Annotated in this window: 204 protein-coding genes, 3 pseudogenes and 2 riboswitches (1 of these 209 cut by a window edge); of the genes and pseudogenes, 105 read left to right on the top strand and 102 right to left on the bottom strand. The window is 72.1% G+C overall.

The features are described 5' to 3' along the window. Positions 1–54: 54 nt before the first annotated feature. The 3 genes from ABZU91_RS11605 to ABZU91_RS11615 form a co-directional block, all read right to left on the bottom strand. Positions 55–1,245: a mechanosensitive ion channel domain-containing protein gene (locus ABZU91_RS11605; protein WP_355237665.1), complete on the bottom strand. Its 1,191-nt coding sequence runs from the start codon at positions 1,243–1,245 to the stop codon at positions 55–57. A gap of 83 nt (positions 1,246–1,328) precedes the next feature. Continuing rightward, the gene (locus ABZU91_RS11610) at positions 1,329–2,150 is read right to left on the bottom strand and encodes a DUF1206 domain-containing protein (protein WP_355237669.1); all 822 of its coding nucleotides are present in this window, start codon (positions 2,148–2,150) and stop codon (positions 1,329–1,331) included. 58 nt (positions 2,151–2,208) lie between these two features. Next, positions 2,209–2,574, bottom strand: coding sequence for a hypothetical protein (locus ABZU91_RS11615; RefSeq protein WP_355237672.1), 366 nt, complete (start codon positions 2,572–2,574; stop codon positions 2,209–2,211). Between the two features lie 75 nt (positions 2,575–2,649). Here ABZU91_RS11615 and ABZU91_RS11620 point away from each other — a divergent pair, with 75 nt between their 5' ends. Next, positions 2,650–3,876, top strand: coding sequence for a cysteine desulfurase-like protein (locus ABZU91_RS11620; protein ID WP_355237676.1), 1,227 nt, complete (start codon positions 2,650–2,652; stop codon positions 3,874–3,876). Further along, positions 3,873–4,163, top strand: a complete 291-nt coding sequence (locus tag ABZU91_RS11625; protein ID WP_355237679.1) for a GNAT family N-acetyltransferase — start codon at positions 3,873–3,875, stop codon at positions 4,161–4,163. Before ABZU91_RS11620 ends, ABZU91_RS11625 begins: the two co-directional genes overlap by 4 nt. A 15-nt stretch (positions 4,164–4,178) precedes the next feature. Here ABZU91_RS11625 and ABZU91_RS11630 read toward each other — a convergent pair whose 3' ends face one another. Then, positions 4,179–5,672: a glycoside hydrolase family 3 N-terminal domain-containing protein gene (locus ABZU91_RS11630; protein WP_355237682.1), complete on the bottom strand. Its 1,494-nt coding sequence runs from the start codon at positions 5,670–5,672 to the stop codon at positions 4,179–4,181. 211 nt (positions 5,673–5,883) lie between these two features. On the opposite strand from ABZU91_RS11630, the gene ABZU91_RS11635 reads away from it, so the two are divergent. The 4 genes from ABZU91_RS11635 (at position 5,884) to ABZU91_RS11650 (ending at position 9,345) form a co-directional block, all read left to right on the top strand. Then, positions 5,884–6,009, top strand: coding sequence for a hypothetical protein (locus tag ABZU91_RS11635; protein ID WP_355237685.1), 126 nt, complete (start codon positions 5,884–5,886; stop codon positions 6,007–6,009). 88 nt (positions 6,010–6,097) lie between these two features. After that, positions 6,098–7,048, top strand: coding sequence for a TIGR03557 family F420-dependent LLM class oxidoreductase (locus tag ABZU91_RS11640; RefSeq protein WP_355237688.1), 951 nt, complete (start codon positions 6,098–6,100; stop codon positions 7,046–7,048). 73 nt (positions 7,049–7,121) lie between these two features. Further along, entirely contained in the window at positions 7,122–8,753 is a 1,632-nt protein-coding gene (locus ABZU91_RS11645) for a RecQ family ATP-dependent DNA helicase (RefSeq protein ID WP_355237690.1), read from the top strand. An 88-nt stretch (positions 8,754–8,841) separates the two neighbouring features. Further along, positions 8,842–9,345, top strand: coding sequence for a hypothetical protein (locus tag ABZU91_RS11650; protein WP_355237693.1), 504 nt, complete (start codon positions 8,842–8,844; stop codon positions 9,343–9,345). Here ABZU91_RS11650 and ABZU91_RS11655 read toward each other — a convergent pair. Next, positions 9,335–10,924, bottom strand: coding sequence for an MFS transporter (locus ABZU91_RS11655; protein ID WP_355237696.1), 1,590 nt, complete (start codon positions 10,922–10,924; stop codon positions 9,335–9,337). The two genes, ABZU91_RS11650 and ABZU91_RS11655, sit on opposite strands and share 11 nt — an antisense overlap. A gap of 79 nt (positions 10,925–11,003) precedes the next feature. Between ABZU91_RS11655 and ABZU91_RS11660 the strand changes: the two genes are divergently transcribed. Both ABZU91_RS11660 and ABZU91_RS11665 read left to right on the top strand, forming a co-directional pair. Then, positions 11,004–11,765 (top strand): TetR/AcrR family transcriptional regulator, encoded by a 762-nt coding sequence (locus tag ABZU91_RS11660; protein ID WP_355237699.1) that lies wholly within the window; start codon positions 11,004–11,006, stop codon positions 11,763–11,765. A 10-nt stretch (positions 11,766–11,775) separates the two neighbouring features. Beyond that, positions 11,776–12,804, top strand: coding sequence for a helix-turn-helix domain-containing protein (locus ABZU91_RS11665; RefSeq protein ID WP_355237703.1), 1,029 nt, complete (start codon positions 11,776–11,778; stop codon positions 12,802–12,804). Positions 12,805–12,971: 167 nt separating this feature from the next. Here the strand turns inward: ABZU91_RS11665 and ABZU91_RS11670 are convergent, their stop codons facing one another. Genes ABZU91_RS11670 through ABZU91_RS11705 form a run of 8 tightly spaced genes read right to left on the bottom strand, consistent with a single transcriptional unit; the run spans position 12,972 to position 21,599 of the window. Next, positions 12,972–13,955 (bottom strand): DNA topoisomerase IB, encoded by a 984-nt coding sequence (locus tag ABZU91_RS11670; RefSeq protein ID WP_355237706.1) that lies wholly within the window; start codon positions 13,953–13,955, stop codon positions 12,972–12,974. Next, complete coding sequence (locus ABZU91_RS11675; RefSeq protein WP_355238268.1) at positions 13,939–14,892, bottom strand: glycosyltransferase family 9 protein; 954 nt, start codon at positions 14,890–14,892, stop codon at positions 13,939–13,941. Before ABZU91_RS11675 ends, ABZU91_RS11670 begins: the two co-directional genes overlap by 17 nt. Next, the gene (locus ABZU91_RS11680; RefSeq protein ID WP_355237709.1) at positions 14,889–15,590 is read right to left on the bottom strand and encodes an SDR family oxidoreductase; all 702 of its coding nucleotides are present in this window, start codon (positions 15,588–15,590) and stop codon (positions 14,889–14,891) included. The genes ABZU91_RS11675 and ABZU91_RS11680 overlap by 4 nt, the downstream gene beginning before the upstream one ends. Further along, positions 15,587–17,095: a PfkB family carbohydrate kinase gene (locus ABZU91_RS11685; RefSeq protein ID WP_355238271.1), complete on the bottom strand. Its 1,509-nt coding sequence runs from the start codon at positions 17,093–17,095 to the stop codon at positions 15,587–15,589. The genes ABZU91_RS11680 and ABZU91_RS11685 overlap by 4 nt, the downstream gene beginning before the upstream one ends. A gap of 31 nt (positions 17,096–17,126) precedes the next feature. Further along, positions 17,127–17,810, bottom strand: coding sequence for an SIS domain-containing protein (locus ABZU91_RS11690; protein ID WP_355238274.1), 684 nt, complete (start codon positions 17,808–17,810; stop codon positions 17,127–17,129). Further along, positions 17,807–19,024, bottom strand: a complete 1,218-nt coding sequence (locus ABZU91_RS11695; RefSeq protein WP_355237712.1) for a glycosyltransferase — start codon at positions 19,022–19,024, stop codon at positions 17,807–17,809. The genes ABZU91_RS11690 and ABZU91_RS11695 overlap by 4 nt, the downstream gene beginning before the upstream one ends. Next, on the bottom strand, positions 19,009–19,983 hold the full coding sequence (locus ABZU91_RS11700) for a glycosyltransferase (RefSeq protein ID WP_355237715.1): 975 nt from the start codon (positions 19,981–19,983) through the stop codon (positions 19,009–19,011). Before ABZU91_RS11700 ends, ABZU91_RS11695 begins: the two co-directional genes overlap by 16 nt. After that, positions 19,980–21,599: an HAD-IIIA family hydrolase gene (locus ABZU91_RS11705; protein ID WP_355237718.1), complete on the bottom strand. Its 1,620-nt coding sequence runs from the start codon at positions 21,597–21,599 to the stop codon at positions 19,980–19,982. Before ABZU91_RS11705 ends, ABZU91_RS11700 begins: the two co-directional genes overlap by 4 nt. Positions 21,600–21,799: 200 nt before the next feature. Here ABZU91_RS11705 and ABZU91_RS11710 point away from each other — a divergent pair, with 200 nt between their 5' ends. Both ABZU91_RS11710 and ABZU91_RS11715 read left to right on the top strand, forming a co-directional pair. Further along, a complete protein-coding gene (locus tag ABZU91_RS11710) occupies positions 21,800–22,246 on the top strand; it encodes an SRPBCC family protein (RefSeq protein ID WP_355237721.1) in 447 nt (148 codons plus the stop codon). A gap of 141 nt (positions 22,247–22,387) precedes the next feature. Further along, positions 22,388–23,155: a polyprenol monophosphomannose synthase gene (locus ABZU91_RS11715; protein ID WP_355237724.1), complete on the top strand. Its 768-nt coding sequence runs from the start codon at positions 22,388–22,390 to the stop codon at positions 23,153–23,155. A gap of 77 nt (positions 23,156–23,232) precedes the next feature. Here the strand turns inward: ABZU91_RS11715 and ABZU91_RS11720 are convergent, their stop codons facing one another. After that, a complete protein-coding gene (locus tag ABZU91_RS11720) occupies positions 23,233–24,843 on the bottom strand; it encodes an NAD(P)/FAD-dependent oxidoreductase (protein WP_355237727.1) in 1,611 nt (536 codons plus the stop codon). Between the two features lie 72 nt (positions 24,844–24,915). On the opposite strand from ABZU91_RS11720, the gene ABZU91_RS11725 reads away from it, so the two are divergent. Next, positions 24,916–26,349, top strand: coding sequence for an aldehyde dehydrogenase family protein (locus ABZU91_RS11725; RefSeq protein WP_355237730.1), 1,434 nt, complete (start codon positions 24,916–24,918; stop codon positions 26,347–26,349). An 87-nt stretch (positions 26,350–26,436) separates the two neighbouring features. Here ABZU91_RS11725 and ABZU91_RS11730 read toward each other — a convergent pair whose 3' ends face one another. Further along, on the bottom strand, positions 26,437–26,838 hold the full coding sequence (locus ABZU91_RS11730) for a ChaB family protein (RefSeq protein ID WP_355237733.1): 402 nt from the start codon (positions 26,836–26,838) through the stop codon (positions 26,437–26,439). Positions 26,839–27,016: 178 nt separating this feature from the next. On the opposite strand from ABZU91_RS11730, the gene ABZU91_RS11735 reads away from it, so the two are divergent. The 4 genes from ABZU91_RS11735 to ABZU91_RS11750 all read left to right on the top strand — a co-directional run bounded on the left by ABZU91_RS11735 (position 27,017) and on the right by ABZU91_RS11750 (position 29,373). Next, positions 27,017–28,003 carry a YihY/virulence factor BrkB family protein gene (locus ABZU91_RS11735; RefSeq protein ID WP_355237736.1) on the top strand — a complete coding sequence of 329 codons (987 nt, stop codon included), beginning with the start codon at positions 27,017–27,019 and terminating at the stop codon, positions 28,001–28,003. 91 nt (positions 28,004–28,094) lie between these two features. Continuing rightward, entirely contained in the window at positions 28,095–28,511 is a 417-nt protein-coding gene (locus ABZU91_RS11740; protein WP_354860120.1) for a DUF2795 domain-containing protein, read from the top strand. Positions 28,512–28,557: 46 nt separating this feature from the next. Beyond that, a complete protein-coding gene (locus ABZU91_RS11745) occupies positions 28,558–29,019 on the top strand; it encodes an SRPBCC family protein (RefSeq protein WP_355237739.1) in 462 nt (153 codons plus the stop codon). 105 nt (positions 29,020–29,124) lie between these two features. Then, positions 29,125–29,373, top strand: coding sequence for a hypothetical protein (locus ABZU91_RS11750; protein ID WP_355237742.1), 249 nt, complete (start codon positions 29,125–29,127; stop codon positions 29,371–29,373). Here ABZU91_RS11750 and ABZU91_RS11755 read toward each other — a convergent pair. Further along, entirely contained in the window at positions 29,328–30,599 is a 1,272-nt protein-coding gene (locus ABZU91_RS11755; RefSeq protein ID WP_355237745.1) for an MFS transporter, read from the bottom strand. The two genes, ABZU91_RS11750 and ABZU91_RS11755, sit on opposite strands and share 46 nt — an antisense overlap. 157 nt (positions 30,600–30,756) lie before the next feature. On the opposite strand from ABZU91_RS11755, the gene ABZU91_RS11760 reads away from it, so the two are divergent. Next, the gene (locus ABZU91_RS11760; protein WP_355237748.1) at positions 30,757–30,966 is read left to right on the top strand and encodes a hypothetical protein; all 210 of its coding nucleotides are present in this window, start codon (positions 30,757–30,759) and stop codon (positions 30,964–30,966) included. Here ABZU91_RS11760 and ABZU91_RS11765 read toward each other — a convergent pair. Next, complete coding sequence (locus ABZU91_RS11765; protein ID WP_355237752.1) at positions 30,963–31,415, bottom strand: hypothetical protein; 453 nt, start codon at positions 31,413–31,415, stop codon at positions 30,963–30,965. The genes ABZU91_RS11760 and ABZU91_RS11765 overlap by 4 nt on opposite strands. A 161-nt stretch (positions 31,416–31,576) precedes the next feature. Between ABZU91_RS11765 and ABZU91_RS11770 the strand changes: the two genes are divergently transcribed. Beyond that, positions 31,577–31,930, top strand: coding sequence for a DUF6401 family natural product biosynthesis protein (locus ABZU91_RS11770; RefSeq protein WP_355237755.1), 354 nt, complete (start codon positions 31,577–31,579; stop codon positions 31,928–31,930). Positions 31,931–31,991: 61 nt separating this feature from the next. On the opposite strand, the gene ABZU91_RS11775 is transcribed toward ABZU91_RS11770, so the two are convergent. Further along, on the bottom strand, positions 31,992–32,855 hold the full coding sequence (locus ABZU91_RS11775; RefSeq protein ID WP_355237757.1) for a hypothetical protein: 864 nt from the start codon (positions 32,853–32,855) through the stop codon (positions 31,992–31,994). A 198-nt stretch (positions 32,856–33,053) separates the two neighbouring features. Between ABZU91_RS11775 and ABZU91_RS11780 the strand changes: the two genes are divergently transcribed. The 3 genes from ABZU91_RS11780 (at position 33,054) to ABZU91_RS11790 (ending at position 37,329) form a co-directional block, all read left to right on the top strand. After that, positions 33,054–35,189 carry a SpoIIE family protein phosphatase gene (locus ABZU91_RS11780; protein WP_355237760.1) on the top strand — a complete coding sequence of 712 codons (2,136 nt, stop codon included), beginning with the start codon at positions 33,054–33,056 and terminating at the stop codon, positions 35,187–35,189. Between the two features lie 62 nt (positions 35,190–35,251). After that, positions 35,252–35,929 carry an HAD family hydrolase gene (locus ABZU91_RS11785; RefSeq protein WP_355237763.1) on the top strand — a complete coding sequence of 226 codons (678 nt, stop codon included), beginning with the start codon at positions 35,252–35,254 and terminating at the stop codon, positions 35,927–35,929. A gap of 107 nt (positions 35,930–36,036) precedes the next feature. After that, entirely contained in the window at positions 36,037–37,329 is a 1,293-nt protein-coding gene (locus ABZU91_RS11790; protein WP_355237766.1) for a cation:proton antiporter, read from the top strand. Positions 37,330–37,343: 14 nt separating this feature from the next. On the opposite strand, the gene ABZU91_RS11795 is transcribed toward ABZU91_RS11790, so the two are convergent. Continuing rightward, entirely contained in the window at positions 37,344–38,282 is a 939-nt protein-coding gene (locus ABZU91_RS11795; protein WP_355238277.1) for an FAD-dependent oxidoreductase, read from the bottom strand. Between the two features lie 106 nt (positions 38,283–38,388). Here ABZU91_RS11795 and ABZU91_RS11800 point away from each other — a divergent pair, with 106 nt between their 5' ends. After that, entirely contained in the window at positions 38,389–38,604 is a 216-nt protein-coding gene (locus ABZU91_RS11800; protein WP_355237769.1) for a DUF3072 domain-containing protein, read from the top strand. 9 nt (positions 38,605–38,613) lie between these two features. Here the strand turns inward: ABZU91_RS11800 and ABZU91_RS11805 are convergent, their stop codons facing one another. Together ABZU91_RS11805 and ABZU91_RS11810 are read right to left on the bottom strand one after the other, a co-directional pair. Next, complete coding sequence (locus ABZU91_RS11805) at positions 38,614–39,114, bottom strand: YfcE family phosphodiesterase (RefSeq protein ID WP_355237772.1); 501 nt, start codon at positions 39,112–39,114, stop codon at positions 38,614–38,616. A gap of 54 nt (positions 39,115–39,168) precedes the next feature. Then, positions 39,169–41,001: a glycoside hydrolase family 15 protein gene (locus ABZU91_RS11810; RefSeq protein ID WP_355237775.1), complete on the bottom strand. Its 1,833-nt coding sequence runs from the start codon at positions 40,999–41,001 to the stop codon at positions 39,169–39,171. 121 nt (positions 41,002–41,122) lie between these two features. On the opposite strand from ABZU91_RS11810, the gene ABZU91_RS11815 reads away from it, so the two are divergent. Next, entirely contained in the window at positions 41,123–41,719 is a 597-nt protein-coding gene (locus ABZU91_RS11815) for a general stress protein (RefSeq protein ID WP_355237778.1), read from the top strand. Positions 41,720–41,886: 167 nt separating this feature from the next. Here the strand turns inward: ABZU91_RS11815 and ABZU91_RS11820 are convergent, their stop codons facing one another. Further along, the gene (locus tag ABZU91_RS11820) at positions 41,887–42,471 is read right to left on the bottom strand and encodes a DUF1684 domain-containing protein (protein ID WP_355238279.1); all 585 of its coding nucleotides are present in this window, start codon (positions 42,469–42,471) and stop codon (positions 41,887–41,889) included. Continuing rightward, positions 42,468–42,938 carry a helix-turn-helix domain-containing protein gene (locus tag ABZU91_RS11825; RefSeq protein WP_355237781.1) on the bottom strand — a complete coding sequence of 157 codons (471 nt, stop codon included), beginning with the start codon at positions 42,936–42,938 and terminating at the stop codon, positions 42,468–42,470. The genes ABZU91_RS11820 and ABZU91_RS11825 overlap by 4 nt, the downstream gene beginning before the upstream one ends. Positions 42,939–42,966: 28 nt before the next feature. Between ABZU91_RS11825 and ABZU91_RS11830 the strand changes: the two genes are divergently transcribed. After that, positions 42,967–43,974 carry a hypothetical protein gene (locus ABZU91_RS11830; RefSeq protein WP_355237784.1) on the top strand — a complete coding sequence of 336 codons (1,008 nt, stop codon included), beginning with the start codon at positions 42,967–42,969 and terminating at the stop codon, positions 43,972–43,974. Positions 43,975–44,044: 70 nt separating this feature from the next. Here ABZU91_RS11830 and ABZU91_RS11835 read toward each other — a convergent pair whose 3' ends face one another. After that, positions 44,045–44,614 carry a WHG domain-containing protein gene (locus ABZU91_RS11835; RefSeq protein ID WP_355237787.1) on the bottom strand — a complete coding sequence of 190 codons (570 nt, stop codon included), beginning with the start codon at positions 44,612–44,614 and terminating at the stop codon, positions 44,045–44,047. Between the two features lie 61 nt (positions 44,615–44,675). Between ABZU91_RS11835 and ABZU91_RS11840 the strand changes: the two genes are divergently transcribed. Further along, positions 44,676–45,164: an FBP domain-containing protein gene (locus ABZU91_RS11840; protein ID WP_355237790.1), complete on the top strand. Its 489-nt coding sequence runs from the start codon at positions 44,676–44,678 to the stop codon at positions 45,162–45,164. Positions 45,165–45,179: 15 nt separating this feature from the next. On the opposite strand, the gene ABZU91_RS11845 is transcribed toward ABZU91_RS11840, so the two are convergent. Further along, positions 45,180–45,713 carry a GNAT family protein gene (locus ABZU91_RS11845; RefSeq protein WP_355237792.1) on the bottom strand — a complete coding sequence of 178 codons (534 nt, stop codon included), beginning with the start codon at positions 45,711–45,713 and terminating at the stop codon, positions 45,180–45,182. 158 nt (positions 45,714–45,871) lie between these two features. Here ABZU91_RS11845 and ABZU91_RS11850 point away from each other — a divergent pair, with 158 nt between their 5' ends. Both ABZU91_RS11850 and ABZU91_RS11855 read left to right on the top strand, forming a co-directional pair. After that, positions 45,872–46,354, top strand: coding sequence for a MarR family transcriptional regulator (locus ABZU91_RS11850; RefSeq protein ID WP_355237795.1), 483 nt, complete (start codon positions 45,872–45,874; stop codon positions 46,352–46,354). An 11-nt stretch (positions 46,355–46,365) separates the two neighbouring features. After that, positions 46,366–47,352: a pirin family protein gene (locus tag ABZU91_RS11855; RefSeq protein ID WP_355237798.1), complete on the top strand. Its 987-nt coding sequence runs from the start codon at positions 46,366–46,368 to the stop codon at positions 47,350–47,352. Positions 47,353–47,407: 55 nt separating this feature from the next. Here the strand turns inward: ABZU91_RS11855 and ABZU91_RS11860 are convergent, their stop codons facing one another. Then, positions 47,408–47,605, bottom strand: coding sequence for a DUF397 domain-containing protein (locus ABZU91_RS11860; RefSeq protein WP_355237801.1), 198 nt, complete (start codon positions 47,603–47,605; stop codon positions 47,408–47,410). 519 nt (positions 47,606–48,124) lie between these two features. Beyond that, positions 48,125–48,712, bottom strand: coding sequence for a TetR/AcrR family transcriptional regulator (locus ABZU91_RS11865; RefSeq protein ID WP_355237804.1), 588 nt, complete (start codon positions 48,710–48,712; stop codon positions 48,125–48,127). A gap of 74 nt (positions 48,713–48,786) precedes the next feature. Here ABZU91_RS11865 and ABZU91_RS11870 point away from each other — a divergent pair, with 74 nt between their 5' ends. Continuing rightward, positions 48,787–49,284 (top strand): GNAT family N-acetyltransferase, encoded by a 498-nt coding sequence (locus tag ABZU91_RS11870; RefSeq protein ID WP_355237807.1) that lies wholly within the window; start codon positions 48,787–48,789, stop codon positions 49,282–49,284. Positions 49,285–49,423: 139 nt separating this feature from the next. Here ABZU91_RS11870 and ABZU91_RS11875 read toward each other — a convergent pair whose 3' ends face one another. After that, complete coding sequence (locus ABZU91_RS11875) at positions 49,424–49,552, bottom strand: hypothetical protein (protein ID WP_355237810.1); 129 nt, start codon at positions 49,550–49,552, stop codon at positions 49,424–49,426. 132 nt (positions 49,553–49,684) lie between these two features. On the opposite strand from ABZU91_RS11875, the gene ABZU91_RS11880 reads away from it, so the two are divergent. Further along, on the top strand, positions 49,685–51,274 hold the full coding sequence (locus ABZU91_RS11880; protein WP_355238282.1) for a phospholipase D-like domain-containing protein: 1,590 nt from the start codon (positions 49,685–49,687) through the stop codon (positions 51,272–51,274). Here the strand turns inward: ABZU91_RS11880 and ABZU91_RS11885 are convergent. Beyond that, entirely contained in the window at positions 51,223–51,978 is a 756-nt protein-coding gene (locus ABZU91_RS11885) for a hypothetical protein (RefSeq protein WP_355237813.1), read from the bottom strand. The genes ABZU91_RS11880 and ABZU91_RS11885 overlap by 52 nt on opposite strands. Positions 51,979–52,356: 378 nt before the next feature. Between ABZU91_RS11885 and ABZU91_RS11890 the strand changes: the two genes are divergently transcribed. Both ABZU91_RS11890 and hrpB read left to right on the top strand, forming a co-directional pair. Continuing rightward, entirely contained in the window at positions 52,357–53,190 is an 834-nt protein-coding gene (locus tag ABZU91_RS11890) for a SigB/SigF/SigG family RNA polymerase sigma factor (RefSeq protein WP_355237816.1), read from the top strand. 200 nt (positions 53,191–53,390) lie between these two features. After that, on the top strand, positions 53,391–55,997 hold the full coding sequence (gene hrpB / locus ABZU91_RS11895; protein WP_355238285.1) for an ATP-dependent helicase HrpB: 2,607 nt from the start codon (positions 53,391–53,393) through the stop codon (positions 55,995–55,997). Between the two features lie 7 nt (positions 55,998–56,004). Here the strand turns inward: hrpB and ABZU91_RS11900 are convergent, their stop codons facing one another. After that, positions 56,005–56,730, bottom strand: a complete 726-nt coding sequence (locus tag ABZU91_RS11900) for a protein phosphatase 2C domain-containing protein (protein WP_355237819.1) — start codon at positions 56,728–56,730, stop codon at positions 56,005–56,007. Between the two features lie 249 nt (positions 56,731–56,979). Between ABZU91_RS11900 and ABZU91_RS11905 the strand changes: the two genes are divergently transcribed. Next, positions 56,980–59,589, top strand: a complete 2,610-nt coding sequence (locus ABZU91_RS11905) for a glycoside hydrolase family 9 protein (protein ID WP_355237822.1) — start codon at positions 56,980–56,982, stop codon at positions 59,587–59,589. Positions 59,590–59,656: 67 nt separating this feature from the next. Here the strand turns inward: ABZU91_RS11905 and ABZU91_RS11910 are convergent, their stop codons facing one another. Continuing rightward, positions 59,657–60,307 carry an HAD family hydrolase gene (locus ABZU91_RS11910; protein WP_355237825.1) on the bottom strand — a complete coding sequence of 217 codons (651 nt, stop codon included), beginning with the start codon at positions 60,305–60,307 and terminating at the stop codon, positions 59,657–59,659. A 462-nt stretch (positions 60,308–60,769) separates the two neighbouring features. On the opposite strand from ABZU91_RS11910, the gene ABZU91_RS11915 reads away from it, so the two are divergent. Then, entirely contained in the window at positions 60,770–62,020 is a 1,251-nt protein-coding gene (locus ABZU91_RS11915) for a DUF222 domain-containing protein (protein ID WP_355237827.1), read from the top strand. A gap of 163 nt (positions 62,021–62,183) precedes the next feature. Further along, the gene (locus tag ABZU91_RS11920; RefSeq protein ID WP_355237830.1) at positions 62,184–62,717 is read left to right on the top strand and encodes a GNAT family N-acetyltransferase; all 534 of its coding nucleotides are present in this window, start codon (positions 62,184–62,186) and stop codon (positions 62,715–62,717) included. 3 nt (positions 62,718–62,720) lie between these two features. Here the strand turns inward: ABZU91_RS11920 and ABZU91_RS11925 are convergent, their stop codons facing one another. From ABZU91_RS11925 to ABZU91_RS11945, 5 genes are read right to left on the bottom strand one after another with little or no spacing between them, the layout of a single operon-like run. Beyond that, the gene (locus ABZU91_RS11925; RefSeq protein ID WP_355050245.1) at positions 62,721–62,978 is read right to left on the bottom strand and encodes a UBP-type zinc finger domain-containing protein; all 258 of its coding nucleotides are present in this window, start codon (positions 62,976–62,978) and stop codon (positions 62,721–62,723) included. Continuing rightward, the gene (locus ABZU91_RS11930) at positions 62,975–64,549 is read right to left on the bottom strand and encodes a Na+/H+ antiporter (RefSeq protein ID WP_355237834.1); all 1,575 of its coding nucleotides are present in this window, start codon (positions 64,547–64,549) and stop codon (positions 62,975–62,977) included. The genes ABZU91_RS11925 and ABZU91_RS11930 overlap by 4 nt, the downstream gene beginning before the upstream one ends. A gap of 37 nt (positions 64,550–64,586) precedes the next feature. Further along, entirely contained in the window at positions 64,587–65,552 is a 966-nt protein-coding gene (locus ABZU91_RS11935) for a TIGR03885 family FMN-dependent LLM class oxidoreductase (protein WP_355237837.1), read from the bottom strand. Positions 65,553–65,592: 40 nt separating this feature from the next. Further along, on the bottom strand, positions 65,593–67,008 hold the full coding sequence (locus ABZU91_RS11940) for an NADP-dependent succinic semialdehyde dehydrogenase (RefSeq protein WP_355237840.1): 1,416 nt from the start codon (positions 67,006–67,008) through the stop codon (positions 65,593–65,595). 12 nt (positions 67,009–67,020) lie between these two features. Further along, positions 67,021–67,284: a DUF6343 family protein gene (locus ABZU91_RS11945; RefSeq protein ID WP_355237843.1), complete on the bottom strand. Its 264-nt coding sequence runs from the start codon at positions 67,282–67,284 to the stop codon at positions 67,021–67,023. 187 nt (positions 67,285–67,471) lie between these two features. On the opposite strand from ABZU91_RS11945, the gene ABZU91_RS11950 reads away from it, so the two are divergent. Beyond that, the gene (locus ABZU91_RS11950; RefSeq protein ID WP_355237846.1) at positions 67,472–68,323 is read left to right on the top strand and encodes a GDSL-type esterase/lipase family protein; all 852 of its coding nucleotides are present in this window, start codon (positions 67,472–67,474) and stop codon (positions 68,321–68,323) included. Between the two features lie 21 nt (positions 68,324–68,344). Here ABZU91_RS11950 and ABZU91_RS11955 read toward each other — a convergent pair whose 3' ends face one another. The 3 genes from ABZU91_RS11955 to ABZU91_RS11965 all read right to left on the bottom strand — a co-directional run bounded on the left by ABZU91_RS11955 (position 68,345) and on the right by ABZU91_RS11965 (position 70,248). Beyond that, positions 68,345–69,100 carry an EcsC family protein gene (locus tag ABZU91_RS11955; protein ID WP_355237849.1) on the bottom strand — a complete coding sequence of 252 codons (756 nt, stop codon included), beginning with the start codon at positions 69,098–69,100 and terminating at the stop codon, positions 68,345–68,347. A gap of 46 nt (positions 69,101–69,146) precedes the next feature. Beyond that, complete coding sequence (locus ABZU91_RS11960) at positions 69,147–69,293, bottom strand: hypothetical protein (RefSeq protein WP_355237852.1); 147 nt, start codon at positions 69,291–69,293, stop codon at positions 69,147–69,149. Positions 69,294–69,399: 106 nt separating this feature from the next. Continuing rightward, a complete protein-coding gene (locus ABZU91_RS11965) occupies positions 69,400–70,248 on the bottom strand; it encodes a peptidase M23 (RefSeq protein ID WP_355237855.1) in 849 nt (282 codons plus the stop codon). Between the two features lie 401 nt (positions 70,249–70,649). Here ABZU91_RS11965 and ABZU91_RS11970 point away from each other — a divergent pair, with 401 nt between their 5' ends. From ABZU91_RS11970 to ABZU91_RS11980, 3 genes are all read left to right on the top strand, one after another. Continuing rightward, the gene (locus tag ABZU91_RS11970) at positions 70,650–71,570 is read left to right on the top strand and encodes a PAC2 family protein (RefSeq protein ID WP_355237858.1); all 921 of its coding nucleotides are present in this window, start codon (positions 70,650–70,652) and stop codon (positions 71,568–71,570) included. Between the two features lie 84 nt (positions 71,571–71,654). Next, positions 71,655–72,452 carry an exodeoxyribonuclease III gene (locus ABZU91_RS11975; RefSeq protein ID WP_355237861.1) on the top strand — a complete coding sequence of 266 codons (798 nt, stop codon included), beginning with the start codon at positions 71,655–71,657 and terminating at the stop codon, positions 72,450–72,452. A 46-nt stretch (positions 72,453–72,498) separates the two neighbouring features. After that, positions 72,499–72,816, top strand: a complete 318-nt coding sequence (locus ABZU91_RS11980) for an antibiotic biosynthesis monooxygenase (protein ID WP_355237864.1) — start codon at positions 72,499–72,501, stop codon at positions 72,814–72,816. A gap of 792 nt (positions 72,817–73,608) precedes the next feature. Here the strand turns inward: ABZU91_RS11980 and ABZU91_RS11985 are convergent. After that, positions 73,609–74,274 (bottom strand): class F sortase, encoded by a 666-nt coding sequence (locus ABZU91_RS11985; protein WP_355238288.1) that lies wholly within the window; start codon positions 74,272–74,274, stop codon positions 73,609–73,611. A gap of 197 nt (positions 74,275–74,471) precedes the next feature. Beyond that, a complete protein-coding gene (locus ABZU91_RS11990) occupies positions 74,472–75,077 on the bottom strand; it encodes a hypothetical protein (RefSeq protein WP_355238291.1) in 606 nt (201 codons plus the stop codon). Positions 75,078–75,255: 178 nt separating this feature from the next. Here ABZU91_RS11990 and trmB point away from each other — a divergent pair, with 178 nt between their 5' ends. Both trmB and ABZU91_RS12000 read left to right on the top strand, forming a co-directional pair. Then, positions 75,256–75,909, top strand: a complete 654-nt coding sequence (trmB, locus tag ABZU91_RS11995) for a tRNA (guanosine(46)-N7)-methyltransferase TrmB (RefSeq protein ID WP_355238293.1) — start codon at positions 75,256–75,258, stop codon at positions 75,907–75,909. Positions 75,910–75,984: 75 nt separating this feature from the next. Next, positions 75,985–78,498: a DUF3516 domain-containing protein gene (locus ABZU91_RS12000; RefSeq protein ID WP_355237867.1), complete on the top strand. Its 2,514-nt coding sequence runs from the start codon at positions 75,985–75,987 to the stop codon at positions 78,496–78,498. Here ABZU91_RS12000 and ABZU91_RS12005 read toward each other — a convergent pair. Next, positions 78,476–79,558 (bottom strand): acyltransferase, encoded by a 1,083-nt coding sequence (locus ABZU91_RS12005; RefSeq protein ID WP_355237870.1) that lies wholly within the window; start codon positions 79,556–79,558, stop codon positions 78,476–78,478. The two genes, ABZU91_RS12000 and ABZU91_RS12005, sit on opposite strands and share 23 nt — an antisense overlap. A gap of 223 nt (positions 79,559–79,781) precedes the next feature. Between ABZU91_RS12005 and ABZU91_RS12010 the strand changes: the two genes are divergently transcribed. Together ABZU91_RS12010 and ABZU91_RS12015 are read left to right on the top strand one after the other, a co-directional pair. Further along, a complete protein-coding gene (locus tag ABZU91_RS12010; protein WP_355237873.1) occupies positions 79,782–80,426 on the top strand; it encodes a hypothetical protein in 645 nt (214 codons plus the stop codon). A gap of 194 nt (positions 80,427–80,620) precedes the next feature. Further along, positions 80,621–81,514, top strand: coding sequence for a hypothetical protein (locus tag ABZU91_RS12015; RefSeq protein WP_355237877.1), 894 nt, complete (start codon positions 80,621–80,623; stop codon positions 81,512–81,514). Between the two features lie 219 nt (positions 81,515–81,733). On the opposite strand, the gene ABZU91_RS12020 is transcribed toward ABZU91_RS12015, so the two are convergent. From ABZU91_RS12020 to ABZU91_RS12040, 5 genes are read right to left on the bottom strand one after another with little or no spacing between them, the layout of a single operon-like run. Further along, positions 81,734–82,681 (bottom strand): iron-siderophore ABC transporter substrate-binding protein, encoded by a 948-nt coding sequence (locus ABZU91_RS12020; protein ID WP_355237880.1) that lies wholly within the window; start codon positions 82,679–82,681, stop codon positions 81,734–81,736. Further along, complete coding sequence (locus ABZU91_RS12025; protein ID WP_355237883.1) at positions 82,681–83,655, bottom strand: ABC transporter ATP-binding protein; 975 nt, start codon at positions 83,653–83,655, stop codon at positions 82,681–82,683. Before ABZU91_RS12025 ends, ABZU91_RS12020 begins: the two co-directional genes overlap by 1 nt. A 20-nt stretch (positions 83,656–83,675) precedes the next feature. After that, on the bottom strand, positions 83,676–84,767 hold the full coding sequence (locus tag ABZU91_RS12030; RefSeq protein WP_355237886.1) for an iron ABC transporter permease: 1,092 nt from the start codon (positions 84,765–84,767) through the stop codon (positions 83,676–83,678). Beyond that, positions 84,764–85,810: an iron ABC transporter permease gene (locus ABZU91_RS12035; RefSeq protein WP_355237889.1), complete on the bottom strand. Its 1,047-nt coding sequence runs from the start codon at positions 85,808–85,810 to the stop codon at positions 84,764–84,766. Before ABZU91_RS12035 ends, ABZU91_RS12030 begins: the two co-directional genes overlap by 4 nt. A 60-nt stretch (positions 85,811–85,870) precedes the next feature. Then, a complete protein-coding gene (locus ABZU91_RS12040; RefSeq protein ID WP_355237892.1) occupies positions 85,871–87,814 on the bottom strand; it encodes a multicopper oxidase domain-containing protein in 1,944 nt (647 codons plus the stop codon). Positions 87,815–87,936: 122 nt separating this feature from the next. Between ABZU91_RS12040 and ABZU91_RS12045 the strand changes: the two genes are divergently transcribed. Continuing rightward, positions 87,937–88,296 (top strand): YciI family protein, encoded by a 360-nt coding sequence (locus ABZU91_RS12045; protein WP_355237894.1) that lies wholly within the window; start codon positions 87,937–87,939, stop codon positions 88,294–88,296. 4 nt (positions 88,297–88,300) lie between these two features. On the opposite strand, the gene ABZU91_RS12050 is transcribed toward ABZU91_RS12045, so the two are convergent. Then, the gene (locus ABZU91_RS12050; RefSeq protein ID WP_355237897.1) at positions 88,301–88,669 is read right to left on the bottom strand and encodes a cytidine deaminase; all 369 of its coding nucleotides are present in this window, start codon (positions 88,667–88,669) and stop codon (positions 88,301–88,303) included. Positions 88,670–88,787: 118 nt separating this feature from the next. Here ABZU91_RS12050 and hrpA point away from each other — a divergent pair, with 118 nt between their 5' ends. Further along, positions 88,788–92,834, top strand: a complete 4,047-nt coding sequence (hrpA, locus tag ABZU91_RS12055) for an ATP-dependent RNA helicase HrpA (RefSeq protein WP_355237900.1) — start codon at positions 88,788–88,790, stop codon at positions 92,832–92,834. Positions 92,835–92,886: 52 nt separating this feature from the next. Here the strand turns inward: hrpA and ABZU91_RS12060 are convergent, their stop codons facing one another. Further along, on the bottom strand, positions 92,887–93,819 hold the full coding sequence (locus tag ABZU91_RS12060; RefSeq protein WP_355237903.1) for a LysR family transcriptional regulator: 933 nt from the start codon (positions 93,817–93,819) through the stop codon (positions 92,887–92,889). A gap of 83 nt (positions 93,820–93,902) precedes the next feature. Here ABZU91_RS12060 and ABZU91_RS12065 point away from each other — a divergent pair, with 83 nt between their 5' ends. From ABZU91_RS12065 to ABZU91_RS12095, 7 genes are all read left to right on the top strand, one after another. Continuing rightward, entirely contained in the window at positions 93,903–94,586 is a 684-nt protein-coding gene (locus ABZU91_RS12065) for a succinate dehydrogenase cytochrome b subunit (RefSeq protein WP_255787444.1), read from the top strand. Position 94,587: 1 nt separating this feature from the next. Continuing rightward, on the top strand, positions 94,588–96,525 hold the full coding sequence (locus ABZU91_RS12070; protein ID WP_355237906.1) for a fumarate reductase/succinate dehydrogenase flavoprotein subunit: 1,938 nt from the start codon (positions 94,588–94,590) through the stop codon (positions 96,523–96,525). After that, complete coding sequence (locus ABZU91_RS12075) at positions 96,522–97,283, top strand: succinate dehydrogenase/fumarate reductase iron-sulfur subunit (protein ID WP_355237909.1); 762 nt, start codon at positions 96,522–96,524, stop codon at positions 97,281–97,283. The genes ABZU91_RS12070 and ABZU91_RS12075 overlap by 4 nt, the downstream gene beginning before the upstream one ends. 230 nt (positions 97,284–97,513) lie before the next feature. Continuing rightward, entirely contained in the window at positions 97,514–98,698 is a 1,185-nt protein-coding gene (locus ABZU91_RS12080; RefSeq protein ID WP_355237912.1) for a zinc-dependent alcohol dehydrogenase, read from the top strand. 114 nt (positions 98,699–98,812) lie between these two features. Further along, positions 98,813–99,781, top strand: coding sequence for an SDR family NAD(P)-dependent oxidoreductase (locus ABZU91_RS12085; RefSeq protein ID WP_355237915.1), 969 nt, complete (start codon positions 98,813–98,815; stop codon positions 99,779–99,781). A gap of 108 nt (positions 99,782–99,889) precedes the next feature. Continuing rightward, positions 99,890–100,900: a serine hydrolase gene (locus ABZU91_RS12090; protein WP_355237918.1), complete on the top strand. Its 1,011-nt coding sequence runs from the start codon at positions 99,890–99,892 to the stop codon at positions 100,898–100,900. A 115-nt stretch (positions 100,901–101,015) separates the two neighbouring features. After that, a complete protein-coding gene (locus ABZU91_RS12095; protein ID WP_355237921.1) occupies positions 101,016–102,161 on the top strand; it encodes an MBL fold metallo-hydrolase in 1,146 nt (381 codons plus the stop codon). Between the two features lie 24 nt (positions 102,162–102,185). On the opposite strand, the gene dgt is transcribed toward ABZU91_RS12095, so the two are convergent. After that, on the bottom strand, positions 102,186–103,697 hold the full coding sequence (dgt, locus tag ABZU91_RS12100; protein ID WP_355237924.1) for a dGTP triphosphohydrolase: 1,512 nt from the start codon (positions 103,695–103,697) through the stop codon (positions 102,186–102,188). Positions 103,698–103,878: 181 nt separating this feature from the next. On the opposite strand from dgt, the gene ABZU91_RS12105 reads away from it, so the two are divergent. From ABZU91_RS12105 to ABZU91_RS12115, 3 genes are all read left to right on the top strand, one after another. Then, complete coding sequence (locus ABZU91_RS12105) at positions 103,879–106,299, top strand: Tex family protein (protein ID WP_355237927.1); 2,421 nt, start codon at positions 103,879–103,881, stop codon at positions 106,297–106,299. Positions 106,300–106,377: 78 nt separating this feature from the next. Beyond that, positions 106,378–107,268, top strand: a complete 891-nt coding sequence (locus ABZU91_RS12110; protein ID WP_355237930.1) for an aminoglycoside phosphotransferase family protein — start codon at positions 106,378–106,380, stop codon at positions 107,266–107,268. Positions 107,269–107,289: 21 nt separating this feature from the next. Next, complete coding sequence (locus ABZU91_RS12115) at positions 107,290–107,757, top strand: hypothetical protein (RefSeq protein WP_355237933.1); 468 nt, start codon at positions 107,290–107,292, stop codon at positions 107,755–107,757. Here ABZU91_RS12115 and ABZU91_RS12120 read toward each other — a convergent pair. Next, the gene (locus ABZU91_RS12120) at positions 107,687–108,634 is read right to left on the bottom strand and encodes a DUF389 domain-containing protein (protein ID WP_355237936.1); all 948 of its coding nucleotides are present in this window, start codon (positions 108,632–108,634) and stop codon (positions 107,687–107,689) included. The two genes, ABZU91_RS12115 and ABZU91_RS12120, sit on opposite strands and share 71 nt — an antisense overlap. Before the next feature lie 226 nt (positions 108,635–108,860). Here ABZU91_RS12120 and ABZU91_RS12125 point away from each other — a divergent pair, with 226 nt between their 5' ends. The 5 genes from ABZU91_RS12125 to ABZU91_RS12145 all read left to right on the top strand — a co-directional run bounded on the left by ABZU91_RS12125 (position 108,861) and on the right by ABZU91_RS12145 (position 114,435). Beyond that, a complete protein-coding gene (locus ABZU91_RS12125) occupies positions 108,861–109,988 on the top strand; it encodes an aminotransferase class I/II-fold pyridoxal phosphate-dependent enzyme (RefSeq protein WP_355237939.1) in 1,128 nt (375 codons plus the stop codon). Next, positions 109,985–111,040, top strand: coding sequence for a GNAT family N-acetyltransferase (locus ABZU91_RS12130; RefSeq protein ID WP_355237942.1), 1,056 nt, complete (start codon positions 109,985–109,987; stop codon positions 111,038–111,040). Before ABZU91_RS12125 ends, ABZU91_RS12130 begins: the two co-directional genes overlap by 4 nt. Continuing rightward, on the top strand, positions 111,037–111,669 hold the full coding sequence (locus ABZU91_RS12135) for a sugar transferase (RefSeq protein WP_355237945.1): 633 nt from the start codon (positions 111,037–111,039) through the stop codon (positions 111,667–111,669). Before ABZU91_RS12130 ends, ABZU91_RS12135 begins: the two co-directional genes overlap by 4 nt. Beyond that, complete coding sequence (locus tag ABZU91_RS12140; protein ID WP_355237948.1) at positions 111,666–112,439, top strand: GNAT family N-acetyltransferase; 774 nt, start codon at positions 111,666–111,668, stop codon at positions 112,437–112,439. The genes ABZU91_RS12135 and ABZU91_RS12140 overlap by 4 nt, the downstream gene beginning before the upstream one ends. A gap of 181 nt (positions 112,440–112,620) precedes the next feature. Further along, positions 112,621–114,435: a nucleoside-diphosphate sugar epimerase/dehydratase gene (locus ABZU91_RS12145; RefSeq protein ID WP_355237952.1), complete on the top strand. Its 1,815-nt coding sequence runs from the start codon at positions 112,621–112,623 to the stop codon at positions 114,433–114,435. Between the two features lie 86 nt (positions 114,436–114,521). Here ABZU91_RS12145 and wecB read toward each other — a convergent pair whose 3' ends face one another. The 5 genes from wecB to ABZU91_RS12170 all read right to left on the bottom strand — a co-directional run bounded on the left by wecB (position 114,522) and on the right by ABZU91_RS12170 (position 120,704). Further along, a complete protein-coding gene (wecB, locus tag ABZU91_RS12150) occupies positions 114,522–115,646 on the bottom strand; it encodes a UDP-N-acetylglucosamine 2-epimerase (non-hydrolyzing) (RefSeq protein WP_355237955.1) in 1,125 nt (374 codons plus the stop codon). Beyond that, positions 115,643–116,881, bottom strand: a complete 1,239-nt coding sequence (locus tag ABZU91_RS12155) for a glycosyltransferase family 4 protein (RefSeq protein WP_355237958.1) — start codon at positions 116,879–116,881, stop codon at positions 115,643–115,645. Before ABZU91_RS12155 ends, wecB begins: the two co-directional genes overlap by 4 nt. After that, entirely contained in the window at positions 116,878–118,005 is a 1,128-nt protein-coding gene (locus tag ABZU91_RS12160) for an NAD-dependent epimerase/dehydratase family protein (RefSeq protein WP_355237961.1), read from the bottom strand. The genes ABZU91_RS12155 and ABZU91_RS12160 overlap by 4 nt, the downstream gene beginning before the upstream one ends. Continuing rightward, on the bottom strand, positions 117,999–119,039 hold the full coding sequence (locus tag ABZU91_RS12165) for an SDR family NAD(P)-dependent oxidoreductase (RefSeq protein ID WP_355237964.1): 1,041 nt from the start codon (positions 119,037–119,039) through the stop codon (positions 117,999–118,001). The genes ABZU91_RS12160 and ABZU91_RS12165 overlap by 7 nt, the downstream gene beginning before the upstream one ends. 309 nt (positions 119,040–119,348) lie before the next feature. After that, positions 119,349–120,704 carry an O-antigen ligase family protein gene (locus ABZU91_RS12170; RefSeq protein ID WP_355237967.1) on the bottom strand — a complete coding sequence of 452 codons (1,356 nt, stop codon included), beginning with the start codon at positions 120,702–120,704 and terminating at the stop codon, positions 119,349–119,351. A 481-nt stretch (positions 120,705–121,185) separates the two neighbouring features. Between ABZU91_RS12170 and ABZU91_RS12175 the strand changes: the two genes are divergently transcribed. Further along, positions 121,186–122,493 (top strand): hypothetical protein, encoded by a 1,308-nt coding sequence (locus tag ABZU91_RS12175; protein WP_355237970.1) that lies wholly within the window; start codon positions 121,186–121,188, stop codon positions 122,491–122,493. On the opposite strand, the gene ABZU91_RS12180 is transcribed toward ABZU91_RS12175, so the two are convergent. Next, entirely contained in the window at positions 122,431–123,729 is a 1,299-nt protein-coding gene (locus ABZU91_RS12180) for a glycosyltransferase family 4 protein (RefSeq protein ID WP_355237973.1), read from the bottom strand. The two genes, ABZU91_RS12175 and ABZU91_RS12180, sit on opposite strands and share 63 nt — an antisense overlap. Continuing rightward, positions 123,726–124,856, bottom strand: a complete 1,131-nt coding sequence (locus tag ABZU91_RS12185) for a glycosyltransferase family 4 protein (RefSeq protein WP_355237976.1) — start codon at positions 124,854–124,856, stop codon at positions 123,726–123,728. Before ABZU91_RS12185 ends, ABZU91_RS12180 begins: the two co-directional genes overlap by 4 nt. A 127-nt stretch (positions 124,857–124,983) precedes the next feature. Between ABZU91_RS12185 and ABZU91_RS12190 the strand changes: the two genes are divergently transcribed. Further along, complete coding sequence (locus ABZU91_RS12190; protein WP_355237978.1) at positions 124,984–126,222, top strand: glycosyltransferase; 1,239 nt, start codon at positions 124,984–124,986, stop codon at positions 126,220–126,222. 3 nt (positions 126,223–126,225) lie between these two features. Here ABZU91_RS12190 and ABZU91_RS12195 read toward each other — a convergent pair whose 3' ends face one another. From ABZU91_RS12195 to ABZU91_RS12210, 4 genes are all read right to left on the bottom strand, one after another. Beyond that, complete coding sequence (locus ABZU91_RS12195; RefSeq protein WP_355238296.1) at positions 126,226–126,756, bottom strand: DapH/DapD/GlmU-related protein; 531 nt, start codon at positions 126,754–126,756, stop codon at positions 126,226–126,228. Beyond that, positions 126,725–128,227: a lipopolysaccharide biosynthesis protein gene (locus ABZU91_RS12200; protein ID WP_355237981.1), complete on the bottom strand. Its 1,503-nt coding sequence runs from the start codon at positions 128,225–128,227 to the stop codon at positions 126,725–126,727. Before ABZU91_RS12200 ends, ABZU91_RS12195 begins: the two co-directional genes overlap by 32 nt. Beyond that, positions 128,227–129,174: an NAD-dependent epimerase/dehydratase family protein gene (locus ABZU91_RS12205; RefSeq protein WP_355237984.1), complete on the bottom strand. Its 948-nt coding sequence runs from the start codon at positions 129,172–129,174 to the stop codon at positions 128,227–128,229. The genes ABZU91_RS12200 and ABZU91_RS12205 overlap by 1 nt, the downstream gene beginning before the upstream one ends. Before the next feature lie 107 nt (positions 129,175–129,281). Continuing rightward, positions 129,282–129,962, bottom strand: a complete 681-nt coding sequence (locus ABZU91_RS12210) for an acyltransferase (RefSeq protein WP_355237987.1) — start codon at positions 129,960–129,962, stop codon at positions 129,282–129,284. A gap of 256 nt (positions 129,963–130,218) precedes the next feature. On the opposite strand from ABZU91_RS12210, the gene ABZU91_RS12215 reads away from it, so the two are divergent. Both ABZU91_RS12215 and ABZU91_RS12220 read left to right on the top strand, forming a co-directional pair. Next, positions 130,219–133,320 (top strand): M14 family zinc carboxypeptidase, encoded by a 3,102-nt coding sequence (locus tag ABZU91_RS12215; protein WP_355237990.1) that lies wholly within the window; start codon positions 130,219–130,221, stop codon positions 133,318–133,320. Positions 133,321–133,412: 92 nt separating this feature from the next. Continuing rightward, positions 133,413–134,333 (top strand): NAD(+)/NADH kinase, encoded by a 921-nt coding sequence (locus ABZU91_RS12220; protein WP_355237993.1) that lies wholly within the window; start codon positions 133,413–133,415, stop codon positions 134,331–134,333. A 193-nt stretch (positions 134,334–134,526) separates the two neighbouring features. On the opposite strand, the gene pgm is transcribed toward ABZU91_RS12220, so the two are convergent. Next, entirely contained in the window at positions 134,527–136,164 is a 1,638-nt protein-coding gene (gene pgm / locus ABZU91_RS12225; protein ID WP_355237996.1) for a phosphoglucomutase (alpha-D-glucose-1,6-bisphosphate-dependent), read from the bottom strand. Positions 136,165–136,195: 31 nt separating this feature from the next. Continuing rightward, positions 136,196–137,428: a glucose-1-phosphate adenylyltransferase gene (gene glgC / locus ABZU91_RS12230; protein WP_355237999.1), complete on the bottom strand. Its 1,233-nt coding sequence runs from the start codon at positions 137,426–137,428 to the stop codon at positions 136,196–136,198. Positions 137,429–137,500: 72 nt separating this feature from the next. Here glgC and glgA point away from each other — a divergent pair, with 72 nt between their 5' ends. Together glgA and ABZU91_RS12240 are read left to right on the top strand one after the other, a co-directional pair. Continuing rightward, on the top strand, positions 137,501–138,706 hold the full coding sequence (glgA, locus tag ABZU91_RS12235; protein WP_355238002.1) for a glycogen synthase: 1,206 nt from the start codon (positions 137,501–137,503) through the stop codon (positions 138,704–138,706). A 4-nt stretch (positions 138,707–138,710) separates the two neighbouring features. Continuing rightward, the gene (locus tag ABZU91_RS12240; RefSeq protein WP_355238005.1) at positions 138,711–139,205 is read left to right on the top strand and encodes a hypothetical protein; all 495 of its coding nucleotides are present in this window, start codon (positions 138,711–138,713) and stop codon (positions 139,203–139,205) included. Here ABZU91_RS12240 and ABZU91_RS12245 read toward each other — a convergent pair. Beyond that, a complete protein-coding gene (locus ABZU91_RS12245; protein WP_355238008.1) occupies positions 139,177–140,121 on the bottom strand; it encodes an inositol-3-phosphate synthase in 945 nt (314 codons plus the stop codon). The two genes, ABZU91_RS12240 and ABZU91_RS12245, sit on opposite strands and share 29 nt — an antisense overlap. A 187-nt stretch (positions 140,122–140,308) precedes the next feature. Here ABZU91_RS12245 and ABZU91_RS12250 point away from each other — a divergent pair. From ABZU91_RS12250 to ABZU91_RS12265, 4 genes and pseudogenes are all read left to right on the top strand, one after another. After that, a pseudogene (locus tag ABZU91_RS12250) lies at positions 140,309–142,357 on the top strand (maltotransferase domain-containing protein); the annotation flags it as partial. 365 nt (positions 142,358–142,722) lie between these two features. After that, positions 142,723–144,825 carry a 1,4-alpha-glucan branching protein GlgB gene (gene glgB, locus ABZU91_RS12255; protein WP_355238011.1) on the top strand — a complete coding sequence of 701 codons (2,103 nt, stop codon included), beginning with the start codon at positions 142,723–142,725 and terminating at the stop codon, positions 144,823–144,825. Positions 144,826–144,914: 89 nt separating this feature from the next. Continuing rightward, positions 144,915–145,277, top strand: coding sequence for a hypothetical protein (locus ABZU91_RS12260; RefSeq protein ID WP_355238014.1), 363 nt, complete (start codon positions 144,915–144,917; stop codon positions 145,275–145,277). Next, positions 145,274–145,804, top strand: coding sequence for a DUF6036 family nucleotidyltransferase (locus ABZU91_RS12265; RefSeq protein ID WP_355238017.1), 531 nt, complete (start codon positions 145,274–145,276; stop codon positions 145,802–145,804). Before ABZU91_RS12260 ends, ABZU91_RS12265 begins: the two co-directional genes overlap by 4 nt. Positions 145,805–145,822: 18 nt before the next feature. On the opposite strand, the pseudogene ABZU91_RS12270 reads toward ABZU91_RS12265, so the two are convergent. Then, positions 145,823–145,976 (bottom strand): annotated as a pseudogene (locus tag ABZU91_RS12270) (ACP synthase); the annotation flags it as partial. A 3-nt stretch (positions 145,977–145,979) separates the two neighbouring features. Between ABZU91_RS12270 and ABZU91_RS12275 the strand changes: the two are divergent. After that, positions 145,980–146,451 (top strand): annotated as a pseudogene (locus ABZU91_RS12275) (alpha amylase C-terminal domain-containing protein); the annotation flags it as partial. 173 nt (positions 146,452–146,624) lie between these two features. Here ABZU91_RS12275 and ABZU91_RS12280 read toward each other — a convergent pair. After that, complete coding sequence (locus ABZU91_RS12280; protein WP_355238020.1) at positions 146,625–146,972, bottom strand: hypothetical protein; 348 nt, start codon at positions 146,970–146,972, stop codon at positions 146,625–146,627. An 11-nt stretch (positions 146,973–146,983) separates the two neighbouring features. Then, positions 146,984–148,531: an RHS repeat-associated core domain-containing protein gene (locus tag ABZU91_RS12285; RefSeq protein ID WP_355238023.1), complete on the bottom strand. Its 1,548-nt coding sequence runs from the start codon at positions 148,529–148,531 to the stop codon at positions 146,984–146,986. Between ABZU91_RS12285 and ABZU91_RS12290 the strand changes: the two genes are divergently transcribed. Beyond that, entirely contained in the window at positions 148,530–148,712 is a 183-nt protein-coding gene (locus ABZU91_RS12290; protein ID WP_355238026.1) for a hypothetical protein, read from the top strand. The genes ABZU91_RS12285 and ABZU91_RS12290 overlap by 2 nt on opposite strands. Positions 148,713–148,783: 71 nt before the next feature. On the opposite strand, the gene ABZU91_RS12295 is transcribed toward ABZU91_RS12290, so the two are convergent. Continuing rightward, the gene (locus ABZU91_RS12295; protein WP_355238299.1) at positions 148,784–149,824 is read right to left on the bottom strand and encodes a phosphatase domain-containing protein; all 1,041 of its coding nucleotides are present in this window, start codon (positions 149,822–149,824) and stop codon (positions 148,784–148,786) included. A gap of 147 nt (positions 149,825–149,971) precedes the next feature. Between ABZU91_RS12295 and ABZU91_RS12300 the strand changes: the two genes are divergently transcribed. From ABZU91_RS12300 to ABZU91_RS12315, 4 genes are all read left to right on the top strand, one after another. After that, positions 149,972–151,609 carry a hypothetical protein gene (locus ABZU91_RS12300; RefSeq protein WP_355238029.1) on the top strand — a complete coding sequence of 546 codons (1,638 nt, stop codon included), beginning with the start codon at positions 149,972–149,974 and terminating at the stop codon, positions 151,607–151,609. Between the two features lie 52 nt (positions 151,610–151,661). Next, entirely contained in the window at positions 151,662–152,459 is a 798-nt protein-coding gene (gene yaaA / locus ABZU91_RS12305; RefSeq protein WP_355238032.1) for a peroxide stress protein YaaA, read from the top strand. Between the two features lie 106 nt (positions 152,460–152,565). After that, positions 152,566–153,258, top strand: a complete 693-nt coding sequence (locus ABZU91_RS12310) for a hypothetical protein (RefSeq protein WP_355238035.1) — start codon at positions 152,566–152,568, stop codon at positions 153,256–153,258. Positions 153,259–153,339: 81 nt separating this feature from the next. Then, complete coding sequence (locus ABZU91_RS12315; RefSeq protein ID WP_355238037.1) at positions 153,340–154,293, top strand: TAXI family TRAP transporter solute-binding subunit; 954 nt, start codon at positions 153,340–153,342, stop codon at positions 154,291–154,293. 43 nt (positions 154,294–154,336) lie between these two features. On the opposite strand, the gene ABZU91_RS12320 is transcribed toward ABZU91_RS12315, so the two are convergent. From ABZU91_RS12320 to ABZU91_RS12330, 3 genes are all read right to left on the bottom strand, one after another. Beyond that, positions 154,337–155,779, bottom strand: a complete 1,443-nt coding sequence (locus tag ABZU91_RS12320; RefSeq protein WP_355238039.1) for a HAMP domain-containing sensor histidine kinase — start codon at positions 155,777–155,779, stop codon at positions 154,337–154,339. 9 nt (positions 155,780–155,788) lie between these two features. Then, positions 155,789–156,445, bottom strand: a complete 657-nt coding sequence (locus ABZU91_RS12325; RefSeq protein ID WP_355238042.1) for a response regulator transcription factor — start codon at positions 156,443–156,445, stop codon at positions 155,789–155,791. A gap of 71 nt (positions 156,446–156,516) precedes the next feature. Next, complete coding sequence (locus ABZU91_RS12330; protein ID WP_355238045.1) at positions 156,517–156,828, bottom strand: hypothetical protein; 312 nt, start codon at positions 156,826–156,828, stop codon at positions 156,517–156,519. Positions 156,829–156,924: 96 nt separating this feature from the next. On the opposite strand from ABZU91_RS12330, the gene ABZU91_RS12335 reads away from it, so the two are divergent. Further along, entirely contained in the window at positions 156,925–157,263 is a 339-nt protein-coding gene (locus ABZU91_RS12335) for a DUF952 domain-containing protein (protein WP_355238048.1), read from the top strand. Positions 157,264–157,338: 75 nt separating this feature from the next. On the opposite strand, the gene ABZU91_RS12340 is transcribed toward ABZU91_RS12335, so the two are convergent. The 3 genes from ABZU91_RS12340 to ABZU91_RS12350 all read right to left on the bottom strand — a co-directional run bounded on the left by ABZU91_RS12340 (position 157,339) and on the right by ABZU91_RS12350 (position 162,251). Continuing rightward, complete coding sequence (locus tag ABZU91_RS12340; RefSeq protein ID WP_355238051.1) at positions 157,339–159,096, bottom strand: CDP-glycerol glycerophosphotransferase family protein; 1,758 nt, start codon at positions 159,094–159,096, stop codon at positions 157,339–157,341. 309 nt (positions 159,097–159,405) lie between these two features. Then, the gene (locus ABZU91_RS12345; protein WP_355238054.1) at positions 159,406–161,511 is read right to left on the bottom strand and encodes a DUF6077 domain-containing protein; all 2,106 of its coding nucleotides are present in this window, start codon (positions 161,509–161,511) and stop codon (positions 159,406–159,408) included. 140 nt (positions 161,512–161,651) lie between these two features. Continuing rightward, a complete protein-coding gene (locus tag ABZU91_RS12350; protein ID WP_355238302.1) occupies positions 161,652–162,251 on the bottom strand; it encodes a TetR/AcrR family transcriptional regulator in 600 nt (199 codons plus the stop codon). A 217-nt stretch (positions 162,252–162,468) separates the two neighbouring features. Here ABZU91_RS12350 and ABZU91_RS12355 point away from each other — a divergent pair, with 217 nt between their 5' ends. The 4 genes from ABZU91_RS12355 (at position 162,469) to ABZU91_RS12370 (ending at position 167,543) form a co-directional block, all read left to right on the top strand. Continuing rightward, the gene (locus tag ABZU91_RS12355; RefSeq protein WP_355238057.1) at positions 162,469–163,362 is read left to right on the top strand and encodes an ABC transporter permease; all 894 of its coding nucleotides are present in this window, start codon (positions 162,469–162,471) and stop codon (positions 163,360–163,362) included. Then, positions 163,355–164,176, top strand: coding sequence for an ABC transporter ATP-binding protein (locus ABZU91_RS12360; RefSeq protein WP_355238060.1), 822 nt, complete (start codon positions 163,355–163,357; stop codon positions 164,174–164,176). The genes ABZU91_RS12355 and ABZU91_RS12360 overlap by 8 nt, the downstream gene beginning before the upstream one ends. 145 nt (positions 164,177–164,321) lie before the next feature. Then, positions 164,322–165,830: a bifunctional cytidylyltransferase/SDR family oxidoreductase gene (locus tag ABZU91_RS12365; RefSeq protein ID WP_355238063.1), complete on the top strand. Its 1,509-nt coding sequence runs from the start codon at positions 164,322–164,324 to the stop codon at positions 165,828–165,830. A gap of 42 nt (positions 165,831–165,872) precedes the next feature. Continuing rightward, positions 165,873–167,543 (top strand): CDP-glycerol glycerophosphotransferase family protein, encoded by a 1,671-nt coding sequence (locus ABZU91_RS12370; RefSeq protein WP_355238066.1) that lies wholly within the window; start codon positions 165,873–165,875, stop codon positions 167,541–167,543. On the opposite strand, the gene ABZU91_RS12375 is transcribed toward ABZU91_RS12370, so the two are convergent. The 5 genes from ABZU91_RS12375 to ABZU91_RS12395 form a co-directional block, all read right to left on the bottom strand. Then, positions 167,540–168,286, bottom strand: a complete 747-nt coding sequence (locus tag ABZU91_RS12375) for an alpha/beta fold hydrolase (protein WP_355238069.1) — start codon at positions 168,284–168,286, stop codon at positions 167,540–167,542. The two genes, ABZU91_RS12370 and ABZU91_RS12375, sit on opposite strands and share 4 nt — an antisense overlap. 136 nt (positions 168,287–168,422) lie before the next feature. Then, entirely contained in the window at positions 168,423–169,271 is an 849-nt protein-coding gene (locus ABZU91_RS12380; RefSeq protein ID WP_355238072.1) for a C39 family peptidase, read from the bottom strand. A gap of 233 nt (positions 169,272–169,504) precedes the next feature. Continuing rightward, a riboswitch (cyclic di-AMP (ydaO/yuaA leader) is annotated at positions 169,505–169,645 on the bottom strand. Between the two features lie 284 nt (positions 169,646–169,929). Beyond that, positions 169,930–170,700, bottom strand: coding sequence for a hypothetical protein (locus ABZU91_RS12385; RefSeq protein ID WP_355238075.1), 771 nt, complete (start codon positions 170,698–170,700; stop codon positions 169,930–169,932). Positions 170,701–170,912: 212 nt separating this feature from the next. Further along, positions 170,913–171,365 (bottom strand): hypothetical protein, encoded by a 453-nt coding sequence (locus tag ABZU91_RS12390; protein WP_355238078.1) that lies wholly within the window; start codon positions 171,363–171,365, stop codon positions 170,913–170,915. 185 nt (positions 171,366–171,550) lie between these two features. After that, positions 171,551–172,750 (bottom strand): acyltransferase, encoded by a 1,200-nt coding sequence (locus tag ABZU91_RS12395; RefSeq protein WP_355238081.1) that lies wholly within the window; start codon positions 172,748–172,750, stop codon positions 171,551–171,553. A gap of 247 nt (positions 172,751–172,997) precedes the next feature. Between ABZU91_RS12395 and ABZU91_RS12400 the strand changes: the two genes are divergently transcribed. Next, positions 172,998–174,161: a glycosyltransferase gene (locus ABZU91_RS12400; RefSeq protein ID WP_355238084.1), complete on the top strand. Its 1,164-nt coding sequence runs from the start codon at positions 172,998–173,000 to the stop codon at positions 174,159–174,161. A gap of 118 nt (positions 174,162–174,279) precedes the next feature. Further along, complete coding sequence (pseI, locus tag ABZU91_RS12405) at positions 174,280–175,332, top strand: pseudaminic acid synthase (RefSeq protein ID WP_355238087.1); 1,053 nt, start codon at positions 174,280–174,282, stop codon at positions 175,330–175,332. A 30-nt stretch (positions 175,333–175,362) separates the two neighbouring features. Here pseI and ABZU91_RS12410 read toward each other — a convergent pair whose 3' ends face one another. From ABZU91_RS12410 to ABZU91_RS12425, 4 genes are read right to left on the bottom strand one after another with little or no spacing between them, the layout of a single operon-like run. Beyond that, the gene (locus ABZU91_RS12410; RefSeq protein ID WP_355238090.1) at positions 175,363–175,878 is read right to left on the bottom strand and encodes a hypothetical protein; all 516 of its coding nucleotides are present in this window, start codon (positions 175,876–175,878) and stop codon (positions 175,363–175,365) included. Continuing rightward, the gene (locus ABZU91_RS12415) at positions 175,862–176,617 is read right to left on the bottom strand and encodes an SDR family NAD(P)-dependent oxidoreductase (protein ID WP_355238093.1); all 756 of its coding nucleotides are present in this window, start codon (positions 176,615–176,617) and stop codon (positions 175,862–175,864) included. The genes ABZU91_RS12410 and ABZU91_RS12415 overlap by 17 nt, the downstream gene beginning before the upstream one ends. Then, positions 176,610–177,926 carry an AMP-binding protein gene (locus ABZU91_RS12420; protein WP_355238096.1) on the bottom strand — a complete coding sequence of 439 codons (1,317 nt, stop codon included), beginning with the start codon at positions 177,924–177,926 and terminating at the stop codon, positions 176,610–176,612. The genes ABZU91_RS12415 and ABZU91_RS12420 overlap by 8 nt, the downstream gene beginning before the upstream one ends. After that, positions 177,923–178,174 (bottom strand): acyl carrier protein, encoded by a 252-nt coding sequence (locus ABZU91_RS12425; RefSeq protein WP_355238099.1) that lies wholly within the window; start codon positions 178,172–178,174, stop codon positions 177,923–177,925. The genes ABZU91_RS12420 and ABZU91_RS12425 overlap by 4 nt, the downstream gene beginning before the upstream one ends. Before the next feature lie 99 nt (positions 178,175–178,273). Here ABZU91_RS12425 and ABZU91_RS12430 point away from each other — a divergent pair, with 99 nt between their 5' ends. Next, on the top strand, positions 178,274–178,783 hold the full coding sequence (locus ABZU91_RS12430) for a GNAT family N-acetyltransferase (protein ID WP_355238102.1): 510 nt from the start codon (positions 178,274–178,276) through the stop codon (positions 178,781–178,783). A gap of 108 nt (positions 178,784–178,891) precedes the next feature. Here ABZU91_RS12430 and ABZU91_RS12435 read toward each other — a convergent pair whose 3' ends face one another. Beyond that, on the bottom strand, positions 178,892–180,625 hold the full coding sequence (locus ABZU91_RS12435; protein WP_355238105.1) for a hypothetical protein: 1,734 nt from the start codon (positions 180,623–180,625) through the stop codon (positions 178,892–178,894). 352 nt (positions 180,626–180,977) lie between these two features. Between ABZU91_RS12435 and pseB the strand changes: the two genes are divergently transcribed. The 7 genes from pseB to ABZU91_RS12470 all read left to right on the top strand — a co-directional run bounded on the left by pseB (position 180,978) and on the right by ABZU91_RS12470 (position 188,452). Continuing rightward, on the top strand, positions 180,978–181,961 hold the full coding sequence (gene pseB / locus ABZU91_RS12440) for a UDP-N-acetylglucosamine 4,6-dehydratase (inverting) (protein ID WP_355238108.1): 984 nt from the start codon (positions 180,978–180,980) through the stop codon (positions 181,959–181,961). Further along, complete coding sequence (locus ABZU91_RS12445; protein ID WP_355238111.1) at positions 181,958–183,115, top strand: aminotransferase class I/II-fold pyridoxal phosphate-dependent enzyme; 1,158 nt, start codon at positions 181,958–181,960, stop codon at positions 183,113–183,115. The genes pseB and ABZU91_RS12445 overlap by 4 nt, the downstream gene beginning before the upstream one ends. A gap of 10 nt (positions 183,116–183,125) precedes the next feature. Next, entirely contained in the window at positions 183,126–183,977 is an 852-nt protein-coding gene (locus tag ABZU91_RS12450; protein WP_355238114.1) for a hypothetical protein, read from the top strand. Then, positions 183,967–185,805 (top strand): class I SAM-dependent methyltransferase, encoded by a 1,839-nt coding sequence (locus ABZU91_RS12455; protein ID WP_355238117.1) that lies wholly within the window; start codon positions 183,967–183,969, stop codon positions 185,803–185,805. Before ABZU91_RS12450 ends, ABZU91_RS12455 begins: the two co-directional genes overlap by 11 nt. 65 nt (positions 185,806–185,870) lie before the next feature. Beyond that, entirely contained in the window at positions 185,871–186,593 is a 723-nt protein-coding gene (locus tag ABZU91_RS12460; RefSeq protein WP_355238305.1) for a glycosyltransferase family protein, read from the top strand. Between the two features lie 113 nt (positions 186,594–186,706). Further along, positions 186,707–187,639, top strand: coding sequence for a spore coat protein (locus tag ABZU91_RS12465; protein ID WP_355238120.1), 933 nt, complete (start codon positions 186,707–186,709; stop codon positions 187,637–187,639). A 177-nt stretch (positions 187,640–187,816) separates the two neighbouring features. Continuing rightward, on the top strand, positions 187,817–188,452 hold the full coding sequence (locus ABZU91_RS12470) for an alpha-ketoglutarate-dependent dioxygenase AlkB (RefSeq protein ID WP_355238123.1): 636 nt from the start codon (positions 187,817–187,819) through the stop codon (positions 188,450–188,452). A 149-nt stretch (positions 188,453–188,601) separates the two neighbouring features. Here the strand turns inward: ABZU91_RS12470 and ABZU91_RS12475 are convergent, their stop codons facing one another. The 3 genes from ABZU91_RS12475 to ABZU91_RS12485 all read right to left on the bottom strand — a co-directional run bounded on the left by ABZU91_RS12475 (position 188,602) and on the right by ABZU91_RS12485 (position 195,471). Next, positions 188,602–191,085 (bottom strand): DNA topoisomerase IV subunit A, encoded by a 2,484-nt coding sequence (locus ABZU91_RS12475; RefSeq protein ID WP_355238126.1) that lies wholly within the window; start codon positions 191,083–191,085, stop codon positions 188,602–188,604. A 32-nt stretch (positions 191,086–191,117) separates the two neighbouring features. Then, the gene (locus tag ABZU91_RS12480) at positions 191,118–193,247 is read right to left on the bottom strand and encodes a DNA topoisomerase IV subunit B (protein ID WP_355238308.1); all 2,130 of its coding nucleotides are present in this window, start codon (positions 193,245–193,247) and stop codon (positions 191,118–191,120) included. A 145-nt stretch (positions 193,248–193,392) separates the two neighbouring features. Beyond that, positions 193,393–195,471, bottom strand: a complete 2,079-nt coding sequence (locus tag ABZU91_RS12485) for a hypothetical protein (protein ID WP_355238129.1) — start codon at positions 195,469–195,471, stop codon at positions 193,393–193,395. A gap of 265 nt (positions 195,472–195,736) precedes the next feature. Between ABZU91_RS12485 and ABZU91_RS12490 the strand changes: the two genes are divergently transcribed. Then, a complete protein-coding gene (locus ABZU91_RS12490) occupies positions 195,737–196,435 on the top strand; it encodes a hypothetical protein (RefSeq protein ID WP_355238132.1) in 699 nt (232 codons plus the stop codon). 214 nt (positions 196,436–196,649) lie between these two features. Next, positions 196,650–197,906 carry a hypothetical protein gene (locus tag ABZU91_RS12495; protein WP_355238135.1) on the top strand — a complete coding sequence of 419 codons (1,257 nt, stop codon included), beginning with the start codon at positions 196,650–196,652 and terminating at the stop codon, positions 197,904–197,906. 53 nt (positions 197,907–197,959) lie between these two features. Here the strand turns inward: ABZU91_RS12495 and ABZU91_RS12500 are convergent, their stop codons facing one another. Then, the gene (locus tag ABZU91_RS12500) at positions 197,960–198,127 is read right to left on the bottom strand and encodes a hypothetical protein (protein WP_355238138.1); all 168 of its coding nucleotides are present in this window, start codon (positions 198,125–198,127) and stop codon (positions 197,960–197,962) included. Between the two features lie 195 nt (positions 198,128–198,322). On the opposite strand from ABZU91_RS12500, the gene ABZU91_RS12505 reads away from it, so the two are divergent. Further along, the gene (locus ABZU91_RS12505; protein WP_355238141.1) at positions 198,323–198,955 is read left to right on the top strand and encodes a hypothetical protein; all 633 of its coding nucleotides are present in this window, start codon (positions 198,323–198,325) and stop codon (positions 198,953–198,955) included. Between the two features lie 208 nt (positions 198,956–199,163). After that, a complete protein-coding gene (locus ABZU91_RS12510; RefSeq protein WP_355238144.1) occupies positions 199,164–199,529 on the top strand; it encodes a hypothetical protein in 366 nt (121 codons plus the stop codon). A gap of 55 nt (positions 199,530–199,584) precedes the next feature. On the opposite strand, the gene ABZU91_RS12515 is transcribed toward ABZU91_RS12510, so the two are convergent. After that, positions 199,585–200,532, bottom strand: coding sequence for a DUF72 domain-containing protein (locus ABZU91_RS12515; RefSeq protein WP_355238147.1), 948 nt, complete (start codon positions 200,530–200,532; stop codon positions 199,585–199,587). 132 nt (positions 200,533–200,664) lie between these two features. Between ABZU91_RS12515 and ABZU91_RS12520 the strand changes: the two genes are divergently transcribed. Continuing rightward, positions 200,665–201,168, top strand: a complete 504-nt coding sequence (locus ABZU91_RS12520; protein WP_355238150.1) for a DinB family protein — start codon at positions 200,665–200,667, stop codon at positions 201,166–201,168. 103 nt (positions 201,169–201,271) lie between these two features. Beyond that, on the top strand, positions 201,272–201,568 hold the full coding sequence (locus tag ABZU91_RS12525; RefSeq protein ID WP_355238153.1) for a hypothetical protein: 297 nt from the start codon (positions 201,272–201,274) through the stop codon (positions 201,566–201,568). Here the strand turns inward: ABZU91_RS12525 and ABZU91_RS12530 are convergent. The 3 genes from ABZU91_RS12530 to ABZU91_RS12540 form a co-directional block, all read right to left on the bottom strand. Next, entirely contained in the window at positions 201,537–203,615 is a 2,079-nt protein-coding gene (locus tag ABZU91_RS12530) for a glycogen debranching N-terminal domain-containing protein (protein WP_355238156.1), read from the bottom strand. The two genes, ABZU91_RS12525 and ABZU91_RS12530, sit on opposite strands and share 32 nt — an antisense overlap. Then, on the bottom strand, positions 203,612–204,055 hold the full coding sequence (locus ABZU91_RS12535; RefSeq protein WP_355238159.1) for an SCP2 sterol-binding domain-containing protein: 444 nt from the start codon (positions 204,053–204,055) through the stop codon (positions 203,612–203,614). Before ABZU91_RS12535 ends, ABZU91_RS12530 begins: the two co-directional genes overlap by 4 nt. A gap of 196 nt (positions 204,056–204,251) precedes the next feature. Then, positions 204,252–204,761 carry a DUF664 domain-containing protein gene (locus ABZU91_RS12540; protein ID WP_355238162.1) on the bottom strand — a complete coding sequence of 170 codons (510 nt, stop codon included), beginning with the start codon at positions 204,759–204,761 and terminating at the stop codon, positions 204,252–204,254. 79 nt (positions 204,762–204,840) lie between these two features. On the opposite strand from ABZU91_RS12540, the gene ABZU91_RS12545 reads away from it, so the two are divergent. Together ABZU91_RS12545 and ABZU91_RS12550 are read left to right on the top strand one after the other, a co-directional pair. Then, positions 204,841–205,356 carry a 2'-5' RNA ligase family protein gene (locus ABZU91_RS12545; protein WP_355238165.1) on the top strand — a complete coding sequence of 172 codons (516 nt, stop codon included), beginning with the start codon at positions 204,841–204,843 and terminating at the stop codon, positions 205,354–205,356. Positions 205,357–205,565: 209 nt separating this feature from the next. Further along, positions 205,566–205,751, top strand: coding sequence for a hypothetical protein (locus ABZU91_RS12550; RefSeq protein WP_355238168.1), 186 nt, complete (start codon positions 205,566–205,568; stop codon positions 205,749–205,751). Positions 205,752–205,775: 24 nt separating this feature from the next. Here ABZU91_RS12550 and corA read toward each other — a convergent pair whose 3' ends face one another. After that, positions 205,776–206,906, bottom strand: a complete 1,131-nt coding sequence (gene corA, locus ABZU91_RS12555) for a magnesium/cobalt transporter CorA (RefSeq protein ID WP_355238171.1) — start codon at positions 206,904–206,906, stop codon at positions 205,776–205,778. 172 nt (positions 206,907–207,078) lie between these two features. On the opposite strand from corA, the gene ABZU91_RS12560 reads away from it, so the two are divergent. The 4 genes from ABZU91_RS12560 to ABZU91_RS12575 all read left to right on the top strand — a co-directional run bounded on the left by ABZU91_RS12560 (position 207,079) and on the right by ABZU91_RS12575 (position 211,998). Further along, a complete protein-coding gene (locus tag ABZU91_RS12560; protein WP_355238311.1) occupies positions 207,079–209,052 on the top strand; it encodes an amino acid transporter in 1,974 nt (657 codons plus the stop codon). Between the two features lie 86 nt (positions 209,053–209,138). Beyond that, a riboswitch (SAM riboswitch) is annotated at positions 209,139–209,250 on the top strand. Positions 209,251–209,668: 418 nt separating this feature from the next. Continuing rightward, a complete protein-coding gene (locus ABZU91_RS12565; RefSeq protein WP_355238174.1) occupies positions 209,669–210,430 on the top strand; it encodes an ABC transporter substrate-binding protein in 762 nt (253 codons plus the stop codon). A 45-nt stretch (positions 210,431–210,475) separates the two neighbouring features. Beyond that, positions 210,476–211,255 carry an amino acid ABC transporter permease gene (locus tag ABZU91_RS12570; protein ID WP_355238177.1) on the top strand — a complete coding sequence of 260 codons (780 nt, stop codon included), beginning with the start codon at positions 210,476–210,478 and terminating at the stop codon, positions 211,253–211,255. Further along, positions 211,252–211,998: an amino acid ABC transporter ATP-binding protein gene (locus ABZU91_RS12575; RefSeq protein WP_355238180.1), complete on the top strand. Its 747-nt coding sequence runs from the start codon at positions 211,252–211,254 to the stop codon at positions 211,996–211,998. The genes ABZU91_RS12570 and ABZU91_RS12575 overlap by 4 nt, the downstream gene beginning before the upstream one ends. A 27-nt stretch (positions 211,999–212,025) precedes the next feature. On the opposite strand, the gene ABZU91_RS12580 is transcribed toward ABZU91_RS12575, so the two are convergent. From ABZU91_RS12580 to ABZU91_RS12600, 5 genes are all read right to left on the bottom strand, one after another. Beyond that, on the bottom strand, positions 212,026–213,324 hold the full coding sequence (locus ABZU91_RS12580; RefSeq protein WP_355238183.1) for a hypothetical protein: 1,299 nt from the start codon (positions 213,322–213,324) through the stop codon (positions 212,026–212,028). Between the two features lie 135 nt (positions 213,325–213,459). Then, entirely contained in the window at positions 213,460–215,034 is a 1,575-nt protein-coding gene (locus tag ABZU91_RS12585; RefSeq protein WP_355238186.1) for a Na+/H+ antiporter, read from the bottom strand. Positions 215,035–215,149: 115 nt separating this feature from the next. Further along, entirely contained in the window at positions 215,150–218,545 is a 3,396-nt protein-coding gene (locus ABZU91_RS12590; RefSeq protein WP_355238189.1) for a BTAD domain-containing putative transcriptional regulator, read from the bottom strand. 81 nt (positions 218,546–218,626) lie between these two features. Further along, a complete protein-coding gene (locus ABZU91_RS12595; RefSeq protein ID WP_355238192.1) occupies positions 218,627–219,307 on the bottom strand; it encodes a CHAP domain-containing protein in 681 nt (226 codons plus the stop codon). 115 nt (positions 219,308–219,422) lie between these two features. After that, positions 219,423–222,197 (bottom strand): BTAD domain-containing putative transcriptional regulator, encoded by a 2,775-nt coding sequence (locus tag ABZU91_RS12600; RefSeq protein WP_355238195.1) that lies wholly within the window; start codon positions 222,195–222,197, stop codon positions 219,423–219,425. 255 nt (positions 222,198–222,452) lie between these two features. On the opposite strand from ABZU91_RS12600, the gene ABZU91_RS12605 reads away from it, so the two are divergent. The 3 genes from ABZU91_RS12605 to ABZU91_RS12615 all read left to right on the top strand — a co-directional run bounded on the left by ABZU91_RS12605 (position 222,453) and on the right by ABZU91_RS12615 (position 224,470). Then, a complete protein-coding gene (locus ABZU91_RS12605) occupies positions 222,453–223,343 on the top strand; it encodes an alpha/beta hydrolase (protein ID WP_355238198.1) in 891 nt (296 codons plus the stop codon). A gap of 285 nt (positions 223,344–223,628) precedes the next feature. Further along, positions 223,629–224,078, top strand: a complete 450-nt coding sequence (locus ABZU91_RS12610; protein WP_355238201.1) for a hypothetical protein — start codon at positions 223,629–223,631, stop codon at positions 224,076–224,078. After that, complete coding sequence (locus ABZU91_RS12615; protein ID WP_355238204.1) at positions 224,075–224,470, top strand: hypothetical protein; 396 nt, start codon at positions 224,075–224,077, stop codon at positions 224,468–224,470. The genes ABZU91_RS12610 and ABZU91_RS12615 overlap by 4 nt, the downstream gene beginning before the upstream one ends. A 12-nt stretch (positions 224,471–224,482) precedes the next feature. Here ABZU91_RS12615 and ABZU91_RS12620 read toward each other — a convergent pair whose 3' ends face one another. From ABZU91_RS12620 to ABZU91_RS12630, 3 genes are all read right to left on the bottom strand, one after another. Then, the gene (locus ABZU91_RS12620) at positions 224,483–226,615 is read right to left on the bottom strand and encodes a hypothetical protein (protein ID WP_355238207.1); all 2,133 of its coding nucleotides are present in this window, start codon (positions 226,613–226,615) and stop codon (positions 224,483–224,485) included. Further along, on the bottom strand, positions 226,612–227,799 hold the full coding sequence (locus ABZU91_RS12625) for a low temperature requirement protein A (protein WP_355238210.1): 1,188 nt from the start codon (positions 227,797–227,799) through the stop codon (positions 226,612–226,614). Before ABZU91_RS12625 ends, ABZU91_RS12620 begins: the two co-directional genes overlap by 4 nt. Before the next feature lie 74 nt (positions 227,800–227,873). Next, positions 227,874–228,794, bottom strand: coding sequence for an SDR family NAD(P)-dependent oxidoreductase (locus ABZU91_RS12630; protein ID WP_355238213.1), 921 nt, complete (start codon positions 228,792–228,794; stop codon positions 227,874–227,876). A gap of 131 nt (positions 228,795–228,925) precedes the next feature. On the opposite strand from ABZU91_RS12630, the gene ABZU91_RS12635 reads away from it, so the two are divergent. Then, positions 228,926–228,994, top strand: the 5' portion of a protein-coding gene (locus ABZU91_RS12635; protein ID WP_355238216.1) for a helix-turn-helix transcriptional regulator. Its footprint extends 765 nt past the window's final position; the window shows 69 of its 834 coding nt (coding positions 1–69); the start codon lies at positions 228,926–228,928; its stop codon lies off the right edge, out of view.

The following is a 228,994-nucleotide window of genomic DNA, read 5'->3' on the forward strand; positions in this document are numbered from 1 at the left end:
GGTGGGGGTGGGGGTGGGGGTGGGGGTGGGGGGTGGGGGGTGGGTGGGGGGTGGTTAGGGGCGGGATTCTTCGGGGCCTACGAAGGCTTCGCTGCGGGCGTCGCCGTCGTCGCTGCCGCCGAAGACACGGGCGTCGTCCGGCGCCTCCGTGTCCGACAGGCGTCGGGTCTGGGGCCGCCTCGGCTGCACCCACTGCCAGGCCAGGTTGCTGTTGGCGTCGCCCAGTTCGGTGCGTACGCGGGGCATCGCGGTGGGCCGGTTGTCCCGGATCCAGGCCACCAGGTGCTCGCGGACGAGGCACCGCAGGTCCCAGAGGCTGCCCGCGTCTGCGGCGCTGACCAGCGCCCGCAGTTTCACCACCCCGCCGGTGGCATCGGTGACCTGCAGGACACAGACCCGGCCGTCCCACAGCTCGGTGCCCTCGACCAGCCGGCGCAGCTCCTCCCGCATGGTCTGCACCGGCACCGCCCAGTCGACGTCGAACTCGGCGGTGCCGAGCACGGCCGCCTCGGTCCGGGTCCAGTTCTGGAACGGCTTGCTGGTGAAGTACGAGGTGGGCAGGATCAGCCGCCGGTCGTCCCAGATCTGGACCACCACGTAGCTGAGGGTCAGCTCCTCGACCCGACCCCACTCCCCCTCGACGACCACCACGTCGTCCAGGCGGACCGCGTCGCTGAAGGCGAGTTGCAGGCCGGCGAAGACGTTGCCGAGCAGGCTCTGGGCGGCCAGCGCGGCCACCACGCCGACGACTCCGGCGGAGGTCAGCACGCCGGCGCCGATGCCCCGCACGCTCGGGAACGTCATCAGCATCACGCCGACGGTCAGGATGACGATCACCGCGATGGTCAGCCGACGCAGCATCACCACCTGGGTACGCACCCGCCGGGCGTGCCGGTTGTTGGGCACGTCGACCCGGAACCGGGCGAGCGCGGTGTCCTCGACGACGATCAGCAGCGCCGCCACCAGCCAGGCCGTGCTGGCGATGACGCAGAGCACCAGCAGGTGCAGCAGTAGCCGCCGCCAGCTCTGGCCGACGGCGTACCCGGTGGTGAAGCGGGCGGCGAACTGCACCGCGAGGACCGTGGCGGCGACCTGGAACGGGCGGTGGGCGTGGTCGGTCAACTCGGTCATCAACAGGGACCGGCGGCCGAACCGTCGGGTGAGCCGGTGGATGACCTCTACCAGGAAGAGGGCGACCGCCGCCGCGGCGAGCGCGGCGACGGTCGTTTCGAGATAGCTCTGCACGAGTGTGGCGCTTCCCTTCGGCCGAGACGCGGGTACTTCGGGCAAAAGCCCAAGAATGCCCGACGTTCTCGGTATCGACCAGCTCAGACCTTGCGGTACCGGGACTGGAGGAAGCAGTAGACGCCGAAGGCGGCGATGCCTAGGGCGACCAGGGTCAGCAGGATCGAGCCGTACGACTGCTCGCGCAGCGTGTGCAGGGCGGCGTCCAGACCGCGGGCCTTCTCCGGGTCGTACTTCACCGCGGCCACGATGACCAGCAGGCCGGCGATGGCGTACGCGACGCCCTTGGCGACGTAGCCGGCGACGCCGAGGCGGCGGGCCAGCGTGCGGGTCTTCGGGCTCATCTCGCCGGTCTTGAGGTGCTTCTCGAACGTCTTGCGGATGCCGTAGATGACCAGGCCGATGCCGATCGCCGCGACCACCAGGCCGGCCAGGCCGACCAGCCAGCGGCCACCGGTGGAGGTCATCAGCTTGCCGCTCAGCGCCTCCTGCTTGTCGGCGCTGTTCGACCCGGCGTCCTTGAACACCTTGAAGGCGGTCCAGGCGAAGTAGAGGTAGACGATGGTCCGGCCGGCCGAGGCCAGCCGCTCCATGACGCGCTCCTTGCCGCGCTCGGCACGGTGCCCGACCGCCGCTTCGAGGCCCTGCCAGATCGCCATGGCGAGCAGGCCGACCGCGACGGCGATGACGAGGAACTTACCGAGGGGCTGTGCGGAGAGGGTACGCAGCGCGCCGGACTGGTCGCCGTCGTCGGACGACGTGCCGAACGCGATCTGCAACGCCAACCAGGCGAAGAGGAGGTGGACGATGCCGTAGCCGATGAAGCCGGCCCGGGCGAGAAGTTCCAGCCACCGGCTGTCCGCCGTTCGGGAGGCGGTGGCTTCGGCGCTACGGGTGAGTGACATGGCGTCACAATCTCCGATTACGAAGATTCCCAAACGTCGGCCACCGCCGCCCGCCTGGTCAGTTGCCCGGGTTGCGGGAGACGCGGATCTTGACCTGCTGGTCGGTGACGCTGTCGACGGTGACCGCGAAGCCACCGGCCTCGGTGGCCTGCTGGCCGGTGGTGAGGGTGAGCTGCTCGCCGGCGACCTCGACGGTCACCTGGTCGCCCTCGGCGCCGACCAGCTTGGCCTCGACGCCCAGGATGGTGGCGCTCGCCTCGACACCCCGCTCGAAGGTGACCGTGCAGGCGTCCAGCCCGCAGTCGGTGGAGGCGCCCTGGGAGCTGCAACCGGCGAGCACGGCGAGGCCGAGCGCCACGGCGGCGACGAGGCCGGCGGCGCGACGGACGGGGGGCAGGGGGATGGTGGCGGGTCGGTTCGTCACCCCGCCAAGAGTACGAGACGTTTGCGACGCCGAGGCGGGGGCGAGCGCGGCGGGCACCCGGGCTAGGGTCCGGGCATGGCCTTCGACATCGCCCGTACCCGGGCCGCCTATCCCGCCCTGACCGAGGGCTTCGTCCACTTCGACGGGGCCGGGGGCACCCAGACCGCGGCCGGCGTGATCGACGCGGTCGCCGACGCCATGCGCGCGGCTGTCGGCAACCGCAGCGCCGCCTTCACGCCGGGCCGTCGCTCGCTGGAGATGGTCGCCGCGGCCCGTCAGGCGGTCGCCGACCTGCTCGGGGCCGAGCCGGACGGTGTGGTGCTCGGTCCGAGCGCGACCGCGTTGACGTACACCCTGGCCCGTACCCTCGGCGCGACCTGGCGGCCCGACGACGAGGTGGTGGTGTCCCGGCTCGACCACGACGCCAACGTGCGCCCGTGGGTGCAGGCCGCCGAGGCGGCGGGCGCGACGGTGCGCTGGGCCGAGTTCGACAGGCACACCGGCGACCTGCCCAGCGGCCAGTACGCCGATCTGGTCGGCGAGCGGACCCGGCTGGTCGCGGTGACCGCCGGCAGCAACGCCGTCGGCACCGTGCCGGACGTGCCGGCGATCGCCAAGATCGCGCACTCGGTCGGGGCGCTGGTCTGCGTCGACGGGGTGCACTCGGTGCCGCACGGGCCGACCGACCTGGCGTCCCTCGGCGCCGACGTGCTGGTCACCAGCGCCTACAAGTGGTCCGGGCCGCACCTGGCCGCGATGGTCGCCGACCCGTCCCGGTGGGAGGCGCTGCGCCCGGCGAAGCTGGTGCCGTCCTCCGACGCGGTGCCGGACCGTTTCGAGTACGGCACCCCGAGCTTCCCGCTGCTGGCCGGAGTGACCGCCGCGGTGGATCACCTCGCCGCTCTGGACCCGGATGCGACAGGTGATCGCCGGGCGCGACTGCGGGCCGGACTCGCCGCAGCGCAGGCGCACGAGGAGGCGCTGCTGGACCGGCTGCTCGCCGGTCTCGCCGAGCGTCCCGCCGTCACGGTCTACGGCTCACCGGCCCGGCGCTGCCCGACGGTCTCGTTCCGGGTCGCCGGGCTGACGCCGATTGCGACCCAGCAGGCGCTGGGTGACGCCGGCTTCTGTCTCTCGGCCGGCGACTACTACGCCTACGAGTACTTCCAGACGATGGGTCTGCGCGACAGCGGCGGGGCGGTGCGGGCCAGCATCTACCACTACAACACGGCAGACGAGGTGGACCGGTTGCTCGCCGAACTCGACGTGGTGGCCGCCGGAGCAGGGACAATGGCCCGGTGAGCACCCTCGTCGAGGACAATCCCGCCAAGAACCGCTTCGAGATCCTGGTCGACGACGCGTTCGCCGGCTTCACCGCGTACGTGCCGCGGGGGAAGGACGTGCTGGTCTTCACGCACACCCAGGTGGACCCGGGCTTCCAGGGCAAGGGCGTCGGGGGCGCGCTGATCCGCGCCACCCTCGACCAGGTGCGGGCCCGGGGCGGCCGGGTGGTGCCGCAGTGCCCGTTCGTGGCGGCCTTCATCGACAAGCACCCCGAGTACGCCGACCTGGTCGCCGAGCAGCCGTAACCCGGGCGGTCGGTGTCAGCGGGTCCGGCCGGTCAGCACCTCGGCGGCGGCCTGCCCGCTGGCCCGGGTGGCACCGTGGGTGGCCAGGTGCACCGCCCCGACGACCAACTCGGGCACGCCCATCTCGACCACGACCGCGTCCGGCCGGGTGACGAGCGCCCGCCGCACGGCCGCGCGCATCCAGTCGTGCCGGTGCAGGTCACGGACCACCAGCACCAGTGGGCGGTCCCCGGCGGCGGTGCCCGGGTCGGCGGGCACCTCGGGCTCGGCGTGACGGACGGTCGTCGTGCCGGGCAGCAGTCCGCCCAGCGGTTCCGCGAGGCCCCACGGGGTTTCCGCGCCGATGGCGATGTTGCGGGGCGGCTCGAACTCGACGACGTACGCGGCGCGGGTCAGCGGCAACGCGACAGGCGCGTCCGGTCCGGTGGTGACCCGTACGGCCCGGCGGGCGGCGACCAGCCCGACGTCGGTGGCCCGGTGGGTGCGGCTCGCGCGGGCGGCGCGGGCGGCAACCGTCCAGGCGGCGAGCTGGCCGACCCGCTTGGCGGCCTCGGCGAGGCGTTCCTCGGGCAGCTCGCCGGAGACGACGGCGGCCACGATGGCGTCGCGCAGTTCCCGGGCGGCCTCCTCGTCGGCCCGCTCGCCACCGACGCAGATCGCGTCGGCGCCGGCGGCGAGCGCTCGCACGGCAGCCCCGGCGAAGCCGTACCGGTCGGCGACCGCGCGCATCTCCACCGCGTCGGTCACCACCACGCCGGAGAAGCCCAACTCGTCCCGGAGCAGCCCGCCCAGGATGCGCTGACTCAGGGTGGCCGGCAGCTCCGCGTCGAGCGCGGGCACCAGCAGGTGACCGGTCATGACCGCCTGTGCGCCGGCCGCCACGGCGGCGCGGAAGGGAGCCAGCTCACAGGCGTCCAGGCGGGCCCGGTCGGCGGTGATGCGCGGCAGGTCGTGGTGGGAGTCGACGCGGGTGTCGCCGTGCCCGGGGAAGTGCTTGGCGCAGGCGGCCACGCCGGCGCCCTGCAGGCCACGGATCCAGGCGGCGGTGTGCCGCGCGACCAGGGCCGGGTCGGCCCCGAACGAGCGGACGCCGATCACCGGGTTGGCCGGGTTGGAGTTGACGTCGGCGTCCGGCGCGTAGTCGAGGGTCACGCCGGCCGCCGCCAGCTCGACGCCGAGGTCGAGGGCGACCGCCTCGGTCAGCTCCGGGTCGTCGACCGCCCCGAGGGCGAAGTTGCCCGGCCGGGAGCTGCCCCGGGCCGACTCGATCCGGGTGACGTCGCCGGCCTCCTCGTCGATCGCCACGATGACGTCCGGCCGCTCGGCGCGCAGCGTCGCGGTCAGCGCCGCCACCTGGGCGGTGTCCACGACGTTGCGGGCGAACAGCACCACCGAGCCGAGCCCCTCGCCGAGCCAGCGGCACACCCAGGGCGGCGGCGTGGTGCCGACGAACCCGGGTTGCAGGACGGCGGCGGCAAGCGTCGGAAGGTGCTCGGCGGGCGCGGTCACGCCGCCGCCTCGCAACGCTCGACGTCGATCGCCGGCGTGTTGACGCCGTCCCGCTGGTTGCGCTCGCTCATGCGGCCCCCGTACCCCATCTCTCGCGCGCCCTCGGCGCACCGCCATCGGCAGGCGGTGCTGCCATGGTCACACCGAGCGATTCAATAGTCAATAAACCTTACAGTTGCCCGGTGGCACCGTTCCCGGGGAGAGTGCGGGGATGGACACCGCCCTGCTGGCCGACGCCACGAGCCCGGCCGACATCCCCGGCGTACGCCTGCTCGGCCTGGTGGTGGGCGCCCTGCTGCTGCTCGCCGCGATCCGGGCCATGTTCGGCCGACGCTGACCGATCAGGCCCCGGCCGATCGGTGTGGCCGACCGCGACCGGGGTACGGCTTCCTCCATCAGCAGGTCCGCGCGCCGAAGGGGAAGCGATGAAGATCGGATACTTTCTGTCCAGTGAGGAGTACACGCCGGCCGAGTTGCTGGCGCAGGCCCGCGGCGCCGAGGCGGCCGGCTTCGAGGCCCTCTGGATCTCCGACCACTACCACCCGTGGGTCGACGCGCAGGGGCAGAGCCCCTTCGTCTGGTCGATGATCGGTGCGCTCAGCCAGGTCTGCTCCCTCCCGGTGACCACGGCGGTGACCTGCCCGACCGTGCGGATCCACCCGGCGGTGATCGCCCAGGCGGCGGCGACCAGCGCGGTGCTGCACGGCGGCCGGTTCGTGCTCGGCGTCGGCACCGGCGAGGCGCTCAACGAGCACATCTTCGGCGACGCCTGGCCGTCCGCCGACGTCCGCCTGGAGATGCTCGACGAGGCCGTCGAGGTCATGCGCGAGCTGTGGCGGGGTGACTTCGTCAACCACCACGGCAAGCACTACACCGTGGAGCACGCCCGGATCTACACGCTGCCCGAGACGCCGCCGTCGATCTACGTCTCCGGGTTCGGGCCCAAGGCCATCGACCTGGCGGCCCGCATCGGCGACGGCTACGTGAGCACCATGCCCGACGGCGAGATGGTCCGCCGCTTCCGGGAGAACGGCGGCGGCGACAAGCCGTGCCAGGGCGGCTTCAAGGCGGCGTACGCGGCCAGCGAGGACGAGGGCGCGCGGCTCGCGTACGAGCGCTGGCCCAACGCCGGGGTGCCGGGCGAGCTGTCCCAGGTGCTGCCCTCGCCGCGCCACTTCGAGCAGGCCTCCGAGCTGGTCACGCAGGACATGGTGCGGGAGGCGTTCGTCTGCGGCAACAGCGCCGACGCGCACCTCGACATGATCGACCAGTACGCCAAGGCCGGCTTCGACGAGGTGTACGTGGCCAACACCGGCCCGCACTTCCAGGGCCTCTTCGACCTCTACCAGCGCGAGGTCCTGCCCCGCCTGAAATGAACCGGAGCACGCCGGGCCCATGATCGTGCGAATGTGTTTCGGTGGTCATGGGCCCGGGTACCTCCGGCCCTCGATGAAACTGTCCACGCACTCGATGACGTTGCGCCGTGCAGCGAAGAGCCTCTTCGGCTGGAAAGCTCTGCGGCCCAACCAGCTCGCCGCCATGCGCGCGGTGATGAAGCGACACGACGCGCTGGTGGTCCTGCCCACCGGTGCCGGCAAGTCGGCGATCTACCAGATCCCGGCCAGCCTCATCCCCGGCCCGACCGTGGTGATCTCCCCGCTGCTGGCTCTCCAGCAGGACCAGATCGCGGCCCTCAACGAGCGCCAACGCCCGGAGCTGCGGGCCGTACGGATCAGCTCGAACGAGTCGGCAGCCCAGCAGGCCGAGGCGATCGCCGAGATCCAGGCCGGCCGGGCCGAGTTCCTCTTCATCACCCCGGAGCAGTTGAGCAACCCGGACCGGATGGCCGAGGTCGCCGCGTTGAAGCCGGCGCTGGTGGCGATCGACGAGGCGCACTGCATCTCCGCCTGGGGGCACGACTTCCGGCCCGACTACCTGGCGCTGGGCCACCTCATCGAGGGCATCGGTCGACCTCCGGTGGTCGCGCTGACCGCCACCGCCTCCCCGCCGGTCCGCGACGACATCATCGCCCGGTTGCGACTGCGCGACCCCGAGGTGGTGGTCTCCGGGCTGGACCGGCCCAACCTCTTCCTGGAGGTGGCGCACTGCCCCACCGAGGACTACCGGTGGCGGCGGCTGATCGCGCTGCTGCGCGACGAGGAACGACCGGGAATCATCTACGTGCCGACCCGGCGCTCGGCCGAGGAGTTGGCCGAGCGGTTGACCACTGCGGGATTCCCGGCGCAGTACTACCACGGTGGGATGCCGAACGGCGCGCGCAACGAACTGCACGAGGCGTTCCTCGCCGACGAGGTGCCCATCATGGTGGCCACCTCGGCGTTCGGGATGGGCATCGACAAGCCGAACATCGCGTGGGTGGTGCACACGGCGCTGCCCGACTCGCCGGACAGCTACTTCCAGGAGATCGGCCGGGCCGGACGGGACGGGCAACCGGCCCGGGTGCTGCTGCTCTGGCGGGCCGAGGACGTGGGCCTGCAACGGTTCTTCAGCGGTGGCCTGCCGGACGAGAACGAGCTGCGGGAGCTGGCCGCGCTGCTGCGCCGCAAGCCGGCCACGAAGACCGAGCTGCGGGAGGTCACCGGCCTGGGGCCGCGCAAGCTGGGCCAGTACCTGTCGCTGTTGGAGCAGGTGGGCGCCGCCGAACCCCGCGCCCGCCAGCGTATCGGCGCTTCCCGCTACTCCCCCGCACCGGTCGACGCGGCAGCGGCGGCCCTGGCGGAGGCGGAGCGCCAGCAGACGGTGACCCGTTCGCGTACCGACATGATGCGCGCCTTCGCCGAGACCACCGCCTGTCGGGGGCAGACCCTGCTGGCCTACTTCGGCGAGCAGATGACCGAGGTCTGCGCCCACTGCGACAACTGCCACCGGGGCACCAGCGTCGCCGACCAGGGCGCCGTCGGGCCGTTCCCGGTGCACAGCCAGGTGCGGCACGGCGAGTGGGGGCGGGGCCTCGTGCTCAGCTACGAGGACGACAAGATGACGGTCCTCTTCGACGAGGTCGGCTACAAGACGCTGTCGGTACGCGTGGTGTCCGAGCAGGGCCTGCTGACCCTGGACTAGCCTGACCCGGGCACCGGCACGGGGCCCGGTGGATCGACCAGACAGAGTATCGATTGACCACACAGAGCAGGGCGGAAGGGGCGTTGCCGTGATCGAGCAGCCGGCGTACACCGGTTTCGGTTTCTCCGACGGGGAGTGGGGGCTGCTGGTCGGCCTGCCGCAGTCGGTGCTGACCGCGGCGAGCGCCGCCGAGTCCGACGGCACCCGCCGGACCATGGCGGAGAACGCGGCCGGGTTGGAAACCATCGGCGCGGGCCGGGAGTCGGCCAGCCCGCTGGTCGCCGCCGTGGCCGGCGAGATCGTGACCCAGGTCGGCGACCCCGAGGCCGGCGAGGAGCTGCCGGTCATCGCGCCCGCCGACCCGCAGGCGTACATCGACGACGTGCTGGTGCGGGCCGGTGAGGCGTCCGCGTTGCTGGCTGCCCGCGTCGACGAGGGCGAGGCCGGGGCGTACAAGCACTGGCTCGTGAAGATCGCGGACCAGGTGGTCGGCGCGGCGTCCAGCGGCGGTCTGCTGGGCATCGGCGGCGAGTCGATCAGCGACTCGGAGCGGCGGTTCCGCGACCGGCTCGCCCACGTGCTCAACGACTGACGGAAGCGACGTCCGGCGACGGCGTGCCGGTCGGCTCGGCGGCGAGTGCCGCGGGGTCGGCCGGTCGGACGCCGCGCAGCGTCAGCAGCGCGGTCGCCGCGCCCAGGACCATCGCCACCATGGCGGCGACCGCGGCGAGGTGCAGCCCGTCGGTGAAGGCGAACCGGGCGGCGTGCAGTACGGCGTCGCCCACCTGTTCCGGCAGTCCCCGCGTCACGGCGAGCGCGCCGCCCAGCGTCTCGCCGGCCGCGTCGCGGGCATCGCTCGGCAACCCGGCCGGCAGTTCGTCGAGGACACCGCGGCGGTAGATCGCCGCGCCCACGCTGCCCAGGATGGCCATTCCCAGCGCGCCGCCCAGCTCGCTGCTGGACTCGGTCAACGCGGAGGCGACACCGGCCTGCTCCGGCGGCGCCGCGCCGAGCACCAGCTCGGTGACGAGCGACATCACCATCACGAGGCCGCCCGCGTACACGCTGGCGCCGAGCAGCAGCAGCCAGAGCGGCGTCTCGGGCGTGACGCGGGTCAGCACCGCGAAGCCGAGCACGGCGATCACGAAGCCCGCGGCGATCAGGTACGCCCGCTCGACGCGCTGGGCGAGCGCGGCGGCCGCCGGGGCGACGCCGCCCACCGCCAGCGACGGTACGAGGCTCCACAGTGCCGCCCGCAGCGGGCTCAGCCCGAGAACCAACTGCAGGTGTTGGGTGGTGAAGATGGCGAACCCGACGAGGGCGAACATCGCGAGCAGGTTGACCGCGAGCGACCCAGCGAAGCCGTGGCGGCGGAACAGCGCCAGGTCGATCATCGGGTACGCCCGGGTCCGCTGCCGGTGCAGGAAGAGCGCCCCGACGAGCAGCCCGGCGACGACGGCCAGCACCCGCGTCGCGCTGACGCCGTCGCGGGCCATCTCCTTGATGCCGTAGATCACCGGCAACAGGGTGCCGAGCGACAGCGCCGCGCTGACCAGGTCGAACCGCCCGCGCGCCGGATTGCGGAACTCGGGCACCAGGACCGGGGCGAGCAGGAGCAGCAGCAGCATCGCCGGGATGTTGATCAGGAAGATGGAGCCCCACCAGAAGTGCTCCAGCAGCACGCCACTGAGCACCGGGCCGATGGCGATGCCGCCGGTGAGCGTGGCGGTCCAGATGCCGATCGCGGTGCCCCGCTGCTTGGCGTCGTGGAACATGTTGCGCACCAGGGCGAGCGTGGACGGCATCAGGGTGGCCCCGCCGACGCCGAGGACGGCGCGCGCGGCGATCAGGGTCTCGGCGCTGTGGGCGTACGCGGCCAGCAGGGACGCCGCCCCGAACGCGGTCGCGCCCAGCAGCAGGAGCCGACGGCGACCGATCCGATCACCCAGGGCGCCCATGGTGATCAGCAGCCCGGCGAGCACAAAGCCGTAGATGTCGAAGATCCAGAGTTGCTGGGTGGCGCTGGGCCGCAGCTCCTCGCTGATGAACGGGACGGCGAAGTAGAGCACCGACACGTCCATCGACACCAGGAGCAGCGGCAGCATCAGCACCGCGAATCCGATCCATTCCCGCCGGCCCGCGCGGGGTGCCGGTGCGGTCGTCACTGTCATGGAGACTCCTTCTGCGTATGTCGTACGCTTTAATGCGTAGACCATACGCAGAACTAGGATGGCGGGGCAAGGAGGAAATGTGGCGAAGACGAAAGACGACAGCGGCCCGGCGCTTCCGCCGGCCATCGAGAGCGCCTGGGGGCTGCGGGAGCGGCCACCCAAGGGCCCCCGGCCGGGCCTCACCGTGCCCGCCATCGTCGACGCGGCCGTCCGGGTCGCCGACGCCGACGGCCTGGCGGCCGTGTCGATGAGCCGGGTGGCCAAGGAACTCGGCGCGGCCACCATGGCTCTCTACCGACACGTCGGCTCCAAGGACGACCTGCTGACGCTGATGGTGGACGCCGGCTACGGCCCCTCACCCGGCCCGGCGGCGCCGGAGGACGACTGGCGCGCCAACCTGACCCGCTGGGCCTGGGCCGAACACGATGTCCTGCGACAGCGCCCCTGGCTGCTACACGTACCGATCGCCGGGCCGCCGATCACACCCCAGCAACTCGGCTGGATGGAGGACGGGTTGGGCTGCCTCGATGGCACTCCCCTGCCCGAGAGCGAGAAGATGTCGATCCTCCTGCTGGTCACCGGGTACGTCCGCAACGAGGCGATGCTCGTCAACCAGCTCGCCGAGGGCAGCCGGGCCGCTGGCGTCGAGCCGGGCGAGCTGATGCCGGCGTACGGCGCGATGCTGGCGCGTCTGATCGACCCGGTCCGCTTCCCGGCGCTGACCCGGGTGCTCGGCGCCGGCGTCCTCGACCAGGACGACCCTCCGGACGACGAGTTCACGTTCGGTCTGGACCGGATCCTCGACGGCGTCGAGGCCCTGATCGCCCGCCGGACGGCGTGAGGGGGCGCGGATGCTAGCCAGGAACACCATCGACACCACCGTCCTGCCGCCCGCTGAGCGGTTCGGGATGTGGCTGGACCTGGTGGCGCGCACGTCCGTGCCGTTGCGGATGGAGTCCCCGTACGCCGACGACTTCGCCGCCCAGGCCGAGTTCATCGACCTCGGCGCGATCCAACTGGCCAGGTACCAGTACCCCTCACTCGATGCCACCCGCAAGCTGATCCGACAGTCGGACCCGGAGCTGTACATACTCGCCTTCACCACCAGCGGGGTCGGCACGTCCAGCCAGGACGGTCGGCGCAGCGACATCCTGGCCGGCGAGTTCACCTTCTACGACGCCTCGCGCCCGCACGACGTCTGCCACCACGCGAGCGAGCCGGGACGGACCCAGGCCACCTCGATCACGACGGTGATCCCGCACTCCGCGCTTCCGTTGCCGCCGAAGCGGATGGCCGCGCTCTACGGCGGCCGGATGTCCGGTAGCGAAGGGCTCGGGGCGCTGCTGGCGCAGTTCCTGATCCAGGTGACCGGGCACCCCGAGCAGTACCAGGCCGCCGATGCCAGCCGGCTCGGCGCGGTGGGGCTCGACCTGGCCACCACCCTGCTCGGCCGCAACCTGGTCGCCGAGGACGCCGTGCCGACCGAGGTCCGCCGCCGGGCGGTGGTCACCCAGGTGCAGGCGTACGTCCACCGCCACCTGGGCGACCCCACGCTCGGCCCGCAGATCGTCGCGGACGCCCACCACATCTCGCTGCGGACGCTGCACCGCCTGTTCGAGGCCGAGAACACCACGGTCGCGACGTACATCCGCGACCTTCGACTCGCCCGGTGCCGGCGGGACCTCACCGACCCGACACTGCGCACCCAGCCCGTGCAGGTCATCGCCGCACGGTGGGGGTTCGGCGACAAGGCCCACTTCAGTCGGGTGTTCAAGGCCGCGTACGGGGTGAGCCCGCAGGCGTTTCGCGACGGCGAGCCAGGTGCGGCGCAGGACGTCAACCGCTTGGCATCCGAAGTCAACTCCTCTTCGGCAGACTGACGGTCGACGCGGCAGAGGCGGCGCCCGCGCACCCGGGCCCGCATCGGTCGCGAACGGGGGCCGTGGCGAGGCGCCCGCCGCAGTACGCGGCGGGCGGCCGCCCGGTGCCGCCCCCGGCCGAGGCTCCGGCCCCGTCGCTTCCCCCCCAGGATCGTCGGCGGGGCCGGTCAGGCCTTCTCGAGCAGCTCCAACACGACCCGCTCGACCTCCTCGCGGGGGGCGTCCGCGTCGATCGGCACCACGACCCCGTCCTGGTAGAGATCGACGACCCGCGGGTCCACGTAGGACGTCCGCGCCACCGTCGGTGTGTTGCCCAGCAGCTCCGCCACCGCGCGCATCACCCCCGCCACCGCCCTGCGCCGAGCGGTGACCGAGCGGGCCGGGTCGGCGGCGGCCAGCTCGGCCGCCGCGAGCACGGTGGCGTGCCAGGTGCGGAAGTCCTTGGCGGTCATCTCGCCGCCACTGGCGTCGCGCAGGTAGCCGTTGACCTCGTCGCTGCGCACGTCCCGCCACTGGAGGCCGTCCCAGTAGCCGAACAGCCGGTCCGCCGTGCGGCGACGACGGCGCAGGTTGACCAGCACCTCACACAGCTGCGGGTCCTCGATCCGGCGTACCTGCTCGATGCCGCCCTTCGCGGGGAACTCGAAGACCACGCAGCCGCCCCGGGTCCGCGCGTGCTCCGGGCGCAGGGTGGACACCCCGAACGTCGGGTCGTCGCCGGCCGCGTACTGGTCGCTGCCGACCCGGAACATCCCCATGTCGAGCAGGCGGGCCACGGTGGCCAGCACCCGGTCACGAGACAGCCCCCGGCTGCCCAGGTCCTGCCCCACCCGCTCACGCAGCACCGGCAGCCGTCGGGCCACCTCCAGCATGTGGTCGAACTTCGCCGCGTCCTGCTTCTCCCGCCACACCGGGTGGTACAGGTACTGCCTGCGCCCGGCCGCGTCGATACCGATCGCCTGGATGTGGCCGTTCGAGTGCGGCGCGATCCACACGTCCTGCCAGGCAGGAGGGATCACGAGGTCGTTCAACCGCGCCCGGGTGGCCGGATCACGCACGACGGCACCATTCGGGTCGACGAAGGTCCAGCCCTTACCGCGCCGGCGTCGCCCGTAACCGGGCCGACCCGGATCGCTACGCCGCAACCGCACCGGAGACCCGCACCACCCTCTCCACCTCGTCCACGGCGGCCAGTACCTCGTCGAGAGGCAGAGCCGTCAGTGTCGGGTGGCTTCCTACCCCGTCCCACCTGGGCCAATCCCCCTCGCCAACCCAGAGGGCCCGGTGTTGGGGCCGGTCCGGTGGAGGCCCCCACGCCGCCGGGGGCACCGGCCCGAAGAGCACCACCGACGCGGTCCCGTACGCGGTGGCCAGGTGCGCCACACCGGTGTCACCGCTGACCACCAGCCGGGCGTCGGCGACCAGCGCGGCCAACGCGCCGAGGTCGGTCCGGCCCGCCAGTACGGCTGCCGGCGGCAGACCGGCCGCCTCGGCCACCCGTCCGGCCAGCGCGCGTTCGTCGGCCGAGCCGGTGACCAGCACCCGGTGCCCCCGCTCGCGCAGCGCCCGGGCCAGCGCCGCGAACCGGTCGGCGGGCCACCGCTTGGCGGGAACGTTGCTGCCCGGATGCAGCAGGGTCGCGCCGACCGGCAGGCCAACCGGCTCGGGTCGGCGCAGCCCCAGGTCGCGGCGGTCGGTGGGGATGTCGTACCAGGACAGCAGCCGACACCAGCGGTCCACCTCGTGCTCGTCGTCGGCCCAGCGCGGGCCGTCGTCGAACCCGGCGGCGGCGTTGGCGAAGGCGAGGAGCCGCCCGGGACGGGCGGCGGCCAGCAGCCGGTGTGACTCCGGCCCGCGCCCGTGCAGGTTCACCGCGACCTCCGGGGCGCGGCCCGGCCGGACCGGCGCGTCCAGCCCGGCGGTGTCCACCAGCCGGTCGACCCCACCGACCAGGTCGACGAGCGGGGCCAGGCCGGCCGGCGCGGCGAGCGCCAGCTCCCGATCGGGGTACGCCGCCCGCAGCGCCCGCAGCGCGGGCACCGCGGTGACCAGGTCGCCGACGCCGAGGGCGCGCAGCACGAGGATCACGGGTACGACGTCTCCTGCTCGGCGCACACGACCATCTCGCGGACGGCGCAGCCGGGCGGCTGCTGGAGCGCGAACATGACCGCCGCGGCCGTGTCGACGGGGTCGTTGAGGATGGCGTCCGGTCCCGGCTTGTACTGCGGGTCACGTTCGTCGAAGAAGGCGGTGCGCATCCCGCCCGGGATGAGCAGGGTGACGCCGACCTGACCGGCGAGTTCGGCGGCCAGCGCACGGGTGAACCCGACGACGCCGAACTTCGCCGCGCAGTACGCGGTGGCGTCGCCGACCGCCTTGACGCCCAGAGTGGAGGCGACCGTGACGATGCGCCCCGCGGAGGCTTGCAGGAACGGCAGCGCGGCCCGGATCACCGCGGCCGTGGCCAACAGGTCCACGGTGACGATCCGGTCCCAGGTCTCCCCCGGCACGTCGGCGAGGCGACCCGGCACGTCCATGCCGGCGGCCGTGACCACCGCGTCCAGGCCACCGGCCTGCTCGGCGAGGTGCCGGGTGGCCGCCTCGGCGGCGCGGGTGTCGGCGAGATCGCACTCGGTCCAGTCCACGCCGTCGGCCGGCGGCTGCCGGTCGAGCACGAGCGGGCGGCCACCGGAGGCGGCCACCGCCGCGACCACCGCCGCGCCGAGTCCGCTGGCGCCGCCGGTGACCAGGACGGCGGGTCCGGCGTCGGGTCGCGTGGCGGTCATCGGGTCCGCTCCGGCATCGACGTGACCTCGGTGGTGACGCCTACCGGTGGCGGCTCACCGCCCGCGCCGACGGCCTGCCCGGCGGCGGAACGCGCGATGAGGTCGCTGGTGGAGCGACCGTCCAGGTACGGCACCACCACCGTGTTCCCGCCCCACCGGCGCAGCACCTCCGCCTCGGGCAGCGTGGCCGCGTCGCCGACACCGCTCGCGTAGTCGCCGCCCTTGACCCAGACGTCGGGGCGTACCCAGGACAGCACCGCCTCGGGCGTCGGCTCGTCGAAGACGAGGACGGCGTCGACGCAGCTCAGGGCCGCCAGCAGCCGGGCGCGGTCGCCCTCGGGCAGCACCGGCCGCTGTGGCCCCTTCAACCCGGCGACGCTGTCGTCGGAGTTCACGCAGACGATCAGGCAGTCGCCGAGCTGCCGGGCGGCCTGCAACGTCGCCACGTGCCCGGCGTGCAGCAGGTCGAAGCAACCTCCGGTGGCCACCACCGTGCCGCCGGCGCCCCGTACCTCGGCGAGGAGCGCGGCGACCGCCGCCACACCCACCCGCTCGCCGCCGAGCTGGCTCGTGCCCCAGCGCGAGCCGCGCGGGCCTGCCTCGGCACGCGCGCCGACCGCCCGTTCGGGGGCCGGCAAGGCCGTGGCCACTCCCCCACCCGCCACGTACGCGGACGCCTCGGCGACCGCCGCCTGCACCGCCTCGGAGACGAGCGCGCCCTGTGCCAGTGCGAGACCGGCGGCCGCGGCGAACCGGTCACCCGCCCCACAGGTGTCGCCCTCGGCGCTGCCCGCGGTGGGCACCACCAGCGGCGTCGATCCGGCGTGGCAGAGCAACGCGCCGTCCCCGCCCAGCGTCACCGCAACCGCACCCGCCCGCCACCGTCGACGCAGCCCCTGCGCGCCCTGGGATGCGGTGGCGAGCCGGGACGCGCCGGGCACCGTCGGGACCAGCTCGCGTACCTCCGACTCGTTCGGGGTGACGAGGTGCACGCCGGGCACCGCCGCCGGCCCGCGCGGGTGCGGGTCCCAGACGACCGGCGCACGGGTGGCGGCCAGCGCGGCGCGCAGCGCTGGCTGCCGGGCCACCCCCCGGCCGTAGTCGCTGACCAGCACCGCCGACGCGGCGGCGAGCACCCGCAGCACCTCGTCCGAGGGCTGGCCCGGTTCACCGGAGGCACCGCCCCGGTCGTGGCGCAGCAGCACCCGGCCCCGGGCCCGCAGTCGGATCTTCTCCGGCGTCGCGCCGGAGAGCGCCAGCGGATACACCCGCACGCCGGCGGCGGCGAGCAGCGCGCTGAGCCGCGCGCCCCCGGCGTCGTCGGCGAGCGCGGTGACCAGCACCACGTCGGCCCCCTGCGACGCCGCGAAGACCGCCGCCAGGCCGGCCCCACCGGGCCGGTCGACTGCCGAGGTCTCGTCGAGCACCGGCACCGGGGAGTCCGGGCAGAGGCGGTTCACCAACCCCTCCACGTCCCGGTCGAGCAGAGTGTCCCCGACGACCACCACGGGTCCCCTCACGCTTTCCTCCTCATCCTCACGCGTCGATCTGCTGTGCGGCCGGGCCGTCGAGCACCACCTCGACCCCGGTGCGTACCGGCTCGGACGCGAGCCGACCGGCCGTCGCGGGCTCGGCGGCGGCCAGCGCCACGGGCAGTTCCTTCTCGAGGTACTCGCAGATCAGATGACTGGTGACGAGATGCAGCTCCTGGACGACCTGCGTGTCGGCCGACGACACGGTGAGCGCCTCGTCGCAGGCGTCCGCGAGGGGGTTGGGCGCGGGTCCGGTGAGCGCCCAGGTGGTCAGGCCGGCGGCGTGCGCGGCGTGCGCGGCGGTGATCAGGTTGTCGCTGGCGCCGCTGGTGCTGAGCAGCAGCAGCACGTCGCCGGGTCGGCCGTGAGCCCGCACCTGACGGGCGTAGACGTCGGCGTAGCCGTAGTCGTTGGCGATGGCCGTCACGGCGCTGGTCTCGGCGTGCAGGGCGATCGCCGACAGCGGTTGGCGGTCGTCGTGCAGCTTGCCCACCAGCTCGGCCGTGAGGTGCTGGGCCTCGGCGGCGCTGCCGCCGTTGCCGGCGACCAGCAGCCGTCCGCCGCCGGCCAGCCGGTGCGCCAGGAGAGCGCCCCAACGCGCCAACTGCGGCTCACACCGGCGGTACGGGCCCAGTGCCGCGGCGAGGTTGGTCAGGTGCTCCTCGAGCGGGCTGACCGCCGGCATCAGGCCACCACCCGGGTCGGCCGGCGTACGGCGGCGACCTCGTTGTAGACCTCGGTGAGGCGTTCGGCGGTGACCTGCCACGAGTAGCGCGACCGGGCCCGCTCGCGGGCCGCCGTGGCGTACCGGAAGCGGCGGATGCGGTCGTCGAGCAGCCCTCGGATCGCGGCGGCGAGGGCGTTGGGGTCGCGGGCCGGCACGAGGTCACCTGTCGTGCCGTCGACGACGGTGTCGCGGATACCGCCCACGGCGGTGCCGACGACCGGCACGCCGCACGCCATCGCCTCCAGCGGGGTCAACCCGAACGGCTCGTACCAGGGGGCGGCGACCAGCAGGTCGGCCGAGCGGTACCAGCGGCCCATCTCCTCGCGGGGTACCGCGCCGACCAGGTGCACCCGGTCGGCGACCCCGCACGACTCGGCGAGAGCCCGCAGCCGCCGGGCGTACGGGTCGGTCTCCAGCAGCCCTTCGGGTGGCCCGCCCACCACGACACAATCGGCGTCGGGAACCAGCGCCATCGCGCGGACGACCGTCTGGAAGCCCTTGCGCTCGACCAGCCGGCCCACGGTGAGGATGCGGGCGCGACCCGGCTCCCGGTCGGCGACCGGCCCGAGCGGGGCGAACGACGAGAGGTTGACGCCGGAGGGCACGACAGTCATCCGGGACCGGGGCACCCCCATCCGGACCAGCTCGCCGACCTCGTCGCGGCACTGGGCGACCACCCGGTCCACCGAGCGGCCCAGCTCCCGCTCGTAGGCGATGCGCCGGGCCGGGCTGGTGTCCTGCACGCCCTGGTAGCGGCGTTTCACCGTGCCCAGCGCGTGGTACGTCTGGACCACCGGCACGCCGGTCTGTCGACCGGCGGTCAACGCGGCCAGGCCACTCATCCAGAAGTGCGCGTGGATCACCTCGGGCGTCCAGTCCCCACCCCGCCACCGCTCGACGAGCCACCGGCTGAACTCGCGCATGTGCGGCAGCAGCGCGTCCTTCGCCACCGGCTCGGCCGGACCGGCCGGCACGTGCACCACGTCGTACCCGTCCGGGGCCCGAACGGTCACCGGCAGGTCGAGGGCGTCCCGGCGGGTGTACACCCGTACCTCGTGCCCGGCGGCGACGAGCGCGGCGGACAGCTCGGCCACGTGGGTGTTCTGGCCGCCGGCGTCCTCGCCTCCGAGGATGGCGAGCGGGCTGGCGTGCTCCGAGATCATCGCGATCCGCATACTTCCTCCTCCAGCAGCCGGTCCCAGTCAGCGAGGAAACGGTCGAGGCCGTATCTGTCGCGCGCGGCGGCCTGAGCTGCCACGCCGGCCTGACGCGCGGCCGCCGGCTCGGCGATGAACCGGCGGGCGGCGTCGAGCAGGACGTCCATCCGGGTGGCGAGGGCGCCCGCCTCCGGAGGCACGGCGGTGACCGCCTCGGTGGTGGCGAGCGCGACGACCGGCATGCCGATCGCCATCGCCTCGATGAGGCTGAGCCCGAGGCTGGTCCAGCGGCACAGGTGCAGGTACGCCCGCCGACGGGCCAGTTCGGCGTGCATCCGGTCCTGGGGCACGTCGTCGTGGCTGGTGAGCCGGTCGGCGGGCAGTCCGAGGTGGTCGGCGAGGCCCGCGACGCCCATGCCGAACACGTCCAGGGGCGCGATCGCGGCGAACTCGGGCAGCAGGTCCGTGCCGGTGACCCGTCCCCGCCGCACCGGCTCGTTGATCACGACGGCGAGCCGGTCCAGTTCACCCGTGTACGACACGGCCGGCGCGACGATGCCGTGGTCGATGACCCTGGTACGGGTCGCGCCGGTGTCCCAGAAGATCTGGTTGAACCCGGTGACGTGGGCGACGAGCAGGTCACCGCGGTCGGCCATCGGGTGTCGGGTGTTCGGGACGTCGCCCTTGGGAGTGTTGTGCTCGACGTAGATGGCGGGCACGTCGCGCCCGGGACGCCGTCCCAGCCACTGCTCGGCCAGGTCGACCTCCTCCGGGCGTTGCAGCACGACCAGATCGACGTCGGTGCCGGGCAGGTCGTCGGGGGCCACCTCGACAGCGCTGTCCGGCCACGGATAGGTGCGGGCGCGGCCGAGGCCGTACGGACCCCGGTCGGGTGTGGTGGGAATCAGGTAGCGGTGACTGCCGTGCACGAAGGACGTGGTCCAGGAGCCGTGCACGTGCCAGAGCAGGATGTTCATCGGATGCCACCGCCGCTGGCTGTCAGCGTCCGTACCGCCTCGACCACCTCGGCCGGGTCGACGCCGCTCAGGCACGGGTGCCCCGGGATCGGGCAGGCCGCCGCCCGGGTGTCGCGGCAGGGCGCGTTCGCGTCGCCGAGCCGGACCGTGGGCACCCGGTAGGGCCCCCACTGCCCGAAGGGGACGGTCGGCGCGAACAGGCTCACGACCGGCACACCGGCCGCGGCGGCCAGGTGCGCGGGTCCGGTGTTCCCGACCACCACGGCGGCGGCGTCGGCGACGAGCGCGGCCAGTCCGGCCAGGTCGGTCGTACCGCCCAGGTCGGTGCCGCCCGCCGCCGCGACCCGGGCGGTGACCGTGCGCTCGTCGGGTCCGCCGGTGACCAGCACCCGGTGCCCGGCCGCCGTCAGCGCGGTGGCGATCCGCGCCGCCAGCTCGGTCGGACAGGCCCGGCTCGACGCGGCCGAGCCGGGATGCAGCACCACGTAGCCGGGGTCACCGACGGCGGCGGGGCGGGGCGCCACGGCGTCGTCGCGGAGCCGCAGCACGGGTTCGTCGCCGGCGGGCAACCGGTAGCCGGCCGCGGCGGCGAGGGAGAGCGCGCGCTCGGGTTCGGGAACGCCCACCGGCACCCGGTGGCGGATGTCCACAAGCGCGCCCGGGTAGTCGTCGCTGATCGCGGCGATCCGGGTGATCCCGGCCATGCGCAGCAGCAGCGCCAGCGGCAGCGCGGACTGGTGGAACGAGGTGAACACCACCGCCTCGTCCGCGCCGACGGCCCAGAGGCGGGCGGTCAGGCGGCGCATGGCGTCGGGGTCGACCGGTGCGGGAGCGGGATCGATCCACGGCAGCGGGTGTTCGATGATCTCGTCGACGCCGGGCAACAGCTCGGCGGCGGCACGTCCACGGGGGCCGCAGAGCAGCACCACCCGCTGCGCGCCGGCCGCGACCGCGCGGATCGCGGGCCCGGTGACGAGCACGTCCCCGGCCGAGTCGGAGCGCACCACCAGCGCCGTACCCACCTTGTCGGCGGTCCGCGCGGGCCGCACGGCCCGCTGACGGCGCAGGATCTCGTCCACCGCGGACGGGAGGTCGGTCGCCACCCAGCCGGCGGCGGCGATCTCCTCCGGCCGCGTCACAGGGGTGGGCACCAGCACCCCGGCCGCGCCGGCGGCCAGCGCCGCGCCCACGTCACGGCCGATGTCACCCACCAGCACGCAGCGCGACGCCCTCGTGCCCAGCTCCCGGGCGGCAGCGTGCACCAGACCGGGCGCCGGCTTACGGCAGTCGCAGCCGTCGGCGTCGTCGTGCGGGCAGACCAGCCAGGCGTCGAAGCCGCCCAGCAGCTCCTCGACGCGGGCGTGCACCGCCCGCATCTGCTCCTCGTCGAAGTAGCCCCGGGCCAGGCCCGACTGGTTGGTCACCACCGCCAGGCGCAGGCCGGCAGCCCGCAACCGGTCCAGCGCCGCCCGCGCCCCCGGCAGCGGGCGTACCTTCTCCGGGTCGCCGTTGTACGGCACGTCCTCGATCAGGGTGCCGTCACGGTCGAGCAGGACCGCGTCGTACAGGACGCCTGCGTCGGATCCGCGACCAACCCGGCCAGCACCGGCGTACACCCGGGCTGACCTGCGCTGATACGGATCCTCCTGGTCCTGTCGCACAGCCGGCGGGTTCCCGGCGCCCGAAGGAGTAAACGTCGTCGTCAGCGCCGTGGGCCAACGCCGCCGGCGGTGCCCCGGGTCGCCTTACCCACCGCCTCGGAGAAGCTAACCCGCCGGCCCGTTAGCCGCCGTCGCGGCGCGGGTATGGGAGTCCAGTGGCGATAGTGGAGAAAGTGATCGACGCTCCCCCGCAGCAGGTGTTCGACGTCCTGGCCGACGGGTGGACGTACAGCGACTGGGTGGTCGGGACGGCGCACGTGCGCGACGTGGACGACGCCTGGCCGCGCGTGGGCAGCCAGTTGCACCACCGGGCCGGGCCGTGGCCGTTCTCGTTGCAGGACGCCTCGACCGTGCTGGTCTGCGAGCCGCCGCACCGGCTGGTGCTGCGCGCCGGTCTGTGGCCGGCCGGCGAGGCGATCGTGGCGTTCACCCTGGAGCCCGTCGACGAGGGCGCCACCCGCGTCCGTATCGGTGAGGACTTCGCGGCCGGCCCGCTGCGCTGGGTCCGGAACAAGGCCAACGACCTCGTGCTGCACCTGCGGAACCGGGAGACGCTGGCTCGCCTCTCCGACATCGCCACACGACAGAGGGGTCCGAGGTGACGCGGACGGTGGTGGCCCGCCGCCTGCGCTGAGCGCGTCGCCACCTGCGGGCGGTCCGACCGACGGGGAGCCTTTTCAATCCAGGTCGGGCAACTGGCTACCCTCTGGGGTAGCCGTGTCCGCAAACCGAGGATGTCCGACATGATCGAGCCCGTCCAGCTGCCGTCGCCGTGGCGAGACGCACACCTGACAGTCGTCGTACCCACCTACAACGAGGCGGGCAACCTGCCGGCGCTGGTCGAGCGGCTGCTCGCGCTGCCGCTGCCGGGACTGCGCATCCTCGTCGCCGACGACAACTCCCCCGACGGCACCGGGGAGGTGGCCGACAAGCTGGCCATCGAGTACCCGGAGCGGATCGAGGTGATGCACCGGGCCGGCAAGGAGGGCCTGGGCCGGGCGTACGTCGACGGCATGACCCGGGCGATCGAGGGCGGGGCCGAGTTCGTGGCCCAGATGGACGCCGACCTGTCGCACCCGCCGGAGGCGCTGCCGGGGATGCTGGGCGCGCTGCTCTCCACCCAGGCCGGCGTGGTGATCGGTTCCCGGTACGTGCCCGGTGGCGAGCTGGACGAGAACTGGCCGCTGTACCGCCGGGCGCTCAGCGGCTGGGCGAACCTCTACGTGCACACGCTGCTGCGGGTGCGCATCCGTGACCTGACCGCCGGCTTCAAGATCTGGCGGGCCGACGCGCTGAAGGACATCGGCCTGCACCGGGTGCAGTCCAACGGCTACAGCTTCCAGGTGGAGATGCACTACCTGGCCACCAAGCTCGGGCACACGATCCTCGAGGTCCCGATCCGCTTCGAGGAGCGGCGTGACGGCGTCTCCAAGATGACCACCGCGACCAAGGTCGAGAGCGCGCTGATGCCGTTCCGCCTGCGCAGCAAGCACCGCAACATCACGTCCTGACGGCTCTTCCCAGCATTGATCAAGAGGTTCGCGTCAGATTCCGGCTCGCCGGTGACGCGAACCTCTTGGTCACCGCGTCAGGTCGGGGGGTAGACCGCTCGATGGGCGGTGGAGATCGCCGCCGCGTAGGCGCGCCCGGTCAGGGCGCGGTCGCGGGCCAGGGCCGCGCGGGCCGCGTTGGCGCCCGGCGCGCCGTGCACCCCACCGCCCGGGTGCGCCGAGGAACTGGCCAGGAAGAGCCGGTCCACCGGGGTGTCCGCCCGGCCCAGGCCGGGAATCGGGCGCAGGAACAACTGTTGGTACGCGGCGGCGGTGCCTCCACCCAACGCGCCACCGACCAGGCTCGGGTCGCCCTTCTCCAGGTCGGCGGGCCCGGCCACGTGCCGACCCACGATGAGCTGCCGAAAGCCCGGGGCCGCCGCTTCGAGCACGTCCTCCATGCGCTGCACGTGCCCGGCGATGTCCTCGGTTCGCCAGTTCTGCCGGAACGGCAGGTGGGTGTACGACCAGAGCGACTCGGTGCCCGGCGGTGAGTGGCTGGGGTCTGCCACGGACATCTGCCCGACCAGCAGGAACGGGTCGCGGGGCAGTTCGCCGCGGGCCAGCTCGCCGGCGTAGCGGGTCAGCCCGTCGAGGTCCGCGCCGAGGTGCACCGTCCCCGCACCGGCGACCGCCCGGTTGGTCCACGGGACCGGGGCGGAGAGCGCCCAGTCGACCTTCAGCGTCGAGCCGTCCCACCGGAAGTGCGCCAGGTCCTCGACCAGCCGCGACGGCAGGGCCGCCGCACCGACGAGGTCGAGGTAGAGCGCCGGCGCCGGCACGTCGGCGAGGACGGCCCGCCGGGCCCGCCACAGCGTGCCGCCCTCGGTGCGTACGCCCACCGCCCGGCCGCGCGCGGTGAGCACCCGGTCGACCCGCGCGCCGTACAGGATGCGACCACCGCGTTCGGCGAGACGGTCCACCAGCGCGTCGGTGATCCGCCGTGCGCCGCCGTCGGGCACCGGCCAGCCGACCTGTTGGCCGAGCATGGCCAGCAGCCAGCCGTACACGCCGGAGCCGGCCTCCTCGGGGGACAGGTCGGTGTGCAGGGCGCACCCGGCGAGCAGCGCCGGCCCACCCGCCCCGTCGAACAGCTCGTCGCCCAGCTTGCGTACGGGCACCACGAGTCGGCGGGCGAGCCGCAGCGCTCCGGCGACCCGCAGCCGGCGTAGCAGGCCCAGCCCGCCGCGTACCGGCGGGAACGGAGTGGTGATCGTGGTCAGCATCGGCTCGGCCACGTCGAGCCAGTCGGTGTACGCGTTCAGCCAGCGCTTTCCGTCGCCGGGGGCGAACTGCTCCAACGAGGCGGCCGTGGCGTCCGGGTCCCGGTTGATCACCGCGGCCCGGCCGTCGGGCAACAGGTGTGCCAGCACGTCCGGCGCGTGCCGCCAGGACAGTCCGTAGCGGCCCAGGTCGAGACCGTCGAGCACCGGCGAGGCGTACCCGAGGGGGTAGAACGAGCTGTAGAGGTCGCTCAGATAGCCCGGCGCGGTCACCTCGGCCGACTGGACCGCGCCGCCGGGCACGGCGGTCGCCTCCAGCACGACCACGTCCCACCCGGCGTCGGCCAGGAGGTTCGCCGCGACCAGGCCGTTGTGTCCGGCGCCGACGACGACGGCGTCCGCGCTCTGCGCGCCGGTGGTAGTCACCCGATCCGCCTACCCGGCGCGGAACCGGGCGAAACGCGTTTGTCTCGCCGGGGCTCGGGCATCCAGCGCCGCATGTACACGGTTGCGCAGCTGGTGGGCGGGGTGTGGGGCGCGGGCGGGGCCGGCGGCGAGCTGGTCGTGCACGATCCGGCGGACGGGGAACCGGTCACCTCGGCGCCCATCGCCACGGCCGACGAGGTCGGTAAGGCGGCCCAGGCCGCGCGGGAGGCGGCCGACGAGTGGGCGGCGACCGCGCCGGCCGAGCGGGCGGCCGCGCTGCACCGGGCCGCGGACGCGGTCGCGGTGGCCACGGACGAGCTGACCGCGGCGGTGACCGCGGAGATGGGCAAGCCCCTCGCGGACGCCCGCGGCGGCGTCGAGGCGGGCATCGGCACCCTGCGACAGTACGCGGAACTCGCGCCGCTGCGCGGCGGGCGGACGCTGCACGGGGCTACCGACGCGGTGGACTTCATGACTCCGCAGCCGCGCGGCGTGGTCGCCGCGATCACCCCCTGGAACGACCCGGTGGCGGTGTCGTGCGGGCTGCTCGGCGCGGCCCTGGTCACCGGCAACGTGGTGCTCTACAAGCCGAGCGAGCGGACGCCGGCGACGGGTTGGCTGTTGGCCCGGGCCCTGGACGAGGCCCTACCGGCCGGCGTGCTGTCCCTGCTCACCGGAGGCCCGGAGGTCGGGGCGGCGCTGGCCGCACAGGACGTGGACGTGGTCGCGCACGTCGGGTCCACCGGAACCGGGCGCAAGATCGCCGCGGCCGCTGCCCGTACCGGCGCGAAGGTGCTGCTGGAGAACGGCGGCAGCGACCCGCTGGTCGTCGACGCGGGTGTCGACCCCGGATGGGCGGCGGAACAGGCCGCGCTCGGCGCGTTCGCCAACGCCGGGCAGATCTGCGTCGCGGTGGAGCGGATCTACGTACACCGCGACGTCGCCGACGACTTCGTGGCGGCGCTGGTGCGGCGGGCCGACGCGCTGCGGGTCGGGCCGGGTCGCGACCCGGGCACCGACCTGGGCCCGCTTGTCGACCGGCGGCACCGCGACCACGTGCACGGGCAGGTGACCGCAGCGGTGGCGGCCGGCGCACGGGTACGCACCGGCGGCGAGCTGCCGGACTCACCGGGGGCCTACTACCCGGCCACCGTGGTCACCGACTGCCGGCACGACATGGCACTGGTACGCGAGGAGACGTTCGGCCCGGTCGCCCCGGTGGTGGTGGTCGACTCCTTCGACGAGGCGCTGACCTGCGCGGCGGACTCCCCGTACGGGCTCGCGGCGACGGTGCTGACCGCGTCGATGAGCCACGCGCAGCGGGCCTGGCGGGAGCTGCCGGTGGGCACTGTGAAGATCAACGCGGTGTTCGGTGGGGCGCCGGGCGGGGCCGCGCACCCGCGTCGGGCCAGCGGTCAGGGCTTCGGCTACGGCCCGGAGCTGCTGGACGAGTTCACGGCCACGAAGGCGGTGCACATCGAGGCGCCCGGCGGCGGGCAGTGGTGAGTAGAACGGCGGCGAGCGGGACGGCGGCGGACAGCACGGGGCGGGCGCAGGGGTGGCGCGTCCGCTCCGTGCCGCGCCGCGCGGGGGTCAGTCGCCCCGAGCCTTGCGGGTCGCCCGGTCATTGGCCTTCTCGATGGCCGTGACCAGCTCCGACTTGGTCATGCTCGACCGGCCCGGCACGTCCAGCTTGCGGGCCACCGACATCAGGTGGTCCTTGCTGGCGTTGGCGTCCACCCCACCGGCGGTGGGTGCGCGTCGCTCCGGGCCACCGCCGGCGGCCTGGCTGTCGCTCGGGCCCTTGCGGCCCTTGGGCTCCCAGTGGTCGCCCACCTTCTCGAACTGGTGCTTCACCGCCGCGAAGGCGGTGCGGTGCGACCGCTCGCCCTCGCCGTAGGTCTCCACCGCCGAGTCGTGCGTCTTCTCCCAGGTGCGCTGCGCCTTGTCCGAGGAGCGTCGCAGCGTGCTGGGCATGTCCTCGCGCGCGGGCATGTCGTCCTCCTGGAGTGTCGACAGGGTGACGATGACCGTTCCCGGAGAGCGCGGCGGCAAACCCTAGCGGCGCCGGCGGGGCACCGGACGGGTTTGTCGATTTCCCGCTCCGGGTACCGGCCGCACCAGGCCCGACCGGACGACCGGTCATCCGGTGGCCGGGGCACAGGGAGCGGGCATGACGACCACGGAGCCCGGTACGACGCTCGGCGGTGGACAGGGCACGCGGGTGCCCCGCCGGGTCCGGCAACTGAGCTGGCGGACGTGGCGCGGGGTGCTGGTCCGCAGTGTGCAGAACTTCGTGAACGACAACTGCTCGGACTGGGCCGCCGCCCTCACCTACTACGGGGTGCTGGCTCTCTTTCCGTCCGCCATCGTGGTGGTGGCCCTGGTCGGCCTGGTCTCGTCGGGTGAGCGGACCCTCGACACGGTGGTCGACCTGGCCAACCAGGTGGGCGCCGGATCGGTGGTGGCCGACGAGGACGGCGGCGTGGTCGGGGTGATCCGCTCGGTGGTGCTCCAGCAGAGCAACACCAAGGTGCTGCTGAGCTTCGGTCTGCTCGGTGCGCTGTGGTCCGCGTCGGGTTTCATCGGCGCGTTCACCCGCGCGTCGAACGCCATCTACGGGGTGGACGAGGGCCGGCCCGTCTGGAGGCTGCGGCCGTTGCAGATCGGCCTGGCAGCGGTGACGCTGGTGCTGCTCGCGGTGGTCGCCCTCGCGCTGATCGTCAGCGGCCCGGTCACCGACGCGGTCGGCGACCTGATCAACGCCGGTGGCCTGGCTCGTACGGTGTGGAGCGTCGCGAAGTGGCCGGTGCTCGCCCTGGTGATGATGGTGCTGCTGTCCCTGCTGTTCTGGATCGCCCCGAACGTGCGCCAACCCCGCTTCCGCTGGCTCACCCCCGGTGGCGCGGTGGCCCTGCTCTCCTGGGCGGTGGTGTCCTTCGGTTTCGGCTTCTACGTCGCGAACTTCGCCACCTACAAGACGACCTACGGCAGCCTGGGCGCGGCCATCGCGTTCCTGGTCTGGCTCTACCTCTCGAACAGCGCCCTGATGCTCGGCGTGCAGATCAACGCCGAGGTGCAGCGCGGCCGGCAGTTGCAGGCGGGCGCGGAGGACCCGGACGGTCCGGTGCTGCCACCGCGCAAGGCCGCCGACGACTGACGGCCGGTTGTCCGCCCGGATGTCCGACCCGGGGGCCGGTTCGTGACCGGGTGCCGGTTTACCGGGCGGGGTGCCGGGTAGCGCAGAAGGCATGGAGCGTGGCAACAGCAAGCACGGACCGAGGATCGACGAGCAGATGAGCCAGGAGGTCAGCGGCCTCGTGCAGGGGCCGGGGACCGGTGGCTCTCGGGTCGACGAGTCCCGGGTGCCGGAGCCGGCCGGCGAGGACCAGCCGGAGACCACCACGGCACCGGCCGGCGATCTGCGCACCGGCACCCCGCAGGGGATGAGTTCCACCGACGTCGAGCAGCGCAGCCGGCTCGGCCGGTTCATCTCCATGAGCGCGCTGCCCGGCGACCGACTGGTGCTCATCGCCAGCGCCCGGGAGAACGAGGCGCCCGACGACATCGTGGCGGCGCTGGAACGGCTCCCCGAGGGCACCGAGTACCAGACGGTCTCCGAGGTGTGGGCCGCGCTCGGCAACAAGAACGAGACAACCCGCTGGTAGGGATCACCCCCGATCCGACAGGCAGCGGCCGAAGGAGGACTGACCGATGAGTGGCGTTACCGAACACGTCGACGTTTCCGTTCCCGTACGCACCGCATACGACCAGTGGACGCAGTTCGAGGAGTTCCCGCAGTTCATGGAGGGTGTGCAGGAGGTCCGGCAGCTCTCCGAGACGATGACCCACTGGACGGTGGACATCGCCGGCGTGAAGCGCGAGTTCGACGCCGAGATCACCGAGCAGTTGCCCGACGAGCGGGTCGCGTGGCGCTCCACCGGCGGCACCCAGCAGGCCGGTGTGGTGACCTTCCACCGCCTGGACGAGAGCAAGACCCGGGTCACCCTCCAGCTCGAGTTCGAGCCGCACGGCGTGGTCGAGCAGGCCGGCGACAAGCTCGGCATCGTCGACCGGCGGGCCAAGGGCGACCTGGAGCGGTTCAAGACGTTCATCGAGCGGCGCGGTCAGGAGACCGGCGCCTGGCGTGGCTCGGTGGACCGGCCGCAGCCGTGATCCTGAGCACCGACCGAGGATGGCCGCCGGGGTTCCCGGCGGCCATCGTCGTCTCCGGGGTCGGGTACCCGTTTGCGATCATCGCGCCCGGGTACCGCTGATGTCATGACGGACGACAGGGTGTGGCGGGACGAGGAACGGCTACCGCTGGAGGAACTCGAACGCGCCGTGGCGGGCTCCAGCATCGACGGGCAGGCCGACGACGTGACCGGCAACGACGCCGGCGAGGAGGCCGCCTTCGGGCACGGGCCGGCGGCGACCGACCGCGGTGGCGAGGGAGGGCGGGAGCCGACCGACCCCGAGCGCGCCTACCGTCCGTCGACGACCGGTCGGACCGGCCCGGACAACGGGTAGTCCTCGCCGGGCGTACCGGGCCGGCCGGCGGACCCGGTCGACCGGCGCGCACCCAGCTCGTAGAGCACGATCAGCGCCAGCGAGAGCACCACCAGGGCCGGACCGAGCACCTGCACCGACACCGCGCTGATCAGCACGCCGAGCCCTGCCGGGACGAGCGCCGCGCCCAGGCCGGCCGCGCCGATCTGCAACCCGATGGCCCGGTCCGCGTGCGCCGCCCCGACCCGTTCGGGAGTGGTGAGGGTGAGCAGCGGGAAGACCGGCGCGGCGGCGAACCCGACGACGACCAGGCCGAGTACCGCCAGCACCGCCGAGCCGGGGACCGCGACCAGTGCGGCGCCGACGGCCATGCCGGCCAGGCTCACCCGCAGCACCAAACGGGGGCCGAGCCGTTCGGCGACCACGCCCTGCACCACCCGGCCGACGAAGAGACTCCCCCAGTACGCGGAGACGCAGCCGCCGGCCACCGCGGCGCTCAGGCCGCGCCCCTGGGTGAGCAGCAGGAACGCCCACAGGCCGGCGGACACCTCGATGGCGACGTACAGCGCGAAGGCCAGGGTCCCCGACCAGACGACCGGCAGCCGCAACGTCGTCAGGATCGGCACCCGCACCGGCGGCACGGCCTCGGGTGTCTCCGTTACCGACCCGGAGGCGGGATCACTGCGCCGCCACGCGCGTACCGTCAACGCGAACGCGGAGGCGAGGGCGAGCTGGGCGGCGGCCACGATGCCGTACCCCCACCGCCAGGCCAGCCCCGCGCTCAGCGCCGCCGTCATGATCAGCGGACCGATCGCCACGCCCAGGCCGAAGAAGGCGTGCAGCCAGTTCATGTGTCGCGGGCCGAACGCGCCGGCGGCGTACGCGTTGAGCCCCGAGTCGATAGCGCCGGAACCCAGCCCGAGCAGCAGCGCGCAGCCCACGATCACGGCCAGCCCGGGGCTCAGGGCGTACCCGGTCAGCGCGAGGCTGGCCAGCAGGGTGCTGCCGGCCAGCAGAGCGCCCACGCCGAGGCGGGCCAGGGTGAACCCGGCCAGCACGCTGGAGGTGAGGTAGCCGACGGTGCCCGCGGCGAGCAGCAGCCCGACGGCCTCGGTCGGTACGCCGAAGTCTCCCCGGATCGACGGCCACCCGACACCGAGCAGTCCGTCCGGCAGGCCGAGGCTGACGAACGCGAGGTAGGCCAGCAGGAGCAGCGCGGCGCGGGGTGGGGCGGGCGACGTGGACATGGGTCAGCATCCTGCCGCAGCGCACCCTACCGTTGGCGAGGGCTGCCCGCCCGCCGCGACAAGAAGTGGTGTCCGGATGGTCGAGAAAGCGGACAGCTCAGTCAGAATCGGCCGATCGGGGGACGGCAGACGGGCTCGTTCGCGTAAGAATTTCGGGATGCATCAAGGCTCCGGAATCCTCTCCACGAGTCAGCGCCGTCTCGCCTGGCTCGGCTTCCTGCTCGCCGCGCTGCAGGCGCCCGTGTCGGCCCGGCTCGTCTCCGACGACTCGTGGCTGTTCAGCGTCTGCGTCGCGCTGATGGTGGCGACCGTGATCATCGCCGACGACGCCGCCCGCCGCCGGCCCGCCAACGCCACCGGCGACTAGCCGGTCCCCTCGGCCGGTCGGGCCTCGTGTCCCGGCCGGCCCCGAGTGCGGCGGCGCTCTTTCATCTCCGCCTCGTACAGGTGCCGCCGCCCACCGACCAACTCGTCGCGGGCCTGCTGGTCCAGCTCCCGGAACAGCGCGTGGTAGCCGTCGTCGAAGTCCTCGACGATCTGGAACGTCCACCGGCCGGCGATCACGTTGCGGCCCAGCAGTTCGGTGTCGATCCGCTCGGCGATCCGATGCTGTCCGGCGGCACGGAACTTCTCCACCGCGTCGTCGAGCATCAGGTCGGCGTGCCCGATGAGCTGGTGCAGCGAGTACAGGTGCCCGCGGGCCCGTTCCACGCACTCCAACGCCTCGCTGAGCTTGCCCAGCGCGGCGACCGTCTCGTCGCTGACCCCCGCTGGCCGCCGGTGCTGGTCGTCCGGCCCGTCCGCCCGCTGCGCCATCGGTGCTCCCGTGCTCTGTGCCACCCTGGGTCGTCGGGTGTCTCCTGCCCTGTCTGTGCCGGATCAACCCTCGCGGCCAGCCCCGACTCGTCCGGTGGCACACCCCACAAGCGCCGAGCGGCCGAGGCCGGTCGATGACCTGTCGGTTAGCCTCGGTCACCATGCGTGTGCCGTTCACCCGGGTCGCCTCCCCGACCGCCGTCGAGTCGGCGCGGTCCACCCTGGCCGCCCTCACCGTCTCCGTGGGCACCGCCGGCCTCACCGCCGCCGCGGCGCGCCCCGGGTTGCTGGCGCTGGTCGACCAGCACGCCGCCGCCGTCCGCGACAGCCTGGACGGGGACCGACGGCCGTTGACCGTCGCCACGCTCGCCGGCTACGCCGAGGGGGTACGCGCCGCCGCCCTGGAACACGGGTGGACGCCGCCACGGGGTCCGGTGGACTGGAGCGCGCCGGAGTGGCCGCTCGCCCGACTGGTCGCCGTCTGCGCGCTGGCCCGCTCGCTCGACCATCACTGACACGCGGGAGGGGCGCCCACGCGTAGCGCGGACACCCCTCCCCTCGCACGATCACGCCCCGCTACGGGCGGTACTGCTGGGTTTCGTCGGCCGCACCGGACTGGTACGTGCCACGCCCACCGGCCACCGTCGACTGTTCGTCGACCCGGGGCATGGCCTGGGTCCGGTCACCGCCGCGGTCGGCCATCTGCCGCTGCATGTCGCCCCGCCCGGCAGCGTTGGCCCGCCGGTGCTCCTGCACCGCCTGGGCCTCTCGGGCGGCCCGGTCCAGCCAGCCGTCCCAGCGGTTCTGCATCGGCTTCACCAGACCACCGCCGACGCCGACGATCAGGATGCCGGCGACCGTGGCGAGGACCGCGATCAGCACCGGAGTGGTGACCGTGGTGGCGATGCCCACCTGGTTCAGCGCGGCGATCACGCCGAGCGCGATGATGAAGATCGCCGTCAGGTCGGCCAGGACCTTGCCGTACGAGAGTCCGCCCAGCGCCCCGGTGACCAGATCGCGGACGGCGTTGGCGATGGCGGCCGCGATCACCACGATGACGATCGCGATGAACGCGCGCGGCAGCCAGGACACCACGCCGCTGATCAGGTCACTGATCGCGTTGGGCCCCCAGACTCCGAAGGCGAACTGCAGGGTGAACAGCAGGACGGCGTAGTACGCCAACCTGGCCAGGATGTCGCTGGCGTCGTACTTCGTTCTCTCGAGTGCCCGTTTGATGCCTCCGCGTTCGACCGCTTCGTCGAAGCGCACCCGTTCCAACACCGCATCCACGATCTTGAGGACCGCTCTGGCGATGAGCCAGCCGACCACGAGGATGACGATGAAGGCCACTGCCTTCGGGATGAAGAGCAGCACCGACCTCCAGGTGTCGGCGATGGCATCGCCGATGTCGGCCTGTCGGACCGCGAGGGTTTTGAGCATGATGTCCCTCCTGTCGCGTGGACTGCGCCGGGCGCATACCCGGCCACCGGTACGGCAGTCCGTGCGGCTCACTGCCATTTTTCCGACAATTCGATTAACAGGGGCCCTGACCTGCCCTAACAGCCACCGCGCGGGGGCGGCCCGCGACCCGCGCACATGATCGGATGCGGCTGAGCGACGGCCGGCTAGGCTGCGAACATGCCAGGAACGGTCGGGCGAGTCCCCACGCCAGCAATTCCGGTCCCCGGCCTATCCGCCGGGCCCGGTGCGGCAGCCGTGCTCGCCCACGACTGGTCCGCCACCGCGCTCGGCCCGCGCGAGGGGTGGGATTCGGCGATCCGGGCCGTGGTCGAGCTGATCCTCGCCTCGCCGATGCCGATGGCGCTCGCGTACGGCGACGATCTGGTCCTGCTCTACAACGACGGCTACGCCGAGCTGCTGGGGAGCAAGCACCCGAGCGCCCTCGGTCGACCGGCCGCCGAGGTCCACGCCGAGGTCTGGGCGCTGCCCGGCTTCGGTGACGTGATCGAGCGCGCCTACCGGCAGGGTGTGCCGTTCCTGGAGAAGGAGTCGACGCTCCCCCTGAGCGGGGGCAGTTCCGGCGTGGTCGAGCAGGTGGTCTTCACGCGGGGTCACTCGGCCGTACGCGACAGCACCGGGCGGATCGTCGGAATCCTGACGGTGGCCGCCGAAACCACCCACGTCACCGAGCAGTTGCAGAGTCTCAGCGAGGTGGCCGCCGCGCTGGCCGGCACCCTCACCCTCGACGACGTGGCCCGGGTCGCGCTGCGCCACACCATCACCATGTTCGACGCCGACCGGGTCGCGTTCGTGGTCGACGAGGGTGGCGGCGGCTGGCGGATGGTGCGCCGGGTCCGCGGCGAGCTGATGGACGAGGCCGACGAGCGGCTGCCTCCGCTGTGGCGGCGGGCGCCCGCCGACTGGACGGGTCCGGTCGCGCTGACGGCCCGCTCGGGCGAGGCCCTGTTCACCCGCGACGGCCAACCGCTGCGCGAGACCGCCGTGGACCGCCACGACCAGAAGATCCGCTCGATGGCGTCGCTTCCGCTGGGTACGTCGGTCGTGCGGGGCGGGTTGACGGTCGGCTACCAGGTCGCGCACACCTGGTCGGCGGCCGAACGGGCGCTGCTGGCCGCCTCGGCGGAGCTGATCGGCCAGGCCGCCGAGCGGGCTCGGCGGTTCGAGACCCAGCACGGCACCGCCCAGTTGCTGCAACGCAGCATGCTGCCCGAGCACCTGCCCGACCTGCCCCGACTGCGGATCGCGGCCCGCTACGACCCGGGGGTGGACGGCAACGCGGCGGGCGGCGACTTCTACGACGCGTTCCTGCTGCCCAGCGGCGCGCTCGGCGTGGTGCTCGGCGACGTCGCCGGGCACGACGTGCAGGCCGCGGCGCGGATGGGTCAGGTGCGGGCGGCGCTGCGCGCGTTGGCTCTTGCCGATCCGGCGCCGGACGCGGTGCTGGCCGGCCTGGACCGGTTGGTGACCAGCCTCGGTGTGGAGGCCGGCACCCACGAGCTGTTCGTGACGGTGGCGTTCGGGGTCATCGACGCCGAGCGGCAGGAGCTGACCCTGGCCAGCGCCGGTCACCCCGCTCCGCTGATCCGCCGCTGCACGCCGGACGGCCGCTGCAACGCCGAGTACGTGGACCTACCGGCCGGTCCCCCGCTGGGGCTGGGCGGGCGGCCGACCACCGTCACCGTCGCGTTCTCGCCCGGCGACACCCTGCTGCTGTTCAGCGACGGGGTGGTGGAGCGGCGGAGGCAGAGCTTGAGCGCCGGAATGGACGCCCTCGGCGACGCCGTGGCCAAGGCCGGCACCAGTGACCCTCGTGCCCTCTGCGCGGTGGCGACCGCGGCGGTGGCCGGCGGCACCGAGGACGACGTGGCGGTGCTGGCGGTCGAGCACGCGCTCAAGCCGAGCCGGTCGGCGGCGATGGAGATGCCGGCGGAGCCGACCGCGCCGAGCCGGGTCCGGCACTGGATGACCGGTCAGCTCACCGAGTGGCAGGTGCCCGAGTCGGTGATCGGGGCGGCGGTGCTGTGCACCAGCGAGCTGACGACCAACGCGTTGCTGCACGCCGGCACGGCCGCCCGGGTGGAGATCGACCTGAGCCCCGAGCGGCTGCTGGTCTCGGTCGCCGATTCCGGCACCCGGGGCACCGTGACCCGGGCGCGTACCGACACGTTGAGCAGTCGCGGGCGCGGGCTGGGCCTGATCGAGGAGCTGAGCGACGCCTGGGGCACCGACCCGTCGGTGCGCGGCTCGACGGTCTGGTTCGAGATCCTCGTCCCGCCGGCCGAGGCGCACTGAATCGCTCCCACGCTCGCGGCCGGAACGAATCAGCCGACCGTCGAACGGGTAGGAGTGCGCCCATGGCCAACGAACAACCCCAAGGGGTGCTCTTCGACGTCGACGGAACCCTGGTCGACACCACCTACCTGCACACGGTGAGCTGGTGGGAGGCGCTGCGCCAGGTCGACCGGCCGGTGCCGATGGCAACGGTGCACCGCTCGATCGGTATGGGCTCGGACAAGCTGCTGGATCACCTGCTCGGTCCCGAGCGGGACCGCGACGACGATCCGAAGCTGCGCGACGCGCACGACACCCTGTACACGGAGTACTGGGAACGGCTGACGCCGCTGCCTCGGGCGGCGGACCTGCTGCGTGCCTGCGCCGAGCAGGGGTTGCGGGTGGTGCTCGCCACCTCCGCCGCCGAGCACGAGGTCGGCGCGCTGCTACGGGCCCTGAAGGCGGACGACGTGGTGGACACCGTCACCTCCTCGGCGGACGCGCAGGAGAGCAAGCCGGCGCCGGACATCCTCGAGGCGGCGTTGGAGCAGTCGGGGCTCTCCGCCGAGCGGGTCGTCTTCGTCGGCGACTCGGTCTGGGACGTCGCCGCGGCCGGCAAGCTGGACATCCCGTGCGTCGGCTTGACCTGCGGCGGCACCAGCCGCGGCGAACTCGCCGGCGCTGGCGCGGTGGCCGTGTACGACGACCCGGCCGCGCTGCTGGCCGAGCTGGCGGATTCCCCCCTCACCCGGCCGAGGTGACGGTCACTCCGGTTCGCCGGGGCGTACACGCATAGCCGCGAGTCTTCCGGGGCATGGTCTGTGGCCACCTGCCCGCACCGCGCGGGTGCGGCGAGAGGGTGGTGTTCGTGGAGCCGGTAGATGTGGCGTTCGCGCTGGTGGGTCTGGGCGCGCTGCTCGCGGGCATCCTGCCCCGGGTGTTGGAGCGCCGCCCGCTGTCCATGCCGATCGCGTTCCTCGCCCTCGGCATGCTGGTCTTCCTCCTGCCGGTCGGGCTGCCGACACCGGACCCGCTGGCGCACCCGGAGCTGACCACCCACCTCACCGAGATCGGCGTGATCGTCGCCCTGATGGGCGCGGGGTTGAAGATCGACCGGCCGTTGAGCTGGACCCGGTGGTCCTCCACCTGGCGACTGCTGGCCATCGCGATGCCGCTGTGCATCGCGGCGGTGGCGCTGCTCGGCTGGTGGTGGGCCGGCCTGGTGCCGGCCGCGGCGCTGCTGCTGGCCGGCGCGCTGGCGCCGACCGACCCGGTGCTGGCCGCCGATGTGCAGGTCGGCGAACCGACCGATGTGGAGGACTCGGAGGACGAGGTCCGCTTCGCCCTGACCTCGGAGGCGGGCCTCAACGACGGGCTGGCGTTCCCGTTCGTTTACGCGGCCATCGCCATCGCCGCGACCAGCCTCGCCCCGCGCGAGTGGGTGGTCGAGTGGTTCACCGTCGACGTGCTCTGGAAGGTCGGCGTCGGTGTGGGTGGCGGCCTGCTCATCGGCTGGCTGCTCGGCAAGCTGTTCTTCCGGGCGCCCAGCGAGTTGCGGCTGGCCCGGCACGCCGAGGGTTTCCTGGCCCTGGCGGCCACGTTCCTCGCGTACGGGCTGGTGGAGGTGGCCGGCGGGTACGGCTTCCTGGCGGTGTTCGTGGCCGCGCGGGCCATCCGGGCCGCCGAGCGGACCCACGAGTTCCACTCGGTGCTGCACGATTTCGCCGAGCAGGTCGAGCGGCTGCTCACCCTGGTGCTGCTGCTGCTGCTCGGCGGCGCGATCGTGGGCGGCCTGCTCACCCCGCTGACCTGGCCGGCGGCGACTGTCGGGCTGGCGCTGGTCTTCCTGATCCGGCCGGCCGTCGGCTGGTTGTCGCTGCGCGGCGCGCCGGGTCGGCCGGCGGAGCACTGGGTGATCTCGCTGTTCGGCATCCGGGGCGTGGGCTCGTTCTACTACCTGGCGTACGCCACCACGAAGGCGGACTTCCCGCAGGCGGAGCTGCTGTGGGCCACCGTCGGGCTGGTGGTGCTCGTGTCCGTGGTGGTGCACGGCGTGGCGGCGACCCCGGTGATGCAGTTGCTGGACCGCGAGGGCGAGCGGACCGAGGACCCGTCCGAGCGGGAGTCGGCGCAGCCGGTCGCCGCCGCCGGGCACAACTGAGCGCCGGCGGCCGGTCAGCCGAGGCGGGCGGCGAGCGCGCGACCGAGGTCCCGGCCGGAGCGCCAGGCGCTCTGCACGCGGGGCTTGCCGAACGCGTCGCCGGCCAGGCCGATCCCGTCGGCGTCGAGGTGGTGGGTGTGGTCGGTGCGCCCGCCGGTCGGCGTGGCGTACGTCCAGCGGTGCACGTGCAGGTGGGCGGCCTCCTCGGGCAGACCGAGCAGGTCCCGCACGGCCTGCTCGATCGCGGGCCCGGCACCGCTGGGCTGGGCCAGGTGGCCGGCGGCGAACTCCGGCACGGTGTGCGCGACCAGCACCGGCGCGTCGTCGCCCCGCCGGTCGCCGTCGTCGCAGACGAGACTGAGCACCGGGTGGTCGTTGACGAACGCGCCGTGGAAGGTCGGCCAGTGCCGGGACCCGAAGCGCAGCACGGCGGAGAGCGTCGGCGACCAGGTCTGCGCCTGTACGACCCGGGTGGCGTCGGCGAGGGCCGGGTCGAGCAGCAGGGCCGCCTGCGGTCCCGGCATGGCCAGCGCGACCGCCTCGCATGGCTGGCCGTCGACAGTCGGGCCGGGTTCCACGGTGAGCACCAACCGGTCGACGGTCACCGGCACGGTGCCGGCCAGGTGTTCGACGAGAGACCGCAGGCCACGTGGAGCGGCGTAGCGCAGCGGACCGGGCACGTCGTGACGTCCGCTGGTGTCGTACGCCCAGAAGGTGTCGGTCCACTCCCGGACCAGCCCGGCGGCACGCCAGTCGTCGACCACGGCGGCGAAGTCCGGGTCGCTGACGGTGAAGTACGCGGCGCCGGTGTCGGCGGGGCGGCCGTCGAAGCGTTTGCTGGCCATCCGGCCGCCGCTGACGTGCCCGCGTTCGCGTACCTGCACCGGCACCCCGGCGCGCGTCAGCTCCACCGCGCACGCCACCCCGGCGATGCCCGCCCCGACCACCACCACGCCCAACCGGTCCACGTCCATCCGATGATCGTAGGTGTCGTCCGAGGGGCATGAACCGGCGGTGATCGGGGTACTGGCACACCTGTTCGAAGAAAGGGTGATGAGGATGACGGACAGCAGCAACGACCAGGCCGACCCACGCGGCGCGATCAAGGACCCGGACGAGTGGGTCACCGGCGACGAGCCGCCGACGGCGGCCCAGGAGTCCTACCTGGCCACGCTGGCCCGGGAGGCGGACGCGACGCTGCCGGACGACCTGACCAAGGCCGAGGCCTCCAAGCGGATCGACGAGCTCCAGGCCGAGACGGGTCGCGGCCAGTAGGCCCGGCGGTCAGCGACGCGGCAGGGTGTGCAGCCGTACGCGCGTGAGGCCGCCCCGGGTCGTCTCGGCCTCCAGGTAGGTGGCGTGCGGCTGGGATCGGCGGTCGGTGGGCGACCCGGGGTTGAGCAGGCGCAGTCCGCCGGGGGCGACGGAGTCCCAGGGGATGTGCGAGTGCCCGAAGACCAGCACGTCGACGTCGGGGAAATGGGCCGCGCACCGCTGTTCCCGGCCGGTGCGCGGGCCCGTCTCGTGCACCACGGCGACCCGTAGCCCGTCGAGGTCGACGCGGGCCACCTCGGGCAGCCGGGCGCGCAGCGCCGGACCGTCGTTGTTGCCGTACACGCCGACGAGCCGCCGCGACCGTGCGCTCATCGCGTCGAGCAGCGCCTCGTCGACCCAGTCGCCGGCGTGCAGCACGACGTCCGCCGCCTCGATCGCCGTCCACAACTGCTCCGGGAGGTCCCGGGCCCGCTTGGGCAGATGCGTGTCCGCCGTGAGCACCAGCCTCATGCCGGCATCATCCTCCGAGCGGGCGTCGTCCGCCCGCGCAGGTGGGCGGCGTGCTCAGCGCGACGCCGGCATGAAGTAGCCGGGTGGAGTGCCGAGGCCGCGCAGCTCCGGGTTCTGCTCGAGGTCACTGAGCACACCGACAGCGTTGATCAGACCGATGTGCGAGAAGGCCTGGGGGAAGTTGCCCAACTGCTCCCCGGTCCGCGGGTCGATCTGTTCGGCGAACAGTCCCAGGTCGTTGAGCCGTGCGAGCAGCGTGTCGAACAACTCGCGGGCCCGGTCCCGCTCACCGGCCAGCGCCAGGCAGCACACCAGCCAGAACGAGCAGATCAGGAACCCCGCCGGGTCGCCGTCCCAGCGTCGCAGCAGGCCGTCGTGCGACAGCTCGGCCTCCACCGCCCGGATCGTCGACAGCATCCGCTCATCGTCGGCCGGCACGAACCCCACCAGCGGCAGCACCAGCACCGACGCGTCCAGGTCGTCGGACTCGAAACTCCCGGTGTACGCACCGACCCGCTCGCTCCACCCTCGTTCCAGCACCTCCGCGCGGACCTCGTCGCGGGCGGCCGCCCAGCGGGCCACGTCCTGCGGCTCACCCAGCCGTGTGCCGAAGCGGACCGCCCGGTCCAGCGCCGCCCAACAGTGCACCTTCGAGGACACGTGGTGGCGTTCGATCCCGCGCTCCTCCCACATCCCCGCGTCCGGCAGCGCCCAGTCGTGAACCGCCTTGTCGGCGAGAGAGCGCAGCAGGTGGTAGACGTCGGGCGCCATCGGATCCAGCCGGTCGCGCATCAGCCAGGCCGCGTCCATCGCCTCGCCGAAGATGTCGGTCTGCCGCTGCCGCCACGCGTCGTTGCCGATCATCACCGGCGGGCTGTCACGATAGCCGGCGAGCTGGTCGAGGCGGTGCTCGGTGAGGTCCCGCTCCCCCAGCACCCCGTACATGATCGGTACCGGCTCCTCGTCGATGCGGCCCATGGCCCGCCCCAGCCAGGTGAACTGGCGCTGCACCTCGTCGGCGCACGCCGTCCGCCACAGCGCCCGCAGGGTCAGGCTGAAGTCGCGCACCCAGACGTACCGGTAGTCGTAGTTCCGCTCCCCGCCGAGCTCCTCCGGCAGCGAGGTGGTCACCGCGGCCACCACCGCGCCGCTGGGCCGGTACGTCATGCCCTGCACCACCAGCGCGCTGCGCCGCACGTGCTCGGCGTAGATCCCGTTGTACGCGTGCTTGCGGACCCAGGAGCGCCACCCCTCGGCCGTGTCGGCGATGGTCTGGTCGGCCTCGGGCACCTGGGGTCGGGCCGAGTCGTAGGTCGGGGCGTACCCGAGGGTGAAGTTGTGGATCGTGCCGGCGCGGGCGGTGAACGTCGCGGCGGCCTCGCCGTCGCCGCAGGTCAGCTTCACGCTCGCGACCAGGGTGAGTCGGCTGGCCCCGCCGACGGCTTCCAGGGCGCCGTCCCGCTCGACCAGGAACGGCGTGGTGCGGCCGTACTCGAATCGGGGTCGGTAGTGCACGCGCATCGGCACCTCGCCGGAGAGGCCCCGCACGCTGCGGACCAGCACCTGCGGCGAGCGATGACCGATGTCGTGCTCGCGCGCGCCCGGTTCGAGGGCGAGCGCGTCGGTCAACTCCACCTCGCCCTGGGGGGTGCGGAATACGGTTCGCAGCACCAGGGTGTCGTCGAGGTAGCGGCGTTCGACGGTGAAGTCGTCGGTTTCCGGCCGGATCGACCAGTGCCCGGCGTCGTCGCCGAGCAGGCGCGCGAACACCGACGGCGCGTCGAACCGATCCGGGCACCACCAGTTCACCGACCCCGAACGGTCCACCAGCGCCGCGGAACGGCCGTCGGCGAGGAAACCGTGGTCGCTGATCGTTGCGGTCTGCACCCGCCTGGCTACCCAGGCCGTCGGCGCGCATGCCTCGCCCTGGACGTGGCACCCATCGGCGAGCCGGGCGTTACCCCTCGGCACTGGTGGGAACCCCGTCGGCTGACGAGGGAGGATGCTCATGACCTCAGCTTCGGGGCCGGCCGCCGCGTGGCAGCCCGGCGCAACCAGTGGCGATGTGCTTCCGTCCGGGCCGGCAGGCCGCCCATCCACGCCGGGCGCGGACGGGCACGGGCACGGGCCGGAGGGTGGCCCACCCACTGTGACGATCGGCTCGTATCCGGACTATCCGTCCGCGCAGAAGGTGGTCGACTATCTGGCGGACAACCGCTTCCCGGTGGAGCACTCCGCCATCGTCGGCACGAACCTGACGCTGGTGGAGACCGTGCTCGGACGGATGACGACCGGCCGTGCGGCCCTGCTCGGCGCCGGCACCGGCGCCTGGTTCGGACTCTTCATCGGTCTGCTGTTCGGCATCTTCACCGTCGGGAACTGGCTGGCCGTGATCCTGGTCGGCCTGGTCATCGGCGCGATCTGGGGCGCGGTGTTCGGCGCGGTCGCGCACGCCATGACCGGCGGGCAGCGCGACTTCACCTCAGCCAGTTCGCTCCGCGCGGGCCAGTACGCGGTAACTGTCGACGCACAGCTCGCCGACCAGGCGAGGCAGCTCCTGGGCCGCATGCAGATGCCCGGCTCCCGCCCACCAAACACCCACTAACCCCCACCCCGCCCACGCCATCCCACCCCACGCCCACGCCCGCGCCCCGCCCCGCCCCGCCCCGCCGATCTTGCAGTTTCTGCTGCGACAAAGGTGAGCGGGGCGGGCATTTCGACGACCGAAAGTGCAAGATCGGCGGACGTGGGGCAGGGCCTGCTGCTCGCTGGTCAGTGGTACGACAGCTCGCCCGCCCGCAGCGGGACGTCGACCCGGTTCTCCGGTGGGGCGAGGGGGCAGGCCCAGCGGTCGTCGTACGCGCAGCTCGGGTTGTAGAGGTAGTTCGCGTCCAGTCGGACCCGGTCATCGGGCAGCAGTTCGACACCCCGGCCGAAGGTCCCCTTGACCGTGTCGGTGAGGTACCGACCCCCGCCGTACGTCTCCGGCCCGCAGGTGCTGTCGCGCAGCGGCACGAACAGTCCGCCGCCGTACGCCTCGATCCACCAGAGGGTGAGCGGCCCCCACGGCGTCTCGGCCACCGCCACCCGCCGGTAGTTCACGACCCCGTCGGGGCCGCCGGTGTCGATGCTCAACTCGCCGCTGGCCGGCCGAAGGGGCGCCTCGACGACGGCCTCCGGGTTGGGCGGGAAGTACCGCACGCCACGGAAGTCGGCCCGCTCGTCCGCCGGGATCGGGCTCTGCGGGTGGGTGGCGAACAGGTCGTCGCGGCCGGCGCGGAAGCCCGCCAGGTCGACGTCGGACAGGTACAGCCGGGCCACCCGCTCGCGCCAGTCGGCCAACTCCAGGTCGGTCAGCATGCCGGGGACTCCTTGTCGAGGGACAGCTCGCCGGACTTCAGGGGCCCGCCGCACGCCTGGCAGCGGACCTCGGCGACGAACACCTCGCCGCACACGTCGTGGATGAAGTCGACCGTGGGCACCTCCGCATCGCTGTAGGTGTCGCCCCAGCGCTTGAGCACGAGGATCACCTGACCGAGGTCACGGCCTTTCTGGGTGAGTTCGTACCCCGCGACCTTGCCGTCCTGGGATGTGCGGGCCTGGAGGATGCCGCTCTCGGCCAGCTTCCGCAGCCGGGCGGCGAGGACGTCCCGGGGTGCGCCGACCGCTCGCAGGATCTCGGTGTACCGCGACGCGCCGAAGGCGAGCGCCCGCACGATGTGCAGCGACCACCTGTCGTTGACGGCATCGAGCGCCACCGCGAGCGTGTCCCGCGCCGGTTTGGAATTCAAACCGGGGGTGCTACGGTTCATCTGGTTGGACATTCAAACCACACTACCCGAGGAAGCACCCATGACGTCGCCATCCGATCCACCCACCGAGCGGGAAACGCCCGTCGTCACCCAGCGTCGAGCCTGGCTGTCGCTGGTGATCACCGGGCTGATCATCGGTACGGCGTTCATCGCCGTCTACGTCGGGCTGCAACGTGATCCCGCACCGAGCCGCCTTCCGATCGCGGTGGTCGGCGAGCAACTCGCCGCGACCGCCACCGGCGGGTTCGGCGATGCCGTCGCCGTCACACCGGTCACCAGCGTCGACAGCGGTGCCGCCCTGGTCCACGACGGCGACGCCGTCGCGGTCCTCAGTGCGGCCTCCCCCGACAGCCTGCGGCTCGACTACGCCGGCGCGAGCGGCTTCAGCGAGAGCGGCGCCGCGCGGCAACTCGTCGCCGGTCTCGGCAGGCACGCGGGCATGACCGTCCAGGAGAACGACATCGTGCCGCTGGCCAGCTACGACAGCCGCGGACTCTCCGCCTTCTACGTGGTCTTCGGGGTTACCCTCGCGTCGTTCGTCCTCGCGCAGGGGCTCACCGCGGCCACCGCGAAGGTTCGCCTGCGCCACCGGCTCTACGCGATGGGCGGGTTCGCGGTCGTGATCGGCGTGGTCGCGGCCACGGTCGCCGGACCGGTGTACGGCTCACTGACGGCGCCGTTCCCCCTGCTCGCCCTGTCGCTCATCCTGCTGTCGGCCGCCAGCGCCTTCACGACGAAGGCCCTCGGCGCCTGGCTCGGCCCGATCGGTATCGCGCTCGCCGTGCTCACCCTCACCACCATCGGCAACGCGACGAGCGGTGCGACCATCGGCGTCGACCTGCTGCCGAGCTGGGCGCAGGCGATCTCGGCGAAGCTCCCGCCGGGCGCGGCAGTTCGCGCGGTCAACAACTTCGGCTACTTCGGCGGATCGCACACGCTGGTACCGCTCACGGTGCTCGCCACCTGGTTCCTGGCGGGGCTCGGGTTCGTCCTGCTCCGACAGCGGACCGCACAGCGACGCCCGCTCATCGCCGAGGCCGGCCGATGATCTGACCTGCGGCGGGGAGCCGTGGCGGGTGACGGCCGGGCGAGCATGGCACCACATGCCCGCCCGGCCGTCACCGCTGCGGCCAGTTGCTGAGGAGGGCGTCGAGGGCGTCGAGGGTACGGGCCCAGGAGTCGTCCGTGGGGCGTGGCGTGTGCCGGAACCCGCCGGTTCGCTCCAGGCTCACGAAGCCGTGGAACGTGCTGTGCATCATCCGGATGGCGTCGGTCTGGTCCGGTTCGGCGAGCTGGTAACCGCGCAGGATGGCCCGGGTCATCTCCGAGTGCCGGATACCCGCACTCGCGGCGGCGGTCTCGGGGTCGAGGTCGATCTGCATGGCGGCGTACCGGCCCGGATGCCGCGTCGCGTAGTCCCGGTACGCGTTGGCGAAGGCGACCAGCGCGTCCTTGCCGGCCCGGCCCGCGAGCGCGTCGGAGACCTCGTCGGCCAGCTCGGCGAGCGCCAGCAGGGCAATCCGGACCCGCAGGTCGTGGGCGTTCTTGATGTGGAAGTACAGGCTCGCGTCCTTGACACCGAAGTGCCGCGCGAGGGCGGCGACCGTCACGTTCTCGACGCCCACCTCGTCGGCGAGGTCGGCCGCCGCCAGGGTCAGTCGCTCAGCCGTCACTCCGGCACGTGCCACGCGGCACACCTCACAATCTAGCCTTGTTAATCGTTTGCCTAGGAGAGCTAGGCTACTACCTATGCTAGCCATCACCGAACGCGCCATCCGGGCTTCCTTCGTCAACTGCACCCAGGGCGAGGCGAAGCGGTTGGCCGTACCGAACGATCTGGCGACGTACCCCTGGGACGATCTTGACTTCCTCGGCTGGCGCGACCCCGCCGCGCCGCAGCGGGCGTACCTGATCGCCGAGACCGACGACGGCCCGGTCGGGGTCGCCCTGCGGGTGGCGCCACCGCAGACCGGACGCACCAAACGCAGCATGTGCTCCCTCTGCCTGACCACCCACACCGGCGACGGCGTCTCGCTGATGACCGCGCGCAAGGCCGGCCGCGAGGGCCGGCAGGGCAACTCCGTCGGCGCGTACGTCTGCTCCGACCTGGCCTGCTCGCTCTACCTGCGGGGCCGGAAGCACGCCGGGCCACGGATGCACGAGACGCTGTCCGTGCAGGAGAAGATCGAGCGCACCAGGACCACCCTGGCGGCCTTCCTCCGCAGGGTCACCGACTGACGGTCGGGATGGCCGCTAGCGGTCGGTGGCGAGGCGGGCGTGCAGGTGCTCGTCGTAGCGGCGGCCGTCGCCGTACCGGTACGACTCGCGCAGCGTCCCCTCGGCGGGATAACCGGCCCGGTCGGCGACCCGGCAGGACGCCGGGTTTGCGACGGCGTGGCACAGCTCGATCCGGTGCAGCCGGAGGGTGTCGAACGCCCACGCGGTGAGCCGGACGACGGCCCTCGTCGCCACCTGGCGTCCGCGCGCCGCCGGCATCGTCCAGTAGCCGATCGAGGCGTCGCCGTGGCGGATGTGGTGCAGCGACACCGAGCCGAGCAGCTTGCCGTCATCGGCGGCGGCCACCGCCAGCGAGGCGTGGTCGCCGGCCGACCAGTCGGCGCGACGACGCACCCAGAGCAGGGCGACCTCGTCGTCGATCGGCCCGTCACCCTGCGGGTTCCACTGGGCGATGGCCGGATCGCGCAGGGCGTCGAGCACGGCTGGGGCGTCCGTTTCCCGCCAGGGGCGCAGCAGCAGTTCGTCGGCGGCGAGCTCCACGTGTTCCACGAGGCCGGAGTCTGGCACACGCCACGTCGGTCCCGCCGCCGCATTACTCGGAGGCGTCCTTCAAAGCTGTACGACATGGGCCGACACGCGGGCACAGGTGACGTAGACAACGCTGAACCACACTAGTTAAATTTTTAACTAGTGCTATTGTCGTGGTCGTGACAGAGAGCCTGGACAGCACCCGAGCGGCCGCCTGGCGCGCCTACATCGAGGCCAGCCAGCGACTGTTCACGCAGATGGAAGACGACCTGCGCGCCGACAGCGACCTGAGCTTCGCCGACTACCACGTGCTGGTCCTGCTCTCCGAAGCGCCGGGGCAACGACTGCGGATGGGCGAGCTGGCCGGCCGGCTGGTCTTCTCCCCCAGCCGACTCACGTACCAGATCTCCTCGATGCAGCGGCGCGGCCTGGTCAGCAAGGAGGCCTGCCCGGACGACCGGCGCGGCAGCGAAGCAGTGCTCACCGCCGCCGGGCTGCTCACGCTGACGGAGGCCGCACCACACCATCTGGCGTCGGTGCGTACCCACCTGATGGACGACCTCGACGACGCCGAGGTCGCCTGCCTCACCCGGGTCTTCGACCGGCTCGGCCGCCGCCTGCGGGCGGCCCGGACCACGTCGAGCACCCACGCCACACGTTAAGGAGCCCTCTGATGCCCGCGATCACCGTTGACAACGTCCTCGTCCTGCCCCGCGTACCCAAGCTCAACAAGGCCACCACGTTCCGCAAGGTCCGCAAGGTGACCACCGCGCCCAGCGGCTTCGAGGGCGAGGGCTTCCCGGTCCGCCGGGCCTTCGCCGGGGTGTCGTCGACCGACCTGGACCCGTTCATCCACCTGGACCAGATGGGCGAGGTCGACTACGCCCCGGGTGAGCCGAAGGGCACCCCGTGGCACCCGCACCGCGGCTTCGAGACCGTCACGTACATCATCGACGGCGTCTTCGACCACCAGGACTCGCAGGGCGGCGGCGGCACCATCACCGACGGCGACACCCAGTGGATGACGGCCGGCAGTGGGCTGCTGCACATCGAGGCGCCGCCGGAGCACCTGGTGACGAGCGGCGGCCTCTTCCACGGCACGCAGCTCTGGGTCAACCTGCCGCGCAAGGCCAAGATGAACCCGCCCCAGTACCAGGACATCCGGGGCCGGGAGTCCGCGCTGCTGACCACCGAGGACGGTGGCGCGCTCGTCCGGGTCATCGCCGGTGAGATCGCCGGGCACAAGGGCCCGGGCTCCACGTTCACGCCGATCACCATCAGCCACGTCACCGTCCAGCCCGGCGCGCAGGTCGACCTGCCCTGGAACCCCAACTTCAACGCACTGGTGTACGTCCTCGGCGGGCGCGGCACCGTCGGCGTCGAGCGTCGACCGGTCCACACCGGCCAGCTCGCCGTGCACGGCCCGGGTGGCGCGCTGCGCTTCGGCGCGAGCCCCACGCAGGACAGCAACACCCCAGCGCTGGACCTCTACATCATGGGCGGTCAGCCCATCCGGGAGCCGGTGGCGCAGTACGGCCCGTTCGTGATGAACACCCGCGACGAGCTGTTGCAGGCGTTCGAGGATTTCAAGTCCGGCCGACTCGGCGTCATCCCCACCAAGCGGGTCCCGCACACCAACGGCAAGCGTCGGCGTCCCTGACCTGATCACGCAGAAGGCCCCCGGATCGCTCCGGGGGCCTTTCGCGTAGAGCCGGTCAGGCCGTCTCGTGGGCCTTCGTCATGTCGACGAACGCCCGCCAGGCCGCCGGTGCAAAGGCCAGCGCGGGGCCGGCCTGGTCCTTCGAGTCGCGAACGCCAACGACGCCGGGCAGGTTGTCGGCAACCTCGACACAGTCGCCACCATTGGCACTGCTGCGACTGCTCTTGCGCCAGATAGCGCCGGTCAGCTCCATGTGCCGGCCACTTCCCTTATCAGTTTGATCGACTGCTCATGAGACAGTGCCATGCCGCGCACGTTCTCCCATGCTGCCATCAGAGCCACCAGTTCCTCAGGCTCGGACGCCACCTGACCATGAAGCTCCCACTCTCGCCCATGCCGGGGCGCGTCCCTCCGCGCGCTCCCGCGCCGCCGATCTTGCACTTTCTGCTCGATCATAAGAGCCCAAATCAGCTCATCCCGGCAACCGGAAGTGCAAGATCGACGCGGAACGGTGCAGTGCTGTACCGCCGCCGCCTTACGAGACCGCAAGAACCCCCGTGACGCCCACCGCCGGCTCGCGGTACTCGTTCACGGGGTTCGTCGTTTCGCGGGGCATGGTGTGGCCTCCTCGGCTGTGTCGCGTGCTCGTGTGGCGTCATCCAGGTCACCGGTCGGGATCGCCCCGGTCGAGGGGTGGACGCGAGACGCCGGCATCAAGCCCGAACCCGACGATGCCTCGACCTTTCAGCTCCGATTCCGCAGGGCGGCCACCTCAGCCGAGGCCGTAGGCCGCCAGGGCGGCGTCGAGCATGCGTTCCTGCTCATCCGCCGGGTAGGCAGCGGGATCCGCGGCGGCGAGAGCTGCGACTCCCTCGGTCATGGCGATCAACCCCAGGGCGACCGTGCCGACCCGGTCGGCCGGCCAGTCCGGGGCAGCCGCGGCGACCAGCCGCTCGGCCCGTTGCCGCCAGTCTCGGTTGTTGCGGCGGTGCATGCCGATCAGTTCGTCGTCCGCCACCGCCGCAGCCAGGAAGCCCAACCAGACGATGCTCCAATTGGTCGACTCCGGATCGGTCGCCATGCCCTGGCGGAGGACCGCGCGCAGCGCCGCCCGCGGCGAGGGAGCCGCGGCTTCGAGTGCCTCGACCCGCTCCCGGGTGGTCTCGTGCAGCAGTTGCCGGGCGTGCAGCAGCAACGCTCGACGGTTCGGAAAGCGGTGCATAACCAGGCCGGTCGTGCAGCCGGCCGCAGCGGCGACCGCGCGCACTGTCAGCTTTTCGAGGCCCTGCTGGGCGAGCACGTCCCAAACCGCGCGCGACAGTGCCTCACCCTGGGCCGCCCGGTCTGCGGACAGTGACACGACCTTCACCTCTTCATCGGCGCCGTAACGAATGTTACCGTAACGCTTGTTACGGAGTTTTGGTGAGGAGCGGCATGACCTGGATCATCACGCAGCGGCCGTGGACCGACCCGGCGGGCGAGGCGTTACGTGTGGCGCAGAGAGCCGAACTCAACCTCCGCTACGGTACCGACGACCATGAGCCCGGCCCGCCGCCGACGGCCGAGAACATCGACCTGTTCCTTGTCGCGGTCGACGAAGCCACCGGCCAACCACTCGGCTGCGGCGCGCTGCGCCGCCTCGACCCGGTCAGCGCGGAGGTGAAGCGGATGTACGTGGCACCGGAAAGCCGCGGCTCCGGGGTGGCGACCGGCCTGCTCCGAGCTCTGGAGCAGGCCGCGCACGAGCGCGGTTGGACGACCATCCGGCTGGAGACCGGCTCGGCCCAGCCGGACGCGATGCGCTTCTACGAGCGCGAGGGCTACCGCGAGATTCCGCTGTTCGGCGCGTACGTGGGCTCCGACAACTCGGTCTGTTACGAACGCGTCCTACCTGACAAAGCACCCCGACCGCAGCCCACGGCATCCCGCTGACCTAAGGGGCGAACGGCAGCAGCTCGCCGACAGCGGCAACCGCGTCGCCGATCTTGCACTTTTTGTGGTGTCGTAAGCACCCAAACCCGCCCAAATAGGCGACCGAAAGTGCAAGATCGATGCTATGCGGTCCTTACGGTTACGAGACCGCGAAGATCCCGGCGACGCCCAGAATCACCATCAGCAACACCGCTACCAGCGCCCCCCGTTCGCTCTCCACCGCCGGCTCGCGGTACTCGTTCACGGAGTTCGTTGTTTCGCGGGGCATGGTGTGGCCTCCTCGGCTGTGTCGCGTGCTTGCGTGGGCGTCGTCCAGGTCACCGGTCGACGGGCCTGGCATGCGGACCCGCGTCGGGGGTCCTACCGTGAGGACGTTGTCGACCTCCCGGGAGGGCTGGACGTGCCGTTACAGGACTGGTTCCTCACCGCGCAGGAACGGGCCAACCCGGTCTCTGGGTTACCCGTCTGGACCAGGGGAAACCTCGCCGAGCCGTTGATTCACGGCGCGGCGTACTTCGACCGGCTGGTCGAGGAGGTGGAGGCGTTGAGCGCCGGCGACCACCTCTTCTTCACCGACTGGCGGGGCGACCCGGACCAGCGACTCCGCCCGGACGGCCCCACGGTGGCGCAGCTCTTCGCCCAGGCCGCCCAGCGCGGCGTGGTCGTCAAGGGCCTGATCTGGCGCTCACACCTCGACGTGCTGGCCTACAGCGAGGCGGAGAACCGCAACCTGAGCGAGACGGTCTCCGCGGCCGGCGGCGAGGTGCTGCTCGACCAGCGGGTACGCCGCGGCGGCTCGCACCACCAGAAGCTGGTGGTGCTGCGGCACGTCGACGCCCCGGAGCGTGACATCGCCTTCGCCGGCGGGATCGACCTGTGCCACAGCCGCCGCGACGACGCCGCGCACGAGGGCGACCCGCAGCCGGTGCAGATGTCGTCCCGGTACGGCCCGAACCCGCCCTGGCACGACGTGCAGCTCGCGGTGCGCGGGCCGGTGGTCGGCGCGTTGGACACCGTGTTCCGGGAGCGCTGGACCGACCCGATGCCGCTGGACTCGGAGAACCCGATGGCGTACGCGCGGGACCGGCTGCGCGGCGCGGACCTGCGGCCGGACCCGCTGCCCGAGCAGCCCGCCGACCCGCCCGAGTGCGGGCCGCACCAGATCCAGGTGCTGCGTACCTATCCCGCCGTGCGCCCGCGCTACTCGTTCGCCCCGGACGGCGAGCGGACCGTGGCCAGGGGCTACACCAAGGCGGTACGTCGGGCGCGCCGCCTCATCTACCTGGAGGACCAGTACCTCTGGTCGACCGAGGTGGCGAACCTGTTCGCCCAGGCGCTGCGGGAGAACCCGGAACTGCACCTGGTCGCCGTGGTGCCCCGGCACCCGGACGTGGACGGCCGGCTGGCCCTGCCACCCAACATGGTCGGCCGCGAGCAGGCGTTGTCGCTGTGCGAGCGCGCAGCGCCGGACCGGGTGCACGTGTTCGACGTGGAGAACCACACCGGCACCCCGGTCTACGTACACGCGAAGGTCTGCGTGGTCGACGACGTCTGGGCCAGCGTCGGCAGCGACAACTTCAACCGCCGTTCCTGGACCCACGACAGTGAGCTGTCCTGCGCCGTACTCGACGACACGCGCGACGAGCGGACGCCCACCGACCCGGCGGGCCTCGGCGACGGGGCCCGCGCCTACGCCCGGGACCTGCGGCTGCGGCTCTGGCGCGAGCACCTGGACCGTGATCCGGACGGCGCGGACGACGCCGACCTGCTCGACCCGGCCGACGCGGTCGCGGCCATCACGGCCGCGGCCGACGAACTGCAACGGTGGTACGACGGCGGCCAGGTCGGCGACCGTCCGCCCGGCCGGCTGCGCCCGCACCGCCCCGAGCGGCTGCCCTGGTTCACGCGTGCCTGGGCGCTGCCGGTGTACCGGCTGGTCTACGACCCCGACGGCAGGCCGCTGCGCGCGAGGCTGGCCGGCACCTGGTGAACCGGCCGGGCCGGCTCGGGCAGCCCGGCCGCGCCCGGGTGCACGGTCAGCCCACCCGGGTACGCGAACGAGGAGCGCGGTGAGAAGTAGCCGAACCCGATGATCAGCGGGTTGGCGGGACGCAGCGCGTACATCGGGTGTCCCGGTTGCAGGAACTCCACCGACTCGATCTCGAACGGGGTGACCGGCTCCGCCACGTACGGGTAGACGGAGCTGAGCAGTTGACCGTCGCGGCGGGTGAAGTAGCGGTGGTGCCCGCTGCTGATCACGTGACCGGTCTGGCCCACCCGGCACCGGGCCCGGATCAGCGGCGCTCCGTCCGCCTCGGTCTCGGAGTGCAGCGCCTCCCCGTCCAGCTGGATCGTGGTGCGCCCGGCGAGCACGGGAGCGCCGCGCGCGGTGGCGTAGTCACGGACGACACGGCTGGACGCCACGTAGTGGGTCCACCAGCCGCCCGGGCTGAGCCCGCCGGGGGCGTCCACCCCGGCCAGTGAGACACCGAGGTACGTCAACGAGTACGCGCCGAAGCCCGAGGTCTGCGTCTCGTCCTCGACGACGTACTGGTTGAGGAACACCTGTCGGTCGGCACGGGGACGCAGCCCGGTGGGGACCAGGGCGGCGACCGCGTCGGGGTCCGCTGGCAACCAGCTGAAGTAGAGGGTGTGACTGTTCACGACGAGCTGGGGAGCGGTTGGATCGAGCATGGTGCCTCCGAACCGGGTGTCTACTAGGCGACGCTACGGCCGGTCCCGCCGACGGGACAACGACGGATAGTCGACACAGCTGCCCGGTTGTCGGATTTCATGTTGACCGCTCGGTCGAGGGTGGCGCCCCGACCGGTCGGGTCGATCTGGCGGACCGGGTGCCGCAGGATCACCCAAAAAATGGGTATGAGACTTCGTTGTCTGCGCGCTCGCGGCCGGTTATGGGCGTTTTGTAGCTCGACACACCTTAAGTACATCAACCTTTCGGCTAGCTTTCCGCGAGCCGATCAGGCTAAGGTGACTCCCGAACGGCCCAACTGAAGCTAAACCAAAGCGCCACTTATTTTTGTCCGCGGACGAGGTGCAGGGAGGACCACCATGACCGCGTCAACGATCACCGAGCAGGCGAGCACCACGACAGCCGAGCAGACCAGCACCACCAAGCTGGACCCACGGGCGCTCAGCGACAGCGCCGCCGACCTGCTCAACGCGATGGCCGCACTGCCCACCAACCACCCGTCGCGCGCCGCCCTGCGCGACCGCGCGATCGAGGCCTGGCTGCCGCTGGCCAACCACCTCGCCCACCGTTACAGCGGGCGGGGCGAGCCGACCGACGACCTGGCGCAGACCGCCGCCGTCGGCCTGATCAAGGCCATCGACAAGTTCGACCCGACCCGCGGTGTCGACTTCGCCGGCTACGCGATCCCCACCATCATCGGTGAGCTCAAGCGGCACTTCCGCGACCGCACCTGGGACATCCGGGTACCGCGTCGCCTCCAGGAGCTGCGGCTGGCCATCTCCGATGCCAACAGCTCGCTGCTGCAGACCCTCGGCCGCTCGCCGACGGTCGCCGACATCGCCGCCCACCTCAAGCTCACCGAGGAAGAGGTCCTGGAGGGCCTGGAAGGCGCCCGCGCGTACAACGCGGTGTCGCTGTCCACCCCGACCGGCGACGGCGACCGGGCCACCGAGCTGGGCGACATGCTCGGCGGCGAGGACAACGAGTTCGAGCTGGCCGAGCTGCGGGTCGCCCTCGGCCCGGCGCTCGCGACGCTCGACGAGCGCGAGCAGAAGATCCTCACCCTGCGGTTCTACGGCAACCTGACCCAGTCGCAGATCGCCGACCAGATCGGTGTCTCGCAGATGCACGTCTCCCGCCTGCTGGCTCGGGCGCTGACCAAGCTGCGTGGCCAGCTCGACGGCACCTACTAGGGACTTCACGATCGAGAGTCGGGTCAGCGTTGCCCCGGTCCTCGATCGTGTGAACACCGGCCGGGTCGCTTCCCTTCGGGGCGGCGGCCCGGCCGTTCGCGTCGGAGCCGCCCGCCGCAGCCGCCCCGAGCCAGGCCGCCGCAGCGGCCCGGGGCGGGCCGGCACGCTGAGCCTGCCGGGGGCCGGTGCGAGACTGGGCCGTGCTCTCCGACGTGACAGTGGACCTGCCGGTCCGCCCGACGCTGCCGGCGCTGCTCACCGCGCTCGACGCGGCCGGCGCCGCGGTCCTGGTCGCCCCTCCGGGCACCGGCAAGACCACCCTCGCGCCGCTGGCGGTCGCCGACCGGATCGACGGCCGGGTGGTGATCGCCGAACCCCGCCGGGTGGCGGCACGCGCCGCAGCCCGGCGGATGGCCGACCTGCTCGGCGAGCGGGTCGGCGACCGGGTCGGCTACGCCGTACGCGGTGAGCGGCGGGTCGGCCCGTCCACCCGGATCGAGGTGGTCACCACCGGCCTGCTGGTCCGTCGGCTGCACCACGACCCCGAGCTGCCCGGCACCGGTGCGGTGCTCCTCGACGAGTGCCACGAGCGGCAGCTCGACGCCGACCTGGCGTTGGCCTTCGCGGTGGAGGCCCGGGCCACGCTCCGGCCCGACCTGTGGCTGCTGGCGATGTCCGCCACGCCGGACACCGACCGGTTCGCCGCGCTGCTCGGCGGGACCACTCCGGCCCCCGTGGTCCGGGCCGAGTCGGCGCTGCACCCGGTGGAGCGGATCTGGACGCCGCCGGCCCGACCCGTCGCGCCGGCCGGGGCCGGTCCGGTGGACCGCGCCCTGCTCGACCACGTGGCGACGACCGTTCGACGGGCGCTGCGCGAGCGCGACGGCGACGTGCTGGTCTTCCTGCCCGGGGCCGGCGAGATCGCCGCCGTCGCCGGGCGACTCGCCGACCTGCGCGACACCGTCTCGCTGCTGCCTCTGCACGGCCGCCAGCGTGGGGCCGAACAGGACGCGGCCCTGCGCCCCCGCAGCGCTGACGACCGGCGTCGCGTGGTGCTGTCCACCGCGCTCGCCGAGACCAGCCTCACCGTGCCGGGCGTGCGGACAGTGGTGGACGCCGGGCTGTCCCGGGTGCCCCGCATCGACCTGGCCCGAGGGCTGGGCGCGCTGGTCACCGTGCCGGTCTCCCGGGCCGCCGCCACCCAGCGGGCCGGCCGGGCCGGCCGCGAGGCACCGGGGTACGTCTACCGCTGCTGGTCCGAGGCGACCCACGAGCGGTTGCCCGCCCGGCCGGAGCCGGAGATCGCCACCGCCGACCTGACCGGGTTCGCGTTGGAGCTGGCCGCCTGGGGCAGCCCGGACGGCGTCGGTCTGGCGCTGCCCGACGCGCCGCCGGCCGCCGCGATGGCGGTGGCCCGGGGCACCCTCGAAACGCTGGGTGCTGTCGACGAGACGGGCCGGATCACCGGACGGGGTCGCGCGATCGCCTCCGCCGGGGCTCACCCGCGACTGGCCCGGGCGCTGCTCGACGCCGCCGATCGGGTCGGCGTCGACCGCGCGGCCGAGGTGGTCGCCCTGCTCGCCGAGGAGAGCGCCGCCGGCCCGGGAGACGACCTGATGGCCGGCTGGCGTCGGTTGCGCGCCGGAGTCGACGCGGGCGCCACCGCCCGCTGGCGCGTCGAGGTACGCCGCCTGCGCGCCGCGCTGCCCGAGGGAAACCGTGCCGGTTCCGGCCGTGCCCGGGCAGCGGCCGCGCCCGGCACCGCATCGCCGGCCGGTACCGCCGCGACTCCCCGATCCGGCGCGCCCGCTGCCCCCGACCGGCTGACCGATGACCTCGCCGCCGGGCTGATCGTCGGTCTGGCGTACCCCGAGAGGTTGGCCCGGGTGCGGCGGCCGGGCGGGTCGTCGTACCTGATGACGGGTGGCACCGCCGCGGAGCTGGCGGCCGGGTCGGGGCTGGCCGGAGCCGACTGGCTCGCGGTGGCGGTCGCGGACCGGCGGCCCGGGGCGCCGTCGGCGCGGATTCGCCGCGCGACGCCGCTCGACGAGGCGACGGCCCGGGAGGCGGCGGGCCCACTGCTGTCCACACGGCGCGAGGTCGGCTGGTCCGACGGGGACGTGGTCGCCCGGCAGGTGACCCGGCTCGGCGCGATCGAGCTGGTGGCACGGCGACTGGACCGCCCGGACCGCTCGGAGGTGGCGGCGGCGCTGCTGACCGGCCTGCGTCAGGAGGGGTTGGGGCTGCTGGCCTGGACCCCGGCGGCACGGGGGCTGCGCGAGCGGATGGCGTTCTGCCGGCACCACCTCGGCGACGAGTGGCCCGATGTCGGCGACGAGGCCCTGCTCGCGGCCGCGCCGACCTGGCTGGGGCCGGAGCTGGCGGCCGCCCGGCGACGCGCCGACCTGAGCCGGGTGGACGTGACCTCGGCCCTGCGCCGGCTGCTGCCGTGGGCCCAGGCCGGGCGCCTCGACGAGCTGGCCCCGGAACGCATCGAGGTGCCCAGCGGCTCCCGCATCCGCGTCGACTACGCCGACTCGGCCGCGCCGGTGCTGGCGGTCAAGCTCCAGGAGACGTTCGGTTGGCCGGCGGCCCCACGCATCGCCGGTGGTCGGGTGCCGGTGCTGCTGCACCTGCTCTCCCCCGCCGGTCGCCCGGTGGCGGTCACCGCGGACCTGGAATCGTTCTGGCGTACCGGCTATCCGCAGGTCCGCTCGGAGCTGCGCGGTCGCTATCCCCGCCATCCGTGGCCGGAGGACCCCGGCACGGCGACCCCCACCCGGCGTGCCGCGCCGCGTCGGCGCTGACGGGGAGCTACTCCTCGACGACGTCGGCCACCACGACCGTGACATTGTCCGGTCCACCGGCGTGCAGCGCCAGGTCGATCAGCTTGCCGGCGCAGGCGGACCGGTCGGGGTAGGCGGCGAGCACCTCGGCCAGGGTGTCCGGGCGGACGACGTTGGAGAGGCCGTCACTGCACAGCAGCCACCGGTCACCGGCGCGGGGCACCATCGTGGCGTACGACGGTGACACGTCCTCGCCCTGCAACGCCTGGGTGACGACCGCCCGGCGCGGATGGCTGCTGGCCTGGTCCGCGGTGATCACGCCCTGGTCGACGAGCATCTGGACGAAGGTGTCGTCGCGGGTGACCTGCTTGAGCACACCCTCGCGGAAGAGGTAGGCCCGCGAGTCACCGACGTGGGCGAGGGCCAGGCAGCTGCCGGTACGGGCGAACAGCAGGGCGGTCAACGTGGTGCCCATGCCCTGACGCTCGGGGTCGTCGACGACCGCCTGCTTGATCCGAGCGGTGGCCAGCGCGATGCCGTCCTGGAGGGCGGCCACCAAAGCGTCCTCGGGTGTCTCGACGTCCAGCGGAGCGACCGCGTCGATGGTGAGCGAGCTGGCGAGGTCTCCGGCGGCCATTCCGCCCATGCCGTCGGCGACCGCGACGAGCCAGGCGCCGGCGTGCAGGGCGTCCTGGTTTCCGCTGCGGATCAGCCCACGGTCGCTCGTTCCCACGGAACGCAGCTTCAGGGTCATGGGAGGCAGCCTGCCAGGCGAAGGGCTCAGTTGTCTCTAGGAGATCAGGACGACGGCGCGTGGCGCGGCCAATCTCACGTCTCGCATTTCACCGCGTGCCGCTCCCCGCGCCCTCGTCGGACGGCAGATCCCATCCAGTCAGATCAATTGACAGGAGGTATCGCCACTGGAAACATCGAGCTTCGAGCTGGGAGCGCTCCCAGGTCACCACCGCCACCTGCCTCACCTCCCGTCCCGGAAGGACTCCCCGTGACGTCATCCAAACGCCGCCTCCTCCTGGCCGCGGCGACCACGCTGGCCCTCGCCGGCGCGGGCGCTGGCGCGGCCTACGCCGACCCTCCGCCGGACGCCCCCGAGCAGATCGACAACGGGGACTTCAGCGCGGGCGTGAGCCCGTGGTTCTCCTACGGCACCGACCCGCTCACGGTCACCGACGGCCGGCTGTGCGCCACCGTCCCCGGCGGACTCGCCAACCCGTGGGACGCCGGCATCGGTCAGGACGGCGTGCCACTGATCGCCGGCGCCGAATACAAGCTCGGCTTCGACATCACCGCCACGCCCGGCACGGCGGTCAAGGCCGTGCTCCAGCTCGGCAGTGCCCCGTACACGACGTACGCCGCCGTGGACGCCGCCGCCACCGGCACCACCCAGCGCGTCGAGTCGACCTTCACCGTCCCGGACGACAACCAGAACGCTCAACTGATCTTCCAGGTCGGCGGTAGCGCGCAGGCGCAGACCATCTGCCTCGACGACGTGTCGTTGCGCGGCGGCGAGCCACCCGCGCCGTACGAGCCGGACACCGGCCCCCGGGTACGCGTCAACCAGGTCGGCTACCTGCCGGGGGGCCCGAAGAACGCCACAGTGGTCACCGAGGCGACCACGCCGCTGCCCTGGCAGCTCCACTCGGCGTCCGGGGCCGTCCTCGCGAGCGGCACGACCACCACGCGCGGCGTCGACGCCGCCTCCGGGCAGAACGTGCAGACCGTCGACTTCTCCAGCTACCGCACGCCGGGCACCGGCCTGACGCTCACCGTCGACGGCGAAACCAGCCACCCGTTCGACATCTCCGGCACCCTCTACAAGCAACTGCGCTCGGACTCGATGCAGTTCTTCTACGCCCAGCGCAGTGGCATCGCCATCGACGGTGACCTGATCGGCGACGAGTACGCCCGCCCCGCCGGCCACCTCGACGTCGCGCCCAACCAGGGCGACACCAACGTGCCCTGCCAGCCGGGCGTCTGCGACTACTCGCTGGACGTGCGCGGCGGCTGGTACGACGCCGGCGACCACGGCAAGTACGTGGTCAACGGTGGCATCGCCACCTACCAGCTGCTGAACACCTTCGAGCGGACCAAGACGGCGGCCACCGCCAACGGCGGCGCCGGGCTGGCCGACAGCACCCTGCGGGTGCCCGAGCGCGGCAACGGCGTGCCGGACGTCCTCGACGAGGCCCGCTGGGAGCTGGAGTTCCTCCTGCGGATGCAGGTGCCGGCCGGCAAACCGCTCGCCGGCATGGTCCACCACAAGATCCACGACAAGAACTGGACCGGCCTGCCGCTCGCCCCGCAGGACGACCCGCAGCCGCGCGAGCTGCACCCGCCGTCGACCGCGGCCACTCTCAACATGGCCGCGACCGCCGCCCAGTGCGCGCGACTCTTCGCGCCGTACGACGCGGCGTTCGCGTCCCGCTGCGGCACGGCCGCGAAGACGGCCTACGCCGCCGCCAAGGCCCACCCCGCGGTGTACGCCAGCCCGACCGACGGCACCGGCGGCGGCGCGTACGACGACTCGAACGTCACCGACGAGTTCTACTGGGCGGCTGTCGAGCTGTACCTCACCACCGGGGCGCAGACCTACCTGACCGACCTGACCGCGTCGCCGCACCACACCGGCGACGTGTTCGACCCGCGCGGCTTCGGCTGGCAGAGCGTCGCCGCGCTCGGCCGCCTCGACCTGGCCACCGTCCCCAACGGACTGCCCGCCGCCGAGCTGACCCGGGTGCGTGCCTCGGTCACCGCCGCCGCCGACGCGTACCTCGCCGAACTGCGCCGGCAGGCGTACGGGCTGCCGATGCCCGGTGACGCGAACAGCTACTTCTGGGGCGCCAACAGCAGCATCATCAACAACGCGATCGTCCTGGCCACCGCCTTCGACCTGACCCGCGACGCCCGTTACCGCGACGGCGCCGTGCAGGCGATGGACTACATCCTCGGCCGCAACGCGCTGAACATCTCCTACGTCACCGGTTGGGGCGAGCACGCCGCGCAGAACCAGCACAGCCGGATCTTCGGCCACCAGCTCGACGCCAACCTGCCCCACCCGCCCGCCGGCTCCCTCGCCGGTGGCGCGAACGCCGCCCTACAGGATCCGTTCGTGGCGCAGTTGCTCGCCGGCTGCAAGCCGATGTTCTGCTACGTCGACGACATCAACTCGTACTCCACGAACGAGGTGGCGATCAACTGGAACTCGGCGTTGGCCTGGATCTCCTCGTTCCTGGCCGACCAGGGCGACGCCGGCGCGGTACCGGCCGTCACCTGCTCGGTGAACTACGCCAACTACGGCACCTGGGAGGGCGGCACCGGGTTCACCGCGCAGTTGACCATCCGCAACACCGGGACCACGGCCGTCAACGGCTGGAGCGTCCGGTTCGCGTTCACCGGTGACCAGCGCGTCCGGGAGGCGTGGCTCGCAAAGGTCACCCAGTCCGGCGCGACGGTCACGGCGAAGAACGAGTCGCACAACGCCAAGATCGTCCCCGGCGGCACGGTGACGTTCGGCTTCAACGCGACGACCAACGGCGGCGCCAACCCCAACCCGGGACTGGTCACCGTCAACGGGAACCCCTGCTCGCTGTCCTGACCCCGATCCCTGGTGGCCGCCCCCTCCCCCCTCGGGGGCGGCCACCAGGCCCACCCGGACAGCACAGCTAGTGCCTGTTGTGCCCGGCGACCAGGCCCGGCAGCTCGTGCAGCGAGTCGATGCGGAACAGGCACCGGTCGGCCACGGCCGGCATGTCGAGGATGTGGCCCCAGGGAGAGCGCCGGATCAGGCACGTCTTCATGCCGGCCTGCTGAGCCGGACGGGCGTCGTTGTCGGGCCGGTCCCCGACGTACAGGATCGACGAGGCGTCGCCGCCGCCCTCGGCCACGACCCGCTCGAAGAAGGCCGGCGCCGGCTTCGCCACCCCCCAGCCGTGCGACGTGCCGATCACGTCCACGTCAAGGCCGAGAGCCCGCAGGGTCGACTCAGCGTGCGCCGGCTGGTTACCCGCCAAGCCCACCAGCAGGCCCTGGTCGCGCAGGGCGGTCAGGCAGCCGCGCGCGTCCGGGTAGAGATCCTCCGCGCCGAACGTCTCCGGCTGACCGGCGGCCGCCCGACGGGAGAGTTCGGCGTCGAGGTCGAAGTCGGGCCGGAAGGTCCGGAACGTCTCCCGGTAGTCCTGACCCCGCGCGACGACCGCGCCGAAGACCGCCGACAACGTGTGCCGAGGGACGCCGAGCCAGTCCGCCCAGGCCGCGAACTCGCGGGACTCGTCGAGAACAACGCCACCGACATCGAAGAAAACCGCCTTGATCACGTACGTCCCCCGTCCTGTTCCAGCCGAAGCCGGAGATCATAGGCGGCGGAAGCCACAGTCGATGTCCCCGTGACGGGCGAAAGTCAGCCGATCCGACCCGCCTCTTCAGTCACGGCGAGAGCCGTGGAGGCGGTGGACTGACCGACGCCGAGCGTCGGGTGTGGCCGACCGAGGTGGTGCCCCGCTGGCGCGAGGACTGCCTCGTCCGTCCGGCCGCCACGGACGCACACGTGATCGCACTGGTGGCGGGCCGCATCTGGGATCTGCTGCTCGCCGACGGGTCCGGATTGGAGCTGTCGCGTACGTCGCCGTCAGCAGGGCGAGGTGCATCTGGTCGCCGCGGACCGCGGATCCGGCCAGCACCTGGCAGAGCGCCACGCCGCTCGTCCGGCACCATAAGGTGCTTCGCCGCCGTCCCGGTCAACCCCGAAAATTGTCGTACGTGTGTTCTAACATCGGTGCATGCTGGAGGGGTTGGCGCAGGCGGGGGCGGCGGTGGCCGACTGCCTCGATGCTCCGGCCTGGGCCCTTTCCGAGCACGACCTCGTCGCGGCCCTCGACGCCGCGCACCGACTCGCGCAACGCCTGGCGGCCGTCCAACTGGCGCTCGTGCGTGAGGTGGACGGCCGGGGCACGGCGCGGGCGCAGGGCGCGTCGTCGACGGCGGTCTGGCTGCGGGACCGGCTGCGGCTCGACGGTTCCGCCGCTCGCCGGCTGGTCGATCTCGCCGGGGCGCTCGATGGCGGAGCGCCCGGGGTGCGCGCCGCGCTGGCCGACGGAGACATCACTGTCGAGCAGGCGCGGGTTATCGGCGAGACCGTCCAGACGGTGCACACGGCCGCTGGCGCCGAGGCGGCCGAGAAGGCGGTCGGCGTCCTGGTCGAGTGGGCCGGGACGTTCGAGCCGACCCTACTGCGCAAGCTTGGCACCCGGGTCCTCGACCATGTCGCCCCGGAGCTCGCCGAAGCCGCCGCCAGCGCGGCGTTGGAAGCCGAGGCGCGGCGCGCCGACCGCGACCGGCATGTCACGGTCTCCGAGCTACGCGACGGTCGGCTGCGACTGTCCGGCAACCTGGACGCCGAGGCGGCCGGTCTGCTGCGCGCCGCGCTCGACCCGTTGACCTCGCCGTCCGGTCCGGACGACCCGCGCTGCCCCGGGCAACGACGTCACGACGCGCTCGCGGACCTGTGCCGGCTCGCCCTGCGCACCGGTGAGCTGCCCGAACACGGCGGCGAGCCGGCGCAGATCGTTGTCACCACCAGCTACGACGTGCTGGCCCGGCATCTCGGCGCGGGTGCCCTCGACACCGGCTTCGGACTGACCGCCGACACCGTGCGGCGACTCGCCTGCGACGCGGCGATCCTGCCCGCCGTGCTCGGCAGCGCCGGCCAGGCGCTCGACGTGGGCCGGCAGCGCCGACTCGTCACCGGCCCCCTGCGTCGCGCGCTGGTCCTGCGTGACCGAGGCTGCGCCTTTCCCGGCTGCGACCGACCACCCCGCTGGTGCGACGCCCACCACATCCGCCACTGGGCCGACGGCGGCGACACCAACCTGGCCAACGCGGTGCTCCTCTGCGGCCACCACCATCGCCACGTCCACCGTGGCGAGTGGACGGTCCGTGTGGGCGGCGACGGCCACCCCGAATTCGTTCCGCCGGCCTGGCTCGATCCCGGCCAGTTCCCCCGCCGCAACCACTACCACCGGCGAACGTGACGGAGTTCCAGCCGCCAGCTGCGATGACAAGGCCTCTCGGGCCGCTGCTGTGATCAGCCTCGCGTCGTCCGATACCGCCACCCAGGCCACCGACAGTGAGCGGGCCACCCCGTGCCGACCCGGCGGGCGGTGGACACCCGCCGGGTCTAGCAGAATGCCGGGCATGACGGATCAGCCGACCTTCACCATTCACCGCGGCGGTCCCGACGACGCCGAAGCCGTGCTGCGGCTACTCGACGTCGCCACCGCCTGGTTGGTGGCGCGCGGCCGGACCGGGCAGTGGGGCACCCAGCCGCCCTCCACCGATCCCGGTCAGATCGCCCGCGCCGACGACTGGGCCGCGAGCGGCGGCCTGTACCTGGCGAAGCGGGACGACCAGCCGGTCGGGGCGCTGGTGGTGGGTGCCGCCACCGAGCACGTGCCCCCGGCCACCGAACCGGAACTCTACGTCCGGCTGCTGGTCACCGACCGGATGCACACCGGGCTGGGGATCGGGGCCCGGCTGCTGGAACACGCCGCCGACCTGGCCCGGGCACGGGGGTTGGGCCTGCTGCGGGTGGACTGCTACGGCGGCGACGACCGGGCGCTCGTCCGGTTCTACGAGAGCTGCGGCTTTACCGCCACCGAGCCGTTCACCGTCGTGCGACCGGGCCGTGAACCGTGGCCCGGTCAGATCCTCGTCCGTCGGCTCGACTGAGCGTCAGCCGATCTCCTCGTCGACGAAGCACCAGCGCCACGCCTCGCCCGGCTGCGCCGAGCGGATCACCGGGTGACCTGTCGACGCGAAGTGCTTGCTCGCGTGCTGGTTCGGCGACGAGTCGCAGCAGCCGACCTGGCCGCAGCTCAGGCACGTACGCAGGTGCACCCAGTAGGTGTTGCCGATGGCGACGCAGTCCGCGCACTCGTCGGGGGTAAGCGGCTCGGCCGTGCCGGCCTCGGCCAGGTGCTGACAGCTCACTGCTCCACCTCCTGCCGCAACAGCGACTCTTCCAGGTCCAGGTCACGATAGGCCTGCACCAGCACCTCCTCAGGAATCCGACCGGAGTCCCGGGCAGCCCGGAACACGTCCCGCTCGGCGTCGATCATCTCTTGTCGCAGCCGACCGTACGCCTGCGAGGGGGTTTCGCGCTCGTCGCCGCCGAGCCTTTCCCAGGCCATGTTGGTGCGGTCCTCCAGCACCCGGCGCAGCCGGTCCACCACGGGCGCCGGAGCGCTGTCGGCCAGTTCCTCCAACCGTTCCCGCGCTGCCCTGCTGGCCTGCTGCTGCACTCCGGCCGCCGACAACGCGTCCTGCACCGGGTCGTCCTGGGGCAGTTTCAGGCGGCGGGCGACCAGCGGGAGGGTGGCCCCCTGGCCGACCAGGGTGACCACGATCACCGCGAAGGCCAGCCAGATGAACAGGGCCCGCGGGTACGGCTCGTCGTCGGCCAGGGTCAGCGGCAGGGCCAGGGCGGCGGCGAGTGTCACCACGCCCCGCATCCCGGCCCAGCCGATGATGATCGGGATCTTCGGCGACGGCGCCGCGTCCCGGCGGCGGATTCGGGGAACCAACCGGGCCAGGTAGGTGGCCGGGAAGAGCCAGACGAAGCGGGTCAGGAAGACGGTGGCCAGCACCACGAACGTGATCAGGATGAGCGAGCCGGCCGGCTCGTCGAGGTCCCCCAGCACCTCGCGGAGTTGCAGCCCGACCAGGAGGAAGACCAGTCCTTCCAGCAGGAAGCGGACCAGCCGCCAGAACGCGCCCACCTGCAACCGGGACGCCGCCGACAGCAGTTGCGGCAGCTTGTGCCCGAGGGCGAGCCCGGTGACGACCACGGCGACCACACCGGAGGCGTGGATGTGCTCGGCGGTGAAGACCACCGCGAACGGGATGATCAACGACAGCGCGTTGTCCAGCAGCGGGTCACTGATCCGCCGGTGCAGGAAGCCGAAGACCACCGCGCCGAGGGCGCCGATCAGGATGCCGCCGCCGGTGGCGCGCAGCACCTCGATGGCCACGTCCGTCGTGCCGACCGCCGAACCGATGGTGGCCATTGTCGCGACGCGCAGCAGCACCAGCGCGGTGGCGTCGTTGACGAGGCTCTCCCCCTCCAGGATCGTGACCACCCGGCGCGGCAGCCCGACGCGACGGGCGACGGCCGTGGCGGCCACGGCGTCCGGCGGCGCGACCACCGCGCCGAGGGCCAGGCAGATCGCGAACGGGACCTGCGGCAGCAGCAGGTGCAGCACGACGCCCACCGCGAACGCGGTGAACAGCACCAGACCCACGGCGAGCAGCAGGATCGGCCGGATGTTGTTCTTGAACGCCGGCACCGACGTCTCCAGTGCCGCGACGTACAGCAACGGCGGCAGGATGCCGATCAGCACCAGCTCCGGCTCGAGGTGGATCTGCGGGAAGCCCGGAACGAAGGACAGGGCCAGTCCGAGTACGACCAGCAGGATCGGCGCGAGCAGACCGAGTCGGCGGGCCAGCGCCGCGCCGAGGGTGGCGATCGCCAGGAAGACGACGACCGGAAACAGGCTTTCCATGGGGTACGAGCCTAGGGGTCGCGTCGCCGAGGTCGGATCAGCCCGTCGGGCGCAGCTTCGGCAGCACCTCGGCGCCGAACGCGTCGATGAACCCGCGCTGCTCCTGCCCGACGTGGTGCAGGGCGATCTGGTCGAAGCCGAGCGCCACGTACTCCTGGAGCCAGCCGACGTGCCGGCCCAGGTCGGCTGAGACGTTCACCACCTGGGCGACCCGCTCGGCGGGTACGTCGGCCGAGGCCACGTCGAAGTGCTCGACGGTCTCCAGGTCCCAGCAGACCGGAGGGGCGAAGACGTTGCTGCGCCACTGGTCGTACGCGATCGCCTCGGCCTGCGCCTGCTCCGTGGCCCAGGAGACGTGCACCTGGAGGTGCAGCGGTCCACGGCCACCGGCGTCCCGGTACGCGTCAATCATCGCCCGCAGGTGCTCCACCGGCGCGTTCACCGTGATCAGGCCGTCGGCCCACTCGGCGCACCAGCGGGCGGTGGCGACGCTGACGGCAGCGCCGACCAGCGCGGGCGGCTCCTCGGGACGCGTCCACAGCCGGGCCCGGTCCACCCGGACGAGGCCGTCGTGGCTGACCTCCTCGCCGGCCAGCAGCGCGCGGATCACGTCCACGCACTCGCGCAGCCGGGCGGAGCGGACGTCCTTGCGCGGCCACGCGTCGCCGGTGATGTGCTCGTTGCTGGCCTCGCCGGTGCCGAGGGCGGCCCAGAACCGGCCCGGGTACATCGCGCCGAGGGTGCCGATCGCCTGCGCGATGATCGCCGGGTGGTACCGCTGGCCGGGGGCGTTGACGACGCCGAACGGCATGCCGGTGGCCTGGAGGGCCGCGCCGAGCCAGGACCAGGCGAAGCCGGATTCGCCCTGCCGCTCGCTCCACGGCGAGAAGTGGTCGGAGCACATGGCGGCGTCGAAGCCGGCCCGCTCGGCGTGCATCACCGCTTCCAACAGGGCGCGGGGGTTGATCTGCTCGTGGGAGGCGTGGAACCCGAACGTCGTCATGGGCGCACCTCCTACCCACGACGACGTCCGGTGATGCGTGTTACTCGGCGTGCGCGCCGGCGCCGGCCGACGCCGCCCCCTCGCCCACCCACACCGTCTTGGTGTTGCAGAACTCCCGCATGCCCAGCTCGGACAGCTCCCGCCCGTAGCCGGAGTTCTTCACGCCACCGAAGGGCAGCTCCGGGTAGGAGGTGGTCATGCCGTTGACGAAGACGTTGCCGGCGTCCAGGTCGGTGGCGAAGCTCTCCTGCTCGGCCGGGTCCCGGGTCCAGGCGTTCGACCCGAGTCCGAAGCTCGTGCCGTTGGCCACCTCGATCGCCTCCTCGTAGGACGACACCCGGTACAGGCCGGCGACCGGCCCGAACACCTCCTCGGACCACATCCGCATCTGCGGCGTCAGGTCGGTGACGACGGTCGGCGGGTAGAACCACCCGTCGCCGCTGGGCAGCTCACCGCCGCAGAGCACCGTCGCGCCGTTGTCCACCGCGTCGCGCACCTGGGCGTGCACCTCGTCGCGGCCGTGTTCGCTGGCCAGCGGTCCCACGTCGGTGTCCGCGTCCATCGGGTCGCCGACGCGCAGCGCGGCCATGTTCGCGGCGAACTTCTCGGCGAACGCGTCGAAGACGTCGGTGTGCACGATGAAGCGCTTGGCGGCGATGCAGGACTGGCCGTTGTTCTGGCAGCGGGCGGTCGTGGCCACCTCGGCGGCCCGGTCCACATCGGCCGAGGGCATCACCACGAAGGGGTCGCTGCCGCCCAGCTCCAGGACCGTCCTCTTCAGCTCCCGGCCGGCGATCTGGGCGATGGAGCGCCCGGCCGCCTCGCTGCCGGTCAGTGTCGCGGCGCGTACCCGGGGGTCGGCGAGGATGCGCTCGACGGCGTCCGAGCCGACCAGCAGGGTGGTGAACGCACCCTCCGGGAAGCCGGCGCGGCGGAACACGTCCTCCAGCAGCAGCGCGGTCTGCGGCACGTTCGAGGCGTGCTTGAGCAGGCCCGTGTTGCCGGCCATCAACGCCGGGGCGGCGAACCGCATCACCTGCCACAGCGGGAAGTTCCACGGCATCACGGCGAGCACCACGCCGATCGGCTGGTAACGGATGAACGCCCTGGTCGCCTTCACGGCGGCGGCGTCGGCCGGCTGGTCGGCGAGGAACGCGGACGCCTTGTCGGCGTAGAAGCGGGCGGCCGCGGCGCACTTGGTCACCTCGGCCTGCGCGGCCGCGTACGTCTTGCCCATCTCCGTGGTCATGATCCGGGCGATCTCGTCCCGCTCGGCGTCGAGGAGGTCGGCGGCGGCGTTCATCCACCGGGCGCGCTCGTCGACGCCTGTGCCGCGCAGGTGCCGGTACGCGAGGTCGGTGCGCTCGATGGCGGCGTCGAGCTGTTCGGTGGACATCGCCTCGTAGGTCTTGAGCACCTGACCGGTGGCGGGGTTGGTGGTGGCGATGTGGGGCATCTCGTCCTCCTGTCACTCGAACAGCGAGTGTCGTACGCCCGGCTCCTCGCGGCGGCGGGCGGCGCGGCGGCGTTGGATCACGACCAGGTCGACCACGGCTACGGCGGCGAGGATCGCGCAGAGCACGCCGAGCCAGGCGATGCCGGCCCAGAACGCCAGCACCGCGAAGACCACCATGATCACCAGACCGAAGCTGGCGAGGGTGAGCCGGAGGTTCAGGGCGCTGTACGCGTGGCCGACCGTGCCACGGGCGCGCCGGGGCTGCGATCTCGTCATACCTGACGATCTACCCCCGATCGGCGCGGTTAACCGGTAGCCGAATCCCGACGTGGCAACGCTTATAGCATCCCGTCGGCAGGTCCGGGTCCCGTTCGCCGCATACCCGACAGCAACTTCCCGCCCGACCACGTCCAGCGCATAGAGTTACCGAGCTGTCGCTCTGTGCTGCGAGACGGGGGATGTCATGCCTCGACGCTGGGTCGCCGCCCTGGCCTGCCTCGCCGCGCTGGTGGCGCTGGCCTGTGAGGGCGGCACGTCCGCGTCACCGCGTCCCACGAAGAGCACGCCCTCGTCCGGTGGTCCCGGCGGCATCGCCGCCCTCGGCGACTCGATCAGCACCGGCTTCGCCTCCTGCCTGGTGCTCACCTCCTGCGAGCGCAACTCCTGGTCGACAGGGGACGGCCTGCGGGTGAACAGCCACTACCGGCGGCTGCTCGACCAGAACTCGGCGATCCGCGGCCGGGCGTACAACCACGCACGGCCCGGTGCCCGCGCCGACGCCCTCGAAGGCCAGGCCCAGGCAGCCGTACGCGACCGCGCCGACTACGTCACGGTGCTGATCGGGGCCAACGACATCTGCCGGGGCGGGGTGGACGCCATGACGTCGGTGACCCAGTTCCGGGCGGACGTCGACCGGGGTCTGCGGGCACTGCGCACCGGCCGGCCGAAGGCCCGGGTGCTGGTGGTGAGCATCCCCGACCTGTACCGGCTCTGGGAGGTCGGACACGACGACGGGCGGGCGACGCGCGTGTGGAAGCGGGGCATCTGCCCGGCGCTGCTGGCCAACGCGACGTCGAACGCGCCCGCCGACAAGGCCCGCCGTGCCGCAGTCCGGGAGCGGATCGACGCGTACAACGCGCAGTTGGTCGCGGCCTGCCGGGCGTACGGCTCGCGCTGCCGACACGACGGCGGCGCGGCGCACCGGGTCCGGTTCACCCTGGACCTGCTCAACCCGCTGGACTGGTTCCACCCCAACGCCTCCGGTCAGGACCGGCTGGCCGAGGTGACCTGGCGCGCCTCCGGCCTGGCCGACTGAGCCCACCCCGCGAGGGGCGGGTCAGCGGCGACGGGGCTCCGGGACGTCGGTGCCCCGGCGGCCGTAGAGCGCCCGGGAACGCTCGGCCAGATCCTTCGTGGCGGACGAGTTGGCCCAGGTGCCGAGCACGATCGCGGCCCCCGGGACGATCTTGGCGACGAGTCGCTTGGCCGCCCGTACACCTGCCATCTGGGCCAGCCGGACGCCGAGCTGCACCATGACCCGGCCCAGCGGACGCTGGCCCCCCAGGCCGAACAGCGCGTCGGCGCGCTCCCGGCCGGCAGCCACCCCGAGCGCGAGGCGGGCGCTCTCGGCGACCTTGTGCACCCGCTGGAGCACGAGCAGATCGGTGGCCCGGTCGCTGTGCAGCGGGTCGACGTCGTACGCGGCGGCGACGTGCAGGACCATGCGCGCCTGGGTCCAGGCCAGCACCCCGACGTCGAGGACGGCGCCCGGCAGCCCGGCCGCGCCGGAGACCGCCCCGGACAGGCGGGCCAGGTTGACGAACTTGCGGACCGCCTGGTCGGCCAGGACGTCCGACGAGACGCCGGGGTTGTCGTGGCGAGCCCGGCCGGCCCACTGCGCGGCCTCCGGCCCGAGTCGGCGTACCGCCTCCAGGGCGAGGTGCTCCGGGGCGTACTGCGGATCGTCGCGCATCCGGTCCCACAGTCGGGCCGGCGGGCCCTCGGGGGCGGCCGCCGGCACGGCCGGCAGACCGGCCGCCGGCTCGGGGGTGGGCGCCGTGGGTTGACCGTTGGCGGGCGGGGTGTCGGTCAACGGGTCTCCCCAGAGGTGGGTACGGGCAGGACGGCCGGTGACGCGGTCAGCGACGGCGGTTGGACAGCCGGGTGGCCAACCCCTTGAGCTTCTGCTGGTTCTCGGGCTTGGCCAGCTCGCGCCGGCCCCGGTCCACCAGCTGCTGACCCTTGGGTGATCGCAGGAACGTGCTGATCCGCTGCATCAGAGACATGTCGTCCTCCTGTCGGTGATCCCTCAGTCATGTGTACCCCGAACCCGCAACGGATGTACCCGGGACGCGACAGGCTCAACCCTCACCGTCCACAGTGGTCGGTAGGCTACCGCCCGCTCGGAACGATGGCGTCGACGACCCGGGTGGCCCGCCACTCGTGCTGCTGGTAGTACTCCGGGTACGCGGAGACCTGGACCGCCTGGGCGGCGTCGGTGAGGCGCATCTGCTGCCAGCCGGGCACCTGCTCAAGTGCCGTGAGGAACTGCCGGGTCGCGAACTCCGGGTCCATCAACCGACCGACCGGCCCCCAGCCACTGCTGGAGCGCTGCTGGAACAGTCCGACCGAGTCGTGGTCCCAGCCGACGCCCTGGTGCGGGTAGTCCTGCGACTCCGGCAGGACCCCGCTGGCGACGTTGTAGAGGTTGCTCTCCTGCATGGCGGTCGCCACCGCGATGACCAGGCCACGGCGCGGGATGCCCATCTTGCGGCCGGCGCGGACGATCGCCTCGGCGTTCTCCATCTGGGCCTTGTCGAGACCGGCGACGGGCGCCGGGCGGCTCGGCTTCGTCGGGACGACCTTGCGCGCGCGGGGGGTGGCGTCCGGGTCGGCGGGGGTGGCGGACGCCGACGGGGTGGCGGACGGGGCCGCCGAGCGGTCGAGCCCGCGGGACGCGGCCTGCTGCTCGGCGCGCTGCGCCAGTTCGACGCCGGAGGTCTTCTCGGTCGCCTGCGCGTCGGCGTCCTGGTCCCGGACCTGCGCGACGGCGGCCAGACCGAGACAGCAGACCACGCCGGTGGCGAGTGCCACCCGGGCGCGGCGTCGGCCGCTCAGGTCGCGGGCGTACGCCCGGAGCCGACTCGCGGCGGTTGTCCGTTCGGCTGAGGTGCCTTCCCCTGTTTCGGTGGTGGGGCTGCTCGGGGCGTACGGGTCGTCGAGGGTGCCGTCGTCACGCATCAGCCGAGGCTAGGCAGACGGAAACCCCGATCACGCACAGTGATCACGTGGCCCTCGCCACAGAATCGGGTCACCCCGGTGGACGAGCGGGGCCGGTCGACTCGCCCGAGGAACGGACCTCGCGTACCGGAGAAAAGCGGCGGACCTCGTGCGGCGACACGGACGGCGACACGGACGGACATCGGACCGCGCGACCCGACATGATCGACAAACTCGGCCTTTGGGTTGAACCGCCCATCGGCCGATTGGCGTAATCGGGTGGTTCGTCCGATCGTGCCCAGCGGGCGGGCGACGGATCGCCCGACTCAGGAATGCACCAGGATGGCCTGTACGTTGCCCGAACCGGGTGCCACCCGTCGCGACGGCATCCGAGTAGGCACATTCCAGGGAGGTCCGCACCGGTGCTCGACCCACACGAGCTCTACCAGCTCACCGACGATCTGCCCGAACTCGGGCAACCGGTCCTGATCCAGGCCCTCACCGGGTTCGTGGACGCCGGCAACGCCAGCCGGCTCGCCCGCGAGCAACTGCTCACCTCGCTCGATGGCCGGCCGATCGCGACCTTCGACGTGGACCAGCTCTTCGACTACCGCTCCCGGCGACCGGTGATGACCTTCAACGAGGACCACTGGGAGAGCTTCGACGCGCCGGAGCTGGAGCTGCACCTGCTGCACGACGACGACGAGACTCCGTTTCTCCTGCTCACCGGCCCCGAGCCGGACCTTCAGTGGGAGCGGTTCACCGCCGCCGTCGCAGGGCTCGCCGCCCGGCTCGACGTACGACTCACCGTCGGGCTCAACTCGATCCCGATGGCGGTGCCGCACACCCGGCCGACCGGCGTGACCGCCCACGCCACCCGCCCCGAACTGATCAGCGGGTACGAGCCGTGGCTGCAACGGGTCCAGGTGCCCGGCAGCGTCGGCCACCTGCTGGAGTTCCGCCTCGGCGAGCAGGGCCGCGACGCGCTCGGCTTCGCCGCACACGTGCCGCACTACGTGGCGCAGACCGAGTACCCGGCCGCCGCCGAGGTGCTGCTGAGCGCCGTGTCCCGCAGCACGGGGCTGCTGCTACCCGGCGACGGTCTGCGCTCGGCCGCCGAGGTGGTCCGGGTGGAGATCGACCGGCAGGTCGCCCAGACCGAGGACGCCGCCGCCCTGGTCCAGGCACTGGAAGAGCAGTACGACGCCTTCGCCCGAGGCCGCGGCGAACGCAGTCTGCTCGCCCCGGACGCCGGTCCGCTGCCCACCGCCGACGAACTCGGCGCGGAGCTGGAACGGTTCCTGGCCGAACAGACCCGCCCCGGCGACACCCAGGGCAACTGAGCCGGCAGCCCTCCGCCGCCACGGACGCCGACACGGCGCGCGGCTCAGCCCGCGTCGTGGCGGCGGATGCGGCAGGGTGGAGGCATGCGCCTGGCGACCTGGAACGTGAACTCGGTGAAGGCACGGCTCCCCCGGCTGCTGGAGTGGCTGGCCGGCACCGCACCCGACGTCGTCTGCCTGCAGGAGACGAAGTGCCCGGACGGCGCCTTCCCGGTGGCCGAGGTGGGCGAGCTCGGCTACCGCGTCGCCAGCCACAGCGACGGCCGCTGGAACGGGGTCGCGATCCTGTCCCGGGTCGGCCTGGAGGACGTCCGCGTCGGCTTCGCGGGTGAGCCCGGCTTTCCCGAGCCGGAGGCCCGAGCCATCTCCGCCACCTGCGCCGGGGTGCGGGTCTGGTCGGTGTACGTCCCCAACGGGCGTACGCCCGACGACCCGCACTACGCGTACAAGCTGGCCTGGTTCGCGGCGCTGCGCGACGCGCTGGAAGCGGAGCTGGCAGGCGGCCTGCCGTTGGCCGTCTCCGGCGACTTCAACGTCGCACCGACCGACGCCGACGTCTGGGACCCGGCGGTGTTCACCCACTCCACGCACGTCACCCCGGCCGAGCGGGCCGCCCTGGCCGCGCTGCGCGACCTCGGGCTCGACGACGTGGTGCCCAGGCCGATGAAGGGGCCGCACCCGTTCACGTACTGGGACTACCGCGCCGGGATGTTCCACCAGAACAAGGGCATGAGAATCGACCTGGTGTACGCCTCCGCGCCGTTCGCCCGGGCGGTCCGCTCGGCGTACGTCGACCGGGAGGCCCGCAAGGGCAAGGGCCCCTCCGACCACGCGCCGATCGTGGTCGACGCGGACCTCGTTCCGGCGGTCGAGGCGTTCTGACCGCTCGCCGCCACCGGAGGCCGTCAGCGCTGGTTAGGGTGGGCAGATGGCAGTCGTGAAGATCAACGCAATCGAGGTTCCCCCGAACGCCGGCCCCGAGTTGGAGAAGCGGTTCGCGGCGCGGGCCGGCGCGGTGGAAGGCTCCCCCGGCTTCCTCGGCTTCGAACTGCTCCGCCCGGTCGCCGGCGAAACCCGCTACTTCGTCTACACGAGGTGGGAGAGCGAGGAGGCTTACCAGGCCTGGGCCTCGGGTTCGTCGCGCCAGGCCCACGCCACCGCCGAGGGCGACACGCCCCGCCCGCCGGTCTCCAGCGGCGCGACCCTCCTGGAGTTCGAGGTGGCCCTGCACGTCCCCCAGCCCTGACCACCGACCGGCACTCCCGGGCTCCACGGAACCCCGTCCCGCCGGTGACGTGCGCTGATAGCGTCCGGTCATGTTCGACGGGTTCGAGGAATTCGACATCGCCACGTCCGGCACGACGATCCATGGCCGGCGTGGCGGCGACGGACCTCCCCTCCTGCTGCTGCACGGCATCCCCGAGACGCACCTCATGTGGCACAGGGTCGCGCCCCGGCTCGCCGAAGCACTTCACCGTCGTCGCCACCGACCTGCGCTCTACACGCGTCCCGCCTCTGCACGCCTCCCGCGCTCTGCCTGGCCTGCGTTCTGCACCCGGCCGGCGCTTTGCGCGTGTCCTGCCTCTGCATGCGTCCTTTGCTCTGCTTCAACCAAGGCGACACCGGAAGGCCACGAGCGTTTCCTCCGCTGAAGCAGAGCAAAGGACGTATCACCCCACCCACGCCTGAGGTGCTGGTCGACTACATGCTGGAGAACTGGCCGGAGGGCAAGGACGCCTTCCCGCCGAGGTACGGGCGGCTTACGTGCGGCAGTTCGGTGATCAGGCCAGGGCGCACGCGATCTGCGAGGAGTTCCGGGCGGCGGCGACGCTGGACTACGACCAGGACCAGGCCGACCGAGAGAGCCGAAAGATCGCCTGCCCGCTGCTGTTCCTCTGGAGCCAACACGGCCAGGTCGCCACGCTCTACGACGACCCGCTGCTTGATCGACTCGGGTTCGGCGAAATGGGGGTGTCAGCGCTACCGGGACACCACACCATCGCCGATCTCGTGTTGATCAAGGCAAGGCCGGCGCGGGTCAGGGCTTGCGGGACGACTGGAGGGTGGCGAAGGCGATCACGTTGTCGGCGTAGCCGGTGCGACCGCCGATGAACTGGCCACCGCAGGTGATCAGCCGCAGCCCTGCCGGTCCGTCGTGGCCGTAGATGCGCTCGGCGGGTAGCTGGTCCTTCGGGAAACGCTCGACGGTGTCGACCTTGAACACCACCGTCGACCGGTCCGCCCGGGCCACCTCGATCAGGTCACCGGGCTTCAGCTTGCCCAGGTCGTAGAAGACCGACGGACCGCTCTTGGTGTCCACGTGCCCGACGATGACCGCCGGACCGGGCTCGCCGGGCGTCGGCCCCCGGTCGTACCAGCCGGTCTCGTTGTGCTTCTCCAGCGGCGGTACGGCGATCGTCCCGTCCCGCGCCTGCCCGACGGGCGCGACCGGCGCGGCCACCTTGATCGCCGGAACGGTGAGTCGTACCGGGCGGCTGGCCGACAGCCCGACCGTCTCGCTGCGGGGCGGACGGTCGTCGCCGGCCGGAGTCAGGTCGAGCGGACCGACCGAACGGCCCAGTCCCGCGCCGGTGGCGAAGACGCCCACCAGCACCAGCACCACGGCCAGCGGCACCGACCAGGGGCTGCGCCCTGGTGCACGGCTGCGCCGGGGAGCGACGGCGGTCGGCGGACGGGCGGCCACCGCCGGACGGTCACCGGAGACACGCGACGAGCGGGACACCGCCGACCCTGCGGAGGGCCCCGCGCCAGCGGGCGGGCGCGAATCGTCGGGCAGGCGGGCATCGCCGGGCAGCCACGCGCCGCCGGACGGACGCGAGCCGGCGGACGGACGCGAGCCGTCCGGCGGCGGTGTGGGGCGGAAGATCTCCATGGCGGGGCTCAGCGGCGCCCGAGGCCACGGACGGCACGGGGCCGACGCAGGGCCACCACCGCGATGACCAGCCCGGCGACGGTGAGCGCCGCGCCGCTGGGCAGCAGCAGCCTGCCGGTAACTCCCCCGGCACTGCCACCGAAGCCGGTTGCCGGGCCTCGACTGGGGTGGGGGGAAGGCACCGTCTTCACCACCTGCAACATGGTCGACGCCGTCTCACCGTCGCGGCACTCCAGCTTGACCCGGTAGTTCCCGGGACGGGTGCGCTCGCGCACCATCGGCGCGGCGGTGAGCACCCCGCCCTGCGGTTGCACGCCGACCGCGCCGAACGCGTCCGAGACGACGGTGGCGCCGACCGAGTTGTCCCGACAGCTGGCCCGGATGCCGACCAGATAGCCGGGCTGCACCGTGCTCGGGCTCACCTCGACGAAGACGTCCACCACGGGAGTGGGTTGGGGAGCGCCACCCGGTACGCCTCCGGGCTGCGGCGCGGGCGCGGCAGCGGGGGCCGACAGCGCCGCAGGAGCGGCGTGTGCGGGAGCGGTGGCCAGCAGGGGAAAGGCGAGCACTGTCGCCACCGACAGGAGCACGCCGCCGCGGGTCACTGCCACGATGCCCCCTCTCGACGCCGTCGGACCGCGCCGGGTAGCGGACCGCCCGGCCTGCCGTACCAACTGGATCCTCTCATTCCCGGTCGCACATCACATCCGATCCGCGGACGACGTCGCGTACGCTCGGGTCGCTGTGACCACCACCGACCCTGATCCCGCCACCGTCGCGCCTACGGCCCGGATGATCCGCACCTTCCACCCCCGCCGGGGGCGGATGAGCAGCCGACAGACCGAGGCGCTGGACCGGCTGTGGTCCTCGTACGGCCTGGACGTGTCGGGCGAGCCCGTCGACCTGGCCGCCCTCTTCGGCCGCCGAGCCCCGGTGGTGCTGGAGATCGGCTCGGGCATGGGTGACACCACCGCCACGATGGCCGCCGCCGACCCGGACCGAGATTATCTGGCGGTCGAGGTGCACACGCCGGGAATCGCCAACCTGCTCGACCTGACGGACCGCGCTGACCTGGGGAATGTACGGGTGGCGCGGGGTGACGCGTTGGAGCTGGTCAGCGGCCTGCCAGAGGGTGCGCTGGCCGCCGTACACGTGTTCTTTCCGGATCCGTGGCCGAAGGCCCGGCACCACAAGCGGCGGATCATCCAGCCGGCCCACGTGGCGCTGCTGCGGTCCCGGCTGGCCCCCGGCGGCGTGCTGCACTGCGCGACCGACTGGGCCGAGTACGCCGAGGCGATGCGGGAGACCCTGGACGCGGACCCGGAGCTGGTCGACGCGTACGGCGGCTACGCGCCCCGGCCGGCGCACCGCCCGGTGACGAAGTTCGAGCGGCGGGCGATCACGGACGGCCGGCCGGTCGCCGATCTGATCTACCTCCGGCGCTGACTGATCGTCCGGCTGCGCGCTGGAAACAGCGCCGGTTGGCGCCGGAGGGCATGATCCAGGCACCATGGACAGGCTATGACGCTCACCGCCGCGCTGCCGACAAGCGCCGACCCCGACACCCTCTTCGACGCGTTCGCCGGCTGGGCGAAGGAGCGTGGTCTCGACCTCTACCCCCATCAGGAGGAGGCGGTCATCGAGATCGTCTCCGGCGCGAACCTGATCATGAACACGCCCACCGGCTCGGGTAAGAGCCTGGTGGCGGTCGCCGCGCACTTCGCGGCCCTGGCCGACAACCGGACGACGTTCTACACCGCGCCGATCAAGGCGCTGGTGTCGGAGAAGTTCTTCGCGCTCTGCGAGGTCTTCGGCGCCGAGAACGTCGGCATGCTGACCGGCGACGCCAGCGTCAACGCCGACGCCCCGATCATCTGCTGCACCGCGGAGATCCTGGCCAACCTGGCGCTGCGCGAGGGTGAGCGGGCCGACGTCGGCCAGGTGATCATGGACGAGTTCCACTTCTACGCCGAGCCGGACCGGGGTTGGGCGTGGCAGGTGCCGATCATCGAGCTGCCGCAGGCCCAGTTCATCCTGATGTCCGCCACCCTGGGCGACACCACCCGGTTCGTGGACGACCTGACCCGGCGTACCGGACGGCCGACCGCCGTCGTGCGCTCGGCCGAGCGGCCGGTCCCGCTCATCTTCTCGTACGCGATGACGCCGCTGCACGAGACGCTCGAAGAGCTGCTGGAGACCAAGCAGGCCCCGGTGTACGTCGTCCACTTCACGCAGGCCGCCGCGCTGGAACGCGCCCAGGCACTGATGAGCGTCAACGTCTGCACGCGCGCCGAGAAGGACATGATCGCGCAGGCGATCGGCGGTTTCCGGTTCACCTCCGGCTTCGGCAAGACGCTCTCCCGGCTGGTCCGGCACGGCATCGGCGTGCACCACGCCGGCATGCTGCCCAAGTACCGCCGTCTCGTCGAGACCCTCGCCCAGGCCGGCCTACTCAAGGTCATCTGTGGCACCGACACCCTCGGCGTCGGCATCAACGTGCCGATCCGCACGGTGCTCTTCACCGGCCTGAGCAAGTACGACGGGGTCCGCACCCGCCTGCTCAAGAACCGCGAGTTCCACCAGATCGCCGGGCGGGCCGGCCGGGCCGGCTACGACACCATCGGCCGGGTCGTGGTGCAGGCCCCCGAGCACGTCATCGACAACGAGAAGGCGCTCGCCAAGGCCGGCGACGACCCGAAGAAGCGGCGCAAGGTGGTCCGCAAGAAGCCGCCGGAGGGCTCGATCGGCTGGGGGCAGCCCACCTTCGACCGGCTGGTCGACGCCGAGCCGGAGCCGCTGACGTCCAGCTTCCAGGTCAGCCACTCGATGCTGCTCAACGTGATCGGCCGCCCCGGGGACGCGTTCACCGCGATGCGGCACCTGCTCACCGACAACCACGAGGAGCCCACCGCCAAGCGCCGGCACATCCGCCGCGCCATCGCCATCTACCGGGCGCTGCGCGCCGGCGGGGTGGTCGAGGAGCTGCCCGAGCCGGACGAGACGGGCCGACGGATTCGCCTCACCGTCGACCTCCAGCTCGACTTCGCCCTCAACCAGCCGCTCTCCCCCCTCGCCCTGGCCACCATCGAGCTGCTCGACGCCGAGTCCCCGTCGTACGCCCTGGACGTGCTCAGCGTGATCGAGTCGATCCTCGACGACCCCCGGCAGATCCTGTCCGCGCAGCAGTTCAAGGCGCGCGGCGAGGCGGTCGCCGCCATGAAGGCCGAGGGCATCGAGTACGAGGCGCGCATCGAACTGCTCGACGAGGTGACCCACCCGAAGCCCCTGGCGGAGCTGCTGGAGGCCGCGTACGAGATGTACCGGCAGGGCCACCCGTGGGTCGCCGACCACCAGCTCTCCCCCAAGGCCGTCGTCCGCGACATGTACGAGCGGGCCATGACGTTCACCGAGTACGTGCAGTTCTACGGGCTGACCCGCTCGGAGGGCCTGGTCCTGCGCTACCTGGCCGACGCGTACAAGACGTTGCGCCAGACCGTGCCCGAGGACGCCAAGACCGAGGAGCTGATCGACCTCATCGAGTGGCTGGGCGAGCTGGTCCGCCAGGTCGACTCCAGCCTCATCGACGAGTGGGAGCGGCTGCGCAACCCGTCGGACGTGGCCGAGGTGGCCCAGGCGCACGCGGCACTGACCGATCGGCCGCCGGCTGTGACCCGCAACGCGCGGGCGTTCCGGGTGCTGGTGCGCAACGCGCTGTTCCGACGCGTCGAGCTGGCCGCGCTACGCCGCTGGGACCTGCTCGCCGAGTTGGACGCCGAGGACGGCTGGGACTACGACGCGTGGGCCGACGCCCTGGCGCCGTACTTCGAGGCGTACGACTCGATCGGGGTCGGCCCGGACGCCCGCGGCCCGGCGCTGCTCATGATCGAGCAGGGTCGGGAGCGGTGGACCGTACGGCAGATCTTCGACGACCCGGACGGCGACCACGACTGGGGCATCAGCGCCGAGATCGACCTCGTCGCCTCGGACGAGGTCGGCGCGGCGGTCGTGCGGATCACCGACGTCGGCCAGCTCTGAGGTGTCGATCGGCGCGGTGCCGACCGGCGGCGCCCGACCGAGGGCCCACCAGTGTCGGGGTACGTCGGGCGGCCACGTCCTCGATCCAGCCGAGCAGCAGCGCCGCCCCGACGGTCAGTAGGCACACCCCGGCCAGCCGCAGTGTGATCGAGGCGACCGAGGTGTACGGGAGCACCGGCGCGAGCAGCAGGAACATCCCGAGGCTGGCGGGGATGTGCCACAGGTAGATGGTGACCGCCCGCGCGTTGACGAATCGCAGCACGGCGTCCAGCGGCACCCGGCCGACGAGCCTGGGCCGCACTCTCAGGAGCACGGCGACGAGGGCCATCGACCACAGTGTGGTGCCACCCGCGATGTGGTTGAGGTCGACCGCCACGCCGGCCACCATGGCGGTCACGACCCACGTCCCGCCAGCCACGGCCAGACCCCCGACGAGGCAGCCGTACCAGCGCAACGGCACGCGGTGCAGCAGCCGATCGTGGTGGGCGAAGCCCAGCAGCCAACACGACAGGTAGGCGGCGACGAAGTATCCGGTGTGCACCTCCGCGAGGTGCATCCCGATCGGCAGGGCCGTGGCGGCCCCGATGCTGGGCCACGGCCAGCGACGCAACACCCGCAGAAGGACCGGCGACATCAGCACCAGCCACAGGTAGGTGACGACGTACCACAGTCCGATGTGGAAGGCCCAGGCCCAGGACGGCCCGCCCACGGGAGGCACCCGCAGGGGCAGGACCCACCAGAGCAGCTCTGCCCAGCCGGCCACGCCCCTCGGACGCCAGCCGAAGGAGAGCACCGCCAGGGTGATCACTCCGAACGCCCACAGCGGCAGCAGCAGCCGGCGCAGCCGCCGGCGCACGGCCGACGGACCGTGCCGGTCCAGCGACGCCGCCATCAGCGAGCCGGCGATGCCGAACATCAGACCCATCGCCGGCACCAACAGGCTCAGCCAGACCCAACCGGTCACGTGGAAGAGCACGACGCGGCCCAGGGCGAGCGTCCGCAGCAGGTCCAGGTAGCGGTCCCGGTGGACGGCGGGGTCGGCGGACGGGACGGTTCGCACCGCCCCGCCCCTGCCAGGGCTGACGACCCTGGACGTCACACCAATGACCACAAGGCACAATAACGCCACAAATGCCGCAAAGTTGCTGCATCTCGAAGCCGGGTGAGCGATTGGCAGGGCGCGCTTCACCCCGGAACTTCGCTGGGCAATGTCAGACCCGTCGATTAGAATGTATGTACTAATAAAGATCCTGACCTGCAGGATTACGACTGGGAGGACGCCCGTGACCGCGCCCACCTCCACGCCCCTGACGCCCTACACCACCCTGCTCGGCTTCACCCGCTACGTCGACCGCACCGGCCCCACCAAGGCGACCTTCGTGGGTGGTCTGCGCAAGCAGCGCGCCAGCCGCTCCGGCTTCAACCCGCACGGCCAGTTCGTCAAGGCGCTCAAGGCCGACATCGCCTTCCACACCGGCGGCACGCATCTGTCCGGGGTGGTCGACGTCGTCAAGCCACGCTGGCGCCCGCTCTACCAGGCGCTGGTGCCCGGCGCGACGGCCTGGCTGCACTCCCTCGGCGACCCGGCCACCCTCGATCTGGCCCAGACCCGCGACGCCCTGGCCATGCTGGGCGACCTGCCCGTCAAGATCAACCCCCATTTCGGCGTACGTCACGCCGACGGTCGCGCCGACGCGGTCCGACTGCACTTCGACGAGGCGCCACCGAGCGAGGAGTCGATGCTCGCCACCCTGCACCTGATGGCCCGCCACATGGACGCGGTCCTCCCGCACGCCGAGCCGGTCCTGGTCGACGTCCGGCGCGGTCAGGCCCACCGCATGCCCACCGACGCCAAGCCCGAACAGATCGAACGCTGGCTGGCCGGCGAAGCCGCCGCCTTCCGCGCCATCTGGTCCACCGCCGCCTAACCGCAAACCCCGACCGGCCCCCGCCCACGCCCACCCGCCCAACCAAGATCCGCGCAACATCAGGGATACTGCTGCCTCCCACGACTGGGAGGCAGCAAGACCACTGACGTTGCGCGGATCTTGGCGAATCTAACCCCGGTGGGAGTTATCCACAGGGGCTGCCGGCGGCCGCCTCTGGCCGTCAGGGTGTCGTCATGCCTGCTTCTCCACGACGTCCGGCGAGACTGCAGGGGCGAGTCTTCCGCGGTTCCCTCGCCGTCGCCGACGGTCTGCTCACCCCTGCGGAACTACGCAGCTCGGCATGGCGCCCACTCTTCCGAGACGTCTATGCCGATGCCCAACTCGAGATCACCCATCGCACTCGTTGCGCCGCCGCAGCCCAGCTCGTGCTACCGCCTGGTGTGGTGATCGCCGGGCGCAGCGCGGCAGCGCTCTACGGCGCGACGACGATCGACCGCAGCGAACCCGTCGACGTGCTCGTGCCCACCGGCCAACGGTTCGGACCGGTGTCGGGGCTCGTCGTCCACGTCGGCGCGATCGACGACGCCGACGTCACCCGACACCAGGACATCCCGGTGACCACCCCGACGCGCATCTGCTGGGATCTGGCCCAGTGGTTGCCGACCGAGGAGGCAGTCGCCATCGTGGATCGGCTCGCTCACCAGCACCTGGTGGCGCTCGCGCCGCTGCGGGCGAACGCCCGAGCGCGGATCGGCCACCGAGGGTGGAGACGCATGGTGCGGGTGGCCGATCTTGCTGACGCGGGCTCGGAGTCGACACCGGAGTCCCGACTTCGCGTGCGGATCGTGCTCGCCGGGGTGCCGACGCCGGTCACCCAGTTCGTGGTCGAGCGCGAGGGGAGATTCCTGGCCCGTCTCGACCTGGCATGGCCGCATCTCAAGGTCGCCGTCGAATACGACGGACTGTGGCATGACGATCCCGAGCAGTTCCACCGCGACCGCCGTCGCCTCAATCGACTTGTCGGTGAGGACTGGATCGTGCTGCACATAACGGCGAAAAGATTCCGGGAGGACTTCGACGGCTTCCTCGACGAACTCCGTCAAGCCCTCCGCTCCCGCTCCCGCTGACCCCCGTCCCCACCCCCCACCCCCCACCCCCCGGCCCCCGGCCCCCGGCCCCCGGCCCCCGGCCCCCGGCCCCCGGCCCCAAGATCCGAGCAACTTCAGGGTTACTGCTGCCTCATCGGCTTGCGAGGCAGCAGTTTCCCCGAAGTTGCTCGGATCTTGGGGCTCGTGCGCGGGGGCGCGGCGCTCGGGGGCGCGGCGCGCGGGGGCGCGGCGGGGTGGTCAGGTGGCGGGGAGGTACCTGGTCAGGTCGTCGAGGATCTTGTTGGCGGCGCCGACGCCGATGCCGGTCATCCAGACCTCGTCGGAGACCGGGTACGCCTTGCCGGCCTTGACCGCGCCGAGGCCCTTCCAGAGGGTTCCGCCGGCCACCTTGGTCTGCTCTGCGGCGGCCTTGTCGCCGTACGCGGTCACGAAGATGACGTCGCCGTCGACCTCGTTGATCCGCTCGGGGCTGACCAGGTCGAAGCGCTTGTCCTCCTTGTTGGCCAGCATCTGCCGCTCGGGACGACCGAGACCGGTGTCGCCGATGACGATGCCGGAGAAGGAGTCCGGCCCGTACACCCGGATGTTGCCCGGGATGAAGCGCACGATCGACACCTTGCGGGCGGCGGGGTCGCCGAGGGTGGCGCCGAAGTCCTTGGCCCGCTTCTCGTACGCGCCGAGCAGGTCCTTGGCCTGCTGCTCGCGGCCGAGCGCCTTGCCGTCGAGGAGGAAGTTGTCCTTCCAGGTGATGCCCACCTTGTCGGTGAACACCGTCGGCGCGATGGCGGCCAGCTCGTCGTAGAACTTCTCCTGGCGGAACTTGCTGCCGAGGATCAGGTCCGGCTTGAGCGCGTTGATCGCCTCCAGGTCGGGCTCGGTGAGCACCCCGACCTCCTTGATGCCGGCGAGCTTGTCCGCGCCGAAGTACGTCGGCCAGCTCTTGGCCTCGCCGGCGGTGGCCGCGCCGACGGGCGTGATGCCCAGCGAAAGCGCCGTGTCGATCTTGTCGGTGTCGAGTACGACGACGCGCTTGGGCTCGGCCGGGACCTTGGTGGTGCCCATGGCGTGGGTGATCTCCCGGGTCTCCCCGGTGGCGGAGCCGGCGACCGGGTCGCTCTCACCGCAGGCGGTGAGGCCGGCCCCGAGGGCGACGGCCGCGGCGAGAGCGGCGACGAGACGACGCATCAGTGTCCTTTCGAGGGGTACGTGCCGGCGAGCGGGGTGGCCGCGTCGCCGTCGGCGGATCGGGCGTCCGGTACGGACGCCGTCGACGAATCGGGGTCGCCAGGGCCAGCGGCAAGCGCGGCGGACCCGGCAGCAGCAGCGGCCGGCGCAGAGCCAGCGGCAGGCGCAGCGGGACCGGCAGCGGCGGGAAGGGCCGGGCCGCCGGTGTGGGCTGGAATCACCAGCGGGGCGCCGGTCACCGGGCAGGGAACCACGACGCAGGCCAGCCCGAAGACGTCGCGGACCAGCTCGGCGGTGAGGATCTCCCGGGGTGGGCCGGCGGCCACCACCGCGCCGGCGCGCATCGCGACCAGGTGGTCGGCGTAGCGGGCGGCCTGGTTCAGGTCGTGCAGCACGGCGACCACGGTCCGGCCCCGCTCGACGCGGAGCCGGTGCAGCAGGTCCAGCACCTCCACCTGGTGGGCCAGGTCGAGGAAGGTGGTCGGCTCGTCCAGCAGCAGCGCCTCGGTGTCCTGGGCGAGGGTCATGGCGATCCACACCCGTTGCCGCTGGCCGCCGGAGAGGCTGTCCACCGGCCGGTCGGCCAGGTCGGCCACGTCGGCCAGGGCCATCGCCTCGTCGACCGCCGCAGCGTCGGACGACGACCACTGCCGCCACCACCGCTGGTACGGCTGCCGGCCACGTCCGACCAGGTCGGCCACGGTGACGCCCTCGGGCACCAGCGGACTCTGCGGCAGGACGCCGAGCCGACGGGCCACGTCGCGGGTGGGCAGGTCACGGATGGCGGTGCCGTCCAGCAGGACGGTGCCGCGTCGCGGGGTGAGCAGCCGGGCCATCGTGCGCAGCAGGGTGGACTTACCGCAGGCGTTGGGGCCGACGATCACGGTGAACGCGTCGGTGGGCAGGTCCAGGGTGAGCCCGTCGAGCACGGTCCGCTCGTCGTAGCCGACGACCAGGTCGCGGGTGGAGAGCATCACACGACTCCTTTGAGGCGTCACGACGACCGCCGCCGTCCACGAAGCAGCAGGAAGATCAGGTACGGGCCACCGATTGCGGCGGTGAGCACGCCCGCCGGCAGTTGGGTGGGCGCGAACAGTCGGCGACCGGCCAGGTCGGCGAGGACCAGCAGCAGTGCCCCGAGCAGCGCGGCGCAGACCAGCGGGGGCCGTTCGGCGCGGACCAGTCGACGGGCCACCTGGGGCGCGACGAGCGCGACGAAGTCGACGGCGCCGACCTGGGCGGTGACCATCGCGGCGACGAGCACGCCGGTGCCGGCCAGGCCGATCCGGCGGGCCACCGGGCGCAGGCCGACGCCTCGTGCGGTGTCGTCGTCGAGGGCGGTGCTGTTCAGGGCGGCCCAGCCGGCCCAGGTCAGCACCGGCAGCAGCACCAGCAGGGTGCCGGCGATCCAGGCGGCCTCGGTCCAGCCCTTGCCGGCCAGGGTGCCGATCAGCCAGATCTGTGCCCGCAGACCGTCGATCGGGTCGGCCGTGAGCATCACGACCTCGGTCAACGCCCGGAACGCGAAGGCGACCGCCACGCCGGCGAGAACGAACCGCTGCGCGGCCAGCCCGTGCCGGGCGCCGAGGGCGAAGAGCAGCACCGCCGCCAGCAGACCGCCGACCAACGCGCTCGGCGCCACCAGCACCGCCGCCGCACCGCTGGTCAACGCCACGGTCGCGGCGAGCCCGGCGCCCTGGGTGATACCGATGACGTCCGGGCTGGCCAGAGGGTTGCGCGCGACGCTCTGGATCAGCGTGCCGGCCACGCCGAAGGCCGCGCCGGCCGCCGCCGCCAGCACGACCCGGGGCAAACGAAGATCGAAGACCACCAGGTCGTACGGGGTGTTGGCGCCGGAGAGCGCCCGCAGCACGTCGGCCGGGGCGACGTACGGGGTACCCAGCGAGAGGCTGAGCACGACGGCCAGCAGGAGCAGCACTGTCAGCACGGCGGCCACCAGCGTCGCGCGGCGGCGGATCAGCAGGCTGACCGGGCCGATCCGCACCAGCGACCGCCCCGACACCCGGGCCTGACCGGTGGCCGGTGCTGCGGCGGGCGCGGCAGCCGGCAGGCTGGCCCGGGTCACGCGGTCACCACCCGGGCGCGGCGGACCAGCACGGCCAGCAGCGGCGCGCCGATCAGGGCGGTGACGATGCCGGCCGGTATCTCGCCGGGTGGGGCGACGAGTCGGCCGACGACATCGGCGCCGAGCAGCAGCGCGGGCCCGAGCAGGGCCGAGACGGCGAGAGTCCAGCGGTGGTCGGCGCCGACCAGGGCACGGGCGAGGTGCGGCACGGCCAGTCCGACGAAGGCGACCGGGCCGGCCGCGGCCACCGCCGCGCCGGTGAGCAGCACGGCGGCCAGCCCACCGCCGAGGCGGACCAGGCCGATGCGGTGGCCCAGGCCACGGGCCACGTCGTCGCCGAGGGCCAGCGCGTCCAGGCCCCGGGCCACCAGTGCGGCGAGCAGCAGCCCGACGAGGACGAACGGCAGCACCTGGGCGGTGACACCGAGGTCCCTCCCGGCCAGCCCGCCCACCACCCAGAACCGGTACTCCTCGAAGGTGCGGGCGTCGATGCTGAGCAGCGCGTACACCATGGAGGCCAGGCTGGCGTCGAGCGCCGCGCCGACCAGCGCGAGGGTGACCGGGCTCGCGCCCTCTCGGGCCCGGCTGGCGATGGCGAAGACCAGCAGGCCGGCGGCGAGCGCGCCGGCGATGCCGAACCAGACGTACCCGGCGAGCGTGCCGATGCCGAAGACGGAGATGGCGAGCACCACGCCGAACGACGCGCCGGCGCTGATGCCGAGGATGCGGGGCTCGGCGAGGGGATTGCGGGTGAGCGCCTGGAACAGCACGCCGGCCACGGCGAGCGCGAGCCCGACCGCGAGGCCGAGCGCGGTACGCGGCATGCGCAGTTCCCGGACGATGGTGCTCGCATCGCTGCCGTCCGGCGCGACGAGGGCGTGCCAGACCGCGCCGACTCCGAGTTGCCGGCTGCCCAGCGCGAAGCTGGCCAGTACGGCGAGCAGCAACACCAGCGCGGCTCCGACGGTGACGACGACCCGCCGGCCGGTGCGGGCACCGGAGGAGTTGCGGGCCGACGTCGGCCGGGCGACGAGGGTGGTCACGAGTCTCCTGCACGTTCGAGCTTAGGTTCGCCTAACCTTAGCCGACCTGCGGAAAGTGACCTAACCGGCGTCGGTCGATGCTGTCGCCGCGGCCTGCGGCAGGCCCGCCGAGCCGCCGTCCCCGGCCGCCGCGCCGCCGCGTGGGAGCACGTTCAGCGGGCGCATCATCTCGTTGTCCTCGTGCTCCAACAGATGGCAGTGCCAGGAGTAGTGGCCCGGCAGGTCGAAGTGGGCCTTGATGCGGGTCACCTCCCACGGGTACGCGAGCACCGTGTCCATCCACCCGCGCTCCCCCGGCCGCGGCTCCGACCGGCCCGACCGCCCTCGACCCAGCAGCTCGAACTGGACCTGGTGCAGGTGGACGGGGTGGACGTTGCGGGTGAAGTTGCGCACCTCCCACACCTCGGTCGCGCCGAGGAGGGGCTGTTCGGTCGCCGGATCGGTCCAGCGCATCGGCAGACCCCGGCCGCGCTCGTCGAGGGTGCCGAGCAGCATCACCATCGACCGGCCGGACATGCGCTCGTTCAGCGACAACCGCCGGACCCGTTCCGCCGGGCCGAGGCGCGGGTGCGCCGGCAGTTGCAGGTGCTCCGGCGGCACACTCGGGTCCGCGGCGGTCGCCTCGGTGACGACGAACCGCATCACCTGCCCGGTGCTCCGCGGGTCGGACGGCGCGAAGTCCACCCCGGGCCGGCCGCCGTCGTACGCCCATTCGGGTCCCTCGTTGACGAGGTACAGCTCGGTGCCGACGGGCACGCCGGTGAAGTCGACGATCACGTCGGCCCGCTGGGCGGGGCCGAGGGTGAGACCTTGGTGCGGCACCGGTTCGGGCAGGAAACCGCCGTCGCTGCCGATCTGCCAGATGGGTAGCACCGGGCGGGCCGGCCGCGCGGTGGCGTGAGCGGCGACGCTGAGCATCAGGAAGCGGCTGTTGCAGCCGTTGAGCAACCGGAACCGGTAGCGCCGGCGCTGCACCGTCAGGTTGGGCCAGGTGCGACCGTTGACCACGATGGTGGAGCCGGAGAACGCCGACGTCCACGCCGACCCGTCGTGGTGATTTCCCGGGTAGACCAGCTCGCCGTCGGGGCTGAAACTGCGGTCCTGGATCAGCAATGGGATGTCGTGGTAGCTGGTGTCCGGCGGGTCGTCGTGACCGGGCGCCGGGCCGGGCAGCACCCCGTCGGGCAGGTCGTCGCCGCCGAGCAGGTAGAACCCGGCCGGTCCGGCGTAGATGTTCTCGCGGGTGAGACCCAGCGCGTGGTCGTGGTACCAGAGGGTGCAGGGCCGCTGGTCGTTGTCGTACTCGAAGGTGGCCGAGCCCGCCTCCCAGCGCAGGCCGGACCGCTCGGCGAAGCGGGACCGGAAATCGTTGTACGCGCTGCCCGTCACGGCGAAGTCGGTCGGCAGGTCGCGGGCCACCGGCAGGTACCACGCCTCGGCGTGCCCGTCGCTCTCCTGCGTGCTGTGCCCGCCGTGCAGGTGGACCACCTGGGGCACCGGCCCCCGGTAGCCCCGGCGGCTGCCGTCGGGGTGGCCGTGCCCGTCGCGGTTCGCCCTTCCACCGGCCGGGTTGGCCCAGTGCAGGGTCGGGTCGACGGGCAGCAGATGCGGCAGGTAGTCGCCCCGGTGGTCAACGAGCTCGTTGACCCAGGTCACCCGGACGGGACGGTTCACCTGCGCGACGATGCTGGGCGCCGGATAGCCGAAGCTGTCGGGGTGGGCGGTGGAGCCGTAACCCCACACCGTCGTCCGCGGCCAGGACGACGGCAGGATCTGCTGGCGGAACTGGCGTACACCGACGACGTACGTGTCCCGCTCCGGGTCGGACGTCACGCGCGGCATGGCCGGTGGGATTCGCAGCGGGGTGACGTACTTGGGGATGTCGGCGCCCCGAAGCTGGGTCGACGCGGCGAGCGCGCGGCCCGCGGCCGTCGAGCCTGCCGGAACCAGAATCGCGGCGCCACCGGCGGCACCGGCAACGAGCACCTGTCGTCTGCTGACCATGCCGCACCTCCCACTCGCATCCGTTCCTCAATAAAGAGAATGAGATTCGCGGACGAGGGCAAGTGGCGTGGACGACGAATAACACCCGTAAGAGGTACAGAATGCGCCATAGGGTGTGAGACATGCGATTCGACCAGCACACGGTCGTCCTCCTGGTCCGACCGTCGGACCCACCGGACCTGCCCGGCGAGGCGATCGACCGGTTACGCGACGCCCATCTGGCGCACCAGGCGGGTCTCGTGGAACAGGGACTCGTGCTCGCGGCCGGGCCCCTCCTGGATTCCGACGACGACCGGATGCGGGGCTTCGTCGTGTTCTCCATCGCCCCGGACGAGGTACGCGGGCTCTACGCCGATGATCCGGCCGTTCGCGCCGGCCTGCTCACCGCGCGGGTGGCGAGTTGGATGGTGCCCGAGGGCAACCTGCGGTTCGAGAGCGTGCCGATCCCCGTGTCGATGGTCGAGGCGGCGGCCGGCGACTGACCCGTCAGCCGGGCAGGTCCTCGATCGGCAGTACCCGCAGGTCGTCCGACTCGCCCACGATGACCCGCAGCGCCGGGAAGTAGGCCGTCAACACCGGCCGGCACCTGTCGCACGGCCCGACGACCGCCCGGCCCCGGTCGGCGACCGAGACGATCGTCTCCAGCTCGGTCACGCCCTGTGTGGCGGCGGCGCCGACCACGATCAGCTCCGCGCAGGTGTCGCCGCTGTCGTGCTGGACGTTCACGCCGGAGAACACCCGCCCGTCGGCGGTCCGCGCGGCCGACGCGCCGGTGTGGCGCTGGCTGCGGCACCGCAGCTTGGCGACCGCCGTGGCGGCCTGCACCAGCGCCCGATCGGTGTCCCGCAGCTCCATCCCGGCCCCCCGCGCTCGACGTCGGCCGCAACTGTAGACCGCCGTCGACGCACCGGAGCGCCCACGCGCGGTAACCCAGGGGCGGCGCGCCGCCGGGCTGCCTATCCTTGGGCACGACATGCAGAATCAAGCCTCCTCCGCCGCGACCGATCCCGTCCGCGACCTGCACCGCCGCCTCAGTCCCCTGATGTTCCGTGACCAGCGCCGGCTCCAGCGGCGGTTGGACGGCGCCCGCAAGCTGCGTGACCCGCAGCGCCGGGAGGCGGCCCTGACCGAGATCACCGCCGAGCTGACCCGGGCCGAGCAGCGGCTGGCCACCCGGCGAGCGGCGGTGCCGGTGATCACGTACCCGGCGGGGTTGCCGGTCAGTGAGCGCAAGGACGACATCGCCGCCGCCATCCGCGATCACCAGGTGGTGATCGTGGCCGGCGAGACCGGCTCCGGCAAGACGACCCAGCTGCCGAAGATCTGCCTGGAGCTGGGGCGCGGCATCAACGGCCTGATCGGGCACACCCAGCCCCGGCGGCTGGCCGCCCGCACGGTGGCCGACCGCATCGCCGACGAGCTGGGCACCGAGCTGGGTGACGTGGTCGGCTACAAGGTGCGCTTCGCCGACCAGGTGAGCGAGCGCAGCCTGGTCAAGCTGATGACCGACGGCATCCTGCTGGCCGAGTTGCAGACCGACCGGATGCTGCGCCAGTACGACACGCTGATCATCGACGAGGCGCACGAGCGCAGCCTCAACATCGACTTCATGCTCGGGTACCTGCGGGAGCTGCTGCCCCGCCGGCCCGACCTCAAGGTGATCATCACCTCGGCGACCATCGAGACCGACCGCTTCGCCAAGCACTTCGCCGACGCCGAGGGCAGTCCGGCGCCGGTGGTCGAGGTGTCCGGGCGGACGTACCCGGTCGAGGTCCGCTACCGGCCGCTGGTCGAGGTCGCCGAGAGCGAGGAGGACGGCGACGCCGACGAGGAGAACGTCCGCGACCAGATCCAGGCGATCGGCGACGCCGTCGAGGAGCTGGCCGCCGAGGGGCCGGGCGACGTCCTGGTCTTCCTCAGCGGGGAACGGGAGATCCGGGACACCGCCGACGCCCTCGGCAAGCTGGTGCAGAAGAAACGGTCGCTGCTCGGCACCGAGATCCTGCCGCTGTACGCGCGGCTCTCCAGCGCCGAGCAGCACCGGGTCTTCGCCGCGCACAGCTCGCGTCGGGTGGTGCTCGCCACCAACGTCGCGGAGACCTCGCTGACCGTCCCCGGCATCAAGTACGTGGTCGATCCGGGTACCGCCCGCATCTCCCGCTACTCCAGCCGGCTCAAGGTGCAGCGGCTGCCCATCGAGCCGGTCTCGCAGGCGTCGGCCAACCAGCGCAAGGGCCGCTGCGGTCGTACGTCGGACGGCATCTGCATCCGCCTCTACGACGAGCAGGACTTCCTGTCCCGCCCCGAGTTCACCGACCCGGAGATCCTGCGCACCAACCTGGCGTCGGTCATCCTCCAGATGACCGCGATCGGGCTGGGCGACCTTGCGGCGTTCCCGTTCATCGACCCGCCGGACAAGCGCAACATCACCGACGGCGTCAACCTGCTGCACGAGTTGGGCGCGCTGGACCCGACCGAGGCCGACCCGGCGAAGCGCCTCACCGCGCTGGGCCGTCGCCTGGCCCAGCTTCCGGTCGACCCGCGGTTGGCCCGGATGGTGGTCGAGGGCGAGCGCAACGGCTGCGCCACCGAGATCCTGGTGATCGCCGCCGCGCTCTCCATCCAGGACCCGCGCGAGCGCCCGGCGGAGAAGCAGGCCCAGGCCGACCAGGCGCACGCCCGGTTCGCCGACAAGGAGTCCGACTTCGTCGCGTACCTCAACCTGTGGCGCTATCTGCGTGAGCAGCAGCGGGAGTTGTCGTCGAGCGCGTTCCGCCGAATGTGCAAGGCGGAGTACCTGAACTACCTGCGGATCCGCGAGTGGCAGGACATCGTCGGTCAACTGCGCCAGGTGCTGCGTACCCCGGCCGAGGGCGACCGACGCGGTGGGCGGCCGGCGCGCGACGCCTCGGCCGACGCGGACGCCGGCCGGGGCCGCCGGGGTGGCGCGGACCTGCCGGAGGAGATCGACACCCCGAAGGTGCACCAGTCGCTGCTGCCCGGCCTGCTCTCGCACATCGGCCTCAAGGACGCCCAGAAGCACGAGTACCTGGGGGCGCGGGGAGCGAAGTTCGCGCTGTTCCCCGGGTCGGCGCTGTTCAAGAAGCCGCCGCGCTGGGTGATGGCCGCCGAGTTGGTGGAGACCTCCCGGCTGTGGGGGCGCATCGCCGGGCGGGTCGAGCCGGAGTGGGTCGAACCGCTGGCGCAGCACCTGGTCAAGCGCAGCTACAGCGAGCCGCACTGGGAGAAGAAGCAGGCCGCGGTGATGGCCTACGAGAAGGTCACCCTGTACGGCATGCCGCTGGTCGCGTCGCGGAAGGTCAACTTCGGGCGGATCGACCCGACGCTGAGCCGGGAGCTGTTCATCCGGCACGCCCTCGTCGAGGGCGACTGGCAGACCCACCACGGGTTCTGGGCCGACAACAAGCGGCTGCTGGGCGAGATCGAGGAGCTGGAGAGCCGGGCCCGCCGCCGGGACATCCTGGTCGACGACGAAACGATCTTCGGCTTCTACGACCAGCGGATCCCCGCCGACGTGGTGTCCGGCCGCCACTTCGACACCTGGTGGAAGAAGACCCGCCACGAGCGGCCCGACCTGCTCACCTTCACCCGCGACGTGCTGGTGAACGACGGCCGGGCCGGGGTGGACGAGAGCGACTACCCCGACGAGTGGCAGACCCAGGGGGTGACCCTCCCGCTGACGTACCGGTTCGAGCCGGGCACGGCGACCGACGGCGTCACCGTCGACATCCCGCTGCCGCTGCTCAACCAGGTCCCGCCGGACAGCTTCGACTGGCAGGTGCCGGGGCTGCGCGAGGAGACGGTGATCGCGCTGATCCGCTCGCTGCCCAAGGCGATCCGCCGCAACTTCGTGCCGGTGCCGGACTACGCCCGCGCCGCCCTCGCGGCGATCACCCCCGGCGAGACGTCGCTGCTGGACGCGCTCACCCGTGAGCTGCGGCGGATGACCGGTGTCACCGTGCCCCGCGACGCCTGGGAGCCGGACAAGCTGCCCGCCCACCTGCGGGTGACCTTCCGCATCCTGGGCGACGACGACAAGCCGGTCGCCGAGGGCAAGGACCTGCCGGCCCTGCAACGTCAACTGCGCCAGGAGGTACGCCAGGTCGTGGCCGCCGCCGCTCCGGAGGTCGCCCGGACGGGCCTTCGTGAGTGGAGCGTCGGCGATCTTCCTCGCACCATCGAGCAGGTGCGCGCCGGCTACGCGGTGACCGCGTACCCGGCACTTGTCGACGAGGGCGCCACCGTCGGGGTGAAGGTGTTCGACTCCCCCGCCGAGGCGGAGGCGGCGCACTGGGCCGGCACCCGCCGACTGCTGCGGCTCACCGTGCCGTCCCCGGCCCGGTTCCTTCAGGGTCGGTTGAGCAACGAGGCGAAGCTCGCGTTGAGTCGCAACCCGCACGGCGGCGTGCAGGAGCTGATCGAGGACGCAGCCGGCGCAGCCATCGACCGGCTGATCGACGCCGCCGGCGGGCCGGCGTGGAACGCCGACGGCTTCGCCGCGCTGCGCGAGAGGGTCCGCGCGGATCTGGTCGACACCGTCGTCGAGGTGATGGACCGCGCCCGCAAGGTCCTCGCCGCCGCGTACGCCGTGGAGCAGCGGCTCGGCGCGACACGCAACCTGACGGTGGTGGCGGCGCTGGCCGACATCCGCAAGCAGCTCGCCGGCCTGGTGCACGCCGGCTTCATCACCGAGACCGGGTACGCCCGCCTGCCCGACCTGCTCCGCTACCTCACCGCCATCGAACGTCGACTGGACCGCCTCGGCGGCAACCCCCAGCGGGACCGTCAACAGCAGGACCGGATCGCGGTGGTGCGGAAGGAGTACGACGACCTGCTCGCCGCCCTGCCGCCCGGCCGTCGGCAGGAGGCAGCCGTCCGACAGATCCGCTGGATGATCGAGGAGTTGCGGGTGAACGTCTTCGCCCAGGCGCTGGGCACCCCGTACCCCGTGTCGGAGCAGCGGATCTACCGGGCGATGGACGACGTCGAGGGCCGCTGAGCACGCCGGCCGGGCCGCTGCCGGCCTCTTCGCGGCGGCGGCCCCGGCCGGATCAGGTCAGTGGCTCGACGCCGGGCGGCAGCTCGCCTCGGTCGATCGCGGACTGGACGTAGTCGAGCAGGATGCGCCGGAGTTCCCGGCCGGCGTGGGTGGGGACGACGTCGCGGCGGCGGGCCACCGCGATGGTCCGCCGCACCCCGGGGGGCGCCAGCGGAGTGATGCGGACCCCGGGCCGGCGGGCCAGCACGATGCCCGGCACCAGGGCGATGCCGAGCCCCGCCTCGACGAAGCTGAGGACGGCGTCCATCTCGCCGCCGTCCACCGCGAAGCTCGGTTCGAAGCCCGCCGCCCGGCACGCCTGGATGGTGGCGTCGCGCAGGTCGTAGCCCTCCCGGAACATCACCATCGGCTGGTCCCGCAGGTCGGTGATGCGCAACTCCCCGGTGTCCGACGCGGTCGGCACCTCGTCCACCGAGGCCACCACCAGGCTCTCGCGCAGGACCGGATCGACACGCAGGCCCGGGTCGGCGCCCTGCGACGGCATGATGATCAGGGCCAGGTCGAGGTCACCGCGCAGCAGATCGCGGACGAGATCCTGAGATCCACTCTCCTCGACGCGCAGGTCGACGGTGGGGTGCGCGTCGCGGAACCGACGCAGCACCGGCGGGGCGAGCGAGGTGGCCAGGCTCGGGGTGGCCCCGAGTCGTACCCGCCCTCGGCGCAGGCCGACCAACTCCTGCACCTCGCGGGTCGCGGTCTCCACGTCGGCGAGGATCCGGGTCGCCAACGGCAGGAGCACCTCCCCGGCCGCGGTGAGGGCGATGTTGCCCCTTAGCCGTTCGAAGAGCGGGGCACCGAGGTCGGTCTCCAAGGCGTGAATTTGCTTACTCAACGAGGGCTGGGTTATGCCGACGATGTCGGCGGCTTGGGTGAAATGTCGTACTTCGGCCACCGCGACGAAGTACCGGAGCTGATGGAGCTGCATCTACATAGCCTACGGCTATCAACGCTGCGAGTTTGATGCATTGGACGACTGATCGAAGTGCTCCTAGCGTCGGTCCCGTGGTAATGACGAAAACTCGGTCGCCCATTCGCTCGAACGTCGGCCTCAAGGCCGTCATGGCGGTGACGGGCATCCTGCTGGTGCTGTTCCTGATCGCGCACATGCTCGGGAACCTGAAGGTGTTCACGGGGGAGACCTCGTTCGACCACTACGCGCACTGGCTGCGTGACATCGGCAAGCCGCTGCTGCCCGGCGTCTGGTTCCTGTGGATCCTGCGCACCGTCCTCGTGGTGGCCGTCGTCGCCCACATCTGGGCCGCCACCGTGCTGGCGCTGCGGGCCCGCGCCGCCCGTCCGGTGAAGTACGCCCACCGCAAGAAGGTCCGGGGCAGCTACGCGGCCCGCACCATGCGCTGGGGTGGCGTGATCATCCTGCTGTTCGTGATCTACCACCTCCTGGACCTGACCACCGGCACGCTGAACCCGGTCGGCACCGAGGGCAAGCCCTACGGCAACGTCGTCGCCGACTTCGCGCCGGAGCGCTGGTACGTCACGCTCTTCTACACCCTGGCGATCGTCACGCTCGGCTTCCACCTGCGGCACGGCGCGTTCAGCGCGTTCCGCAGCCTCGGCCAGCAGACGCCCCGGGGCGAGCGCCGGGCGCGCAACGCCGCGCTCGTCTTCGCCGTGGTGCTCTGCGCCGGATACCTGGTGGTCCCGTTCGCCGTACTCACCGGATTGGTGTCCTGACATGGAACTCTTCACCGAAGGCGACCCGATCGCCGACACGAAGGCGCCCACCGGCCCGATCGAGAAGCGCTGGGAGACCCGGCGTTTCGAGGCCAAGCTGGTCAACCCGGCGAACCGCCGCAAGATGACGGTGATCGTGGTCGGCACCGGCCTGGCCGGCGGATCGGCCGCCGCGACCCTGGCCGAGCAGGGCTACCACGTCAAGTCCTACTGCTACCAGGACAGCCCGCGCCGGGCCCACTCGATCGCCGCGCAGGGCGGCATCAACGCCGCGAAGAACTACCGCAACGACGGCGACTCGGTGCACCGGCTGTTCTACGACACCGTCAAGGGCGGCGACTTCCGCTCCCGGGAGTCGAACGTGCACCGCCTGGCCGAGGTGTCGGTCAACATCATCGACCAGTGCGTCGCCCAGGGCGTCCCGTTCGCTCGCGAGTACGGCGGCCTGCTGGACACCCGCTCGTTCGGCGGCGCGCAGGTGCAGCGCACCTTCTACGCCCGGGGCCAGACGGGTCAGCAGCTCCTGCTGGGCGCGTACCAGGCCCTGGAGCGGCAGATCGGCCTCGGCAACGTGGAGATGAACGCCCGGCACGAGATGCTGGAGCTGGTCATCGTCGACGGCAAGGCCCGCGGCATCATCGTCCGGGACCTGGTCACCGGTGAGATCAGCACCGAGATGGCCGACGCGGTCGTCCTCGCCTCCGGCGGCTACGGGAACGTCTTCTACCTCTCCACCAACGCCAAGGGCTGCAACGTCACCGCCACCTGGCGGGCGCACCGCAAGGGCGCGTACTTCGCCAACCCCTGCTACACGCAGATCCACCCGACCTGCATCCCCGTCTCCGGCGACCACCAGTCGAAGCTGACCCTGATGAGCGAGTCGCTGCGCAACGACGGCCGGGTCTGGGTGCCGAAGGCCAAGGGCGACGACCGCAGCCCGAAGGACATTCCCGAGGACGAGCGGGACTACTACCTCGAGCGGATCTACCCGTCCTTCGGCAACCTGGTCCCCCGCGACATCGCCTCCCGCGCCGCCAAGAACGTGTGCGACGAGGGCCGGGGCGTCGGTCCGACCAAGCTCGGCGTCTACCTCGACTTCGCCGACGCCATCGACCGGCTGGGCCGCAAGGCCATCGAGGCCAAGTACGGCAACCTCTTCGAGATGTACGAGCGGATCACCGGCGAGGACCCGTACGAGGTGCCGATGCGGATCTACCCCGCCGTGCACTACACGATGGGCGGGCTCTGGGTCGACTACGACCTCCAGTCCAGCATCCCGGGCCTGTTCGTGATCGGCGAGGCGAACTTCTCCGACCACGGCGCGAACCGGCTCGGCGCGTCGGCGCTGATGCAGGGCCTCGCCGACGGCTACTTCGTGCTGCCCACCACCATCGCCAACTACCTGGCCTCGGGCCCCCTCGAAAAGGTCGACGCCAGCCACCCGGCGGCGGTCGAGGCCCGTACCGACGTCGAGGACCGCGTCCAGCGGCTGCTGGCCGTCAACGGCGACCGGACCGTGGACTCGTTCCACCGCGAGCTGGGCCAGATCATGTGGGAGCACTGCGGCATGGAACGCAGTGAGGCCGGGCTGCGCAAGGCGATCGGTGAGATCCGCGACCTGCGCGAGCAGTTCTGGCAGCGGGTCAAGGTGTCCGGCACCGGCGAGGAGCTGAACCAGTCGCTGGAGAAGGCCGGCCGGGTGGCCGACTTCTTCGAGCTGGCCGAGCTGATGTGCATCGACGCCCTGCACCGCGAGGAGTCCTGCGGCGGTCACTTCCGGGCCGAGCACCAGACCCCCGACGGGGAGGCGCAGCGCGACGACGACCGGTTCGCGTACGTCGCGGCCTGGGAGTTCACCGCCACCGGTGAGCCCTCGGTGCTGCACAAGGAAGACCTGAAGTTCGAATACGTCCACCCCACGCAGCGGAGCTACAAGTGAACCTGACCCTGCGCATCTGGCGCCAGAAGGGCCCTGAGGACAAGGGTCGGATGGTGACCTACCCGGTCGACGACGTGTCCCCGGACATGTCGTTCCTGGAGATGCTCGACGTGCTCAACGAGCGGCTGATCCTCGACGGCGAGGACCCGGTGGCGTTCGACCACGACTGCCGCGAGGGCATCTGCGGCATGTGCGGCCTCATGATCAACGGCGACGCGCACGGGCCGCAGCGCGGCACCACGGCGTGCCAGCTGCACATGCGGCAGTTCAAGGACGGCGAGACGATCGACATCGAGCCGTGGCGGGCCAGCGCCTTCCCGGTCATCAAGGACCTGGTGGTCAACCGGAGCGCCTTCGACACCATCATCGCCGCCGGTGGCTACATCACCGCGCCGACCGGCAGCGCACCCGAGGCGCACTCCACCCCGGTCGCCAAGGCCAACGCGGACGCCGCCTTCGAGTCGGCGGCCTGCATCGGCTGCGGCGCGTGCGTGGCGGCCTGCCCGAACGGCTCCGGCATGCTCTTCACCGCCGCCAAGCTCACCCAACTCTCGCTGCTGCCGCAGGGCCAGCCGGAGCGCTACACCCGGGTGATCGGCATGGTCGACGCGCACGACGAGGCCGGCTTCGGTGGCTGCACCAACGCCGGCGAGTGCACGGTGTCCTGCCCGAAGGGCATCCCGTTGAACACGATCGGCCGCCTCAACCGCGACTACCTCGCGGCCACCGCCAAGGGCGGCAACACCCCCGGCTCCTGACCGTCACGCGCCGTCACACCGCCGCATCCCGAGTTGCCGGGGTGCGGCGGCGCGGCGGTGTGGCGTCTAGATCGACTCGACATCCAGAAAGTCGGCCTGTCCGGGCGCCCACCACGCCCCGACTTCCTGGAACCCGAGTCGATCAACCAGCACGTCCACTCTTGGCCAGCCGGTTCAACTCCCCCTTCCCGGGTAGCAGTCAGGGTAGGACGAGGGAGGGGCAGCCGGACATGAAGGCGTTGACCTGGCAGGGCAAGCGGGACGTACGGGTCGAGGACGTGCCCGATCCTCGGATCGAGGAACCGACCGACGCGATCGTCAAGATCACGTCGACGGCGATCTGCGGCTCAGATCTGCACCTGTACGAGGTGCTGGGGCCGTACCTGAAGCCCGGCGACATCCTGGGCCACGAACCGATGGGGGTCGTCGAGGAGGTCGGGTCGGAGGTGACCGGGCTCAAGCCCGGCGACCGGGTGGTGGTGCCGTTCAACATCTCGTGCGGCAACTGCTGGATGTGCCGACGTCAGCTCTACGCCCAGTGCGAGACGACCCAGGTGACGAGCGAGGGCAAGGGCGCCGCACTGTTCGGCTACACCTCCCTCTACGGGTCCGTGCCCGGCGGGCAGGCCGAGTACCTGCGCGTTCCGCAGGCCCACTTCGGGCCGATCAAGATCCCGGAGACCGGCGCGGACGAGCGCTACCTCTACCTCTCCGACATCCTGCCCACCGCCTGGCAGGCGGTGAAGTACGCGGACACCCCGCCCGGCGGCACCCTGGCCGTCTTCGGGCTGGGCCCGGTCGGCCAGTTCTGCGCCCGCATCGGTCGCCACCTCGGCGCGGAGCGGGTGATCGGGCTGGACCTGGTGCCCGAGCGGCTTGAGCTGGCCCGCCGGCACGGCATCGAGGTGCTCGACGTACGCGAGTTGTCCGACGCGCCGGGCGCGCTTATCGACCTGGTCGACGGACGTGGTCCGGACGCCGTCATCGACGCGGTCGGCATGGAGGCGCACGGCTCCCCGGTCGGCAAGCTGGCCCACGCGGCCGTCGGGCTGCTGCCGGACAAGCTCGCCCAGACGATGACGGACCGGGTCGCCGTGGACCGGCTCGCCGTCCTGCACGCCGCTCTCAAGGCGGTCCGCCGCGGCGGCACCGTCTCGCTCTCCGGGGTCTACGGGGGCGAGGCCGACCCGATGCCGATGATGGAGATGTTCGACCGGGGCATCCAGCTACGCATGGGCCAGTGCCACGTGCGCCGCTGGGTCGACGAGATCATGCCGTTGCTCGCTGGCGACGACGACCCGCTGGGCGTGGAAGACCTGCGCACCCACCGGCTGCCGCTGAGCGACGCGCCGCGCGCGTACGACATGTTCCAGAAGAAGGAGGACGGCTGCATAAAGGTGGTCCTCGCACCGTGAGTGCGAGGAGTGAGCCGGGGTTGCGAGCCCCGCAGTCACGAACCAAGGCGGCACCGTGAGTGCGAGGAGTGAGCCGGGGTTGCGAGCCCCGCAGTCACGAACCAAGGCTGCACCGTGAGTGCGAGTCGGGTGGTGCTGGTCGCGGGCGCGACCAGCGGGATCGGCCGGGCGACGGCGCGGGCGTTCGCCGAGCGCGGCGACCGCCTGGTCCTCGCGGCCCGCGCGCCGCAGACCCTCGCCGAGGTACGCGAGGAGTGCGCGGACGTCGAGGTCCTGACCGTGGCGACCGACGTCACCGAGGCAGGGGCGCTGGACGCGTTGGCGGAGGCGGCGATCGAACGGTTCGGCCGTATCGACGTCTGGGTGCACACCGCCGCGGTGATGGCCTACGGGCGCTTCGACGAGCTGCCGGAGCGGGTGTTCGAGCAGGTGGTGCGGACGGATCTGCTGGCCGCCGCCGGTGCGGCCCGGGTGGCGCTGCGGCACTTCCGGGCCACCGGCGCCGGAACGCTGATCCTCACCGGGTCGGTGCTGGGGCACATCACCGCGCCCTACATGAGTGCGTACGTGACCAGCAAGTGGGGGTTGCAGGGGCTGGCCCGCACGCTCCAGCAGGAACTGCGCGACTGTCCGGAGATCCGGCTCTGCCTGGTCAATCCGGGCAGTGTGGACACACCCGTCTACCAACAGGCGGCGAACTACCTCGGCCGGGTCGGCCGGCCCCCACCGCCGGTCGCCGGGTCGCAGCGGGTGGCCCGGGCCATCGTCGACTGTGTGGACCGTCCTCGTCGCGAGGTGTCGGTGGGCCGGCTGAACGTGGTGCTGCGGGCGGGCTTCACGGTGCTGCCGGGCGTCTACGACGTACTCGTCGGACCGTTGATGCGGCTCGCGGGCCTGAGCCGGCGGCCGGTCCCGGCGCACGACGGCACGGTCTTCGCCCCGAACCCGGCTGGCGAGGCGGTCCACGGCGGCCATCTGCCCGATCTGGGGCAGCTCGCCCGGGCGGTGGCCGGTCCGGCCGCGCAGCTCGGCGGCGCGGCGGCCGGAGCGATCGGTGCCGCGCTGCGCCGACGGCCTAGGTGACACTGTTCGGAACTGTTCGGAACCTTTTCCGGGGGCGTCATGGATAGATCAACTCGTCTAGCGTGGTGGGCCGGCAAGCGCTCCGGCGCCCCACGACGGGAGAGACGATTGACCATCCGACTGAACCGCAGGACAGCACTCGGACTGGGCACAGTGGCCACCGCCGGCACGGTGCTCGGCGCTGCCGCCCCGGCCAACGCGGCGAGGAGCAATGAGGCATCGCCGGTCACGCCCGCCCAGGCGGCTCGCCGGGTCGCCACCGCCGTCACCCAGCACCGCACCGAGGCCGGCGGCAACTGGCAGGCGTACGTCAGCGTGGCCGACCCGGCGGGCGCTCCGGTCGTCGCGGTGGCGGTGGACCCGGACCGGACGATCGAGGCGTACAGCGTCAACAAGATCGCGGTGGCGACGGCGGTGTTGGACAAGGTCGACCGCGGGCTGCTGTCGCTGGACCAGCGGGTCGAGGTGACCGAGTCGATCGTGGTGCCGGGCGGTGACGGCATCTTCAGCCTGGACGGCGCGTACCCGAGCAGCGTGACGCTGGGACACGTGCTGGCGAACCTGCTGACCGTCTCGGACGACACGGCGGTACGGCTGTGCGGGCTGGTCGCCCCGGCTGCCGAGATCAACTCGATCCTGGTCGCCAAGGGTTTCCCGAACACCCAGGTCGAGCCGGTGGCCAACCCGAACCGGTTCTTCCTCGGCACGAGCACTCCCCGGGAGACGCACGACCTGCTGCGCGCCCTGGTCGCCGGCACGCTGCTCTCGCCGGCGTCGACGGCGCACCTGCTCGGGCTGCTGCGCTCCCCGGTGGCCTTCACCGACGGCATCCGGCGCACCATGTCCTCCGACGAGCGGGCCCGCATCGCCACGAAGGCCGGCTGGTACGCCGACGCCCGGCACGAGGCCGGGGTGATCTTCGACCGTTCCGGGACGGCGGTGCTCACCTACGCCCTCTTCGCCGACGGGCAGGCCGACCCGGACAACTTCGGCGCCACCCATCCGGCGGTGCAGGCCCGGGCCGCCATGGGTCCGAAGCTCCTCGCCGCGGTGGACCGCCTCGCCGGCACGGGCACCGCGTACCGGACGACCGTCCAGCGTCCGAGCAACGGCGGTTGAGACGGGCCTCGGGCCGGCCGCCTCGGCAGCGACCGGCCCGAGGCGGGCGACCGCCGGGGCACGGACCTCGTGAGGTGACTACCGTGTAGTGCGGGACACGGCGGAGGGACGGGCAATGGCACCAGCGAAACGCACCGACGGGCAACGGTCGCTCGTGCGACGGATGGGCGGCCCGGCCGGACTGGCCGCGCTGGCCGGCCTGGCCTGGGTGGCCCGGGACGTGCCGGCGGCGCTGGGCGGCCGGCTCGCCGGGGCGCGAGCCGAGCGGGCGGCCCGCTCGCCCCAGTTCCGCGACGGCACCTTCCACAACCAGGCCGACGTCCGCACGATGGTCGCCGCCGAGCCGGGTCGCAACCTGGTCCGGGAACTGATCTTCGGCAAGCAGAAGCGTCGCCCCACCGCACCCGTGCCGCTCGTGCGGCCCGATGCGTCGCCGGCCGCCGACACCGCCGACGAGCTGAACATCGTCTGGTACGGCCACGCGTCGGCGCTCATCGAGATCGAGGGCCGGCGGGTCCTGCTCGACCCCGTCTGGAGCGACCGCTGTTCACCGTCGGGCGCGGTCGGCCCGCGCCGACTGCACGAGCCGCCGGTGGGCATCGACGAGCTGCCCCCGCTGGACGCCATCCTGATCTCCCACGACCACTACGACCACCTCGACATGCCCACCGTGCGGGCGCTGGTCGCCGGGCAGTCGGCGCCGTTCGTGGTGCCGCTCGGAGTGGGCGCCCACCTGGACCGGTGGGGAGTGCCCGCCGAACGGATCATCGAGCTGGACTGGTCCGAGTCGCACCGGGTCGACGGGTTGGAGATCACCGCCACCGCCGCCCAGCACTTCTCCGGTCGCGGACTGCGCCGCGACGGCACGCTCTGGAGCTCCTGGGTGGTCGCCGGGGCACGGCGCAAGGTCTTCTACACCGGCGACTCCGGCTACTTCGCCGGGTACGCGGCCATCGGCGCCGAGCACGGGCCCTTCGACGTCACGCTGATGCAGATCGGCGCGTACGACCGGGCGTGGCCGACGATCCACATGTTCCCCGAGGAGGCGGTCGACGCCCACCTGGACCTGCGCGGCGGGCTGTTCATCCCGGTGCACTGGGCGACGTTCAACCTGGCCCTGCACGACTGGTCGGAGCCGGTGAACCGGCTGTGGGCCGAGGCGAAGGCCCGCGACGTGCGACTCGCCGTGCCCCGCCCGGGTGAGCGGGTGGTGGTCGACGACCCGCCGGCCGTCGACGGTTGGTGGCAGTCCGTCGCCTGAGCCGTGTCGGACGCTGGTACGGGGTCAGAGCACGAAGGCATCGGTCCAGAGCGCGCCGGAGCGGCCGGAGAGCGCGTCCAGCATGGCGACCGCCTGGCCGTCGGTGAGCTGCGCGACGAAGTCCACGATGGCACGTCCCCGGGCGCGGCCGATCCGGTGCGGCGTACGCGGGTGCAGCTCGGCCTCGGCCAGCTCGACCAGGTCGTGCAGCCGGCGCGGCAGGCGCGACTCCTCCTCCGGGTCGAGCAGCCACTCCCACAGCGCCTCGACGAGGGTGCCCAGCAACCGGGCCTGACCACGCTGGTGCAGGGCCAGGTCGGGGCGGGCCAGCACGAACCGGTGGTGGACGAACTTGAGCACCTGCACCTCGTGCCACTGCGCGCAGCCCAGCAGCACGTACCCGGAGCGCACCGACGGCTGGTCGGTCATGGTGATCGCGTCGACGAAGCGGGTGGACCAGCGGGCCGAGAAGCGCGCCACGTACTGCTCCGCCTCGATCGAACCGTCGAACGGCATCGCGAGCAGCCCGTCCACCAGCTCCTCGCGGACGTGCTCGACGGCGGCGGCGAACGCGTCGTCGTCGGCGATCCAGGCGTCCTTGCGGTGCAGTTGCCGGCGTAGCCGCTCGATGGCCGCGCCGGGCCGGCGGGCCGAGGTGGCCAGCGCCGCGTCGGTGATCGCCCGGAAGTGCCCGCTCTCGCGCTGCCACGCCATCAGCTCGGCGGACACCGCGCCCTGCTGGAGCACACCGACGCGGTAGAAGTCCTCCACGTCGTGGATGGCGTACGCGATGTCGTCGGCGGTGTCCATGACGGACGCCTCGACGGTCTGCTGCCAGTCCGGAATCCGGCCGGCGAACGGCTCCCGGGCCTGCCGCAGGTCGTCCAGCTCGGTCCGGTACGCCCCGAACTTCAACGAGCCGCTCTCCGGGTCGTCGGGCGGCGGGGTGGCGCCACGCGGCGGCGGGTCCAGGAGGCGCGGGTGGGGGTCGGGGTAGTCCAGCCTCGTCCACGGGTACTTCAGCATCGCCGCGCGGACCGCGGCGGTCAGGTCCAACCCGGTGGTGGCCGCGCCCCGGATCTCGGTGCTCGTGACGATCCGGTACGACTGCGCGTTGCCCTCGAACCCGTCGGCGAGGCCGAGGCGCTGGCGGGCCAGCCGGTCGAGCACCCGCTCCCCCAGGTGGCCGAACGGCGGGTGGCCGAGGTCGTGGGCGAGCGCGGCCGCCTCCACCACGTCGGGGTCGAGGCCACCGAGCTTGTCCAGCAGGTGGCTCCACCTGTCGTCGCCCGTCAGCCGCTCGGCGATCGCCCGGGCCACCTGGGCGACCTTGAGGCTGTGCGTGAGCCGGTTGTGCACCAGCAGCCCGGAGCCGACCGGGCTGATCACCTGGGTCACCCCGCCGAGTCGGGCGAAGAACGGCGAGCCGACGATCCGGTCCCGGTCGGCGCGGAACGGGTTGGCCGTGAGGTCGCCGAGGGCGCGGGCGCTGCCGCCGAAGAGCCGCCGGGCGCGCGACTCCGCAGGTGATTCCATGATCGCCACGCTAGCGCAGGCCCGGTGGGCTCGGTCGAGGGATGGACCCGGCGCGGGCGCGGAGGCGCGACGACGCGACGCACGACCGGCCGGGCGCGACGACGGCGGTCGGGGGCGCCCGGCAGAATGCAGGCGGTAGCCGCTTTTCGGAGGCGGATCGAGTCGAAGGCGGATCGAGATCGTGACCCAGTCTGTTCATCAGCGGATCGCCGACGAGCTCGGCGTGGCCGAGCGTCAGGTGCGGGCGGCCGTGGAGCTGCTCGACGGCGGCGCCACCGTGCCGTTCATCGCCCGCTACCGCAAGGAGGCCACCGGCCTGCTCGACGACACCCAGCTGCGCACCCTGGAGGAGCGGCTGCGCTACCTGCGGGAGCTGGACGAGCGACGGGCCGCCGTACTGGAGTCGATCCGCGGCCAGGGCAAGCTGGACGAGGCGCTGGAAGCGCAGATCATGGCCGCCGACTCGAAGTCGCGGCTGGAGGACATCTACCTGCCGTACAAGCCGAAGCGGCGGACCCGGGCGCAGATCGCCCGCGAGGCCGGCCTCGCGCCGCTGGCGGAGACGCTGCTGGCCGACCCTTCCCAGGACCCGAAGGCCATCGCCGCCGGGTTCGTCGATGCCGAGAAGGGCGTCGCCGACGCCGCCGCCGCTCTGGAGGGCGCGCGGGCGATCCTGATCGAGACCTTCGCCGAGGACGCCGACCTGATCGGCACGCTGCGCGAGCAGATGTGGTCGCGGGGCCGTCTGGTGTCCCGGGTACGCGAGGGTCAGGAGACCGCCGGCGCGAAGTTCGCGGACTACTTCGACTTCTCCGAGCCGTACCCGAAGCTGCCCTCGCACCGCATCCTCGCGATGTTCCGGGGCGAGAAGGAGGGCGTGCTCGACCTGACCATGGAGCCCGAGGAGGCCGGCGAGGCGGACGCCGTGCCGACGGGCCCGAGCCGGTACGAGGCGGTGGTCGCCGGCCGGTTCCGGGTCTCCGACGCCGGCCGCCCCGCCGACCGCTGGCTTGCCGACACGGTCCGCTGGGCGTGGCGTACGCGAATCCTCATCCACCTCGGGGCCGACCTGCGGATGCGGCTGTGGCAGGCGGCCGAGGAGGAGGCCGTGCGGGTCTTCGCGACCAACCTGCGCGACCTGCTGCTCGCCGCGCCTGCCGGTACGCGGCCGACGATGGGCCTGGACCCGGGCCTGCGGACCGGGGTGAAGGTCGCCGTGGTCGACGCCACCGGCAAGGTCCTCGCCACCGACACGATCTATCCGCACGAGCCACGCCGACAGTGGGACGCGTCGATCGAGACCCTCGCCCGGCTGGCCGGCGCGCACGACGTGGAGCTGATCGCGATCGGCAACGGCACCGCCTCCCGGGAGACCGACAAGCTGGCCGCCGACCTGATCAAGCGACACCCGCAGCTCAACCTGACGAAGGTGATGGTCTCCGAGGCCGGCGCGTCGGTCTACTCCGCCTCCGCGTACGCCTCGCAGGAGCTGCCGGGCATGGACGTGTCGCTGCGCGGGGCCGTGTCCATCGCCCGCCGCCTCCAGGACCCGCTCGCCGAGCTGGTCAAGATCGACCCGCGCTCGATCGGTGTCGGCCAGTACCAGCACGACCTGTCCGAGGTGAAGCTGTCCCGGTCGCTGGACGCGGTGGTGGAGGACTGCGTGAACGCCGTCGGGGTGGACGTCAACACGGCTTCCGCGCCGCTGCTGACCCGGGTCTCCGGGATCGGGGCCGGGCTGGCCGAGAACATCGTGCTGCACCGGGACGCCAACGGGCCGTTCCGGTCGCGGACCGAACTGAAGAAGGTGGCCCGGCTCGGGCCGAAGGCGTTCGAGCAGTGCGCCGGCTTCCTGCGTATCCCCGACGGGGACGACCCTCTGGACTCGTCGAGCGTGCACCCCGAGGCGTACCCGGTGGTGCGGCGCATCCTCGCCAGCACCGGGCAGGACCTGCGCGCGGTGATCGGCCGGAGCGCCATCCTGCGCGGGCTGCGTGCCACCGACTTCGTCGACGAACGGTTCGGCCTGCCCACCGTCACCGACATCCTCGCCGAGCTGGAGAAGCCGGGGCGCGACCCACGGCCGGAGTTCCGCACCGCCACCTTCGTCGAGGGCGTGGAGAAGATCAGCGACCTGACGCCGGGCATGGTGCTGGAGGGCGTGGTCACCAACGTGGCCGCCTTCGGCGCGTTCGTGGACGTCGGGGTGCACCAGGACGGCCTGGTACACGTGTCGGCGATGTCCCGGACGTTCGTGAAGGACCCCCGTGAGGTGGTGAAGTCCGGCGACGTGGTCAAGGTACGGGTGCTCGACGTGGACGTACCCCGAAAGCGCATCTCTCTGACCCTGCGCCTGGAGGACGAGCCGGCCGCCGGTGGTCGGACGAGTCAGGAGGGGCGCGGCGGCCCGGCGCAGCGCGGACCGCAGGCCGGTCGCGGTGGCCAGGGCGGGTCCGGCGGTGGGCAGGGCAGGTCCGGCGGCCAGGGCGGGTCCGGCGGTCGCGGCGGGCAGGGCGCACGGGGCGGGCAGCAGCGACAGGGTGCGCCGGCGCCGGCGAACGACGCGATGGCGGAGGCTCTGCGCCGCGCTGGCTTGGCCTGATCGGTTGTCGCCCACTCGCCGTGCGGGCGGGCGGAAAAGGGCGCGCGTTTCCGCCCGTTCCTGGGTGATGATCTCGCGATGCGGATGCATGCCGACCAGGTGGACGTGGGCGCGGACGTGGTTGCCGCGTTGGTGGCCGAGCAGTTTCCCCCCTGGCGAGGGTTGCCGGTCCACCCGCTCCCCTCGGCCGGCACGGTGCACGCCCTGTTCAGGCTCGGCGGGGACGTGGTGCTGCGGTTTCCGTTGCGCCCGTCCGCCGATCCGGAGCTGCGCGCGGAGCTGCGGCGGGAGCAGGAGCACGCCGTGCTGCTCGCCGCGCACCTGCCGGTCGCGGTACCCGAGCCGCTCGGCATCGGCGAGCCGGGTGCCGGGTACCCCGGGCCGTGGATGGCGCACCGCTGGATCGCCGGGGAGACGGCCCAGCCCGACCGGATCGACGATCTGGAGGTGTTCGCCCGCGACCTGGCCGCCGTCGTGGTCGCCCTGCACGGCATCGACACCGGCGGACGGGCGTGGCCGGGGTTCGGCCGGGGCGGGCCCCTGGCGGACCAGGACGACGACATACGGGCCGCCCTCGCTGTCAGCGGCGAACTCGCCGACACCGCCGCGCTCGCCGAGGTGTGGCACCGGTGCCGGGACGTACGCCGGGACGACCCCGCCGACGTGTGGCTCCACGCCGACCTGATGCCCGGCAACCTGCTGGTGCGCGACGGCCGGTTGGTTGCCGTCATCGACCTGGGGACGGTCGGCGTGGGCGACCCGGCTGTCGACCTGATGCCGGCGTGGAACCTGCTCGACGTCAGCGCGCGCCAGACGTACCGGCGGGCGGTGGGCGTGGACGACGCCACCTGGGAGCGGGGGCGCGGGTGGGCCCTGGCACAGGCGATCAACGCGCTGCCGTACTACGTCGACACCAACCCGGTGATGGCCGACACCGCCCGGCACACCCTGCGGGCCGTGCTGGACTGAGTCGGGGCGTACCGTCCCCTCGTGGGTGAGGACGACGGCCGTGAGTGGCGGGAGCGGCAGCAGCACGCGGTGCGGGCGCACGCCGACGCGGACGCGCGGCGGCGAGCCGCCGAGCAGGCGCAGGCCGCGGAGCTGGTGGCCTGGTTCGTGGCCGAGGCCGCCCGGCGCGGGCTGCCCACCACGCGGCTGGTCGCCAGGGGTTACGACGGGCGCGGTCGCTACCGGACCGGGCTGACCGGCTGGTACGTCGACCGGGCCGAGACCCGGGCGGTGGACGTGGCCGGGCGGTTCCATCTGCTGACCGTGCCGGGCGGCCTGCGGGCCCGACTCCTCGGCGTCGACCCGCAGCCCAGTCCGCCACCGCTGGTGGTGGGTGCGGGCGGACGCGACGGTGAGTCGATCCCGTTGCGGACGCTGCTCACCCGGCTGCTCGACGGCGGGACCGACGAGCCAGGTTCCACCACCAGAGCTGCTGCACCACGAGGGTGAGCAGGCCAGCCAGGACGATCGCGCAGAGGTTGATCACCAACTGGAGGGCCGAGCCGGCGGCCTCGTCCCACACCCGGTAGGCGGCGGCGACCGCCACGTTCGCCGCGGCCGGCACGGTGGTGACCGAGATCAGCACCCCGACCAGGCTGCCCGACTTCTTCGAGGTCAGCGAGAGCATGCCGGCCACACCGGCGAGCAGGCCGACCACCCAGGACAGCGCGTCCGGTCGCCAGATGAAGTCGGTGAGCGGTCGATCGGCGAGCAGCATCCCCTTGCTGACCAGGCCCGCGGCGGTCAGCGCCCAGGTGCTCAGCACGGTCGCCACCATGGCCGCCAGGAAGCCGACCGTGAGGGCCTGCACCGAGCGGCCGATCACGTCGAGGCGGCGGCGTAGCAGCGCCACGCAGAGCGCGGCGAGGGGGCCGAACTCCGGCCCGACCACCATCGCCCCGACGATGAGGATCGGCTGGTCGAGCAGCACACCGATGCCCGCGATCATGGTGGCCACCACGATCAGCACCAGATAGGTGCCGGACAGTTCGGTCTGCTCACCGGTCTTCGCGGCGATCTCGTCCCAGACCACGGCGTCCGCGCCGCTGCCGGGCGCCCGCTCGGCCGCCCGGTCGGCCGCCGCCGAGATGGTCAGCTCGACGTCGTCGGCGGCGATCCCACCGCGCGCGTCCACCCCGAGGCGCTGAAGGCCTTCCAGGACGGTGTCGGCGCTCTCCCGGACCACGTCGCACTCGACGAGGTCGCCGCGCGGCTGCCGGGCGGCACCGGGCAGCACCACCAGGTGGGTCACGCCGGGGTCGGCGGCCAGCAGGTCGGCCACCGCCTCCGACTGGTCCGTCGGTGCGATCACCCTCAGATGCAGCACCCACAGGCTCCCTTCGCGCGTTGAGCCCACCGGTGGGCGCGGCTCGCAGCACTGTAGCCGCCGCTGACGAGGGCCCGACGTGAAGAGCCTTCCGGGATCGGGACCCCCGCGACGAGTGGAATATCCCGAAAACAGCCTCGAATAGCGGAAACGCAGGTATGGGAGCTGGACCGATGGTAAAACCGGTTTGTCAGTTTGGCCCGGCGACGGCGGGAGTCATCCGAGCATGAGCAAGGTCTACCTCTCCCCGCCCGACGTCGGCCAGCTTGAGGAGTCGTACGCGCTGGCCGCCATCCGCTCCGGGTGGGTCGCGCCGCTGGGTCCGGATGTCGACGCCTTCGAGGCCGAGCTGGCGGAGCGGATCGGCACGTCGTACGCCGTGGCCACCAGCTCCGGGACGGCCGCCCTGCACCTGGCGCTGCTGGCTGTCGGCGCCGGCCCCGGGCAGGTCGTCGTCATGCCGACCCTGACCTTCGCGGCCACCGCCAACGCCGCCGTCTACACCGGCGCCGAGCCGATCTTCGTCGACTGCGACCCGATGACCGGCAACATCGACGTGGACCTGCTCGAGGCGCTGCTCGACCGGCTCGACGCCGAGCAACGACAGGTCGCTGCGGTCGTACCGGTGGACATGTTCGGCGTCTGCGCCGACTACGACCGCCTGCTTCCGGTGTGTGCCCGTGCCGGCCATCCGGTCATCGAGGACGCCGCCGAGGCGCTCGGCGCCACCCGGTCCGGCCGGGCCGCCGGGTCGTTCGGCCGGGCCGGGGTGCTGTCCTTCAACGGCAACAAGATCATGACCACGTCCGGCGGCGGCATGCTGCTCACCGACGACGCCGAACTCGCGGCCCGCGCCCGGTACCTGGCGACCCAGGCGCGACAGCCCGTCGCGCACTACGAACACACCGACATCGGCTACAACTACCGGCTGAGCAACGTGCTCGCGGCCATCGGGAGGGCGCAGCTGTCCCGGCTGGACGGCATGATCCGCCGCCGCCACGAGCTGCGTGACCAGTACGCCAAGCTGTTCGCCGCGGTGCCGGGGGTCCGACTGCTCGGCGACGGCGATCCAGGCGCCAACTGCTGGCTGACCACCATCGTGGTGGAGCCGGAGATCTCCGGGTGGTGGCCCGGGGAGTTGGCCGCCCACCTCGCCGCTCAGGACATCGAGACGCGTCCGGTGTGGAAGCCGATGCACCTGCAACCGGTGCACGCCGGGGCGCAGGCCGTGCTCAGCGGCGCGGCGGAACGGCTCTTCGCCACCGGTCTCACCCTGCCCAGCGGCTCGGCGATGGCCGAACACGAGGGCGACCGGGTCCGCCGGGCCATCGACGAGTTCCTGAGCCGCCGGTGACCAGCGGATTCACGGTGACCGGCCCCGGCGCTCCGGCAGCCGTACTGGACGCCTCCTGCCCTGACGTCTACTTCACGGCCGGCTACGGCCGGGCGGCCGCCGGGACCGAATCGGGCAGCTGGCAGATGATCCACGAGCACGACCGGCTCATGCTGCCCCACGTACTCCGGCCGGTGAGCGACACCGACGCCGACGCCGCGAGCCCGTACGGCTACTCGGGGCTGCACGTCGACGCCGGGTGCACCACCGCGGACCTGGTCAGCTTCTGGTCCCGTGCGGTCGCACACTGGCGGGACTCCGCGGTCGTCGCGCTCTTCCTGCGCTTCTCGCCGCTGGATCCCGCCTCGGTCGAGGCGGTCCGGGGGCTCGGGTCCGTCGAGCTGACCCGCCGGGCCGACACCGTCACCGTCGACGTGTCGCAGGGGCCGGACGAGGTGTGGAGCGGCATGGAGGGCCGATCCCGCACCGCCATCCGCAAGGCCCGCAGGAGTGGTCTGACCGGCACCGTCCGTCCCGCCCGGCAGGAGGACCTGCTTCCCGGCACGCCCTTCCGCCGGCTCTACGAGTCGACAATGGTCCGACTGGGCAGCCAGCCCTGGTATCTGTTCCCGGACCGCTACTACCGGCAGCTGGCCGCCGGGCTGGACAAGGCGCTGTCCATCGCGGAGATCCGCGATGCCGACGGCGCCGTGGTGGCGGCCGCCCTCGTGCTGCGGCACCGGGACCGGGCCCACTACCACCTGGCCGGGTCCGACCCGCTCGCCGCGCGCGCCGGCGCCAACAACCTGCTGGTCTGGAGCATCCTGGAGTGGGCCACGGAGCACGGGTGCCGGCTGGTCCACCTCGGCGGCGGCGTCCGCGCCGACGACGGGCTCTTCCAGTTCAAGCGCTCGTTCGGCGGTGTCCGCACCCCGTTCTGGACGGGCTCGGCCGTCATCGCCCCGGGCCGCTACCGCGAACTGGTCGCCGCGCGGGCCAGACGGCTCGACCGCACGGCCGAGGACCTGGAGTCCAGCGGCTACTTCCCGGCGTACCGGGCAGGTGTCGCATGAGCACCGGGACACTCGACACACAACGTCGGATCAAACGGCTCATCGACGTCGTGGTGAGCCTGACCATCCTGGTCGCGCTCTCTCCGGTGCTGGCCCTGGCCGCGATCCTGATCCGCCTGCGACTCGGCGGGCCGGTCCTGTTCCGCCAGCAACGGACCGGCCAGGCGGGCCGCCCGTTCACCGTCTACAAGCTGCGCACGATGACCGACGAGCGCGACGCGCACGGCGTGCTCCTGCCGGACGGAGAACGCTGCAAGGGCATCGGTCTGCTGCTGCGGCGGGCGAGCATCGACGAGCTGCCCCAGCTGGTCAACGTGCTCAAGGGTGAGCTCAGCCTGGTCGGGCCACGTCCGCTGCTGCCCAGGTACGACCCGTTCTACACGGACCGGGAGCGGCTGCGCTTCGAGGTACCCCCGGGGATCACCGGACTGGCGCAGATCCACGGACGCAACGGGCTTGCCTGGAACGAGCGTCTGGAACTCGACGTCGTCTACGTCACGAACTGGTCGCTCGGACTGGAGCTGCGGATCATCGGCCGCACCGTCCGCGCGGTCCTCACCGGTGCCGGCGTCGCGGCGGATCCGTCCGCGCAGATGCTCGACCTCGACCGGGAGCGGATGCTGACGTGACCGTCCTGGTGTCGCGGACCGGCATCACCACCGTCGACGAGCCGACCGATCCGCACCTCGACGGGATCGTGGAACTGCTCCGCCAGTCCATACCCGCCGAGTGCGCGGGTCTGACGCCGTACCACGCGGCGACCTTCGCCGCCTTCCTCGGCGCCGCCGTCGCCCCGCCCAGCGGCCTCCGCACGGTCGTGCTCCGCTGCGTCCGCGACTCCTCCCGGGTACGGGCGGTCGCCGACTGGCGGGTGATCGGCAGGCGACTCTTCCTCAACGGCATAGCGGTCGCCGCGGGACAGCGGGGACGAGGGTGGGGCGGGCTGCTGCTCGACGACGGGTACGACCTGGCACGCCAACTCGGGTGCGCCGACCTCGCGCTGGACGTGTCGTCGAGCAACCCCCGGGCGCGCCGCCTCTACGAGCGTCGCGGCTTCACCGACGAGTCGTACGCGCAGTGGACCGAGGTACGGCTCGACGGAGTCGCCCCCGACCCCACCGTCCGTCTGCTCGACTGGCCGTCGTTCGCGGCGCACCACGTGGCGTACGGCTTCGGGGATCTTCGGATCGGGTGGGCGACCGGCACGGCGAGCGTCCGGGTCGTCGGCCCGTCCCTGCGTCTCGCCGCAGAGGCGCCCGGCCCGGGTCTCGCCGCAGCACTCGCCCAGGTCGTGCCGGCCACCCGCTGCTATCGGATCGGCCCGACAACCGAGGCCGCCATTGCCGGAGGCTTTGCCCGATTCGTCCGGATGTCGCGTCCGGTCGATCTCCGGAGCTGAACACAGCGCCCGGCGAGGCGGTACGTGAAAAAGACAAGTGATCAATAAATAGGAGGTATCACTACATAAGGCGCAAAGCCGCCGGTCAGGCGGCCGAACGATTGGGACGAGGACACACATGCCGCAGCGGCACATCGAAAGAGAACGACGCTCGGAAAGGGCCGGAGCGCGATGGGGGGCGGTGCCTCGGGCGTGCGCTCTCCTCGGCGCGGACGCCGGCGCCTGGATCGTCGGGGTTGTGCTGGCCACCTGGGCGCGTTACGAGTTCACCCTCACCACTGGCCAACTGACGCGCGCGGTGACCCTCGGCGGCATCGCGGCGGTCCTGCACGCGGGGTTGGTTCCGGTGCGGCGGCTCCGCTCGGGCCGGCACCCCGTCGGCAGCCTCCACGAGGTCCAGCACGTCGCCGGCACGGCGATCATGATCGCGAGCATCCTGACGGTGGGTCTGTTGCCGCTCGCCGAGCGACCGGTACCTGCCAGCACCCCCCTCATCGGCGGCGCCCTGGCCGTGCTGTTCATGCTCGCCGCGCGGTTCGCGTACCGGCACCGCCACGATCTCGCCATGCGCCCCGACGTCCACTCGGCGACGCCGGTGCTGCTGTTCGGCATGGGCGACGCGGGCCAGGGCCTGCTGCGGGCCATGCTCGGCGACCCGCGCGGACACTACCTGCCGGTCGGCGCGCTCGACGACGATCCGGAGAAGCGCGACCTGCGCGTTGGCGGGGTACGGGTGCTGGGCGGCCGACACGACGTCGGCACTGCCGTCCGACGCACGGGCGCCGGTGCCGTGATCTTCTCGGTCGCCAACGCCGACGCCGCCCTGATCCGTCAGATCCGCGAGGCGACCCTCGAGACGGGCGCCGCCTTCAAGGTGCTGCCGCCCGTCCGGGACCTGGTGGACCACCGGATCACCGTCACCGACGTCCGCGACGTGCAGATCAGTGACCTGCTCGGCCGCCGCCAGGTCGTCGCCGACCTGCCACTGAGCGGCAACAGCCTCACCGGCCTGCGAATCCTGATCACCGGCGCCGGCGGCTCGATCGGCTCGGAACTGTGCCGACAGGTCATGAAGGCCGACCCGGGTGAGGTGATGATGCTGGACCGCGACGAGACGGCCCTGCACAGCCTCCAGATGTCGCTGGCCGGGCGTGCCCTGCTCGACGGCCCGGAGCTGATCCTCGCCGACCTTCGCGACGACGAGGGCATCCGCCGGGTCATCCGGGAACGCCGGCCGGACGTGATCTTCCACGCGGCGGCGCTCAAGCACCTCACCCTGCTCCAGCGGCACCCCGGCGAGGCGGTCAAGACAAACGTCTGGGGCACCCTGTCGGTGCTCGACGCCTGCCGGGACGTGGCCAGGTTCGTGAACATCTCCACGGACAAGGCAGCCAATCCGATCAGCGTCCTCGGCTACTCGAAGCGGATCACCGAGCTGCTGACCGCGCACGCCGCGTCGCGGTTCCCGGGCACGTTCCTCAGTGTCCGGTTCGGCAACGTGTTGAGCAGTCGGGGTTCGGTGGTGACAGCCTTCCAACGGCAGATCGAGGCCGGCAATCCGCTGACCGTCACCCACCCGGACGTGACCCGCTATCTCATGACGGTCCAGGAAGCCGTCCATCTGGTCCTCCAGGCCACCGAGATCGGTCGGGACGGGGAGGCTCTGGTGCTGGACATGGGCGAGCCGGTGCGGATCGCCGACCTGGCCCGGCAGATGGCCGAACACGCCACCAGCAGCGTTCCGATCGTCTACACGGGCCTACGGCCCGGCGAGAAGCTGCACGAGGACCTCCTCGGGGCTGGGGAAATCGACGCCCGACCGCTGCATCCTCTGGTGTCGCATGTGACGGTGCCGGCGCTGGACCCGAGGGAGGTGCGCGGGCTCGACCCGTACGCCGAGCCGGCGAAGGTCGTCGAGCAGCTCGCACTGCTCTGCACCCAGCCGACGCTTCCGGTGGTGAACGGTCCGCTGGGCGTACCGCTGCAGTCACGCTGACGATGGCCACAGGGCCGGGTCACCGCTCGACGCGGTGACCCGGCCCTGTCGACTGTCCGGCGCTGCCCGGTTCGGCGCTGCCTGCTTCAGCGGCGGATGCCCGCCCAGTCGTGGTGCCGGCGGACGGTGGAGAGGATGAAGTCGACGACCCGCCGGGAGGTGTCCGGCACCTGGTAGTCGACCGGGCAGGGGACCCCCTGCGCGGCGACCTGGGCCACCGTCACCTCGACCGCCTCGACCACGCCCTGCGGGTCGAGACCCGTCATGATGATGCCGCCGGCGTCGAGAGCCTCCGGCCGTTCGATCGACTCGCGCAACGTCACCGCGGGGAAGCCGAGGATGGCCGCCTCCTCGCTGACGGTCCCGCTGTCCGACAGGGTGCAGTACGCCATGGTCTGCAGGTGCACGTAGTCGAGCAGACCGAACGGCTCGTGGAAGGCGATGCCGTCCAGCGCGGTGGCGTCCGGGGCCAGCGCCTCCAGCCGCTTGCGGGTACGTGGGTGGGTGGAGACCAGCACCGGCAATCCCCATCGGTCCCGCACCGCGACCAGGCAGTCCAGCAGCCGGCGGAGCCGGTCGGGGCGGTCCACGTTCTCCTCCCGGTGCGCGCTGACCAGGAAGTACCCGCCCGGACCCAGTTCCATCTGCCGGAGGATGGTCGAGCCGGCGATCGATGTCCGGTAGTGCTCCAGCACCTCCCGCATCGGCGACCCGGTGTGCAGGATGCGGCGCGGGTGCAGACCCTCGGCGAGCAGATTGCGCCGGGCGTGTTCGGTGTAGACGAGGTTGAAGTCGGCCACGTGGTCGACCAGCCGGCGGTTGGTTTCCTCCGGCACGTTCAGGTCGAAGCAGCGGTTCCCGGCCTCCATGTGATACACCGGCACCCGCATCCGCCTCGCCATCAGCGCGGCGATGCAACTGTTGGTGTCGCCCAGCACCAGCAGCGCGTCCGGGCGCAGCTCGGCGATCGCCTGCTCCATGCCGACCAGCACACCCCCGAGGACCCGGCCGAGCGACGAGGTGTCGACCTCCAGGAACCGGTCGGGCTGGCGCAGCCGCAGCTCGGTGAAGAACACGTCGGACAACGTCGGGTCCCAGTTCTGGCCGGTGTGGACCAGAACGTGGTCGACCGTGTCGTCGAGCCGGGCGAGCACCCGGGACAGCCGAATGATCTCCGGTCGGGTTCCGACCACCGTCATGATCCTGGTCATGCCCGTCCTCTCTGCGCAGCAACCTTGGTCAGGATGTCCTCGAACTGGTCGACGCCCACCCGCAGCGACATCCGCTCCTGGTAGGTGTGTCGGGCCCGGCGGCCCATCTCGCGACGCGCGTCGGTAGGCATGTCGGCTGCCGCCACGAACTGGTCGGCGAGCGCCCGCCAGTCCTCCGGTGGGCAGACGAGACCGAGCCCGGCCGAGCGGACGAGGGCCGCGGTGTCGCCGCCCGCCGCCGCGATCACCGGAATGCCGCAGGCCAACGCGGCCTGGAGCTTCGACGGGACGGCGGCCCGCAGGGCGGGCACGTCCCGCAGGCACACCAACTGCCAGTCCGCCGCCGCGGACAGCTGCGCCATCTGATCGGGCGGGTGTCGACCGACGAACCGCACATTGTCGGCGCCCAGGTCGGCCGCGAGCCGACGGGCCGCGTCCTCGCCCGCGCCGGAACCGACAAGCACCAGGTCCAACCGGTCCCGGGCGGAGGCCGCCGCCCGGATGGCCGTGTCCAGGCCCTGCAGGAGCCCGAGGTTGCCGGCGAACATCACGGTGCACCGTCCGCGATGACCCAGCACCGCGCGGGCCTCGGCGGTGACCGGCACCGGCCGGAACAGGGCGTCGTCGGTCCAGTTCCAGACCACGCGCACCCGGTCCGGGTCGGCGCCTCCCGCCACCACCCGCTCGGCCATCGTCGGGGAGATCACCACGATGGTGTCCGCCAACCGGTACGTCGCACGCATCAGCGCGCCGACGGCCCCCTCCAGCGAGCGACCGGCCCGGCCGGTGGGTGCCATGCCGGAATGCGTCACCGAATCGGGCCACAGGTCCTGCACGTGCAGCACGATCGGTGTCCGCCGGGCGGCGCGCAGCAACGCCGCGGCGGCGACGGCCGTGGGCGGTGGGTGGTAGACGTACGTGACGTCGACGTCGGCGAGCCACCGTGCCCCGGGCAACGCGCTGCTGGCACCGAACGACAGGAGACTCAACGCCCGGCGCAGGGCGGAGGCGTCATGACTCGGATAGGCCGGAACCCGCCGGACCGCCACCGGCCCCTCGGTCTCCCGATACCCCCACCGCTGCCGCCAGCCGGGGTAGGTCCGGCCGTACGGGTAGCTCGGAAAGGTGGTGAGCACCCGGACCTGGTGGCCCCGGCCGGCGAGCCCGCTCGCCAGGTTGCCGGGGATGAACGCCCCCTCGGGGGGATACCACTGGCTGATCAGGCCAACCTTCACGCGCCGACCGCCACCGGCGCCGTCCGGGTCGCCTCCACCGGCTCAGGCCAGGTGTCCGGTCGGTCCGGATCGAACAGTTCGTTGGTCCAGAACATCGTCACCAGGTCGTCCGAGCCGGTGTTGACCAGCTTGTGCACCCACATCGTGGGCATGTCCACCAGCACCGGCTCGTCGCCGCTGACCGGGAACCGCAGCACCTCGGTGTCGTCCACCCGGCGCAGACTGATCTCGGCCGAGCCGCGCAGCACCACGAACCGTTCCACCTTCGCCAGGTGGAAGTGCTCACCTCGGGTGATGCCGGGGCGGGTGGTGGAGCAGAACGTCTGGCCGGCCCCGCCGTGCGCCTTGACCGTCTCGACCAGCTCGCCCCGGGCGTCGGCCCGGCGGGGCAGCGCGAGCGGATAGTGCGCTGGGAAGCAGTGCGACCGGTAGGTGTTGAACAGCCGCACGTCGTGCCGGCTCACCAGGGACGGGAACTCCCCGGTCCGGTACGTCGCGGCCATCCCGGTCAGCAGGCTGGCCAGAGCCTGCACGCCGATCCGCACCGGCGGCATGGCCGGATCCCACGAGCCGCCGGCCGGTACACCGATGAGCCGCGCGGCCGCGTCGGTGACGTGCACGAGGCTCAACTCGCGGTCGGCGTGCACCTCTGGCCGGCCGCCCTCGGCGAGCACCCGGCAGAACGTCGCCACGGCCGAGTTGTAGTACGGACGTCCGTGTTCGCCGTACAGATTCGGCAGCAACACGTCGTCGACCTCGATGCCGGTGGCCGCCAGCACCCGCGCGGCGGTGGCTTTGGCATCGCCGTACGGGGTGCCGTTGCCGGCCTGCACGGAGTTCGCGTAGACAACCCGTGCCGGCGGGTTCGCACACCGCTTGAGACCTTCGGCGAGCTGCGCGGCGAGTTGGACGTTCCCGGCCGCGACATCGGCCGGCTCGCCCCGGTTGACGCCGGCCAGGTGCAGCACACGGTCCACCCCGGCCACCTTGGCGGCGACCACGCCGGGATCGGTGAGGTCGGCCCGGGTGAGCACGACCGGTTCCGGCCAGCCCAGCGCCCGCAGCAGCACCCGCACGTGCCAGCCGAGGAATCCTCCGGCACCGGTGACGGCGAGCCTCAGCACGCCAGCACCGGGTCCCGCAGCGCCAGCTCCGCGCGTACCTCGGGCAGCGTCTTCAACAGCGCGATGATCTCGGGTACGCCGAGCTGCGGCGCGTTGGCCGAGTTGAAGTCCTCGCTCGGCCCGCCGCCGAGGTCACCCTCGGAGACGTACAGCGCGTAGTTGAGGTCGCGGGCGTCCAGCGGCACCCGGAGGAAGTCGCCGAAATCCTCGGCCTGGGCGAGTTCCTCCCTGCTGGCGAGCGTCTCGGCCTGTTTCTCTCCGTGTCGCACGCCGATCACGTCGAGCTTGGTGGGCACGTCGAAGAGCTGACACACCGCCTCGGCCAGGTCGCCGACCGTGCAGGCGGCGGCCTTGCGGATGAAGATGTCACCGGGTCGCGCGTGGTGGAAGGCGTGCTCGACCAGCTCGACCGAGTCGGCGAGCGACATCAGGAACCGGGTCATCCCCACGTCGGTCACGGTCGGCGCCCGGCCGGCCTTGATCTGCTCGACGAACAGCGGGATCACCGATCCACGCGAGTACATGACATTGCCGTACCGGACGCAGGAGACGGTGGTCGAGCTGTTCGGGTTGTTCCGGGCGTGCGCCTGGGCGACCTTCTCCATCAGCGCCTTGCTCATGCCCATCGCGTTGACCGGGTAGACGGCCTTGTCCGTGCTGAGCACGACGACCGATCCGACGCCGTTGCGCTCGGCGGCCTCGATGACGTTGGCGCTGCCCAGCACGTTGGTCCGGACGGCCTCCAGCGGGAAGAACTCACACGACGGCACCTGCTTGAGGGCTGCCGCGTGGAAGACGTAGTCGATGCCCCGGCTGGCCTTGAGCACCGAGTCGTAGTCGCGCACGTCCCCGACGTAGTAGCGGACCCGCTCGTCGCCGAGCAGCCGACGCATGGCGTCCTGTTTGGCCTCGTCCCGGCTCAGCACCCGGACCTCACCGGCACCACGGTCGAGGAGCCGGCGCACCATGGTCTGGCCGAAGGAACCCGTACCGCCGGTGATGAGAACACGGCGTCCGGTGGTTGCGAAATTCATTGATTCTCCCGTGTCGTCGCTGCGCCGGTCCGCAACCCGACGACTCGACGAGAGAGTCACGGGGCGCCCGCGCACCCGTCCCGGAGCAAGGGCCAAATCGGCCAGTTTCAGCATCCGGGATAACGAGAGGCGACCTCCACAGATACGCTCTCCGTCGCGATTCGACCGCAAGGCATTACCAGCAGCGAATCGATCCGGACGTCCAATGTGAATCGGGCACTCAATCGTGGCGCAGGCCAAGACGAATTGCGTTCGCGGACTGGAGCCCACCGCGTTTCCGATCGATTCGGAAACCTCTCGCACCCAGCGTCACGACGAGCCAGCGCGGACGGGGAAGATCGAAGTGGGCGAAGAGATTACGGGCGGCACGTCCTCGTCGGCCCGGTGCCGTCCGGCCATCTTTCCCGACCTCGGCAGTATCGACGTTCCCTTGGCCGCCCACCGCCACGTCCCTGGTGACAACCGCGACCACAGCGCCGCGACCAACCAACCGGCGGGAGACAGTTCCCAGTGACCGGACAGGAGGATCGGCAGCCACGCCAGGACCAACACGCCGGCGAGGCATTTGCCGACCGTGCCCGAGCCCGCCGGCCCGATCAGCACCGCCACCCCGAGCGCGGCGAACAGCGCCAGCCCGACAGCACCCAGCTCCACGGCGATGGTCAACGGGACGCTGTGCGCTCCGATGCCGGTAACGGTCGGGAACATGCCCGGCCCGATGCCCGTCCAGATGTGCCCCTCCCACACCTGCCGGGCCAGCGCCCACAGATAGAGCCGCCCCGACATGTTGTCGTCCCTGCGGGCGAAGAACTCCTGCAACCACAGCAGCCGCGAGTCCCCGTACACCCCGAAAGGGATGGCGATGAGCAGGGCCGGAGCCGCTACCGCGATCGAGGTCCACGCGACCCGGGGCGCGGCCCGAGCCGCGAGCAGATATCCACCGACCAACACGAGGGCCATGAGCGCGCCCCGGGTGCCGTTCCACACCACCGCGTAGGCCAGCAGCGGGATCGCGGCCAGCACGGCGAGCCGCAGCCGCCGGGACAGCCCACCCGCCCGCGCCACCGCGACCGCTACCACCACCCCGGTGACCAGCGAATAGGCTGTGTAGTTCGGGTTCACCGCGCCGATCCCGACGCGGATCAGTGCCGGGTCGATCGTGGGGTCGACCCCCCGAGCGCTGCTCACCACCTCGACGGCCGCCCACACGCACCCGCCGAGGTAGGCGCAGCCCACCAACGCGAAATGCGAGGCGTTGGTCACCGCTCCCCGCGCCGCGACGAACAGCGTGCACATCCCCCAGTACGCCCACAGGGCGTTGGCAGACGACGGCACCCCGGTCACGCTGATTGCCGCGGCGCTCGCCCAGACGGCCAACACGACCGCGAGGAGATCCGGCCACCCGAGACAGCGCCACGCCGACGGCACGATCAGCAGCAGTGCCATCAACACATACCGCCCCTGCACGGTGGCCGGCGCCACCGGAGCCACTGCGGCGAGCACGCACACGAGGACCAGCCCCAGCCCGCCCCACAGGTTCACCGCCGGCAACTGATGGTCCCGACGGTAGCCGAGCTGCGCCCCCATGGTCCGCACCATGCCGTTGCGTCCCCTCTTCAAGGCGGCCCTGTCCCGCTCCTGCGGCCCGACCGATACCCCCTTCATCGCCCAACGCGACCGGGAGCCGCCGGGAAACTGTTGGACTGCACCCAATATCGGCAACTTTGGAGCCAGCTACGAGACGGTCGACGTCGTAGGCGCTGTGGAGAGCCGCCATGCGCGCGACCGGCATTCGCGAAAGCTGCCAGATATCGTTTCGGCCACTGATATAAAACCCTCAACACTTGTGACACCACCATCGGGAATGCCCCGCCCGCGACCTGACCTGCTCGCACGGCGACAGACCTCTGGTCGATCCACGTGTCGACCCGGCGGACCAGATCGGGGACGAGTGGAACCAGCCCGGCCGGGAGGCACCCGGCGGATCGGGAATTGACGCGGGAGCACCAGCCGGATGACCACGACAGCACCGAGCACCACACGTTGGAACGCACCTGCGCCCGTTCCCACAGAGCCCGTTCACCACCAGGGACCCTTTCGCCATTCGTCGCGCGCCTGGTTGCCACTGATACTGGCCGTCGGCTGGATGCTGGGGACATTCGGCTTCTTCTGGGCCGGGGCGCTGGCGCAACAGGTCCCGAACCCGGCCAAGCTGTGCCTGTTCGTGTTCAGCGCCACCGGCGCCTTCGCCGCCGGTTACGCCGCGCAGCTCTACCGCCGCGGTACACCTCGACGATCCGGCGGCGCGACGAGGTCGACCGACATCCGGCGGATCCGCAGGCTCGTCCTGGCCGGCGGGATCTACCACGTCGCGCTCGGCGTCGCCCTGCTGCTCGAATACGGGGCGACCGGCCCCGGCAGCATCCTCGCCAGTCTGCAGAACCCCGCGGCGGCCTACCTGAACAAGTTCACGGTCTACCAGCAGCAGCAGGACAGCGGGCGCACGAATCCGGCCATCCAGGTTCTCACTCTGCTCGGCGTGCTGGGTACGGTGCTCGTCCCACTGCTTGTCGTCCACTGGCGGCGGTTGTCCAGCGGCCTGCGAGCCGCCGGCATCGCGGGCGTCGGTGTCTACAGCCTCTTCTTCCTCTATATCGGCACCCTCAAAGGGCTCGGCGACGTCGTGCTCATGATGGCGGCCAGCCTGCTCATGGCCGCCTCGCGTGGGCCGGGCCGGCTCGGCCGGACGAAGAAGCGTCGACGCGCGACAGTGCTGGTGGCGGTCGTCGTGGCCCTCTTCTGCGCCTATCTGGTCAGCAACCAGGCCGATCGGGTGGACCAGTTCGGCACCCAGGACCGTGTCCGTGCCAACCCGACGGTGGAGCGGATCGTCGGCGAGCATGCCGCGACCGGAGTGGCCGCTCTGATGATCTATCCGACCCACGGCTATCTCGGTCTCGCGTACAACCTCGACACACCGTTCGTCTGGTCGCACGGTCTCGGCAGCACCCCGGCCGTCACCTCGTACGGCACGCAGTATTTCGGCGTCGACGCGGACCGGTATCCGGCCTATCCCACGCGTACCGAGGCCCGGACGGGATGGCCGGCGGGTATGTACTGGTCGACGATCTATCCCTGGCTGGCCTCTGACCTCACGTTCCCGGGGACCGTCCTGTTCATGGCGTTGCTGGGCTGGTTCTTCGCCGGGCTCTGGCGTGCGGTCAACCTCGCTGGCGGCATCCTGCCGACCCTGCTCTTCGTGCAGATGTGCCTGCTCGTCACGTACATCCCGGCGAACAATCAGCTCGGCATGTCCCGCCCGGGGATGATCGGTCTCGCCACCCTGCTGATGCTGTACCTGTGGAACGCCCTGACGAACGGCGCGGGCGATTCACGGCCGCCCGAGGTGCAGCGGCGAGCCGTGCCCCTGCTCGGCGGTGTCCACATCCCCTGAGTGGGCGACCGACAGGCCGGCCAGGAACGACCGGATGCGTCGGCCCTGCGGTTCCGGACCGCGGGTCTCCCGCACGAAGGCGGCACCGGCAGCGCCGAGGGCGGCTCTCTCCCCGGGAGGCATCGCCAGCAGGTGCCGCAGCGCGTCGCACAGCCCGTCGGCCGTGTCCGTCTCCGCGAAGCGCAGGTACGGCTCGTAGTCGGGCGGGATGCCCGGCAACCGTGTGGTCACCACGGGAACGCCGGTGGACAGGTACTCGATGAGCTTCGACGGGAACGAGTAGCGGACGAACGTCTGATCCACCGGTCGCGGGTTCACCAGCACCGACGCGCCGGCGAGGCGTTGCACCAGCTCGGCGCGGTCCAGCAGCTCCGGCGGGGAGATCCGCGGATCGACCTCCGCCTGCGTCCGCGCCCACTCCTCCAGCTCGCCCCGCCCGAACAGGAGCAGGCGCAGGTCCGGGTCAGCCATACCGCGAAACGCCTCGACGAGACGGTCCACACCGTACGCGCGGGTCAGCCCACCGGCGTAGACGATGTCGCGGGTGGCGGTGTCCGGTCGGGTCGGGACGGCAGCGGGTCCGCCAGGTGACGCCCCGGCGGCGGGTGGATCGCAGATCCCCTCCATGACCAGGCGGGGAATCGATGGCGCGAAATCCTCGCCAAGTGCCGCAGTGAGCACCACGACGCCGGAGGAGCGACGCAGCGCCATCCGGACCAGCGCGTGATCCAGCCGGCGCAGCGCGCGGACGATCCGCCCGTCGGAGGGGAGAACCACACCGGGAGGATCGGTCAGCACCGGCACCACCCGTGCCGTGCCACGCCGCGCGACCAGGACACCGAACCACAGGAACGGCGTGTGGACGCCGTGGATGAGCAGGACGTCGTCGCCGTGCCGGCGCAACGTCCGCGACCCGGCGCGTACGGCGGCAACGAACCGGGTCAGGTGCTTCAGGCCGAGCAGATTGACGAAGCCGAGCAGTTCCCCGTGCACGCCGTCCTGCTGGAACTGCCCCGAGCGGAAGTGGATCTGCCGGTTGCGCGGGAACGTCGATGCGGGTGCCGCGGAGAGCAGACGTACCGGACAGCCCGCCGCGCGGAGGCTCCGCACCAGGGCCCAGGCGAACGTGTGCGTCTGGGTGGGCAGGACGACATCGCGCGCCACGATCTCTCGGAGCACGTCGTCGGCGACCGTGAAGCCGAGCAGCAGTACGCGGGGGCAGTGCTCGTCGGTCACGCCGCTCCTCGCAGGATGCGCTGGTAGACGTCGTCGAGGGACCGGAGCATCACCGGCAGGCTGTACGCGTCGTGCACCACCTTGCGGCCCGTCTCCCCCAGATGCCGACGTTCGGCGGCGTCGTCGAGCAACGGCTCGAGGGCGGCGGCGAACGCGACCGGGTCTCCCGCCGGCACGAGATGACCGCCACCCTGGCGCAGCACCTCGACGTTGCCGCCGACGGCGGAGGCCACGACGGGCAGCCCGTGGGCCATCGCCTCCAGCAGCGCGTTGGACAGGTTCTCGTGCAGGGTGGGAAAGACGAAGATGTCGGCGGCCGAGAGAAGATCCGGCACGTCGAGCCGACTGCCGAGCAGCCGCACCTCGGTGCCGTGGACACCGGCCAGGGCTTCGGTGATTCCCGCGCGGTCCGGTCCGTCACCGGCGACCAGCAGCACCCGGCGGCGCGGTGGCGGCGGCAGTCGCCGCAGCGCGTCGGCCAGCACCCCGAAGCCCTTGTCCCAGTTCAGCCGCGCTACCGCGATCATGACCACGTCCTCGTGGCCCAGGCCGAGGGCGGCACGTCGAGTGCTCCGCACGCTGCCCACGTCGGCGGGTAGTGGAACCCCGTTGGGGATCACGCCGACGAACCTGCCGGCATGTGCCCGCACGAAGTCCCGGCCGGCGGCGTACTCGCACACCGTGGCGACGTGGCTGGCCATCCGCAGAGTGGCCGGTTCCGCGCCACCGGCCAACAGCGCTCTACGCCAACTGCGGCCGGCGTGCCTCAGGTCCCGCACGGTGCCGTGCACGGTGACCAGGATTCTGGGACAGCCGGCCAACCGGGCGGCGAGCACGCCGTGAAAACCCTCGTTCTGCAGGCCGCGCACGTGCACCAGATCGGGTCGCACCCGCCGCAGGAGTCGGACCCATTCGCGCAACAACGGCACGTTGAGACCGCCGTTGCCGCCGACCTGATGCATGCGGACGAACTCGTACCGCTCGCCGAGGGCGGAATCCAGCACCCGCCCCACGGCGGTCAGTGGCCCGTTGGCGCCGGGCGTGCCGGCCGAGTGCTGCACGACGACCGGCCGTGCGCGCACCGGTGGAGCGCTCGGACCGTGGTCGTCCCGGCGAACTGGCTGCACTGACACTCCATCGTCGACCGTGGGCCACCGACGGCGCGCCCTGATCCTCGGTAACCGCATCGGTGCGTACAGTAACACCGGCAATAGCCGTCAAACGTTTGAGACACGCTTTATACGAACGGAACGCATGAAAAGCGACGAGACCCTCACCTCTCCAGCTCGGTCGTCGATCGCCCCGGGCGAGCCGGCGCCACGAGTGGTCATGGTGGCGGCGTACCGGTTCCCGCACGGTGACGCCATGTCGAACCGGCTGCTCCAACTGGCCCGCTCCGCGACTCCCCCGGGCGCGACGACCGTGATCGTGAACGACTGGCCCGGCACCGAACGCCCACCCGAGCCGGTCACCCTGCCACCCGAACTGCGACTGATCACGCTGTTCGCCGCCGACGGGGGCGGGAGACTCCGGCGCTGGGCGCGCCGGCAGAGCCGCCCGCTTCGCGTGCTCAGAGCCCTGCGTCAGGCGGGGGTACCCACCGGTGAGGTCACCGGCATCTGCCTCCCGCTGGGCTTGTGGAACCTGAGCACCTGGATCGTGTTGCGGCTGACGATGCGCTGTCCGTTGACCGTGGACGTGCTCGAACGGCACGAGCCCGGACAGTTCCGCCACGGACGCCTGACGCCCTACTTCATCCGGCACCGGTGGCACTCCCTGCTCGCGGAACGGTTGGCGGATCGGGTCATCGCGATCTCCACGACGCTGCAACGACGCCTCGCCCGGCCGAACCGCCCCATCCTGGTGGTGCCGCCCCAGGTCGACTGCGCCGATTATCACGAACCCGCCCCGCCGTCGCTGAGGGACGGTCTGCGGTTGCTGTACGCCGGCACCGCAGGGCCCAAGGACCGCCTCGCCGCGGTGCTGGAGGGCATTCGCCGGCTGCCGGAACCTGAGCGTCAGCGGGTGCGGCTGACCGTGGCCGGGATGACCCAGGAGCAGGCCGCCGCCATGTCCGACCTGGACGATACGGTCGTGGCGGACCTCACCGACCAGATCGTCTTCCTGGGCCGGGTGTCGCGCGACCGCGTTCTGGCGGAGTTGCGCACGGCGCACTACTCGGTGCTGGTCCGACCCACCGGGGGCTACGCCGATGCGGGCTTCCCGTCGAAGGTGCCCGAGAGCCTGGCCGCCGGCTGCCCGGTCCTGCTCAACCACACCAGTGACCTGGCGACGTACATCGACGACGGGTGGCAGGGCATCGTGCTGGCCGGGCCCGACGCGGACGACGTCCGGGACGGCCTCCGGCGGGCGCTCAGCCTCGACGACGCGCAGTGGTGGCAGATGAGCCGCCGCGCCCGGGAGCGGGCGTCGGCGTTCGACTACCGCGCCTGGAGGCCCACGGTCAGCGCGTTCGTGGCCGGCCGCCCCTGACGTCTAGGACCTCGACACTCCGTAGATCTCGCGGATCACAGCGGCCTTCTCCTGCGCAGGCAGGTGGCCGCAGCCGAGCGACTTGGCCCTCATCGCTGTGAGGTACTCGTCGGTGGTGCGCAGAACGCGCGCGGGCACGCCAGCGGCGACGCTCCCGTCTGGAACGTCACGGGTGACGACGGAGCCGGCTCCGATGATGCATCGATTCCCGATCCGGACCCCCGGCATGATGATCGACCGGACACCGATGTAGACATCGTCGCCGACACTGACGGGAGCGGTCCACTCGAGATCCGGATATTCCCGGCGCAGGATGAGGGTGCCGCCGTCATGCGTGAGGAACTGCACGCCGGCCGTGATGTAGACGTTGTCACCCAGTGTGATCAGCCAGGGCTCGGAGCCGAACATGCTCCGGTTGACGCCGTAGAAACGTACGCGCCCGCGTAGGTTCACCCCGATCGAGCGCGCGAACTCTTCCGGGTCGCGGGCCGCCGCTCGGCGATCACGCAGGGCAGCGAGGATGCTGCGCACCATCATGCTCCATCTCAGGTGAAGTGGACGATCTCGCGGAAACTCCCGCCAACGCCTTCCGGTAACCGACGATGGCGGCGGGGAGCACGGTCACCCCGTACGACAGCGCCGAGGCGAATGCGACACCGGAGAGGCCTTCGCTGCCCGCCAGCAGGATCTTCAGCGGTACGGCGACAGTCAGGCAGGCCACCCAACCGAGGAACTGCGGCCCCAGCAGCCCGACGCTGTTCTGCACCATGAAGAGCGGCGACGCGACGGCGACGCAGACTGACCACACGGCGAGCGCGACGAACAGCGGGATCGGCACCCGCGCGAGGTCGTCGGACCGTACCCAGATCCGCAGGATGTCGTTGCCACCCACCACGAGGCACAGCGCGGGCAGCGCCACCCCCGCGGCGGACAGGACGACCATTCGTCGGGTGCTGCGCCGGACCCAGCTCACGTCGCCCCGGGCGAGAGCTTCTCCATTGGCCGGCCAGAGCGGCAGGTTGACCAGAGTGACGAACAACGCCAGCACGGCGAACATCCGCAGGATCACCGCGTAGTTCGCGGCCGCGTGCAGACCGAGCACCCGGCCGACGAGGAAGCCGTCGATGTTGAGGGCGAGGGAGGTGAGCACGGAGAGCCCGAAGAACCGGGACCCCAACCTCAGGAGGCCCCGCACCTTCGTGGCGCGTACGTCCCTGAGGCGCGGTCGGAGGTCGGGCTGCTGCCAGCCGAAGAACCAGACGGAGTTGGCCAGGCTCATCAGGGGCACGGCAAGCACCGCGGCCGCGATCACCAGGACCGGGTCGGCCTTCGCGGCGGCGGCGACCACCACCAGGCCCGCCGAGATCAGGCTGCCGGCCGCCTGCCAGAGGTTGCTCGCTCCGACCTGCTGGTGGGCGTACTGCACCCGCTGGATGAGGGCCAGCGGAATGTTGACGAGGAAGGCGCCGAAACAGAGCAGCACGACCACTCGGGCGTCCCGGGCGACCGCCGGGTCCGCGACGTTCAGCAGCGCCGGCCAGGCCACCAGCCGGATGGTCGCCACCAGCACCAGCACCAGCGTCACCGCCAGGGAGCCGAGCAGGGCGTACGCGCTCGCGATCTCCCGGGCCGCCGCACCGCGATCGCCTGTGGCGTAGAGCCGCGAGAGCCGGGTGAGCAGGCCGTTTCCGAGGCCGAAGTCGGCGAACAACGCCATCGCGGTCAGTGAGGTGATCGCCATCCACATGCCGTACCGCTCGGGGCCGAGATAGCGGAAGGCGATCGGGGTGATCAGCAGTGGCGCGACCAGGCCGACGGCCTTGCCGGCGAGTGACGAGGCGATGCCGGCGACCAGTGCCCGGCCACGCGAGCGCCGCGCCACCGACAGGTCGTCCTCGCCCACCGCCGACTCCGCCGTCGCGGCCCGTGCCGTCGACGCGGTGTCCACGGGCGTGTCGACCAGGGCAGGTGCGGCCGCCCCGGCCTCCGGGGGCCGGTCGAGCATCAGGCGGGCTGCTTCAACACATGCGCCTCGAACCATTCGACGGTGGCGCGCAGGCCGTCGATCCGGGGAGTCGGCACCACGTCGGGAAAGAGCGAGCGGAGCACCCGGTTGTCGGCCTCGGAGTGGCGGACGTCCCCGGTACGTGGCTCCACGTGCCGCCGGGCGATCGGGCGACCGATGATCTGCTCCAACTCGGACACCACCGTGTGCAGCTCGGCCCGGGCGCCGAAGGCCAGATTGACCGGCTGAGGATGGGAGACCGAGCGCTCCACCGCGTCGAGCAGCACCGCGCAGACCGTCTCGACATAGGTGAAGTCGCGGGACTGCCGACCGTCGCCGTGCAGCTCGACAGGTTCACCGCGCAGTGCCGCGTAGACGAAACGGGGTATGACGGCCGCGTAGCCGTGGTCGTGCCGTTGGGCGGGGCCAAAGACGTTGAAGAACCGGAACGCGAGGGTGGGAAGGCCGAAGGACGACTGGTACGCCAGCGCGTAGGCCTCGGTGGCGAGTTTGCTGACCGCGTACGGACTGAGCGGGCGGGTCCAGGCGAGCTCGGTCTTGGGCAGCACCGGGTTCGCGCCGTAGACCGAGGAGGACGAGGCGACGACGACGTGGCCCACCTCGTGACGGCGCGCGGCCTCCAGCACCCGCAGCGTGCCGGTGGCGTTGGCGTGGTGCGACGCGATCGGGTCACGCAGCGAACGCGGCACGCTGGGCAGCGCCGCCAGGTGCACCACCGCGTCCCGGCCGACCATCGCCCGGTCCAAGGCCTCGTCGTCGAGCATCGAGCCCGGGATCGTGTCGACGTCGAGGCCGTCGAGATTGCTCATCTGCCCCGTTGCGAGATCATCGAGGATCCGGATGTCGGTGACGCTGCGGCGCAGGATCGCGGCACGGGCCAGGTTGGACCCGATGAAGCCCGCGCCGCCGGTGATGAGTAGTCGCATGCGTTCGCCTCCGCGATCCATGGAGTGGTCACCCGTTCCAACGAGCATCCACAGCGACCGTCACGTTTCGTCATCGGGCGACTACAAGCCGACATTGGTCCCGACCCTCAGTGCAGGGCAGCTGCGGTCGAGTTCGTTCGCGGCTCGGCCCCGGGCAGGCCCCGCAGGGCCGTCAGATCCGCCGGCGTCAGTCGGCGTTCCGGTGGATAGAGCAGTTGCTCGTGGGAAATGATCGTCTCCACGGGCCAGCGCAACCGGATCACGCGGGCCGGGTTGCCGGCGGCGACCGCGTAGGCCGGCACCGGGCGGGTCACCACGGCGCCGGCCCCGATCACCGCACCACGACCGATCGTGACGCCGTGCAGGATGACGGCGCGGGTGCCGACCCAGACGTCGTCACCAATCGTCACCCCCCGGTCGAGGTCGCCGTCGGCGTGCCCCTTCTCGACGGCGACCATCGGCACGCCGACGCGGTCGATCCGGTGGTTGCCACCCCGGATGGTCACCTCCGGGCCGAACATGACGTTGTCACCGATCCGGATCCGGGATCGAGCAGCCATGAGGATCGGACGGTGCCCGAGATCGACGTTGTGGCCCACCTCGATCGTCTCGTAGGTGTAGACGCCGTCCGGGTCGAAGGCGAAGTTGTCCCCGTGGGCGGCGAACCGACCGGCGTTCGCCACACCCCGGACGGCCCTGCGGGCCCGGGACCCGGTGGTCCAGACCAGATCCAGGAGCCGGGCGAAGCCCACGAGCACGCGCCCCGGGCCGCGCGAGGACACGCGCATCAGGCGCCACACCGCCCTGCGCCAATCAAGCCCTGCGGGGCCACACCAAGGACCTGACGCATCGACGTACTCCCTATCCGATGTCGTCACCACCACTGCGGACACGGGTGAGCGTACGTGCGGAATGCGGCTTCGATGGCGAAATGCTGGTTAACTGCGAAACGGGCGGTCGATCGCCACCACTGATCGACCTATTGACATCCTTAAGTGCAGACCGAAGGCTCGCGCCAACAGGTCCTTCACACAAGGAGGCGCGATGAGACCGAGACGACTGGCGATCGCCGGCGTGGTCACCCTGCTCGGAGCCCTGGCACTGGCGCCACCGGCGAGCGCGCGGCCACCGTCGGACCCCGGCGCCCGCGAGGGCCTGGAGGTGTACGTCGGCACGGTCGACGGCAAGCAGCGGGACCTGCTGCGCGAAGCCGGTGTGGACCTCGGTCACGACGCGACGGCGGACTTCACCGGACGCACAGCCGTCGAGACGGTCCTCACCCCGCGGCAGGCGAAGCGACTGATCGACAAGGGCGTACCCCTGCGGGTGAAGAAGGTGCGCGGCAAGGACGCGTCGCAGGCGCTCCGGGAGCAGGCCGCCGGAGGCTGGTCGGCGTTCCGCCCGTACAGCGAACCGGGCGGCCTGCGCGACGAGATGACCGCCACCGCCGCGCGGTTCCCGAAACTGGCCAAGGTGGAGACGATCGGCAGGACCCAGCAGGGCAAACCGATCCTCGCCGTCAAGGTGACCAGGGACGCGCGCAAGGTCCGCGACGGACAGCGACCGGCCGTCCTCTACTCCGGCGCCCAACACGCCCGCGAGTGGATCACTCCGGAGATGACCCGCCGCCTCATGCACCACGTCCTCGAGGGTTACGGCGCCAACCGGGAGATCACCCGCCTGCTCGACACGACCGAGCTGTGGTTCCTGCCCGTGGCCAACCCGGACGGCTACGACTACACGTTCACCCCCGGCAACCGCCTCTGGCGCAAGAACCTGCGGGACAACGACGGCGACGGCCAGATCGGCCCCGGCGACGGCGTGGACCTGAACCGCAACTTCGCCTTCAAGTGGGGGTACGACAACGAGGGCTCGTCGCCCGATCCCAACAGCGAGACCTACCGGGGCCCCCGACCCTCCTCCGAACCGGAGACGAGGGCCCTCGACGGGCTGCTGCGCCGGGTCGGCTTCGAGTTCTACGTCAACTACCACTCGGCGGCCCAACTGCTGCTCTACGGCGTGGGCTGGCAGGTCAGCACACCGACGCCCGATGACGTGATCTACGAGGCGATGGCCGGTGACGACGCCCATCCGGCCGTTCCCGGCTACGACCCGGACATCTCCGCGGAGCTGTACACCACCAACGGTGACACCGACAGCCACGCCACCGTCCGCTACGGGACGCTGGGCTTCACGCCCGAGATGTCCACCTGCGACTCCGCCGCGGCCGTCGATCCGGACGACGAGTGGCGCCCCGAGGACTGCGTCAGCGACTTCATCTTTCCCGACGACGAGACGCTGATCGCCGGCGAAGTCGCCAAGAACCTGCCGTTCGCGCTGGCCGTGGCGAAGTCCGCGGTCGACCCGGACGACCCGGTGTCGGTGGTCGGCCGCAGCACCCCCGACTTCGTGGTGGACGCCTTCGACACCTCGTACGGGCGCACCCAGCAGGTCGCCTCCATCACCCGTCGGGCCCTGAAGAACGTGCGGATGCACTACACGGTCAACGGTGGTCGGCCGAAGACGGTCGGGGTCCGCGAGTGGCGCGGCGGCGAGCGGTACGGCGACACCAACGACGACTACTACGCCGAACTGCGCGGCACGGTCACCGGCACGAAGCCCGGCGACCGGGTCGAGGTCTGGTTCACCGGCGTCAAGCAACGCGCCAAGGTGGTCGCCAGCGAACACTTCACCTACCGGGTGCACACCGACATCGGCGGTGACGTGCTGGTCCTCGCGATGGAGGACGTCACCGGGCTGAGCCCGACGCAGACCGGCGCCACCGCGAAGTACACGGACGAGATCGCCGCGTCGCTGACCGCCGCCGGCCGCACCAGCGACGTGTACGACTTCGACGCCATGCGCCGCACGGCCCCGCACCCGCTCGGTGTGCTGTCGCACTACAAGGCGGTGGTCTGGGAGACCGGCGACGACGTCATCCTGCGCTCCCCCGGTCAGGTGGCCGGCACCGCCGCCAGGGCGGCGCTGGACACCGAACTGGCCGTACGTGACTACCTCAACGAGGGGGGCAAGCTGCTCGTCAGCGGCCAGTACGCCCTCTACGCGCAGGGCGCCAACGGCGCGTACGTGTACCGGCCGGACGCGCCGCCGGAGTGCACCGACGGGGACGACCCGGCCTGCCTGCCGCTGCTGAACGACTTCCAGCAGTACTGGCTGGGCGCGCACACCTACGTCAGCGACGGTGGCACGGGCGACGACGGCCCGTACCCGATCCAGGGCGTCGACGGGGCGTACACCGGCCTGTCCGGCACCCTCAACGCGCCCGGCTCGGCCGGCAACCAGACCCACACGGCCTCGTTCCTGACCACGTCGAGCTTCCTGCCGGTGGACGACTTCCCGCAGTTCGCCAGCTCCGCGCCGGTCGGCTGGGTGCGTCCGGGGTCGGCCCCATTCGATCCGCGCACCGGTGACTGGTACCTGTGGAGCGGGCAGGCCGACGAGTCGTTCAAGCGGCTCACCCGGACCGTGGACCTCACCGCGGCCACGAGCGGCGAGCTGCGTTTCGCCGCCTCGTACGACATCGAGACGAACTGGGACTTCCTGGTCGTCGAGGCGCACGAGGTGGGCAGCGACGACTGGACCACGCTGCCCGACGCCAACGGGCACACCGGCCAGGAGACCGGGGACAGCTGCGCGTCGGGGTGGCAGACCCTGCACCCGTTCCTCACGCACTACCAGAGCGCGGACTGCTCGCCGACCGGCAGCACGGGTGCGTGGAACGCGATCACCGGAGCGTCCGGTGGCTGGCAGGAGATTTCGGTCGACCTCTCGGCGTACGCCGGTAAGCAGGTCGAGGTGTCGATCTCGTACGTCTCCGACTGGGGCACCCAGGGCCTGGGCGTCTTCCTGGACGATGCCCGGGTGCTCGTCGACGGTGCCACGGTCACCGAGACCTCGTTCGAGACCGAGGACCTGGGCGGCTGGACGGTGGCCGGTCCGCCAGCCGGCTCCACTGGTAACGCCACCGACTGGTCGCGCAGCCAGCAGGCGTTCGAGGAGGGGTCGGTGGTGGTCACCGGGGACACCGTCTACCTGGGCTTCGGGCTGGAGGGCCTGCCACCGGCCGCGCGCGACGACCTCGTCGCCCGCTCGCTGACCCACCTGACCGGGCGTCCGCGCCGCTGACGGCACGGTGTGCGCCGGCGGTCCGCGCGACCGCCGGCGCACCTTCGGGTGTACGCCGGACGCGTCCGACGCGGGTGTGGTGAGCTGTACGGGTGTCGGGGCTGGGTCTGGTGCTGCACCCCACCCGGGATGTCACCGAGGTGGTCGGGATCATCGAACGGTGGGCGACGCGCCACCACAAGTCGCTCTTCGTGCGCGCGGAGGACAAGCACCGCGTGCCGGCCAGCGTCGAGCCCCTGCCCGAGAAGGAGGTGGCCGTCCGCGCCGACGCGTTGATCAGCATCGGCGGTGACGGCACCATGCTGGGGGCGCTGCGCTCCGCCATCCTCGACCCGAAGCCGGTGCTCGGCGTCCACCTGGGCCGGCTCGGCTTCCTGGTCGAGATCGAGCCGCCCGCGCTGCCGGAGGCGCTGAGCCGGTTGCTGTCCAAGGACTTCACCGTCGAGTCGCACGCCTGCCTGGCCTGCGACGTGTGCGGCGACGACGTCGTGGCGTTCAACGACATCGCGCTGGTCCGGCGGCCCGGCTCGGGCTTCGTCACCGCCACCCTGGCCGTCGACGGGCAGCGGTACGGCTACTACCGTGCCGACGCCGTGGTGGTGAGTACGCCGATCGGCTCCACCGCGTACAGCTACGCCGCCGGCGGTCCGTTGATCTCCCCGGCGGCGGATGCCGTGGTCGTCACCCCGTCCGCGCCGATGGCCGGCATCTCCCGCTCGGTGGTGCTCTCCGGCGACGAGAAGATCCGACTGGAGTTGGAGCCGGGGTCGTCGTCCGTGGTGGTGGAGATGGACGGGCTGGTCTTCCGTGACGCGGCGGACGAGGGCGCCGTGGAGATCAGCTACCGGCGCAACGCCGGGCTGGTGGTCCGCTTCGACCCGCTGCGCTACCAGGAACGCAACCAGTTGAAGATGAGCCTCCTGGACCTGCCCTTCCTCCCGGAGCAACTGAAGGCCCTGCTCCCCAAGGAACTCCAGAACCCCAACGAAAAAGACATCCCCCCACGCTGCTAACCCCACCCACCCCCCCAACCCCCCAGACCCCCACCCCACCCACACCCCGTTGATCATGAAGTTATTGCCACGACACGCCGAGGCGGATGGCAATAACTTCATGATCAACGGGGTGGGAGGGGCCGGAGGGCCGGGGGGTCGGGGGGGCCGGGGGGCCGGAGGGCCGGGGGGTGGGGGGGCCGGGGGCGGTTCGTTAGCTTAGGACCTCGGTGACGAGCTCTTGGGCTTCCTGCTGGAGACGGCGGAGGTGGTCGGGGCCCTGGAAGGACTCGGCGTAGATCTTGTAGACGTCTTCCGTTCCCGAGGGCCTTGCCGCGAACCAGCCGGACTCCGTGCTCACCTTGAGGCCACCGATCGGGGCGCCGTTACCGGGGGCGGTGGTCAGGGTCGCGGTGATCGGCTCGCCGGCCAACTCCGTGGCGGTGACCTGGTCCGGGTTGAGCTTGGCGAGCACGGCCTTCTGCTCCCGGGTGGCCGGGGCGTCGATGCGGGCATACGCGGGCGCGCCGAAGCGCTCGGCCAGCTCCGCCCAGTGCTCGCTCGGGCTGCGCCCGGTGGTGGCCAGGATCTCGGAGGCGAGCAGGCAGAGCAGGATGCCGTCCTTGTCGGTGGTCCACGTGGAGCCGTCGCGGCGCAGGAACGACGCCCCGGCGCTCTCCTCGCCGCCGAAGCCGACCGACCCGTCGAGCAGGCCGGGCACGAACCACTTGAACCCGACCGGCACCTCCAGCAGGGGCCGGCCCAGGTCGGCGGCCACCCGGTCGATCATCGAGGACGACACCAGGGTCTTGCCGACGGCGGCGGCCGGACCCCAGTCGGCGCGCGTGCGGAACAGGTGCCCGATCGCCACCGCGAGGAAGTGGTTGGGGTTCATGAGGCCGCCGTCGGGGGTGACGATGCCGTGCCGGTCGGCGTCCGCGTCGTTGCCGGTGGAGATCTGATAGTCGGCGCGGGCGGCGATCAGCGATGCCATCGCGTTCGGCGACGAGCAGTCCATCCGGATCTTGCCGTCGCCGTCGAGGGTCATGAACCGCCAGGTCGGGTCGACGGTCGGGTTGACCACCGTCAGGTCCAGCCGGTGCCGCTCGGCGATCTCGCCCCAGTACGCCACGCTGGCACCGCCCAGCGGGTCCGCGCCGATCCGGATGCCGGCGTCGCGGATGGCGTCGATGTCGATGGCCGCCGGCAGGTCGTCGACGTAGTGGGCGAGGAAGTCGTACTCCCCGGTGGTGTCGGCGGCCCGGGCCCGCGCGTACGTGATCCGTCGGACCTCCTTGAGCCCGGCGGCCAGGATCGCGTTGGCCCGGTCCTGGATCCACCGGGTGACGTCGGTGTCGGCGGGCCCGCCGTTTGTCGGGTTGTACTTGAAGCCGCCGTCGTCCGGCGGATTGTGCGACGGGGTGATGACGATGCCGTCGGCGAGCCCGCTGGTACGACCCCGGTTGTGGGTGAGGATCGCGTGCGACAACGCCGGAGTGGGGGTGTAGCCGTCACGGCTGTCCAGCAGCACGGTGACGCCGTTGGCGGCGAGGACCTCCAGCGCGTCCACGGCGGCCGGCGCGGACAGCGCGTGGGTGTCCCGGGCGAGGAACAGCGGGCCGTCCAGGCCCTGCTCCCGCCGGTAGTCGCAGAGCGCCTGGGTGACCGCGACGATGTGGTCGGAGTTGAACGCGTTGCGCAGGCTGGAGCCCCGGTGACCGGAGGTGCCGAAGGAGACCTGCTGCGCCGGGTCCGCGGGGTCCGGATGCTCGGCGTAGTAGGCGGTCACCAGGCGCGGCACGTCGACCAGGTCGGCGGGCTCGGCGGGCTGGCCGGCACGGGGATGGGTCACTGCGGGATCCTCCTCGATGAGTACCTGTCGGTCACGGCTCGACCTTCTGGCCCTTGCCGATGACCACGATGCCGTTGTCGGAGACGGTGTAGCGCTGGCGGTCCTTCTCCAGGTCGACGCCGATCTCGACGCCCTCGGGGACGAACACGTTCTTGTCCAGGATCGCCCGTCGGACCACCGCGTGTCGGCCGATCTCGACGCCCTCCATCAGCACCGAGCCCTCGACGTGCGCCCACGAGTGCACCCGCACCTTCGGCGACACGATCGAGTTCTCCACCAGCGAGCCGGAGATCACCACCCCGGGGGAGACCATCGAGCCGACCGCCCGGCCGACCCGCTCACCCCACTGGTGGACGAACTTCGCCGGCGGCCACGGCGGCTGCTCGGTGTAGATCGGCCAGTCGAAGTTGTAGAGGTTGAACACGGGGTGCACGTTGATCAGATCCATGTGCGCGTCGTAGAACGAGTCGAGCGTCCCCACGTCCCGCCAGTAGCCACGGTCCCGATCGGTGCTGCCCGGCACCTCGTTGTCGCGGAAGTCGTAGACGTTCGCCTCGCCCCGCTCGACGAGCATCGGGATGATGCTGCCGCCCATGTCGTGCTTGCTGCTCTTGTCGGCGGCGTCGCGTTCGACTGCCTCGCAGAGAGCGCGCGTGGTGAAGACGTAGTTGCCCATCGAGGCGTAGATCTCGTCCGGCGCGTCTGGCAGGCCGACCGCGTCGGTGGGCTTCTCGCGGAACGCCCGGATCCTGCGGCCGTCCTCGCCGACCTCGATGACACCGAACTGGTCGGCCATCGACAGCGGCTGGCGGATGCCGGCGACGGTGACCGCCGCACCGGAGGCGATGTGGTCCTCGACCATCTGCCGGGGGTCCATCCGGTAGATGTGGTCGGCGCCGAAGACGATCACGTAGTCGGGCTGCTCGTCGTTGATGAGGTTGAAGCTCTGGTAGATGGCGTCGGCCGAGCCGGCGAACCACCACGGGCCGCGACGCTGCTGCGCCGGCACCGGGGTGACGTAGTTGCCGAGCAGCGTGGACATCCGCCAGGTCTTGGTGATGTGTCGGTCGAGGGAGTGGGACTTGTACTGGGTCAACACGACGATCTTGAGATAGCCGGCGTTGGCCAGGTTGGAGAGGACGAAGTCGACCATGCGGTACATCCCGCCGAACGGGACGGCCGGCTTGGCCCGGTCCGTGGTGAGTGGCATCAGGCGCTTGCCCTCCCCACCCGCCAGGACGATCGCGAGCACCTTGGCAGCCATGCCCCGACGCTATCCACCCGCGTCCCACTTCACCACTCGTACGGGGAGTCTTCTGCACTAGGGTGCGGGGTCATGACGGAACCCACCCCGCTGCGCGTCGACCTGCTCACCCGCGAGTACCCGCCGGAGGTCTACGGCGGCGCGGGCGTGCACGTCGAGTACCTGGCCCGGGAGCTGCGTCGCCTCGCCGACGTCCGCGTGCACTGCTTCGGCCTGCCGCGCACCGAGCCGGGCGTCACGGCGTACGCCGATCCACCCGGTCTGACCGGCGCGAACGCCGCGCTGCGGACGATGGGCGTGGACCTGGAGATGGCCGCCGGCGCCGCCGGCACCGACGTGGTGCACAGCCACACGTGGTACGCGAACCTGGCCGGGCACACCGCGAAGCTGCTGCACGGGGTGCCGCACGTGGTGACCGCGCACAGCCTGGAGCCGCTGCGGCCGTGGAAGGCCGAGCAGCTCGGCGGCGGTTACACGCTCTCCTCGTGGATCGAACGCACCGCGATGGAGGCCGCCGACACGGTGATCGCGGTCAGCGAGGGCATGCGCAGCGACGTGCTGACCGCGTACCCGCAGATCGATCCGTCGAAGGTCCGGGTGGTCTACAACGGCATCGACACCGTGCAGTACGCCCCGGACTCCGGCACCGACGTGCTCGACCGGCTCGGCATCGACCCGGCGCTGCCCAGCGTGGTGTACGTGGGCAGGATCACCCGCCAGAAGGGCCTGCCCTACCTGCTGCGGGCCGCCCGGGAGTTGCCGGCGGACACGCAGCTCGTGCTGCTGGCCGGCGCGCCGGACACGGCGGAGATCGCCGCCGAGGTCGAGGAGCTGGTCGCCGAGTTGCGCGCCAACCGCTCCGGCGTCGTCTGGGTGGCCGAGATGCTGCCCAAGCCCGAGGTGATCCAGGTGCTCACGCACGCGACGGTCTTCGTCTGCCCGTCCGTGTACGAGCCGATGGGCATCGTCAACCTGGAGGCGATGGCCTGCGAGACGGCGGTGGTGGCGACCGCCACCGGCGGCATCCCCGAGGTGGTGGCCGACGGCGACACCGGTCTGCTGGTGCCGATCGAGCAGGCCACCGACGGGTCGGGGACGCCGCTGAAGCCGGAGACGTTCGTGGCCGACCTCGCCGCGGCGATAAACACGCTGCTCGCCGACCCGGCGCGTACCGAACGGTTCGGTCTGGCCGGCCGGCGACGGGCGGTCGAGCACTTCTCGTGGGACGCCATCGCGCGGCAGACCCTGGACGTCTACCACTCGGTCAGCGCGCGCTGACGTCATGCGATACGACGAACTCGAAGCCGCCATCCTGCAGTTGGTCATCGCGGCGGGCGAGGACGACCTGCGCGCGTTCGGCCTCGACACGGTCACCCAACTGACCCGCGACGACCTGCTCGAGACCGCCGTCGACCACGAGATGACCGAGGACGGGTGGGCGGCGCTCGCCAGCGCCCGCGAGAACGTCCGGACGGTCGACGCGACGGAGCTGCGCGCGCTCCTCGTACGGATCGACGAGGGCATCCTCGCCGACGGTGACCTGGATCAGGGCCTCCTGACGGTCTTCACCGCGCTGGAGCACTGGACCACCTATCTGGAGGAGAACCTGCGCGGGGAGATCTACGAGCTGGCCATCCGCGCTGTCGAGGAGGTCGACTTCCAGGTCTCGGCCGACCTCGACGACGTCCTCGCCACCCCGGAGATGGCCGCCGAGTACGCGCGGATCGAGCGCCTGCTGACGGGCAGCCTCAGACCGCCGTCCCGGGAGGGGACTTGAGCAACGACGTCGCCTCGGCGCAGTAGCCACCGCGCCCGTCGCGGCGGGCGCTGGCCGCGACGCGGACGAGGTCGATGTTGACGCCGGCAGCACCGCTGGGATCGTGCACCGTCAGCTTCACGTCGAGGCTGACCGCTGTCTCGCCCCAGCCCTGCGCCTCGATGTTGAGGTGAGCCACCTTCTGCGAGCCGAGGTGCGGCAGGTAGCCGAGCGGCGCCACCTCGACCCTGTCGGCCGACGCCAGGGCATTGAGCTTGGACTGCTTCTTGGTGTTGGGGTGCTCGACCAGGTTGCGGAAGTCCTCGGTGCCGCCCAGGTTGACCTGGTAGGAGCTGACCAGCGTGAGGCCCCGCTCCTGGAGCAGCCGCAGCAGCGCGTTGTGCAGCACCGAGGTGCCGAACTGGCTGGCCAGATCATCGCCGAGCAGTGGCAGACCCGCCGCCTCGAACCTGTCCAGCAGGTGCGGATCGCGGGCCACCGGGTCGGCAGTCGTGTTGATGAAGGCGACGCCCGCGGTGTGCGCCGCCTCGGCGTACGCCCGTGCGGTCTCCGGCCGGCCGCTCGGCGCCGAGTAGAGCAGCACCTCCGCCCCGGCCAGCGCCGCCGCTACCCGCGGCACCCCGGTCGCGTCGACGAGGCCCTTCGTGACGGGCACACCTGCTCGGGGTAGGTCGCAGTCCAGCCGGGGGAAGTTGTTGGGCGGCAGGAAGATCGCCTCGGTCAGGTCCCGACCGACCTTCTCCTCGGAGGTGGCGAAGGCCGCCACGACGTCGATGTCGCCCACCCCGAGCCCGTCGATCATCTCGCTACGGATTCCGACCAGGCTGCCGCTCTGGCGGTAGAGAGCCAGCCCCTGCACCAGCGCCGACGTGTTGTTACCGACACCGACAACCGCAACCCTGACCCGTTCGATCATGGCGGGAGGCTACGCCATGTCCAGGCAACCCGTGCCCCTCGCGGAGATCCGCGCAACGTCGGGGAACTGCTGTCTCAACGCGCTCCGATGCAGCAGTTTCCCCGAAAGTGAGCGGATCTTGGGTCGGGTGCCCATCGGGCGGGTGCTTGGCCGCGCGCGAGCCGATCTCGCACAGTAGGTTGGCGGGGTGACAGGACGGTTCCCGATCGAAGACGTCTCCCCCGTCGTCTCGTGCGGGCGGTACCCGGCCAAGGCGGTCGTCGACGAGCCGGTTCCGGTGTCGGCGCGCGCCTACCGGGAGGGGCACGACGCGCTGGGCTGCAACGTGGTGTGGACCGGCCCGGACGGCGAGGAGCGCCCGTTCACCAGGATGCGCCCCGGCGAGCCCGGCCAGGACCGCTGGCACGCCGTGATCCGCCCGGACGCCGTCGGCTCCTGGACCTTCACCGTCGAGGCGTTCGGAGACCCGTACCTGACGTGGCAGAACGCGGTGACCAAGAAGATCGCCGCCGGGCAGGGCCCGGAAGACCTCGCCAACGACCTCGCCGAGGGCGCGCGGGTGCTGGCCGCTGCCCGGGACCTGGTGCCGGCCGCCGACCGCGCGAGCGTCGCCGACGCGCTCACCGCCCTCGCGGCCACCGACCTGCCGTTGCCGCAGCGCGTCGGGCCGGCACTCGCCCTCGCCGACCTGCTCTGGGAGCACCCGGTACGGGAGATGGTCACGGTCGGTGACGCGTACTCCCTCTGGGTTGACCGCAAGCGGGCCCTCTTCTCGGCCTGGTACGAGTTCTTCCCGCGCTCCGAAGGAGCAGCGGGTGGGCGCTCCGGCACCTTCGCCACCGCCACCGGGCGGCTGCCGGGTGTGGCGGCGATGGGCTTCGACGTGCTCTACCTGCCGCCGATCCACCCGATCGGCCGGGTCAACCGCAAGGGCCGCAACAACGCGCTCACCGCCGGGCCGACCGACGTCGGCTCGCCGTGGGCGATCGGCGCCGTCGAGGGCGGCCACGACACGATCCACCCCGACCTGGGTACGCCGGCAGACTTCCGGGCGTTCATCGAGGCGGCTGCCGCACAGGGCCTGGAAGTGGCGATGGACCTGGCGTTGCAGTGCGCGCCGGACCACCCGTGGGTCACCGAGCACCCGGAGTGGTTCACCACCCGGGCCGACGGCAGCATCGCGTACGCGGAGAACCCTCCGAAGAAGTACCAGGACATCTACCCGGTCAACTTCGACAACGATCCCGAGGGCATCCGGGCCGAGGTGCTGCGTGTCGTGCTGCACTGGGTGGGCGAGGGCATCCGGATCTTCCGGGTGGACAACCCGCACACCAAGCCGTTCGACTTCTGGCACTGGCTGATCGCCGAGGTCAAGAAGGTCGACCCGGACGTGCTGTTCCTGGCCGAGGCGTTCACCCGGCCGGCCATCATGCACGGCCTCGGCAAGGTCGGCTTCACGCAGTCGTACACCTATTTCACCTGGCGCACGACGGCCGCGCAGATGCGGGAGTACTGCGAGGAACTGGTCGAGTCGGCCGACCACATGCGGCCCAACTTCTGGCCGAACACGCCGGACATCCTGCACGAATCGTTGCAGCACGGCGGCCCGCCGATGTTCAAGATCCGGGCGGTGCTGGCGGCGCTGCTCTCCCCCTCCTGGGGCCTGTACGCGGGTTACGAGCTGTTCGAGCACGTGGCCCGCCCGGGTGCCGAGGAGTACCTGGACAACGAGAAGTACGAGCTGCGCCCCCGCGACTGGGCCGCCGCCGAGGCGCAGGGCCGCTCGCTCGCGCCGTTCCTGACGACCCTCAACCGGGTACGCCGGGACAACCCCGCCCTGCACCAGCTCCGCAACCTGCGCTTCCACGAGATCGACAACCCGGCGCTGCTGTGCTGGTCGAAACACGACGCGGAGACCGGCAACACGGTGCTGGTGATCTGCTCGTTCGACTCGCGCGAGGTGCAGTGGGGCAACACCACCCTCGACATGCCGGCGCTCGGGTTCGACTGGCACGAGCGGTTCACCGTGTACGACGAGCTGACCGGCACCAGCTACGACTGGGGGCAGCGCAACGCGGTGCGGCTCGACCCGTACCTGCAACCGGCACACGTGCTGACCATCCGCCGCCCGACGCCGCCCGCCGTGCCCGAGCCGGCCGGCGTCGAACCGGCGGACCTCACCGTCACCGACGTACCGGAGGAGCTGTCCGGCGGCACCGCCCCGGTGGCCCCGGCCACCGCGCCGTCGCTACCGGCCAGCGTCGGAGAGTCGGCTAACCAGCCGTCGCCGCCGGCAACCGCGCCCGTGAACCCGGCCAGCGCGACGCCGCCCCCGGTCACCGCGCCATCTGCCCCGGCCACCGCGCCGGTGACTCCGGCCACCGCGCCATCTGCCCCGGCCACCGCGCCGCCGACTCCGGCCACCGCGCCATCTGCCCCGGCGACCGCGCCGGTGACCCCGGCCAGCGGGGCGGCGACGCCGGCCACCCTGGCATCCCGCGCCGCGGCCCGTGCGGCTGCCGCCCGGTCCTCGGCTGGCCGGCCGTCCGCGCCCCGCCCGTCCGCCTCCGCACCGACCGCCGCCGCACCGAAGGACGACCGATGGACCAGCTGATCACCGGCGTGACGCACGACCCGCACGCGCTGCTCGGCGCGCACCCCGCCGACTCCTCGACCACGATCCGCACGATGCGCCGAGGCGCGGGTGACGTGGTGCTGCTCGTCGGCGACGAGCGGCACCCGATGAAGCGGGTGCACGATCTGGGCGTCTTCGAGGCGCAGGTCGAGGGCACCGTGCTCGACTACCGGGTGGAGGTCGACGGCACGACGCACGACGACCCGTACCGCTACCCGCCCACGCTCGGCGAGCTGGACCTGCACCTCATCGGCGAGGGCCGGCACGAGCGGCTGTGGGACGTGCTCGGCGCGCGGGTCTTCGACGAGGGCGTGGCGTTCAGCGTCTGGGCGCCCAACGCCCAGGGCGTGCGCGTGGTCGGCGACTTCACCGGCTGGGGCGCGGACGACGGCTGGCCGATGCGCTCGCTCGGCTCCAGCGGCGTGTGGGAGCTGTTCGTCCCCAACGCCCGCGTCGGTGCGCGCTACAAGTACCGGGTGCTCGGCGCCGACGGGCAGTGGCGGGACAAGGCCGATCCCCTGGCGGCGTACGCCGAGGTGCCGCCGGCCACCGCGTCGGTGGTGCACCACTCGACGTACCGGTGGAACGACGCCGACTGGCTCGCCCGCCGGGCCGAGCGGCGGCCGCACCAGGAGCCGATGAGCGTGTACGAGGTGCACCTCGGCTCCTGGCGGCCCGGCCTCGGCTACCGCGAGCTGGCCGACCAGCTCACCGCGTACGTCACCGAGCTGGGCTTCACGCACGTGGAGTTCCTGCCGGTGATGGAGCACCCGTTCGGCGGCTCCTGGGGCTACCAGGTGACCGGCTACTACGCGCCGACGTCCCGCTTCGGTGACCCGGACGAGTTCCGCCACCTCGTCGACGCCCTGCACGCCGCCGGCATCGGCGTGATCCTCGACTGGGTGCCCGCGCACTTCCCCAAGGACGAGTGGGCCCTCGCCCGGTTCGACGGCACCCCGCTCTACGAGCACCCCGACCCTCGGCGTGGCGAGCACCCCGACTGGGGCACGTACGTCTTCGACTTCGGCCGCCGTGAGGTCCGCAACTTCCTGGTCGCCAACGCGCTCTACTGGTGCGACCAGTTCCACGTCGACGGGCTGCGCGTCGACGCGGTGGCGTCGATGCTCTACCTGGACTACTCCCGCGAGGAGGGCCAGTGGGCTCCCAACCAGTACGGCGGTCGGGAGAACCTGGAGGCCATCGCGCTCATGCAGGAGGTGAACGCGACGGTCTACAAGCACCACGCCGGGGTCGTCATGATCGCCGAGGAGTCCACCGCGTGGCCGGGGGTCACCCAGTCCACCGCCAGCGGCGGGCTGGGCTTCGGGTTCAAGTGGAACATGGGCTGGATGCACGACACCCTGCTCTACACGTCGAAGGACCCGATCTACCGCCAGCACCACCATCACCAGCTCACGTTCTCCCTGGCGTACGCCTGGAGCGAGAACTACGTGCTGCCGATCAGCCACGACGAGGTCGTGCACGGCAAGGGCTCACTGGCCGGCAAGATGCCCGGCGACACCTGGCAGCGGTTGGCCAACGTCCGGGCGCTGCTGGCGTACATGTGGGCGCACCCCGGCAAGCAGTTGCTGTTCATGGGCTCCGAGTTGGCCGACGACCGGGAGTGGAGCGAGGAGCGGGGCCTCGACTGGTACCTGCTGCACGACCCGGCCCGCGCCGGCGTGCAGCGGCTCGTCGGTGATCTCAACCGCGTCTACCGGGACACCCCGGCGCTGTGGGCGCAGGACACCCAGCCGGCCGGGTTCCGGTGGATCGCCGGCGACGACGTCGCCAACAACGCCGTCTCGTTCGTCCGGATCGCCCCGGACGGCTCGACGCTGGTGTGCGTGGCGAACTTCTCCGCCCAGCCGCTGCACGACTACCGGATCGGGCTCCCGGCCGGCGGTACGTGGACCGAGGTGCTCAACACCGACGCGCACCACTACGGCGGGTCCGGCGTGGGCAACCTGGGCGAGGTGCACGCCCAGGACATGCCGTGGCACGGTCTGGTGGCGTCCACGGCACTCCAGGTGCCCCCACTGGGCGTCATCTGGCTCCGCCAGAGCTGACCCTCGAAGGGGGCAGGGCTTACGGCTGATCGGCGCTGACCTGTACTAGCGTTGACGCCGTGAGCAATCGTGCGGCGAGGTACGAACCGATGACGATCGCACGGCTGGGTGTCCTGCTCGCCGGGAGCGACGACACCAGGCGGTGGCGTCTGGTGGCGGAGTTCCTGGAGGAGTACGGCTGGGAAGCATCCGAGCATCGCGCTGACCTGCTGATCCAGGAGCCAGCGCCAACCGGTGACGATCATTGGGATGTCTTCCTCGCGGCATTGGCGGAATATCTCTCCGCCCGTGACGGGCGCGGCGCCCCCTCGTGGGTCGAAGCCCGGTCGCTACGGCAGTTCTGGTTCCCCTTCAATACACGAGCCGCCCGTGTCGACGCCGTGGTGCACGCGCCAGCGGCATTCCGGCGCCGTGGGGTCTTCATCTCCCCGCAGGAGTTGAAGGTCGCGTGAGCGCCGACGACCCCCTGCTGGATCGAACTGCCATCGAAGACGCCTTCCGCCGGCTCGGCGACCGGCTGGCAACGCGGGGCGTGGTCGCCGACCTGTACATCTTCGGCGGAGCTGCCATGGCACTGGCCTACGACGCCCGCCGGGCGACGCGCGATATTGACGCCGTTTTTCAGCCGCATGGCATCGTCCTCGACGAAGCGCGGGCCGTCGCGGACGAGCTAGGGCTGCCGCAGTGGTGGCTGAACGAACAGGCGAGCTCGTACGTCGCCGTTGGCGGGGACCCGGAAGCACCACGGGTCTTCGATCACCCTGGCCTGCGGGTCTCGGCGGCGTCCCCGGAGCATCTGCTCGCCATGAAGGTTCTCGCGGCACGACGCCGAGACGCCGAGGACATCCGCTTCCTCGTGGAGCACCTCGGGCTGAACAACCCCGAAGAGGTCCTCGGCCTTTGCGCCGAGATCTTCCCGGACGAAGAGGTCCCCGGCCGGGCGAGGCTTGTCCTCGAAGACGTGTTCGACGGCCGGTAGCCCGGCGGGAGCCGCCGGTCAGACCAGCCCGGCCTCGCGCAGCAGTCGCCACAGGCCGGTGCCGTCGGGGGCGGGTAGGCATTTCTGCCCCACCGGCCCCAAGGACGGCCGGTAGGGGCGGGGACGGTCGGCGGATCGCCACCTCGGCGAGGTTCTCTGGACGGGCGGCGGACTCGTGGGCTCGGAGCTGGCCGACGACCGGGAGTGGAGCGAGGAGCGCGGCCTCGACTGGTACCTGCTGCACGACCCGGCCCGCGCCGGCGTGCAGCGGCTCGTCCGTGACCTCAACCGCGTCTACCGGGACACCCCGGCGCTGTGGGCGCAGGACACCCAACCGGCCGGGTTCCGGTGGATCGCCGGCGACGGCATCGCCAACAACACCGTCTCCTTCGTCAGCATCGCCCCGGACGGCCGACGCTGGTGTGCGTGGCGAACTTCTCCGCCCAGCCGCTGCACGACTACCGGATCGGGCTCCCGGCCGGCGGCACGTGAACAAAGGTGCTCAACACCGACGCCCACCACTACGGCGGGTCCGGGGTGGGCAACCTGGGCGAGGTGCACGCCGAGGACGTGCCGTAGCACGGACTGGTGGCGTCAGCAGCCCTCCAGGCCCCCCGTTGGGCGTCATCTGGCTGCGCCAGAGCTGATTTCGCTTCAACCGTGACAGTGATTATCAACGGGACCGACTGAGGTTATCTGGCTCCGCAAAAAGCCTACCATTGCACACTACCCGCCATTATACGATCGTCGAGTGATGGCGGATTGTCATCAATAGCAGCCCCTTGTGCCCTACCACTAGATAGGGCACAAGGGGCGCCACCTATTTCATGCCGTCTTTGCTCGCGAGCTTCGATGGAATTGCCAGGAGATCCGTCACGAACATCTGACTAAAACGTGTCTGACGTTCGATCAGCCCCCTGCCGAGTGGATTGGCAGAGAAGTGCGCGGCCTGAATAGCAAGCGCTGGGATCGCGACCAGCACTGATGCAAGGAACACCAGCACGGCCGGCGCAATCACCGCCACCATCATCGGACGACTGATTACGTGGTTGGCCCACAGGACCTGCGTCAGAACCAGTACGGCAGCCGACAGGAGCACCGCCCGCCCAGCCCATACCAGCAGGCGGTAGGATTTTCGTCCTCTCGCCTCAGCCATGATGTCGCTCAAGGCCTAACTCCTCACCCAAGTAGACCTGTCACATCGGACCAATCGAACCAGCGGCCGGCAGCCGTTTTGGAGCCACCCTCCGTATAGCCGCCGCCTACGCCCACTCCAGCGCTCGCGCCGACGCTGTGCACCGGCTGTCCGTGCTTTCCGGTGCCAGCCGTGAAGGACACGCTGCCGGAGGCCTCGGCGCCGGCGCCGGCCTGCCAATACTGGGACGTGCCGGCCTGATCGTCAATGCTACCGTCCGACGCCACAGAGCCCACGCCTCCAAACACCCCGAAGTTGGGCCCGATGTCGATGCCTTTCGTGTAGGTCCAACCCACGCCCTGGCGATCGAAAGCCACACACCCAGTGACTCCACCGCCCAGGATCCCTGCGAAACTTCCGGTCAGGCAAACTCCTTCCATTTTGCCATTCGCAACCAGCGGCTCTTCGGCCGCGCAATCCGTCGGCTTCGCCGCCCAACAACCGATTGGGCCAGGATCAGGCGTGCCCGCCAGACGCTGGGACACGTCAGGTTTCGGCCCAGGCCCTGGCTTCGGCGTCTCGCGGCGCGGCGCAACATGCTTGTCAACGATCTTTGCCTTGGTGGTGGACTTGTGGTTCGCCTTTCCCCAAGCCTTGTTCTTGGCAGTTCCACAGCCCCCGGGACAACCGCCGGCACCGCGGCCATCGCCCTTCTTAAGAGGCCGAGGATCGTAGCCGTAGCAGTCAAAGTGCCGGCAGCCCTCCGGGATGAGACCGGTCGGATCGCTCGACGTGACCGGTGTGTTGTTGGAGTAGGAGTAGCCATTCCACTGCTGCGGCTGTCCGGCGGCCTGCAGTGGGTCCACCGATGTGAATCTGCCGATCGCGGGGTCGTATGAGCGGGCGCCGATGGTCGTGAGTCCGACCGGGCTCATGGGCTTGTTCAAGAAGCCTCGGTTGTCGGGTGCGGCGACGGCCGCACCTCGGGCACCGCCGTACGGGGTGTACTGCCGCCAAGTCGGGTTCTGGGCGGTGTTGTCGAGGTAGAGCGACGGGGTTCCCTGGTGGTCGGCGATGGCGAAGGTGTACGCCGTGCCGCTGCCGGTGCGGATGCAGCTACCGCCGCCAGGGAGGGCGTAGTAGCGGCTGCCGGTCACGACGCTGGTGGCGGTGTTGAGGGTGAGTTGCTGCCCCGGCAGGTAGAGGGTGTTCTTGCCCGGCTCCTTCTGCAGCAGCAGGTTGCCGTCGGCGTCGTAGATGAAACTGTTGTTGCCGCTCGTGCCGCCGGTGACGTCGGCGAGCTTGCCGGCGTCGTCCCAGGTGAGAGTCTGGCTTCCCTGGGCGGCGTTGCGACCGGTGGTGTTACCGGCGTTGTCGTACGAGTACGACGTGGTGCCGGCGGTTCCGCCGGTCGTGGTGGTGGAGGTCAGGGTGTGGGGCTTGTTCTGACCGTTGCCGTTGTAGGCGTAGACCGTCTTGGTGTCGGCACCGCCGGTGAGGTTGTGCTCGGTCTGTTGGGTGCGGTTGCCGATCAGGTCGATCTGCCAGCTGGTCCAGTAGGCGCTACCCGCGCCGATGGTGTTGCCGACCATGGACTTGTTGGCGTCCGTGGGCGTGGCGGCGCAGGCGTCGGTGCCGAGCGGTCTCGGCGACGTCACCAACGACGGGAAGGTCGACCTGGTGGTCCGTCGCCGAAGCAACGGCACCATGACCCTCTACCCGGGCAACGGCGCCATCGGCACCGTCACCTGGGGTGCACCCTCGTTGCTGTAGTAGGCGAAAAGAACCCCCGGGCGCCGCAGGAGTCGCGGCGCCCGGGGGTTCTCGCGTATCCCGTCGAGGGGTCAGACGAGGCCGGCGTCGCGGAGTAGCTGCCACAGGCCGGCGCCGTCGGGCGCGGACAGCCACTTCTGCCCCACCAGCCCCGAGGAGGGCCGACCCGCCGGGGCGGGCAGGCTACCGGCCAGCACCGACTGGGTCGGGGACAGCCTGCGGATCGCCACCCCGGCGACGTTCTCCGGGTGGGCGGCGGCGAACTCCCGGTAGATCTCCTGGTCGTGCTGGCCGTCGTCGCCGACGAGGAGCCAGCGTACGTCGGGGAACTCCTTGGCCAGCCGCGCGAGGGTGGAGCGCTTGTGTTCCATGCCGCTGCGGAACCAGCGGTCGGCGGTCGGACCCCAGTCGGTGAGCAGCAGCGGCCCGGCCGGGTAGAGGTGCCGGGACAGGAACCGCGTCAACGTGGGCGCGACGTTCCAGGCGCCGGTGGACAGGTAGAAGACCGGGGCGCCGGGGTGTGCGGTGACGAGCCGCTCGTAGAGCACCGCCATCCCGGGTACGGCCGCACGGGCGTGCTCGTCGAGGACGAAGGTGTTCCACGCGGCGAGCAGCGGCCGGGGCAGCGCCGTGACCATCACCGTGTCGTCGATGTCGGAGAGGATGCCGAACTTGACCTCTGGGTCGAGGATGCGCACGGGCGCGTCGACCGGCTCGGCGTCGGCCACGCTGAGGCGTACGGTGCCCCAACCGGGCGGCAGGTCGGCCTCGACGAGCGTGTCGACGAAACCGCTGCGGTCGGCGCGGGCCTCGTGTCGTACGCCACCGGCCTCGATCTGCACGGTGACGTGCTTGGCGGGCAGGGTCGTGAAACTGCGCCAGCCACGCACCTTGTCCAGCCGGCCCCGCTGACGGTTGTCCGGACGGCCCAGCAGCACCCGGCACATGACGCGTACCCAACCGGGACGGCCGTAGCCCGTGTAGGCGACGATGTTCATCCGCCAGCCGGTGCGGCGCAGCCGACGCTCCACGAGCTGGTGCACGGCGTCTTCGATTCGCGCGGCCCGGTGCAGATTCGGCACGGCCAGTTCGCCGGCGGGAGTGGGTGGCACCCGCCAACCCTGCCACAGGTCGACGCCGACGGCCACGCGAGCGGGTCCGAACCGCAGCCCGCCAGCCAGGCCGGACTGGGCCGAAGCGGCCCGACCGGCCCACGGTCCGTGAAACACTCCGGTCGGGACGACGACGGGGGCGTGGTCGTGTCGCATCCAGAGCAGCACCGCGGGCGGTGGCGTCCGCGACTCGACCGGCCGGCGCTCGTCGCGCTGGTGTTCGGGCTGGTCGGTGTCGGGTACCGGCTGGTCCTGACGCTGTACACCGTGCCGGTGTCGAACAGCGACGAGGCGACCTTCGGGCTGGCCGCCCTGCACATCGGGCAGGGCCGCGAGCGTCCGGTCTTCCTTTACGGCCAGCACTACATGGGGATGCTGGAGTCGTACCTGGCCGCGCCTCTGCTCGCGGTGGCGGGGCCGAGCTGGCCGGTGCTGCGGCTACCGATGCTCGCCCTGTACGCGGTCTTCCTCTACCTCGTGTACCGGCTCACCCGTCGGCTCTACCCGCCGTGGTTCGCCGTCCTCGTGGTCGGTCTGCTGGCGCTGGGCCCGGAGCGGGTGGTGCGCGACCAGCTCACCGTGGTCGGGGGTCGGCCGGAGGTCAAGCCGGCGGTGCTGCTGATGCTGCTGATCACCGTGGGGCTGGCCGCCGGGTCGGTGCGCCACCGTCGACTGGCGTTCGCGCTGTTCGGGTTGCTGGCCGGGCTGGCCGCCTGGTCGGACTGGCTGATCCTGCCGTACCTCGCGGTCGCCGCGTCGGCCCTGGTCTGGGCGGTGCGGCGGGAGCTGTTCGGCTGGGCCGGGCTGCTGCTGGTGGCGGGTTTCGTGGTCGGGGTCGCGCCGATGATCGTCGACAACCTGCGCGCCGGGCCGGGTGAGGACTCGCTGACGGTGTTCCGGGAGGTCAGCACCAAGGCCGGCCCGCTGCCGCCATGGTCCGACCGGATTCGGGGCGGCCTGCTGGAGGGGGTGCCGCTGGCGCACGGGCTCTGCCCGGTCGACGGCTGCGGCCGGGGGCAGCAGTGGTTCGGACTGCTCTACCCGGCGCTGCTGGTGGCCGCCGCGGCGCTGGCGCTCGTCGCGTACCGCCGGGCCGCCGGCACGCCACCCGCCGAGAGCACGCCACGGGCCGCGCGGGTCGGGCCGGTCGTGCAGCTCGCGCTCGTCGTCGGCGCGGCGTTGACCCTCCTGTCGTACGTGCGCAGCCCGCTCGCCGCGACCAGCCCACTGGACAACGCCCGGTACCTGTCGGTGCTGCAACTGTCGCTGCCGGCGGTGCTCTGGCCGCTCTGGGCGGTGGCCGTGGCCTGCTGGCGGGGCACGGTGGGCGCCCTCGGCCGGCTGACCGGCGCGCTGGCCACCGCCGCGCTGGCGGCGCTGGCCACGACGACTCTGGTGGTCACCGTGCTCTTCGCGACCAGCGGCACGGCCGCGTCGCGGACCGAGGAGCGCCAGGCCCGGGAACTGGCCTCCGCGCTGCGCGCCGACGGACCCCACGAGGTGTACGGGGACTACTGGACCTGCAACCGGCTCATCTTCAACACGGACGAGACGGTGGTCTGCGGAGTGCTCGACGGCAATCTGTCCCCCGGGCAGAACCGCTACCGGCCGTACTGGCGGCAGGTCGGGCGGGCCGCGCGGCCGGGTTACGTGGTGGAGATCGACTCGCCGATGGACCGGCGGCTGCGCCGGCTGCTCGCCGACCGGCATGAGGCCGCCCCGGTACGTGAGGTGGGCGGCTATCGCGTGTACCACCCCGACACCCCGGTGCGGCCGTGGCGCTGACGACGGGTCGTACGCTGGCCGGGCCGCCTCCGTACCCGTTCGAGGAGACCCGATGCTCATCCTGCTGCCGCCCTCGGAGGGCAAGGCCGACGCCGGCACCGGGCGGCGGTGGACGCCGGACAGGCTCTCGCTGCCGGAGCTGAACCCGGCCCGCGAGCGGGTGCTCGACGCGCTCGTGGCGCTCAGCGCGGGGCCCGACGAGGAGGCCGCGCTGACCGCGCTCGGGCTCAGCGACGGTCAGCGCGGCGAGTTGCGGCGCAACGCCCGGCTGCGGGAGGCGGCCACCGCGCCGGCCGAGCGGCTCTACACGGGCGTGGTCTACGAGGCGCTGGAGCTGGCCACGCTCCCGTCGACGGCGCTGCGGGCGGCCCGCCGGTCGATCCTCATCAGTTCCGGGCTGTGGGGCGCGGTACGTCTCGCCGACCGGATTCCGCCCTACCGCTGCCCGATCGGGGCCCGCCTACCGGGCGTCGGGGCGCTGTCGACGTACTGGCGCCGGGAGCTGCCGTCGGTCCTCGCCGGCGCGGCCGGTCGGGGCCCGGTGCTGGACCTGCGCTCCGGCGCGTACGCGGCCACCTGGACTCCGCGCGGTGAGCTGGCCGAGCGGACGGTCACCGTGCGGGTGCTGCACGAGCGGGAGGTCGACGGTGTGCCCGTCCGCTCGGTCGTGAGCCACTTCAACAAGGCGACCAAGGGGCGTCTGGTGCGTGACCTGCTCCTGGCCGGCGTCAAGCCGCGTACCGCCCGGGAGCTGATCGGCACCCTGCGCGAGCTGAAGCACACCGTGGTGGAGGAACCGGCCGCCGCCGGCCGGGTACGGCAGGTGGATCTCGTGGTCACCGACCTGTAGCGGCGCGCAAGCCGCAAGATTTGCTCAAGGCTGGGCGGGACACGTTCCGTAACGGCCGCGCAGGGGCCACGGTAGGGGAACCCAGACTCCGGCAAAGGAGCCTCCGTTGGCCCTAGATCCCGCCCTGCTCGACAGGCCCCGCTCGCCGTCGACGCCCCCTCCGCTGGACTGGCTGACCCTGGGCGACGCGTTCGAGGCGGCCTGCCTGCTGCGTTGCACGGCGCCCCCGGCGGGTGCCCGGCCGATCGCCGCGCTGCCGTCACACGCGCCGGGAGTCGAGTTCAACCGGGAGGACGCCGCGCAGCGGATGCGACAGCTGCTCGCGCGCCTCGACATCCCGGTCACCCAGGAGGTCACGGTCGGCGGACTGCGCCGCCGATACGAGGTGCACCGGCTCTGGGTGCCGCCGGAGCACCGGGGCGCGTACGCCCGGCTGGTGGACGCGGGCTGGTGGCAGGGGCGTCGGGAGCTGCTGGGCGGTCCGGTGCCGGGCGCGTCGCCGGCCCGCCGCCGGTGGACGTCCCGCCTCGCGGCGGCGGCGTGGAGGTCGGCGCTGCTGGCCGGCGGACGACACGTGCGGCGGCACATCCTCGGCGTCCGGCTCACCGACCGGGAGTTGGCCGCCGTGCTGATCCGCGGCGCGGCAGTGCTCGACGTGCCGGCTGTACTCCGCCCCGGCACCGGCTGTTTCCTGGTCAGCGTCGCCGACGGGCCGGACCGTGAGCGCATCCTGCGCAGCGCGTCGACGGAGCCGGCGCGCGGCGCGGTATCGGAGCCGGGCCGCCGACCGGCCTGCTGAGCGAGGCTCGGCCCCACCTGCCCCGAGGTACTGACGGGTACGGGCTTGCGCCCGCCCGCCGGAGCGCGCACAGTGCAGCGCGTGAGTCGTACCTCGTCGGATCGGGCCGGTCGGTGCCGCGCGGGGGCGGCGGCGCTGGCGCTGGTCGTGGCTCTGACCGCCGCCGGCTGCCGTGACGACCCGGGCGAGCCGGTGGAGATCCGTATCGCCACCGGCAGCCCCACCGCCGTCTACTACGCGTTCGGACAGTCCCTCGCGACCATCCTCAACCGCGAACTGCCCGGGGTACGGGCCAGCGTGGTGATCACCGCGGCCTCGGCCGAGAACGTCCGCCTGGTCGGCTCGGGAGCGGCCGAGCTGGGTTTCACCCAGGCCGACGTGCTGCCCACCAGCCCGACGCAGAGCCTGCCGGTGGACGCGGTGGCCCGGGTGTACGACGACCAACTGCACCTGGTCACGACCGACGGCGGCCCGGTCCGTACGGTCGGCGACCTGCGCGGCCGACGGGTGTCGGTGGGGGCGGCCGGCTCCGGCACGGAGATCACCGCCACCCGACTGCTGGAGGTGGCCCGGCTCGGCGGTGACGCGGTACGCCGGGAACGCCTCAACCTGGACGACTCGGTGGCCGCTCTGCGCTCGGGACGCATCGACGCGTTCTTCTTCTCCGGTGGTCTGCCGGTACGCGGCATCGTGGAGCTGGCCGGACGCAGCGCCACCCGGATCGTCGACCTGGGCGAGTGGACGGAACCGCTGCGCGCCCGCTACGGGCAGGTCTACGTCTCCCGGGACATCCCCCGCTCGGTGTACGGCATGAACCCGGTGACGACGGTCGCCGACCCGAACTACCTGATCGTGCGCGCCAACCTGCCCGAGCCGCTGGTCCGGGACGTGACCCGGCTGTTGATGGAACGTCGGGCGGAGCTGGGCGCGGCGCATCCGGCGGCGGGACGGATGAGTCCCCGCTCGGCGATCGCCACCGCTCCGCTGCCGCTGCACCCGGGGGCCGCCGCCTGGTACCGCGCCGCCAAGCCCTGAGCCGCTGGATGACGACCGCCGCGGCCCGCTCCGCCGGGGGCCGTCAGCGCGCCGGGGCGGGCCGCCGTTCTGTGCTTGGCTCCTCGTCGGCCGACTCCTCGTCGGCCGACTCCGTGGCCGGTTCCGGCGCGGGGAACCACAGGCCGGCGACCAGCCCGCGCGGTGTGCCCGCACGCATCGTGAGCCGGCCGTCGGAGGCGTCCACCAGCACGGCGGCGATGGTCAGGCCGAGCCCGGCGCCGTCGACGTTCTGCGCGTCCGGGGCGCGCCAGAACCGCTCGGTGGCCTGGCCGAGTTGACTCTCGGTCATGCCCGGGCCGGTGTCGCGCACCTCCAGCACCACCCCGTCGTCGCGCCGTGCCACGGTCACCGTCACCGCGCCGCCGGCCCCGCTGAACTTCACCGCGTTGTCGATCAGGGCGTCCAGCGCCTGGTCGACGGCTGTCGGTACGGTCCGCGCGTACGCCGGGGCGTCGCTCGTGGCGAGGCGCAGCGCGACCGACCGGTGCCGGGCCAGCGGCGCCCACGCGGACACCCGGGAGGCCGCCACGGCGGCGGCGTCCACGGTGACCCGCTCGTTCTCCTCACGCTCGGCGCGGGCCAGGGTGAGCAGCGCGTCGAGCACCAGCGCCAACCGGTCGGTCTCCTCCAACGCCAACCGGTGCTCGGAGCGCCCGTCCGCGTCGGTCAGGCTGGGACCCAGTTCCTCGACCCGCAGCCGCAACGCCGTGAGCGGATTGCGCAGCTGGTGGCTGGCGTGTGCGACGAACGCGCGCTGCCGGTCCATCACGTCGGAGACCACGTCGGCCATGTGGTTGAAGCTGGCCGCGAGACGGCGCAGCTCCGGCGGCCCGAGTCGGTGCTGCACGCGCGCGCTCCGGTCGCCCTCGGCGATCTCGTGGGTGACCGCGTCCAGCTCGGTGACCGGCCGCAGCACCCAGCCGGCCAGTCCGAACGCGGTGAGCACGCAGGCCAGCACGACGAGCAGGCCGGCCAGGGTGAGCAGCAGCCACCAGGTGGTCACGGCCCGGCGTATCTCGTCGGCCGGCGTCACGATCACCACCGCGCCGAGGACCTCCCCGCCGTCGTTGATGGGCACCGCCACCACCACCGGGCCGGCGGACCACGGCCAGATCGATTCCGGCGCGCTGCTCTGCTGGCCGGACAGCGCGACGTCCAGCACCGTGGCGGTCCCCGAGGACTGCCAGCTCGCCGAGTCCACGACGATGCCCCGGTCCCGGTCGACGACCGCCGCGCCGATCCCGTACAGCTCGTCGTAGCTGCGCAGCTCCGCGCCGATCGGCCCGGGTTCGCCGCCGCGCAGCGCCGGCCCGGCCAGCGAGGCGAACCGGGTGGCGTCCGCGAGCCGGTCGGCGCGTACGCGTTCGGTCTCCCGGCTGGCCAGGGTGACGGCGAGAGGGCTCTCCAACGCGACGAGGACGAGCACCATCAGCAGCAGGTAACTGATCACCAGTCGGCGGCGCACGGCGACCCCTCACGCATCGCGCAGCCGGTAGCCGACACCACGGACGGTCTCCACCAGGCGCGCGTCGCCCAGCTTGCCGCGCAACGACCCGACGTGCACCTCGACCGTGTGCGGGTCGGCCCAGGTGGTGCCCCAGGCGTCGAGCAGGATGCGGTCGCGGGGCACCGCCACTCCCGGCTGGCGGGCCAGCGACAGCAGGACGTCGAACTCCTTGCGGGTCAGCGTCACCGCGCGCCCCGCCACCGTCACCGTGCGGGCGGGCACGTCGATGCGCACCGTCCCCGCCTCGATCAGGTGCCGCTCGGGGGCGGCGTTCGCGGCGCGCCGCAGCACCGCCTCGATCCGGGCCTGCAACTCCACCATCGAGAACGGTTTGACCACGTAGTCGTCCGCGCCCAGGCGCAGCCCGAGCACCCGGTCGCGCTCCTCACCCCGCGCGGTGACCGCGATGATGCCGAGCTGGCTGCTGCGTCGGCGTAGTTCCCGACACACCTCGGTGCCATCGCCGTCGGGCAGGGTCAGATCGAGTAGCACCAGGTCGCAGGGGGCGGCGGAGAGCGCGGCGGCGACGGTGGCCGCGTGCTCGACCTGGTAGCCGCGGCGGGTCAGGGCGGAGGAGAGCGCAGCGGCCACCCGGCGGTCGTCCTCCACCAGCAGGATCCGCACCGTGCCCCCATCCGTCGCAGCCGTCCTGCGAATGGTGGCAGAAGGGTGCCGCGAGCGGGAGGGCCGGTCTGCTACAGACCAAAGACGTCGTCGGCGACCGCGTCGCGGACGCCGTCGGTGAAGCCCCGGAAACCGGGGTCGTCGTGCTTGGCGGGCACGCTCGTGACGTTGACACCGCTGGCCTGCGTGACGGCGTCGACCAGGGGCGGGAAGTCGATCTCGGCGTCGTCGAAGGCGTCGTCGTCCGCCTCGGCCAGGTTGATCACGTGCTGCACGTCGTCGGACGGGGTGTCCGGGTCCTCGGCCCACTCGCCGCCGGCCCGGTAGCACTCGTCGTACAGCCCGCGCTGGGTGTCGGTCCAGTCGTCGTCGTAGCTCGCCATCGTCCATCCCCTCCCGGCCGCTCCACCTGAGCATGCCGGGCGGTGGCCGGCGTCGGCGGCGGTACGGCCGAAACGCAGGCGACGTAGTCTGCGGAGGTGATCTACAAGCTGTTGCCGACCGTCGAGTGGGACGACGCCCGGGCCGCCGGAGTCGTCGCCGGCTCGGCCGTGGACCGCCAGGACGGCTTCATCCACCTGTCCGCCGCCGACCAGGTGGTGGAGACGGCCCGCCGGCACTTCTCCGGCGCCACCGGTCTCACCCTGCTCGGGGTGGACGAGGAGCGGCTGGCCGACGCCCTGCGCTGGGAACCCTCACGCGGGGGGCAGCTCTTTCCGCACCTGTACGGGCCGCTGCCGCTGAGCGCCGTGGTGACCGCGCGGGCGTTGCCGGCGGACAGTCCGGTCGCCGACGCGGTCGCCGCCCTGCTCGACTGAGCCGCACCGACGGCACCGACACGACCGCGCCCGGTCCGACGGGTGTCGGGCCGGGCGCGGGACGTGGTGCGCGGGTCAGCGGCAGAGCCGGGTGATCTCCTCGGCGAACCGGTCCATCGGGTTGGCCTCCGCCGGCCCCAGCAGGTACGTCTTCAGGTCGCGGCGCGCCTCGGTCATCGGGTCGTCGCCGACCCGGGTCACCGCCACGATCTTCTCCAGCTCACCGCAGTCGGCCGAGAGCAGGTACGCGGCCCGCGCGGTCGGGTACTCCCGGCGGAACTCGTCCTCCGGCAGGCCGGACGGGTTCGCCACCACGTACGGCCGCTGGCTCTGCACGAAGTCCGAGACCACACTGGACACGTCGCTGATCAGCAGGTCGGTCTGGTCGAAGCAGTCGAACAGCGCGGGCGTGCGGCCGGTCACCACCAGGTGGTCCGTACCGTCCAGGGACGCCGCGTTGGGGTCGCCGCCGGCGGCCCGGATCGCCTCGACGATGCGCTCGTGCACGGCCCGGGCGGCCTTCGACCGTGAGCCGGTGAGCGGGTGCGGCTTGTAGACCAGACGCACCCGGGGACTGGTGGCCAGCAGACCCTTGACGATCCGCTCACCCATCAGCACCAGCGAGGTGTGGTACGGGTCGTCGTCGAGCCAGCCCTCCCAGGTGGGCGCGTAGAGCACGGTGAACGGACGGTCCACCGACTCGGCTCCGAAGGTGTGCACGCCGGCCAATTGCGGCCGGCCGATCTCCACGATGTCCTGGTCGAGCACGCCCACCGCGGCGCGGGCGTACCGCTCACGCCCGGCCAGGCCGGCGACCCAGACCTCGTCGTACACCTTGCTGTAGGGGTTGACGCTTGCCTGCTTGTCGCTGTCGCCGTGCCCCACGAAGACGTGCTTCATGCCGGGCTCGCGCAGCATGTGGATGTTGGCGCCGACGTTCGCGGCGTAGAGGGCCGCGCGGACGCTGCCGAGTTCGAGGTTCATGAAGTCCACCCCGGCCGGTACGCAGATCACCGGCAGACGGGTGTCGGCCAGCTCGGCGAACGCCTCCCGGCTGCGCATCAGCACCACCGCACGCTGGTTCAGCGCCTCGGTCGGCGCGAGCCACATGTTGGCCTGGTAGACGTCCTTGGCCGGGCCGGCGAAGTAGAGCGCCACCTCGGGCCGGTACGTGTCGAGCCAGCGCTGCACTGCCGGCATCAGCGGACCCTGGCCGGAGCCACGACCACGCAGCCAGGTCACGGCGATGATCGCGCCCACCACCGCGGTCGTCGCCACCGTCACCGCGGCGGCGACGAAGTACGGCGTCGGCTCGTGCCGCACCGCGGCGACCACCGCGGCCGGGACCAGCAACAGGTTGAGCAGAGGCATCCGCTCACCCGCGACCGCCGCCGCCCAGGCCGGCGGGCGGGGGGCCGAGCGCAGGGGGCCCAGCTCGATGTTGCGCACCAGGGCGGACTGCGGGTTACGACGGTCGATCATGGTGGAGAGCGCGCCGGCGAAGACGGAGACGACCCACACCGCCGCCGGCAGGATCAGCAGCAGGCTCAGCTCGGTGCCGTCGAGGGCGACCTCCGCGGCGACCAGCAGCACGGCCGCCAGGTCCCGGGTCAACTGCCGGTACGCCCAGTGCAGACCGACCTTCTCCAGCAGCACCTGCGACGGCGGGGACCAGCGGGCCACGGCGAACTCGCCCACCACCGCCGCCAGTCCGGCAACGGCGAACAACGCGACCCAGCCGAAGGCGCCTGCGACGAGCATGACCAGGTAGGCCAGCACCAGCAGCGCGCTGCGGGCGGCCACTCCGATGCGTCCTGTCAACGTGCCGAACAACGAGTTCGCTCCCTACTAGATCGTTTGCGGGCAGGGCCCGAGGTCGTCGCGGCGTCACCGCACGTGGCCAGGCGGGGAGTCGAGGCCTTCCGCAGTCGCCATGAGCGACCTTTCCGGAGCTGGATCGCCGCCGATCCGGCAGCCTGTTCCGATGTCCGAACTCCCGCTCCACGGCTGAATGGCGGGAAACGATCTCCCACGTGCCGCTCGTACACATGCGACCTTAACGCGAGGGGTCACCGAGCTACCGCTCGGGTATCAGAACCCTTTCCGGTCAGAACACGCCGCTGCTCAGCGTTCGACGAGCCCTCACCCGCGACGGAAGCAGGTCATCGCTCCCGGGCGCTTACGGGTGGCGAACTGCTCGAAGCCCAACGTCGGAGCCAGCTCACGGGCCACCTGGTTGCTCGAGTAGACGCAGATCGTGGTGACGTCGAGCCGCTCGATCGCCCCGGCCAGCTCGGGCACCGGCGCGAGGTCGGTCCTGCCGTTGGCCAGTGCAACCAACTTCAACCGATCCTGGACGAACGGCGTGTTCATCCCGTAGTCGGGCAGGTAACGGTCGTTCGGGCTGACCACGCGCATCCTGCTGGTGACCATCGGGGCGGTGTGCATGAGGGTGGACGGGGCCAGCACCACGCCGTCGGGCCGATCGAGCCGGGCCATCCAGAAGACGATCGTCTTGCGCTGCTGAGGCAACTTCCAGACGGGCTGCTCGTGCACCGCGACGTAACTCTTCGGCGACCACATGGGTGTGCCCAGGATGGCGAAGCCGGCGACTAGCGCCAGTGCGATCGCGACGCTGCCGAACACCCGCAGGCGCGGCAGGTCGACGGTGCACAGGATCCCGATCACCGCCGGGAGGGCGAACATCCACGGCGTCCGCCAGAGCACGACACCGATGCCGGTCAGGCTGTTGATCAGCTCGAGGACGCCGGGGAAGAGCAGGACGCTCATCGCCAGCGTGCTGCCCGCGACGAGCAGTTGGGGCGTCCGACGGCGAGCGATAAGGGGGCCGAGCCAGAGAGCCAGGCCACCGATCACGCCGAGCACACCGAACAAAACGGTCCGCCGGTAGGTGATTTCGGCGTCGTAGAAGGCCGCGGCCGCGTTCTCGGTGATAGGGCCTGCGGTGAGCCGCGACCAGATGGTCGCGCCGACGGGGTAGACCAGCGCCGCCGCCCCGGCCAGTAGCGCGTCCCGCCATCGCCCGACGACGATCATCGCGAACATCGCGCCGCCGACCAGCAGCGGAAGGACGATGGCAGAGGTGGTGCTGAGGCCGGTGGCCACGATGGAGAGCGCGGCGATGAGAATCAGCCCGCGACAGGACCGCGAGTCGAACCAGTCGGTCAGGTAGACCCACATAAGCGGCACCACGGCCGCCACAAACATGGTCTTGCCCTGGTGAAGCCGCGTCAGGTGGAAGGTGCCCAGGGCCGCGTCCTGCCCGGCGACCAGGTAGAGATAGGCCACGGCAACGGTGAAGGCGAGTGCGGCACGGCCCGGCGCCCATCGCTGCACCAGCCGCCACAGAGCCAGCACCGCCAGTACGGACATGACCGGCATCACGATGTACCAGGTGGCGGACGCCGCGTGCAGGCCGAAGACATGGGCGAAGGCGCCGTAGAAGACCTCGATCGAGGGCACCGGCGGCTGCGAGTTCATCGCGGGCGCGACGCCGTCGGTGAACAGGAAGTCCCGCAGCGGCACCTGGTTGCGTTCGGCGACCCAGACCGACTTGCCGACGAAGAAGGCGTCGTCGACGGAGTTCCGGGCGAAGAAGAGCCCGGACACGGCGGCCAGCACGGCGACGATCAGGGCGTACGCCGACGACAGGGGGGACGCGGCGGCCGCCGGGGCGACTCGCGCTGGCGTGGTGAGCCAACGACCCCGGGCGAGCAACAGGGCTCCCACCCCGGCGAGGGCCCCGAAGCCACCCGGGATCCACCAGGGGATACCTGCGCCGATGCCGTCATCCGCGGCGGTCAGCCCTGCCGTGACGGCGGCGACGGTGCCGGCGCCGAGCACCACGGCTAGGAGAGGACGCGAATACGCGTAGGTGGCGTCCTCCGCGGTCTCCTGCTGCACGGCATCGGCGGCGGCCGACGGCTGGACCCGGCGGCGGTGCCCCAGCCACGCGCCGAACGCGACCACACAGCCGACAACCCAGATCAGGAACGTCGTCGCCGGGGCCAGGTTGATCAGGAACGCCAGGTGGTACATGACGGTCCAGAGCGCGAACGCCAGTACGCCAGCATCGGTGAGCAGCGTCGGCGCCGCGGCCACGAGGGCGCGCAGTCGCGCTCCGGTGGTTGGCCGAACCGAGTTGAGCTGCTGTCGCTCCGACTCTGGCCCGGCGTCCTTCGAGGTGGGCTCGGCGGGCGCGACGGCGACCTGTTCGACGTGGGGCACGGGACGTCCTTGTCGTCATACGAACGAATTCGGGAGAAACTGCGGGTCACACCTGGGTGGCGAGATGGGGCGTCGCCACGGCGGGGGCCAGCCTAGCGGAATCGGTCAGAGCGCCACCTCGTCCGACGCGGCAGGAAAGGTCAACTGAGAGCCGAGGCGTCACGTTGACGCGAGACGGAGTTGGTCGCGCCCAGTCCGGCGGCCACCGATTCGACCAGGTTGTCCAGGTAGTTGTCGGTGAGCGGCAGCCGCGCGATGGCGAGTCGCCAGTAGAGCGGCCCGACGATGAGGTCGACGGCGGCGTCCGGGTCGGTGTCGGCGGGTAGCTCGCCGCGCTGCACGGCACGGGTGACCAGGCGACCGCCGATCTCCTGCTGGCGGGAGTGCAGCACCTGCCGCAGGGTCGCGTCGATGGCCGGGTTGCGGGCGGCCTCGGCCAGCAGGTCCGGGATGATCTGGGACGCCAGGGGGTGGCGCAGCGCGTGTGTCACGGCCTGGAACAGCAGCGCCAGATCGCCGCGCAGGCTGCCGGTGTCCAGCACCGGCAGCTTGCCGTGGGCCGCCGCGGCGACGATCTCCACCACCAGGTCGAGCTTCGAACTCCACCGGCGGTAGACCGCCGTCTTGCTGACGCCGGCCCGACGGGCCACCGCCTCGATGGAGAGCCGGCCGTAGCCGACCGCGGCGAGCTCCTGCATGAGCGCGCGCCGGATGGCCGAGGTGATCTCGTCGCGCAGCACCGCCGCGCCGGCCGGCACGCGCCTCTTTTCGGTCGTCACCGAGGACTCTTCTCGCAGGTCACGCCGGCTAGAATAGCGCAACGACGGTACGGTTGCGTCCCGACGTGTTTCGGACTACTGTCCACGCAGCGACGAGGCGACGTCCCGCGCACGCTTCCCACTAGGATTCCATCGTCGCGAGCAACCCGTCTGCACGAAAGATCGGAGCGCCATTTCCATGGCCACCACCGCGCTGGTCGACCCCGACACGGGCCTGACCCAGGCGCAGCTGGCCGCTCGGCACGGGCTACGGGTCGCTGGTGAGCGACCCACCCTCACCGAGTACAGCCGCCGACTCTGGGCCTACCGGCACTTCATCGCCGCGTACGCCAACGCCAAGCTTGTCGCCTCGTACAGCAACGCCAAGCTGGGCCAGCTCTGGCAGGTGCTCACCCCACTGACCAACGCCGCGGTCTACTACCTGATCTTCGGGGTGGTGCTGGCACAGAACAGCATCCCGAACTTCATCGCGTACCTGACGACGGGGTTGTTCATCTTCAACTTCACCCAGAGCGCGGTGCTGGCCGGCACCCAGTCGATCAGCAGCAACCTCGGGCTGATCCGGGCGCTGCACTTCCCCCGGGCCAGCCTGCCGCTGTCCACCACCATGACCCAGTTCCAGCAGCTGCTGGCCTCGATGGTCGTGCTGGTCGGCATCGTGCTGGTCACCGGTGAGCCGGTCACCTGGGACTGGCTGCTGCTGGTGCCGGCCCTGCTGCTGCAGGCGGTCTTCAACGCCGGCGTGGTGCTGCTGGTCGCCCGACTGGGTTCCAAGGCCAGCGACCTCAAGCAGGTCATGCCGTTCGTCATGCGCACCTGGATGTACGGCTCCGGCGTCCTCTACAGCGTCAGCCTCTTCGAGCGGCTGCCCGGCTGGGCGACGACGGTGGTCCAGTTCAACCCGCTGCTGGTCTACATCGAGCTGGCCCGGTACGCGCTGCTCGAGCAGGCGCCACTGCTCAACGAGTCGCTGACCCAGCTCTGGCTGGTCGCCGCCGGCTGGGCGCTGGTGGCCGGCATCGGCGGCTACCTCTACTTCTGGCGCGGCGAACAGGAGTACGGCCGTGGTTGATTCCCTGCCGGCCGCCGACGAGGCGACCGTCTCCCTGCCCGTGCTGACGTCGGAGCGGATCCCCACCGTGGTGGTGGACGACGCGCACATCATCTACCGGGTCCACCAGGGCGCGACAGGTGGCACCACCCCGGTCGCCGCGCTGCGGCGGCTGGTCAAGCGCACCAACGCGCCGAACGTGCGGGAGGTGCACGCGGTCAAGGGCGTGTCGTTCACCGCGTACCGGGGCGAGGCGATCGGGCTGATCGGCAGCAACGGCTCCGGCAAGTCCACGATCCTGCGGGCCATCGCCGGCCTGCTGCCGGTCAACCGGGGCGCGATCCACACCCAGGGGCAGCCGTCGCTGCTCGGGGTGAACGCGGCGCTGCTCAACGACCTCTCCGGCGAGCGCAACGTCGTCCTGGGGTGCCTGGCGATGGGCATGCACCCCGACGAGGTCGCCAAGCAGGCCGCGGGGATCATCGACTTCTCCGGCATCAACGAGCGGGGTGACTTCGCCAGCCTGCCGATGCGCACGTACTCGTCGGGCATGGCGGCTCGCCTGCGGTTCTCCATCGCCGCCGCGAAGAGGCACGACGTGCTGCTCATCGACGAGGCTCTCGCCACCGGCGACAAGGGTTTCCGCAAGCGCAGTGAGCAGCGCGTGCGTGAGCTGCGCGAGGGCGCCGGCACGGTGTTCCTGGTCAGCCACCAGCTCTCCTCCGTGCGCGACACCTGCGAACGGACGATCTGGCTGGAATCGGGCCTCATCCGGATGGACGGCCCCACCGACGAGGTCATCCGCGCATACGAGGCGTACGCGAACAGCAAGTAGAGTGCCGGCCAACCCCCGGCATCGACACGGCTACCAGGACCGCGTCGCCCGCGTTGGGGCGGCGCGGTCCGCGCGTTAAGGTTCATTCCGTCGCCGCTCGGGCGGAACCTTCCGTTAACGCAACCCTGAGAGTGAGGATCCGGCAATGACGCAGGACCAGACCACTGGCCCGGACGCCGCAACGGAGACCCCCGCACCGTGGCGGCCCGCGCGGACAGTGGCCGTGGTGCTGGCGGGCGGCACCGGAACCCGGCTGGGCCTCGGCATCCCCAAGCAGCTCCTGAAGATCGCCGGTAAGCCGATCATCGAGCACACGCTGGCGGTCTTCGAGTCCGCTCCGGAGATCGACGAGATCATCGTGCTGATGGCGAGCGGTCACCTCGAGGATGCCCAGCGGATCGTCGAGAAGGCCGGCCTGCGCAAGGTCACCAAGGTGATCGAGGGCGGCGACACCCGCAACGCGACCACCCGGATCGCGCTCGACGCCGTCGGTCCGGCCGACTGCAACATCCTCTTCCACGACGCCGTCCGTCCACTGCTCAGCGGCCGGATCGTCCGCGAGTGCGTGAACGCGCTGTGGACCTACTCCGCCGTCGACGTCGCCATCCCCTCCGCCGACACGATCGTCCAGGTGGACGAGAACGACTGCATCACCGACATCCCGGTGCGCTCCCGGCTGCGTCGGGGCCAGACCCCGCAGGCGTTCCGCTCCCCCACGATCCGCGAGGCGTACCGGATCGCCGAGGACGACCCCGACTTTGCCGCCACCGACGACTGTGGCGTGGTGCTGCGGTACCTGCCGGGTACCCCCATCAAGGTGATCGACGGCTCGGACGAGAACATCAAGGTCACCCACCCGGTCGACGTGCACCTGGCGGACAAGCTCTTCCAGCTCGCGGCGGCGCAGGCCCCCCGGCTCACCGACCACCGCAGCTACACCGAGGAGCTGACCGGCCGGACGATCGTGGTGTTCGGCGGCAGCTACGGGATCGGCCACGAGCTGACCGAACTGGCGCGGCGCTACGGCGCGCAGGTCTTCCCGTTCAGCCGGTCCACCACCGGCACGCACGTCGAGCGCGCCGAGGACGTCGAGGCCGCGCTGACGACCGCCTTCGAGGCGACCGGCCGCATCGACCACGTGGTGGTCACCGCCGGAATCCTGGAGAAGGGCGCCCTCGCCGAGATGGACGAGGAAACGATGGACCGGGTGTTGCAGGTCAACTTCGTCGGTCCGGTGACCATCGCCCGGCAGGCCCTTCCGTACCTGCAGCAGACCAAGGGTCAGCTGCTGCTCTACACCTCCAGCTCGTACACCCGGGGTCGGGCCCGCTACGCCCTCTACTCGTCCACCAAGGCCGCCCTGGTCAACCTGACGCAGGCGCTCGCCGACGAGTGGGCCGACGTCGGCGTACGGGTCAACTGCATCAACCCGGAGCGGACCGCCACCCCGATGCGCACGCGGGCGTTCGGCGAGGAGCCGGAGCACACCCTGCTGGCCGCGGAGGCCGTCGCCCAGTCCTCGCTTGACGTGTTGATCTCCGACCTGACCGGTCAGGTCATCGACGTACGCCGGGCACCCGGTGACGGGCCGTCCGTGCCGGCGCAGTCCGGCCCGGCCCGGTCCGAGGCGCCGGCCGCGGCGTCCGCGAACTGACGCCGACGGCACCGCGACACCGACGGCGGCGAACGGAGCAACATGCGTGGTGACCTGGTCCGCAAGCTGGCCGCCCGATGCCTCAGCACCGGGCTCGCGGTGCTGGCATTCGTCGTGCTGGCCCTCACCGGCGTCACCGGATGGGGGCTCGCGCTGGCCGTCGCCGCGCTGGCGGCGGCGGCCGTCGAGCAGCGGGTCCGGCCCGGCGCGGACCTGGTCGCCGAGACCGCGCTGATCGCCGCGGCGGTCCTCGTCGGCTACGCCCGTCGGCTCGACGACGGGTTCGATCCGGCGCTGGCCGCCACGGCCCTGGTCCTGCTGGGGCTGGTGCTGCTGGTGGGGCCGCTGCGCACCGCGGGCAACCTGGAGATCCGGGCGGCGAACCTGCCGGTACGCGCCTGGACTCCGCTGATCGCCGACCGGCTCGGCGTCGCCCTGCTGGGGCTGCTGGCGGTGGTGGCGGTCGCCGCCGCGCTGACCCTGCCGGCCGCCGTGGCGCTCGCCGCGAGCCTGCTGGTGGCCGCCGGCGCCGGGGCCGTCGCGTTGGACCTGGCCCGACGACGCTTCCGGCCGACCGCCGGCGGTGGGCAGGTGGCCCGCGCGCTGCGTCGGCACGAGCCGGAGTTCCTGCTCTACTTCTCCGCGCCACCCGGTTCGGAATACCAGGTCACCATGTGGCTGCCGTACCTCGAACGGATCGGCCGGCCCTTCCTGGTGTTGGTCCGCGAGCCGGAGTTCCTCGCGCCGCTCGCTGCGGCCACCGACGCGCCGGTGGTCTACTGCCCCACCCTGCGGGCGATGGACGAGGCGCTGGTGCCGAGCCTGCGGGCGGCCTTCTACGTCAACCACGGGGCGAAGAACAGCCACTGCATCCGGTTCACCCAGCTCACCCATGTGCAGCTGCACCACGGCGACAGCGACAAGGCGCCCAGCGCCAACCCGGTGTCGGGGATCTTCGACCGGATCTTCGTGGCCGGTCCGGCGGCGATCGACAGGTACGCCCGGGCCGGGGTGCAGATCCCGGCGGAGAAGTTCGTGGTGGTGGGCCGTCCCCAGGTGGAGTCGATCGAGGTACGCCAGGAGCCGACACGAGGGCTCGCCCACCCGACGGTGCTCTACACCCCGACCTGGACCGGGCACCACGCCGACGCCGACTACTGCTCGCTGCCGGTGGCCGAGGCGCTGCTGCGGAGGCTGGTGGAGCGCGGCGCGACGGTGATCCTGCGGGCGCACCCGTACACCGCGCAGAACCCGACGTCGGCCCGGCACCTGAGCCGGCTCACCGAGCTGCTGGCCGCCGACCGGGCGCGCAGCGGGCGGCAGCACGTCACCGGGGCGGCGGCCCGGGAGCTGAGCCTGACCGAGTGCGTCAACCGCTCGGACGCGCTGATCTCCGACGTCTCCGGGGTGATCTCGGACTACCTCTACTCCGGCAAGCCGTACGCGGTCACCGACATGGGCGACGAGGGTGACCGGTTCACCGAGCGCTTTCCACTGGCCGGGTCGGGCTACGTGCTGCGGCGCGACATGTCCAACGTGGACGTCGTACTCACGGCCCTGCTGGACACCGACCCGCTGGCCGACGCACGCTGGGTCACCCGCCGCCGCTACCTGGGCGACTTCCCGGCCGAGTCGTACGCCGAGGGTTTCCTGACCGCGGCCCGCCGGGAGCTGACGTCGGCGCGGGAACTGCCCGCGCCCGCACCCGCCTAGCGGTACGGCTCCAGCAGCTCCAGCACCGCCGCCGGGTCCTCCAGATGGGCGTTGTGCCCGAGGCCGGGCAGCGTGACGACCGGTACCCCATACTCCTTGAGCTGCGCGTCGGTGACCATCGGGTCGTGCTCCCCGCGCGCCAGCACCACCGGCACGTCGGTGGCGGCCAACAGCCCGGCCAGGTCGGGCTCGCCGACGGCGAACGCGCTCGTGTCCATCGCGAGCCGCCAGCGGCCGTCGACCTGACGCAGGCCGGCGTCCACCATCGGGTGGTCCGGTGCGACGAGGCCGGCGAGACCGGCGACCCGCAGGTAGCGGCGGGCGGCCTCGGTGCGGGTGGCGTACCAGCCCACCGGACGGGCTGCCAGCTCCGCCGCACGGGTCAGCTCCGTGGGTGACCAGACCGCCTTGATGCCCAGCCCCACCACCGCGTCCACCGGCAGTCCGGCGGCGCGGGCCGCCAGCGCCACGCCGACCACACCACCGAGCGAGTGCCCGAGGACGACGAGGCGGTCGTCGGGGGTCAGGCCCTGCGCGACCCGCTGGGCGAAACCCTCGAAGGAGTACGACGGCAGTGGCGCCGACCAGCCGTGGCCGGCGAGGTCGGGTGCCGACCACCGCCCGGGCCAGTGCTGTTCCAGAAGTGGTGCCCAGGGCAGCCACACGTCACCTGTCGCCCCCATGCCGTGCAGCAGCAACAGGATCGGCTCACGGCCGGCTTGACCACCCGGTTCTTCCGCCACGGCCGCAGTCTCCCACGGTTCGCCGCCCGGTACGAGAGCCGTTCAGCGGCGGTCGCCGCCCGGCAACGAAGACGCCGCGGGCGCCGGCCCCTCGTGGGGACGCGGCGCCCGCGGCGTCGTGGGGTGTCCGCCTGGATCAGGCGGAGTAGCCCCGGCTGGTGATCCAGTTGGCCAGGTCGATCGTGGTGACCCAGTACGCCGGGTCGGCCGGGTTCGCCGAGTCGGCGATCCGCACGGTCCGGCCGTTGTCCTTGTAGCCCACGACGGCGATGTAGTGCCCGCCGCCGTAGGAGTGCCAACCGCCGTCGGTGTCGGTGGCGTCGCCGACGACGTTGGCCACCACGCCCCGGCCGTCGGTGATGGCCTTGACGACGTCGGCCGCAAGGCGGTCGATCTGGGCCGGGCTGGGCGCGCCCTCGAACATGCGGGTGCGGTACGGGGAGCCCTTCACCTCGGCGTTGAGCACCCGGGTGGTGTCCTCAGCCGAGTTGGTGCCCATCTCGGTGGTGCCCAGCTCGGCACCCAGCTCCTCCTGCGTACGGTCGATGCCGCTGGCGCTCAGGGCGTTGCGGGTGGCCGCCGGGCCGCAGTTGTAGTACGTGTTCTGCGCCTCGTAGTCGTAGTCGAGCACCTTGGTCGCGGGCGGCTTCGGCGGCGTCGGCTTACGGGTGAGGTCCGGGTTGCTCGTGGCCTTCGCGGCGGGCGACGCGGCACTGGTGGCCGGGGCGGCGGTGCTCGGCGCGGTGCTCGGCGACGGGGCCGCGGACCGGACCTCGCCACGGGAGGCGACGGTGTCACTGCGCATCTCGGCGACCGTGGTCGGCGTGTGCTGGCCGGCCGGGGCGTCGGCGGCGCCGGCGACCAGGGCGCCGGTGGTGGTGGCGATCGCGAGGGCCGCGGCGGAGGCGGCGACGATCTGGTACGGGCGCTCGGTCGCGAGACGACGGAGCTGGCGCTTCAGGGTGTGCTTCACGAGGTCCTCCACGGTTCGGGGGGTGAGCGGCACACCGGGGCTCGGCCGGTATCCGGGCAGGCGCCAGCGCGCGGGCCGTGGCCCGCGGATGGTGGACCGCTCAGGGGAACACCCGGCACGGCCGGGCGGGAAAGGCGGTGACCCTGGGGGTCAGCTCACCGTCACGAGGCGGATGAGCGGGGACACCGCGACGCCGTGGAGGCGGGGGAACAACTGTGGGGTCGAGGGGTGCTGCACGAGGATGGAACTCCTTCCGTCACCGCCTACCGGGTTAGCTGACGGATTCGGGCGGGAAGATCGCCCTACCGCGGGCCGTGGCTCGCGGATTCACCCCGGACTTACTGTGGGTCCCCGGTTCGTTGATCACGATTGAGCGGGTCGGCGCGGCGTCGCCTCCTGCGATCGGTTACCGCACCGGACGGGACGACAGTACTGGCCGGTGGGCACTCTGCCAAGCCGCGCCCACCTGCGTAAACATCGATTAGCCCCGCAATTTCTGCGCGTCTTGCCGCTGACGTGACTCGATGGGACAACCGGTTCCGCCGGGACCTGTGGGCGACAACCGGACAGGCCGCCGACAACGCCGCCGCAATGCCAGGAACAATGGCCCCCGATGATGCCGGTCGCCCGATTCCGCCGCCGGTGGCGCGCCTCACATAACGGATCGGGCTCAACCCGCCCGAGCCGGACGCCAGCGCGCCACGACTGCCGTACGGGACGCCCGCGTCGCCGTACGCCGTGACCGTGCCGGGCCCGGCCGCGACCGCACCGCCGCCGCGTACGCCTCCTCGGCGAGGGTGCGCGCCGACTCGGCGGCCACCTCCGCGTCCCGCCAGGCCGACCGCTCCCGCTGCACGGCCCCCCGGTGCTCCGCCAGCCTCGCGTCACGGATCGCCCGGACGAGCAGCACCTCCTGCTCCACCGGGTGTCGGCGGGGGTCCCAGCCACGCCGGTGCCCGAACACGTCACCGAGCTGCGCCATGGTCAGCTCCCCGCGCCAGTACGCCGCCATCGCGGCTCGGTGCAGATAGCGCTCCCGGGCCGCGTACTCGCCGGGGGTGTGCGGGGTCCGGGGAGTCGGCAACGCCCCTGCGGTGGCGACCCGGCGGGCCGCGGTGTCCGCCTCGTCGTACGCCGTCCACGCCTGCTGCGCCTCGTCCTGAGCGACCAGCCAGTCAGCGCGACGGCGTCGGGCGGTCCGCGCCGCTCGGGCGGCGGCGACGGCCACCTCCTCGGCGTACCGGCGCAGGTCGGCGATCTCCGCGGCGGCCAGCTCGCGGGCGGTGGGGGTCGGCGGCGTCGGGTCGGCCGCCGGCGAGTCCCGCTCCGGGCGGGCCACCAGTACGGCGAGGACCGTCAGCGCCAGCAGGAACAGGGCCGACCAGATGGCGGCGGCCTGGGGCACCTCGGTCAGGAACTGGTAGAAGACGACGGTTTCCATGGTCGGCTCCTCGGCATGAGCACGTCAGCGATGGGATGCCGCACGGCGAGGGTGCGGGCGGTGTGTCGTCAGGTGCGGTGGCGGGGCGCTCAGGTCGACGGCAGGCCCGTGGGCCCAATGGTCGGCCTGGGGGTCCGGTGGCCGGGTAGAGACCGGCGTCTGGCATACGACTCGGCGCTCGCCGGACGGCGTGACGCCCCGCCTGTGACCCGCTAGGCCGGCGGCGCTCGGGAGGCTCGGCTGGCCGGGCCGGCGGCTCGGAGCGAGGGCTCAGCGGCCGTGCGGGCCTGGTTGCCGGCCACCGGCGGGCCTGGCAGGACGGCCAAGGCATCCTTCAGCGCAGGCTGCGGGTCGACGGACCGCGCCGGCCCGGCGTCGGCCCGCGCCCCGGCGACCGGGTCCCCGCCGGCGTGCTGGGCAGCGGCCCGGCCGGAGAGAGCCGCGCGGTCGGTGACGGCGCGGTCGGTGAGGGCCGCGATCGACGGTCCGAGCGGCTCCGCGAGGGCGAGCGACCCGATGGTGGGCGGCGGGGCCGCTGCGGCCGATGCCGGCAGCAGCGCCGGGGCCGCGCCCAGGGCGAGCGACAGCACGGCGAGGCTGGTCAGCACCCGTGCCGCCCAGCGCGCCACCCACCACAGGGGACAGGTGAGCGCGACCGGGAGCACGTCCTCACGCTACCGTCGGGACCGCCCGGACGCATCGGCGACGGGCGTGTCGGCCCGCGCCGCGCCGACCCCGTCCGACCAGCGTGGACATGGTGGCGTGAGAGCCGGCTCTGGTGGGTGCCACCGCGCCCGTCAAGATCGTGCTCGATCGTTGATGTAGTGGCCTCAGTCGGCTCACGAGACCACTACAACCGGGATCGAGTGCGATCTTGCGCGGGCGCGCGGGCGGATTCGCCGGGGACGTCGGGGTCGACGCCTCCGGTCTCCGGGGCGCGCTGGTGGGGGACGATCGGCGCTCGACGAGTACGGCGCGGCGCGAGCCGGCGCATCATCGGCGTCTCGACGTAGCGGTGCAACAACCCGGCGAGCACCAGGTTCACAAGCAGGAACCCGAGCACCACCGCGGGCCCCTGCCAGCCCCGGAAGCCGGTCCCCCAGTCGCCACTGAGCCGGAGCACGCTGGTCATCACCAGCACGTGCACCAGATAGAACGCAAAGGAGACCTCGCCGAGCCAGACCAGCGGACGCGAGCGCCACGGCGAGCGCCGGTTCCGCACGTCGGCGTCGGCGGCGGCGGTGATCACCAGCAGGTACGCGACGGCGAGCAGGGTCGTCCACAACTCGGCGCGGATCCACTGCCCGGCGGCCACCCAGGTGCCCACGAAGATCGCGGTGGCGGTCGTCAGGCCAGGTCCGCGCCACAGACCCCGGAGCATCAGCTCGGCCGCCACCGCGCCCAGCCAGAACTCCAGGGACCGCACCGGCGGGAAGATCTGGGTGAACCACCAGCGGCTCGCCTCGGGCACCAGGTGCTGCGCCGGCCAGAGCGCGAGGATCAGCAGGGGCAGCGCGACGACAAGCGTCCAGAGCACCGCGGGTCGCGCCCGGCGCAGCAGGGGCAGTGCCAGCGGCAGGCAGAGATAGAAGAAGAACTCGCAGGACAGCGACCAGCTCACCGTGTTGACGCTGTAGAACCAGCCCAGCCGGGGGTCCCAGGCCTGCAACAGCAGCAGATTCTCCACGGCGACGGCCGGCAGGACGGGATCGGCGAACCACCAGGCGACAAGCAGCGCGGCGGCCCACAGCACCAGGTGGTTCGGGTAGATCTTCGCGACGCGGCGACGCCAGAAGGTCAGCCGCGAACCGCCCGGGCGGGCCGACCAGACCAGCACGAAGCCGCTGAGGATAAAGAAGAACTGCACCCCGGACAGGCCGAGGGTGAAGAGGGCGTCGACGACGGCCTTGTAGTCCGGCTCGGCGATGATCCGCATCGTCCCGGCGTGGAACCCGAAGACCAGCAGAGCGGCGATCCACCGCAGCCCGGTCAGTGAGGGCAACCGCGCGGGGGCGGGCGGCGCGGCCGGCGCGTCGGCGGTGCTCGTCATGCCGGGGTCCCGACGCTCCGCAGGGTCACCAGCACGTACGTCTCCTCCTGGGCCCGCAGCGTCGGACGACGCGACGGCGACGCCCGCGACGGCCCGGCAGGACCGCACCGAGGCACCCTACCGGGTCACTCCCGGGTGAACCGGGCGGCCGTTGTTAACCTTGCGCTTCGCCGGTGTTCAGGGACTCCACCATCGTCGGCCACGTGTGGTTCCGGGGCCGGCCACCCACGTCGTCAAAGGTGGCGAGGTGGTCAATGAGCCGACGCACGCGCCGCTGCTGAGCATCGTCGTGCCTGTCTACGGCGTCGAGGCGTACCTGTACCAGTGCCTCGAGTCGATTCGGGCGGACATCCCGGCGGGCGAGTCGGAGGCGGTCGAGCTGATCGCCGTGGACGACGCCTCCCCGGACGGCTGCGGCGCGATGCTGCGGTCCTACGCCGTCGGGCGCGACACCGTCCGCGTCGTACACCTGAAGGAGAACGTCGGTCTGGGGTTGGCCCGCAACGCGGGCCTCGACGTGGCCACCGGCGAGTACGTCTGGTTCGTCGACAGCGACGACTGGTTGCCACCGGGCACGATCGCGGCGGTGCTGGACCGGCTGCGCGAACACCAGCCCGACGTGCTGATGCTGGACCACCTGCGGGTGCACGAGGACGGCCGGCGGGAGGTCGACGCGAGCAGCCACCTGCTGCGCGGGGTGCCGGGCGTGGCCCGCCTGGCCGACCAGCCGCACCTGCTGCGGGTGCAGCACACGGCGTGGAACAAGGTGGTACGCCGGGCCTTCCTCGACGAGTTGGAGCTGCGCTTCTTCCCCGGCTGGTACGAGGACATCCCCTTCAGCCACCCCCTGCTGATCGGCGCGGAGAAGATCTCGGTGCTGGACCGGGTCTGCTACCTGTACCGGCAGGGCCGTCAGGGCGCGATCACCTCCACCCGCAGCGGCCGGCACTTCGACGCGTTCGGCCAGTACGAGCGGCTGATGGAGTGGGTCGCCCGCCGGCACCCGGACGAGGACCTGCGGGCCGAGCTGTTCCAATTGATGATCAGCCACTACCTGGTGGTGGTCGGCAACGACGACCGGCTGCACCCGCACCTGCGGCGCGCCTTCTTCCACCGGGTGGCCGAGCACTACCGCCGATACCTGCCCACGGGGGGCTATCCGATGCCGTCGGGCGTCACCGGGCTGAAGCACCGCCTGGTCGGACGCGGTGACTGGCTGGCGTACTCGGCGCTGCGGCAGGCGCACCGGGTCACCGGCCGGTGGCGACGGCCCAGCCCGGCCGGTGGCGCCGACTCGTCGACGGCCGACGAACCCTCCCGACCGGCGACGCCGGTGAGCAGGTCGAACGCCGGGCACACCGGCGGTACGGCGGACCGTTCGGACGCGTTGGCCGGCGGCCGCCTGCCGTGACCGGCCACGCACGGCACGCCGGCAGGGCCGAACCGGAGTTTTTCAGGTCGTCCGCCCGTCGGGGGACGACGACAGCACCACCGCACGTCGGTGCGGGCGTAGGGGAACAGAGGTCGGAATGACGTCGACAATCAAGATCGGACCGCACGTGGTCGGTGCCGGTGAGCGACCGTTCGTGGTCGCCGAGATGTCCGGTAACCACAACGGTGACCTGGACCGGGCGCTGTCCATCGTGGACGCGGTCGCCGAGAGCGGCGCGCACGCGCTCAAGCTGCAGACGTACCGGCCGGACACGATCACGATCGACGTCGACACCCCGGCCTTTCGCATCTCCGGTGGGCACGAGCTGTGGGGCGGGGAGAACCTGTACCGCCTCTACGAGCGGGCGCACACCCCGTACGAGTGGCACGCCCCGATCTTCGCGCGGGCCCGCGAGCGCGGGCTGACGGTCTTCTCGTCCCCGTTCGACGCGACCGCCGTGAGGCTGCTGGAGTCGCTGGACGCTCCGGCCTACAAGATCGCGTCGTCGGAGTTGGTGGACCTGCCGCTGATCCGGCTGGTGGCCAGCACCGGCAAGCCGATGGTGATCTCGACCGGGATGGCGACGATGGCCGAGATCGACGCGGCCGTACGGACCGCCCGCGACGGCGGCGCGGCGGGCATCGTCCTCCTGGCCTGCACCGCGTCCTATCCAGCGCCGCCCGCCGACAGCAACCTACGTCGACTGCCGGTGCTCGCTGGGGCGTTCGACGTGCCGGTCGGGCTGTCCGACCACACGCCCGGCATCGGCGTGGCGGTCGCCTCGGTGGCGCTGGGCGCCTGCTTCATCGAGAAGCACGTGACCCTCGACCGGGCCGACGGCGGCGTGGACTCGGACTTCTCGCTGAACCCGGCGGAGTTGACCGCACTGGTCGACGAGTCGGGCCGGGCGTACGCGGCGCTGGGCGGCAGCGCCGTCGGCCCGACGCCGGCCGAGCGGGAAGGGCTGCGGTTCCGTCGTTCGCTGTTCGTAGTCGAGGACGTCCGGGCCGGCGAGACGGTGACGGCGCAGAACGTCCGATCGATCCGGCCGGCCGGTGGACTGGCCCCGGTCGAGATCGACAAGGTGCTGGGTCGCACCTTCACCACCGACGTTCCGCGCGGCACCCCGTTGAGCTGGGACGTGATCTGACCGACGCAGCCCAGCCCAGCCCGGCTCAGCTCACCCTCGTGGCTGGGCTGGGCCGGGCTGACGCTGCTGGGCCGGTGAGCTGCCGGGCGCGAGGCCGATGGTGACCACCAGGTCGGCGACGCGCAGGGTGCGCCAGAGGATGGTGCCGTCCACCGGAGTGCCCAGTCCGTGCCGACGCCACCAGGTCGCGATCGGCACGTCGGCCAACTTGCAGCAGCACTCGGCCCGGGTCCACCGGGCCCAGAAGTCGCCCGCGCCGAACCGCCGGGCAAGCGCCGGGGGTACCGGGGCATCGGCGCGCTCCGCGTCGACGGCCACTCGCCAGCCCGGCACCGGCGGGCCGTACCAGCCGACGCAGCGTCCGTCGTCGAGATGACTGCGGGTCGTCGCGTCGGCCAGCTCGGCGGGCGTACCGATTCGTAGATGCCGTTCGGCGCTGGCAAGCAGTCCCGGCACCGGGCGTGCCGACGGCGGCGCGGCCGGGCCAGCGTCGACCAGGCGGTGCGCGGCCGGCAGCATCGGCCGCAGGTCAGATGGAGGCGGCACCGTCCACCACGATGACCTGGCCGTTGATGTTGGTGTGCTCGCGCAGCAGCATCCGTACCACGGGTACGACCTCCTCAGGCTCGGTCAGGTGGCCGGTCGGAGTGCGGCGCACGATCTGGTCGAGCTGGGTCGGGCCGAGCACGGCGGACATCTCCGAGGCGAAGAAGCCGGGTGCGACCGCGTTGACGAGCATCCGACCGCCGAGCTCCCGGGCGAGCGAGCGGGTGGCCGCGTCCATTCCTCCCTTGGTAGCCGAGTACGCGACCAGGCCCGGGAAACCGCGCTGCGCGCAGATCGAGGTGACGTTGACGATCCGGCCCCGCAGCCCCTTGCCGAGCATCCGACGGATCACCAGCCGGGTCAGTTGCAGCGGCGCGGTCAGGTTGGTCTCGATGATCCGGGCGATGTCGTCGGTGGCGGTGTGCACGTGCAGGGAGTCCTGCCCGACCGCGGCGTTGTTGACGAGGCCGTCGATCGGGCCGAGACGTTGCTCCACCTCGCGGACGAAGCTCTGCGCGGCGCGCAGGTCGGTGACGTCGACCGAACCGACGTGCACCCGGTCGGGGTGCTCGGCGGCGAGCTTCTCCAACTCGGGGGTGACGGTACGGGCGAACGCGGCCACCCGTACGCCCGCGTCGAGCAGGTCGGTGACGATGGCCAGGCCGAGCCCCCGGGAACCGCCGGAGACGAGGACCACGGAGCTGGGTGGGACGAGCTGGGTGTGGGCGGGGTCAGACATCGCTCTTCAGGGTCTCCTTGACGGGAATCTCGGTCAGCACACGGATCCGGCGGGGCACGGCGTGCTCGGGCAGCCGATCGGCACACCAGCGGACCAGCGCGGCCTCGTCGGGCAGCGGAGCGTCAGTGTGTTCGGCGGAACCGTCAACCCGGGCCGGGGCCGCGTCGGCAGAGTCTCCGGTGGGCGCGAGGACCACGTCGGCGACGACCATCCGGCCGAGCACCGGGGCGCGGCGGCCGGTGACCCGGGCCCAGGCCACGCCGGGGTGTTGGGTCAGCACGCCACGGACCACACCGGCGGAGACCTTGCTCCCACCGACGTTGATCTCGTCGGAGTCCAGCCGGCCGGTGATCAGCACCCGCCCGTCGACCACCTGCACCCGGTCACCGGTGCGGACCGGACCGGACAGCCCGACCCCGTGGTACGGGGAGGTGACGACCAACTCGTCGTCGTGCACGGAGAGGATGGGGCGACCCGGGGTCTCCCGGTCCAGCCACTCGACGGGAAACCCGGCGAGCCCGTCGTGCACCACGATGGACGCGCCCACCTCGGAGGACGCGTAGATCCAGGAGATCCGCGCGGCGGGGAAGACCTCGCGCAGCTGGTCGAGGATCGCCTGGTCCACCGGCTCGCCGCCGAGGGTGATCTGACGCAACGGCACCCGGGCGAGCGCGGCGGCGTCCCGGTAGAGGGTGCGCCGCCAGAAGGTGGGCGTGCCGGACGCGGCGTCGACCCCGTGCGCGGCGGCGACCACGGGCCAGTCGTCCAGCTCGTCCGGGTCGACCACCACCAGGTGCTGACCGGGTTGGGTCAGCGAGAGGGTCACGACCTGCCACCAGGCGTACGTGCCGGGGGCGTAGGGGCACAGCCAGGTCCGGTCGGGCTGGTCGGCCCGCACGGTGGTCAACGTGTCGAGGGTGTGCCCGACCCGCTTGGGACGGCCCGTCGAGCCGGACGTCAGCAGCCACAGCCGGCCGGGTTCGGCGGCGCGTGGTCGGGCGGGCGCGCTGGGGTGCGCGCCGTCGTCGTCGAGGACCGTCACGGTGAACCCGGCGTCGTGCAGCTCCGCGCGCATTGTCGCGTCCACCCGGCTCGCGCTGCTGAGCAGCAGCTCGGTGCCGTGCACGGCGTGCTGCCGCGCGGCGGCGAGCGCGTGCCGGGCCGAGCGCGCCAGCACCGCGGCGGGGTCGGGCAGCTCCGCCGCCGGCAGCGTCCGCCAGGTCAGCGGGGCGCCGCCCACGACGAGGCGGTTGTCGACGCCGGCCGGCTCCACGCCTGCGCCGGCCGGGTGGGGTGTCGCGACGGTCACTGCTGCGCAAGCTCGACGAGGAAGTCGAGGACGTCGCCGACGGTGGCGATGCGACGCAGGCCGGGAGCGTCGAAGTTGAGCTCCTCCCCCGTCTCGTCCTCCACCCGCAGGGCGAGCTCGGAGAAGTCCAGCGAGCGGAAGCCGATGTCCCGCAGCTGCGCCGCGTCGTCGGCGGGCAGTTCCTTGTCCTGGTTCTTGAGCACCTGCGCCATGAGGTCGCGGATCTGCGCGCGACTCAATTCGTTCATGCGCCGGAGTCTACAACCCAACGAATGGATAACTGCTTTCCCGGTAGGCCCGGGTAAGGTGCTCCGACCGGATGTGAACAGACAGGAAAGCGGGAGCACGTGCTACGCGAAGCGACGGCGGACGACGTTCATCTGATGTTGTCCTGGCGTAATCAGGAAACCAACCGTCAGGTCAGCAAGACCAGCCACGAAATCACCGCCGAGGAGCACGCCCGGTGGTGGTCGGCGGTGCGCGCCGACCCGACGCGACGGGTCCTGGTGTACGTCCACGACGACACGCCCTGCGGCGTCGTCACCTTCTTCGACCTGCGGCTGGACGGTCCGCGTACGGGCGCGTGGGGCTTCTACCTGGACGCGGACGGGCTGGCCGAGCGGGGCGCGACGCTGCCGGCCTGGCTGGGGGTCATGCGGGAGGCCGTGGAGTACGCGTTCGACGGACTGCACCTGGCGCGGCTCGACGGGGAGGTGCTGGCGCACAACACCGTCGTACGACAGATGAACCGGCGTTTCCGATTCGTCGAGGACACACCGCGACAGGAAATTTCCGACGGTCGTGAAATCACCGTCATCCCGATTTCCCTGGCGCGCGAGGATCGCCGCCAGCGCTGATTGGCGCACAATTTCCGCGATGGCGGAAAAACGTTAACCGCCGGTGCGCCCGGTGGACATCCGCCGTTCATCGAAACGCGGATGCCACCGGGCGGAACGGGCGTCGGATCAGGCGCGCCGCCAGGCCGCCCAGTGCTGCTCCTCGTTGCCGCCGAGCCGGACGAAACCGTACTTCGCGCCGTCCCAGTCGTCCGGCTGGCCGGGGGCCCAGCGGGCGAACACCACCTGCGCGGCGGCGGGTGGCTGCTCGCGGAACCACCGCACGTCGGTCCAGGTCACCTGGTGGCTCAGGTTGAACCGCAGGATGTAGTGCACGCCCGTGGAGGCCCAGACGCGCTCGCCGGGGCGTACGCCGACGTCGGCGACCCGGGGTGTCGGCGCGGTGCTGGCCGCCATCGGTCGCACCAGCCGCTGGTCGATCACCTGCATGGTGAGGAGGTTGACCACGACCAGGACACCGAGCAGCGGCAGCCGCAGCCGGGGCACGCGGACGGCGGCCACCAGCAGGACGCACGCGCCGATGCCGAGCAGCGACCCGAGCACCGGACGCATCTCCCGCCAGCCGTCGGTCAACGCCATCAGGTCCGGCGCGCCGAAGCCGCCGTAGCGCAGCGAGTGCCCTCGGCTGGCCACGTACGCGAGCCGGACGGCGACCAGCGCGCCACCGGCGACCAACAGGCCCACCGCGACCGCCGCCCGGCGCAGCACCACCCGACGCTCCTCGGTGAGCAGCACCCCGAGCCCGACCAGCAGCCAGAACGGGGCCAGCATCTGCACGTAGCGGCCGTAGATCGCGTCCAGCGGCTTGCCGGTGATACCGGCCAGGATCACCGACGCTCCGCTGGCCACCCCGACGCTCACGACCAGAGCGACACCCATCGTCCAACGGGTGGCGTCACCGTGGCGTGGACGCCACAGCTCCTTGACGGCGGCGGCCCAGGCGAATCCGGCCAGTCCGAACGTGATCACCACGAGGTACCAGAGTTGGGTGGTGACGGCCGCCGCGACGCGTACCACTCCCTGCCCGGAGGCGACCGCGGCGACGGTGCCGCCGCCGGGGGTGCTGCCCAGCAGGTAGACCTTGTCCCCGAGGAGGCGGATGCCGGCCTCGTTGACCAGCGCCAGGGCCAGCACCGGCAGCAGCGCCGCGAGCACCGCGAGGGGGGTGACCCGGCGGCGGGCGAACAGCAGCAGGACCAGGCCGGCGTGCACGGCAACGATCACCAGGCCGCGCGAGTGCAGCAGGTGGAACGCCCCCACCAGCAGGCCGACGGTGGCCGCCGCGAGCGGCCCGGGGCGCTCGATCCAGCGGTGTACGGCGAGCAGCCACGCGACGACGAGCGGCGCCATCACCGTGTCGATCATCGCCACCCCGGCGTAGAAGGCGGTGGCCGGCAGGGTGGCCGCCGCGGCCGCCGCGAGCAGCGCCGACGCGCGGGGCAGTCGGAGCACCCGCCGGCCGAGGAGGTACGCCAGCGGCAGCAGCGCCGAGTTGACCATCGCGTTGATGAGCTGGACCAGCCGGTAGCTGTCGGCGAAGTCGTGGTGGCCGAGGAACGCGGGCGAGATCAGCATGGGATAGCCGACGCGACGCAGCAGGTCGTTCTCGCTGCTGAACCCGCCCGGACCGCCGGCGAGGGCGCGGGCGGTGTTCAGATAGCTGTCCTCGTCGGTGTGGGCGATGGGCAGCGCGATGTGCCGCGACAGCCACATGCGCCAGGCGACGCTCAGCACCCACCCGACGAACAGCAGCAGCGGCACCAGCCATCGGCGTGCGGGTGTCTCGGTCGACGTCTCGGCCGGTACCGCCGGCCGTGCCATCACGTCGCTGCCGGTTGCCATCAACGCCTCCTGAACTGCCGGCCGGCCGGCCGCTGGGCACGCCGGCGCGGCCGGTGACGCTCGGGGATGACCCGCTCGCACCGAGGCGGCGCGGATGTCGGGTGAACGCGGCACCGCCGGCGTGCAGGGGCTGCCGGGTCGCTCGCGCGGCCACTGTAGCGGCCGAATCTCCCCTGGTCAGTCCGCTTGCCGGACGGTCGGAAGTGTTCGCCTGCGCGGTGCCCGCCATTCACGACCCCAGGGGAAGCGGTTAACCCGCGAGCGCCGGTGCGTTAACCCGCCGCGGTTAGCGTCTCACCCCGGTCGGCCGGCCGAGGGCCGCCGGTTCATCCACGATCACGGGAGCACCAAATTGAGTGAGTTGAATGGATCGTCCATTCTGATCACCGGGGGAACGGGTTCCTTCGGCAGGACCTTCCTCCGGCACATCCTCACCGAGGCCGACCCCGCACGGGTGGTGGTCTTCTCCCGCGACGAGCTCAAGCAGTACGAGCTGCGCCAGCAGCTCGGTGACGATCCGCGCCTGCGCTGGTTCATCGGCGACATCCGGGACCGGCACCGCCTCACCCGCGCGATGCACGGCGTGGACCACGTCGTGCACGCCGCCGCCCTCAAGCAGGTGGACACCGCGGAGTACAACCCGTCGGAGTTCATCGCCACCAACATCACCGGCTCGCAGCACGTCGTCGACGCCGCGATCGAGGCGGGCGTCAAGAAGGTCATCGCGCTCTCCACCGACAAGGCGTCCAGCCCGATCAACCTGTACGGCGCCACCAAGCTGGTCGGCGACAAGCTGTTCGTCTCGGCCAACCACTACGCCGCGCACCACCCGACCCGGTTCTCCGTGGTGCGCTACGGCAACGTGGTCGGCAGCCGTGGTTCGGTCGTCCCGCTGTTCCACCGGCTGGCCGCCGAGGGCAAGAGCCTGCCGATCACCGACAAGCGGATGACCCGCTTCTGGATCACCCTCGAGCAGGCCGTGCAGTTCGTCATGGACTCGTTCGACCAGATGCAGGGCGGCGAGCTGTTCGTGCCGCGGATTCCCAGCATGCGCATCCTCGACCTGGTCGAGGCCGTCGCCCCGGACGCCACCACCCACGAGATCGGCATCCGGCCCGGCGAGAAGCTGCACGAGGAGATGATCGCCCCGGACGACAGCCGGCGGACGCTGCGCGCCAAGGACCGCTACATCGTCCAGCCGACCATCGCCGGTTGGGGCTACCAGCCGCCGGTCGACTGCGAGCCCGTGCCGGACGGCTTCGCCTACCAGTCGGACACCAACGACGAGTGGCTCAGCGTCGAGCAGTTGCGCGACATGCTCGGCCTGACCGCATGACGGGGATGCTCCCGTACGGCCGGCAGTCGATCTCCGAGGACGACGTCGCAGCAGTCGCCGACGTGCTGCGCGGCGACTGGCTCACCACCGGCCCGCAGGTCGACGCGTTCGAGGCCGACCTCGCCCGCTGGACCGGTGGGGTGGGCGTCGCCGCGGTCTCCAACGGCACGGCGGCGCTGCACGTCGCGTACGCGGCTGCCGGGGTGGGACCGGGCGACGAGGTGGTGGTGCCACCGATGACGTTCGTGGCGACCGCCAGCAGCGCCGTCGCGCTCGGCGCGAAGATCGTGTTCGCCGACGTCGAGGACGAGACGTTCTGCCTCGACCCGGCTGCCGCGGCGGCGGCGGTCAGCTCACGTACCAAGGTGGTTTCCGCTGTCGACTACGCCGGCCACCCGGCCGACTACGACGCGCTGCGCGCGGCGCTGGCGGGCAGCGACGCGCTGCTGCTCGCCGACGCGGCGCACTCCATCGGCGGGACGTACCGTCGCCGGCCGGTGGGCTCGCTCGCCGACCTGACCACGTTCTCGTTCTTCCCCACGAAGAATCTGACGACCGCCGAGGGAGGCGCGGTCGCCGCGCTCGACCCGGAGGTCCTGAAGCGGGCCCGCCGGTTCCGTGGCGTCGGCATGGTCCGCGAGCGCGCCGACCTGCGCCACCCGGACGAGGGCGGCTGGCACCAGGAGGTGCACGAGTTCGGGCTGAACTACCGCCTGCCGGACGTGCTCTGCGCGCTGGGCCGCAGTCAACTGCGCCGGCTCGCCGCGTTCACGGCCCGCCGGACCGCGCTCGTCGCCCGCTACGACGAGGCACTGGCCAACCTGGACGGGGTACGCCTGCCGGTCCGCAGGTCGTGGGCCGACCCGGCGTGGCACCTCTACCCGATCCGGGTGCTCGACGGCCGTCGCCGTGAGGTGTACGACCGGATGCGCGCCGCCGGCATCGGTGTGCAGGTCAACTACATCCCCGTGCACTGGCACCCCGCCTTCGCCGACCTGGGTTACCGGCGCGGGTCGTGTCCGGTGGCCGAGTCGTTCTACGCCCAGCAGCTGTCGCTGCCGCTCTACCCGGGACTCAGCGACGCCGACCAGGACCGCGTCGTCGACGCGCTGACCGCGATCCTGCGGGGCAGCGCGGTGCGTTCCGCCGCCTGATGGGAAGCTGATGCACCACGCGAACCACTTCTACGGCCACGCCCACGTGCTGGCCCGTTACGCCGGTCTCGGCGACCGGCATCCGCCACGGATCAACGGGTACGTGCAGCACGGCTGGAACATCGGCGACGGCCTCGCGCCGGGCCACCCGTACGCCGACCGCACCCCGAGCCTGCTCTGGTCCGAGCAGACCCGCCGCCGGGCCTGGTCGGTGGGGCGGCGCAACGTCGTCGTGATCGGCGCTCCGTTCGTCTACCTGCTGGCCATGCGGCCCGAGGCTCCGCCGGAGCAGGAGCGGGAGGGCACCATCTGGTACCCGTTCCACGGCTGGGAGGGCCAGCACGTCAAGGGCGACCACCGGGAGCTGATCGCCCGTATCCGGGACACCGAGCCCGGGCCGGTCACGGTCTGCCTCTACTGGCACGAGTACGGCATGCGCCACGTCCGACGGCTCTACGAACGCGCCGGCTTCCGGGTGATCTGCCACGGCTACCGGGGACACTGGTGGAAGGACACCGACCCGGAGTTCCTCGACAAGCAGTTGACCGAGCTGCGCCGGCACCGGCGGGTAGCCTCCAACCGGCTGACCAGCGCGATCTTCTACGGCATCGCGGCCGGCTGCGAACCGGCGGTCTACGGCGACCCGATGATCCTGTCCAACGAGGACCCGACCTTCGGTGGCACCGCCCGCATCCGACGACAGTGGCCGGAGCTGCACGGCCCGCAGGTCGACAGGCCCACCGCGGTCTCGATCGCCCGGGCGGAGCTGGGCACCGACTACCGCTGCACCCCTGCCGAGCTGCGTGAACTGCTCGGTTGGGCGAACCTTCCGGAAGAAGAAGAGGACGACAGTGACGACTGAGACGGCACCCGCCGGCCGGATCACCCTGCCCGGCGGCGAGATGCTGGCCTGGTCCGACCTGCCGACGGAGCGGTTGGCCGACGGAGGACCCCTCGCGGCTCTGGCCGCCCGCGTCGTACCGCCCGGCGCGCGTGTCCTGCTGGCCGGCCCGCACGACCCGGCGCTGCTCGACCGGCTCGCCCACGCCGAGGTGACCTGCCTGCTGCGCAGCCACCCGGACGCCGTGGCGCTGGCCCAGCGCGCCGCCCGCGTGATCGTCGGCGGCCCCGCCGGCCTGGCCGACGACGAGACGTACGACGTGGTGATCGCCGCCGCCGGCCTGGACCCGATCGAGTCGGTGGAGGGCACCCGGCTGGGCTGGGACGGCGTGCTGGCACGGCTGGTCGCGGCGGTACGCCCCGGCGGCGCGCTGCTGCTGCGCCTGGACAACCCGCTCGGGCTGCATCGGCTGGTCGCCACCACCCCCTGGTACGCCGCCCGCGACGATTCCGCCTGGATGATCGCCGGCGTGCTCGATGCGGCCCACCCCGCCAACCGGGACCAGCTCCGCCAGCGGATCACCGACAGCGGGCTCCGCCCGAGCGCCTGCTGGGCCGCGTACCCCGAGGGCGCTACGGCGACGGCTCTGCTCGACGCCGACCAGCTCGACCGCGGCGCGCACCGAGGGCTGTTCGACGCGGTGCTGCACGGCGCCTGCGCCGGTGCCTTCGCCCCCGCGACGGTGCTCCAGGACCCGGCCCGGCTGGCGGTGGACGCCCTGCACGCCGGGCGCGCCGCCGACCTGGCGCCGGCCTGGCTGATGCTGGCCCACCGGCCCGGCGGACCCACCGACACCCCAGCCGACGGGGATCTGCCGGTGGCGCTGGTGCAGACGGGGTCGTCCGGGCAGCCCGGGATCGGCGTGCTGGAGGTACGCGACGGCCCGTCGGGCTGGCGGTGGGGCCACGTGGTCACCGCCGACCCGACCGCGCCGGCCGCGCCGTTCGCCAGCCGCGAGGCCGCGTACCGGGACCCCGACGCGTTGACCGGGCCGGTGCCGTCCGGGCGACTGCTGCACACCCTGCTGCTCGATGCCGCGCTGCGCCGCGACCTGGCGACGGTGCGCACGCTGTTGCACGGGTACGCGGGCTGGCTCGCCGACCAGGCCGACGCCGACGGACGCCTCGCCGGCGCCGCAGCGCTGGCCAGCGCCGACAACATCGTGGTCGAAGGGGAGCGCTTCGCGGTGCTCGACCCGAGCTGGCGGGCCGCCGACCGACTTCCCGGCGACGTGGTGCTGGCCCGCGGGCTGTGGCGCTTCGCGGCGGCCCTGCTCACCGGCGGGTACGCCCACCCGTGGTCGTCCACCCTCGACGTCGCCGGCCTCACCGTCGTCCTCGGCGGGCTCGCCGGCCACGACCTGGATCGGGCGACAGTGACCGAGGCGGTACAGGCCGAGGCGGCGATCACGGCGAGCCTGCACGGCCTGGACGTCGAGCACCGGACAGCCCTCGCGACCGAACTCCAGGCGGTCGAACCGACCGATCCGCCGCTCGGCGCGCACAGCTACCAGCAGCTACGCGAGGCGTGGCTGCGTCAACGCGAGGAGATCAGTCGGCTCGCGGCCCTGACCCGGTGGACCGACGAGCTGCTCACGTCCCGGGAGCGGGCGCTGCGCCGGGCCGAGGCGAAGGTCGGACTGCTCAGCGGGTCCATCAGCTACCGCGTCGGCCGGCTCGCCATCACTCCGGCCCGGCTGGCCAAGCGGGGTGCGCGTGCCGCGAAGCGACGAGCACGGGCGGCGCTCGCCCCGAAGCAACTCGGCACGGGGCAGGAGGAGCAGCAGTGACCGACGACGGCGGCGCTCCCGCGACGGCGGGCCCACCTGACCCGGGCCAGACCCCCGCGCCACGGATCGTCGGCATCGTGCAGGCCCGGATGGGCTCGTCGCGGCTGCCCGGCAAGGTGCTGCGCCCGCTCGCCGGGCGGTCCGTGCTCGGCCGTGTCGTCCGCGCCGCCCTCGACAGCGGCGTCCTCGCCGACCTGGTGGTCGCGACGAGCACCGACGCGGTCGACGACGCGGTGGTCGACGAGTGCCGGCGACTCGGCGTGCCGTGCCACCGCGGACCCGTCGACGACGTGCTGGGCCGCTTCGTGGGCGCGCTCGCCGCGCACCCGGGCGACGCGGTGATGCGGTTCACCGCCGACTGCCCGCTGCTCGACCCGGAGATCATCACGCTTGTCGCCTCGGTGTACCGGGCCGTGCCCGGCCTGGACTACGCAAGCACGTCGATCGCCCGCACCCTGCCCCGCGGACTGGACGTGGAGATCATCCGCGCCCAGGCCCTGCGTACCCTGGACCGGCTCGCCACCGGCCACCACCGCGTGCACGTCACCTCGTACGCGTACACCCATCCGGAGCTGTTCCGGGTGCTCGGGGTGACCCTCACCCCGGACCGCTCGGCGCTGCGGCTCACCCTCGACACCGAGCAGGACTGGGCGCTGGTGAGCGCCGTCGCCGACCACTTCGGCGACGTGAGCGTGCCACTCGCCAAGCTCGCCGACTGGCTCGACGGGCAACCCCGGCTGCGCGCGCTCAACGCCGACGTACGCCAGAAGCGGCTGGAGGAGTCCTGAGCGCGCTACGGGTCGGACTCCGCTGCGACGCTGGGCCACGGCGCGGCGTCGGGCATCTCGTCCGCTGCCTCGCCCTCGCCGAAGAGTTCCTCGCCCGGGGCGCCCACGTCGCGGTGTTCGGCACTGTCGAGCGGGTCGGCTGGGCCAGCGCCGAACTGGCCGCGCGCGGAATCGAGCTGCACCCCGGCCCGGAGTCACCGAGCGAGCTGGTCGAGACGGCCCGACGGCACGACCTCGACGTGGTGGTCCTCGACTCGTACGAACTGGACCCGGCAGGTGCTGGCGCCCTGCGCGCGGCGGGTGTCGTCACCCTCGCCGTCATCGACGGGGACAGCCGGGGCCAGGACGCCGACCTCTACCTCGACCAGAACTTCGGGGCACAGCTTCCGGCGTTGCCCGGACGGCTGCTCGCCGGCAGCGGGTACGCCCTGCTGCGCGACTCGGTCGTGACCGCCCGCCCGGCGACGCCCCGGCCCGCCACGGCGGTCGGCAGGCCCCGGGTGCTGGCCTTCTTCGGCGGCACCGACGCGGTCGGCGCGGCCCCGGTGCTGACCCGGGTGCTGCTGGCCACCGGCCACCCGATGGACCTCACGGTCGTCGTCGGGCGACCCGAGATCGAGGCCGAGCTGGAGACGATCACCCCCGGGCGGGGACAGATCGTGCGTCCCGTCCCGCCCACCGGCGCGCTGCCCGCACTGATCACCGAGGCGGACCTGGTCGTCAGCGCCGCCGGCACCTCCACCTGGGAACTGTGCTGCCTCGGCGCGCCCGCGGCACTGGTCTGCGTGGTCGACAACCAACGCGAGTCGTACACCCGGGTGGTGCGACACGGCCTGGCCGCCGGCCTCGGCGAACTGCCGGACCTGACCGCCACCGGGATGCCCGGGCGGACCGCCCGGGCTACGGCGGCGCGAACGCTCAACGGGCTCCTCAGCTCGCCGCAACGCCGCGCAGCGTTGGCCGCCCGAGCCTGGGCCGCCGTGGACGGCCAGGGCCGCGCCCGCGTCGTGGACGCGGTGCTACAAACCGCCCCCACCCCAACCTGACCCCGCCCTGCCCCCGCCCCCCACCTCCGCGATCTTGCACTTTCTGTTGCGACACAAGGGGCAAATCCCCTCATGTCGTCGACCGAAAGTGCAAGATCGACGCGGTCGTGGGTCGGGGCTCCCCGCTCGGGGTCTGACACTCGCACGGGTGTACTAACGTGCTGCTAGGGTGGCTTCATGGAGGCCGCCTACCAGCCGTCGATGCTCGATTTGACCGACGCGGAGCCGACCCTGGGGCCGCTGGGCGGTCAGATCCGGCGGCACCAGTTGAGCCGGGGGGCCTGGGTCGACCACCTTCCGGGTTGGGTGCAGGGTTCCGACGCGGTCCTGGACACCCTGCTCGCCGAGGTGCCCTGGCGTGCGGAGCGCCGCACCATGTACGACAGCGAGGTCGACGTGCCACGCCTGCTCTGCTGGTACGACGGTGAGCGGCAACTGCCGCACCCGGTGCTCACCTCGGCGCGGACGGCACTGACCCGGCACTACGCACCCGAGCTGGGCGAACCGTTCGTCACCGCCGGCATGTGCCTCTACCGCTCCGGCCGCGACAGCGTCGCGTGGCACGGTGACACCATCGGCCGCTCGGCCCACAACGACACGATCGTCGCGATCGTATCCTTCGGGTCACCCCGGCCTCTGCTGCTGCGCCCTCGCGGCGGCGGCGGCGACAGCCTGCGCTTCCCGGTGGGGCACGGCGACCTGATCGTCATGGGCGGCTCCTGCCAGCGCACCTGGGAACACGCCATCCCCAAGACCACCCGCCCGGTAGGCCCAAGGGTCAGCGTCCAGTTCCGCCCCGTCAACGTCGCCTAACCCACCCCACCCCCCTCCCCCCGGCCTCCCGGTCTCCCCGCCGGGTGATCATGAAGTTATTGCCAAGACACGCCGACGACGGCGGCAATAACTTCATGATCGACGGGGGCCAGCAGGCCCGGAGGGGCCGTGGGGGTGGGTGGGGGCGGTCAGTCGCGTTCGATCAGGTGGCCTACCACCGTTGGGCCGAGCATCACCGCGAAGCCGCTGCCGTCGCGGCGCGGGTCGGCTGCCGGCAGCTCCACCGGGTCGCCGGTGACTGTCGCGCCGACCGGACGCGGTCCCACCCAGGCCACGGCGACGTCCGTCTCACCCTTGAGGAAGCGGTGGGCACGCACGCCGGCGGTCGCCCGGCCCTTCGCCGGGTACGCCTGGAACGGCGTGACCTTGACCGTCGCCCCGGTGGAGGTGACCACCATCGGCTCGCCGTGACCCGGGTCGTCGGTGCGTACCGCGCCGAAGAAGACCACCCGCGCGCCGGCCGGCAGGTTGATGCCGGCCATGCCGCCGCCCTTGAGGCCCTGCGGGCGGACCAGCCCGGCAGCGAAGCGCAGCAACGACGCCTCCGAGGTGACGAAGGTCAGCGTCTCGGTGCCGTCGGTCAACCAGGTCGCCCCGACCACCTCGTCACCGTCCCGCAGGCCGATCACCTCGAACTCGTCGGAGCGCACCGGCCACTCCGGCGCGCACACCTTCACCACGCCGTGCCGGGTGCCCAGCGCAAGCCCGGGTGAGGTGTCGGCAGCGCCGCTGAGCGGGACCAGACCGACAACGGTCTCCCCCGCCTCCAGCGGCGCCAGCTCGGCGGCGGACATGCCGCCGCGCAGCGACACCGTGCCGGCCTGCTCGGGGAGCACCGGCAGCGGCAGTACGTCGACCTTGAAGGCGCGACCCGCGCTCGTGATCAGCAGCACCCGGCCACGGGCGGTGGAGTGCACGATCGCGCGTACCGTGTCGTGCTTGACCCGACCGTTGCGTCGGCGCCCCTCGGCGCTCTCCTCCGACTCGGCCGCGGTCCGGGCGACCAGCCCGGTCGCCGAGAGGATCACCTGGCACGGGTCGTCGGCGACCTCCAGCGGGCCGGCCGGCGCGGACGCCGCCAGCACCTCCTTCAGGTCACCGTCGACAAGGGTCGTACGACGTTCGGTGCCGAACTGCTTGACCACGGCGGCCAACTCGTCGGAGACCAGCTTCTTGAGCACCCGCTCGTCGTCGAGGATCGTGGACAGCTCGGCGATCTCGGCACGCAGCCGCTCCTGCTCGGCCTCCAGCTCGATCCGGTCGAATTTCGTGAGCCGGCGCAGCGGCGTGTCCAGGATGTACGTGGCCTGGATGTCGGAGAGGCCGAACTGGCTCATCAGCCCGTCCTTGGCCTCCTGCGCGTCGTCGCTGCCACGGATCAGACGGACCACCCGGTCGATGTCGAGCAGCGCGACCAGCAGACCGTCGACCAGGTGCAGCCGCTCCTCGCGCTTGCGCCGACGGTAGGAGCTGCGCCGGGTGACCACCTCGTACCGGTGGGCCAGGAAGACCTCCAGCAGGGCCTTCAACCCGAGGGTACGGGGCTGACCGTCGACCAGCACGAGGTTGTTGACGCCGAAGGACTGCTCCAACGGGGTCAACCGGTACAGGTCGGCGAGCAGGGCCTGCGGATTGACCCCGACCTTGCACTCGACCACGAGGCGGGTGCCGCTCTCCCGGTCGGTGAGGTCCTTGACGTCCGCGATGCCGGTCAGCCGCTTGGTCTTGGTGACCTCGTTGGTGATCGCCGCGATGACCTTCTCCGCGCCGACGCCGTAGGGCAACTCGACCACGGTGATGGCCTGGCGACCCCGACTGCCCTCGATGGGACCGATCTCCACCTTGCCGCGCATCCGCACCACGCCGCGCCCGGTCTCGTACGCCCGGCGCACCTCGTCGAGGCCGAGCAGCACGCCGCCGGTGGGCAGGTCGGGGCCGGGGACGAACTCCATGAGCCGGTCCAGGGTGGCGTCCGGGTGGTTGATCAGCCACCGGGCCGCGGAGACCACCTCGGCGAGGTTGTGCGGGATCATGTTGGTGGCCATGCCGACCGCGATCCCGGACGCGCCGTTGACCAGCAGGTTCGGAAAGGCCGCCGGCAGCACGGTCGGCTGCGTCAACGAACCGTCGTAGTTGGGCTCGACGTCGACCGTGTCCTCGCCCAGCTCACCGACGAGCAGCATCGCCTCGCGGGACATCCGGGCTTCGGTGTAGCGGCTGGCAGCCGGGCCGTCGTCTGGAGATCCAAAGTTGCCGTGCCCGTCGATTAGCGGCACGTTGAGCGAGAAGTCCTGCGCGAGGCGGACCATCGCGTCGTAGATCGCCGTGTCGCCGTGCGGATGGTACTTTCCCATTGTATCGCCGACAATTCGGGCGGACTTCACGTGGCCGCGATCCGGGCGGTAGCCCTGCTCGTACATCGACCAGAGGATCCGCCGGTGCACGGGCTTGAGGCCGTCGCGGGCATCCGGCAGGGCACGGGAGTGGATGACCGAGAAGGCGTACTCCAGGTAGGAGTCCGAGACCTCGGTCACCAGCGGGTTGTCGAAGACCCGCGCGCCGGCCTGGTCGAACGAGGAGAGATCGACCTTGTTGTCCTTACGGCGTGCCATGACTCAGCTCTCCACTCGAACGAGACAGGTGCTCATGCGTCGATCGCCTCGCGGTCGACCCGGTCGGCGGAGTCGATGAGCCAGTTGCGGCGCGGCTCGACCTTCTCGCCCATCAGCAGTTCGAGGATGCGCTCGGCGGCGTCCACGTCGTCGAGGGTGATCCGGCGGACGGCCCGGGTGGCCGGGTTCATCGTGGTGTCCCACAGCTCGTCGGCGTCCATCTCACCGAGGCCCTTGAAGCGCGGGATGGGCGTGACGATCTGCTTGCCGGCCTTCTCCAGCTTGCGGACCGTCGTCTCCATCTCGGCCTGGGTGTAGGTGTAGACGGTCTGCGGGTTCCGCCCCTTGGTCGTGATCTTGTGCAGGGGCGGCATCGCCGCGTAGAGACGACCGGCCTCGATCAACGGCCGCATGTAGCGGGCGAAGAGGGTGATCAGCAGCGTACGGATGTGCGCGCCGTCCACGTCGGCGTCGGCCATGATCAGCACGCGGCCGTAGCGCAGCGCGGAGAGGTCGAACGTCCGCCCCGAACCCGCCCCCAGCACCTGGACGATGGCCGCGCACTCGGCATTGTCCAGAACCTGCTGGAGGTTGGCCTTCTGCACGTTGAGGATCTTGCCCCGGATGGGCAGCAGCGCCTGGTATTCCGACGAGCGCGCCATCCGGCTCGTCCCCAGCGCGCTGTCGCCCTCCACGATGAACAGCTCACTGCGGTCGATGCCCGTCGCGCGACAGTCGACCAGCTTCGGCGGCATGGACGCGCCCTCCAGGGCGGTCTTACGCCGGGCGGCGTCCTTCTGCTGCTTCTGGGTGAGTCGTACCCGCGCCGCGTCGACGATCTTCTGCAGGACGACGCGCGCCTCGGCCTTGGTGCGCCGGTCCTCCAGCCAGGCCTTGACGTGCGCGTCGACGAGGCTCTGCAGGACCTTGGTGATGCCGGTGGTGGACAGCTCGTCCTTGGTCTGGGAGGTGAACTGCGGCTCGGGAATCCGCACGTGCACCACGGCCGTCATGCCCTCCAGGACGTCGTCCAGGGTCGGCGGCTCCTCCTTGGCCTTGAGCAGGCCGCGGGTGTTGCGGACGGCGTCGGCGAGGGTGCGCACGAGGGCCCGTTCGAAGCCCTTGCGGTGGGTGCCACCGTGGGCGTTACGGATCGTGTTGGTGAAGCACTCGACGGTGCGCTCGTAGCCGGTGCCCCAGCGGAACGCCACCTCCACCTCGGCGCGGCGCTGCACGTTGGACTGCATGACACCGTTGGCGTCGGCGGCGTTCTCCCGGTAGGTCCCCTCGCCGTTGACCAGCAGGATGCCGGAGACCGGCCGGTCACCGGCCGGCGCGAGGAACTCGACCATGTCGCTGAGCCCGTTGGGGTAGTGGAACCGCTCCTCGGCGGGCGCCTCGCCGGTCAGGTCACGCAGCAGGTACGTCACGCCGGGGACCAGGAACGCGGTGTTGCGCAGCTTCATCCGGACGGCGTCGATGTCGAGCGCCGCGCCGGTCTCGAAGTAGCGGGCGTCGTGCCACCAGCGGATGGACGTGCCGGTGCGCTGGCCGCGCTTCATCGCCCCGGTCACCTGGAGGCCGGGGCCGGCGGTGAAGGACGCGTCCGGCCCGTCGCCGTCGAAGATCCCCGGCACGCCGTGCCGGAACGACATCGAGTGGACCTTGCCGGCGCGGCGGACGGTGACGTCGAAACGACGGGACAGCGCGTTGACGGCGGAGGCGCCAACGCCGTGCAGACCGCCGGAGGTCTTGTAGCCGGAGCCGCCGAACTTGCCGCCCGCGTGCAGGCGGGTCAGCACCAGCTCGACGCCGGAGATGCCGGACTTGGCGTGCACGTCGGTGGGGATGCCGCGACCGTCGTCGTCGACCTGCACCGAACCGTCGGCGTGCAGGATCACCTCGACGTTGCTCGCGTGACCGGCGACACCCTCGTCGGTGGAGTTGTCGAGGATCTCGTTGACGAGGTGACCCACGCCACGGCTGTCGGTGGAACCGATGTACATGCCGGGCCGCTTGCGGACAGCGTCCAGCCCCTCAAGGTGGGTGAGGTCATCGGCCCCGTACAGGGTGTCAGGCTCTGCGGTCAACTGGTCGTACTCCCCGGTCTCGGCGGTGTGGTGCCGCGTCCGAACTGATCGGTCGGCCGGCGCGCGCCGCAGCGAGCCTAACCGGCAGATGTGACACGACGACGGCACCCCGCAGTCGAGGCCCGCATCCCCGGTGCGAATGCGAGCCTCGACATCGTGTGCTGTTGTCCGGTTTCGACGCGTCAGCCGCGCCGTGACCGGTTGGTGGTCGGCTGCCCTACGGGGCCGGCACCTGGATAACAAGCGAGCTGTAGCCGACGTTCCCGACGCTGTCCACGGCGGCCACGTACAGCGTGTTCGTGCCGTAGGCGGGCGTCGCCAGGGTCACCGAAACGGTCTTGCCGGTCCAGCCGAGGCTCGTGCCGGCCTCCGCCTCCTCGGTGGGAGGGTTGCTCCAGCCGTAGCGGAAACTGACCACGTCCAGGTCCAGCGAACGCAGCTTGTAGGTGTAGAGCTCACCGGGCGGGGCGGGACTGGTGACCGCGTCCACGCTCACCGTGGGCGGCTGGTTGTCGATCGTGAACTCGCACCACCCCGACCAGGGGCTGGCCACGTAGCCGTCGTCACTGCGGGTCCGGAAGGCGTACGACTTCCCGTTGGTCGTGCCGGTCACCACTGCCGTGGTGGAGCGGGCGCCGGCCAGGACGGTGGAGCCCGTCGGCGCGGTCATGCGCGGCGTGGCGCTGTCGTAGACGCCCGAGGCGGGGATCTCCAGCAGTTCGTACGCCGTCTGGAGGACCTGGCCGGAGTCCGCGTCGGGGAAGACGGCGGAAAGGGTCGGCGGGGTGGCGAGGGTGACCCGTTCGCCCGTGACACAGGCCGCGCCACCGACCTGGAGAGCGGTGGGCTGGGTGGGCGGCGTGTCGTAGTCGACCAGCAGGCGTGCCGAGCTCGGGTCGAACTTCTTCCACCGGTTCGCCGTGCTCTCGCCGGTCCCGGACGAGTCGCTGCACGCGCAGAGCCCGTAGGTGATCGTGCTCAGGTGCGCGGCCGCCGCGCTGCTGACGCCGGCGGTGACGCTGCCGGTGAATCGCACCATCATCGGCGGCTGCGGCGCGTCGGTGCAGCCCGCCCCCGGGTTGGCGTGCGAGTTGGCGGAGGCGCGCAGCGTGGTCAGCGCGGGCGCCCAGGCGGTGCGGGGGGTGCTCGTGATCGGGCCCGACTGGTAGAGGTAGGTCGGGGTGTCGAAGCAGGACCAGGTGTGGGTCGCCACCACCTGCACATACGCCGACTTGATGAGTTTGCCGCTGAGATTGAGAGTGGGGAACTCGAAATAGGAGCGGTAGACGACCCCGCTGTCCGGGTTCAATCCGACCCGGGCAGCCGAGGTGTCGGTGTTGGTGGAGTTGTTGGTGGTGGCGTACGCCCAGCGGGAGGGGAGGGCGGACCAGGCCGGGTCGATGTAGACCGGGAAGGTCGCCTTCGCCGGGTCGAGCAGGCCCGCGGACGGGCGCAGCACAAGGTCGCCCGCCGCGTCGACGGCGGTCGCCACGGAGGAGGTACGCGCGGCCAGGCCGGGACCGGACGGCGAGGAGGCCGCCGCACGAGGCGCACCGGCAGGGCCGGAGGAGTCCCACATCTGCGCGGTGGCGGCGCGTGCCACCTCCGCCCCGCCGGCGAGCGCCCGCAGCGAGCCGTCGGCCTCCCGCCGGAACCGTGCGTCGCCCCCGAGGTCGAAGCGGATCTCCCGCAGCGCCGGGTTCGCCGCCGCCTGCGGGGTCTTCACCACGAGGACGTGGGTGAAGCCGGTGTGGGTGGCCGTCAGCACCAGGTCCACACCGGGCAGGACCTCGGGGTAGGTGGCGGCGTCCCCGGACACGCTCGGCGCGGGCAGCGCGCCGAGCCAGCCCAGCGTCATCGACTTGGCGCCGTTGGTCAGGGTGGCGGCGGGACCGTGCCCGCCGGCCGAGAACAGCACGGTGGCCGGGGAGACCGCCGGTCGCCAGCCGCTCGCCGCGCGGTGCAACGACAGGTCGACCTCGGACCAGGAGCCGTCGGCCTGGCGGACCCGCTGTGGAACGGCTGCGGTCTCGGCGACGAAGCCGCCACCCGGCTTGGCGAAGACCTGGGTCAGCTCGCTACGTGCCGATTCGACCTCGACGCGCTGACCGGTACGCGTGGCCGTGGCGGTCGCGTGGGCGGCGTCCCGCGCGGTCGTACCGCTGGACGTGGTACCGCCCGTCGACGTCGGCACGGCCGACGCGGGTGCGGCGAGGAGGGCGACGCCGATGGACGCCGCGAATCCGGCGGCGAGCAGGCGACGGGTTGATGATTTCGGAATGTGGACAGCATGCATGGAGCGGCCAATGGCCACCGCAACCCCCGTGTATGTGAGACGGCCAGACGGGGGAACTGTAGAGACAGAGATCCAGCACTGTCCACGTCTGTCACATCCCGTGAGCACAAAGGAGACGAGGTGCCGCATACCGCTGGGCGCGGCTGCCGAGCGGCACGATCGGTGACGACCCGGGAGATGCACGGTGATCGCGGGACCACGCAGCGACAGTCATCGCCGGTACGGTTCCTGTTGCATGCATGGCGGAGGCCGGGAGGTTGCCGTGGTGGACGAAACGACACGCGACGCCCTGCGGCGCTCCCTCGGTACGCGCACCCGCCGCTGGCTGCTCGCCGGCACCCTCCTGGCGGGGCTGCTCACCGCCGTGGCGCTCGTCGCGACGGCGGCACCCACCGACCGGACGTTCGTCGACCTGTCGGGCACGGTCCAGAGCCTGATGTCGGTGGCGACGCCACTGTTCGGCATCCTGCTCGTACGTGATCCACGCCGGGCTCGCGCCGACGTCGTCCCGACCGTGTTCGGGGTACTGCTGCCGGCGGTCGTGATCGGCGTCGGTGGTGTGGCGATCTGCGCCGCGACACTGGCCGTGACCCCGGCCGGCGGGGTGGACGATCGGTGGCGGCACGTCGGCACGGTGGCGGTGGGCAGCGTGCTGGTGCAGCTCGTCGCCGGTCTGGTGGGCACCGGACTGGGCCTGCTGCTGCGCTCGCGGGTGGTCGCGTTCCTCGCCACGATCGTCCTCCCGCTGGGCCTGTTCGGGCTGCTGGGGGCGGTGGACGCGCTGCGTCCGGCACAGCCGTGGCTCACGCCGTTCGGCAGCGTCCGCCATCTGCTGTCCGGAGAGATGAGCGCGCTGCGGTGGACGCAGTGGTTCTGCGTACTCCTGATCTGGGGTGTCGGTCTGAACGCGCTCGGCGCGGCCGTGCGCGCCCGCTCCGAGGTTGACGCCGGCGCGGGCGCGTGACGCCGGAGGCACCCTCGCGCTAGGCCGGCGCGCGCACCGGCGTTCGACGCCATCCACAGTGCTGGGTGACCCCGTGCTGGGCGCACACCGTTGCGCCCGGAGCCGTCGTGTCTTTCGTCGAACGATTCTGTTACGGGCCATTGACGCCCGTTGCACAGGGGTGATCTGATCGCGCTCTCAGAGAATCTTTCATCTTTCGATGGATGGGGGCCCCATGCCCAGGTTCCGCCGTACCGCGCTCGCCGCGGCACTCACGATCGTCACAGCCGCGTTGTCGACCGCCGTCGCGCTGCCCGCCCCCGCTACCGCCGCGCTGCCCACCGCCGCCGTGGCGCTCGGTGACAGCTTCATCAGCGGAGAGGGCGCTGGGGCATACACCCCGGTGGTCGACACCAACGGGGTCTCCCAGGGTTTCCCCGGCTGGACCGCGCCGAACAACAACGCCTTCTTCTGCCACCGGTCGGCGAACGCCTCGCTGAACCAGGCGAACCTGCCCGGCATCCAGAACCGGTTCAACCTGGCCTGCTCCGGCGGCCAGCCGCACGACATCGCCAACGCCTCCCAGGCGCGGACCAACGGCCGTACGGTGGCCGCGCAGCTCGACCAGCTGCGTGCCGTCGCGCAGACCCAGGACATCGACCTGGTGCTGATCGGCCTCGGTTCCAACAACAGCTCGTTCACCTTCGGCAGCGTCGCGGAGACGTGCGCGAACCGGTTCATCGCCGACGCCTGGACCGGCTGGTGGGAGTTCTGGGCGTACCTGAACGGGCCGGTGGAGCAGAAGCCGTGCAGCGACGCGGACCTGGCCACGGCCGCGCAGCTCAGCGCCGCGACCGCGGAGACCACCGCCGCCGTACGCCAGATCCTGACCACCCTCGACCAGGTGGACGCGGACGGGCAGCACCGAATCGTGTTCCAGGACTACACCAACCCGCTGCCGCTGGACCTGAACCCGGCGTTCTACGAGGAGGACGGTCGGGACGACACCCGGGACAAGTTCCGTGACCTCGGCGCCGAGCGGTACGCGGCCGGATGCCCGATCCACCTGGCCAGCCTCGCCCCGGGACACCGCTTCTCGCAGGGTCTCGGTGGCATCGTCAAGTCCACCCGGGACACCCTGGCCGCCGAGTTCCCCAACGACGACCTGGTCTACCTGAACGTGCAGCGGGCCTTCGACGGCGCGCGGCTGTGCGAGTCGACGTCCAGCCCGACCGGCGCGCTGGCCACCCCCATCCGGCTCCAGGACGGCGCGACGGGCACCTTCGTGACCAGCCTCGCCGGCAAGGACAAGATCGCCATCCAGCGGATCGCCAACACCTGCGTCAGCTACTTCCAGACCTGCCAGGAGTCGTGGCACCCGAACGCCACCGGGCACCAGGTGCTGGGCCAGTGCCTCGCCGGCGCGGCGGTCACCGCCGCCCGCGCGGTGTCGTGTGTCCGCGCCGGCAACGGGACGATCTCCGTCTCCTGACCGGTTCTGCCACCGGAGGCCCCGTCACCCGACGGGGCCTCCGTCGTGTCGGCTCAGTCCTCCTCCAACGGCGTCCGCTCGCCGTCGCGTTCCACCTCGATCGGCGCGTGGTCCTTGCGCGGCGCGACCTCGGCGGTGTTGCGGTGCGGATCGTTGTCCGGGTGCATGAGCACCGCATCGGTCTTGGGAGTCTTCTCGCGGACCTCGTCCGGCTGCGACATGCCGTTCCCCTCTCCGTCAGCGTCGACGGGATCTACCCGCCGCCACGCCGACGACTCCTCCCGGTGACGATCTGCGACCACGACGCCCGTATGTCCCTGTCGCGCCACCCTGGCGAGGATCGACCGGCGGACGACGGGGTTAGCCGCCCGGGCGACGGGTAAGCCGCGTCGCCCGACACGGCGGAAGGGGATCACATGTCCGAACGACACACCGCACTGCGCTCCATGCACGATCTGGGTCTGGCGGCCTGGTTCGGTGGCTCCCTCATGGGTGCCTTCGGCGTCAACGGCGCAGCGGCGAAAATCAACGACTCGACCCAGCGGCTCCCGGTCGCCTCGGCCGGATGGTCGAAGTGGACGCCGGTCAACGCGGCCGCGATCGGCGCGCACCTCGCCGGAGCGGTCGGCGAACTGGTCACGGAGAGCCCACGGGTGGCGGCCCAGCGCGGCGTCGGCCGGGCCAGCGCCATCAAGACGGCCCTGACGATCGGCGCGCTCGCCGTCACCGGCTACAGCCGGTTGGTCGGCATGCGGTTGGAGAAGGCGGGCGGTCCGCCGGTGAGCGGCGCCACCGAGCCCAATCACCAGACACCGGCCAGCGTTGCCTCCTCGCAGCGACAGATGAAGCTGCTCCAGTGGGCGATCCCGGCACTGACCGGATCGCTGGTCGTGGTCACCGCGTACATGGGTGAGCAGCAGAAGCCCGGCCAGGTGCTGCGGGGGATCCTGAGCCGCACCGGCGGGATGCGCGGCGCCCCGATGGGCCTGGCCAAGATGGGCATGGGCATGGGCGTCGGCAAGCGGCAGATGGCGATGGCCGGACGCTGAGCGTCGGGTCGGCCGGTGTCCCGCCGGACCGTCGACGACGGGGCACCGGCCGACCCCGCGCACCCGCGCGGCACGCCTGAGGGGCAGGGATCACGCCGGGCCGGAGGATCGGCCGGCCCCGCGCCCGGTGGCATCGAATGACAGGACCGGGTCCGGCATCCGGGCAATCCGTCCGTCGACAGCGGCGGACCAACCGAGCGAGGTGGCCATGACGGCACACGAGGGACGCGGCGGTGACCGGCTCGAACCGGAGGCGACCAACCCGTGGGGTACGGGCGACGACTTCGACGCCGACGCGCCCTGGGGTGCGGGCGACGACTCGCCGATGGACGAGGGCAGCGAGGAGACGGCGGTGCCCGAGGGGCGGCGCGGTGAACGGCGCGCGGGCGCCCCGGTCGGGCAGAGCGGTCCGGCGGGCCGGCACGGCTTCGGCTCGGTCGAGCCCACCCGCACCACGGTGGCCGGGCCGGGCGCGCCGCCCGACCCGGCGCCCAGCGGCCGGAGCTTTCCCGACGAAGCGGACGTCACCGAGCGTTCCCAGGACGCGCTACGCACCCGGGGTCGACGCTCCTGATCGCCCGCCGCTGTCCGCGTGCCCCGCTCGGGACGGGGTGCACGCGGGCGGCCCGTCAGCCGGTCGAGGCCGCGACGGTCTGACCGTCGGACGGCCGACGCGGCCCGACCGGTACCCGCTCGTCGGCGAGCATGGTCTCGGCGAGCAGTTGCGCCAACCGGGTCGCGTCGCGCTGGGCCTGCCCGGCACAGCAGTTGTTGAACAGCACGTGCAGGTCGTCGACGTCCGCGGCCAGCCCGGCCAGTCGATCCGCCCAGTCGCGCAGTTCCTGCTCGGCGTACGCGTAGCGGAACTTGTCCTGCTTGTCGCCGTCGCGCCACGCGTCGCTGTGGCCGTGGAAGCGGACGATCGCCGGCTCCGCCGTCCGCGTCAGGATCGGTGGCACCGACGACGGATGCCCCTGCGGCATGTCCACGCAGACCAGTGAGAGGTCGTGCGCGCGCAGCAGGTCCAGGGTCGCGGTCGTGGCGGCGCCGTCGAACCAGGACCCGTGCCGCAGCTCCACCGCCACGCGCCACGGCTGGCACCGCTGGGCCAGCTCCACGATGCGCCGCTCGGCGGCGTCGCCGCGCGCCAGCCAGGGCGGGAACTGCAGGAGCACGGTCCCCAACTTGCCGGCGGCCGCGACCGGGGCCAGCGCCGCCCGGAAGCGGACCCACAACTCGTCGTACGTCTGCTCGGGCAGGTCACGCCGGCGGACCCGGCTGGGGCCGGCGGCCGGTCGCAGGTCGCGAGGCAGCACGGCGACCGGCGTGGGGTGCCCGGTGAAGAGGCTGAACGCCTTGACGTTGAAGGTGAAGTCGTCAGGCGTCGCCTCGACCCAGCCCTGCGTCGTCTCCGGCACCGGAACGGCGTAGTAGGACGTGTCCACCTCGACCAGCGGGAACCGGCTGGCGTAGAAGGCCAGCCGGCGCGCTGGCGTGTTGGCCGAGCGGGGATACCAGCCGGACCGCAGCAACGTCTGGTCGGCCCAGGACGACGTGCCCACCTTGATGACACCCATGTCATTCAGTGGACAGTCCCGCACCCCGATCGGCAACCGCTGGCGGCCGGTGCCTCGTCGTGTTTCGACCTCGAAGTGTCGGTGCCCGGTCCTAGGCTGACCGCCGACGGACTCCGAGGAAAGGGCGACACCATGACCAGCACCGCGCAGCTCACCGGGGAACGAGCCGACCTGCTGCAGACGCTGCGCCGGCACCGGGGCTTCCTCCTGCAGACCGTCGACGGGCTGACCGACGAGCAGGCGGCCACCCGTAGCACCGTGAGCGAGCTCTGCCTCGGCGGGCTCGTCAAGCACGTCGCCGGCACCGAGGAGCGGTGGATGCTGTTCGCCGTGGGTGGCGCGGAGGCGATGCAGCGGTCCGAGATCGACTGGGTCGGCCAGTTCCGGATGGCACCGGGCGAGACCCTGGCCGGGTTGGTCGAGCGGTTCCGATCGGTGGCCGCCCACACCGACGAGTTGATCGCCACCCTCGACCTGGACGCGGCCCACCCGCTGCCGCAGGCCCCGTGGTTCGAGCCGGGCGCGAGTTGGACGGTGCGTCGGGTGCTGCTGCACCTGATCGCCGAGACGTCCCAGCACGCCGGGCACGCCGACATCCTGCGGGAGGCGATCGACGGGGCGAAGACCATGGGCTGAGCCCGGTCCGGCGGTCGCCGGTCCACGTTCACCTCGTGTTCCGCTCCCCCCGACCGGAGGCGGATGTGACATCGCCCGACGGGGCGGCGCTGAGGGACACGAGATGAGCGCGGACCGGATAGACCAGGAGACCGCCGAGCGGCTGCTCGGTGGTCTCGCCGCCATGCCGTCGGCTGCCGCGCATCCGGTCGTGCTGCTGCTGACGGCGGTTCGCGCCGCGGCCCGCCCCGGGGAGCTGGCCGGTCTGGGTCACGCCGTGCAGGGCTTCCGCCGCGCCCAGGCGCAACACCGTCGCCCTCCCCCGGCCCGGCGGCTCGGGTGCTCCCCCGTCGTCGAGAGGAGCACGGACGGCACGACGGCCGCCGACCTCAGGACCGGGGAGGGGACGTCGGAGGTCTGACCGGCTGGGTGGAGCGCTCGCCGGCGTACGCGTCGGTGTGGCCCCAGCGTCCGGGGACGCCGAGCAGGTCGACGCGGCCGAAACCCGCGGGCAGGGCGGGCCTGACCAGCAGGTCCTCACCGGTGGGCCGCAGACCCAGCAGGGTGCCCAGCAACATCAGCAGGGCTCCCGACGACCACGACTTCGGGCGTCCGGCCGAGGGCAACTGGACCGGATACTTCGTCAGGCTCCGCTCGTAGCCGGCGATCTGCTCCGGCACCGCCCCGCCAAGCGTCTGCGCCATGTCGAAGATGCCGGCCGCGATCCGGGCCGCGTGCGCGTCGAAGCGGTAGTGCCGCAGCCCGGCGGCGATCAGGGCGTTGTCTGACGGCCACACCGCCCCCAGGTGCGACCCCACCGGGTTGTACGGGCGCTGGCCGGCGGCGAAGGTCCGTACGCCCCAGCCGTTGAACAGCCGGGGCCCGACCAGGTGCTCGGCGACCGCCTCGGCCCGATCGTCCGAGACGATCCCGCTCCACAGCAGGTGCCCGATGTTGGACGACAGGGCGTCGACCGGCTCGCCGTACGGGTCGAGCGCCAGGGCGTAGTACTCCCGGTGCGGCAGCCAGAAGTCCCTGTTGAACCGCTCCTTGAGTGCCGTCGCCTCCGCGTCGAGGCGGTCGGCGTACGCCGGATCGCCCCAGAACTCGCGGGCCAGCCGGGCGCCGCGCCTCTTGGCGTCGTACGCGTAGCCCTGCAACTCGCAGGTGGCGAGGGGAAGCTCGGGCATCCGCCCGTGCGCGTCGACGATCGCGTCCGGGGAGTCCTTCCAGGACTGGTTGACCGTGCCGACGCGCTCGTTGCGGCGTTGGTAGCGCACGTAACCGTCACCGGTCATGTCGCCGTACTCGTCGATCCAGTCCAGCGCCATCCGGGCCGGTTGACCCAGCTCGCGGACCAGTTGGGCGTCACCGGACCAGCGCTCGTACTCGTCGAGCAGCACGACGAACAGCGGGGTCATGTCGGCGCCGGCGTAGTACACCGCGCTCGGTCGCTCGCCGAAGACGCTCGACTCGCCGTAGCGGAGCTCAGAAATGATCTTGCCGGGCTCCTCCTCGCGTTCGTCGTCGAGGTGCCCGCCCTGCACCAGGGCCAGCATCCGCAGCGTGGCGGGCGTCAGCTCCGGGGTGAACGCCAGCGTCTCCAGGCAGGTGATGATGCTGTCCCGACCTAGGAAGGCCATCGCCCACGGCAGGCCGGCGACCGGCACGCGCTCGGCGGTCGACAGTGGCCGGTAGCGCAGCGCGGCCAGGTCGGCGAGGCTCCCCCGGTACATCATCTCCAGGCCGTCGCGCTCGGCCACCAGCTGCGGCGCCCGGTCGAGCCAGTCCTGGAGATCCTCCCGCATCCCGGTACGGACGGATTGCTGGTGCGCCTGCAGGCTGGCCCGCATGTCCTGACCGCCCTCCCCGACGACGGCCAGGACGACGTGCAGGTCGGTCTCCCACCGCCCGTGCGGGGCGACGCGGAGGCGGAACGTCATCCCGCCTTCGTCGACATCGACCGCGGCGGTGCTGCTGATCGTCGTCTCGCGGACGAAGCGCTGCCGTTCGTAGCGCAGGGTGAGCCGCTGGCGCGCCGAGTCGACGTCGACCCGTACGTCCCGCCGCCGCACGTCCCCGATCTCGTTGATGTCGGCGAAGTCGCTGCCCATCTCCATGCGTACGGTCAGCTCGGCGGGCTGCGGCGAGTGGTTGAGCACAATGATCTTCTCGTGGAAGCACTCGTGGATCGAGCGGTGCCGGATGATCGACACGTCGGCGTCGACGTAGTGGCTCGCCGCGCCGGGCACCAGGAAGAACCGGGTCTCGAAGTACGTCATGTCGTCGCGGGAGAGGGCGTTGATCGGCTCCCCGTCGATGGTGAGCACCCAGTGCGAGAGGAAGCGCGTGTCGAACGCGAAGAGCCCGACCGGCGCCTGCGGATCCATCTCGATCTCGATGTCACCCTGGGCGTCGCTGATGGCGAACACGTTTCCGGCGAGGACGTGCACGAGTTCCTGTCTCATGGCCGGTCGTCCCGCCCGCCGGACCCCGCCCGCCCGCCGGACCCCGCCCGCCCGGCGGACGCGTGTCGGCGGGCCAGCGCGGCCCGTCCCAGCTCGCGTGGGTGTCGAGCACCCTTCGGCCCCGGCAGGACGCGCCGCAGCACCAGCAGCAGCCGCATGTCGCCCCGCAGGGTCAGCTCGTTGCGCAGCATGGCTGTGCCCGGGGGCAGGTCACCGTTGACCAACTCGTCGAAGACGCTACGGGCGGCGCGGACGATCAGGTCCGCGTCCTCGGCCGAGCGGGTGACCGTGATGTGCTGGCCCGCCACGGTCAGGTACCAGTGCTCGGTGTGCCCGTCGTCGCGCAGGTCCAGCCGGAGCGTCCCGGTGGTCGTCTCCGGTAGGTCGAAAGACCGGCCCGTGTCCAGCTGCTCCAGGTAGCTCGACGCCGTCGTGACCATCACATCCCCTCCCGCATCCCCGCAGGATCACCCGGAAAAGGGTGAGCGGGCCTCACCCGAACCAGGTGAGCCCCACTCCCCCGCGATCTTGCACTTTCTGTGGCGACACATCGCCCAGAAGACCCCAAATCAACAACCCAAAGTGCAAGATCGCGGGGGCGGGGCTGGGGTGGGGTGGGGGTGGGGGTGGGGGTGGTCAGGCTTGCTTTATGAGGCCGCGGACGTAGGCGGCCTGGCCGGCGTGTTGCGTGTCGTCGTCGGCGATGCTGACCAGCCGCACGCCGAGGGTGACCGGCGGGTCCCACGACTCGTCGACGACGCGGTCCAGGTCCGCCGGACGCAGCCCGGCGAGAAACGATCCGGTACGCGCCGAGACCGTGCCGTAGTAGTCGATCAGCGCCTGCGCGCTCTCCGGCCGTACTCCCGCGACCTGCTCGGGCGTGTGACCGTAGCCGGTGTCGTGCGGGTCGGCGACCAGCCCGAACCGGCCCGCCCAGTCGCCACTCATCCAGATCTGCTCGGCGTCGAGCAGGTCGGCGACGTGATGGTCCTGAACGCGGGTCAGGTGCCAGACCAGCCAGCCGACCGAGTTGGCGCCCTCGGCTGGCGCCCAGCGCAACTGCTCGGGCGTGAGGCCGTCGACCGCCCCGCGGACGAGGTCGGGCAGCCGGTCGTACGTCTCGGTCAGCAGGTCACTCACGTCCACGGGTACGCCTCCTGGTCGGTATTGGATCACCGTACCGCCGGGCACCGACGACCCGATCCTGCCCCGCTACGGTGATCACGTGGTCGCGGCGCTGGAGTTGTACCTGGACCCGGACGCCACCCGGCGCATCCGGGTGCTGTGGGACGCCCTGGAGGCCGAGGGTGTGCAGAGCATGCGCTCGCTGTTGGAGCAGCGGCACCGCCCGCACGTGTCGCTCGCGGTGGCGCCCCGCTTCGACCCCGACCAGGTCGCCGAGGCGCTGCGCGGCACGGTCGTGGCGGCTCCGCTGCGACTCGACTTCCAGCACGCCGGGCAGTTCGTCGGGCGGGTGCTGTGGCTCGGCCCGACGCCGACGGCGGAGCTGCTGGCACATCACCGGCTGGTGCACGGCCGACTCGCCGCCGCAGGTGTCGGGCTGGTCGAGCACTACCAGCCGGGGCGCTGGGTGCCGCACTGCACACTGTCGATGCGCGTACCGAACACGCTGATGGCCGCTGCGATCCGCCGCTGCCTGGAGGTGCTGCCGGTGGCGGCGACAGTGGTCGGCGCGGCGCTCACGGACCACGCCCGCGGCATCGCCCACCCGCTGCCCTGAGCGGCCCGACCGCGAGGCGGGCCGTTTCGTTTGTCCGGTTTGGCGGGCGTGAGTCGGGAAACCGAAAACAAGGGGTGCGAACGCGGTGTGACGTGGGATGGTTCGACGTGGATGCCGTACCGGTGGTGACCCGTGAGCGGGCGCCCGGCCGGGGGCGCGGACGCACACCGCGCCGCCCGCGACGGCTTCGACGAGGAGAGGCAGGGCCCATGCAGGCTCAGCGCAGGCCACCGCGTAACGAGCGGAGCCAGACCACGCACGACCGTACCGGCGGCGGCATGACCGGCGCCGCCACCCCGCTGACCATCTGGGCCGCCGCCGTGCTGCTCGGGCGCATCGGCGCCGGCGACGACGACGTCGAGGACGAGCGGCACATCCTGCGCGGCATCGAGTGAGCCGCGGCGTCGCGGGAGCGTCGTTCAGAGCCAGCCGCGGCGCTTGAAGACCAGGTAGAGGGTTCCGCACACCAGCACCATGAGCAGCAGCGCGAACAGGTAGCCGAAACGCCAGTTCAACTCGGGCATGTGGACGAAGTTCATGCCGTACACCGTGCCGATCAGGGTGGGGGCGAACAGGATCGCGGCCCACGAGGAGACCTTCTTCAGCTCCTCGTTCTGCGCGTAGCTGGCCGCCGTGAGGCTGCGCATCTCCTCGTTCTGCTGCTGCGAGACAAGTGTCGCGTTGACGGTGAGGATGTTCTGCAGCAGGTGCCGGAACCCGTCGACCCGCTCCACCACCTGGGTGAGGTGGTCGGTGACGTCCCGCAGGTAGCGGCGCAGTTCCTCGTCGGTGCCGTAGTTGCCGGCTCCCGCCGCCAACGCGTCGAGGATGCCGAGTAGCGGACGGGCGGCCCGCTGGAACTCGATGACCTCCCGGCTGAGACCGTAGATGCGCCGGCTCGCGTTCGGGTCACCCCCGAAGACCTGGGTCTCGATCTCGTCGATGTCGTTCTCCAACCCGGCGACCACCGGCGCGTACCCGTCGACGACCTGATCCAGGATCGCGTACAGCACCGCCTCGGGGCCTCGGGCGAGCATCGCGGAATCGGCTTCCATGCGGCGTCGTACCGCGGCCAGGTCGGGGGCCTCCCCGTGCCGGACAGTGACCACGAAGCCGGGGCCGATGAACAGGTGCAGCTCGGAGAACTCGACCTCCTCCCGCAGGTCGTCGTAGCGGGCGGCGCGCAGCACCACGAAGAGCGTGTGTCCGTACCGTTCCAGCTTGGGCCGCTGGTGGGCGTTGATCGCGTCCTCCACCGCCAGGTCGTGCAGGCGGAACTCGCGCGCCAGCGACGAGATCTGGTCGATGTCGGGCCGGTACAACCCGATCCAGGCCATCGCGTCGTCCTGCGCCTGGAGACAGGAGTACGTCTCGGCGAGGCCGGCCGGCGAGGCGTACCGGTGTCCCCGGATGTAGACGGCGCTGTCCACCAGCCCGCCGGCGGACGAGCTTCCCGGTTGCGGCGGCGTCACGGCCCCGACCCGGGTCTCGTGCTCGTCGAGCTGGCGGCCGAAGCCGTCGCCTCGGCGGAAGCGGCGGCCACCGACCACGAGCCCGCCCCCTCCCGGCGCTGCCCGGCCCGGGGTTGGGGACGGGGGCGCTGCTTCCCCCGTGCTCCCAGCCCGAAACCCTCGGCGCGCCGCCGGGGCCGGTACTCGCGGCGGGCGGGTTCCGCGCACCGCCGGACGGACGTCGACCGGACGGCGGATACTCGCGGTGACCATGGGCGGGACGGGGGTGACGCCGGTGGAGGTGGACAGGCGTGCCGGCCGGCGGACCGACCGGGTACGGCGCTGGCTGCTCGCCGACGAGTCGCAGCAGCCCGTGCCGCAGGGCCTGCACGTGCGACCACGGGAGGAGCGGCACCACCCGTGGTGGAAGGTGATGTGCCTGACCGGCGTCGACTACTTCTCGACGCTGGGCTACCAGCCGGGCATCGCGGCGTTGGCGGCCGGGGCGCTCTCGCCGGTGGCGACGCTGGTGCTGGTGCTGGTCACCGTGCTGGGCGCGCTGCCGGTCTACCGTCGGGTGGCGGTGGAGAGCCCGCACGGTGAGGGCTCGATCGCGATGCTCGTACGCCTGCTCAGCTACTGGCCGGGCAAGCTGTTCGTGCTGGTGCTGCTGGGCTTCGCGGCCACCGACTTCATCATCACCATCACCCTGTCCGCGGCCGACGCGACCGCCCACATCGACGAGAACCCGTTCCTGCCCGGCGGGCTCAAGGGTCACGAGGTCGTGCTCACGCTGCTGCTCGTGGCCCTGCTCGGCGCGGTGTTCCTCAAGGGGTTCGGCGAGGCCATCGGGATCGCCGTCGTCCTCGTCGCGGTCTACCTGTCGCTGAACGCGGTGGTGATCGCCGACGCGCTGTGGCGGGTGGTGAACCACCCCAGCGCGGTCGGGGACTGGAGCACCGCGCTGCGCGCCGGGCACGGCGACCCGCTGATGGTCGTCGCGCTGTCCCTGCTGGTGTTCCCGAAGCTGGCGCTGGGCCTGTCCGGCTTCGAGACCGGGGTGGCGGTGATGCCGCACATCCGGGGGGACCGCCAGGACTCGGAGGATCGGCCGCTGGGCCGCATCCGGGGCGCGCGGCGGTTGCTCACCACCGCCGCCGCGACGATGAGCGTCTTCCTGATCACCAGCAGCGTCACCACCACCGTGCTGATCCCGCCCGAGGCGTTCCAGCCGAGCGGGGCCGCCAACGGCCGGGCGTTGGCCTACCTGGCCCACCAGCACCTCGGAGGGGTGTTCGGCACGGTCTACGACCTCTCCACCATCGGAATCCTCTGGTTCGCGGGGGCGTCCGCGATGGCCGGGCTGCTCAACCTCGTACCCCGGTATCTGCCCCGCTACGGCATGGCGCCGACGTGGGCCCGCGCGGTCCGGCCGCTGGTGCTGGTGTTCACCGGGGTGGCGTTCCTGATCACGGTCGTCTTCTCCGCCAGCGTCGACGCGCAGGGCGGCGCGTACGCGACCGGGGTCCTGGTGTTGATCACCTCGGCGGCGACGGCCGTGACGCTCGCGGCGCGGCGGCGGCGTCAGCGCGGTCGCGCGGTCGCGTTCGGGGTCATCGCCGTGGTGTTCGTCTACACCACCGTGGCGAACGTGGTGCAGCGTCCCGACGGTGTGAAGATCGCCGCCTGTTTCATCGGCGCGATGATCGTGGTGTCGGCGCTGTCACGCGTGCTGCGGGCGTTCGAGCTGCGGGTCGACCACGTCGAGCTCGACGAGGTGGCGACCGGCATGATCGACGAGCGCGCCGGACGTCGCATCCGCCTGATCGCGCACGAGCCGGAGCGCCGCGACCTGACGGAGTACCGCGACAAGCTGGCCCAGACCATGGCGGACAACGACTTCCCCGACGACAGCGACGTGATCTTCGTCGAGGTCCGGGTCACCGATCCGTCGGACTTCGAGACCGGATTGCTGGTGCGTGGCAGCGTGGCGCACGACCGCTTCCCGGTGCTCAGCCTGGCCAGTTCCTCGGTGCCCAACGCGCTGGCCGCGCTGCTGCTGGAGATCCGCGACCGCAGCGCGCGACGCCCGCACATCTACTTCGAGTGGACCGAGGGCGGCCCGGCCCGCAACGTGCTGCGCTACCTGGCGTTCGGGCAGGGCGAGATCGCCTCGGTCACCCGGGAGATCCTGCGCCGCCAGGAGCCGGACCAGACGCGCCGGCCGCACGTGCACGCAGGTTGACCTGCTCGTCGGGCGCAGGCCAGGGCTGGTGAGCGTGGTCATATCGGCTGGACGACCGACCGGTGGCTGCTGCTAGCCTCGGCGCAGGTCATGAGCGCCAGCGACAAGCCCCGGCTCGCTGGCCGGCAACCCTCCTCCGCGGTGGGGTGCCCCGGGTGAAGACCAGGCACCGGCAGGACGTCGGTGCAAGCGTGGCCTGGCACCCAGGTCAGCACCAAGACCCGGGAGACCTCATGCACATCCTCAGCCTCACGCCACCGGCCGTCCGGCGCATGCCGGCCCTGACCCGGCGTCGGCACGTGGACCTGATGCGAATGCGCAGCGCGGCGTGTACCGCCGCCTGAAGCGCTAACCCCTCCCCTCTCGCCCGCCTCCCGGGCACCCACCCATCCGCGCGACCCCTCGCGTCGATCATGAAGTTGTTGCCCGTCCGACCGGCGTGTCGGGGCAACAACTTCATGATCGACGGGGTCGACCTGTTTTTTTGGAGATGACTGTGCGTTTTCTTGGTCGATTTGTTGTTGTTGGCGCGGTTCTTGTTGCTGGTGGGTTGAGTGGCTGCGGGGGTGGGGGTGGTGGCTCGGCGGCGGGTAGTGGTGGCAGCAACCCCTACGGTTTGGCGCAGCCGGGTGTGCTGCGGGCCGGCACGCTGACCGACGCGCCGCCCAACGTGTACCTCAAGGACGGTAAGTTCACCGGCTTCGACAACGACCTGCTGACCGCCGTGGCCGGCAAGCTCGGCCTGCGGGTCGAGTTCGTCGGTACCGACTTCTCCGCGCTGCTGTCCCAGGTCAACAACCACAAGTTCGACGTCGGCAGCTCCTCGATCACCATCACCGAGGCGCGCAAGAAAACCGTCGACTTCGGCAACGGGTACGACTTCGGCTACTTCGGCCTGGACGTCCCGGCCGGTTCACCGATCACCGGGTTCGACCAGCTCGCCGGCAAGCGGGTCGTGGTGGTGCAGGGCACCGTCCAGGACGACTACGCCACCGGCAAGCAGCTCGACCCGGTGCGTGTACCGGACTACAACGGCGCGATCAACCAGCTCAAGGCGGGCACCGCCGACGCCTGGATCGCACCGGCCGAGATCGGCGAGAAGTCGGCCGCCGACAGCAACGGCAAGATCACTGTGGCGGCCAAGGAGCTCAGCCCCGCCCCGACCGCGTACGCCGTCGCCAAGGGTGGCGACAAGCTGCGCGAGGCGCTGAACAAGGGCCTCGACGAGGTGATCGCCGACGGCACGTGGAGCCGGTTGCAGGCCCAGTACTACCCGGGGCGACCGATCCCGGCCGACTTCACCCCGGGCAGCGGCAAGGCGGCGGCCCCGGCCACGCCGTCCGGGTCGGCGCAGCCGTCCGCCTCGACGGCGTCCTGAGCGACAAGCGGTGACGAGCGAGCGGGACGGTAGGAGAGGCGAACGATGGATCCGTTGAGCACCCTGTGGGAGACGTTCTTCGACGCCGACGCGATGCGCGAGGCGCTGCCCGAGATGCTGACCGTCGGGCTGCCCAACACCCTGATCCTGGCCGTCTCCGCCGCCCTGCTCGGCACGGTGCTGGGTCTGCTGCTGGCCGTGGCCGGCATCTCCCGTAGTCGGTGGCTGCGCTGGCCCGCGCGGGTCTACACCGACGTGTTCCGGGGGCTGCCGGCCGCGGCGACGATCCTGCTGATCGGCGTCGGGCTGGCCCCGCTGGGCATGCAGGTCTGGGGACCGGAACCGTACCCGCTGGGCATCCTCGCGCTGTCACTGATCGCCGCCGCGTACATCGGGGAGATCTTCCGCTCCGGCATCCAGTCGGTGGAGGCAGCGCAGTTGGAGGGCGCGCGGGCGCTCGGCTTCTCCTGGGCCGACGCGATGCGGCTGGTGATCATCCCGCAGGGCATCCGGCGGGTGCTGCCCGCCTGGGTCAACCAGCTCATCGCGCTGATCAAGGACTCCAGCCTGGTGTACTTCCTCGGTCTGGTGGCCAGCCAGCGGGAGTTGTTCCGCATCGGGCAGGATTACGCGGCCACCACCGGCAACGAGTCCGCGCTGCTGCTGGCGGGTCTGTTCTACCTGGCGTTGACCGTCCCGCTGACGCACGTCGTCAACGCGATCGACCGGCGGTTGCGCCACGGCCGGCCCACCACCGCACCCGCGGACGACGAGGACGAGGACGACCCAGCGCTGACTGGCATCCAGGAAGGAGACCGGCGATGACCACCACCGCGACCACCACCTCGGTCAGCGTCGACGCGCGTGACGTCCACCTGGCCTTCGGGTCGAATCGCGTGCTGCGCGGCGTCGACCTCAGCGTGCCACGCGGCGCGACGGCCTGCGTGATCGGCCCGTCCGGTTCGGGCAAGTCCACTCTGCTGCGTACGCTCAACCGACTGATCGAGCCGGACCGCGGCGACGTCCTGCTGGACGGGCGCAGCGTGCTGCGCGACGACCCGGACGCGCTGCGCCAGCGGGTGGGCATGGTGTTCCAGCAGTTCAACCTCTTCCCGCACATGAGCGTGCTGCGCAACGTCACATTGGCGCTGCGTCGGCTCCGCAAACTCGGCGAGGACGAGGCTGTCCAGGTCGCCCGCGCGCAGTTGGAGCTGGTGGGGCTCGCCGGTAAGGCCGACGCCCGGCCCTCGCAGCTCTCCGGTGGTCAGCAGCAGCGGGTGGCGATCGCCCGGGCGTTAGCGCTGCGACCCGAGGTGATGCTCTTCGACGAAGCCACCTCGGCACTCGACCCGGAGCTGGTCAAGGGGGTCCTCGGGGTGATGGCCGACCTGTCCGCCGCCGGGATGACCATGGTGGTGGTCACGCACGAGATGGGCTTCGCCCGGCAGGTCGCCGACACCGTCGCCTTCATGGACCGGGGTGTCGTGCTGGAGGCCGGCCCGCCGGAGCAGATCTTCGAGGGAGCCGAGCATCCCCGGCTGCGTCGCTTCCTCGCCCAGGTGCTCTGAGCCCGTCGCCCAGGTGGCCGGCGGCGCTCAGCCGGCCTGGTGGCGCAGGTGTGCGGCGAACGCCTTCAGATCACCGAGCAGCTCCAGGATGGCGTTGCGGTAGGCGACCGACGCCCAGAGGTGCAGCTCCTCGTCGTCCAGTCCGCCGAACGCGAGCGACAGCGCCTTGCGTCGACGCCGGTCGAGCACCTTGTGCGGGCGGGCCAGGAGGTCGCCCTCGCGCCGCAACGCCTGGAGGTAGGCGGCCACCGCCTCCTGATAGTGCCGCCCGGCGACCCTCTCCAGCAGGGTGAACTCGAAGACGTTCAACGCCGCCTCGGAATCCCAGTAGGCGCTGTCGCGCACCGGCGCGCTCGCCACGTGCCGGCCCATGGCGTGGCGGGCCTCGTAGAGCAGCAGCACGCCCCGGCCGGTGGTGCTCAGCGGTCGGCGGGGTGCCGGCAGCCGCAGCGTCCGCACCGGCGCGGCCGCGGTCAGGTCCACCGCGCCGGCGTACGTCGGCATGCGCTGCGTCGCCGACGCCGACTCGGGCAGCAGGCAGGCCCGCTCCTGATACGGCACCGGACCCCGGCCGGGAGGCAGGGCGCGTACCGTCGCCTCGTGCAGCTCGCTGAGCGGCCGGTCGTCCGGGGCGCGGCCCGGTGGCAGCGTGAGCACGAGACCGTTGGCGCCGGGCACCGGCACGCCCAACACGCAGGAGTTGCGCAGGAACGCCCAGGTCGCCGCCGCCTCGCGAATGCCGCTCGCCACAGCCTGGGCGTCGGCGCGCCAGTCCTGGGCGATCCGTAGCCGTTGCGCCAGGTCGGCGGTCGCCGCGCCGTCGTGCGGATACAGCTCCCGAACGGCCCGGGGCAGCGACCCGGGGCGCAGCGCCAGCGGGTCGCCGGTGGGCGGGGGCGCGGCGTGCCTGGGGCAGTCGGCGTCGGAGTGCGGGTCACCGTCGACCGCGTGGCAGTCGCCCAACCAGCTCGCGCCGGGAGGACCGGCCGGACGGGCGAACGCCAGGTGAGGCAACCGGCCGGTACGCAGGACCGTCTCGTACTGCGGTCGGGCTCGCCCGGCACGCAGCACGTCCAGCGGCAGCACGGGTGCCAGCGTCACCACGGCGGTGAGGACGACGCAGTGCGGGCAGGCGTCGCGTACCCGGTAGCGACGGAGGTGGTCCAGACCGGGCTGCTCCCACTGGACACCGATGACGGCGTCGTCCTGCGCCATCAGGTAGAGGAACTCGGTGGCGACACGCTCACGGGTGACCGAGGCCAGTTCGTCGAGGAACTGCCGTTCGGTGACCACCCTCGGGTCGGCCGCGCTCGCACCGGTGGCCATGGGCACCCCCTCACCGACCGAGCACATCGACGAACGCCGAAACGAGCTCCACCGTACCCGTCGACGACCTGGCCGAGCGCCCCGTTCCTGCGTGCGGCGGTGTCACGAATGCGTCAGGCCGGGAGCTGCCGCCGCTCAGTCGTTGGGTCCGCGCCCCAGCAGCCGGATCTCCTCGTTGTCCAGCGCCGACTGAAGCTCCTGGAGTACCAGGTCGTCGATCTCCCGGTTGTCGCGCAGCCGGGTCAGCTCCTGTCGCTTGTGGGCGAGGACGGCGAGACGCAGCCGGCGTTCCAGCCGACGTTCCTCGGCGGTTCGGCCGCCGGTCTCGTTGAGGTCCTCCAGGTGCCGCTGGTATTCGGCCCGCAGACGGTGGACGGACTCGTCCTCGGCGCCGACCTCGGCGGCGACCTGGGGCAGGGCGTCCAGGCCGGCCTGGGTCGCGCGTCGGCGGGCGTGTCGGGCCTCGTCGACGCGCTCGGGGTCGCCGGACAGCCCCGCCCAGCGCACCACCAGCGGCAGCGTGGTGCCCTGCACCAGCATGATCAGGACGATCACCAGCGCGGTGACGAAGATGATCAGATCTCGCTCGACCACCGGCCGCCCGGCGACCGTCATCGTCGGGACGGCCAGCGCGGCGGCGAGTGAGACGGCGCCCCGGAACCCGGACCAGCCCGCGACCGTGCCGACCCGCCAACTCGACGTGCCGCCCTCCTGCTCCGCCATCCGACGACGTCGTAGCCTCGCCGACTGCGCCGTGAGGTAGACGAAGCCGAGCCGGGTGACCACCACGGCGAGCGTGACCGCGAGCACGATCAGCACGGCCCGCGGCGGCGAGGTGCTGACGATGCCGCGCACCGCCCGGGGGATCTGCGTGCCGAGCAGCACGAACAGCCCACCGTTGATCAGGAACGTGGACAGGTCCCAGAACGCGTACGCCAGCACCCGCGACCGGGCGCGGATCACCCGTGGGCCGGCGTACGCGAGGACCAGACCGGCGACCACGACCGCCAGCACACCGCTGGCGTGCACCGCGCTGGCGAGCAGGAAGGCGCCGAACGGGGTCAGGACGCTCAGCGCGCCCTCGCGCAGCGGATCGTCGAGCCGCTTGCGGATCAACACCACGATGACGCCCACCAGCAGACCGGCGACCAGGCCGCCGAGGCTGGCCCCGACGAACTCCTCGCCGATGCCCAGCGCCCCCGGCTCCGCGCTCTGGGTGAGCAGGCCCACGGTCACCGCGAAGACCACCAGGGCGGTTCCGTCGTTGATCAGGCTCTCGGCGTGCAGGGTGGTGAGGAGCTTGCGGGGCAGCCGCTTGGCCAGACCGGTCACCGCGGCGGCGTCGGTCGGCGCGAGGACCGCGCCGAGCACCCAGGCGGCGGCGGGGTTCACGCCGAACGCCTGGGCGGTCAGGGAGACGGTGATCATGGTGAGGACCACGAGCACCACGGCGAGCAGCCCGATCACCGGCAGGTTCGCCCGGATCTCCCGCAGGCTGATGGTGAGGCTCTCCCGGTAGAGGATCGCCGGCAGGAAGATCAGCAGCACCAGGTCCGGTTCCAGGACCACGTCCGACAGCGGCGGCGCGAGCCCGAGCAGCACCCCGAATGCGATGAGCAGCACCGGCGGCGCGACCCGGTAGCGGCCGCCGAGGGTGGTGCCGATCAGGACGGTGACGCCCAGCACCACGATCAGCACGAGCCCCTGCACGGCGTACCCCCTCGATCCCGGCCGACGGCGGAGGCCGGCGGTTCCATCTGACCGCACACCGGTGGCCGGTTCCACAGGAACGGACAAGTCCCCTGCCGGCCGAGCGCGGTAGCGCTCAGGTCGCGTCGGCGGCGCGGACGCGCGCGGTGAGCAGGCGGGCGGTCCGGCGGTGCCGGGCGGCCTCTTCGTCGTCGCCCAGCGCGGCGGCGAGGTCGGCAAGGTGCCCGGCGACCGGGCCGGCGGTGAGCACCCCGCTGCCGGCGGCCAGTTCGGCGGCGGCCGGCCGGAGCGCGGCGGCGACGCGCCGGATGGTGGGAAGGTCACCCACGGCGAGTGCCGCCCGGGCGACGAGGCACAGTCGCACCTCCCGCAGCAGGTCGTGCGGCCCGTCCGGGAGGGCCCGCAGCGCCGCCGTGGCGGCGCTGCGGTCGCCGCAGTGGGCGAGCAGCAGCGGTCGGACCCACGGCTCGTGCGGACCCCAGTCCAGGCCGGCCCAGTCCTCGCCGCCGAGACCGTCGACGGGCCGCCCGTCGGCGGGCACCAACCGGTCACCCGCCGGAAGCGTCGCGGGGTCGCCGACGGTCTCCGCCAGGCGCAGGCCGAGCAGGGCGAGCGGCAGCAGCCCGTGGGCCAGGCCCGGCATGCCGTCGGTCGGCAGCCGCTGGGCGGCACTCCGGTACGCGGTCGCCGCCGCGTGCCGGTCAGCGACCCACGCCTGACGTAGCGCGGCGTACCAGCCGGTGAAGACACCGACCAGCGCCAGCTCGTACCGCTGCGCGAGGCGGTCGGCGGCCCGCGCGTGCTCGTCCGCGCCGCTCCGGTCGGCGCGCGCGCAGCACGCTTGGAGCAGGATGAGGTGACCCAGCACCTCGAAGGTCACCAGTTGTCCCCCGGCGGCGAGGTCGACCAGCTCGACGCCGATCCGGGCCCGGGCCTCGGCCAGCCCGACCCGGTCGAAGGCGTGCATGAAGCGCGCGTTGAGCGCGAAGGCCAGCAGCCCGGGGTCGGCGAGGGTCCGGGCGATCCGCTCGGCCTCGGCGGCGGCCCGGCGGCCACGGTCACCGGTGGCGCCCCGCAGTTCCAGCGCGAGGGTGCTCAGCAGCCGACTGCGCTGCGCCGAGCCGGCCGGGCCGAGGCCGGTCAGGGCACGGTCGGCGGCGCGGACGATCCGCTCGGAGAGCTGGTCGTCGTCGTTGCGGGTCCAGATCGCGGGTACGTCGAACCCGGCCAGCACCTGCGCGGTCAGCCGGGGGTCACCGACCGTCTCGGCGTCGGCGATCGCCTCGGCGCGGTAGCGGCGCGCCTCGGCCAACCGACCCGTCACCGCCAGGCCGCGCCCGAGGCCGAGCAGAGCGCTCAACCGATCGCGCCGCTCGGTCCCCCCGGCCCGGTCGTACGCCTCGACGACCTGCGCCCACAGCCGGGTGGCCTCGTGCGGGTTGCCGTCGCGTTCGGCCTGTTCGGCGGCGGTACGGGCGTAACCGGCGGCCCGTTGGGCGGCGGCCGGCCCGCCGGCGGACAGCAGGTGGTGGGCGAGCGCGGCGGGGTCGACGGGCTGGTGCCGCTGCAACGCCTCGGCCACGGAGGCGTGCCAGGCAGCGCGACGCGACGCGGACAGGTCGGCGTACAGCGTGTCGCGGACCAGGATGTGGGTGAACCGTAGCCGCCCGTCGGGTGCCCGCTCGGTCAGGAAACCGGCCTGCAACGCGCGGTCCACGGCGTCCAGCAGCACCGCCGGGTCCTCGGTCAGCGCGCCGAGCACGGCGGGGTCGACGTCCCGGCCGAGCACCGCCGCCTGCCGCAGCACGGTACGGGTCGGGGCGGGTAGCTGCGCGAGGCGGTGCCGGATGACGTCGCGCACCCCGGGCGGCACCGCCTCCAGCGCCGCGCCGCCCTCGTCGGCGTACAGCTGGGCCAGCTCCCGGACGAAGAACGGGTTACCCCCGCTGCGGTGGTGGATCAGCGCGACGGTGGTCGGGGGCAGCTCCGTGCCGGCGACGGCGCGGGCCAGCTCGCCGGTCTCCTCCGCGGACAGGCCGCCCAGGTACTCCCGCGTCGGTTCGAGCACGGCGGCACGGGCCAGGGCGGCGGTCAACGCCTCGGTGATCTCGGTGGCCCGGTACGTGCCCAGGACCAGCACCGGTCCGGTGGCGGGCTGCGGTCCGGTGAGCAGGGCGGTGAGCAGGTCCAACGTGTCACCGTCGGCACGGTGCAGATCGTCCAGGACCAGCAGCACCGGGCTACGGTCGGCGGCGGCGGAGAGCACCGAGGCCACCGCACGGTGCCGACGGAAGCGGGCCACGGCGGGGTCACCGGGGCCGCCGGTGACGGCGGGGTCACCGGGGCCGTCGGTGACGGCCGCTTTGCCGTCCGACGGCGCGCCGGCCAGCGAGGACGTCCCGCCCGAGCCGGTGAGCGCCTCGGTGATCTGGGTCCACGGCCAGGCCGCCGGGGCGCCCTCGTACTCGGGGCTGCGGCCCCACGCCGTGGTCCAGCCCTCGGCGGCGAGCTGTCGGGTCAGCGCCTCGGCCAGGGCCGTCTTGCCGGCGCCCGGGTCACCGCTGAGCAGGACGAGGGTGGGCTGCCCGGAACGGGTGGCGGCGTGGGCGGCGCGCCGCAGCCGCTCCCGCTCGGCGTCCCGCCCCACGAACGGCCGCCGCGACGCCGGCCCGCCGTCGGGGCCGGCTCCGGTCTGGGCCGCAACGGCCACCGTGGGGAGGTCGGTGAGGTGTGCGGCCTGCGCGAGGATGTCGGCCTCCAGGCGGCGCAGCTCGGGGCCCGGGTCCACCCCCAGCTCCGCCACCAGGACCTCGCGGGCCTCGCGGAGGGCCGCCAGCGCCTCGCCCTGTCGGCCGGCGCGGTAGCGGGCCAGCGCGAGCAGCCGCCAGGCGTCCTCCCGCAGCGGGTGGCCGGCGAGATGGCCGGGCAGGTCGGCGGCGGCCTCGTCCGGCCGACCCAGCGCGAGCAGCGCCTCGGCCCGCCGTTCGACGGCGAGCATGCGCAGCTCGTCCAGCCGGTTGACCTCCGCGACGGCCCAGCCCTCGCCCACGCAGTCCGCGTAGGCGGGCCCACGCCAGAGCCCGAGCGCCGCATCCAGCGCCGCAAGGGCCGGCGCGGGCAGGCCCGCCGCGAGGTGCCGCCCGGCCTCAGTGACGGCCGCCTCGAAGCGGTCGGCATCCACCGCGTCGGGAGCGGCCCGCAGCGCGTACCCCGATGGTTCGGTGACCAGGAGGCGGGATGGCTGCCGGGACGGCCGGTCGGGCTCCAACGCCCGGCGCAGGTCGCCGACGAACGTGCGGATCGCGCCCAGCGCCCGCTCCGGTGGGACCTCCCACAGGTCGTCGACGAGGCGTTCCACCGGCACCACCCGGCCCCGGGCGATCAACAACCGGGCCAGCACGAGTCGCTGCCGGTGCCCCCGCAGTGGGACCGGAACCGTCCCGGCGGTGGCGGTCACCGGTCCGAGCACGCCGAACGTCACCGCCACCGGTGGGCTCGGCTGCCTGGTCATGGCACCAATCTACGGACGGCGAACGGGCGACGACGCCGGCCCCGAGCCGCGGGGCCCGGAGCCGGCGTCGTCCGCGTCGGCCTACTTCGCCGCGGGTGAGGCGTACCCGACGACGGACGATTCCCAGTTGTTGTGCTGCGGGTGGGTCACGCCGTCCGACTGGTTGCCGCCGACCACGTAGTGGTTGCCGTCCGTGCTGGTGTCGACGTACGACGTGACGATGGCGACGTGGTCGTAGGTGCCGTTGCCGTCCCAGTCGTAGACCGCCGCGTCGCCCTTGCGCGGGACGTAGCCGCTGCCGCGCCCGTGCCAGGTGCCGTTGTTGATGCCGTACGTGCGGAAGCTGCCCGCCGCCGCGGTGAGGCCGGTGTACTTCGCGCCGCCCCAGTAGAAGGCGAACTTCGCGAAGTCGGCGCACCAGGGCCGCTTGCGCCACGCCACCGGCCCCCAGGCCTTGGTGCCGTCGCGGTACATGTAGCCGTCGGTGGTCTTGCCGCACTTCGCGTACGTGGAGGCGGTGCCGTCGTAGCGGTCGTTCGCCGGGTCGGCCCAGAAACCGCTGTAGAAGTTGCAGTCCTCGGTAGACGTCTCGGACAGCCGTGCCTGGACGTCGGTGTTGGTGGAGGTGTACTGCTCCCAGGCGATGTTGCCGACGTCGATGCCGAGCTGCGTGTCGCCCGCGGCGTACGCGGGGCTGGCCACGCCGAGCGCCGACGCCGCGAGCGCCACCGCTGCGACCAGCGCCATCCGGATCAGTTTCATCGGTTCTCCCACTTTCTGACTGACGGGTGTGGACGTCAGAAAGCGTCGGCGTACGGGCTTGGGCGCATCTTGAACGAGTCTTGACACCGACGCTCGACGACCCGTGGGGAGACGGTCAGGCTTCGAGGTCGCGCAACGTGCCGGCCACCGTATCGGCGTTCGGATGGTCGAGTTCGCGAAGGATGGCCACCGCCTGCCGCAGGAAGTCCCGCGCCAGGTCCGCCTCGCCGGCGGCGGAGTGGCTCGCACCCAGATGGGTGAGGATCTCCGCCTCGTTGTACCGGTCCCGGAAGTTGCGGACCAGCTTGAGAGCCCGCTGATAGCAGGCGTTGGCCTCCGCGTACCGGCCCAGGTGGTGGTACACGTAGCCCAGGCTGTCCCAGGAGCCCGCCTCCGCATGCTGGTCGCCGACCTCCTGGTCGAGTTCGACCGCCCGCTCGCAGTACGCCAGTGCCGCCCGATGGTCACCGAGCTGTGTGTGCAGCCAACCGACGTTGTTGACGGCCAGCGCCTCCCCGGCCCGGTGTCCGGCGTCGCGGTAGAGCTCAAGGGCCAGTTCGTTGTGCCGGAGCGCGTCGGACCACCGGTCCTGCTGGTTGTGTGCCCAGCCGAGCCCACGGTGGGTGTGCGCCTGGCTGACCGGGTCGCCCAGCTCCTCGAACAGCGCGAGAGCCGCCTGGTAGTGCCGATGTGCCTCGTCGAGCTCCCCGAGCTGTGTGTGGGCCACCCCGAGACTGCGGTGGGAGCACGCCTGCCAACGCCGCTCGCCCAGCCGGCGGGCGGCACGCAACGCCGTGAGCTGTGTCCTCGTCCAGTCGCGCCAGTGCCCCTGCTCGTCGAGGTGACTCTCCAAGGTCCAGGCCAACTGCCAGGTGTACGCGTCGAGCCCGTCCCGCGCCGCCCGGTTCAGGACGCCGAGCAGCACCGCGTGCTCGGTCTGGAACCAGGCCAGCGCCTGCGCCTGGTCCGCTACCGGGTCGAGGATGAGCTCGGACGACGCCGGCGGGAGCGTGATCGGCTCGCGTGCCGGGTCGAGCAGACACGCTGCCGCGTGCGCGGTGTGCAGGTAGTGGTCGAACATGCGACGCAGGGCGGCCTGCCGGGTGTCCGGGAGGTCGCTCTCGATCTGCTCGGCCGCGTACAGGCGTACCAGGTCGTGCAGGCGGTAGCGCGTCGACGACTGCTGGTGGACCAGGTGCGCCTCGTACAGTTCGTGCAGCAACGGCCGGGTCTGCTGCGGGGGCAGGCCGTTGAGGCTCGCCGCGGCTCCCAGGCTGACCTCGGTGCCGGGGGCGAGACCGAGCAGCCGGAACATCCGGGCCGCCCGGGGTTGCAGCGCGCGGGTGGAGGCGGCGAAGACCGCGCGCAGATCGGCGGTCAGGTCGCCGGTGGTGAGGGCGTCCAGGCGCGTCGCCTCCTCGGACAGCTCGTCGACGAGCGCCCGGAGCGGGAGGTCAGGGTGCATCGCCGCGCGCGCCGCGACGATGCTGAGGGCCAGGGGCAGGCCGTGGCACCGGGCCAGCAGCGCGGAGACGCTGTCGGGTTCGTGCGCGAGGAGTCGCGGCCCGAACCGGCGGGACAGCAGGTGGTACGCCTCGTCGTCGGTCAGCACGTTCAGGGTGAGCCCCTGCGCGCCCTGTGCCACGAGTCCGCCGAGACGACGGCGGCTGGTCACCAGCACGGTGCAGGTGGGGCTGCCGGGCAGCAGCGACGCGACCTGCTCGGTGTCGTGGGCGTTGTCCAGCAGGATCAGCATCCGCCGGCCCGCGATCAGGGTGCGGTAGAGAGCCGCCTGCGCGTCCAGGCCGGTCGGGATCGCCTTGGGCGGCACGGCGAGGGCGTCGAGGAATCCGCGCACCGCCACCGGCGGTGGTACCGGCTCGGCGGTGGGGTCGAAGCCCCGGAGGTTGACGTACAACTGGCCGTCGGGGAAGCGGTCCAGATTGTCGTACGCCCAACGCAGGGCCAACCAGGTCTTGCCGACGCCGCCGGTCCCACCGATGACCGCGACGGCGACGGCCTCGGCGTCCTCGGCCTGACCCGGGACGAGGTCGGACAGTGTGGCCCGTTCGCGGACCCGGCCGGTGAACAGCGGAGGTGGGGCCGGCAGTTGCCGGGGCGTCGGAGGGGGCGCGACCGTGCCGGTCGTCGGCGCGGCCAGCGCGGGGTCGCCGTTGAGGATGCCCAGGTGCAGTGCTTGCAGGTCGGGGCCGGGGTCGACGCCCGTCTCCTCCGCCAGGACCCGCCGCAGCCGGTCGTAGTGCTCCAGCGCCTCGGCCTGCCGGCCGCAGCGGTAGAGGGCGCGCATGAGCTGCCCGGCGAGGCGCTCGTCCAGAGGGTGGGCCGGCGCCTCCCGCAGCAGATCCGGCAGCAGGGCCGCGTGCAGGCCGAGGCGCAGCGCGGCGTCCGTGCGGTCCCGCTCGGCGGCCAGCCTCTCCTGCGTGAGAGCCTCCCGCGTCTCGTTGAGCCATGGAGTGTCCAGCCGGGGAAACGGCTCGCCACGCCACAGGCCGAGGGCCTCGTCGAAGCGGCGCAGTGCCTCCTCGTCGTCGTCCACGGCACCCGCTCCGGTGACCAGCTCGCGGAACCGGTGCAGGTCCACCGCAACCGGGTCCACGGTGAGCAGGTAGCCCCCCGAACGGCGGGAGATGGTCACGCCGTCCGCGTCGGCGAGGCAGGACCGCAGCCGGGACAGGTAGCTGTACAGCGAGTTCACGGCCCGCCGTTGGCGATGGTCGGCCCAGACGCGAGCGAGGAGTTGGTCGACGTGCACGACGCGGTTCGCCTCGAGGAGCAGGACCGCCAGGACGCTGCGCTGCCGGGCGTGGCCCAGGTCCACCCACTCGCCGTCAATCTCCGCCTCGACCTCGCCGAGCAGCCTGAACTCCACCGACACCGTCCCCCGCTGTCGCCCATTTCCGGCCTGACCAGGCGATTCAAGATTTGTTCAAGAAACTGCTTCAGCCTACCCGGCGACATTCGCGGACCCGAATGGCGAAGGTCGCCGGTCTAAGTGCTGGGACGGCTGAGGCGGCAGGCACTGATCCGACGCTGACCGTCCGCTGATCACCGCCGAGCAGGCTCGACGACGTACGACGGCGACGGGCATCTCCCGCGCCGACCCGCTCACCAGGAAGGCCGACCCGTGCAGCCGAGGATCAACGGATTCGACTACCAGCGCGTCACCGTCGCCGACGGCGTGACGCTCGCCGCCGCCGTCGGCGGCTCCGGGCCACCGATCGTGCTGTTGCACGGTTTCCCGCAGACCCACCTCATGTGGCGGCACGTCGCCGCCGACCTCGCCGCCGACCACACCGTCATCTGCCCCGACCTGCGGGGTTACGGCGAGAGCGACAAGCCGGTGGACAGCGACGGCACCGTGTACGCCAAGCGGACCATGGCCGCCGACATCGTGGCGCTGGCGGGGGCGCTCGGCCATGACCGCTTCGCCCTGGCCGGGCACGACCGGGGTGCCCTGGTGGCGTTCCGCGCCGGCCTCGACCACCCGTCGGCGATCAGCCGGCTGACCCTGCTCGACGTGCTACCCACCCTGGACATGTGGGACGTGCTGCACGGCGTCAGCGCCTCTGTCGCCTTCCATCTGTACCTGATGGCGCAGCCGCCCGGCCTGCCCGAGAAGCTGATCGCCGGGAGCGCGGACGCGTTCTTCGGCCACTTCCTCGACGTCTGGACCCGCGACCCGGAGGCGCTGCCGGCCGACGTGCGCGCCGCGTACCTGCGCGCGTCCCGCGACGCGGTGACCTCGATCGTCGCCGACTACCGGGCGTCCGCGGGGATCGACGTGGCTCACGACGAGGCCGACCGGGCGGCCGGCAACCAGCTACGGATGCCGGTGACCGTGCTTCAGCAGGACTGGGGTGCCGCGCTGGGCTACGACGCGGCGGCGGTGTGGCGTGCCTGGGCCCCGGAACTGGAGCACCGGACGGTCACCTGCGGGCACTTCATGGCGGAGGAGGCGCCAGCCGTGGTGGTCGGGGCGCTGCGTGGCCACGGCGAGTTGGATATCCGACACTGAGCGTAACGAGCGACAATGGCGTGGCCGGGCTACCGCAGGCAGCCCGGCCACGCCCCCTCAAGGGGCTCTGACCTGCGGAAATGCGACGTTACACCAGGTGGACGCCAACCGGTCAGCGGTGATACACAGGCAGATATCGGCGACCAACGACGGCACGTCGGTCCCCCTCTCGACCATCGACCGTTCCCCACCGCCCCGGCTACGGACTGACGCGCACGTGGCTCTCCACCGGGCAGCGACCACGGCCGCCGGCGGACGCGGGGGTCTACGACCAAGGGAGTCGCCGTGAGGTATCTGCGTATCCGGTCCCGCCACCAGCCGTACGAGGTCGCTGTCCTGACCACAGCACCCGTCTGCGGCATCCTGATGATGCTTCTCGACGTCCGGCCGACCTCCGTGCAGTCGTCCATGCCCGCGCCGGTCCAGGTCGCCTGGGAGATCGGTCTGATCACGGTGGGAGCGTTCGGGCTGCTGGGCATCCTGTGGCCCGGGCGGCTCTCCACCGGGCTCGGCATGGAACTCGCGTCGCTCCTGGTGCTCGGCACGATCACCGGCATGTACGCGGTGGCCCTGGTCGCCCTGTGGAGCCAGCAGACCCTGGTTGCCGCGTCGTTCGTCGTGGCGGTGACGATCGGGTCGCTCTGGCGGGCCGCGCAGCTCGCCGTCGACCTACGCCGCCTGGTCCGCGCTTGCGAATGCGTGAGCCACGAAGAGCTACAGGGAAGTGTCCCGTGAACAACTCCCCCGCACCGGCGGCACCGCACTGGGTGCAGGTGACGCTCAGTGTGTTCGGAATCCTCGGGGGTTCGACAGGTCTGGCCGCCATCGCCACCGTGCTGGTGCAGCGGGGCAAGTTCAAGGCGGACGCCGCCGACACCCTCACCGAGGCCGCCCTCACCCTGGTACAACCGCTGCAGAGCAGGATCACCGAGTTGGAGAGTGAGGCGCTGCACGCCCGCTCCGAGCTGGGGACACTGCGCGAGCAGGTCAACCAGTTGCAGTTCGTCGTCCGGGTGCTGACCCGCACGCTGGACCGGTGGCGGGCCGCCATCCGCGCGCCGGACGCCACCCTGCGCAAGGTACGGACGGTGGTCGCGGAGTCCGACCGGCTCCCCGAGGACCGCTGAACGGAACCCCGTTCACTGTGGTTCCACCGCACCGGCGCCACCGAGTCGGCCGACGAGCTCCCGTACGGCCGCCCGGAACTCGCGATCGGACTCGCCCGGGTGGTGCCCGCGCAGCGGTGGTGCCCGGCGTTCACCCGGTGCCGGCAGCAGATGCTCCGGGTCCCGCAGCCGTCGGTCCACACGACCGGCGGGGTCTGCGGCCTCCGGTGCGGGATCTCCGGGCCGGTGCGCGGCGAAGACCCAGCCGCCGACCGGGTCGGTGTCCCGCCACAGGTTGATCCACCGCCAGCCGACGCGCTCCCCCACCTGGCGCAGCACCGTCGAGTCGAGGTACGCGGGGAAGAGCCGGGCGTAGAGGCGCTCCAGCGGAGAGCCATAGGTGAGCAGCGCGACCCGACGACGCGTGTGCGGTGGCAACCGCAGCACCGCGAGGGCCAGCAACGCCGAGCCGTGGCTGTGCCCGCACAGCAGCACGCCGGCGTGCCGTTCGGTCAGGTGGCCGATCCGGTCGGCCAACTCCGGCACCGCCCGGTCGGCGTAGCTGGGGGGCGCGAACGGGTGGGCGGCGCGGGGCCAGAAGGTGCCCAGGTCCCACAGGATCCCGACGTGCCGCCGGAACCACGCCGTGCGGTACGCGAACAGGCCCCCCACCAGCAGGGTGAGGGCCACCGCGGCGCCGAGGTAGGTGCCCCCCACCAGGCCCATCTCGACGGCGCCGGCCGGCAGGCCGAACACCCGCCGCGCCACCTCGTCCGGTTCGCGCCCGAACTGCCCGAGCAGAGCCGTGGCCAGCCCGATCAGGGCGAGCACCGCGTAGATGGCGGCCAGCAGGCCCAACCACTCGGTGAACCGCGCCCGGGCCACGGCCTTCGTGACCTGGCGCACCCGCCCGGTCGCCTCGGGCGGTGGCGCGGGGAAGTCGCGGGTGGTGATCGCCGCCGCCGCCCGGCGCCGCCGCCGCCGCGACAGGACGGTCAGCGCGCCACCCAGCAGCACCGCCGCGACCACGTGCAGGAAGAAGGCCAGCACCGTCCAGCGGTACGGCAGCGGCGGCCCACCGTCACCCCGGTACCCGCCCAGCAGCACCCCGCTCTGGTAGATCAGACCGGATGCGAGCGCGCCGGCCAGACCGACCGCGATGGCCGCGATGACCGCCGCGCCCGCACTGCCCGGCAGCCCCGAGAGCCCACCGACGCGCGCGTGCTGCCACAGCACCAGCCCGCTGAGCAGCACCAGCAACGCCATCTGACCGAGCAGCATGCCACCGGCGATCTCGTCGTAGCCGCGGAGGCCGGGCGACGACGGCCAGCCCCGCCCGTCGGTCGCCACGAGGACGAGGGTCACCACGCTCAGCCCGGCCGCCACCACGGCGGTCGCGCGGGCGCACACGGTGGCCGTCCGCGCGGTCCCGGCCCCGTCGAGCAGACCGGGGACCGCGACGAGACCGACGCAGGCCACCAGGACCATCACGCTGAGCGCCAGCAGCAGCGTCGTCGTGGCCGTCATGCCCCCGGCGCAGCGGGCCGTGAGCAGCACGAGATCGAGTATGCCCAGCGCGGCGGCGACGTGGATCGCCCGCAGCCGTTCCACCAGCGGCTCCACGGCCCAGACCGGATTGCCGACGGGTCGGGGGCGTCGGCTGCCGAGCAGCCGCAGGAGACCCACGGCGGCTATCGGCAGCAGCGCCAGGACTGCCAACCGCTGCCCGACGGGCCGGTCGTTCAGCCCGGCCAGCGTGTCGAAGGGCGCCCGGCAGGGTGTGGCGCCGAGACAGCGCCAGGCGATCAGGTCGAGGGCGATCCCCGCGATGGACACCACGTAGACCACTGTGAGGTTGAGCGCGAGGAGCCGGCAGAGGACGGTGACCCCGGCAGCGCGACTGCCGGTGGGTCGCATCCACACCGCGGCGTTGCTCAACATGAACGGCAGCAGCAGGACCATGGAGAGCGTCCGGGCCACCGTGCCCGAGGGCAGGTCACCCCAGCGGTACGCCTCGAGCGTCAACCCGTCCGAGCCGTCGTCGTCCGATCCGTCCGGGCGGTAGAAGCCGCCACGGTCGTCGCCCGCGACCTGACGCGTCCGCGCTGCGCCCAGGACGACCGAGGGCTCCGCCCCCGACACCCCGTGCACCCGCAACTCGATCACGTCGGCCCGTCGCCGCGCATGGACCGGGCGCTGAACCGCCGGACGCCTGGCATCCCGTCGACCAGGACGATCACCAGCAGGACGCCGGCGACGACGGCGCTGTTGGCGACGTGCGGAAGTCGCTGGGTCGCGAACCCGCACACGACGATGGCGGGCACGCCGACCAGGCGCGCCCACGGCCGGCTGCCGTCGACCATCCACGCGAGCAGGATCCGGGCGGTCAGGAACAGCGCGGGACCGGCGATTCCGAGGGCCAGTTGCGCCGCGTTCTCGGTACGGGGGTCCTCGATCGTCATCTCGACGGCCACCGAGGTGGCCAGGACGCCCGCGATCATGACCAGGTGCAGGTAACCGGCGAGCAACGCCAGTTTGCTGCCGGGCGGGCCGGCGGCCATGATGGCGGCGCCCAGCCGTGAGCCGGCCGGCACCAGGTAGAGCCGGGCGAGGGCCACCGCGGTGACGAACGCCAGGGCGAACGCCAGCGTGCTCTCGAAGTTCATGCCGGCGTTGCTGTAGGCGATGCCTGAGAACAGGATCAGTTCGCCAAGCGCGATGATGAAGATCTGCTGGTAGCGCTCGGAGAGGTGCTCACCGTTCACCTGGAGGTCCGGCCAGGAGCTACGCCCCAGCCACGGGAACGGCCACCGCAGCCGGGCCAGGGAGTACTCCAGCACCAGGGCGAGGGCCCAGAGCACCTCCCGGGCCGGGGCGACGGCCGCGCCGACCAACCACATCGCGCCGGAGATCGCGAACCAGATCGCGACCCGCAGGCTCCGCAGTTGCAGCGGGTGCCCCCGCAGCGCCGGGATCAGCAGGGCGCCGCGACCCAGGTGGATGGCCACGTACGCGCCGGCGAACAGGGCGGCGTGCGAGTCGAAAGCGGTGGGCACGGCCGCGGCCATCAGCAGGCCACCGAACATCACCCACAGCAGGAGTACGACGATCAGCGGCGCCCGTGGATCGAACCAGTCCGCCGACCAGGCGGTCACGAACCACACCCACCAGATCGCCGCCAGCATCACCACGACCTGGAAGCCCCCGTTGACGCTGGCGTCGTCGAGCAGCGCCCGGGACAGCCGGGTCAGCGCGAAGATGAAGGCCAGGTCGAAGAAGAGTTCCAGGAACGAGGTCCGACGGGGGTTCTCCCGCCTCTGGAGCAGCCGTCCGGGAAGCGCGCTCGCCATCGCCCCCCTTCCCGGACGTCACCCGCCGACCCAGTCGTACCATCCGCAGGGCCCTGCTCGGGCGGGTTCCCAGGTCAGCGGGCGATGAGGTCCGCCGCCACGTCCCAGAGCCGCTCGGCGTTGCCCGGGTCGACGGCGTACGCCGCCACGCCGGTGTAGTCGGCGGGCCGCTCGGTCCGGACCGGGGCCTCCGTGCAGTCCTCGAAGTAGCGACCGCCGACGCCGTCGAGCAGGGGGGACGCGGCGAGCAGCACCGAGGTGGCGGCACCCTGCTGCGGGCTCTTCTGCCGCTCCTTCGGCGTACGCAGCCCGCCGGTGTGCTTCTGCAGCCCGGTGGCGATCGCGCCCGGGTTCAGGGCGTTGGCGTGGATGCCCTCGCCGGCCCAGCGGCGTTCGGCCTCGACGGCGAGCAGTGCCTCGGCGCTCTTGGACTGCCCGTACGCCAGCAGAGGGTCGTACGGCCGGAACGCGAAGTGCAGGTCGTCGAAGATCACCGGGGAGAAGAGGTTGCCGCTGGAGCTGACCGAGACGACCCGGGCGCCACCGGCGGCGGCGAGAGCGTCGTGCAGGCCGACGGTCAGCGCGTAGTGCCCCACGAAGTTGGTGGCGAACTGCATCTCCCAGCCCTCGGCCGTGCGCTCCAACTCAGGCAGCGCCATGATCCCGGCATTGTTGACCAGGATGTGCAGCGGTCCGTCCCAGCCGGCGACGAACCGGCGTACCGATTCCTGGTTGGCCACATCCAGCTCGCGGACCGTGACCCGGTCCGCGCCGACGCTGGCCGCGATGTCCCTCGCGGCCTCCTCGCCGGCTGGGACGCGACGCACCGCGAGCACCACCTCGGCGCCGGCGGCGGCCAGCGAGCGGGCGGTCTCGATGCCGATGCCGGCGGCGCCCCCGGTGATGACGGCCCGCTTGCCGGTCAGGTCGACTCCGGCGAGCACCTCGTCGGCTGTCGAGGCGAAACCGAATGGCGTCGTGATTCGCTCGGTCATCTCTGTCCCATCTCTCGATCACGCTTACCCGACCCACTGTCACCCGGCCGGTCGGCGATATCCGGGTTACCGGTTTTCCTGGTAGTGACAGGACCAGGCTGGGTGGCGGCGGACGCTCCTACGATGGGCTGGTGAGCACGGCCGGCCCGCTGGGCGAGTACCTGCGTGCCCGGCGCGAGCTGGTCGGGCCGGGTGCCGTC

Source organism: Micromonospora sp. NPDC005174 (genome assembly GCF_040608495.1).
In the GTDB taxonomy this organism is placed as follows: domain Bacteria; phylum Actinomycetota; class Actinomycetes; order Mycobacteriales; family Micromonosporaceae; genus Micromonospora.

What these genes read in the sequence shown, in the direction of transcription:
- ABZU91_RS11645 (WP_355237690.1), top strand. Translation starts at nt 7,122, where the DNA reads ATGAAACTGTCCACGCACTCGATGACGTTGCGCCGTGCAGCGAAGAGC.
- ABZU91_RS12110 (WP_355237930.1), top strand. Translation starts at nt 106,378, where the DNA reads ATGCGGATGCATGCCGACCAGGTGGACGTGGGCGCGGACGTGGTTGCC.
- ABZU91_RS11980 (WP_355237864.1), top strand. Translation starts at nt 72,499, where the DNA reads ATGGCAGTCGTGAAGATCAACGCAATCGAGGTTCCCCCGAACGCCGGC.
- ABZU91_RS11725 (WP_355237730.1), top strand. Translation starts at nt 24,916, where the DNA reads ATGTACACGGTTGCGCAGCTGGTGGGCGGGGTGTGGGGCGCGGGCGGG.
- ABZU91_RS11700 (WP_355237715.1), bottom strand. Translation starts at nt 19,983, where the DNA reads ATGAACATCCTGCTCTGGCACGTGCACGGCTCCTGGACCACGTCCTTC.
- ABZU91_RS12045 (WP_355237894.1), top strand. Translation starts at nt 87,937, where the DNA reads ATGCGATTCGACCAGCACACGGTCGTCCTCCTGGTCCGACCGTCGGAC.
- ABZU91_RS11805 (WP_355237772.1), bottom strand. Translation starts at nt 39,114, where the DNA reads ATGAGGCTGGTGCTCACGGCGGACACGCATCTGCCCAAGCGGGCCCGG.
- ABZU91_RS11940 (WP_355237840.1), bottom strand. Translation starts at nt 67,008, where the DNA reads ATGCCCCACATCGCCACCACCAACCCCGCCACCGGTCAGGTGCTCAAG.
- ABZU91_RS11775 (WP_355237757.1), bottom strand. Translation starts at nt 32,855, where the DNA reads ATGCTCAAAACCCTCGCGGTCCGACAGGCCGACATCGGCGATGCCATC.
- wecB (WP_355237955.1), bottom strand. Translation starts at nt 115,646, where the DNA reads ATGACCAGGATCATGACGGTGGTCGGAACCCGACCGGAGATCATTCGG.
- ABZU91_RS12560 (WP_355238311.1), top strand. Translation starts at nt 207,079, where the DNA reads ATGGGCGGGACGGGGGTGACGCCGGTGGAGGTGGACAGGCGTGCCGGC.
- ABZU91_RS12575 (WP_355238180.1), top strand. Translation starts at nt 211,252, where the DNA reads ATGACCACCACCGCGACCACCACCTCGGTCAGCGTCGACGCGCGTGAC.
- ABZU91_RS11915 (WP_355237827.1), top strand. Translation starts at nt 60,770, where the DNA reads ATGCTGGAGGGGTTGGCGCAGGCGGGGGCGGCGGTGGCCGACTGCCTC.
- ABZU91_RS12170 (WP_355237967.1), bottom strand. Translation starts at nt 120,704, where the DNA reads ATGAAGGGGGTATCGGTCGGGCCGCAGGAGCGGGACAGGGCCGCCTTG.
- ABZU91_RS11655 (WP_355237696.1), bottom strand. Translation starts at nt 10,924, where the DNA reads ATGACAGTGACGACCGCACCGGCACCCCGCGCGGGCCGGCGGGAATGG.
- dgt (WP_355237924.1), bottom strand. Translation starts at nt 103,697, where the DNA reads ATGGAATCACCTGCGGAGTCGCGCGCCCGGCGGCTCTTCGGCGGCAGC.
- glgC (WP_355237999.1), bottom strand. Translation starts at nt 137,428, where the DNA reads ATGGCTGCCAAGGTGCTCGCGATCGTCCTGGCGGGTGGGGAGGGCAAG.
- ABZU91_RS12070 (WP_355237906.1), top strand. Translation starts at nt 94,588, where the DNA reads ATGGAACTCTTCACCGAAGGCGACCCGATCGCCGACACGAAGGCGCCC.
- ABZU91_RS12625 (WP_355238210.1), bottom strand. Translation starts at nt 227,799, where the DNA reads ATGGCGAGCGCGCTTCCCGGACGGCTGCTCCAGAGGCGGGAGAACCCC.
- ABZU91_RS12515 (WP_355238147.1), bottom strand. Translation starts at nt 200,532, where the DNA reads ATGGGTGTCATCAAGGTGGGCACGTCGTCCTGGGCCGACCAGACGTTG.
- ABZU91_RS11635 (WP_355237685.1), top strand. Translation starts at nt 5,884, where the DNA reads ATGGACACCGCCCTGCTGGCCGACGCCACGAGCCCGGCCGACATCCCC.
- ABZU91_RS12260 (WP_355238014.1), top strand. Translation starts at nt 144,915, where the DNA reads ATGACGATCGCACGGCTGGGTGTCCTGCTCGCCGGGAGCGACGACACC.
- ABZU91_RS11785 (WP_355237763.1), top strand. Translation starts at nt 35,252, where the DNA reads ATGGCCAACGAACAACCCCAAGGGGTGCTCTTCGACGTCGACGGAACC.
- ABZU91_RS11640 (WP_355237688.1), top strand. Translation starts at nt 6,098, where the DNA reads ATGAAGATCGGATACTTTCTGTCCAGTGAGGAGTACACGCCGGCCGAG.
- ABZU91_RS12435 (WP_355238105.1), bottom strand. Translation starts at nt 180,625, where the DNA reads ATGGCAACCGGCAGCGACGTGATGGCACGGCCGGCGGTACCGGCCGAG.
- ABZU91_RS12370 (WP_355238066.1), top strand. Translation starts at nt 165,873, where the DNA reads ATGCGTGGTGACCTGGTCCGCAAGCTGGCCGCCCGATGCCTCAGCACC.
- ABZU91_RS12195 (WP_355238296.1), bottom strand. Translation starts at nt 126,756, where the DNA reads ATGGTGCGCAGCATCCTCGCTGCCCTGCGTGATCGCCGAGCGGCGGCC.
- ABZU91_RS12510 (WP_355238144.1), top strand. Translation starts at nt 199,164, where the DNA reads ATGACGGCACACGAGGGACGCGGCGGTGACCGGCTCGAACCGGAGGCG.
- ABZU91_RS12240 (WP_355238005.1), top strand. Translation starts at nt 138,711, where the DNA reads ATGCGATACGACGAACTCGAAGCCGCCATCCTGCAGTTGGTCATCGCG.
- ABZU91_RS12630 (WP_355238213.1), bottom strand. Translation starts at nt 228,794, where the DNA reads ATGACCGAGCGAATCACGACGCCATTCGGTTTCGCCTCGACAGCCGAC.
- ABZU91_RS12245 (WP_355238008.1), bottom strand. Translation starts at nt 140,121, where the DNA reads ATGATCGAACGGGTCAGGGTTGCGGTTGTCGGTGTCGGTAACAACACG.
- ABZU91_RS11900 (WP_355237819.1), bottom strand. Translation starts at nt 56,730, where the DNA reads ATGACCCTGAAGCTGCGTTCCGTGGGAACGAGCGACCGTGGGCTGATC.
- ABZU91_RS12165 (WP_355237964.1), bottom strand. Translation starts at nt 119,039, where the DNA reads ATGAATTTCGCAACCACCGGACGCCGTGTTCTCATCACCGGCGGTACG.
- ABZU91_RS11975 (WP_355237861.1), top strand. Translation starts at nt 71,655, where the DNA reads ATGCGCCTGGCGACCTGGAACGTGAACTCGGTGAAGGCACGGCTCCCC.
- ABZU91_RS12385 (WP_355238075.1), bottom strand. Translation starts at nt 170,700, where the DNA reads ATGGAAACCGTCGTCTTCTACCAGTTCCTGACCGAGGTGCCCCAGGCC.
- trmB (WP_355238293.1), top strand. Translation starts at nt 75,256, where the DNA reads ATGATCCGCACCTTCCACCCCCGCCGGGGGCGGATGAGCAGCCGACAG.
- ABZU91_RS12590 (WP_355238189.1), bottom strand. Translation starts at nt 218,545, where the DNA reads ATGACCAGGCAGCCGAGCCCACCGGTGGCGGTGACGTTCGGCGTGCTC.
- ABZU91_RS12000 (WP_355237867.1), top strand. Translation starts at nt 75,985, where the DNA reads ATGACGCTCACCGCCGCGCTGCCGACAAGCGCCGACCCCGACACCCTC.
- ABZU91_RS12570 (WP_355238177.1), top strand. Translation starts at nt 210,476, where the DNA reads ATGGATCCGTTGAGCACCCTGTGGGAGACGTTCTTCGACGCCGACGCG.
- ABZU91_RS12210 (WP_355237987.1), bottom strand. Translation starts at nt 129,962, where the DNA reads ATGCGCGTGTCCTCGCGCGGCCCGGGGCGCGTGCTCGTGGGCTTCGCC.
- hrpA (WP_355237900.1), top strand. Translation starts at nt 88,788, where the DNA reads ATGCAGAATCAAGCCTCCTCCGCCGCGACCGATCCCGTCCGCGACCTG.
- ABZU91_RS11770 (WP_355237755.1), top strand. Translation starts at nt 31,577, where the DNA reads ATGCGTGTGCCGTTCACCCGGGTCGCCTCCCCGACCGCCGTCGAGTCG.
- ABZU91_RS11750 (WP_355237742.1), top strand. Translation starts at nt 29,125, where the DNA reads ATGACGGACGACAGGGTGTGGCGGGACGAGGAACGGCTACCGCTGGAG.
- yaaA (WP_355238032.1), top strand. Translation starts at nt 151,662, where the DNA reads ATGCTCATCCTGCTGCCGCCCTCGGAGGGCAAGGCCGACGCCGGCACC.
- ABZU91_RS12505 (WP_355238141.1), top strand. Translation starts at nt 198,323, where the DNA reads ATGTCCGAACGACACACCGCACTGCGCTCCATGCACGATCTGGGTCTG.
- ABZU91_RS12080 (WP_355237912.1), top strand. Translation starts at nt 97,514, where the DNA reads ATGAAGGCGTTGACCTGGCAGGGCAAGCGGGACGTACGGGTCGAGGAC.
- ABZU91_RS12595 (WP_355238192.1), bottom strand. Translation starts at nt 219,307, where the DNA reads ATGAAACTGATCCGGATGGCGCTGGTCGCAGCGGTGGCGCTCGCGGCG.
- ABZU91_RS12125 (WP_355237939.1), top strand. Translation starts at nt 108,861, where the DNA reads ATGAGCAAGGTCTACCTCTCCCCGCCCGACGTCGGCCAGCTTGAGGAG.
- ABZU91_RS12525 (WP_355238153.1), top strand. Translation starts at nt 201,272, where the DNA reads ATGAGCGCGGACCGGATAGACCAGGAGACCGCCGAGCGGCTGCTCGGT.
- ABZU91_RS12015 (WP_355237877.1), top strand. Translation starts at nt 80,621, where the DNA reads ATGCCTGCTTCTCCACGACGTCCGGCGAGACTGCAGGGGCGAGTCTTC.
- ABZU91_RS11825 (WP_355237781.1), bottom strand. Translation starts at nt 42,938, where the DNA reads ATGTCCAACCAGATGAACCGTAGCACCCCCGGTTTGAATTCCAAACCG.
- ABZU91_RS12285 (WP_355238023.1), bottom strand. Translation starts at nt 148,531, where the DNA reads ATGGTCGGCAACACCATCGGCGCGGGTAGCGCCTACTGGACCAGCTGG.
- ABZU91_RS11780 (WP_355237760.1), top strand. Translation starts at nt 33,054, where the DNA reads ATGCCAGGAACGGTCGGGCGAGTCCCCACGCCAGCAATTCCGGTCCCC.
- ABZU91_RS11730 (WP_355237733.1), bottom strand. Translation starts at nt 26,838, where the DNA reads ATGCCCGCGCGCGAGGACATGCCCAGCACGCTGCGACGCTCCTCGGAC.
- ABZU91_RS12190 (WP_355237978.1), top strand. Translation starts at nt 124,984, where the DNA reads ATGAAAAGCGACGAGACCCTCACCTCTCCAGCTCGGTCGTCGATCGCC.
- ABZU91_RS11890 (WP_355237816.1), top strand. Translation starts at nt 52,357, where the DNA reads ATGACCGCGTCAACGATCACCGAGCAGGCGAGCACCACGACAGCCGAG.
- ABZU91_RS11665 (WP_355237703.1), top strand. Translation starts at nt 11,776, where the DNA reads ATGCTAGCCAGGAACACCATCGACACCACCGTCCTGCCGCCCGCTGAG.
- ABZU91_RS11950 (WP_355237846.1), top strand. Translation starts at nt 67,472, where the DNA reads ATGCCTCGACGCTGGGTCGCCGCCCTGGCCTGCCTCGCCGCGCTGGTG.
- ABZU91_RS11740 (WP_354860120.1), top strand. Translation starts at nt 28,095, where the DNA reads ATGGAGCGTGGCAACAGCAAGCACGGACCGAGGATCGACGAGCAGATG.
- ABZU91_RS11930 (WP_355237834.1), bottom strand. Translation starts at nt 64,549, where the DNA reads ATGGAAAGCCTGTTTCCGGTCGTCGTCTTCCTGGCGATCGCCACCCTC.
- ABZU91_RS12060 (WP_355237903.1), bottom strand. Translation starts at nt 93,819, where the DNA reads ATGCAGCTCCATCAGCTCCGGTACTTCGTCGCGGTGGCCGAAGTACGA.
- ABZU91_RS11870 (WP_355237807.1), top strand. Translation starts at nt 48,787, where the DNA reads ATGACCTGGATCATCACGCAGCGGCCGTGGACCGACCCGGCGGGCGAG.
- ABZU91_RS12290 (WP_355238026.1), top strand. Translation starts at nt 148,530, where the DNA reads ATGGACTTGTTGGCGTCCGTGGGCGTGGCGGCGCAGGCGTCGGTGCCG.
- ABZU91_RS12175 (WP_355237970.1), top strand. Translation starts at nt 121,186, where the DNA reads ATGCTGGGGACATTCGGCTTCTTCTGGGCCGGGGCGCTGGCGCAACAG.
- ABZU91_RS12050 (WP_355237897.1), bottom strand. Translation starts at nt 88,669, where the DNA reads ATGGAGCTGCGGGACACCGATCGGGCGCTGGTGCAGGCCGCCACGGCG.
- ABZU91_RS12135 (WP_355237945.1), top strand. Translation starts at nt 111,037, where the DNA reads ATGAGCACCGGGACACTCGACACACAACGTCGGATCAAACGGCTCATC.
- ABZU91_RS11875 (WP_355237810.1), bottom strand. Translation starts at nt 49,552, where the DNA reads ATGCCCCGCGAAACAACGAACTCCGTGAACGAGTACCGCGAGCCGGCG.
- ABZU91_RS11920 (WP_355237830.1), top strand. Translation starts at nt 62,184, where the DNA reads ATGACGGATCAGCCGACCTTCACCATTCACCGCGGCGGTCCCGACGAC.
- ABZU91_RS12355 (WP_355238057.1), top strand. Translation starts at nt 162,469, where the DNA reads ATGGCCACCACCGCGCTGGTCGACCCCGACACGGGCCTGACCCAGGCG.
- ABZU91_RS11755 (WP_355237745.1), bottom strand. Translation starts at nt 30,599, where the DNA reads ATGTCCACGTCGCCCGCCCCACCCCGCGCCGCGCTGCTCCTGCTGGCC.
- ABZU91_RS12470 (WP_355238123.1), top strand. Translation starts at nt 187,817, where the DNA reads ATGGAGGCCGCCTACCAGCCGTCGATGCTCGATTTGACCGACGCGGAG.
- pseI (WP_355238087.1), top strand. Translation starts at nt 174,280, where the DNA reads ATGACGTCGACAATCAAGATCGGACCGCACGTGGTCGGTGCCGGTGAG.
- ABZU91_RS12445 (WP_355238111.1), top strand. Translation starts at nt 181,958, where the DNA reads ATGACGGGGATGCTCCCGTACGGCCGGCAGTCGATCTCCGAGGACGAC.
- ABZU91_RS11715 (WP_355237724.1), top strand. Translation starts at nt 22,388, where the DNA reads ATGATCGAGCCCGTCCAGCTGCCGTCGCCGTGGCGAGACGCACACCTG.
- ABZU91_RS12065 (WP_255787444.1), top strand. Translation starts at nt 93,903, where the DNA reads ATGACGAAAACTCGGTCGCCCATTCGCTCGAACGTCGGCCTCAAGGCC.
- ABZU91_RS12025 (WP_355237883.1), bottom strand. Translation starts at nt 83,655, where the DNA reads ATGCTCTCCACCCGCGACCTGGTCGTCGGCTACGACGAGCGGACCGTG.
- ABZU91_RS11935 (WP_355237837.1), bottom strand. Translation starts at nt 65,552, where the DNA reads ATGACGACGTTCGGGTTCCACGCCTCCCACGAGCAGATCAACCCCCGC.
- ABZU91_RS12200 (WP_355237981.1), bottom strand. Translation starts at nt 128,227, where the DNA reads ATGCTCGACCGGCCCCCGGAGGCCGGGGCGGCCGCACCTGCCCTGGTC.
- ABZU91_RS12395 (WP_355238081.1), bottom strand. Translation starts at nt 172,750, where the DNA reads ATGACGAGCACCGCCGACGCGCCGGCCGCGCCGCCCGCCCCCGCGCGG.
- ABZU91_RS12425 (WP_355238099.1), bottom strand. Translation starts at nt 178,174, where the DNA reads ATGAACGAATTGAGTCGCGCGCAGATCCGCGACCTCATGGCGCAGGTG.
- ABZU91_RS12215 (WP_355237990.1), top strand. Translation starts at nt 130,219, where the DNA reads ATGAGACCGAGACGACTGGCGATCGCCGGCGTGGTCACCCTGCTCGGA.
- ABZU91_RS11945 (WP_355237843.1), bottom strand. Translation starts at nt 67,284, where the DNA reads ATGACGAGATCGCAGCCCCGGCGCGCCCGTGGCACGGTCGGCCACGCG.
- ABZU91_RS12040 (WP_355237892.1), bottom strand. Translation starts at nt 87,814, where the DNA reads ATGGTCAGCAGACGACAGGTGCTCGTTGCCGGTGCCGCCGGTGGCGCC.
- ABZU91_RS11855 (WP_355237798.1), top strand. Translation starts at nt 46,366, where the DNA reads ATGCCCGCGATCACCGTTGACAACGTCCTCGTCCTGCCCCGCGTACCC.
- ABZU91_RS12500 (WP_355238138.1), bottom strand. Translation starts at nt 198,127, where the DNA reads ATGTCGCAGCCGGACGAGGTCCGCGAGAAGACTCCCAAGACCGATGCG.
- ABZU91_RS11960 (WP_355237852.1), bottom strand. Translation starts at nt 69,293, where the DNA reads ATGTCTCTGATGCAGCGGATCAGCACGTTCCTGCGATCACCCAAGGGT.
- ABZU91_RS11765 (WP_355237752.1), bottom strand. Translation starts at nt 31,415, where the DNA reads ATGGCGCAGCGGGCGGACGGGCCGGACGACCAGCACCGGCGGCCAGCG.
- ABZU91_RS12020 (WP_355237880.1), bottom strand. Translation starts at nt 82,681, where the DNA reads ATGCGTCGTCTCGTCGCCGCTCTCGCCGCGGCCGTCGCCCTCGGGGCC.
- ABZU91_RS12535 (WP_355238159.1), bottom strand. Translation starts at nt 204,055, where the DNA reads ATGGTCACGACGGCGTCGAGCTACCTGGAGCAGCTGGACACGGGCCGG.
- ABZU91_RS11760 (WP_355237748.1), top strand. Translation starts at nt 30,757, where the DNA reads ATGCATCAAGGCTCCGGAATCCTCTCCACGAGTCAGCGCCGTCTCGCC.
- ABZU91_RS11830 (WP_355237784.1), top strand. Translation starts at nt 42,967, where the DNA reads ATGACGTCGCCATCCGATCCACCCACCGAGCGGGAAACGCCCGTCGTC.
- ABZU91_RS11885 (WP_355237813.1), bottom strand. Translation starts at nt 51,978, where the DNA reads ATGCTCGATCCAACCGCTCCCCAGCTCGTCGTGAACAGTCACACCCTC.
- ABZU91_RS11620 (WP_355237676.1), top strand. Translation starts at nt 2,650, where the DNA reads ATGGCCTTCGACATCGCCCGTACCCGGGCCGCCTATCCCGCCCTGACC.
- ABZU91_RS11680 (WP_355237709.1), bottom strand. Translation starts at nt 15,590, where the DNA reads ATGACCGCCACGCGACCCGACGCCGGACCCGCCGTCCTGGTCACCGGC.
- ABZU91_RS11860 (WP_355237801.1), bottom strand. Translation starts at nt 47,605, where the DNA reads ATGGAGCTGACCGGCGCTATCTGGCGCAAGAGCAGTCGCAGCAGTGCC.
- ABZU91_RS12485 (WP_355238129.1), bottom strand. Translation starts at nt 195,471, where the DNA reads ATGCATGCTGTCCACATTCCGAAATCATCAACCCGTCGCCTGCTCGCC.
- ABZU91_RS12205 (WP_355237984.1), bottom strand. Translation starts at nt 129,174, where the DNA reads ATGCGACTACTCATCACCGGCGGCGCGGGCTTCATCGGGTCCAACCTG.
- ABZU91_RS11840 (WP_355237790.1), top strand. Translation starts at nt 44,676, where the DNA reads ATGCTAGCCATCACCGAACGCGCCATCCGGGCTTCCTTCGTCAACTGC.
- ABZU91_RS12365 (WP_355238063.1), top strand. Translation starts at nt 164,322, where the DNA reads ATGACGCAGGACCAGACCACTGGCCCGGACGCCGCAACGGAGACCCCC.
- ABZU91_RS11695 (WP_355237712.1), bottom strand. Translation starts at nt 19,024, where the DNA reads ATGCGGATCGCGATGATCTCGGAGCACGCCAGCCCGCTCGCCATCCTC.
- ABZU91_RS12095 (WP_355237921.1), top strand. Translation starts at nt 101,016, where the DNA reads ATGGCACCAGCGAAACGCACCGACGGGCAACGGTCGCTCGTGCGACGG.
- ABZU91_RS12415 (WP_355238093.1), bottom strand. Translation starts at nt 176,617, where the DNA reads ATGTCTGACCCCGCCCACACCCAGCTCGTCCCACCCAGCTCCGTGGTC.
- ABZU91_RS11610 (WP_355237669.1), bottom strand. Translation starts at nt 2,150, where the DNA reads ATGTCACTCACCCGTAGCGCCGAAGCCACCGCCTCCCGAACGGCGGAC.
- glgB (WP_355238011.1), top strand. Translation starts at nt 142,723, where the DNA reads ATGGACCAGCTGATCACCGGCGTGACGCACGACCCGCACGCGCTGCTC.
- ABZU91_RS12495 (WP_355238135.1), top strand. Translation starts at nt 196,650, where the DNA reads ATGCCCAGGTTCCGCCGTACCGCGCTCGCCGCGGCACTCACGATCGTC.
- ABZU91_RS11800 (WP_355237769.1), top strand. Translation starts at nt 38,389, where the DNA reads ATGACGGACAGCAGCAACGACCAGGCCGACCCACGCGGCGCGATCAAG.
- ABZU91_RS11735 (WP_355237736.1), top strand. Translation starts at nt 27,017, where the DNA reads ATGACGACCACGGAGCCCGGTACGACGCTCGGCGGTGGACAGGGCACG.
- ABZU91_RS11815 (WP_355237778.1), top strand. Translation starts at nt 41,123, where the DNA reads ATGACCTCAGCTTCGGGGCCGGCCGCCGCGTGGCAGCCCGGCGCAACC.
- ABZU91_RS12330 (WP_355238045.1), bottom strand. Translation starts at nt 156,828, where the DNA reads ATGGCGAGCTACGACGACGACTGGACCGACACCCAGCGCGGGCTGTAC.
- ABZU91_RS12530 (WP_355238156.1), bottom strand. Translation starts at nt 203,615, where the DNA reads ATGAGACAGGAACTCGTGCACGTCCTCGCCGGAAACGTGTTCGCCATC.
- ABZU91_RS12580 (WP_355238183.1), bottom strand. Translation starts at nt 213,324, where the DNA reads ATGGCCACCGGTGCGAGCGCGGCCGACCCGAGGGTGGTCACCGAACGG.
- ABZU91_RS12550 (WP_355238168.1), top strand. Translation starts at nt 205,566, where the DNA reads ATGCAGGCTCAGCGCAGGCCACCGCGTAACGAGCGGAGCCAGACCACG.
- ABZU91_RS11965 (WP_355237855.1), bottom strand. Translation starts at nt 70,248, where the DNA reads ATGCGTGACGACGGCACCCTCGACGACCCGTACGCCCCGAGCAGCCCC.
- ABZU91_RS12520 (WP_355238150.1), top strand. Translation starts at nt 200,665, where the DNA reads ATGACCAGCACCGCGCAGCTCACCGGGGAACGAGCCGACCTGCTGCAG.
- ABZU91_RS12450 (WP_355238114.1), top strand. Translation starts at nt 183,126, where the DNA reads ATGCACCACGCGAACCACTTCTACGGCCACGCCCACGTGCTGGCCCGT.
- glgA (WP_355238002.1), top strand. Translation starts at nt 137,501, where the DNA reads ATGACGGAACCCACCCCGCTGCGCGTCGACCTGCTCACCCGCGAGTAC.
- ABZU91_RS11745 (WP_355237739.1), top strand. Translation starts at nt 28,558, where the DNA reads ATGAGTGGCGTTACCGAACACGTCGACGTTTCCGTTCCCGTACGCACC.
- ABZU91_RS12475 (WP_355238126.1), bottom strand. Translation starts at nt 191,085, where the DNA reads ATGGCACGCCGTAAGGACAACAAGGTCGATCTCTCCTCGTTCGACCAG.